The 228,860-nt window shown below is 60.7% G+C and carries 198 protein-coding genes, 1 tRNA gene and 9 pseudogenes (1 of these 208 running past the window's edge); 110 read left to right on the forward strand and 98 right to left on the reverse strand.

Features of this window, described 5'->3' with window-relative positions:
- The first annotated feature begins 405 nt into the window (after positions 1-405).
- From ACMUVN_RS00005 to ACMUVN_RS00015, 3 genes are all read left to right on the forward strand, one after another.
- Positions 406-2,037 (forward strand): RNA-directed DNA polymerase, encoded by a 1,632-nt coding sequence (locus ACMUVN_RS00005; protein WP_414814729.1) that lies wholly within the window; start codon positions 406-408, stop codon positions 2,035-2,037.
- Complete coding sequence (locus ACMUVN_RS00010; RefSeq protein WP_168278176.1) at positions 2,027-2,779, forward strand: hypothetical protein; 753 nt, start codon at positions 2,027-2,029, stop codon at positions 2,777-2,779. The genes ACMUVN_RS00005 and ACMUVN_RS00010 overlap by 11 nt, the downstream gene beginning before the upstream one ends.
- A 168-nt stretch (positions 2,780-2,947) precedes the next feature.
- The gene (locus ACMUVN_RS00015; protein WP_168278178.1) at positions 2,948-3,607 is read left to right on the forward strand and encodes a hypothetical protein; all 660 of its coding nucleotides are present in this window, start codon (positions 2,948-2,950) and stop codon (positions 3,605-3,607) included.
- A gap of 385 nt (positions 3,608-3,992) precedes the next feature.
- Here ACMUVN_RS00015 and dinB read toward each other — a convergent pair whose 3' ends face one another.
- Positions 3,993-5,084, reverse strand: a complete 1,092-nt coding sequence (gene dinB, locus ACMUVN_RS00020; protein WP_414814730.1) for a DNA polymerase IV — start codon at positions 5,082-5,084, stop codon at positions 3,993-3,995.
- Positions 5,085-5,087: 3 nt separating this feature from the next.
- The gene (locus ACMUVN_RS00025; RefSeq protein WP_414815003.1) at positions 5,088-5,351 is read right to left on the reverse strand and encodes a hypothetical protein; all 264 of its coding nucleotides are present in this window, start codon (positions 5,349-5,351) and stop codon (positions 5,088-5,090) included.
- A 174-nt stretch (positions 5,352-5,525) separates the two neighbouring features.
- Between ACMUVN_RS00025 and ACMUVN_RS00030 the strand changes: the two genes are divergently transcribed.
- Genes ACMUVN_RS00030 through ACMUVN_RS00040 form a run of 3 tightly spaced genes read left to right on the forward strand, consistent with a single transcriptional unit; the run spans position 5,526 to position 10,976 of the window.
- The gene (locus tag ACMUVN_RS00030; RefSeq protein WP_414814731.1) at positions 5,526-6,284 is read left to right on the forward strand and encodes an ImuA family protein; all 759 of its coding nucleotides are present in this window, start codon (positions 5,526-5,528) and stop codon (positions 6,282-6,284) included.
- The gene (locus ACMUVN_RS00035) at positions 6,205-7,716 is read left to right on the forward strand and encodes a Y-family DNA polymerase (RefSeq protein WP_414814732.1); all 1,512 of its coding nucleotides are present in this window, start codon (positions 6,205-6,207) and stop codon (positions 7,714-7,716) included. The genes ACMUVN_RS00030 and ACMUVN_RS00035 overlap by 80 nt, the downstream gene beginning before the upstream one ends.
- On the forward strand, positions 7,713-10,976 hold the full coding sequence (locus tag ACMUVN_RS00040) for an error-prone DNA polymerase (RefSeq protein WP_414814733.1): 3,264 nt from the start codon (positions 7,713-7,715) through the stop codon (positions 10,974-10,976). Before ACMUVN_RS00035 ends, ACMUVN_RS00040 begins: the two co-directional genes overlap by 4 nt.
- 157 nt (positions 10,977-11,133) lie before the next feature.
- On the opposite strand, the gene ACMUVN_RS00045 is transcribed toward ACMUVN_RS00040, so the two are convergent.
- Positions 11,134-12,432, reverse strand: a complete 1,299-nt coding sequence (locus ACMUVN_RS00045) for an epoxide hydrolase family protein (protein ID WP_131720414.1) — start codon at positions 12,430-12,432, stop codon at positions 11,134-11,136.
- A 310-nt stretch (positions 12,433-12,742) separates the two neighbouring features.
- Here ACMUVN_RS00045 and ACMUVN_RS00050 point away from each other — a divergent pair.
- Positions 12,743-13,003, forward strand: a pseudogene (locus ACMUVN_RS00050) (hypothetical protein); the annotation flags it as partial.
- On the opposite strand, the gene ACMUVN_RS00055 reads toward ACMUVN_RS00050, so the two are convergent.
- The 4 genes from ACMUVN_RS00055 to ACMUVN_RS00070 all read right to left on the reverse strand — a co-directional run bounded on the left by ACMUVN_RS00055 (position 12,951) and on the right by ACMUVN_RS00070 (position 17,522).
- The gene (locus tag ACMUVN_RS00055; protein WP_168278198.1) at positions 12,951-13,325 is read right to left on the reverse strand and encodes a response regulator; all 375 of its coding nucleotides are present in this window, start codon (positions 13,323-13,325) and stop codon (positions 12,951-12,953) included. The pseudogene ACMUVN_RS00050 and the gene ACMUVN_RS00055 sit on opposite strands and share 53 nt — an antisense overlap.
- A complete protein-coding gene (locus ACMUVN_RS00060; protein WP_414814734.1) occupies positions 13,322-15,979 on the reverse strand; it encodes a PAS domain-containing protein in 2,658 nt (885 codons plus the stop codon). Before ACMUVN_RS00060 ends, ACMUVN_RS00055 begins: the two co-directional genes overlap by 4 nt.
- Positions 15,980-16,105: 126 nt before the next feature.
- Positions 16,106-16,471 (reverse strand): response regulator, encoded by a 366-nt coding sequence (locus ACMUVN_RS00065; protein ID WP_414814735.1) that lies wholly within the window; start codon positions 16,469-16,471, stop codon positions 16,106-16,108.
- Positions 16,472-16,853: 382 nt separating this feature from the next.
- Positions 16,854-17,522, reverse strand: coding sequence for a VOC family protein (locus tag ACMUVN_RS00070; protein WP_414814736.1), 669 nt, complete (start codon positions 17,520-17,522; stop codon positions 16,854-16,856).
- A 251-nt stretch (positions 17,523-17,773) separates the two neighbouring features.
- Here ACMUVN_RS00070 and ACMUVN_RS00075 point away from each other — a divergent pair, with 251 nt between their 5' ends.
- The gene (locus tag ACMUVN_RS00075) at positions 17,774-18,610 is read left to right on the forward strand and encodes an SDR family NAD(P)-dependent oxidoreductase (protein ID WP_168276329.1); all 837 of its coding nucleotides are present in this window, start codon (positions 17,774-17,776) and stop codon (positions 18,608-18,610) included.
- Positions 18,611-18,844: 234 nt separating this feature from the next.
- The gene (locus ACMUVN_RS00080) at positions 18,845-19,090 is read left to right on the forward strand and encodes a tautomerase family protein (RefSeq protein ID WP_231283633.1); all 246 of its coding nucleotides are present in this window, start codon (positions 18,845-18,847) and stop codon (positions 19,088-19,090) included.
- 84 nt (positions 19,091-19,174) lie between these two features.
- On the opposite strand, the pseudogene ACMUVN_RS00085 reads toward ACMUVN_RS00080, so the two are convergent.
- The 6 genes and pseudogenes from ACMUVN_RS00085 to ACMUVN_RS00110 form a co-directional block, all read right to left on the reverse strand.
- A pseudogene (locus ACMUVN_RS00085) lies at positions 19,175-20,702 on the reverse strand (aldehyde dehydrogenase (NADP(+))).
- Between the two features lie 208 nt (positions 20,703-20,910).
- Complete coding sequence (locus tag ACMUVN_RS00090) at positions 20,911-21,546, reverse strand: isochorismatase family cysteine hydrolase (protein WP_168271668.1); 636 nt, start codon at positions 21,544-21,546, stop codon at positions 20,911-20,913.
- Between the two features lie 17 nt (positions 21,547-21,563).
- On the reverse strand, positions 21,564-22,115 hold the full coding sequence (locus ACMUVN_RS00095; protein ID WP_414814737.1) for a hypothetical protein: 552 nt from the start codon (positions 22,113-22,115) through the stop codon (positions 21,564-21,566).
- 138 nt (positions 22,116-22,253) lie between these two features.
- A complete protein-coding gene (locus tag ACMUVN_RS00100; protein ID WP_414814738.1) occupies positions 22,254-23,243 on the reverse strand; it encodes an enoyl-CoA hydratase/isomerase family protein in 990 nt (329 codons plus the stop codon).
- Between the two features lie 34 nt (positions 23,244-23,277).
- A complete protein-coding gene (locus tag ACMUVN_RS00105; RefSeq protein ID WP_414814739.1) occupies positions 23,278-23,748 on the reverse strand; it encodes a RidA family protein in 471 nt (156 codons plus the stop codon).
- Positions 23,742-24,467 carry an SDR family NAD(P)-dependent oxidoreductase gene (locus ACMUVN_RS00110; RefSeq protein WP_414815004.1) on the reverse strand — a complete coding sequence of 242 codons (726 nt, stop codon included), beginning with the start codon at positions 24,465-24,467 and terminating at the stop codon, positions 23,742-23,744. Before ACMUVN_RS00110 ends, ACMUVN_RS00105 begins: the two co-directional genes overlap by 7 nt.
- 272 nt (positions 24,468-24,739) lie before the next feature.
- On the opposite strand from ACMUVN_RS00110, the pseudogene ACMUVN_RS00115 reads away from it, so the two are divergent.
- Together ACMUVN_RS00115 and ACMUVN_RS00120 are read left to right on the forward strand one after the other, a co-directional pair.
- A pseudogene (locus tag ACMUVN_RS00115) lies at positions 24,740-25,832 on the forward strand (NAD(P)H-dependent flavin oxidoreductase).
- Complete coding sequence (locus ACMUVN_RS00120; protein WP_414815005.1) at positions 25,829-26,134, forward strand: YbfB/YjiJ family MFS transporter; 306 nt, start codon at positions 25,829-25,831, stop codon at positions 26,132-26,134. Before ACMUVN_RS00115 ends, ACMUVN_RS00120 begins: the two are co-directional and overlap by 4 nt.
- 31 nt (positions 26,135-26,165) lie before the next feature.
- Here ACMUVN_RS00120 and ACMUVN_RS00125 read toward each other — a convergent pair whose 3' ends face one another.
- Positions 26,166-26,846 carry a response regulator transcription factor gene (locus ACMUVN_RS00125; RefSeq protein WP_131720427.1) on the reverse strand — a complete coding sequence of 227 codons (681 nt, stop codon included), beginning with the start codon at positions 26,844-26,846 and terminating at the stop codon, positions 26,166-26,168.
- Between the two features lie 349 nt (positions 26,847-27,195).
- Between ACMUVN_RS00125 and ACMUVN_RS00130 the strand changes: the two genes are divergently transcribed.
- Positions 27,196-27,666 carry a YybH family protein gene (locus ACMUVN_RS00130; protein ID WP_074068747.1) on the forward strand — a complete coding sequence of 157 codons (471 nt, stop codon included), beginning with the start codon at positions 27,196-27,198 and terminating at the stop codon, positions 27,664-27,666.
- A gap of 200 nt (positions 27,667-27,866) precedes the next feature.
- Here the strand turns inward: ACMUVN_RS00130 and ACMUVN_RS00135 are convergent, their stop codons facing one another.
- The gene (locus tag ACMUVN_RS00135; RefSeq protein ID WP_414814740.1) at positions 27,867-28,901 is read right to left on the reverse strand and encodes an LLM class flavin-dependent oxidoreductase; all 1,035 of its coding nucleotides are present in this window, start codon (positions 28,899-28,901) and stop codon (positions 27,867-27,869) included.
- A gap of 297 nt (positions 28,902-29,198) precedes the next feature.
- Positions 29,199-30,248: an alpha/beta fold hydrolase gene (locus tag ACMUVN_RS00140; RefSeq protein ID WP_414814741.1), complete on the reverse strand. Its 1,050-nt coding sequence runs from the start codon at positions 30,246-30,248 to the stop codon at positions 29,199-29,201.
- A 618-nt stretch (positions 30,249-30,866) separates the two neighbouring features.
- Between ACMUVN_RS00140 and ACMUVN_RS00145 the strand changes: the two genes are divergently transcribed.
- Positions 30,867-31,565, forward strand: a complete 699-nt coding sequence (locus ACMUVN_RS00145; protein ID WP_131720430.1) for a type 1 glutamine amidotransferase domain-containing protein — start codon at positions 30,867-30,869, stop codon at positions 31,563-31,565.
- Positions 31,566-31,753: 188 nt separating this feature from the next.
- Here ACMUVN_RS00145 and ACMUVN_RS00150 read toward each other — a convergent pair whose 3' ends face one another.
- Complete coding sequence (locus ACMUVN_RS00150; protein WP_414814742.1) at positions 31,754-34,168, reverse strand: PAS domain-containing protein; 2,415 nt, start codon at positions 34,166-34,168, stop codon at positions 31,754-31,756.
- 53 nt (positions 34,169-34,221) lie between these two features.
- Positions 34,222-35,394 (reverse strand): MFS transporter, encoded by a 1,173-nt coding sequence (locus tag ACMUVN_RS00155; protein WP_414814743.1) that lies wholly within the window; start codon positions 35,392-35,394, stop codon positions 34,222-34,224.
- Positions 35,395-35,494: 100 nt separating this feature from the next.
- Between ACMUVN_RS00155 and ACMUVN_RS00160 the strand changes: the two are divergent.
- Positions 35,495-35,644 (forward strand): annotated as a pseudogene (locus ACMUVN_RS00160) (hypothetical protein); the annotation flags it as partial.
- Positions 35,645-35,699: 55 nt separating this feature from the next.
- Positions 35,700-35,829 (forward strand): annotated as a pseudogene (locus ACMUVN_RS00165) (OB-fold nucleic acid binding domain-containing protein); the annotation flags it as partial.
- A 9-nt stretch (positions 35,830-35,838) separates the two neighbouring features.
- Here ACMUVN_RS00165 and ACMUVN_RS00170 read toward each other — a convergent pair.
- From ACMUVN_RS00170 to ACMUVN_RS00190, 5 genes and pseudogenes are all read right to left on the reverse strand, one after another.
- Positions 35,839-36,441, reverse strand: a pseudogene (locus ACMUVN_RS00170) (hypothetical protein).
- A 76-nt stretch (positions 36,442-36,517) separates the two neighbouring features.
- A pseudogene (locus ACMUVN_RS00175) lies at positions 36,518-36,766 on the reverse strand (hypothetical protein); the annotation flags it as partial.
- Between the two features lie 4 nt (positions 36,767-36,770).
- Positions 36,771-37,583, reverse strand: coding sequence for a Ku protein (locus tag ACMUVN_RS00180; RefSeq protein ID WP_131720434.1), 813 nt, complete (start codon positions 37,581-37,583; stop codon positions 36,771-36,773).
- Between the two features lie 11 nt (positions 37,584-37,594).
- Positions 37,595-38,503, reverse strand: coding sequence for a Ku protein (locus ACMUVN_RS00185; RefSeq protein WP_414814744.1), 909 nt, complete (start codon positions 38,501-38,503; stop codon positions 37,595-37,597).
- Positions 38,504-38,564: 61 nt separating this feature from the next.
- Entirely contained in the window at positions 38,565-38,768 is a 204-nt protein-coding gene (locus ACMUVN_RS00190) for a hypothetical protein (protein WP_414814745.1), read from the reverse strand.
- 72 nt (positions 38,769-38,840) lie between these two features.
- On the opposite strand from ACMUVN_RS00190, the gene ACMUVN_RS00195 reads away from it, so the two are divergent.
- Positions 38,841-39,023 carry a DUF3606 domain-containing protein gene (locus tag ACMUVN_RS00195; protein WP_414814746.1) on the forward strand — a complete coding sequence of 61 codons (183 nt, stop codon included), beginning with the start codon at positions 38,841-38,843 and terminating at the stop codon, positions 39,021-39,023.
- A 147-nt stretch (positions 39,024-39,170) separates the two neighbouring features.
- Entirely contained in the window at positions 39,171-39,407 is a 237-nt protein-coding gene (locus ACMUVN_RS00200) for a hypothetical protein (protein WP_130760372.1), read from the forward strand.
- A 324-nt stretch (positions 39,408-39,731) separates the two neighbouring features.
- On the opposite strand, the gene ACMUVN_RS00205 is transcribed toward ACMUVN_RS00200, so the two are convergent.
- The gene (locus tag ACMUVN_RS00205; protein WP_130760373.1) at positions 39,732-40,085 is read right to left on the reverse strand and encodes an RT0821/Lpp0805 family surface protein; all 354 of its coding nucleotides are present in this window, start codon (positions 40,083-40,085) and stop codon (positions 39,732-39,734) included.
- A 627-nt stretch (positions 40,086-40,712) separates the two neighbouring features.
- On the opposite strand from ACMUVN_RS00205, the gene ACMUVN_RS00210 reads away from it, so the two are divergent.
- The 8 genes from ACMUVN_RS00210 to ACMUVN_RS00245 all read left to right on the forward strand — a co-directional run bounded on the left by ACMUVN_RS00210 (position 40,713) and on the right by ACMUVN_RS00245 (position 49,893).
- Positions 40,713-41,681 (forward strand): SDR family NAD(P)-dependent oxidoreductase, encoded by a 969-nt coding sequence (locus tag ACMUVN_RS00210; RefSeq protein WP_414814747.1) that lies wholly within the window; start codon positions 40,713-40,715, stop codon positions 41,679-41,681.
- A 220-nt stretch (positions 41,682-41,901) separates the two neighbouring features.
- The gene (locus ACMUVN_RS00215) at positions 41,902-44,769 is read left to right on the forward strand and encodes an ATP-binding protein (protein WP_414814748.1); all 2,868 of its coding nucleotides are present in this window, start codon (positions 41,902-41,904) and stop codon (positions 44,767-44,769) included.
- Positions 44,770-44,897: 128 nt separating this feature from the next.
- Positions 44,898-45,902, forward strand: coding sequence for a zinc-dependent alcohol dehydrogenase family protein (locus tag ACMUVN_RS00220; RefSeq protein ID WP_414814749.1), 1,005 nt, complete (start codon positions 44,898-44,900; stop codon positions 45,900-45,902).
- Positions 45,903-45,934: 32 nt separating this feature from the next.
- The gene (locus tag ACMUVN_RS00225) at positions 45,935-46,234 is read left to right on the forward strand and encodes a tautomerase family protein (RefSeq protein ID WP_128408492.1); all 300 of its coding nucleotides are present in this window, start codon (positions 45,935-45,937) and stop codon (positions 46,232-46,234) included.
- 253 nt (positions 46,235-46,487) lie between these two features.
- Positions 46,488-47,312, forward strand: coding sequence for an alpha/beta fold hydrolase (locus ACMUVN_RS00230; protein ID WP_414815006.1), 825 nt, complete (start codon positions 46,488-46,490; stop codon positions 47,310-47,312).
- An 85-nt stretch (positions 47,313-47,397) separates the two neighbouring features.
- Positions 47,398-48,363: an MBL fold metallo-hydrolase gene (locus ACMUVN_RS00235; protein WP_414814750.1), complete on the forward strand. Its 966-nt coding sequence runs from the start codon at positions 47,398-47,400 to the stop codon at positions 48,361-48,363.
- A gap of 121 nt (positions 48,364-48,484) precedes the next feature.
- Positions 48,485-48,922 (forward strand): DsrE family protein, encoded by a 438-nt coding sequence (locus ACMUVN_RS00240; protein WP_414814751.1) that lies wholly within the window; start codon positions 48,485-48,487, stop codon positions 48,920-48,922.
- Positions 48,923-49,047: 125 nt separating this feature from the next.
- Positions 49,048-49,893 carry an SDR family NAD(P)-dependent oxidoreductase gene (locus tag ACMUVN_RS00245; RefSeq protein ID WP_414815007.1) on the forward strand — a complete coding sequence of 282 codons (846 nt, stop codon included), beginning with the start codon at positions 49,048-49,050 and terminating at the stop codon, positions 49,891-49,893.
- Here the strand turns inward: ACMUVN_RS00245 and ACMUVN_RS00250 are convergent.
- Positions 49,890-50,819: an AraC family transcriptional regulator gene (locus ACMUVN_RS00250; RefSeq protein ID WP_414814752.1), complete on the reverse strand. Its 930-nt coding sequence runs from the start codon at positions 50,817-50,819 to the stop codon at positions 49,890-49,892. The genes ACMUVN_RS00245 and ACMUVN_RS00250 overlap by 4 nt on opposite strands.
- 102 nt (positions 50,820-50,921) lie before the next feature.
- Between ACMUVN_RS00250 and ACMUVN_RS00255 the strand changes: the two genes are divergently transcribed.
- The 15 genes from ACMUVN_RS00255 (at position 50,922) to ACMUVN_RS00325 (ending at position 68,193) form a co-directional block, all read left to right on the forward strand.
- Positions 50,922-51,374 (forward strand): nuclear transport factor 2 family protein, encoded by a 453-nt coding sequence (locus ACMUVN_RS00255; RefSeq protein WP_414814753.1) that lies wholly within the window; start codon positions 50,922-50,924, stop codon positions 51,372-51,374.
- On the forward strand, positions 51,371-52,456 hold the full coding sequence (locus ACMUVN_RS00260; protein WP_414814754.1) for a Gfo/Idh/MocA family protein: 1,086 nt from the start codon (positions 51,371-51,373) through the stop codon (positions 52,454-52,456). The genes ACMUVN_RS00255 and ACMUVN_RS00260 overlap by 4 nt, the downstream gene beginning before the upstream one ends.
- Positions 52,449-53,471 carry a quinone oxidoreductase family protein gene (locus tag ACMUVN_RS00265; RefSeq protein WP_414814755.1) on the forward strand — a complete coding sequence of 341 codons (1,023 nt, stop codon included), beginning with the start codon at positions 52,449-52,451 and terminating at the stop codon, positions 53,469-53,471. The genes ACMUVN_RS00260 and ACMUVN_RS00265 overlap by 8 nt, the downstream gene beginning before the upstream one ends.
- Positions 53,472-53,842: 371 nt before the next feature.
- Positions 53,843-54,043 carry a dehydrogenase gene (locus tag ACMUVN_RS00270; protein WP_414814756.1) on the forward strand — a complete coding sequence of 67 codons (201 nt, stop codon included), beginning with the start codon at positions 53,843-53,845 and terminating at the stop codon, positions 54,041-54,043.
- Positions 54,043-54,384, forward strand: coding sequence for a hypothetical protein (locus ACMUVN_RS00275; protein ID WP_414814757.1), 342 nt, complete (start codon positions 54,043-54,045; stop codon positions 54,382-54,384). Before ACMUVN_RS00270 ends, ACMUVN_RS00275 begins: the two co-directional genes overlap by 1 nt.
- A gap of 448 nt (positions 54,385-54,832) precedes the next feature.
- Positions 54,833-55,528, forward strand: a complete 696-nt coding sequence (locus tag ACMUVN_RS00280) for an HNH endonuclease (protein WP_414814758.1) — start codon at positions 54,833-54,835, stop codon at positions 55,526-55,528.
- Positions 55,529-55,601: 73 nt separating this feature from the next.
- Positions 55,602-55,877 carry an HNH endonuclease gene (locus ACMUVN_RS00285; protein ID WP_414814759.1) on the forward strand — a complete coding sequence of 92 codons (276 nt, stop codon included), beginning with the start codon at positions 55,602-55,604 and terminating at the stop codon, positions 55,875-55,877.
- Between the two features lie 182 nt (positions 55,878-56,059).
- Positions 56,060-57,304 (forward strand): trypsin-like peptidase domain-containing protein, encoded by a 1,245-nt coding sequence (locus tag ACMUVN_RS00290; RefSeq protein WP_414814760.1) that lies wholly within the window; start codon positions 56,060-56,062, stop codon positions 57,302-57,304.
- A gap of 18 nt (positions 57,305-57,322) precedes the next feature.
- Positions 57,323-57,808, forward strand: a complete 486-nt coding sequence (locus tag ACMUVN_RS00295; RefSeq protein WP_414814761.1) for a hypothetical protein — start codon at positions 57,323-57,325, stop codon at positions 57,806-57,808.
- Positions 57,805-59,034, forward strand: coding sequence for a hypothetical protein (locus ACMUVN_RS00300; protein ID WP_414814762.1), 1,230 nt, complete (start codon positions 57,805-57,807; stop codon positions 59,032-59,034). The genes ACMUVN_RS00295 and ACMUVN_RS00300 overlap by 4 nt, the downstream gene beginning before the upstream one ends.
- A 35-nt stretch (positions 59,035-59,069) precedes the next feature.
- Positions 59,070-59,378: a hypothetical protein gene (locus ACMUVN_RS00305; RefSeq protein WP_414815008.1), complete on the forward strand. Its 309-nt coding sequence runs from the start codon at positions 59,070-59,072 to the stop codon at positions 59,376-59,378.
- A gap of 96 nt (positions 59,379-59,474) precedes the next feature.
- Positions 59,475-60,080: a DUF429 domain-containing protein gene (locus ACMUVN_RS00310; RefSeq protein WP_414814763.1), complete on the forward strand. Its 606-nt coding sequence runs from the start codon at positions 59,475-59,477 to the stop codon at positions 60,078-60,080.
- Positions 60,081-60,325: 245 nt separating this feature from the next.
- Positions 60,326-60,547 (forward strand): hypothetical protein, encoded by a 222-nt coding sequence (locus tag ACMUVN_RS00315; RefSeq protein WP_130805071.1) that lies wholly within the window; start codon positions 60,326-60,328, stop codon positions 60,545-60,547.
- A gap of 8 nt (positions 60,548-60,555) precedes the next feature.
- On the forward strand, positions 60,556-62,403 hold the full coding sequence (locus tag ACMUVN_RS00320; protein ID WP_273881904.1) for a hypothetical protein: 1,848 nt from the start codon (positions 60,556-60,558) through the stop codon (positions 62,401-62,403).
- A 225-nt stretch (positions 62,404-62,628) separates the two neighbouring features.
- Complete coding sequence (locus ACMUVN_RS00325) at positions 62,629-68,193, forward strand: DUF3320 domain-containing protein (RefSeq protein ID WP_414814764.1); 5,565 nt, start codon at positions 62,629-62,631, stop codon at positions 68,191-68,193.
- 267 nt (positions 68,194-68,460) lie between these two features.
- On the opposite strand, the gene ACMUVN_RS00330 is transcribed toward ACMUVN_RS00325, so the two are convergent.
- Positions 68,461-69,732, reverse strand: coding sequence for a restriction endonuclease (locus tag ACMUVN_RS00330; RefSeq protein WP_273881902.1), 1,272 nt, complete (start codon positions 69,730-69,732; stop codon positions 68,461-68,463).
- 177 nt (positions 69,733-69,909) lie between these two features.
- On the opposite strand from ACMUVN_RS00330, the gene ACMUVN_RS00335 reads away from it, so the two are divergent.
- Both ACMUVN_RS00335 and ACMUVN_RS00340 read left to right on the forward strand, forming a co-directional pair.
- Positions 69,910-71,136, forward strand: coding sequence for a metallophosphoesterase family protein (locus ACMUVN_RS00335; protein WP_414814765.1), 1,227 nt, complete (start codon positions 69,910-69,912; stop codon positions 71,134-71,136).
- Between the two features lie 3 nt (positions 71,137-71,139).
- Complete coding sequence (locus ACMUVN_RS00340; protein ID WP_414814766.1) at positions 71,140-74,598, forward strand: AAA family ATPase; 3,459 nt, start codon at positions 71,140-71,142, stop codon at positions 74,596-74,598.
- A 300-nt stretch (positions 74,599-74,898) separates the two neighbouring features.
- Here ACMUVN_RS00340 and ACMUVN_RS00345 read toward each other — a convergent pair whose 3' ends face one another.
- The 6 genes from ACMUVN_RS00345 to xylF all read right to left on the reverse strand — a co-directional run bounded on the left by ACMUVN_RS00345 (position 74,899) and on the right by xylF (position 82,477).
- Positions 74,899-76,695, reverse strand: coding sequence for an ATP-dependent helicase (locus tag ACMUVN_RS00345; RefSeq protein WP_414814767.1), 1,797 nt, complete (start codon positions 76,693-76,695; stop codon positions 74,899-74,901).
- Entirely contained in the window at positions 76,688-78,481 is a 1,794-nt protein-coding gene (locus ACMUVN_RS00350; protein ID WP_280817743.1) for an ATP-dependent nuclease, read from the reverse strand. Before ACMUVN_RS00350 ends, ACMUVN_RS00345 begins: the two co-directional genes overlap by 8 nt.
- A 295-nt stretch (positions 78,482-78,776) precedes the next feature.
- Positions 78,777-78,853, reverse strand: a tRNA-Arg gene (locus ACMUVN_RS00355).
- 208 nt (positions 78,854-79,061) lie between these two features.
- A complete protein-coding gene (locus tag ACMUVN_RS00360; RefSeq protein ID WP_047611477.1) occupies positions 79,062-79,844 on the reverse strand; it encodes an ATP-binding cassette domain-containing protein in 783 nt (260 codons plus the stop codon).
- A 14-nt stretch (positions 79,845-79,858) separates the two neighbouring features.
- Positions 79,859-81,172 (reverse strand): sugar ABC transporter permease, encoded by a 1,314-nt coding sequence (locus ACMUVN_RS00365; protein WP_047611475.1) that lies wholly within the window; start codon positions 81,170-81,172, stop codon positions 79,859-79,861.
- Positions 81,173-81,436: 264 nt separating this feature from the next.
- Positions 81,437-82,477 (reverse strand): D-xylose ABC transporter substrate-binding protein, encoded by a 1,041-nt coding sequence (gene xylF, locus ACMUVN_RS00370; protein ID WP_097542037.1) that lies wholly within the window; start codon positions 82,475-82,477, stop codon positions 81,437-81,439.
- A gap of 229 nt (positions 82,478-82,706) precedes the next feature.
- On the opposite strand from xylF, the gene ACMUVN_RS00375 reads away from it, so the two are divergent.
- A complete protein-coding gene (locus ACMUVN_RS00375; RefSeq protein WP_414814768.1) occupies positions 82,707-83,930 on the forward strand; it encodes an ROK family protein in 1,224 nt (407 codons plus the stop codon).
- A gap of 129 nt (positions 83,931-84,059) precedes the next feature.
- On the opposite strand, the gene iolG is transcribed toward ACMUVN_RS00375, so the two are convergent.
- The gene (gene iolG / locus ACMUVN_RS00380; RefSeq protein ID WP_047614355.1) at positions 84,060-85,052 is read right to left on the reverse strand and encodes an inositol 2-dehydrogenase; all 993 of its coding nucleotides are present in this window, start codon (positions 85,050-85,052) and stop codon (positions 84,060-84,062) included.
- 313 nt (positions 85,053-85,365) lie between these two features.
- Between iolG and ACMUVN_RS00385 the strand changes: the two genes are divergently transcribed.
- Positions 85,366-85,647, forward strand: a complete 282-nt coding sequence (locus tag ACMUVN_RS00385; protein ID WP_063474457.1) for a hypothetical protein — start codon at positions 85,366-85,368, stop codon at positions 85,645-85,647.
- Here ACMUVN_RS00385 and ACMUVN_RS00390 read toward each other — a convergent pair whose 3' ends face one another.
- Positions 85,648-86,118 (reverse strand): hypothetical protein, encoded by a 471-nt coding sequence (locus tag ACMUVN_RS00390; protein ID WP_414814769.1) that lies wholly within the window; start codon positions 86,116-86,118, stop codon positions 85,648-85,650.
- Between the two features lie 184 nt (positions 86,119-86,302).
- On the reverse strand, positions 86,303-87,307 hold the full coding sequence (locus tag ACMUVN_RS00395) for a LysR family transcriptional regulator (protein WP_063474691.1): 1,005 nt from the start codon (positions 87,305-87,307) through the stop codon (positions 86,303-86,305).
- Between the two features lie 271 nt (positions 87,308-87,578).
- Between ACMUVN_RS00395 and chvE the strand changes: the two genes are divergently transcribed.
- The 6 genes from chvE (at position 87,579) to araD (ending at position 95,904) form a co-directional block, all read left to right on the forward strand.
- Entirely contained in the window at positions 87,579-88,643 is a 1,065-nt protein-coding gene (chvE, locus tag ACMUVN_RS00400; protein WP_047611463.1) for a multiple monosaccharide ABC transporter substrate-binding protein, read from the forward strand.
- A 96-nt stretch (positions 88,644-88,739) separates the two neighbouring features.
- Positions 88,740-90,278 (forward strand): multiple monosaccharide ABC transporter ATP-binding protein, encoded by a 1,539-nt coding sequence (gene mmsA, locus ACMUVN_RS00405; protein ID WP_414814770.1) that lies wholly within the window; start codon positions 88,740-88,742, stop codon positions 90,276-90,278.
- Positions 90,275-91,486 carry a multiple monosaccharide ABC transporter permease gene (gene mmsB / locus ACMUVN_RS00410; RefSeq protein WP_047614346.1) on the forward strand — a complete coding sequence of 404 codons (1,212 nt, stop codon included), beginning with the start codon at positions 90,275-90,277 and terminating at the stop codon, positions 91,484-91,486. The genes mmsA and mmsB overlap by 4 nt, the downstream gene beginning before the upstream one ends.
- A gap of 119 nt (positions 91,487-91,605) precedes the next feature.
- Complete coding sequence (gene araD1, locus ACMUVN_RS00415) at positions 91,606-92,601, forward strand: AraD1 family protein (RefSeq protein WP_414814771.1); 996 nt, start codon at positions 91,606-91,608, stop codon at positions 92,599-92,601.
- 68 nt (positions 92,602-92,669) lie between these two features.
- On the forward strand, positions 92,670-94,103 hold the full coding sequence (locus tag ACMUVN_RS00420; RefSeq protein WP_414814772.1) for an aldehyde dehydrogenase family protein: 1,434 nt from the start codon (positions 92,670-92,672) through the stop codon (positions 94,101-94,103).
- Positions 94,104-94,164: 61 nt separating this feature from the next.
- On the forward strand, positions 94,165-95,904 hold the full coding sequence (gene araD / locus ACMUVN_RS00425) for an L-arabinonate dehydratase (RefSeq protein ID WP_047611438.1): 1,740 nt from the start codon (positions 94,165-94,167) through the stop codon (positions 95,902-95,904).
- 136 nt (positions 95,905-96,040) lie between these two features.
- On the opposite strand, the gene ACMUVN_RS00430 is transcribed toward araD, so the two are convergent.
- Genes ACMUVN_RS00430 through ACMUVN_RS00440 form a run of 3 tightly spaced genes read right to left on the reverse strand, consistent with a single transcriptional unit; the run spans position 96,041 to position 99,228 of the window.
- Positions 96,041-96,865, reverse strand: coding sequence for a transglutaminase family protein (locus tag ACMUVN_RS00430; protein WP_063474461.1), 825 nt, complete (start codon positions 96,863-96,865; stop codon positions 96,041-96,043).
- A gap of 12 nt (positions 96,866-96,877) precedes the next feature.
- On the reverse strand, positions 96,878-97,819 hold the full coding sequence (locus tag ACMUVN_RS00435) for an alpha-E domain-containing protein (protein WP_063474462.1): 942 nt from the start codon (positions 97,817-97,819) through the stop codon (positions 96,878-96,880).
- Positions 97,819-99,228, reverse strand: a complete 1,410-nt coding sequence (locus ACMUVN_RS00440; protein WP_047611432.1) for a circularly permuted type 2 ATP-grasp protein — start codon at positions 99,226-99,228, stop codon at positions 97,819-97,821. The genes ACMUVN_RS00435 and ACMUVN_RS00440 overlap by 1 nt, the downstream gene beginning before the upstream one ends.
- Positions 99,229-99,590: 362 nt before the next feature.
- Between ACMUVN_RS00440 and ACMUVN_RS00445 the strand changes: the two genes are divergently transcribed.
- Positions 99,591-100,493, forward strand: coding sequence for a DMT family transporter (locus ACMUVN_RS00445; RefSeq protein ID WP_414814773.1), 903 nt, complete (start codon positions 99,591-99,593; stop codon positions 100,491-100,493).
- A gap of 160 nt (positions 100,494-100,653) precedes the next feature.
- On the opposite strand, the gene ACMUVN_RS00450 is transcribed toward ACMUVN_RS00445, so the two are convergent.
- The 3 genes from ACMUVN_RS00450 to ACMUVN_RS00460 form a co-directional block, all read right to left on the reverse strand.
- A complete protein-coding gene (locus ACMUVN_RS00450; RefSeq protein WP_063474464.1) occupies positions 100,654-102,333 on the reverse strand; it encodes a DEAD/DEAH box helicase in 1,680 nt (559 codons plus the stop codon).
- A gap of 246 nt (positions 102,334-102,579) precedes the next feature.
- Positions 102,580-103,695 carry a DNA alkylation repair protein gene (locus ACMUVN_RS00455; protein ID WP_414814774.1) on the reverse strand — a complete coding sequence of 372 codons (1,116 nt, stop codon included), beginning with the start codon at positions 103,693-103,695 and terminating at the stop codon, positions 102,580-102,582.
- A gap of 140 nt (positions 103,696-103,835) precedes the next feature.
- Positions 103,836-104,864, reverse strand: coding sequence for a LacI family DNA-binding transcriptional regulator (locus tag ACMUVN_RS00460; protein WP_063474466.1), 1,029 nt, complete (start codon positions 104,862-104,864; stop codon positions 103,836-103,838).
- A gap of 159 nt (positions 104,865-105,023) precedes the next feature.
- Between ACMUVN_RS00460 and ACMUVN_RS00465 the strand changes: the two genes are divergently transcribed.
- Positions 105,024-105,971 (forward strand): dihydrodipicolinate synthase family protein, encoded by a 948-nt coding sequence (locus ACMUVN_RS00465; protein WP_047611424.1) that lies wholly within the window; start codon positions 105,024-105,026, stop codon positions 105,969-105,971.
- A gap of 197 nt (positions 105,972-106,168) precedes the next feature.
- On the forward strand, positions 106,169-107,554 hold the full coding sequence (locus ACMUVN_RS00470; RefSeq protein WP_097542045.1) for an MFS transporter: 1,386 nt from the start codon (positions 106,169-106,171) through the stop codon (positions 107,552-107,554).
- Between the two features lie 172 nt (positions 107,555-107,726).
- Here ACMUVN_RS00470 and ACMUVN_RS00475 read toward each other — a convergent pair whose 3' ends face one another.
- Positions 107,727-108,035, reverse strand: coding sequence for a hypothetical protein (locus ACMUVN_RS00475; protein WP_063474469.1), 309 nt, complete (start codon positions 108,033-108,035; stop codon positions 107,727-107,729).
- A 295-nt stretch (positions 108,036-108,330) separates the two neighbouring features.
- Here ACMUVN_RS00475 and ACMUVN_RS00480 point away from each other — a divergent pair, with 295 nt between their 5' ends.
- Positions 108,331-111,696: a response regulator gene (locus ACMUVN_RS00480; protein ID WP_414814775.1), complete on the forward strand. Its 3,366-nt coding sequence runs from the start codon at positions 108,331-108,333 to the stop codon at positions 111,694-111,696.
- Here ACMUVN_RS00480 and mnmD read toward each other — a convergent pair.
- Positions 111,693-112,433, reverse strand: a complete 741-nt coding sequence (gene mnmD, locus ACMUVN_RS00485; protein ID WP_414814776.1) for a tRNA (5-methylaminomethyl-2-thiouridine)(34)-methyltransferase MnmD — start codon at positions 112,431-112,433, stop codon at positions 111,693-111,695. The two genes, ACMUVN_RS00480 and mnmD, sit on opposite strands and share 4 nt — an antisense overlap.
- On the opposite strand from mnmD, the gene ACMUVN_RS00490 reads away from it, so the two are divergent.
- The 8 genes from ACMUVN_RS00490 to ACMUVN_RS00525 all read left to right on the forward strand — a co-directional run bounded on the left by ACMUVN_RS00490 (position 112,432) and on the right by ACMUVN_RS00525 (position 118,198).
- Positions 112,432-113,610, forward strand: coding sequence for an NAD(P)/FAD-dependent oxidoreductase (locus ACMUVN_RS00490; RefSeq protein ID WP_414814777.1), 1,179 nt, complete (start codon positions 112,432-112,434; stop codon positions 113,608-113,610). The two genes, mnmD and ACMUVN_RS00490, sit on opposite strands and share 2 nt — an antisense overlap.
- Before the next feature lie 114 nt (positions 113,611-113,724).
- Positions 113,725-114,432 carry a DUF1045 domain-containing protein gene (locus tag ACMUVN_RS00495; RefSeq protein ID WP_168332793.1) on the forward strand — a complete coding sequence of 236 codons (708 nt, stop codon included), beginning with the start codon at positions 113,725-113,727 and terminating at the stop codon, positions 114,430-114,432.
- Between the two features lie 111 nt (positions 114,433-114,543).
- The gene (gene puuE / locus ACMUVN_RS00500; RefSeq protein WP_028758996.1) at positions 114,544-115,467 is read left to right on the forward strand and encodes an allantoinase PuuE; all 924 of its coding nucleotides are present in this window, start codon (positions 114,544-114,546) and stop codon (positions 115,465-115,467) included.
- Positions 115,467-115,967 (forward strand): 2-oxo-4-hydroxy-4-carboxy-5-ureidoimidazoline decarboxylase, encoded by a 501-nt coding sequence (gene uraD / locus ACMUVN_RS00505; RefSeq protein ID WP_028758997.1) that lies wholly within the window; start codon positions 115,467-115,469, stop codon positions 115,965-115,967. Before puuE ends, uraD begins: the two co-directional genes overlap by 1 nt.
- On the forward strand, positions 115,964-116,326 hold the full coding sequence (locus ACMUVN_RS00510) for a DUF86 domain-containing protein (protein ID WP_047611413.1): 363 nt from the start codon (positions 115,964-115,966) through the stop codon (positions 116,324-116,326). Before uraD ends, ACMUVN_RS00510 begins: the two co-directional genes overlap by 4 nt.
- 4 nt (positions 116,327-116,330) lie before the next feature.
- The gene (locus tag ACMUVN_RS00515; RefSeq protein WP_168332792.1) at positions 116,331-116,831 is read left to right on the forward strand and encodes an ureidoglycolate lyase; all 501 of its coding nucleotides are present in this window, start codon (positions 116,331-116,333) and stop codon (positions 116,829-116,831) included.
- Positions 116,828-117,184, forward strand: coding sequence for a hydroxyisourate hydrolase (gene uraH / locus ACMUVN_RS00520; protein ID WP_028759000.1), 357 nt, complete (start codon positions 116,828-116,830; stop codon positions 117,182-117,184). The genes ACMUVN_RS00515 and uraH overlap by 4 nt, the downstream gene beginning before the upstream one ends.
- Positions 117,185-117,457: 273 nt before the next feature.
- The gene (locus tag ACMUVN_RS00525; protein WP_097542049.1) at positions 117,458-118,198 is read left to right on the forward strand and encodes a metallophosphoesterase family protein; all 741 of its coding nucleotides are present in this window, start codon (positions 117,458-117,460) and stop codon (positions 118,196-118,198) included.
- A 121-nt stretch (positions 118,199-118,319) separates the two neighbouring features.
- On the opposite strand, the gene ACMUVN_RS00530 is transcribed toward ACMUVN_RS00525, so the two are convergent.
- The 4 genes from ACMUVN_RS00530 to ACMUVN_RS00545 all read right to left on the reverse strand — a co-directional run bounded on the left by ACMUVN_RS00530 (position 118,320) and on the right by ACMUVN_RS00545 (position 122,560).
- Positions 118,320-120,065, reverse strand: coding sequence for a flotillin family protein (locus tag ACMUVN_RS00530; protein ID WP_097542050.1), 1,746 nt, complete (start codon positions 120,063-120,065; stop codon positions 118,320-118,322).
- Positions 120,062-120,709 carry an OB-fold-containig protein gene (locus tag ACMUVN_RS00535; protein ID WP_414814778.1) on the reverse strand — a complete coding sequence of 216 codons (648 nt, stop codon included), beginning with the start codon at positions 120,707-120,709 and terminating at the stop codon, positions 120,062-120,064. Before ACMUVN_RS00535 ends, ACMUVN_RS00530 begins: the two co-directional genes overlap by 4 nt.
- 5 nt (positions 120,710-120,714) lie before the next feature.
- Positions 120,715-121,854 (reverse strand): PspA/IM30 family protein, encoded by a 1,140-nt coding sequence (locus ACMUVN_RS00540; RefSeq protein ID WP_414814779.1) that lies wholly within the window; start codon positions 121,852-121,854, stop codon positions 120,715-120,717.
- Positions 121,855-121,948: 94 nt separating this feature from the next.
- Positions 121,949-122,560 (reverse strand): CDP-alcohol phosphatidyltransferase family protein, encoded by a 612-nt coding sequence (locus ACMUVN_RS00545; protein ID WP_063474479.1) that lies wholly within the window; start codon positions 122,558-122,560, stop codon positions 121,949-121,951.
- A gap of 201 nt (positions 122,561-122,761) precedes the next feature.
- On the opposite strand from ACMUVN_RS00545, the gene ACMUVN_RS00550 reads away from it, so the two are divergent.
- The 3 genes from ACMUVN_RS00550 to ACMUVN_RS00560 are packed head-to-tail and all read left to right on the forward strand — an operon-like array spanning position 122,762 to position 126,321.
- Complete coding sequence (locus tag ACMUVN_RS00550; RefSeq protein WP_414814780.1) at positions 122,762-124,546, forward strand: bifunctional alpha/beta hydrolase/class I SAM-dependent methyltransferase; 1,785 nt, start codon at positions 122,762-122,764, stop codon at positions 124,544-124,546.
- Between the two features lie 9 nt (positions 124,547-124,555).
- Positions 124,556-125,884, forward strand: coding sequence for a phosphatase PAP2/dual specificity phosphatase family protein (locus ACMUVN_RS00555; RefSeq protein ID WP_063474481.1), 1,329 nt, complete (start codon positions 124,556-124,558; stop codon positions 125,882-125,884).
- Complete coding sequence (locus ACMUVN_RS00560) at positions 125,881-126,321, forward strand: hypothetical protein (protein WP_047611399.1); 441 nt, start codon at positions 125,881-125,883, stop codon at positions 126,319-126,321. The genes ACMUVN_RS00555 and ACMUVN_RS00560 overlap by 4 nt, the downstream gene beginning before the upstream one ends.
- A 221-nt stretch (positions 126,322-126,542) precedes the next feature.
- Here the strand turns inward: ACMUVN_RS00560 and ACMUVN_RS00565 are convergent, their stop codons facing one another.
- From ACMUVN_RS00565 to puuD, 3 genes are all read right to left on the reverse strand, one after another.
- A complete protein-coding gene (locus tag ACMUVN_RS00565; protein WP_047611796.1) occupies positions 126,543-127,685 on the reverse strand; it encodes an alpha-hydroxy acid oxidase in 1,143 nt (380 codons plus the stop codon).
- 122 nt (positions 127,686-127,807) lie between these two features.
- Positions 127,808-129,118, reverse strand: coding sequence for a guanine deaminase (guaD, locus tag ACMUVN_RS00570; RefSeq protein WP_414814781.1), 1,311 nt, complete (start codon positions 129,116-129,118; stop codon positions 127,808-127,810).
- Positions 129,115-130,353 carry a urate hydroxylase PuuD gene (puuD, locus tag ACMUVN_RS00575; RefSeq protein WP_414814782.1) on the reverse strand — a complete coding sequence of 413 codons (1,239 nt, stop codon included), beginning with the start codon at positions 130,351-130,353 and terminating at the stop codon, positions 129,115-129,117. Before puuD ends, guaD begins: the two co-directional genes overlap by 4 nt.
- A 130-nt stretch (positions 130,354-130,483) precedes the next feature.
- On the opposite strand from puuD, the pseudogene ACMUVN_RS00580 reads away from it, so the two are divergent.
- Together ACMUVN_RS00580 and ACMUVN_RS00585 are read left to right on the forward strand one after the other, a co-directional pair.
- A pseudogene (locus ACMUVN_RS00580) lies at positions 130,484-130,570 on the forward strand (peptidase E); the annotation flags it as partial.
- A 164-nt stretch (positions 130,571-130,734) separates the two neighbouring features.
- Entirely contained in the window at positions 130,735-131,067 is a 333-nt protein-coding gene (locus tag ACMUVN_RS00585) for a hypothetical protein (RefSeq protein WP_018243137.1), read from the forward strand.
- Between the two features lie 87 nt (positions 131,068-131,154).
- Here ACMUVN_RS00585 and ACMUVN_RS00590 read toward each other — a convergent pair whose 3' ends face one another.
- Positions 131,155-132,051 (reverse strand): LysR substrate-binding domain-containing protein, encoded by an 897-nt coding sequence (locus ACMUVN_RS00590; RefSeq protein WP_063474487.1) that lies wholly within the window; start codon positions 132,049-132,051, stop codon positions 131,155-131,157.
- A 101-nt stretch (positions 132,052-132,152) separates the two neighbouring features.
- Here ACMUVN_RS00590 and ACMUVN_RS00595 point away from each other — a divergent pair, with 101 nt between their 5' ends.
- Positions 132,153-132,344 (forward strand): hypothetical protein, encoded by a 192-nt coding sequence (locus tag ACMUVN_RS00595; protein WP_047611388.1) that lies wholly within the window; start codon positions 132,153-132,155, stop codon positions 132,342-132,344.
- Here ACMUVN_RS00595 and xdhC read toward each other — a convergent pair.
- The 4 genes from xdhC to ACMUVN_RS00615 form a co-directional block, all read right to left on the reverse strand.
- The gene (xdhC, locus tag ACMUVN_RS00600) at positions 132,317-133,135 is read right to left on the reverse strand and encodes a xanthine dehydrogenase accessory protein XdhC (protein ID WP_414814783.1); all 819 of its coding nucleotides are present in this window, start codon (positions 133,133-133,135) and stop codon (positions 132,317-132,319) included. The two genes, ACMUVN_RS00595 and xdhC, sit on opposite strands and share 28 nt — an antisense overlap.
- A 276-nt stretch (positions 133,136-133,411) precedes the next feature.
- Complete coding sequence (gene xdhB / locus ACMUVN_RS00605) at positions 133,412-135,751, reverse strand: xanthine dehydrogenase molybdopterin binding subunit (protein ID WP_414814784.1); 2,340 nt, start codon at positions 135,749-135,751, stop codon at positions 133,412-133,414.
- 214 nt (positions 135,752-135,965) lie between these two features.
- Positions 135,966-137,432 (reverse strand): xanthine dehydrogenase small subunit, encoded by a 1,467-nt coding sequence (gene xdhA / locus ACMUVN_RS00610; protein ID WP_414814785.1) that lies wholly within the window; start codon positions 137,430-137,432, stop codon positions 135,966-135,968.
- Positions 137,433-137,460: 28 nt separating this feature from the next.
- Complete coding sequence (locus tag ACMUVN_RS00615) at positions 137,461-138,237, reverse strand: 3-hydroxybutyrate dehydrogenase (RefSeq protein ID WP_132572794.1); 777 nt, start codon at positions 138,235-138,237, stop codon at positions 137,461-137,463.
- Positions 138,238-138,395: 158 nt separating this feature from the next.
- On the opposite strand from ACMUVN_RS00615, the gene glpK reads away from it, so the two are divergent.
- The 6 genes from glpK to map all read left to right on the forward strand — a co-directional run bounded on the left by glpK (position 138,396) and on the right by map (position 144,361).
- Positions 138,396-139,889 (forward strand): glycerol kinase GlpK, encoded by a 1,494-nt coding sequence (gene glpK / locus ACMUVN_RS00620; protein ID WP_132572791.1) that lies wholly within the window; start codon positions 138,396-138,398, stop codon positions 139,887-139,889.
- A gap of 163 nt (positions 139,890-140,052) precedes the next feature.
- Positions 140,053-140,427, forward strand: coding sequence for a YciI family protein (locus ACMUVN_RS00625; RefSeq protein ID WP_011653034.1), 375 nt, complete (start codon positions 140,053-140,055; stop codon positions 140,425-140,427).
- Entirely contained in the window at positions 140,424-141,683 is a 1,260-nt protein-coding gene (locus ACMUVN_RS00630) for an RNA polymerase sigma factor (RefSeq protein WP_047611372.1), read from the forward strand. Before ACMUVN_RS00625 ends, ACMUVN_RS00630 begins: the two co-directional genes overlap by 4 nt.
- 100 nt (positions 141,684-141,783) lie before the next feature.
- Positions 141,784-142,251: an SRPBCC family protein gene (locus ACMUVN_RS00635; protein ID WP_063474494.1), complete on the forward strand. Its 468-nt coding sequence runs from the start codon at positions 141,784-141,786 to the stop codon at positions 142,249-142,251.
- 250 nt (positions 142,252-142,501) lie between these two features.
- Entirely contained in the window at positions 142,502-143,563 is a 1,062-nt protein-coding gene (locus ACMUVN_RS00640) for an LLM class flavin-dependent oxidoreductase (protein ID WP_063474692.1), read from the forward strand.
- A 39-nt stretch (positions 143,564-143,602) separates the two neighbouring features.
- Positions 143,603-144,361 carry a type I methionyl aminopeptidase gene (map, locus tag ACMUVN_RS00645; protein ID WP_183904826.1) on the forward strand — a complete coding sequence of 253 codons (759 nt, stop codon included), beginning with the start codon at positions 143,603-143,605 and terminating at the stop codon, positions 144,359-144,361.
- Positions 144,362-144,593: 232 nt separating this feature from the next.
- Here map and ACMUVN_RS00650 read toward each other — a convergent pair whose 3' ends face one another.
- Positions 144,594-145,169, reverse strand: a complete 576-nt coding sequence (locus ACMUVN_RS00650; protein ID WP_047611365.1) for a PadR family transcriptional regulator — start codon at positions 145,167-145,169, stop codon at positions 144,594-144,596.
- A gap of 165 nt (positions 145,170-145,334) precedes the next feature.
- On the opposite strand from ACMUVN_RS00650, the gene ACMUVN_RS00655 reads away from it, so the two are divergent.
- Positions 145,335-146,519: a YbfB/YjiJ family MFS transporter gene (locus ACMUVN_RS00655; protein WP_174824438.1), complete on the forward strand. Its 1,185-nt coding sequence runs from the start codon at positions 145,335-145,337 to the stop codon at positions 146,517-146,519.
- A 126-nt stretch (positions 146,520-146,645) separates the two neighbouring features.
- On the forward strand, positions 146,646-147,911 hold the full coding sequence (gene sbmA, locus ACMUVN_RS00660) for a peptide antibiotic transporter SbmA (protein ID WP_063474495.1): 1,266 nt from the start codon (positions 146,646-146,648) through the stop codon (positions 147,909-147,911).
- A gap of 210 nt (positions 147,912-148,121) precedes the next feature.
- On the opposite strand, the gene ACMUVN_RS00665 is transcribed toward sbmA, so the two are convergent.
- Positions 148,122-149,111: a polysaccharide deacetylase gene (locus ACMUVN_RS00665; RefSeq protein ID WP_414814786.1), complete on the reverse strand. Its 990-nt coding sequence runs from the start codon at positions 149,109-149,111 to the stop codon at positions 148,122-148,124.
- A gap of 392 nt (positions 149,112-149,503) precedes the next feature.
- Between ACMUVN_RS00665 and ACMUVN_RS00670 the strand changes: the two genes are divergently transcribed.
- The 3 genes from ACMUVN_RS00670 to der all read left to right on the forward strand — a co-directional run bounded on the left by ACMUVN_RS00670 (position 149,504) and on the right by der (position 152,530).
- The gene (locus ACMUVN_RS00670) at positions 149,504-150,088 is read left to right on the forward strand and encodes an NnrU family protein (RefSeq protein ID WP_063474497.1); all 585 of its coding nucleotides are present in this window, start codon (positions 149,504-149,506) and stop codon (positions 150,086-150,088) included.
- A 326-nt stretch (positions 150,089-150,414) separates the two neighbouring features.
- Positions 150,415-151,098: a tetratricopeptide repeat protein gene (locus tag ACMUVN_RS00675; protein WP_063474498.1), complete on the forward strand. Its 684-nt coding sequence runs from the start codon at positions 150,415-150,417 to the stop codon at positions 151,096-151,098.
- A gap of 16 nt (positions 151,099-151,114) precedes the next feature.
- Positions 151,115-152,530, forward strand: a complete 1,416-nt coding sequence (gene der, locus ACMUVN_RS00680) for a ribosome biogenesis GTPase Der (RefSeq protein WP_047611354.1) — start codon at positions 151,115-151,117, stop codon at positions 152,528-152,530.
- A 292-nt stretch (positions 152,531-152,822) separates the two neighbouring features.
- Here der and ACMUVN_RS00685 read toward each other — a convergent pair whose 3' ends face one another.
- On the reverse strand, positions 152,823-153,260 hold the full coding sequence (locus ACMUVN_RS00685) for a MarR family winged helix-turn-helix transcriptional regulator (protein ID WP_063474499.1): 438 nt from the start codon (positions 153,258-153,260) through the stop codon (positions 152,823-152,825).
- Between the two features lie 161 nt (positions 153,261-153,421).
- Between ACMUVN_RS00685 and ACMUVN_RS00690 the strand changes: the two genes are divergently transcribed.
- Positions 153,422-154,435 carry an alpha/beta hydrolase gene (locus ACMUVN_RS00690; protein WP_414814787.1) on the forward strand — a complete coding sequence of 338 codons (1,014 nt, stop codon included), beginning with the start codon at positions 153,422-153,424 and terminating at the stop codon, positions 154,433-154,435.
- Positions 154,436-154,440: 5 nt separating this feature from the next.
- On the opposite strand, the gene ACMUVN_RS00695 is transcribed toward ACMUVN_RS00690, so the two are convergent.
- The gene (locus ACMUVN_RS00695; RefSeq protein ID WP_063474501.1) at positions 154,441-155,622 is read right to left on the reverse strand and encodes a glycosyltransferase family 4 protein; all 1,182 of its coding nucleotides are present in this window, start codon (positions 155,620-155,622) and stop codon (positions 154,441-154,443) included.
- 238 nt (positions 155,623-155,860) lie between these two features.
- A complete protein-coding gene (locus tag ACMUVN_RS00700; RefSeq protein WP_047611346.1) occupies positions 155,861-156,901 on the reverse strand; it encodes a glutamine synthetase beta-grasp domain-containing protein in 1,041 nt (346 codons plus the stop codon).
- 433 nt (positions 156,902-157,334) lie between these two features.
- On the opposite strand from ACMUVN_RS00700, the gene gstI reads away from it, so the two are divergent.
- On the forward strand, positions 157,335-157,523 hold the full coding sequence (gstI, locus tag ACMUVN_RS00705) for a glutamine synthetase translation inhibitor GstI (RefSeq protein WP_414814788.1): 189 nt from the start codon (positions 157,335-157,337) through the stop codon (positions 157,521-157,523).
- Between the two features lie 151 nt (positions 157,524-157,674).
- Here the strand turns inward: gstI and ACMUVN_RS00710 are convergent, their stop codons facing one another.
- From ACMUVN_RS00710 to ACMUVN_RS00740, 7 genes are all read right to left on the reverse strand, one after another.
- Positions 157,675-158,595, reverse strand: coding sequence for a sugar kinase (locus tag ACMUVN_RS00710; RefSeq protein ID WP_127430172.1), 921 nt, complete (start codon positions 158,593-158,595; stop codon positions 157,675-157,677).
- 195 nt (positions 158,596-158,790) lie between these two features.
- Positions 158,791-159,132 (reverse strand): hypothetical protein, encoded by a 342-nt coding sequence (locus tag ACMUVN_RS00715; protein WP_047611342.1) that lies wholly within the window; start codon positions 159,130-159,132, stop codon positions 158,791-158,793.
- A gap of 166 nt (positions 159,133-159,298) precedes the next feature.
- Positions 159,299-160,285 carry an ABC transporter ATP-binding protein gene (locus ACMUVN_RS00720; RefSeq protein WP_132572779.1) on the reverse strand — a complete coding sequence of 329 codons (987 nt, stop codon included), beginning with the start codon at positions 160,283-160,285 and terminating at the stop codon, positions 159,299-159,301.
- Entirely contained in the window at positions 160,278-161,270 is a 993-nt protein-coding gene (locus tag ACMUVN_RS00725) for an ABC transporter ATP-binding protein (protein ID WP_047611339.1), read from the reverse strand. The genes ACMUVN_RS00720 and ACMUVN_RS00725 overlap by 8 nt, the downstream gene beginning before the upstream one ends.
- Positions 161,271-162,188, reverse strand: coding sequence for an ABC transporter permease (locus ACMUVN_RS00730; protein WP_047611337.1), 918 nt, complete (start codon positions 162,186-162,188; stop codon positions 161,271-161,273).
- Entirely contained in the window at positions 162,185-163,108 is a 924-nt protein-coding gene (locus ACMUVN_RS00735; RefSeq protein WP_132572773.1) for an ABC transporter permease subunit, read from the reverse strand. The genes ACMUVN_RS00730 and ACMUVN_RS00735 overlap by 4 nt, the downstream gene beginning before the upstream one ends.
- Before the next feature lie 48 nt (positions 163,109-163,156).
- Complete coding sequence (locus tag ACMUVN_RS00740; protein ID WP_132572770.1) at positions 163,157-164,737, reverse strand: peptide ABC transporter substrate-binding protein; 1,581 nt, start codon at positions 164,735-164,737, stop codon at positions 163,157-163,159.
- Between the two features lie 285 nt (positions 164,738-165,022).
- Here ACMUVN_RS00740 and ACMUVN_RS00745 point away from each other — a divergent pair, with 285 nt between their 5' ends.
- Positions 165,023-166,669, forward strand: a complete 1,647-nt coding sequence (locus ACMUVN_RS00745; RefSeq protein ID WP_414814789.1) for an alpha-glucosidase family protein — start codon at positions 165,023-165,025, stop codon at positions 166,667-166,669.
- A gap of 71 nt (positions 166,670-166,740) precedes the next feature.
- On the opposite strand, the gene ade is transcribed toward ACMUVN_RS00745, so the two are convergent.
- Together ade and ACMUVN_RS00755 are read right to left on the reverse strand one after the other, a co-directional pair.
- Positions 166,741-168,438, reverse strand: a complete 1,698-nt coding sequence (gene ade, locus ACMUVN_RS00750; RefSeq protein WP_047611330.1) for an adenine deaminase — start codon at positions 168,436-168,438, stop codon at positions 166,741-166,743.
- Between the two features lie 119 nt (positions 168,439-168,557).
- The gene (locus ACMUVN_RS00755) at positions 168,558-169,661 is read right to left on the reverse strand and encodes a branched-chain amino acid ABC transporter substrate-binding protein (RefSeq protein ID WP_047611329.1); all 1,104 of its coding nucleotides are present in this window, start codon (positions 169,659-169,661) and stop codon (positions 168,558-168,560) included.
- A gap of 114 nt (positions 169,662-169,775) precedes the next feature.
- Here ACMUVN_RS00755 and ACMUVN_RS00760 point away from each other — a divergent pair, with 114 nt between their 5' ends.
- Both ACMUVN_RS00760 and ACMUVN_RS00765 read left to right on the forward strand, forming a co-directional pair.
- Entirely contained in the window at positions 169,776-170,012 is a 237-nt protein-coding gene (locus ACMUVN_RS00760) for a hypothetical protein (RefSeq protein ID WP_155295704.1), read from the forward strand.
- A 134-nt stretch (positions 170,013-170,146) separates the two neighbouring features.
- Positions 170,147-171,061, forward strand: coding sequence for an HD-GYP domain-containing protein (locus ACMUVN_RS00765; protein ID WP_047614315.1), 915 nt, complete (start codon positions 170,147-170,149; stop codon positions 171,059-171,061).
- A 104-nt stretch (positions 171,062-171,165) separates the two neighbouring features.
- Here the strand turns inward: ACMUVN_RS00765 and ACMUVN_RS00770 are convergent, their stop codons facing one another.
- The 6 genes from ACMUVN_RS00770 to ACMUVN_RS00795 form a co-directional block, all read right to left on the reverse strand.
- Positions 171,166-172,491, reverse strand: a complete 1,326-nt coding sequence (locus ACMUVN_RS00770) for an aspartate aminotransferase family protein (protein ID WP_029867900.1) — start codon at positions 172,489-172,491, stop codon at positions 171,166-171,168.
- 357 nt (positions 172,492-172,848) lie between these two features.
- On the reverse strand, positions 172,849-173,166 hold the full coding sequence (locus tag ACMUVN_RS00775; RefSeq protein WP_003561417.1) for an ArsR/SmtB family transcription factor: 318 nt from the start codon (positions 173,164-173,166) through the stop codon (positions 172,849-172,851).
- Between the two features lie 116 nt (positions 173,167-173,282).
- Positions 173,283-174,032, reverse strand: coding sequence for a HugZ family protein (locus tag ACMUVN_RS00780; RefSeq protein ID WP_029867901.1), 750 nt, complete (start codon positions 174,030-174,032; stop codon positions 173,283-173,285).
- A gap of 31 nt (positions 174,033-174,063) precedes the next feature.
- Positions 174,064-175,116 carry a choline ABC transporter ATP-binding protein gene (choV, locus tag ACMUVN_RS00785; protein ID WP_029867902.1) on the reverse strand — a complete coding sequence of 351 codons (1,053 nt, stop codon included), beginning with the start codon at positions 175,114-175,116 and terminating at the stop codon, positions 174,064-174,066.
- Complete coding sequence (choW, locus tag ACMUVN_RS00790; RefSeq protein ID WP_414814790.1) at positions 175,113-175,958, reverse strand: choline ABC transporter permease subunit; 846 nt, start codon at positions 175,956-175,958, stop codon at positions 175,113-175,115. The genes choV and choW overlap by 4 nt, the downstream gene beginning before the upstream one ends.
- A gap of 73 nt (positions 175,959-176,031) precedes the next feature.
- Complete coding sequence (locus ACMUVN_RS00795; protein ID WP_029867903.1) at positions 176,032-176,988, reverse strand: choline ABC transporter substrate-binding protein; 957 nt, start codon at positions 176,986-176,988, stop codon at positions 176,032-176,034.
- 237 nt (positions 176,989-177,225) lie between these two features.
- On the opposite strand from ACMUVN_RS00795, the gene ACMUVN_RS00800 reads away from it, so the two are divergent.
- From ACMUVN_RS00800 to ACMUVN_RS00810, 3 genes are all read left to right on the forward strand, one after another.
- The gene (locus tag ACMUVN_RS00800) at positions 177,226-177,828 is read left to right on the forward strand and encodes a thymidine kinase (RefSeq protein ID WP_029867904.1); all 603 of its coding nucleotides are present in this window, start codon (positions 177,226-177,228) and stop codon (positions 177,826-177,828) included.
- A gap of 73 nt (positions 177,829-177,901) precedes the next feature.
- Positions 177,902-178,975 (forward strand): hypothetical protein, encoded by a 1,074-nt coding sequence (locus tag ACMUVN_RS00805; protein ID WP_047614310.1) that lies wholly within the window; start codon positions 177,902-177,904, stop codon positions 178,973-178,975.
- Positions 178,976-179,123: 148 nt separating this feature from the next.
- Positions 179,124-180,254, forward strand: coding sequence for a DUF2333 family protein (locus tag ACMUVN_RS00810; protein WP_047611318.1), 1,131 nt, complete (start codon positions 179,124-179,126; stop codon positions 180,252-180,254).
- Between the two features lie 47 nt (positions 180,255-180,301).
- Here the strand turns inward: ACMUVN_RS00810 and ACMUVN_RS00815 are convergent, their stop codons facing one another.
- Together ACMUVN_RS00815 and ACMUVN_RS00820 are read right to left on the reverse strand one after the other, a co-directional pair.
- On the reverse strand, positions 180,302-180,763 hold the full coding sequence (locus ACMUVN_RS00815; RefSeq protein WP_029867908.1) for a PAS domain-containing protein: 462 nt from the start codon (positions 180,761-180,763) through the stop codon (positions 180,302-180,304).
- Positions 180,764-180,809: 46 nt separating this feature from the next.
- Positions 180,810-181,535, reverse strand: a complete 726-nt coding sequence (locus ACMUVN_RS00820; RefSeq protein ID WP_029867909.1) for a helix-turn-helix transcriptional regulator — start codon at positions 181,533-181,535, stop codon at positions 180,810-180,812.
- A gap of 331 nt (positions 181,536-181,866) precedes the next feature.
- Between ACMUVN_RS00820 and ACMUVN_RS00825 the strand changes: the two genes are divergently transcribed.
- Complete coding sequence (locus ACMUVN_RS00825) at positions 181,867-183,516, forward strand: hypothetical protein (RefSeq protein ID WP_414814791.1); 1,650 nt, start codon at positions 181,867-181,869, stop codon at positions 183,514-183,516.
- A 60-nt stretch (positions 183,517-183,576) separates the two neighbouring features.
- Here the strand turns inward: ACMUVN_RS00825 and ACMUVN_RS00830 are convergent, their stop codons facing one another.
- A complete protein-coding gene (locus ACMUVN_RS00830) occupies positions 183,577-184,107 on the reverse strand; it encodes a TIGR00645 family protein (protein ID WP_080759844.1) in 531 nt (176 codons plus the stop codon).
- Between the two features lie 157 nt (positions 184,108-184,264).
- On the opposite strand from ACMUVN_RS00830, the gene ACMUVN_RS00835 reads away from it, so the two are divergent.
- Positions 184,265-185,944, forward strand: coding sequence for a formate--tetrahydrofolate ligase (locus tag ACMUVN_RS00835; protein ID WP_029867912.1), 1,680 nt, complete (start codon positions 184,265-184,267; stop codon positions 185,942-185,944).
- A 67-nt stretch (positions 185,945-186,011) separates the two neighbouring features.
- Here ACMUVN_RS00835 and ACMUVN_RS00840 read toward each other — a convergent pair whose 3' ends face one another.
- Positions 186,012-186,959 carry an extensin family protein gene (locus ACMUVN_RS00840; RefSeq protein WP_047611315.1) on the reverse strand — a complete coding sequence of 316 codons (948 nt, stop codon included), beginning with the start codon at positions 186,957-186,959 and terminating at the stop codon, positions 186,012-186,014.
- Between the two features lie 271 nt (positions 186,960-187,230).
- On the opposite strand from ACMUVN_RS00840, the gene ACMUVN_RS00845 reads away from it, so the two are divergent.
- From ACMUVN_RS00845 to queF, 6 genes are all read left to right on the forward strand, one after another.
- On the forward strand, positions 187,231-189,465 hold the full coding sequence (locus tag ACMUVN_RS00845; protein ID WP_063474511.1) for a TonB-dependent hemoglobin/transferrin/lactoferrin family receptor: 2,235 nt from the start codon (positions 187,231-187,233) through the stop codon (positions 189,463-189,465).
- 264 nt (positions 189,466-189,729) lie between these two features.
- Positions 189,730-191,919, forward strand: a complete 2,190-nt coding sequence (locus ACMUVN_RS00850) for an anthranilate synthase (RefSeq protein ID WP_063474512.1) — start codon at positions 189,730-189,732, stop codon at positions 191,917-191,919.
- A gap of 131 nt (positions 191,920-192,050) precedes the next feature.
- Positions 192,051-192,290 (forward strand): hypothetical protein, encoded by a 240-nt coding sequence (locus ACMUVN_RS00855; protein WP_063474513.1) that lies wholly within the window; start codon positions 192,051-192,053, stop codon positions 192,288-192,290.
- A 15-nt stretch (positions 192,291-192,305) separates the two neighbouring features.
- Entirely contained in the window at positions 192,306-192,977 is a 672-nt protein-coding gene (locus tag ACMUVN_RS00860) for a DUF2161 domain-containing phosphodiesterase (RefSeq protein WP_047611309.1), read from the forward strand.
- 217 nt (positions 192,978-193,194) lie between these two features.
- Positions 193,195-194,109, forward strand: a complete 915-nt coding sequence (gene emfA / locus ACMUVN_RS00865; protein ID WP_047611305.1) for a CDF family cation efflux transporter EmfA — start codon at positions 193,195-193,197, stop codon at positions 194,107-194,109.
- Positions 194,109-194,573, forward strand: a complete 465-nt coding sequence (queF, locus tag ACMUVN_RS00870) for a preQ(1) synthase (protein ID WP_063474514.1) — start codon at positions 194,109-194,111, stop codon at positions 194,571-194,573. The genes emfA and queF overlap by 1 nt, the downstream gene beginning before the upstream one ends.
- A gap of 192 nt (positions 194,574-194,765) precedes the next feature.
- Here queF and ACMUVN_RS00875 read toward each other — a convergent pair whose 3' ends face one another.
- On the reverse strand, positions 194,766-195,536 hold the full coding sequence (locus ACMUVN_RS00875; protein WP_047611302.1) for a DUF2076 domain-containing protein: 771 nt from the start codon (positions 195,534-195,536) through the stop codon (positions 194,766-194,768).
- A gap of 330 nt (positions 195,537-195,866) precedes the next feature.
- Here ACMUVN_RS00875 and ACMUVN_RS00880 point away from each other — a divergent pair, with 330 nt between their 5' ends.
- The 4 genes from ACMUVN_RS00880 (at position 195,867) to leuA (ending at position 199,986) form a co-directional block, all read left to right on the forward strand.
- Positions 195,867-196,451, forward strand: a complete 585-nt coding sequence (locus ACMUVN_RS00880; RefSeq protein WP_029867921.1) for an ATP-dependent Clp protease proteolytic subunit — start codon at positions 195,867-195,869, stop codon at positions 196,449-196,451.
- Positions 196,452-196,639: 188 nt separating this feature from the next.
- Positions 196,640-197,830 carry a benzoate/H(+) symporter BenE family transporter gene (locus ACMUVN_RS00885; protein WP_063474515.1) on the forward strand — a complete coding sequence of 397 codons (1,191 nt, stop codon included), beginning with the start codon at positions 196,640-196,642 and terminating at the stop codon, positions 197,828-197,830.
- A 139-nt stretch (positions 197,831-197,969) separates the two neighbouring features.
- Positions 197,970-198,095 (forward strand): hypothetical protein, encoded by a 126-nt coding sequence (locus ACMUVN_RS00890; protein WP_254959063.1) that lies wholly within the window; start codon positions 197,970-197,972, stop codon positions 198,093-198,095.
- 157 nt (positions 198,096-198,252) lie between these two features.
- Entirely contained in the window at positions 198,253-199,986 is a 1,734-nt protein-coding gene (gene leuA, locus ACMUVN_RS00895; RefSeq protein WP_029867923.1) for a 2-isopropylmalate synthase, read from the forward strand.
- Between the two features lie 12 nt (positions 199,987-199,998).
- Here the strand turns inward: leuA and ACMUVN_RS00900 are convergent.
- A pseudogene (locus ACMUVN_RS00900) lies at positions 199,999-200,485 on the reverse strand (winged helix-turn-helix transcriptional regulator).
- Between the two features lie 5 nt (positions 200,486-200,490).
- Between ACMUVN_RS00900 and ACMUVN_RS00905 the strand changes: the two are divergent.
- A complete protein-coding gene (locus ACMUVN_RS00905) occupies positions 200,491-201,519 on the forward strand; it encodes a quinone oxidoreductase family protein (protein ID WP_052215152.1) in 1,029 nt (342 codons plus the stop codon).
- A gap of 97 nt (positions 201,520-201,616) precedes the next feature.
- Here ACMUVN_RS00905 and ACMUVN_RS00910 read toward each other — a convergent pair whose 3' ends face one another.
- From ACMUVN_RS00910 to ACMUVN_RS00925, 4 genes are all read right to left on the reverse strand, one after another.
- Positions 201,617-202,459, reverse strand: a complete 843-nt coding sequence (locus tag ACMUVN_RS00910) for an anti-sigma factor family protein (RefSeq protein WP_063474516.1) — start codon at positions 202,457-202,459, stop codon at positions 201,617-201,619.
- A 2-nt stretch (positions 202,460-202,461) separates the two neighbouring features.
- A complete protein-coding gene (locus ACMUVN_RS00915) occupies positions 202,462-202,971 on the reverse strand; it encodes an RNA polymerase sigma factor (RefSeq protein WP_029867927.1) in 510 nt (169 codons plus the stop codon).
- Between the two features lie 187 nt (positions 202,972-203,158).
- The gene (locus ACMUVN_RS00920) at positions 203,159-203,719 is read right to left on the reverse strand and encodes a tetratricopeptide repeat protein (RefSeq protein ID WP_029867928.1); all 561 of its coding nucleotides are present in this window, start codon (positions 203,717-203,719) and stop codon (positions 203,159-203,161) included.
- Between the two features lie 159 nt (positions 203,720-203,878).
- Positions 203,879-204,787 (reverse strand): metallophosphoesterase family protein, encoded by a 909-nt coding sequence (locus ACMUVN_RS00925; protein ID WP_029867929.1) that lies wholly within the window; start codon positions 204,785-204,787, stop codon positions 203,879-203,881.
- Between the two features lie 70 nt (positions 204,788-204,857).
- Between ACMUVN_RS00925 and ACMUVN_RS00930 the strand changes: the two genes are divergently transcribed.
- Positions 204,858-205,337 carry an NUDIX domain-containing protein gene (locus ACMUVN_RS00930; protein WP_029867931.1) on the forward strand — a complete coding sequence of 160 codons (480 nt, stop codon included), beginning with the start codon at positions 204,858-204,860 and terminating at the stop codon, positions 205,335-205,337.
- A gap of 6 nt (positions 205,338-205,343) precedes the next feature.
- On the opposite strand, the gene ACMUVN_RS00935 is transcribed toward ACMUVN_RS00930, so the two are convergent.
- On the reverse strand, positions 205,344-206,330 hold the full coding sequence (locus ACMUVN_RS00935) for a glutathione S-transferase family protein (RefSeq protein WP_132572740.1): 987 nt from the start codon (positions 206,328-206,330) through the stop codon (positions 205,344-205,346).
- A gap of 194 nt (positions 206,331-206,524) precedes the next feature.
- Between ACMUVN_RS00935 and ACMUVN_RS00940 the strand changes: the two genes are divergently transcribed.
- Positions 206,525-207,088, forward strand: coding sequence for a GNAT family N-acetyltransferase (locus tag ACMUVN_RS00940; protein WP_080759849.1), 564 nt, complete (start codon positions 206,525-206,527; stop codon positions 207,086-207,088).
- Here the strand turns inward: ACMUVN_RS00940 and ACMUVN_RS00945 are convergent, their stop codons facing one another.
- The 5 genes from ACMUVN_RS00945 to ACMUVN_RS00965 are packed head-to-tail and all read right to left on the reverse strand — an operon-like array spanning position 207,089 to position 214,335.
- A complete protein-coding gene (locus ACMUVN_RS00945) occupies positions 207,089-207,505 on the reverse strand; it encodes a GNAT family N-acetyltransferase (protein WP_029867935.1) in 417 nt (138 codons plus the stop codon).
- 4 nt (positions 207,506-207,509) lie between these two features.
- Positions 207,510-209,579, reverse strand: a complete 2,070-nt coding sequence (locus ACMUVN_RS00950) for a hypothetical protein (RefSeq protein ID WP_414814792.1) — start codon at positions 209,577-209,579, stop codon at positions 207,510-207,512.
- 1 nt (position 209,580) lies between these two features.
- Positions 209,581-212,394: a DUF4159 domain-containing protein gene (locus ACMUVN_RS00955; protein ID WP_029867937.1), complete on the reverse strand. Its 2,814-nt coding sequence runs from the start codon at positions 212,392-212,394 to the stop codon at positions 209,581-209,583.
- Positions 212,391-213,311: a DUF58 domain-containing protein gene (locus ACMUVN_RS00960; protein ID WP_029867938.1), complete on the reverse strand. Its 921-nt coding sequence runs from the start codon at positions 213,309-213,311 to the stop codon at positions 212,391-212,393. Before ACMUVN_RS00960 ends, ACMUVN_RS00955 begins: the two co-directional genes overlap by 4 nt.
- Positions 213,312-213,324: 13 nt before the next feature.
- Positions 213,325-214,335, reverse strand: coding sequence for an AAA family ATPase (locus tag ACMUVN_RS00965; RefSeq protein ID WP_028757018.1), 1,011 nt, complete (start codon positions 214,333-214,335; stop codon positions 213,325-213,327).
- A gap of 158 nt (positions 214,336-214,493) precedes the next feature.
- On the opposite strand from ACMUVN_RS00965, the gene ACMUVN_RS00970 reads away from it, so the two are divergent.
- The 3 genes from ACMUVN_RS00970 to ACMUVN_RS00980 are packed head-to-tail and all read left to right on the forward strand — an operon-like array spanning position 214,494 to position 217,014.
- Positions 214,494-215,117: a DUF1285 domain-containing protein gene (locus ACMUVN_RS00970; protein WP_414814793.1), complete on the forward strand. Its 624-nt coding sequence runs from the start codon at positions 214,494-214,496 to the stop codon at positions 215,115-215,117.
- Positions 215,114-215,764, forward strand: coding sequence for a CoA pyrophosphatase (locus ACMUVN_RS00975; RefSeq protein ID WP_028757009.1), 651 nt, complete (start codon positions 215,114-215,116; stop codon positions 215,762-215,764). Before ACMUVN_RS00970 ends, ACMUVN_RS00975 begins: the two co-directional genes overlap by 4 nt.
- Positions 215,761-217,014 carry a CCA tRNA nucleotidyltransferase gene (locus ACMUVN_RS00980; RefSeq protein WP_168332765.1) on the forward strand — a complete coding sequence of 418 codons (1,254 nt, stop codon included), beginning with the start codon at positions 215,761-215,763 and terminating at the stop codon, positions 217,012-217,014. The genes ACMUVN_RS00975 and ACMUVN_RS00980 overlap by 4 nt, the downstream gene beginning before the upstream one ends.
- Positions 217,015-217,080: 66 nt before the next feature.
- Here the strand turns inward: ACMUVN_RS00980 and ACMUVN_RS00985 are convergent, their stop codons facing one another.
- The 3 genes from ACMUVN_RS00985 to hemF all read right to left on the reverse strand — a co-directional run bounded on the left by ACMUVN_RS00985 (position 217,081) and on the right by hemF (position 218,663).
- The gene (locus ACMUVN_RS00985; protein WP_010029983.1) at positions 217,081-217,266 is read right to left on the reverse strand and encodes a DUF1059 domain-containing protein; all 186 of its coding nucleotides are present in this window, start codon (positions 217,264-217,266) and stop codon (positions 217,081-217,083) included.
- 112 nt (positions 217,267-217,378) lie between these two features.
- Positions 217,379-217,648, reverse strand: a complete 270-nt coding sequence (locus tag ACMUVN_RS00990; protein WP_028757011.1) for a hypothetical protein — start codon at positions 217,646-217,648, stop codon at positions 217,379-217,381.
- Positions 217,649-217,751: 103 nt separating this feature from the next.
- Positions 217,752-218,663 (reverse strand): oxygen-dependent coproporphyrinogen oxidase, encoded by a 912-nt coding sequence (hemF, locus tag ACMUVN_RS00995; RefSeq protein WP_028757012.1) that lies wholly within the window; start codon positions 218,661-218,663, stop codon positions 217,752-217,754.
- A 177-nt stretch (positions 218,664-218,840) separates the two neighbouring features.
- On the opposite strand from hemF, the gene ACMUVN_RS01000 reads away from it, so the two are divergent.
- On the forward strand, positions 218,841-219,101 hold the full coding sequence (locus ACMUVN_RS01000; protein WP_017965345.1) for a hypothetical protein: 261 nt from the start codon (positions 218,841-218,843) through the stop codon (positions 219,099-219,101).
- Between the two features lie 3 nt (positions 219,102-219,104).
- Here ACMUVN_RS01000 and ACMUVN_RS01005 read toward each other — a convergent pair whose 3' ends face one another.
- Positions 219,105-220,751: a Na/Pi cotransporter family protein gene (locus ACMUVN_RS01005; RefSeq protein ID WP_028757013.1), complete on the reverse strand. Its 1,647-nt coding sequence runs from the start codon at positions 220,749-220,751 to the stop codon at positions 219,105-219,107.
- A gap of 215 nt (positions 220,752-220,966) precedes the next feature.
- The gene (locus tag ACMUVN_RS01010) at positions 220,967-221,428 is read right to left on the reverse strand and encodes a tRNA (cytidine(34)-2'-O)-methyltransferase (protein WP_028757014.1); all 462 of its coding nucleotides are present in this window, start codon (positions 221,426-221,428) and stop codon (positions 220,967-220,969) included.
- 386 nt (positions 221,429-221,814) lie between these two features.
- Between ACMUVN_RS01010 and ACMUVN_RS01015 the strand changes: the two genes are divergently transcribed.
- Positions 221,815-223,671, forward strand: coding sequence for an ABC transporter ATP-binding protein (locus tag ACMUVN_RS01015; RefSeq protein WP_028757015.1), 1,857 nt, complete (start codon positions 221,815-221,817; stop codon positions 223,669-223,671).
- Positions 223,672-223,758: 87 nt separating this feature from the next.
- Here ACMUVN_RS01015 and ACMUVN_RS01020 read toward each other — a convergent pair whose 3' ends face one another.
- Entirely contained in the window at positions 223,759-223,989 is a 231-nt protein-coding gene (locus ACMUVN_RS01020) for a CopG family ribbon-helix-helix protein (RefSeq protein ID WP_028757016.1), read from the reverse strand.
- A 162-nt stretch (positions 223,990-224,151) separates the two neighbouring features.
- Here ACMUVN_RS01020 and ACMUVN_RS01025 point away from each other — a divergent pair, with 162 nt between their 5' ends.
- Positions 224,152-226,065: an ABC transporter ATP-binding protein gene (locus ACMUVN_RS01025; RefSeq protein WP_097542077.1), complete on the forward strand. Its 1,914-nt coding sequence runs from the start codon at positions 224,152-224,154 to the stop codon at positions 226,063-226,065.
- On the opposite strand, the gene ACMUVN_RS01030 is transcribed toward ACMUVN_RS01025, so the two are convergent.
- Complete coding sequence (locus ACMUVN_RS01030) at positions 226,021-226,953, reverse strand: endonuclease/exonuclease/phosphatase family protein (RefSeq protein ID WP_063474523.1); 933 nt, start codon at positions 226,951-226,953, stop codon at positions 226,021-226,023. The two genes, ACMUVN_RS01025 and ACMUVN_RS01030, sit on opposite strands and share 45 nt — an antisense overlap.
- Positions 226,954-227,237: 284 nt before the next feature.
- Here ACMUVN_RS01030 and petA point away from each other — a divergent pair, with 284 nt between their 5' ends.
- Complete coding sequence (gene petA, locus ACMUVN_RS01035) at positions 227,238-227,816, forward strand: ubiquinol-cytochrome c reductase iron-sulfur subunit (RefSeq protein ID WP_414814794.1); 579 nt, start codon at positions 227,238-227,240, stop codon at positions 227,814-227,816.
- Between the two features lie 14 nt (positions 227,817-227,830).
- On the forward strand, positions 227,831-228,860 hold the 5' portion of the coding sequence (locus ACMUVN_RS01040; RefSeq protein ID WP_047611266.1) for a cytochrome b. Its footprint extends 251 nt past the window's final position; the window shows 1,030 of its 1,281 coding nt (coding positions 1-1,030); the start codon lies at positions 227,831-227,833; its stop codon lies beyond the right edge, outside the window.

Below are 228,860 nucleotides of genomic sequence, written 5' to 3' on the forward strand. Positions count from 1 at the left end.
CACACCGCAGATATCAGCCGTAGATCAAAATCTCCATAGCCTCCGACTGTGGTCCGCGGGTTCCTTCCTCGGGGACTTTCGTACGCCTGGCGGCGCCCGAAACTCTTCACGGAAGCGGACTAACTGCTTTGGGCACCCGATGGTGGTCTAGCCGACACGATGCCGAGAACCAGCGGGCTTGCGCCCGTTAAATCTGACGGACCGACGCGAGGACAAGCGCGGCAACGATCCGAACGCGAACGTTGATCATTTAGGCGACTCGATAAGTCGTCACAGCCCTCAATCCGCAAATCAACCGCAAGGCTGCTGATAACCAGCTAACGCATCGGTATTGTCGCAACTATACATTGAAATAGAAGTCGGATCTATCCTACACTGCGCTCATTAAAACGCGACGAAAGATATATGATGGAAGTGACGCGAGAGCATTTTGTCCGAGCAGCATTGGAGATAGGCAAAAGTGGTGACAACGATACGCTTCCTTACGACATGGATTCCTCGTTCGTGCGGGACCAGGCCGAGGGACTCGCTCAAATATGTTTCGAGCTGTTCACACTTCTCGATAACAAATCTTTCAAAGACGCCAAGAATTTCATCAATGAACTCACAGTGGGGTCCGAACGGCTACTCGTGCCATCAGGGTCCCACGGGTTTCGCATCACGACCAAGCTACACCCATTCTGGAACCTGTATTTAAACGGCATTGGCCTAGCCATCGCCGAGACCAACGAGCCCCAGAGGAGCCATCGAGTTCACTCTTACCGGCTGGACGCCTCAAAATCCGCTTACTTCGACCCCTCGCGTTCCTGGAGGGCTTACAGCGAAAGCACCCTCCAGGAACCTGAATTGCAGCGGGAGGGTGCGATCGTCGTTCAAACCGACGTATCAAGTTTTTACGAACATATTTATCACCACCGCCTGGAAAACCTCATTAAAGATCTCAGTCGGTCGAACTCTACCGTTGCAGCCCAGGTGGATAGGATACTCAACCAATTGACTGCCGGTCGATCTTTTGGGTTACCGGTCGGAGGACAAGGCGCGAGAGTTCTGGCCGAAGTTATGATGACGCCCATTGATCAAATTCTCACGGAGAAAGGTATCGTATGGCACCGGTACGTGGATGACTTTACGTTGATATGCGCTTCACAACAGGACGCATATGGTGCTCTTTCAGTCCTTTCTCACGCCCTTGCCGACTATGGCTTGACGTTGAACCGCAGCAAGACAACGTTTCTCAGCGCAACGCACTACGTTGATTATGTCCAAGCACAGCTTGGTGAGGGCGAAGAAGCCAGCACAACCCTCCGCGAGCTTGACCTCCATTTTGATCCTTATTCGGATACCGCGCAAACGGAATACGAAACGCTCAAGGAGTCGTTTGCCAACATCGACATCCAATTTCTACTCGACCTTGAGAAGGAGAAGTCACAGCCCGACAGCTTTGTCCTCGCCCAGATTGGGCGGGCACTGAAATTCCAGGAGCCGCAAGTTGCTGCGCAGCTTTGCGCGACGCTTTTAGACGCCCGGAACCTCAACTCCTTCCGTGCATCTTGGTCAAAGATCATGAGAGGCGTGTTTTCAGTTCGCGCAAATGAGGAGTTTGCGGCAGTCTTTAGTCAAATCGACAGCTTGCTCGATAACGTGCCGATGGTCGCCCCCCACCTTCTCATTCCAGAAGCCAACCTTCTGCATTATCTCCGAGCCATCCGGTTCAAAAAAACCCCCCGTCGGGCGAGTTTTGTTCGCCAAGCATACGACACTCGAAAATCACAGTCCGTCAAACGGGCATGCATCGAATGCTGGGGCCACTGGGAAGATCGCGCTAATTTTATGACGCTCAGAAACGACTGGCAGAATTTGGGAGCCGACGAGCAAAGGACCTTTTGGCTAATTTCCAAGAAGTTCGGCGACGAAGGAGAGCATGCACGACAGCAATTGAAAAAGTCCCTCAATCAAGCATGGCGGCTTGGGTTTGAAAATGGCGCCAGTTCCTCTTTTGCGTCGCGCTACCTTGAGTGGATGCGAAATGTCCAGTAGTCGCTTACCACTTCGCGATCCGAGAACAGTCGCACGCGATATTCCGGGTGTATTGGACATCCTGTTCCCGCGACTGAGCGGTGGAATGGTTCAGTCGCTCAATAAAGGTTTACGTAGGATCGAGGGAATTTCCCCCGTGCCTGAAGCCATGATCGAGCAGAGTCAGCTTCAAAAAGCGATGCTTTTTGAATTGGCTTCGGTACGCGCTGAGTTGATCCTGCGAGAAGATGGTGCCCCTTCCTGGGAGGAGTGCCTCGCGCTGGCTGTTGCCAGGCAACGGCGGCATTTTGATGCCAAAATCCCTGCAAGCCTCTCTACACTCGATATGGCAGTGGCAGAACGAGCATCTGCCAATCTCGTCAGCATGCTTCATGAACTTGAGAGACATGATCGGAATTCGAGCATCGAAATCGCGCCTCGGATTCCAGGTTTGGGTTGGATCGCGCCGGGCAACGGCGACTTCGCGCTTGGCGTTCATCTGATTGAGGTCAAACATACTAATCGTAATTTCGTATCAGGCGATTTTCGGCAGGTCCTTATGTACTGGCTACTAAAGTACGCCGCATCTGTTGAAACGAACGAAACCGTCTGGTCTGAGGTTATTCTCCTTAACCCCCGCCGTAACTGCTGGCTCAAAGTGAATTTCGATTTTCTGCTCAAAACCGCATCTGCAAATCTAAATAGGGTGGAATTGTCCGAGTTGCTCCGCTCTGTCGTGGGTCAAGATGCAGATCGACGTTGAACTTGCGTCGTGGATTTACAAGCTCTGGAAGAGTAAAACGTCGAAAATGACCCAGGTTTCCCACAGGTGAAACGGCGCTAGTCTTCACCGACCGTGCCAGAAAGCAAATGTGCAAAGCACGGCTACGTTGCATACGACAATATTTCACATCACGTATTGGAGAGGTGCATGACTGAAGGTCCGATCGAACCACCGAGCCCACATCCGAAACGCGCTCTAGCGCGTGGCGTGGCCGAAGGAGCCGTTGAGATCATTCCTGGCGCAAGCCTCCTCACCAAAATCTATGCCGTTACTCATCCGCCGATCGAGGAATTGGAAAGGCAGCGATGGGAAGTGGACATGAGCCGCCGCTCGAATGAGCAGGACGAGCTCTTAAAGCGCCTTGTTGGTGCGCATCTCCGGGTGCGGGCTAATCATCAGCGCGCCAATGACGCACAACAGCTTTCGTTCATCCGAGGCGGCATGGTCAGCTCGCTAGAGGCCATCGCGCGCGAAGGTCTATCTGCCGACACCGAATCGGAGCTTCGGCGGAAGTTTGAAGCGACGACGAGTGATGTCGAGGAGTTGCTTAAGGGATTGGATGCAGCGCTCGGTAGCATGAGCGATGACGAACGGAACCGCGAGTTCGTGGACATCCTGCACGAGACGGTCTTCGGGTCTTTCGGCAAATCCTCGATCCGCAAAGATATCTCTGGGCTGCTGCATGCCGGAAGAAAGTCTATCGAGTGGCAGCGAAACGCGGCTGCTGAACTTTGTGAGCGCATTGATCGGTTCAATGCTAACCTTGCTCGATTAAGCAACTACGCGATGGAATCAGGGGATCTATGAGCCGTGACCCGGCACTCCCTATAAGGCGCGAGTGTTCGCTCGTTAGGAGCAATCATGGTTACCGCTGAACATCAACTTTAGGCGTCGGCGTCTGTTTTGGAACGATCACAACGCAGCCAGCAGCGTCCGTTTGGAAGGCGCAAAGCGGTCAAGACCGCCGTCGGCTCCTTTACTGCCGTTCGAGGTCGATCCGAGGAACGTGCGGTCTGCAGTCATAGCGCAGCAGAAGCCCGACACGTTCGATGCCACTGTCTATGCCCGCAGTACCGTGAAGTTATGTGCCTTACCAGGCGATGGGGAACTTTGGTTCGATGGCTTCCATAAAGCTGGAGTGTTCGTTCCTCACACTGTCCCGTGGGGATCACTTCCAACCATTGCTCGGCGTCTAAAGCGCGAGCCGCAACTGCGGCGTCGTTTCGGACCTTCGCCGTTCCAGCGAAGACAGCGACACGCCAAGCAGGCGTATGCCTTTTCGCGGCGGGAAGATTGGCGCGAGAAGCATATCGACCACGTCTTCAAGTTCGGCGATCGCCGGCAGAGGTGCGGGAACGGTCTTGCTGCGGGTGATCTGGCTGAAGTCGGCATATTTGACCTTGAGGGTCACCGTCTTGGCGCCGATCTCATTGGCCTCGCAGTAGCTCCAGACTTTCTCGATTAGCTGCTGAAGCCCTGCGCGCGCAGGTTCATGGGAATGGATGTCCTGCGAAAACGTGTCTTCCGCTCCGATGGATTTCCGCACACGGTCAGGCTTAACCTGGCGATTGTCGATGCCGCGAGCAATCCCATGGAAATATGGTCCTGACTTCCCGAAATGTTCGACGAGGAAGTCGAGCGTTTTCTCCTTCAGGTCCGCGCCCGTTTCGATCCCGAGCCGATGCATCTTCTCGGCCGTTGCCGGTCCCACGCCATGGAATTTCTTGACGGGAAGCTGTTCGACGAAGGCGGGGCCGTTCTTCGGGGTGATGACGGCCTGGCCGTTCGGCTTGTTGAGGTCGCTGGCCATCTTGGCCAGGAACTTATTGTACGAGATACCCGCTGACGCGTTGAGCCCCGTCGCCGCCTTGATCCTCGCGCGGATTTCCGCGGCGATCTCCGTCGCGATCTCCATTCCTTTGAGATTTTCAGTGACGTCGAGATAGGCCTCGTCGAGTGACAACGGCTCGATCATCGGCGTGTATTCGGCGAAGATCGCCCGGATCTGCAACGACACGGCTTTGTAAACATCAAAGCGCGGCTTGACGAAGATGAGGTCCGGGCATTTCCGCTGGGCGGTCACCGAAGGCATGGCGGAATGGACGCCGAATTTGCGTGCCTCGTAGCTGGCGGCCGCCACGACCCCGCGGGCGGCAGGACTGCCGACAGCAACCGGCACACCTCGCAGCTCCGGATTGTCGCGCTGCTCGACCGATGCGTAGAAGGCGTCCATGTCGACATGCACGATCTTGCGCGGCCGTTCGCGGTTGTCTTCGCCTGTCATTATCTAGCTTCCATCAGCGAGACCGTCACTCAAACATGGGAAGTGTGCTCCACACTTGTCACCCTTGGTCGCCTGCATCCGCTCGCAGCCCATGGCCATGCGCCGGCGGATTTCCGCGAAGGTGACGCTTGCGCCAAACGCTTTCACCAACGTTTTCCGCTCAAGCGCACTATGGCGGTTGCACACACGGCAGAGGAGTTCGACCACCGGGACCTTGTGATCTTTCAGTCTAGGGATCGCATCGTCCACAAGCCGCGTTCGGCGCATCCGAAAATATTCCTTCCTCGTCATCCGATTGAATCCGCTGGCGATTTATTTGCCTTGCACTCGTGCTCAACTTCAGCGGGTCACATGCGCATTGACTCATTTGCGCCATAGGAACAAATACAGAACATATTGCTGTTTCTCAAGCTGAAAACGGGTTGCCGCCAAAGGGAGATCATGAACTCAGCCGTCGCCACAAACGCCGTCCTCGACGGCCTGCGCGAACAGATTGCGCACCTGGAAAGCGCCAGTCAGCGCAAGCGAGGCGTTTTGCCTTTCGGCGTGGCACAGATCGACGAGCGGCTTCCGGGCGGTGGGTTGGCCTATGGGGCGCTGCACGAGTGTGCTGGCGGCGGGGCGGGCACCGTCGATGGTGCGGCCGCCGCCCTGTTCGTGGCCGGGATAGCCGCTCGCACTCAAGGCAAGGTCGTCTGGTGCCTGACACGTCCCGACCTGTTCTTCCCGGCCCTGGCGCAGGCGGGTCTGCATCCGAACCGGGTCGTCTTCGTCGAGTCCGACAAGGAGGAGGACGTCCTTGCCAATATGGAGGAGGGCCTCTCGTACGGCGGGCTCGGCGCGGTGATAGGCGAGATTGTCCGCCTGCCGATGGCGGCGTCGCGCCGGCTGCAGCTTGCCGCCGAGAAGACCGGCACGATGGCGCTCGCAGTGCGGCGGTGGCGACGGCAGACCGAGGCCAGCGACTTCGGGCAGCCGACGGCCGCGACCACGCGCTGGAGGGTGAGCGTCATTCCAAGCGAGGAGCTGCCGGTTCCAGGCGTCGGGCGGGCGAGGTGGTTTTTGGAACTGATGAGGGTGAAAGCGGGTGAGTGTGCCGAGTTCGAAGTAGGAGCCTGCGATGCCAAGGGTCGTATCGATATTTTTTCCCGACCTGCCGACCGACAGGATCAGGCGGGCCGATCCCGCTATTCCCGTTGACCAGGCGATCGCCGTCATTTCGAAGAGCGGCTCCAAACGCTGGGTGTCGGCCGCCGATCCTGCAGCCAGGAAGGCCGGCGTCCATGTGGGCATGCCGGCCGCCAAGGCGCAGGCGCTTTTCCAGGGACTCTTGATGATCGACGCCGATCTCGCCGCCGATGCCGCGGCGCTCGAGCGCATCACCATGTGGGCGCTGAGCCAGTATTCCCCGATCGTCGCCGTCGACGCGCCGGACGGCATCGTCATAGACACGGAGGGCGCCGACCATCTGCAGGGCGGCGAGGAGCGGATGTTGACGAGCATCGCCAACCGCTTCCGCGCCAAGGGCCTGGCAACACGGGTCGCCATCGCCGACACTTGGGGTACCGCAAACGCATGCGCCAGAGCGATCAGTCGCGAGACCGTCATCGTTCCGAGGGGCGAGACCGTTCGGGCGGTCGAGAAGCTGCCGATCTCTCTTCTACGGCTCCCTGAGAAGATCGTCGGCGACCTGCGGACACTCGGCTTCAAGACCATCGGCGAACTCGCCAATACGCCACGTGCCCCGCTGACGCTCCGCTTCGGACCGGAAATCGGCCGCCGCCTCGACCAAATGTTCGGCCGCACACCGGAGCCTATCGATCCCATCCGAACAGCCGAGCTTGTCGAAGTCAGCAGGGCGTTCGCTGAACCCATCGGCGCCGCGGAGACCATCAACAAGTATGTCGCCCGGCTGGTTGTCCAGCTTGTCGATGAGCTACAGAGAAGGGGTCTCGGCGTCCGTCGCGCCGACCTTATTGTCGAGACGGTCGACGGCACCCGGCAAGCCATCCGCGCCGGGACCGCCAAACCCGCGCGCGATGTCGCCTGGCTGACGAAGCTATTCAAAGACAGAACCGAGAAGATCGAACCCGGCTTCGGTATCGAGAAGATGACGCTAGTGGCGGTCATGGCGGAGCCGCTGGAGGAAGCGCAGAAGTCGTCGTCGCTTGTCGAAGACGAGGTCGTGGACCTCACGCCGCTAATCGACATCTACGGCAACCGTGGCCAACGCGTCTATCGCGTAGCCCCCGTTGCTTCCGACGTTCCCGAGCGTTCGGTCCAGAGGATCGGTGCCGCATCCGATCCGATAGAGACTGCCTGGGTTAATCACTGGCGTCGGCCCGTCCGCCTGCTGGCGCGGCCAGAGCAGGTTGATGTGATGGCGCTGCTGCCAGACCATCCGCCCGTCTGGATTATGTGGCGGGGCAAGCGCCGGAAGGTGAAGAACGCCGATGGGCCAGAGCGGATTTTCGGGGAATGGTGGGAACGCAACTCGGAGATGGCGGCGGTCCGCGACTATTTCGTGATCGAGGACGAGGGCGGTGAGCGGCTCTGGATCTTCCGGTCCGGCGATGGCGTGGATACGGAAACAGGCAGCCATAAATGGTTCGTGCACGGGGTCTTCGCATGAGATACGCGGAGCTGCAGGTCACGACACATTTTTCGTTCCTGCGGGGTGCGAGTTCGGCGCAGGAGCTGTTCGAGACCGCCAAGATGCTGGGGATCGATGCCGTCGGCGTCGTCGACAGAAATTCGCTTGCAGGGATTGTTCGGGCGCTGGAAGCCTCGCGGTCGACCGGGATCCGGCTTGTCGTCGGCTGTCGCCTCGATTTGCAGGACGGGATGTCGATCCTCGTCTACCCCACCGACCGCGCCGCTTACTCCCGGCTGACACGCCTCATCACGCTGGGTAAGTCCCGAGGCGGCAAGAACAACTGCATCCTGCACCTGGATGATGTCGTTGCGTATTCCGACGGCATGATTGGCATCCTTGTACCGGATCTGCCCGACGAGAGATGCGCGGTCCAGCTCAGGAAGATGGCGGAGATATTCGGCGACCGGGCGTATCTCTTGCTCTGTCTCCGACGGCGCCCGAACGATCAGTTGCGGCTACATGACCTGTCGAATATGGCGACGAAGTTCAGGGTGAAGACGGTCGTCACGAACGACGTGTTATTCCACGAGCCGGGCAGGCGGCAGCTACAAGACGTCGTGACCTGCATCCGGCACAACACGACGATCGACGAGGTTGGTTTCGAGCGCGAGCGACATGCCGATCGGTTTCTCAAGCCTCCTGAGGAGATGGAGCGCCTTTTCCCGCGCTACCCGGAAGCGCTGAGACGCACGATGGAGATCGTCGAACGCTGCAAGTTCAGCCTCGAAGAGCTGACCTACCAGTATCCGGAAGAAGCCATCGTCCCCGGAAAGACCGCGCAGGAATCCCTTGAGCACTATCTGTGGGAATGCGTGCCCGACCGCTATCCGGAAGGCCTGCCGCCGGAGGTGCTGAAGACCGTCCGGCACGAGCTCGACCTCATCCAGATGATGAAGTATGCCCCGTATTTTTTGACGGTCTTCAGCATCGTCAAATACGCGCGCAGCCAGGGTATTCTCTGTCAGGGCCGCGGATCGGCCGCGAATTCGGCCGTGTGCTACATCCTCGGTATCACGAGCATTGATCCCTCGACAAACGATCTTCTGTTCGAGCGCTTCGTTTCGCAGGAACGAGACGAGCCGCCGGATATCGACGTCGACTTCGAGCATGAACGCCGCGAGGAGGTCATTCAGTGGATCTACCAGACCTATACGCGCGAAAAAGCCGCTCTCTGTGCGACGGTCACCAGATATCGGGCCAAGGGAGCCATCCGCGATGTCGGCAAGGCGCTGGGCCTGCCGGAGGACGTGATCAAGGCGCTGTCATCTGGCATGTGGTCATGGTCGGAGGAGGTTCCTGACCAAAACATCCGCGACCTTGGCCTGAACCCCAATGATCGCCGTCTTGCACTCACCTTGCGGTTGGCGCAGCAGCTTATGGGCGCGCCTAGACATCTGGGCCAGCATCCAGGCGGCTTTGTGTTGACGCATGACAGGCTGGACGACCTTGTGCCGATAGAACCCGCCTCGATGAAGGATCGCCAGATCATCGAGTGGGATAAGGATGACGTGGAGGCGTTGAAATTCATGAAGGTCGACGTGCTGGCGCTGGGCATGCTCACCTGCATGTCGAAGGCTTTCGACCTGATCCGGGAACACAAGGAGGTCGACCTCGATCTCGCGAAGATCGAGCAGGAAGACTCGAAGACCTACGCGATGATCAGGCGCGCGGACACGCTCGGCACTTTCCAGATTGAATCCCGCGCGCAGATGTCGATGCTCCCGAGGCTTCGACCGCAGACCTTTTACGATCTCGTGGTTCAGGTCGCGATTGTCAGGCCGGGGCCGATCCAAGGCGATATGGTCCACCCCTATCTTCGCCGCCGTGAAGGCAAGGAAAAGATCGAATACCCGACACCGGAACTGGAGGCCGTTCTCGGGAAGACCCTCGGAGTGCCACTCTTCCAAGAAAGCGCGATGCGCGTGGCTATGGTCTGCGCCGGGTTCACGGGCGGGGAGGCCGACCAGCTCCGGAAGAGCATGGCAACCTTCAAGTTCACGGGCGGCGTATCGAGGTTCAAGGACAAGCTGGTATCCGGGATGGTCAAGAATGGCTACACCGCAGAGTTCGCAGAGAAGACCTTCTCACAGCTCGAGGGATTCGGATCCTATGGTTTCCCCGAAAGCCATGCGGCCTCGTTCGCTCTCATCGCCTACGCCTCCAGCTTCGTGAAGTGCCATTATCCGGACGCGTTCTGTGCGTCGCTCCTGAATTCGCAGCCCATGGGATTCTACGCTCCGGCACAGATCGTGGGCGATGCCCGAAATCACGGTGTCGAGGTTCGACCCGTCTGCATCAATCGCTCCCGGTGGGACTGCACGCTTGAACCTATCGGCGACACCGGCGACCATGCTGTCCGTCTCGGGATGCGAATGGTGAAGGGCCTGGCCACCGTCGATGCCGCTCGCATCATCGCCGCGCGGACGCAGGCCGGCTTCGATAGCGTGGACGACATGTGGCGGCGTTCCGGTGTCCTCGCCGAAGCGCTCGTGCAGCTCGCGGACGCGGATGCTTTCCGCCCATCGCTGAAGCTCGAGCGACGTGACGCCCTCTGGGCCATCAAGGCGCTCCGTGACGAACCGCTACCTCTGTTTGCGGCGGCTGCCGAACGAGAGATGAAGACAATCGCCGAACAGCAGGAGCCTGAGGTAGTGCTCAGGCAGATGACTGCGGGCCATAACGTGGTCGCCGACTACAGCCACACCGGGCTGACACTCCGGGAACATCCCGTCGCGTTCCTGCGCAAGGATCTGCAGAAGCGGAACATCGTGACCTGCGCGGACGCGATGAACGCGCGGGACGGCCGCTGGCTGATGGCGGCGGGACTTGTCCTGGTGAGGCAGATGCCTGGGTCGGCAAAGGGGGTCATGTTCGTGACCATCGAGGACGAGACCGGGCCTGCAAACATCGTCGTCTGGCCGAGCCTGTTCGAGAAACGGCGGCGGGTTGTGCTGGGATCGTCAATGATGGCGATCAACGGCAGGATCCAGCGGGAAGGCGATGTCGTCCATCTCGTCGCCCAGCAGGTCTTCGACCTGTCCGGCGATCTCTCCGGACTGGCCGACCGCGACATCGACTTCAAGCTGCCGACGGGCAGGGGTGACGAGTTCGCGCATGGATCCCCTGGAAGCCCGGATTCACGAGACGGGCCGAAGCCAGTCCCGCGGCCGCGCGATATCTTCGTCAGGGATCTCCACATTGACACGCTCAAGGTGAAGGCAAGGAATTTCCACTAGGCGCTCAAAAAGCTACTTCCTCGATCTGTGGTTTCCTGCTCCTGCAACTTTCAATAACGGGGTAGCTGGCGGCGCTCGCACCCACTGCGGGCACTGACATGCTTGGCTTCGAGACTCCTCAATCTTTGAGCCCAACTCAAACTTCTAATCCAGGTTCTTAGATTTGGTTGCGCAGCGGCCTGAACGAGTCGCGAAGCTCAGCCGTAAACAGCTCCGGCTGTTCCCAGGCGGCGAAATGCCCGCCCTTTTCCGGCCTGTTGTAGTGGATGAGCTTCGGATAGGCCTTTTCCGCCCAGCTCTGCGGCGCCTGGTAAATCTCATCCGGGAAGGCGCTGACGGCCACCGGGATCTTGATGCCGCGCGGATCGAAGAAACCGCCCGAGGGGAAATGCGCATTGTCCCAGTAGAGCCGTGCCGAGGAGATCGCCGTGTTCGTCAGCCAGTAGAGCGTGACATTGTCGAGGATATCGTCAGGCGTGAGGCCCTCCTTCTCGCCGTCGAAGGAACGGGCAATCATCCGATAGCTGCGGATGTCATGGTCGAGCATCCAAGAGGCGAGGCCGATGGGCGAGTCGACGATGCCGTAAAGCGTCTGCGGCCGGTTGTTCATCTCGATCGCATAGCCGAGGCCGTTCTTGTAGAAATCGTCGAGCTGCTCGTAGGCGCGCTTTTCATCGGCCGAAAGATCTGCAGTGGCCGGGCTGCCGGCCGAAAGCGCCTTGGCGACATCAGCGGGCACGGTCGCTGCCATATTGGTGTGGATGCCGAGCAAGCCCGGAGGCTCCTGCACCGCCATCAGTTCGGAAACGGCATTGCCCCAGTCGCCGCCCTGGGCCACGTATTTCGTGTAACCAAGACGCTGCATCAGCACGGCCCAGGCCTTGGCGATGCGTGGCGGATTCCAGCCGGGCTGCTTTGGCTTGCCCGAGAAGCCATAGCCCGGCAGCGAGGGGATGACGACGTGGAAGGCATCAGCTTCCGTGCCGCCGAAGGCGGTCGGATCGGTGAGTGGCTTGATGATCTTCATCTGCTCGATGATCGAGCCCGGCCAGCCATGGGTGATGATGATGGGCAGCGCCTTCTCGTGCTTGGAGCGCACATGGATGAAATGAATGTCGAGACCGTCGATCTCGGTCATGAACTGCGGGAAGGAATTGAGCCGGGTCTCGACCATGCGCCAGTCATGGCCCTTCCAGTGCTTGGCGACTTTCTGGATCGTATCAAGCCGCACACCCTGCGTATCATCCGTCACCGTCTCGCGGTCCGGCCAGCGGGTCGCTGCAACACGACGTCGAAGATCCTTAAGCTGCTCGTCGGTGGCCGAAAACTTGAACGGTGTGATGTCGGGGGTTGTGGTCGAAGCGGCGAGTGTTCCTGGGAGCATACCCATCGCGCCTGCGGCTGCGGCGACGGCGAGAACTGTTCGACGTGTGACTTCGGGCTGTATACGGGGCATGGCATCCTCCTGCGTGTTTGCTAGGGTTGATAGGAGGAAGGTCACACTGAACAGGCGTGGGGACTATTGCACCATGGTATCGCCGACACTTTAGTATGTACGATGTTCTTCGTTGCGCCTCTGCAAGCCTCGCAATGTAACAAAGCACCTGAGACCTTTACGAAGGTACAACATCTCGGATGACGAGATTGCTTCGAGTACTCAAAAAATGACCGCGCCTTGACTGTGGGAAAGTGAGGTATGGAAGCAGACCTCTGGAAACCTTTCGACATCCTGCCTGGGTTAGTCTGAGCAACAGGCAAAAGAGCTTCGGGAACGCGGCTGGACGGCGACAATTCATCCAGATGACATCGAGTGGGTCCGCGATAGTTGGCACGATGCGGTCGCCAGGGGTGGTTCCGCGGATTTCGAGATGCGCCTTCGTCGGTGCGGCATTATGGAGCAAACGCCCGGCACTTGCGCCAAAATGCCGGAATTGTGTGACACTACTCTCCATGACCGAGACTGCGAGGGGACCGTCAGGTCACGAGGGAAGCGAGGCGGAGCGCGTTCTGCAGCTCGTCATCACTGAACGGTTTGAACAGGCACCCCACCGCTCCGTCGCTTATCAGGCGCGCGCGCACCATCTCGTCAGCGAATGCGGTCACAAAAATGATCGGAAAGCGTAGATTTCTACGTCTAAGCTCGCGCTGCAATTCGGGACCGGTCATGCCCGGCATTGCCACGTCCAGGATGATGCCGTCACTCGTCTCCAGTGCCTGCGATCCGAGGAAGGCCTCCGCGGATGGAAATGCTTCCACCGACAGACCGAACGATCGGAGCAGGTCTGGGAGAGCTTCTCGTACAGACTCGTCGTCATCGATCACCGATACGAACTTTGATCGCTTTCTCATCGAACTGTCCCGGAGGGCGAGTGGGGCCTGTCTCGAACTTCAACGTCGCAAGGTTCTCCGGCAACGTCATATGTCGGAATGGCAAACGCAACTGTTGCGCCATGGCTATTGTTCGCTTTCGCCCACAGCCGTCCATTGTGGTTTTCGACTATGGATCGACTGACAGATAGTCCGATGCCCATGCCATCGGGTTTGGTGGTATAGAAAGCGTCGAAGATCCGTCCCATCTCCTGCGAGGCGAATCCGACTCCGTCGTCACTCACTGAAACCTGGACCTCACCTGTCGGATCTGCTTGGGTTTTGATTATGATTTGCTTCGGCCTGTCGTTGATCCCAGCCAGAGCCTCGATGGCGTTTCGGAGCAGGTTCATGATCACCTGCTGGAGCTGGACACGGGCACCTGCGACGGGTGGCAGGTTATGACCGAATTCTGTCGCGACTGACACGCGCGCCCGCTGGAGGTCGCTCAATGCCAAGGCGACCACTTCGCTTGCGATCTCGTTCATGTCGATCGGCTCGATGATCGGAGGTTTTCTGCTGAACAGCGCCCGCAGCCTGACGATCACGTCCGCGGCCCGGTTGGCATCGCGGATCATACGGCGAGCCGAGTCTTTCGCGACATCCATGTTGGGCGGTTCCGTAGCCAGGACGCGAAGACACGTGTTCGCATTGGTGACGATCCCGGCAAGAGGCTGATTGACCTCGTGGGCGATCGACGCCGTCAGCACGCCAAGGCTTGTAACGCGCGTGACATAGGCGAGCTCGGACCGAACCTGGTTGAGTGTCTCTTCTGCCCGCCGGCTTTCAGTTACGTCCTGCACTGCGCCAGTCAGTTCCTGCTCGCCGTCCTTGTTTCGCTCGCTGTGAGCCAGGACGCGAACGTGCTTCATCGACTTGTCGGGCATAACCAGCGTGATGTCGTAGTCGAAGTCACCACTTCCTTCGCGCGCGCGTTCGAGGACGCGCTGCACCCTTGCAAAGCTGTCGTGATCTAGGCGCGACAGAATCGTGCGCAGCGTCACTCTCGTGGAAGGATCGATACCGAAGATGCGATAAGTTTCCGCCGACCAGGTGACCTCGTCGGTGCCAAGCTTGAGCGAGAAGCTTCCTGTCTTGCTGAGCCGCTGGGCGTCGGCCAGAAAAGCTTCGCTTCTGCGGAGATTTTCCTCGGTACGTTTTCGATCGTCTATATCCGTCAGCAGGCCATACCAACGCACGATCTGACCGTCCGTGTTTCGCAATGGCAACCCGCGAAGCTGAAACCAGCGCCATGTTCCATCATGCCGGAGGAAGCGGGTCTCGTAGTCATAGGGTTCTCCGGTCGCGATGGCTCCCATGAAACTGTCGATGCAGATCTGGAGATCGTCGGGATGGGTGATCCCATTCGTCGCCCAGTTGTCGAGCTCCTCGATAGGGCGCTGGAAATAGTCGATTATCTGCTGGTTGCCGCCAATCAGTTTGGCGTCCGGAGAAAAGATCGCAATCATTCCCGCTATGCCGTCGATGACCAATCGCGATTCGCGTTCACGTTCCGCCAGCGCTTCTTCTGCCTGCTTCCGATCGTCGATGTCCATGTGAAGGGCGTACCACCGGATGATCTTGCCATCCTCCGACTTCAAGGGATGTCCGGTGACCTGGAACCAGCGATATGTTCCGTCGGCGCGCCGCAGACGCACCTCTCTATCATACGGAGATCCGGATGCGACAGCATCCGACACGGCTGCGATCATTCGGGGCATGTCGTCCGGATGCACAACATCCGTGTTGCCCCAATCGCGCAGCTCCTCGAGCTTGCGTCCGTAGTACCTCAACAGCGGTCCATTGATCGCCTCGACCTTTCCATCTGGAGCCAGGACGGCGATCCCGGCCGGGATGCTCTCCAATACTAGTTGCGCTTCGCGCTCGCGCATGGCAAGCGCCAATTCAGCCTTTTTGCGGTCATCGATGTCGACGAGAAGATGAAACCAACGTAGAATATTTCCGTCCCGGTCCTTGAAGGGCAAGCCAAGCACATTGTGCCAGCGATAGACGCCGTCCGAACGGAGATGACGGCTTTCGACATTGTAGAAGGTCGCGGTCCTGTGGGCCTCGAGCTGATCGGCGATGGTATGCTGCAGGTCTTCGGGATGGACGACCTCGATCGCCTTCCAGTTCTTCAATTCCTCCAGCGTCATGCCGAAGTATTCGAGAGCAGGATTGTTCAATGCTTCAACGTCTCCAGTCGGTGTGGTGACCGCGACTGGAACAGGAATGCTATCCACGATGCGCTGAAAGTCCGTTTCGTGCTCGGTACGACTATCCGTGCTTGCAAGCTCACGTTCGTTGGCAAGACCATACCATTTCTGGACCTTGCTGTCTTTGAGCATGGGGTTGCACCGGACCCTCAGAAGGCGGCGCTCGCCGTCAGCCCGCAGGGTTGGGATATCCATCTCGAATGGCTCGTCCCGAGATAGCATCGATCGAAACCTATCGACGATCATCGACGCCTCCGCAGGTTCCCCGTGCACCGGCCATTCCCACGCGTTTGTCTCGGCCATCGGGACGCCGGAAAAATGGGCCAGGTCCCTATTCACAAAATCGATGCGTCCGTCCGGAAGAGCGCTGAACACCATCCCAGGCAGCGCGTCGAGAACCCGACCGAGTTCCGTCTGCATGCATGTCCTTTCAAGGGCTGACCTACCCTTTTCGTGCACTGTATGGTTTCCGCCACCTCTCGTACATTGTCCTATGGTGTCGGATGGGCCAGACTATGCTGAGATTGCACGCGAGCTCACAGTCTCCTAGGCGAAAACCCGATCCAGCGTTTCCTGCAGGGCGACATCGCTAAACGGCTTGAACAGGCAGGCAACCGCGCAGTTCTGCATGAGGGGAATTCGATCGTTCTCGTCCTTGTGGGCTGTGATGAAGACGACTGGAATTCGGTCACCGCGACGGATCAACTCTTCCTCAAGTTCGGGACCGGACATGCCAGGCATAGCGACGTCGCGTATCAGGCAGTTCGTTCTTGATACCCATTCGGAATCCAAGAACTTGTCGGCAGAGGAGAATGCACGGACGTCGTATCCGAATATCCGGATCAGGTCGGGAAAAGACTCTCTGACCGACTCATCATCAACGACAGACACCAGCGCGCGCTCGGTCGTCATTGTCGATGCGCCTTCGTCGCGCTGTGGCTGTCTTGCGTTCTCTGGGCCCTTAACGAAAAGCCAAATATTGCGCCGCCTGCGGCGGCGATCTGGGCTGAAGCATGCCGCGGCAGCGCAGGATTGTCTGCATGGATATTGTCCGGGTTCTGCGTCGTCACAATATCCCTTCATAAGCTGGAACATCTAATTTGCTTGTCGTAGCCGGTAGCCGTCCGACCGTCGCACCATGCTTTTGCGAGGACGATGTCGTCACCGCATTATGCATCACCCTGGCGGTATCCAACTATTGTGCAATGGTGTCGGTTTCAGCGGAAAATGAGCGAGCCCGCGATGCCGCTCGTCCCGGCTTGGCCTCATTCAGCGCCGCCACGCACAATGGTAATCAAATCGGGAGAGGACCGCCCAACTGCTCGCTCACCATATATTCGGCGTACCAGTCCGGCCATTCATCGTCGTGTTTCCCACCCATGCGTTTCTCATGTTCGCCATGGGCTTCGGCGGCACGACGAAGCGCGTTTGCAAGATCGGCGGCGGAGCTGAAGGCTGCACCCGTGGCTTCGATGCGGCCAGGAAGTCTCGCGGTCACTTCCTGTAAAAGCCATCCGTTTCCGTCAGGATCGCTGAAGGAGGCAAACGAGCCATAGCTGGCGCGAGAGGGGTGGGGGCCGGCGACGCGCCCATCGGTGCCTTTGTGATGGAACACGCCACCCGCGTCATGGAAGACCCCGCTCATTTCGGCGCCGCGAGCGGCGAGTGCCGCATGGACCATCTCGATGTCCGAGACGATGAGATGGAGTCCTTGCGCTGATCCCGGGACGGCCGCAGTGACGTTCCTGCCGAAGATGACCGAGCAGGACGATCCTGGAGGCGTTACCTGGACGACCCTGAAGCCGTCTGCGCCAGAAACATCGGCGTCAAGTCTCCAGCCAAGGCGTGTGTAGAATGACTTCGCGCGATCAACGTCAGATACCGGTATCACAACGACCTCAAGCTTCATGTCGATGTCGTTCACGGCGGTGGCAGACTGAGTGCTGCGCTCCTGGACGGTCATTCACCTTCTCCCTCTGTGTGTCCCTGCGGACTGCTAGCAGACGGCGCTACGATGATCTCGCGCACCGGTCGCGTCCATTGTCCGATGGTGTCGGTTCCAATCTGCGATCGCTCACGAAAACCCCTTCCAAGGTATCGCCGATACCTTCGTCCAATGGATTCCGGGCGGAATCCGAACGATCCCTAAGGACGACAAACGCCAACAGTCGGGATGGGCAGCACGCCCGCGGACGCTCAGCACGGAGACGCTAGATGACGCAATCGTCCAAAGGAACAGCTCTGATTACAGGTGCATCTTCAGGTATCGGTGCGATCTATGCCGATAGGCTCGCCAGACGAGGCTATGATCTCGTGCTCGTGGCGCGCAGTCAGGATGGACTTACGAACGTGGCCGCAGAGGTTACTCGCGGGACGGGGCGCCGCGCGACGACGCTGAGAGCCGATCTCGGCGCCAGGGAGGACCTACTCAAGATAGAGGGGTTTCTTCGCAGCGACCCATCGATCAACATGCTCGTCAACAACGCAGGCGTTGGCGCGGTACAGCCACTCCTTGTGTCTGATGTTGAGGACATGGAGCGCATGATCAGGATCAACGTCACGGCGTTGACCCGCCTGGTCTACGCCGCCGCTCCTTCGTTCGTGGCGCGGGAGCAAGGTACTATCATCAACGTCGCCTCGGCGCTTGCTCTCGCCCCCGAAATTCTCAACGGCGTCTACGGCGCCACCAAAGCATTCGTTCTCGCGTTGACGTTCTCGCTGCACAAGGAACTCGCCGAAAAGAACGTTCGCGTTCAAGCAGTCCTTCCAGGGGCCGTGGAGACGCCCTTCTGGGAATCCGCCGGGGGGTCACTCGAGCACCTGCCAGACAGTATCGTCATGAAGGCCGACGACGCGGTGGACGCCGCTCTCGCGGGCCTGGATATGGGTGAGCTGGTGACGCTTCCATCCGTTCCGGACGCCGATGACTGGAACGCATATGAGGCGGCGAGGCAGAAGTTGATACCGAACTTGTCGCGGAACATTCCGGCGCCCCGATATTGCCCCGCAGCGATTCCCCAGGATGCCACGCCCGGAGCGTTCCATGCCTGAGTTTAAGTTGCAGATCGCCCTCAACGCGTGGATTTCAAAAGGACGGCAAGCAGTCGTCCTCGCCACGATGACAGGGGTGCTGGCATCATGCTCAAATGTGTCACGGACGAAGTCTGCTTTCGCGCCTTCCGAAGGTGGCGGAGGTCGTAACATGGGTGACCTCAGCTCTCGGAATTCCGGCGCGAGCTGCCGCCATCGGGATGCGGATCGGCGTCATGACGAAGCACCGCACCGATGAAGGAGATGACCAATGCCACTGGTAAGGATCCACGTCTTCAAAGGCGCAGCGTCGACGAACTTCAGACGCTGCTCGACGTCGCCAACGATGTCGTTGTCGAAGCGTTCGGCGTTCCGCGCCGAGATCGGTATCAGATATTGGAGGAGCACGAGAGATCGCATCTTCAAGTCCTTGATACCGGCCTTGGGATGGATAGGTCCAAAAGATTCGTTCTTGTCGAAAGCCTAAAACACCGCTCCTAAGCCGCTTCCCGCGTACCCGTCTGATTGAGGGGCCGACGCGGCGGTTCACGCCTGCCCGGCATCTTCGTCACCGCCCGAGTGCGCTTATGACCGTCTAAGTGACTCCGGAAGCAGTTCCGCCGGAAAGTCCTGGTAGGAAACGGGCCGCAGGAATCGATAAATCGCCAGTGTCCCGACTGAGGTCGATCTACCGTCTGACGTGGCCGGATACGGTCCCCCATGGACCATCGCCGGGGATACCTCGACCCCGGTTCCGAAGCCGTTGACGAGAAGTCGGCCCGCGAGAAGCTCCAACTGCGGGATGATCGTCGAGGCGGCCGCGATGTCCTCGGCATCCAAGTGCAGGGCGATCGTCAACTGACCCTCCAAGGATTCGATGACTTCACGTAGCTCCGTTTCGTCCTTACAGCGAACAATCAGTCCCGAGGCGCCGAAGATTTCTTCCTGCAGCGCGGGATCTCCGAGGAATACTGCGGCAGTCGTTTCGAAGAGCGCGGCCGCGGCCTGATAGGAAGTTCCGTTCTTCCCCGCAGCGACCCGCCAGACCGACGATGACGACGACAGCCTTGCCACACCCTTGCGGTAGGCCTCGCAGATGCCGCCCGTCAGCATGGTCTGGGCCTGCGCTTCCGAAATTGCTGCACCGGCACTTTCTATGAACGCATCGAGTCCAGGACCATCGACGGCGATGATCAGGCCTGGATTGGTGCAGAACTGGCCCGCGCCCAGGGTTAGGGCGGATGCGAACGATGTTCCGATCTTGGATCCGCGATTACGAAGCGCGCTCGGATAAAGAATGACGGGATTGATGCTGCTCATCTCGGCGTAGACAGGTATTGGTTGCTTCCGCTCCGAGGCGATCTTCATCAACGCGGTACCGCCGCGGCGCGAACCGGTGAATCCGACGGCATGGATCCGGCGATCGGCGACGAGTCTGTCCCACCTCGAATCCTGCATCGAACAAAAGGGCAAACGTCCCAGGTGGAAGACCGCATGCCGTGACGGCATCCACGACTGCTTTGCCAACGAGCGCGGACGTTCCGGGGTGGGCAGAGTGAGCTTTGACGACAACAGGGCAGCCGGCGGCAAGGGCCGAGGCTGTGTCGCCGCCAGCGACAGAGAATGCGAGAGGAAAGTTCGATGCTCCGAATACGGCGACCGGACCGAGAGCAATGTTTCTCAGTCGAAGGTCCGGTTTAGCAACAGGCTTGCGGTCAGCGTCGGCCGGATCGAAGCGAAGCTCCTGAAACTTGCCGTCGCGGACCTCTTTCGCGAACAGGCGCAACTGTCCGGCAGTTCTGGCGCGTTCACCTTCGATCCGTGTGCGCGGCAGGCCAGTTTCGTCCATCGCTCGCAGGATAAGGTCGTCGCCGAGTGAGATGATGCCTTCAGCGATGGTTTCCAGGAAGCGCGCCCGATCTTCGAGCGTCGTCTCTTTGTAGACCGGGAACGCGTCCCACGCCAAAGCCGTGGCCATCTCCACCTGCGCCTTCGTCGCGCCCGCGAAAGTCGGGTCCATTGCACCGCCGTTGGCAGGGTTTATCGCGGAAAAGGTCGCAGCCGCGCCACGCACGTTTGAGCCGCCGATGAGAAGGTCTCCGGAGAATGTCATGTGGATCCTTTCGAATTGGGAGCCATGACCGCCTCTCTGTACCATATTGGAGGATCGAAATCGGCAGTCGGCTGTCGAACTCACATAGGTGCCGGCGAAGGGCATGCCAACCCTTGAGGGTTAAAAAGTATTACTTTTCGATTTTGATGGGAGATTCGGCGTGCGTCCGCGAACGCTCGCCAAATGCTGATGCCGCCGAGATGCAAGCTTACGCCGCTTGTGTAAGGCCGATCGCTTCGATGGCTTCCGTGGTGTCGACGATAGCGCTGGCATAGTTGGGGAGGTTGACCTCCAGAGCGGCATGCATCATCTCCTGCGAGTAATCGGCCACCGCGTCCTTGACGACGGTCACGTCGTATCCGAGTTCGGCGGCGTAGCGCACGGTCGCCTCGATGCAGGTGTGGGCAACGAGCCCGATCACGATAAGCCTCTGGATTCCATGCCGCTTCAGCTCGAGATCGAGATCGGTGTTGGCGAAGCCGCTGGAGCACCAGTGTTCGGAGGCGACGACGTCACCCGGCTGTGGTACGAACTCGGCGCGGAATTCTCCGCCCCAGGTGCCGAACTCGAAGCTCTTGCGATGCCATGCCGCGCGCTGGATAGGAGCGATAAACTTCCAATTTTCGTAATCGCCGGCGCGATACCGATGATGCATAGCATAGAAGACGCGAAGCTTCGCCTCGCGCGCCGCGTTCAGCATTTGGAGCATGTGCGGTACGCAGTTGCTCGCCTCGGCCACTTCCTTGATCCTTGGCCAGATCTTGCCGCCTTCGGAAATGAAGTCGTTGTACGGATCGACCACCAGCAGACCTGTATTATTCCGGTCGAAAGACAGTTGGGTCATGGGGATTCCTCCGTTGATCAGGCCGCTTTCGTGGAGGCGGCGTTCTTCAGCGCCGCCCGCTCGATGCTTGCGGCAAACAGGGGAGTCTCGCCCTTGTTGTGTGCGATCGACATCGGTTGCCGCTGCGTCCGGAAGATCTCGAAGGGGATGCCCTGGCGGTCGAGGAAGGCCATCATCTCGTCCGTTGCATAGGACCTGACGCGGTTGGTGAATTCACATCGACCCGCGTCGAGTTTCTTGACGCTGAGTTCCCAGGTGACATGGATCGTCACGCGGCCATTTGGCGTGAACACGTCGGAATTGGAATCAAGGACGAGATGATCCTTCTCGCCGAGGGTTTCGAGGTAATGTTGGACCATCAGGCTTCCGCCGATCGTCTCGACATTGATCGACATGCGCGTGCCGTCGGGCGCCGTCGTGAAGCCCGCAGCGATGTGCGCCGGAGAGCAGCCCTGGTATTCCTTCTCCGGCAGGGTAAAGCACCACTTCGGAATATCCACCTGTTCGATCGGTGCGTTGATGATTGCCGAAAAGCTGGAATCGACGATCTGGTTTTCGATGCTGTGCATGTGACTTCTCCATCGCTGGTTGGGTTGTCGGTGCGGAAGATCTCCGCGGCTGGGAACCGCGCGATTTCTCTGAGGGGACGACTGGCAGGATGTGCGCCCGCGCGACCTGCCGTTCCAACGCGCGGGCGCGGGTTTGGCCTAGTTGTCGGCCAAAGTCTGAGTGTAGTGCCCGAGGCGCTCTTCGACGTCCGGGTTCGTCTGAAGTCCCATTTCCATCAGGCGGCCGATGTTCTTCTGCGCCACTGGGCGTTGGACGGACTGGATGAACGCGTCCCAGCCCGCTCCGATTTCCGGATCGCTCGGGAGGCTGGCGAAATCGACGAGGCGTTTCGTATCAGCGATCGCCTGACGGTCGAAACCAGAAATCCGGGCGGCGAGCGCATCGACGAACGGGTCCAGCTTGTCGTCGTCGAATGAACGGTTGACGTAGCCGTATTCCTCGGCAAGCTCGCCGTTGATGTCATCGGAGCCGAGAAGGACTTCGAGCGCGCGGCCGCGGCCTATCAGACGCGGGAGGCGCGCCATCGGACCGCCACCCGGAACGAAGCCGGCTCCGACCTCCCATTGAGAAAGAATTGCATTCTCCTTGCTGGCAAACCGCATGTCGCTGGCGAGCGCCAGTTCGCTGCCGACGCCCGTGGCTCGCCCGCGAATGAGGGCGATGGAGACAACGGGCGCCTTGCTGATGCGAACGAGCATGTCCGGCAGGGGGTGGAGGCCGGTCCTTCCATAGGGAAGGCTCGTGGATTCGGAGAGCGGCGGCGTAAAGTTATAGTGGGTGAGGAAGAAGCCCGGCACCGCGCTGTCAAAGACGACGACCCTCAGGCTCGGGTCCGCTTCGATCTCCGCGACGACCGCCTCCATCTGCGGAATGGTCTCCGGGCCGAATATGTTGAAGGGCGGATTGTCGAACGTGACGCGCCAATATGCGGGTGTGCGCTTCTCGATCCGGATTTGGGGCTTCTCGCTCGCAGGCTGTGGCTTGGAGTCGGTGGGACGATCTGTCGTCTCCGCGACCATCGTCTGCCCGGAAAGCGCGAGGGCCGGAAGCATGAGCACTGCCGCAGCCGTCAGGAACTTCGATGACGAGATAGTTGCGCTCGTCGAGATGGGTGATCTGAGTTTCATGAATAACTCCATTCAGGTCGTTGGAATGATATCGCTAGGATTCGATCTCGAGCACGAGTTCGATTTCGACCGGCATTCCCAACGGTATGCTGGAGACGCCAAGGACGATTCGGGGCGGAACCAATGACGCGCCAAACACGTCGCGCAGAAGCTCGGATGCCCCGTCGGCCACCTTCGGGTGTTCCTGGAAATCGCCGGGCGACGCGATGTAGACGCCGAGCTTGGCGATACGGCTGATCTTGTTCAGAGATCCCAGGTGTGCCTTCGCCGCGGCGAGCCCGCTGAGGCAGGCAGCACGGGCGGCGTTGTAGCCTTCAGGGACCGAAAGACCTTCGCCGACGCGCCCGTGGTAGACCGCTTCGTGTCCGATCACTGGGAGCATTCCGCTCAGGAAGAGAAGCGTGCCGACCTGGACCGCCTCGACATAAGCGCCGAAAGGTGTCGGCGGGGGAGGGAGCTCGATCTCAAGATCCCGCAATCGTGCGTCAGCGCCAAGGACTACCATTTTCCCAAATGTGCGCCGTTGTCGACGTGCAGCACCTCCCCGGTGATGTTAGTGGATTCCGTCAGATAGACGACGCCGTTGACGATCTCCGGGACGGCGGTGATCGTGCCCATTGGCGAGAGAGACTTCAGAAAGTCCTTCGGATCCTTTTCATGCATCGGCGTGTCGACGATGCCGGGAGCGACGGCATTCACCCGGATGTTGTCCTTGGCGAATTCCATCGCGAGGCTCTTCGTGACCGCATTCAGGCCGCCCTTGGTGATCATGGCGAACGACGCGGTCACGCCGGCGATCGGGTGGTCTGTCAGCGAGGTCGTTATCGTGACGACACTTCCGCCCGATCCCTGGCGGAGGATCTGCCGGATCGCGTGCTTGGTGAAGTGGATGAATCCTTCGACATTCGTCGCGGTAAGCTGCCGAAGGTCGTCGATCGTGTAGTCGAGGAACGGCTTGGTGAAGAAAATGCCCGCGTTGTTCACCAGCGCGTCGATCGATCCGAAGCGTTCGATCGCGCGTTGCGCTACGCGTTCGGCGGTCACTGGATCGCCCACGTCGCCATCGACCAGTTCCAGGTGTTCCGGAGCGTCCGGCAGCATTGCTTCCGTGACACGGCGCGATGTGCCGACGACATTGTAGCCTCGTTCGAGGAACGATCTGACCAGTCCTGCCCCAATCCCCTGGGACGCGCCCGTGATCAAGATTGTCTTCCGCGTGCTCATTAGCACCTCCATTGTTGGACCACGCACGATCCTCCGACCGCCGACGCGCGGCAGGTTCGCCAGGATCTTCAAAGTCATGTCTCTACTGTTGCGGATAGGAACGATCGTCGCCGCCGCCGTGACAACACCATCTCGCGGTTCATTGCTTCTAGCTATTGTACGAAGGTGTCCCCGATACCTTTGGATCGGGTGCCAGATCATCAAGTGCAATAGACCCGCCACGTGCAAGGATCTAACCAGTGGTCGAGCCACACAATGGGATGGTGTGCGATATGACGAGCTGGCCAGACCGACGCATACTCGATCTTTTCGGTATTGAGCTTCCGATCATCCAGGCGCCTATGGCCGGAGCAACGACCATCGAGATGGTGGTCGCCGCAGGGCAGGCTGGAGGACTAGGCTCGCTGCCGAGTGCGCAATTGACCGTCGATCAACTGAAGACTGCGATCAGCAGCATTCGCGCCTCGATCAAGGCGCCGCTGAACGTGAATTTCTTCGCCCATCTAACGCCTTCCGTGGACGCGGTCGCTGAGATCCGATGGCGGGCGTTGCTGGCACCCTACTATGTCGAATTTGATCTCGACCCTGCCGCTCCCGTTTCCGGTGCGGGTCGTGCGCCGTTCGATGAACGCTTCTGTGAGGTTGTCGAAGAGCATAGGCCGGAGGTGGTGAGCTTCCATTTCGGATTGCCTGCCAGGCCGCTCTTGGACCGCGTGAAGGCGGCCGGCGCGAAGGTCGTGTCCTCCGCTACGACTGCGGCCGAAGCCGCGTGGCTGGAGGCGAACGGGGCCGACGCCATCATCGCGATGGGTTCTGAGGCCGGAGGGCACCGTGGCAACTTCCTCACACAGGACATGTCCACCCAGGTCGGAACGATGGCGCTCGTTCCGCAAGTTGTCGATGCCGTAGCGGTTCCTGTGATTGCTGCGGGTGGTATCGCCGACGGCCGGGGCGTTGCTGCGGCCTTAATGCTCGGCGCTTCCGCCGTCCAGGTCGGCACGGCCTACCTTTTCTGCCCGGAGGCGAAGATCCCGGCGGTACACGCGCAAGCGCTCGCCGAGGCAGGTGATGACAGTACCGCAATCACGAACGTCTTCACCGGCCGTCCCGCCAGAGGTATCGTCAACCGCCTCATGCGGGAACTCGGTCCAATTTCAGAGGCCGTGCCAGCGTTCCCAACTGCCGGAGCCGCACTGTCTGCCGTGCGCGCGCAGGCGGAAAAGGCGTCACGGGGTGACTTCACAGTCGGCGAGACTTGCACCCAGGATGGGAGCCTTCGATCTGACCCGGAACCTCTACGAAGCAGCGTTAATGGTGCTCGGGCGCCGAGCCTGCTCGCGTTCTGGCACGACGCTCTGGGACTGAGCGTCAGCAGCGCTCCGGTTGGCCTGCCGTTCACCGCGATCAGTTTCTTTGCCATGAACGAAGTGAGGCGAATCCGCGCGAGAAATCATGCCCGATACATGGGACTTCTAACGGCTGTCTTCGCTGTCGGACAGATCACGGGACCTCCGGTGGTGGGGATCATTCTGGCGCGGACGGCTAGCATCGACGCGGGATTCGGTCTTTCCCTCGGCCTCGCCAGCATCGCCCTGGTCGTCGGGGCGGCCATATTCGTCGCGATGATAATGCTCTATCCATCCGAAAGACGTCGAGCGCGAGGGTAGTGCACGTCGCCGCGCTAGACTGCCGGACGCTTCAGTCCGCCTCGACACTTTCTCCGAGGCTGAGCTTTGCAGCCATGTTCACCAGTTCCGGAAGGGTGCGGGCGTCCATTTTACGCATGACTTGGCCGCGATGCGCCTTCACGGTGATCTCGCTTATATCGAGCTCGAATGCGACCTGCTTGTTCAAGAGACCCTTGACCACGCGTATCATCACTTCGCGTTCCCTCTTTGTCAGCGTGTCGTACGAGCGCTGCAGCCGTCGAAGCTCCTCGTCGTTGCGTAGCATTTCTTCGCTCCGCGCGAGTGCCGATCGGATCGCCTCCAGAAGCGCCATCGTGTCGATGGGTTTGGTCAGAAAATCGAGCGCGCCCCCCTTGAGCGCCTTTACGGTCATCGGGACATCGCCGAAGCCGGAGACGAAAATGATCGGCATGCGATTGCCGCCCATGTTGATCACGGTCTGCAAATCGAGGCCGTTCAGGCCCGGCATGTTGACATCGAGTACGAGACAGCACGGAGCCGACGAGAGGGGGGTTGCAAGATAGGATTGGGCGGATTCAAAGAGCAGGGGCTGCCAGCCCGCTGATACTATGAGGAGCTCCAGGGATTCCCTGACTGATATGTCGTCGTCGATAACCACGACGGTTGGTCGCTTGATATCCCCACCATCGGGAAGCGCTGCATTCGTCATTGCCGAGATCATCCGATACATGTGCTTCGTCCCCAGAGAAGACAGCAGGCTCGTCGTCCAATCGAAGTATGTATATCACAACTCTCTCAACTTGCGGCGCGCGGCAGCGCAATGCGCTTGCTCCGACCGCCTGCTGAGGATGCGCCGTTCTCGCTAGAAGTCCATTGTACGATGGTATCGCCAGCGGCCTATCGGGATTTTGCCGCGGTGGGCTTGCGCCGACACCATCGTATAATGGATTACGCAACCATCGCTGCGCATGTTGCCTTCGTCGGCTTGGCTCTGGAGCGTGCTGCCACCTTCCTCCAGTCGACCGATCGACGCCGCTGGATTGGCGTAGCTCGCCACAGATTCCGCAAAGAGGTTCGACATGAAGGAACGTTTTGAAGAGATCACGGGTGCAGAACAGAAGGCAGGGAACGGTGGCGCTCTGGATGCGCTGATCGAATTCTACAGGGCCTTCAATGCTGCCGATATGGTGGGGCTGGAGGCGATCTGGTTCCCTGGGGCGGCTCCCAGCATGGACAACCCTATCGGCGGAATTCGTCGCGGTTGGAACGAGATCGCTGAGGGTTATTCTAAGCTGTTCGGCGGCGCCGCAACGGTAAATGTTGCGTTCCATGACTTCACCAGCCAGGGCGGACGCGAGTGGCATCTGTTCGTCGGTCGGGAACGGGGTAAGTGTCAAACTGCCAGCGACAGTCTTGATGTCGCCTTCCGAACAACCCGCTGGTTCGTTCAGGTGGATGGCGGCTGGAGGCAACTCCATCATCATGGCTCTGTCGAAGATCCGGAGATGCTCGCAGCCTATCGAAACCTCATTTTCGGCAGCAGCAGTTGACCACAGCATCCACGTTGGCGCGTTGCCTTCGCAATAAGTGTTTCCACCGACGGTGGAAACACTTCGCTTCCTCAGGCCCACGGATCGGGAACCGCCTGTGAGAAGGCGTCTGGTGACTTCTGGGGAAGGCTGTGGCTGATCCCCGGCGATCAGGCGGTGTTGGTATCTTCCCTTGAGCCTCGTGTCATTCGATGACTCATTCAAGGACGTTGTCCGCGAACAAGAGGCGCTACATCAGTGCCGAGGAGTTCTATCGAGCGGCGCATCGCCTCGGTTTCCAGTGCTGCGGTGCTCATCTGGAAGGTGATGCGAGAGACTCCACACAAGGTATTGTTCACATGCATAATCTTGGCCGCAACTGTCTCCGGACTGCCAACCAGGAACGCGCCACTTGGACCGCACATGTGCTCAAATTGCGCCTTCGTTGGCGGCGGCCATCCCCGTTCCCGTCCAGCGTCCGTGAACATCTGGAACCAGCCCGGAAAGAACGCTTCCCTGGCAGCCGTGTCCGTCTCTCCGACGAAGCCTAGGGCATGTACTCCGACCTTCTGGTTCTGCGCGGGATGGCCGGCGGCGAGCCACGCGCGACGGTAGAGTTCGACCAGAGGCAAGAAACGTTCGAAGCTTCCGCCGATGATGGCGACCATCAACGGCAATCCGAGCGTTCCGGCGCGGAGGAAGGATTCAGGCGTGCCGCCGACGCCCAGCCAGATTGGCAAGGTCGGCTGGTGCGGACGGGGAAAGACACCCTCGCCATTGATCGCAGGACGAAAGCGGCCCTCCCATTTGACATTGGGTTGCTCCCTGATCTTCGGCAAGAGGTCCAGCTTCTCGGCGAAGAGCGCGTCGTAGTCCCGCAGGTCGAATCCAAACAGAGGATAGGCCTCGACGGATGAGCCGCGACCGACCACGAGTTCAGCTCTTCCGCCGGATATCAGATCCAGTGTGGCGAACTCCTGGAAGAGCCGCACGGGATCGGCGGCACTGAGGACTGCCACGGCGCTTGTCAGTCTGATCGACTTTGTGCGCGCGGCCGCGGCCGCAAGGATGACGGCCGGGGCTGAATCGAGCGCGTTCTCTCGATGGTGTTCGCCCATTCCGAAAACATCTAGGCCGACTTGATCCGCGAGCTCAATCTCCGCCAGCACGCTCTCCATGCGGTCAATGGCTGACTGCAATCGCCCCGTGGCAGGGTCGGTCAAAAGCATTGCGAAACTATCGATACCGATTTCCAATCATCGATCCTTCCGTTTGAGCTGGTGGTGTCGCCTACTAAAAATCCTTCCAGCTTAAGCACGCTCCTCGCCGTGCAATCGCGGAGAAGAGCTGTGCTATCTGGAAGTGCGTTCCACCATCACACGGTCGGCGGGTGTCCACTAGGCACCATTTTCTGATCGATTTCATCGAAGGATTCGATACCTGGATTTTGACGGGTCACCATCGAACAGGCGTCGAGCCCAGACCGACGTGCGCGGAACTTGTCGGTTGATGCGTGCTCCCTCACAGGCTCGAGGCTGCGCCGATTTCGGTAACTACGCCCAGCCGTCCACATCGATCACGGCACTAGCGAACGATTCCGGGGCTTCTTGCGGCAGGTTGTGACCGATCCCGCCTGTGATCTGGCGATGCTCATATTTCGACTTGAACTTGTCTGCGTAGGTTTTTGGATCTGGGTGGGGTGCCCCGTTCGCGTCACCTTCCATGGTAATCGTAGGCACGTGTATTTCGGGACCGGCCGCGAGCTTGTCTTCCAACTCGTCGAACCGCTTCTCGCCCTCGGCCAGTCCGAGACGCCATCGATAGTTATGAACGACGATCGCGACATGGTCAGGATTCCCCAACGCGGCGGCACTTCGCGAGAACGTTTCATCATCGAACTTCCAATTTGGAGAGGCGAGCTGCCAGATGAGCTTGGCGAAGTCGTTCGTATATTTCTCATAGCCCTCGCGACCGCGATCTGTGGCGAAATAGAATTGATACCACCACTGAAGTTCGGCGGACGGCGGCAGTGGCATCCTGCCCGCGTTCTGACTTCCGATCAGATAGCCGCTGACCGAGACGAGGGCCCTGCAGCGTTCCGGCCAAAGGGCCGCGACTATGTCGGCAGTCCTCGCTCCCCAGTCGAATCCAGCGATCGTAGCCTCCCTGATCCCTAGGGCGTCCATGAGCTTGATCGTATCGACTGCAATTGCCGCCTGCTGCCCATTGCGCTTCGTCCGCCCGGATAAGAAGCGCGTGCCGCCGTAGCCCCGCAGGAACGGCACAATAACTCGGTGGCCTCGGTCGGCGAGCAGAGGTGCGACCCGCGCGAAGCTGTTGATGTCGTAGGGCCAGCCGTGCAGCAGCAACACTGGTGATCCGGTCGCCGGTCCCAGGTCGGCATAGGAGACAAGCAGGTCCCCTGCCTCGATACTCTTGTTTGCTTCGAGTATGGCTCCGGTAGCGGCCGTTGGTACGTCCACACGCGTGGTTGCCTGAGAGGCTTCAGCCATCTTTTCACCGAGGACACCCGCTGCGGTAATGGCGAGTGCAACGCCGCCAAAAGATCGGCGTGTAAGATTTGCGGGTACGAAATTTGACATTGCGCCAGTCTCCGGTGGTGATTGCTTACCTTCTAGGCTGCGCTCACGATCCGGATTCCGAGAGTGTTGCGCTGACCTTCCGTATCGATATCCGTCGTCGATCCGTATCCGGGAACATTGAGACTGACCCGTGTAGCGCGCTACTGCACGATGGTATCGCCTATACAAACGTATCGCCTATACCAAGGTGCAACTGCCTTCCTGGTTGTCCCCCGACATAGTCTCCGTCGAAGCCGGCGGTTTCGGATCAGCCGCGGCCAGAAATCGGGAGCAGAAGATGATCTACCGAGACCAAGAACATCCTGGCTCAAGCTTTCCGCTTGTTGTGATCGCAATTGCCATGGTGGCGATCGTCGGGGTTCTGATTGCCATCAGCGATCGGCCAGCGCCGACACGTGTCTGGGTACCATCTGCGTCCGTCGGTTCTGGAGCGAGTGTCTCTCTGTCGGACCTCAGTTGAGCTCTCGGGGGAATTAAAAATTTCTCTTGGATGATGGGAAGCTGCATTCAATACCTTGGTATCGCCGATACCAATGTTCAACTGCGCCATCGATCCATCGAGAGCATAGTCTGCGCCGCAGCCTTTTTCGGCTGATCAACCTGGAAGGAGATTCTCCGATGAAGATACTGATGGTTTTCACTTCTCATGACACGCTCGGCGACACGGGGCGCAAGACCGGCTTCTGGCTTGAGGAGGGCGCCGCTCCTTACTACGTGTTCCGTGACGCCGGCATCGATCTTACTCTTGCGTCACCCAAGGGCGGACAGCCGCCTGTCGATCCTAAGAGTGATCTGGCTGAGAACCAGACACCGGCGATGGCCCGCTTCAAGAAGGATCCCGATGCGCAGAAAGTATTCGCCCACACAAAGCTGCTAAAGGACATGAGGTCGGAAGACTTCGACGCCGTATTTTATCCGGGCGGCCACGGCCCGATGTGGGATCTTGCAGAGGATCAGGATTCGATCAAGCTGATCGAGGCCTTCTACAATGCCGGAAAGCCTGTCGCGGCGGTATGTCATGCACCCGGAGTTCTGCATCGGGTGACCCACAAAGGCGCTCCTATTGTTCAGGGCAAGCGTGTAACGGGCTTCACCAATACAGAGGAGGAAGAAGTCCAACTCACTAAGGTCGTTCCCTTCCTCGTGGAGGATGAACTCACGCGGCTCGGCGGCCTTTACGAAAAGAGAGGAAACTGGGAGAGCTTCGCTATTACTGACGGTCGCCTAATCACGGGACAAAACCCAGCATCCTCGACAGCAGGGGCTCAGCACCTAGTAAAGCTGCTGACGAGCGGCCACGCCTCAACCGCGGCCTGACTAATCAGGGGCGGCGTTCCAACCCCTGCTATCTTGACCTTCTCGAATGGGGCACTGGGTCCGTGCTCGGTGCCTTTGATATGAACCTGCCCCGTTCGAACACTACGCCCAGTGCCTGGCAAAATCGTCCTGGTGTCTGGCGAAGACGAGACTTCAGTAAGCCGCCCGCATAGAGCTTGGTAGGTCAGTTAAACGCTCTGGGCCAAGGGAGGGATTTTTGGTATCGAAAAGGCAACCGTTGTGCCCGGTCCATCGTTGGGCGTCGCCCACATGCTGCCGCCGTGGTTTTCGATGATCGACCGGCTGATAGAAAGTCCGATCCCCATTCCGTTACGCTTTGTGGTGAAGAAAGGTTCAAACAGCCTCTCCGCAGAGTCCGCGGCGATGCCGACGCCCGCATCCACGATCGACAAAGTGAGCATGTCCTCGTCGGGTGAAGTCAGCACAAGCAGACGGCGGGGCCGCCCCTCGATCTCAGCCATGGCTTCGATCCCGTTCAGGACCAGGTTCAAGATGACCTGCTGGAGTTGAATACGATCGCCTCTGACCGAAGGCAGTCCGGATGCCAATCTGGACTCGAGGACGATAGATCTTTCCCGCATATCTCTCGCCGATAATGCGATTACCTCGCGAGCAATTTCATTGAGGTCGATCTCCTCCATAGTCGGAGCCTGCCGACTAAACATAGCCCGAAGGCGCTTAACGACTTCGGTGGCGCGCATAGTGTCCCGGATTGTTCTCCGTGCAGTGTCTGCCGCAGTGGCGATGTCCGGCGGATCGAGCGCTAACAGGCGAACACAGGCGTTGGCGTTGGCGAGAATCCCCGACAGCGGTTGGCTCACCTCGTGGGCGATGGACGTCGTCAAGGCGCTGATAGTCATCGCGCGTGAAACATAGGCGAGTTCTTCTCTCGCTTTCAACAGAGCTTCCTCACCACGTCGGAGGGCGTCTTCCGCCCGTTTCGTCTCAGTGATGTCCTGTACAGTCCCCATGAAGATCGGGTGGTCACCCACGTAACGTGTCACTTTTGCAAGTCCGCGGATGAACCTGACGGAAGCGTCCGTCCGGATGATCCGAAAGACGAAATCGGAGCCCTCGCCAGTAAGCCCTCTCTGCATCTCGACATTGAAACGTTCCAGGTCTTCCGGATGGATTCGCTCCCTGACCGCATCGATGCTCGGCGCGAGCTTCGGATCGAGATCGAATATTCGATAAAATTCCTCAGACCAGATATTTTCGTCCCGCTGGATGTCGGATGTGAAGCTACCGGTCGAACTAATCCGCTGTGCTGCGACGAGCTGTGCCTGGCTCCGCTCGAACTGGGTCTCCCGCTTTACTAGCGCTTCTTCATGGCGCGTCCTGTCTATGGAAATCCCCGCTATATGCGCTGCACGGTCGATAATTTGCAGCTCGTGAGGTTTGAGTTCGGTATATTGATGACGGAGGATGGCAAAGATCCCAGCCGTGTTCCCAAAGGGCGAGAGAATGGGAATTGCATGACAATAGTTGAGTTTGTTGGCCAGCATGAACTGGCCCATGGACGTGTCGCGATGATCGCTTTCGCCTAGGTTTTGGATTTCAACGGCCTTCTTTGAAAGCGCTGCGACTGAGCACGCATTCTTGTCCGCAGCCACGCTCTTTCGGTCGAAGATCTCTCGGAATTCGCTTGGCAACCGGGGAGCCGCGCCCATTCGAAAGAACTTGCGATCGAGCGACAGCTCGAGAAAACAGCAAAGGAGATCGGGGATCAGATCGTCGACGACATTGCAGAGCTCGTGAAGAACCTTTGCTGATGGTGTGCCTCGGGCCACCATGTCGAGGATCTCCATTTCCTTCCCGAACAGGTAGGCGGCATCGCGAGAGTCCTGAACGTCGTTCTGAAGTACGACGTAGTTGGTCAGTTCGCCTGACTTATCGATAATCGGCACGACTTGCGCCTCAAGCGACCGGAGTGTGCCGTCGGCATGCTGTGCTTGGTATGAGACGACCGCTGTTTGCTCTCCCTCCATGTATGCCTTGAGCGGAAGCAGGATCTCATCGAATTTCCTCGACTCCATATCGGCCGAAGTCACTTGCTCCGAACCCTCGGGCCGAAAGCCGTACCAACGCAACGCCGCGTGATTGGCAAACTCGAGTTCCAAAGCAGGGGTGATCAGCAGCGCTGGAAGCGATAAGCAATTGAGGAAGCGCCGGAATCTGCTTTCGATTTCCTCTTGGGCCCGTTCGCTGGCGCTCTCGTGGAGTTCTGTCCCGAGCCAGCAGACCTTGCCACCATCCGCCAGCGGCGACGCAGCAAGCTCGAACCACCTGAACTCTCCATCGTTTCGTCGCAAACGGGCGTTGATGACCGTATGCCCTTCGGTCCACCGCGCGCTTCGACCGTACTGGACCGCGAATATTACGTCGTCCGGATGTAAAACGCTCGCCCAGTGTGATGAGCGGCTCAAGCCGAAATCTATACCAGCATATTCTCCAAAACGGGCATTGCAGTATGAGATTGTGCCCGTTTCGTCTGTCGTCCAAACCAGACCCGGCAGGTGGTCCAGGATCAGCGCCGCATCGGGCTCAGTCGGGGTTGCCTGCTCGTTAAGTGAAATGGACATCCGGCCGTCCCGTTACCTTCTTTGCCCGCACGCCGGGGCATTTTGCGCCTTGCCTAATCTGGTACACGCTGCGTGCGCGCCGTAGACAGGCGCCGCCCGACGATCAAGTCCTGCACTGAAATCATGCCCAGTGCGAAAAGGAGCAACCATATCGCTGCGGTCAGCGTTAAAGAGACCGATGTCCAGCCAAGCATCGATGACGCCAATATCGTCCCAACCGAGGTGGATATCTTCAGCACCGAGAACGTTTCGGCCCTCATTTCGGGCCTTACCAATCTGTTGATCTGCAAAGAGTAGTGAATACCGAGTGACGGGGCAAACAGTCCCACCAACGCACAGCCGACGATCGATAACCCAAAGGAATTTTGAAGTACGAGCGCGATACCAATGAGGATCGCCGCTAGCATTCCGGCGACCTGGTGCCTCGAAAAAGTTCGGTTAAGGAAGCTATTTACAATTGCGCCAATCAGGGAGGCCGCACACAAGGTTCCAGTGAACACTGCTCCATACCCCGCTTGGAGCCCAAATCCCATTGCAATTGATACCGCGCCAACCTCGATCGCACTGATTGCGGCGGAACTGGCGCAAGCGCACGCTAACCAAATAAGGACATCTGGAGATATCGCTTTTCTCTTCTCCGCCTCCTCGACCTTCACGTCGGCGGTCGGTGCTGACGGCAAGATGAAGGCAGGAAGCGCCCCTAGAACCGCGATAGCAGCTATCGCCAATGATGCGGAGACGGTCCCCAACGCCGCCGCCAGGATCGGCATGACCAGAAAAGCAAGTTCGGTTGCGAAAAACCCCCAAGCAAGGACTCTGGTCATCTGCGTCGGTGCGACAAGATAGTTCGCGGCGTCGCGCAGATGGCCGAAGGCTGCTCCTTGTACAAGCCCGGACGCAACTGCCGCAGCGATGAAAATCGAGTAGGACGCGCCCATGCCACACGCTGCGGCGCCGCAGAATAGCGCCATGGTCCTGATTACAATGAGGATCTTGAAATACGCGATCGAGTTAGAACCGCGTCCCAACCGGGCAACGGGTATCGCTCCTGCCAGTTGCGCAGCGGTCATAGCTGCGAGCGCTGTAGCCCCGCCCGCTGCATTATCAGTGATCGAAAGAGCTGCCATAGCAAACGCGATCGACGCTCCGGCACGCGGCGCGCCAAAAAATCCGTATGCGACGACCCAGCGGAGAGACCGATGACGCTTCAAATCGCCCCCGTTCATTTGTCGTTAACTCTAGCCAGCCACGTCCGAACCGACGGACGTTGTCGATCTATCTCAAAACAGCCCGGCACAGGTGCATCTCGTCCTGTCATCGTGCTTGATGCCCTGCCGCGTGAAGTTGAGCTTACCGGAAACTGGCACCAAGCACATCATACTATGGTATTGCCCAAATCGTGAGGACAAGGTCGCTCTCTGCGCGACCGTCTCATGCTATCGGGCCAAGGGAGCGATCCGCGATGTTGTGAAGGCGCATGGCCTGCCGGAGGATGTCATCAAGGCGCTTGCGTCTGACATGTGTCAGATGGCCGAGGTCGGCAAAGGGTGTCACATTCCTGACGATCGAAGACAAAAGGGGATCGGTGAACGTGGTGGTATGGCCATTCGTGTTTGAAAAGCGCCGCCGCATCGCTGGGATCATCCATGATGGCCATCCACCGCCAATCGCTACCGCAGCAGACCCTCGCTACCGAACTCGTCCCACCCTCTCAAACCGTGCGTAGCATCTTCAGCCTGGGAACGCGGCAGCTTCGCCTGGTAGGCGGCGCGCCTCCGGTTTTCTGCTTTCGCCGCCGCGTCTTCCTCGCGCCATTCTTCCACGGTCCCGCGATTGAGCAGGTCTTCGACGACCCGCGGATCGAATACGCGGAAAGTGATTCGTCGCGCTCGGCCCTGAAGCCTGACGGTTCGGGTTCCGGCGCTTGGAAGACGCCCGTCCTCCAACCAGCGCTTCCTTTCCTAGGAGGTTATTCCCAGGATGTCCTCGATCTCGCGAGGGATGATCGGAAGGTCAGCTATGCCTTGCAGTGATTCCGAGACAATCGAAGAGGTCGCGCGAAACGCTGTCTTCGAAGTTTCCGGCATAACGAGAGTAAGCTCGCCCGACTGCATATCCAGCGACTTCCTGACCGCGGGAGGCAGGCGAGACCGTATTTCCTGCAGGATTCCCTTCACCCTGACAGCCGATCCGAACGTCGCCTCCACCGGGAGCGACCACTCTTTGATCAGCTCAGGATCATCGCTCTGCACTTTTGTCTTCGTCTTGGGCATACTGGAGATGGCATCGGGAAGGGCGAGCGTCAACGGGCTGCATGTCTTGCCATGGCGGATAATCAGTGCCGGGTACGAGCAAGGGCAGATCGTCGTCGAAATTCCCATTGCTGGCGGCATCGTAGGTGTTCACGCTCCGACCGCCGCCTCGGGTGCCGAACGCCGTTAACCGCACCATGATGGCGCGAGCGCGTTCGACTGCAGCCTCCTCATCTATATAGGCGGCATTGGCCACATTAACGGTAACGGCATCGCCGTCATCTCCAACGAAGTCGACGCGCCAACCGCCGTTCTCGTGGGCTACTTTGGTGTTCGTCAGATGCATGTGACTACCCGGACTTCCTGCCTTTGAGATCGGCCTCGACGCTCTTCCGGAGCGCATCCATGATGTTGAACACATTCGACTTCGGAGCAGCTTCGGCAGCTTTCCCCTTCGCCGTTTTTTTTGGTTTCAACGCCTTTTTCTTCTCATCGATGAGCTTCAGCAGGCTGGTCTGAATGGGATCGCTGACCATGTCCGGCGACCAGCGCGCGGTCTTCTGCTTGATGAGCTTCTGGACGAGCGGAATGAGATCCGGATCTGCTTTCTCGTCGATTTCCTCGAAGTAATTCTCCTCCGGTCGAACCTCGTCGCCGAAACGCAGCGTCCAGAGCACGATGCCTTCGCCGCGCGGTTCCAGGACGACCGCCCGCTCTCGGCGGCCCATCACGAGCTTCGACACGCCGAAAACCTTGTCAGCCTTCATGGCATCCCTGATCACCGCAAATGCCTCGTTGCCGACGGCATCGTCAGGCATCAGATAATGCGGCTTTTCCAGGTAGATCCACTCGATGCTGTCGGCCGGGACGAACTTGTCGATGTCGATCGTCTTCACCGTGTCGAGCGCTACGGCATCCAGATCGTCCTCCGTGAGGATAACGTAGTCGTTCTCCCCGCGAGCGTAGCCCTTGGCTTCGTTCTCGTCCTTGACGGGCTTGCCCGTGACCGAATCGATGTACCGGGAGACGACGCGGTTGCCCGTCTCCTTGTTGAGTGTATGGAAGCGAACCTTCTCGCTTTCACTCGTGGCCGGGGTCATAGCCACGGGGCAGGTGACCAGCGAGAGTTTGAGATAGCCTTTCCAATAGTATTTCGGAGCCATCGTCTATCTCCCTAGCTGGCTTTGCGCTGCGGGGCAGCCTTTGAAGCGGCGGACTTCGCTGCCGCCCCGCGCGCGGCGCGCTGCCTCCCAGTGCCAGAGTTAGCGTTGGCGGCAGTGCGTTTCGGTTGGTCCGCAGCGGCCTTCATCATGCCTGCGCTCTCGCGGAGCGCGGCCAGCAGATCGTTGGGCTTCGAGACCTGCACCTTCTTCGGCTTCGGAAGCGACTTGCCTTCCAGCTTCGCCTTCACCAGATCCGCGAGGGCGGCTTCGTAACGGTCATCGAAGGTCGCCGGATCGAACTCGCCCTTCTTGGTGCTGATGATGTGCTTGGCGAGATCGAGCATCTCGCCCTGGATCTTGAGCTTGGGCATCTCCTCGAAAGCCTTCTCGGAGGAACGAACCTCGTAGTCGTAGTTGAGCGTGCTGGCGATCAGGCCCTTGCCGTGCGGCCGTATCAGCACCGTACGCATTCGACGGAATAGGACGGTGCGGGCGACGGCCGCGACCATCGACTTCTTCATCGCATCGCGGAGAGCCGCAAACGCGTCTCCGCCCATCTTGTCGGGCGTGAGGTAGTACGGCTTGTCGAAGTAGACGTCGTCGACATCGGAGCAGGGGATGAACGCCTCAATCTCGAGCGTCTTGTTGCTCTCAGGGATCGCGGCGGAAACTTCCTCCGGATCGATGATGATGTACTGGCCGTTCTCGATCTCGAAGCCTTTGGTCTGGGCTTCCTTCGGCACCGGATCCTCGGTCTCGCTGTCTATGAAGATGCGGTTGACGCGGTTGCCCGTGGCCTTGTTGATGGTATTGAAGGTGATGCGCTCGCTAGTCGAGGCTGCCGTATAGAGAGCGACGCCGCAGCTTACCTCGCCGAACTTCAAAAAGCCTTTCCACTGCGCACGCTGTCCTGACGGCATGACAAATACTCCGAATCATTAATCCGCGACTCAAAGACGTGTCAGGGTGATTCGTTCCGACTCAAAACGAATCATTTTTCAATACTTTACGGAATTTCTCTCCCAAATTGATTCCGCCGTCTCGCTGGTCGAATTTGCGCCCGGCAGTAGTAGAAAGTGGTGGAGATTGTTTAGTTCGAGAGCCACAGCCACCTGCTTCCTCCAGCACCATGCCGGGCACCTCGCTTAGGGAATTCCGCTGCCGCTTCAAGCGCAACATCATCATCCACTATCTCCCGGGAACCACCGGAATCGTTATGAGTTTCTACTGCGGATGTTCATTCGAAGGAGAAGCCCGATGGCACAGACACCGACATCCCGAGGCCGCGCACAGGATCGAGCCCGCGTGGCCGGCGGCCAGGATCACGAGGTCAAGTACGAAGCAAAGAAGGAGGGCGTCTCGAAAGATGCCGTCAAGAAGGCCGTGAAGAGCGCTGGAAACTCAAGGAAGAAGGTCGAGGCCGGGATTGGTCGCCGTTAGACCGCCGAACGACGTTGCTCTGTCCACGGACGAGGCAGTCCCCGTGGATGTCCTGTCTTTCCTAGTCTGGGATCATGGCGACGCCACTGTCGCGTAACGAAGCAGTCATAGCCCGCAGGCCTGCCGCCTCCATGTCTGGGGTAACGCATGTCCAAGTGCATAAAGAACGACCACCTGCTGATGTCGAAGGCGGTCCGTGAATGGTATCGGTACTACGAGGTGGAGTGGGACGATCAAGCGTCCTCGTTTTTGTGTGATGCCGCCATCGAACTCTACAACGAGGGCTGTCGCTCGGTAGAGGAGATGGCGACCGTTCTGATCGGCACTTACGTCGGGCTGGCCGCCACGCGCGTGAACGCGCCATCTTCGAACTCAGTGCATTGACAAGCCAAATCAGATCGGGCTGGACTCGACGAATTCGCACTGTATGTGATCCGACCGCGTCTTCTTCCAGTCGTAGACATATTCCCCTTGATCGATTGCCAGCAGCTCATTCCAGGCAACACGGTACCGGATGGATTGGTCGCCGCTTTCCGAGCGATGTACCGCCAGAACATGCCCGAGGTATCGGTTTGGTCCTTCTCGATACGAGAGAGTTTCGGGTCCACGCTAGTAGCTTCCGGGGGCATAGGCCCCTGCGATTGATCGTTATCTGAAGAGAGCATGGCGTAGATGTCCTTGACGCGATACCGGACGTTGAGCGCTACCCTATTTCCCGCCCAGTTTCCAACTGTTCCCAGACGGGCAAGCTACGCCGTTGAAGCGCGTCATGCCATCGAGCGATTGCCGACTGGTTACAAAACCGCGACATCCGTCCGGCCCATCGTTACTGGCATCGATCTGTTCGATAACGCCCGCGCTGCCCGTCGATGGGTTGGCCCAAGCAAGCGCAGTTGCACCGACAGCACCGCGACCGACTGTATCTGCAATCACCGCTTGATCGGTCAAAGGCGTCTGGTGCTGGATTGCTGACTGGGCGAGGGGCGTCTCAAGCGGCTCGATATGTGAGCATGCCGCCAAAGCCGCGATGCTCATTGCCGAGATGAAGTGCTTCGGATTCATCGCTCGGATAAAGCGCTTTGCCTGTTGTGTTTCAAGTTACGAATAGTTCACATTCTGGCGAGGTTTGAAGAAGACGCGGTCGCTTTGAGACGGCGCGAACGTTTTCCCAAAGTGCGTGGCCTACAGGCCTTCAATGAGCGTGGGCCGGGATTCCCGAAAACGAGTTTGAAAAGGGTGCTCCGGATCAGGGGCAGACACCCTTTTCGTGCTGAGTTTTGCAGTCTCAGCGGAACGGAAATTAGCAGAGAGATTGCTGTCTACCATCGGACCGAAGTCCGACGCACTCGCAATAATTCGTCGGGGCATTGGCCGCAACGCCGCGTCGTTCCTAGCTCTTGACCACGGATGTACTGGCTCTGGTGATTGAACGACAACGAGGAAGGTCTGTGCGAATTCGTTCCGGCCTTTTTGTTCGTTTGTACCCTGGCGCCGAGCCGAGATCTCGCGACGGCAACTGGCGAGCATTGAAGATTTATCGAGGGGGCAATCCAGCCGAAGTCGGGAGTCGACGTGCCCGAGCAACGACTGCCGTGTTGCATTTCACCTCACCGTAGCGACAGCGAGCAGGAAAAGAGGTACGGTGCCCCAGTGCCGATCGGCGGTCGCGATTAAACCCGTGGGGGCAGATTGCAAGTAGTTCAAGAACCGCTGCTGACCGGATTCGGGCCCGCCATGTCGGCTATGGAGGTAGTGCGCGACGCGGATCTAACGGGACGGGTTGCGGTAGTGACTGGCGGTTCGTCCGGTCTCGGGCTTGAGACGGTCCGCGCACTGGCATCGTCCGGGGCGCGCGTACATGTTCCCGCGCTCGACCCTGTCGCCGCCCGCGCGGCGTTGAGCGGGATCAATAAGGTTGATGTATGGCCCCTTGATCTTGCGGATGAGGCATCAGTTAAAGCCTTCGCTAACGCTTTCCTCGACCGCCAGGGTCGGCTCGACATTCTCGTTCTCAACGCGGGCATAATGGCGCAGCCGCTTTTCCGTGATCCGCGTGGCCGTGAGGGCCATTTCTCAACCAATTTCCTGGGACACTATCAGCTCACAGCGCTGCTGTGGCCAGCGTTGGTGGCAGCCCGAACATCGCGAGTAGTCGTCATGTCCTCTCGGGGACACCAGATATCCGATGTCGATTTCGAGGATATTGATTTCGTTCGCCGTCCCTATGATAAGTGGATGGCTTACGGCCAATCCAAGACCGCGAACGCCCTCTTCGCGGTGGCGCTTGACAGGCGCGGCCGCGCAAATGGAGTTCGTGCATTTGCTGTTCATCCGGGGATGATCGTCACATCCGGGGTCCGTCATCTATCCCGATCCGAGTTCGACGCTGTCGGCGCCCTCGAGCCAGACGGGACTCCTGTGATCAATCCGGCTGGGGACAAGAAAACCCCCGAGCAAGGGGCGGCTACGACGGTCTGGTGCGCAACTTCCCCGGCATTGAATTCATTAGGAGGGGTATACTGCGAGAACTGCGACATCGCTTCCGTCGAGACCGAAAGGCCCGTCGGCGTGCGCCCTTATGCGATTGACCCGGAGAGGGCTGAATGTTTGTGGCGCACGAGCGCGATGTTGACGGGTTTGGATATTGCAGTAACCTGAAGCACCAATGTTGTCTCTTACGGTGCCTTTCGGCGCTTGACGACGGCACCGCACGTACTGATCTCACTAGAAGAAGATGGGACGGCCCACTAATTAGTTGCCATACTTTCTCGATTCATGATTTTACTGCGTTGTCATTCTCCGACCCGACAGGATCGACTATGATGCGCCGCATTACTCGCTCCGAGTTCACACCGCTTAGCTATCAGGGCCGATCAGGATGGAAGGGCAGGCATTACCTAATGCAACCGCGGCGCCGGATGTTGCGACATCGTTCGGCGAATTCCGGCTGTACCCGGGGCGATACCTCCTTTTCAAAGACCAGGAGCCGGTCGCAATCGGCTCGCGAGCCCTCGACATCCTCATCGCGCTGACGGAGCGGCCCGGCGAACTCCTGACGAAGGACGAACTGATCGCGCGCGCCTGGCCGAACACGATAGTCGAGGAATCCAATCTCAGAGCGCAGATCGCCGTGCTTCGCAAGGCGCTCAGCGAAGACCGATCGGCCGCGCGCTACATTGCGGCCGTCCCTTCGCGGGGCTATCGGTTCATCGCGCCGCTTTCCCGTTTGGAACTCGTAAACGGGTCTGCCGAGGAAGCAGCGCCGAATAATCTTCCGAGGCAACTGACACGACCGATCGGCAGGGAGGAGGCAATCGAAATCCTTGAAGGACGCGTTCAACGGTCTCGTCTGGTCTCCGTTGTCGGTCCGGGTGGCATCGGAAAGACAACGGTCGGCATCCGCGTGGCGGAAAAACTATCTTCATCGTACGAACATGGCGTGTGCTTTATGGATCTGGCACCGCTCCCGCATCCTTCGTCGCTTCCGTCCGTGCTGGCGTCACAGCTTCGGCTCCCGGAGATCACGGGCGATACCGTTTCCCTGTTGACCGCGCACCTCCGTGGCAAGCGTATGCTTCTGGTATTCGACAGTTGCGAACTCGTTCTCGACGCCGCCGCGGGACTGGCGGAGACCCTGCTCCGGGAGGCGCCGGGCATCAGCGTTCTGGCGACCAGCCGCGAGGCCTTGCGGGTGGAGGGCGAGAGCGTCTACAGGCTCCCGCCGCTCGATATGCCGCCGCTCGGCGCGGGCCTGACTGCGGCCGATGCTTTGGCATTTCCCGCTATCCGCCTTTTTGTGGACCGGGCAACATCGTCCGGAAGCGAGTATACGTTCGATGACGACGAAGCGCCGATCGTCACCCACATATGCCGTCAGCTCGACGGGATCGCCCTCGCAATTGAGCTGGCTGCGGGTCGGGTCGAGGCATTCGGCACCCGAGGGATAGCGGAGCTTTTGAATGATCGGCTACGATTGCTGACGGGTGGTAGGCGCACCGCTCTTCCACGCCACCAGACGCTGGCTGCCATGATCGACTGGAGCTATGGGGCGCTTTCGCGCGAGGAGCAAGCGGTGTTGCGAGCGCTCGCCGTGTTGGCCGGTGAATTCGGCCGCGAGGCAGCCGCAGCCGTCGCTTTCGACCCGCTCGCAAACGAACGCGATGTACCGGGGCAACTCGCGCAGCTCGTGGCGAAGTCCCTTTTAGCTGTTGATACGCACGGCAAGGCGGCACGATATCGATTGCTCGATACGACACGTGCATTCGCTGCAAGCAAATTGCAGGAAGAAGGGGAGGTAAGCCTCGTCGTCCAGCGCCTTGCGAGATACCTGTGCGAGACCCTCGAGCATTCGGCAGAAGAAGTGGAAACCCTGTCAAGCGAGGATTGGCTGCAAAAGTACGGGTCCCAAATCAATAACGTCCGCTACGTCCTCGACTGGGCCTACTCTGACAACGGCGACGCCGATGTAGGCATCGCCGTAACTGTTTCGGCCATTCCCCTCTGGTATCAATTGTCGTTGGTTGATGAGTGCCTGACGTGTGTGCAACGCGCACTGCTTGGCATCGATCCAGGGGAAAGGCGGGACGGGCGCGCCCGTCAGGTCATGCAGCTCTATAGAGCGCTCGGTCTCTCGCAGGCCTTCAAGGTAGGGTTCGCGCCACAGGCTCCTGCAGCGTTCGCGAAGGCCCTGGAGATAGCCGAAGAGCTGGGGGACATCGACGAACAGGCAGAGGCCCTGTGGGGCTTGTGGGTCGCGCAGGTGGGCATGGGCGAGTATCGGGCCTCTCGCGATACTGCGGATCGGTTCGTGAGGCTTGCTCGAAACGGCCTCGACAGGTTCATCGGCGACCGCATGCTGAGCATGACGCTCTTCTGCATGGGAGATTTCCGGGGTGCCCGTCGCCACGCCGATCTTATGCTGGCTCACGATGTCTCGACCGACATTCCCCCTGGTGGATCTGTCAGGTTCAGATTCGGACAGTCCGTTTCGGCGCGAATACAGCCCGCTCAGCTCTTGTGGATGCAGGGCTTACCGGATCAGGCTGTGCGCGCCGCCGCCGAGGCCGTCGAAGCGGCGCGCACCTCCGGCCACGCGATCTCCCTGTGCGAAGCGTTGGCCAGATGGTCGTGCCCAATCCTCGTTCATGTCGGGGACCTTGCGGCTGCTGATTCCGCGATCACAGAACTACTCGACCTGGCGAAACTAAATGGGCTCGGTCCATGGGAGGTGTTCGGCCGCTGCTGGAAAGCGGCTTTGCTGATCCAGCGGGGACTTCCCGAAAGAGGCGTTCCGCTTCTCCGCAACGGACTGGCGGAACTGCGTCGGGTCAAGCTCTTCAATCTCTACAACGTCAGATTTGTCTGCTCCCTGGCCGAGGGCCTCGCCTCGCTTGGCGAGCACGTCGAAGCGCGCGCGCTCGTGGATGCGGCCATTGCTTCGAGCGAAGAGAAGGATGAACTCTGGTACATCACGGAACTCTATCGTCTGAAGGGCGACATCTTTCTTCACTGCGGAGACGGCGACATCGCCGAGCGGTGCTATCTCCAGTCCATGGAGCTGGCGCGACAGCAGGACGCGCTTTCCCTGGAGCTCAGAGGAGTCATGAGTCTGGCTCGTTCGTCCAGCGAGCGGGGCGACAGGATTGGGGCTCGAGAGCTTTTGGCCACGATCTACGACCGTTTCAGCGAAGGTTTCGATACCTCTGACCTGAGGACGGCGAGGGCAATGCTGACCGAAAATCCCTGATCGAAACCTAACATCCGCGTACAGCTCGTCACAAGAATTCACCACGATTCACTGGCTGGTGACCGTGCTGGTCTGCCATCTTCTGCCCGTCGCCGGATTGTCGGCAGCGCAGCATAAAGGGCATACCGATGAAGACCACCACTCCTACCGAAATGGACGCGCTCGTCCTCACCGAAACGAACTCGGACCTTGTGCGCACCCGGATGGTCTGCCCGGCTCCCGCAGCGGGGGAGGTTCTCGTCCGCGTCAAGGCTAGCAGCGTCAACCCGCTAGATCTCAAGATCAAGAGCGGACAGGCCCCGCACGCCCGCCACCCGTTGCCCGCCATCCTCGGAATGGACGTAGCCGGGGTCGTCGAGGCAGTCGGCCCCGGGGTCATGTCCTTCAAGCCGCAGGACGAGGTCTTCGGCTTGACCGGCGGCGTTGGCGGCCTGCAGGGTTCATTGGCAACTTTCGTCTCGGTCGATGCCGATCTTCTGGCCCCCAAGCCAACCAACCTCACCATGCGCGAGGCCGCGGCACTGCCCCTGGTATTCATAACCGCCTGGGAAGGGCTGGTTGATCGCGCAGCGGTGCAGGCACGGCAAAAGGTACTTGTAATAGGTGCGGGCGGCGTCGGTCATATAGCAATCCAGATCGCCCGCGCCTTCGGAGCCCAGGTCTTCGCCGTAGACAAGGCGTCGAAGCAGAGGCAGATCGAAGAGCTGTGTGCGACGGCGATAGACCGCCATCAGACTACCGTCGAAGAGTACGTGAAGGACCACACGGCCGGACGCGGCTTCGACGTCGTCTATGATACCGTCGGCGGGGCAGGGATTGATGCCGCGTTCAACGCCGTGAGCAGGTTCGGCCACGTGGTCAGTTGCCTCGGATGGGGCACCCATTCGCTCGGACCGCTCTCCTTTCGGGCGGCAAGCTACTCGGGCGTGTTCACGCTTCTGCCGATCCTGACCGGAGAAGGCCGCGCCCACCACGGCTCGATCCTGCGCGAGGCAAAACGCCTTGCCGAAGCCGGAAAGATCACTCCTCTCCTCGACCCACGCCGCTTCAGCTTCGAAACCGTTTCAGCAGCCTATGCCGAAGTCGAAAATCGCACCGCCAGCGGAAAGATCGTCATCGACGTCGCCGACTAGGCGGGCGTCTCACCCCAGCCAAGGAGAAAGCTATGCCATTCGTAAACGTAAAGCTCGTCGACGGCGTCTTCACGCCAGAGGAAAAACACGCCATGGCCAAGGCGCTGACCGATGTCATGGTCAAGTTCGAAGGCTCGGAGGCCTTCCGCGAGGTCGTCTGGGTACTGATCGAGGAACTGCACACGGATGGCTGGCACATCGGCGGAAGGCCGTTCGAGGGGCCGAAGTCCTTGATGACCACGCTTTCGAAATCGAAAGACATCGTCGAGACGATCGACGGTAATCCGACCACGCGCACAGAGTGGGCCGCGGCTGCGCCAGTCGTTGGCTGACCGCCCCGCAATCAGAGCCGGGGCGAACACCGAAGGCGGGCCGCAGGACCTCCACCCGCGCAGAGCTATCCGGCCGAAAAAAAGGGACAGGACCATGACTTCCAGAGAACATTTTCCGATAGCCGCCGCGACAAGACGGGACGTTTTAATCGGGACTGCCGCAACGGCACTCGCCGCCCTGCCGCTGCAGGCAATCGCGGCCACGGTGTCATCAAATCCAGCCAATGCAAACATCGAAAACGGGAGTGAGATCATGAGCAGCATCACGACGAAAGACGGTGCGCAGATTTTCTACAAGGACTGGGGTTCAGGTCAGCCGATTGTATTCCACCACGGCTGGCCTCTCAGCGCCGACGACTGGGACAACCAGATGCTGTTTTTCCTGGATAAGGGGTTCCGGGTCATTGCGCATGACCGCAGGGGCCATGGCCGCTCGAGCCAGACATCCGGTGGCAACGACATGGATACGTACGCAGCCGACGTCGCGGCCCTGGCCGAGGCTCTCGATCTCCGCGACGCTGTTCACGTCGGCCATTCGACGGGCGGCGGCGAAGTCACCAGGTATGTGGCCAAACATGGCAAGGGCCGAGTCGCGAAAGCGATCCTCATTTCCGCAATCCCCCCGGTCATGGTCAAGTCCGACAAGAATCCGGGCGGACTTCCGATCGAGGTGTTCGACGGTTACCGCGCGGCGTTGGCCGCCAACCGCGCGCAGCTCTACCTCGATATCGCCAGCGGGCCCTTCTATGGCTTCAACCGACCCGGCGCGACCATGTCCGAAGGCACGATCCGCAATTGGTGGCGTCAGGGCATGATGGGCGGTGCGAATGCGCATTACGAGTGCATCAAGGTCTTCTCCGAGACCGACTTCACGGAAGACCTCAAGGTCATCGACATCCCGGTCCTCGTAATGCACGGCAGCGACGACCAGGTGGTTCCCATCGCCGACTCCGCGGAGCTCTCGGTGAAGTTGCTCAAGAATGGGAAGCTCAAGGTCTACGACGGCTACCCCCACGGAATGTTCACGACGCACGCCGACGTGATCAACGCGGACCTTTTGGCCTTCATCAAGGCTTGATGGCCGGGCGGCCCGCCCTCGACCTCTCCAACTCCAGTTCGAAAGCCGTCGGCTCGTTCGAGGACCGGCTGCGGAAAGGTATGTCATGAAATCCGAACACATGCTCTCGCGCCGTGGATTTTGCCTCTGCTGCATCGGTGCGGCGGGCTTTGCCGCCACGGGAGGGTGGTTGAGCCCCCGCGATGCCTATGCCGAGGCACGCGGACTGGTCAGCCTCATAAAGGACAGCGCCGCCAAGTCCGCCATTTCCACCCGCAAACTGAGGAATAGCATCACCATCCTCGAAGGATCCGGCGGCAACGTCGCGGTGCTGAGCGGCAAGGACGGTCTCGTCATGGTGGACGCCGGGATCGGTGTCTCGCAGAAACAGATGACCAAGGCGCTATCGGACATCTCGCCGGACCCGGTGTCCCACTTGATCAACACCCATTGGCATTTCGACCACGCTGATGGAAACCCCTGGATCGGCTCCTACGGTGCAAAGATCATCGCGCATGAGAACACCCGCAAGCACCTTTCGCAGGTCCAACGGGTAGAGGACTGGGACTACAATTTTCTCCCGCTGGCGCGGAGCGGCGTTCCCCAGCATGTCTTCTCCAAGGAGCATACGCTCAAGCTCAATGGCGAGACACTTGGTTTGAAATATTACGGTCCGGCCCATACGGATGGCGACATCTCTGTGATGTTCGGCGAGGCAGATGTCCTCCATGTGGGCGATACTTACTGGAACGGCATTTATCCGTTCATCGATCACTCGACTGGCGGAAGCATCGACGGCATGATAGCGGCCTCTGAAGCGAACCTCGCCGCGTCCACCGACAAGACCATCATCATTCCGGGACATGGAAACCCGGTCAGCAACCGCGCCGAGTTGCGTGACTTCCGCGACATGCTGGTCGCAATCCGCGAGAACGTGGCCAAACTCAAACGCCAGGGACGTTCCCTTGACGAGGTAGTCGAGGCAAAGCCCTCGGTGGCGTTCGACGAGAAGTGGGGTCAGTTCGTGATTGATCCCGCCTTCTTCACGAGGCTCGTCTACGCCGGCGTCTAGGTTGGGCCGATCTCACGAAACCCTTTTGGCGCGCTCCTCCCACCGCCCCCTCGCGCGCCTCCGGGACGCCGCGCATTGGCGTCCCGGATCTATCGCAACCAGCAATCTTGAAGGAACGAACATGTCGGATACGAAAAGCGCGCTGTTCATCGATATCCCGGTCGAACTGCGAGAAGTGAAGTCAGTCCACAGCATCGGGGGGCTGGAGTTCGAGGGCGACTTGCCCGCGGCTCTATTCCATCTTCAGTTGATCACGACGGACATCGCGAATTGGAAAGCGGCATCTGAAGTGATCGTGGTGTTCCACACCAACGCCGGCCACGTCACGCTAGGCGATGAGACCTACAATGCGTCGCGGAACATCGCCACTGGCAACCCCTACAAAAAGCTGGTCGCGGACCTCATCGACATCGGTGTCAAGGTCGAGCTTTGCGGAGCGACTGCGAAGGTGAACGGATGGGGCAACGCCGATCTTCTGCCCCGCATCAAGATCAACCTCGACGCCATGGCGCGGACGATCCAGCTCGTCCAGCAAGGATTCGTCAAGATCACCGAGTGACCTTCTGGTTCCCTGTCCTGCGCAAGAAACGAACGCCCGAGGAAAGTGCCATGCTTCAACTGCCATTTGGTTTCCATTCAACGGCCTCGGATGTCCTGAAGGGCATTGATCTCCATGGAAAGACAATGATCGTGACCGGAGGCGCAAGCGGGATCGGCACCGAGACGACGGCAGCTCTTGCCGCCGCCGGCGCGTCCGTTGTCATCGCCGCGCGTCGTCCGCAGGCGGCCGAAGTCGTCGCCCGAGACCTCAGGGTGAGGTTCGCGAACACCGATATCACGGTGCAGCCGCTGGATCTGTCCGATCTCCGTTCCGTAAGTCAGTTCGTCGACGGCTGGGAAGGTCCGATTGACGCGCTCATCAACAACGCGGGTATCATGGCGTTGCCGGAGCTCCAACGGACGGCCGAAGGATGCGAGATGCAGTTCGCAACGAACTTCCTCGGGCACTTCGCCCTGACGCTCGGCCTCCGCCGATCGCTCGCCATGGCCAACGGCGCGCGGGTCGTGTCCGTGAGTTCCAGCGGCAGCTTGTTCGGACCGGTCTTCTGGGGGGACCCGCACTTCCGCTTCATCCCTTACGATCCACTGCTAGCCTACGCTCAGTCGAAAACAGCCTGCACCCTCCTGTCCGTTGGGATCGCTTATCAATGGGCCGACGACGGGATAGTTTCGAACGCGCTTAATCCCGGAGCTATCGCGACCAATCTACAACGTCATACTGGCGGACTCCGAACACCCGAACATCTCCGCAAAACGCTCGAGGAAGGCGCGGCGACTTCCGTGCTTCTGGCAGCTTCACCTTTGGTGGAGGGAACGAGCGGGCGATATTTCGAGGACTGCGCCGAGGCTCCCGTGGTCGAAAGTCGGCCGGAGCAGCGGTTGAAGGGCGTCGCCGAATATGCGCTCGACACAGCCAACGCTCAAATGCTTTGGGACTTGTCGCTTCGTGTCCTCGATCAAGGGCGCTAGTCAGCGCGCCTCGCGGGTTCATTCACCCGCTTGAACATGCCCGGCGTGTATCCGGTTACTCGCTTGAACACCTTATTGAATGCGGCATCAGATGCATATCCGGTCTTGTGGGCGATCTCAGATATCGGCGCTGGTGATGTGAGGAGAAGCGCCGAAGCGCAGTAGACACGCCAGGAGGTCATGTACTCCAGCGGAGTTTGGCCAAGAACGTTTTTGAAACGCGCCGCGAAAGCGGATCGGGACATGCCCGCCGTTCTTGCAAGGGTATCGACGGTCCAGTCCTTTGCGGGATCGGCATGGATCGCCTCGATAGCGGATTTTAGCCGGCCATCCGATGCAGCGGCCAACCAACCGCGCTTCTGGTGCCTATCATCGCCTACGTAGGCGCGGAGCGCATGGATAAACAGAAGCTCGAATAGTCGAGCCACCGCTGCGTCTGCGCCCAGACTAGGAACAGAGGTTTCAAGTGCAAGCATGTTCAGGATGGTCGCGAAACCCTCCGTCCGTCCAACGCCTTTGGTCAGATGCAGAAACGGCGGAAGCACGTCGAGGACGTAATTGCGCCCGAGCCGCTCCATCTCGAAGGACCCGCTGATGAATGTCGTCGTGGCTCCGCCGCCGCCGAACTTAATACCGTCGCCCACGCGGGCTCGCTCGACGTCGACGCAGTCGATGAGCACCGAACGTTCGTCGTCGAAAATCTGGTACGCGGCATCCGCCAGCAGGATGAAGACGTCACCGCTTTCCAACCGTGTCGGCAGGGCCTGGTCGGGGGTGGTCAATACAGCCGAGCCGCTCACGACATGTACGAACTTCACCACTGGCTCGCCGGGGGAAACTATCCCCCACGGTGCGCTGGCCTCCAGGCGGGTGAACTTCGCCTCTCTGATGCGGGGGGCAGTGAAGATTTTCGAAAGCGCGTCCATGTGGCCTCGTCAGAGTTGGACGATCCGACAACAATCCGAGACTAATCGATCTCAAACGTCCGGAACGGGCGACTTATGTAGACACCCTAACGGAGATTGCAAATGCAGAGCGACATAGAGGCATTCGAAGCGATCGGGTTTCAGAAGGCCCGGTATTGCCGATACATCGACACTAAACGCTGGGATGAGTTCGGGAAGCTGTTCTCGACCGAGCCAGAAGTCCGTTTCATGGACCCTGAAGGAAACACAGTCGGCGCGTTCAATTCTGTCGCCGATTTCGTCGCGGTAACCGCCCGCTACCTCGAGGGCGCCCGTACGATCCACCAAGTCCACAACGCCGAACTGGAACGAGTGTCCGCCCACCAGGTCACGGCGATCTGGTCCATGGAGGATTACCTCGTCTTCCCGGTGGAAGACGAAACGCGTCCGGCCAGCATGCATGGCTACGGCCACTACCACGAAACGTGGGAGCTGGCGGATGGACAGTGGCGCATTGTGAAGCTCGCCCTCCGTCGCACCATTCTTGAAATCAAGCCCAAGGAGCGCGTCCAATGACCCAAGCACCAATCAGAGTTGGCATCATCGGGGTACACCCCGACCGTGGCTGGGCATCTACCGCCCATGTACCCGCACTTCAGGAACTGCCGCAGTTCCGGCTTTCGGTGCTAAGCCACAGCCGGATTGAAGTCGCACAGGCAGCGGCCCAGAAGTTCGGGTTCGACCACGCTGTCTCATCAACCGAGGAGCTGGTGAACCATCCCGATGTGGACCTCGTCGTCGTTACAGTCAGGGTCCCTGAGCACCTACAGCTTGTGACCGCCGCCCTCGAGGCCGGGAAATCGGTGTTCTCCGAATGGCCTCTCGGCATGAACCTCCGGGATGCGGAAGCCATGAACGAGCTTGCCGCCGCCAGGGGTGTCTCGACGATGATCGGTCTCCAGACCCGAGCCAACCCGGCCATCAGGCACATCCGGAAGCTCGTCGGCGATGGGTATGTCGGCGAGGTTCTCTCGGCCTCCGTTATCGGCTCCGGGATCACCTGGGGGGAGGAACTCGAGGAAGCCTTCCGGTACACCCTGGACCCCTCCAAGGGGGCGAGCATGCTGCACGTGCCGTTCGCGCACACAATGGACGCCCTTGGGTTCGCGCTGGGCTCTGAGTTCCTCAGCGTTTCAGGGACGCTCGAAACCCGGCGGCCCACTATCAGAATGGTGGAGAGCCGCGAGGTTGTTCCGCTCACTGTCGCGGACCAGATCGTCTTTAACGGTAGACTTGCATCGGGCGCTCTTGTGACAAGCCATTTCCGCGGCGGCCTGTCGCGCGCGACCAATTTCCATTTGGAGATCAACGGAAGCAAGGGAGACTTGCTCCTGACTAGCCCGATTGGCTACGTGGGCGTTGGCGGGTTCAACCTTTCTGGTGCGCAAGCCGGCGAGAACCTGCATCCAATCCCCGTTCCAGGCGACTTCGGGCCGGATGAGAATGTCCTGACTGGCAACGTTAAGAAACTTTACGAACTCTTTGCCTCCGACAAACTGTCCGGCACGCGCCAAAGCCCGACGTTCGAAAGCGCCGTCAACCTGCATCGGCTGATCAATGCGGTCGAACAGAGCGGAGGGGTTTGGCGCGATGTTTGAGAAGATGCGTGCGTTGGTGCTGGACGCCCCCGGCGGACCTGAAGTCTTGCAGGTGCGGAACATAGCTAAGCCGAAAATCGAGAGACCTCAGGATGTTCTCATCAAAGTGGTCGCGGCCGGCATTAATCCGGCCGATTGGCAGAATAGAAAGAGTGGGCAGCGGCACGATCCCGGCGCGGATGCCGGATCGCCGACGATCCTCGGCATTGACGGCGTTGGCGTTGTTGAGGAGATCGGCGACGCTGTAGACAGCATCGCGGTTGGAGACGAAGTCTGGTACATCGATGGCGGTTATCCTGGCAACCCCGGCAGCTACGCGGAATACAAGGTGGTACATGGCGCGTATGTTTCCCGGAAGCCGAGGAACGTCGATTTCGTGCAGGCTGCCGCGCTCCCGGTCGTCGGCCTGACAGCTTGGGAAGCCGTCTTCGACAAGGGGAAGGTCAAACCGGGCGATCACGTCCTAGTACACGGTGGGGCCGGCGGCCTTGGCCACATCGCGATCCAGTACCTTTCGGCGATCGGGGCGCGGACGGCTACGACGGTTTCGAGTGAAGCGAAAGCCGCCCTCACGCTAGAACTGGGTGCCGACTTGGCGATCCATTATCGGACGCAAGACGTTGGCGCGGCGTTAAAGTCCTGGAGTGGCAAGGATGGAGCTGATGTCGTGTTCGACTTTGTCGGACGTGACAACTTCGCCCGAAGCTTCGGTCATGTTATTCCGTATGGCCGTTTGGTGAATACCGTGGTCTCCGATTGGCCGAGCGGCGGCAACAGATTCGCGGAATGGCGAAACCTGGACATCTCGTTCGTCAATATCGGCCTGCCGCAGATCGCTCGCGACCATCCTCGTAGACTGAGACAAGTACGCGTTCTCGAAGAAATCGCCGACAGGGTCGACCAGGGCACACTGCGTGCCCACATCGACCGAGTGGTCTCGTTCGAGGAGGTGGGCGAAGCCCAGAGGGCTCTGGAGGCCGGGGAGACTTTAGGGCGAGTGGTTTTGAAAATATAATGCACCGGCGGCGCTGCTGGCCTGCCTGAAGCTTGCAGCTATACGTCAGCGAGGAATCCTCCTAACGGATATAGAGCATGCCATTGGTGGGATAGTCTGTGGCGACGGCATCGAACGCCACCATTCCGACTGCAAGCATTATCAGCGTTTTCATCGATTTTCCCCGTCCTCAACTTTGCTCCGGCAGGAAGGGGAATTCAAGCCTCAGGACACGCCGCATCTTGTGATCTGCTAAGCGTTAACGAATCCTTGCTACGACTCGTTCTGGTGTCTAGCTTTTCGGTGCTCGCGCTGTCGCGCCGTTGCATATCCGCATCGCTGCCGCAACATTGTCTCCGAGCATGCTCTTCCTGAACTGACGAGGATCCGACATGCTTGCTGAACGTCATATGACAACGGAATCCAACCCCGTCGACGCAGCTTTGGCCTGGCACGGAGGGGATCCGCGTGCAACCATCGATGCTCTGCTCAAGAATCGTGAACGGCTGTGCGAACAGCTCGCAATCGCTCGGGCATGCATCAGCAAAGGCTATACGCGCGGTTGGCTGCCCGGCGCTAAATTCGAGGGATGATGACGATAACTGCGGAGACGAGCAGCGTCCCGGGGTTCGTCGCAGAACTCGTAAGGGCGGCGAATGAAGTCGACCGCCTGACCGCGGGCGAGATCGAGAGCTTGTTGCTTCGTGCGATGACCACGGTACGCGATCTGCGCGAGCAAGCTGGGATCCCTGGAAGTGGTACCGAACGCGATGCAATCGTACGTCTGGACGCCGCGGCAAAAGGTGTTGTTAGATTTTCGCATGCGAATGTCTCGGGAATTCTTCGCGAAGCCGCGGATATGGTCCGGACGCTCTGGATCGTCGTCGACAGCGGGATGAAGTCGTCAGGGTCGAGCAGCAGCGATCGTTCATGATGGGATCCCCGCGATGCAGGCGCGTACGTTTCCTATACTAAGTCTCCGTTCCCCGCCTAGGCGACGCCCTGCGCGGCCTTTCGCCTGACCCGCGGATATAGCGGTGTTCTCGTTGTCACGCTCAGCCTTCTCGGCAAACGCGACAGCATTGACGACCTGGAACTCGTCTTCGTCCGTTTCGAGCAGGATTTTCACAGGAGGACCTTTTGCGTGCGCTACGAGGGTAAGCCGATCCCAAACCAGGATTGATGCTTCTCGAAGACAAGTTGCTCACGCGCGTGACCGGTTGCGTTCGGCTTTAAGGCCAGGGCAGAGCAGCATTGAAAGGACGATCCCTAGCGCGTTTCTCCTCCGGCTGCAGGGATCGCCTTTGGTGTGCATTCGAGCCCATTGCCAACTTAGGAGAAATGGTCCTAGTTTGCGGTCAATTCTTCACCCGCAATCATGAATGTCCCAGCCCGCAAAACGCAACTTCACCGACGCCGAACGCTATGCAGTTTGGACCGTGCATAGCGAGCGATGCTGGCTGTGCGAGGAACCAGTTTCGTACAACACCTGCGAGGTCGATCACATCATTCCGGAATCTCTGGAAGGATCCGATGCCCTTCAAGCAGTCCTGGAAGGTTTCGGCCTTGGGGAGAACTTTGCAGTCAATTCGTGGGCCAACTGGATGCCCGCTTGCCGCAGGTGCAATGGCTCAAAGGGAAATAGGGTCTTCAAGGCAACCCCAGTCATCCAACTCAGGCTCGAACGCGCCGCTGAAAAGGCACCACGCGCCGCCGAAGTTCACGAGAGGTTTCTCACTGATCGAGCAATTGGCATCGCCACTGCCCGGATCACAGAAGCCTTGGTCAGTGGGAAACTACCGGACAAATACAGGATGAAACTCGAGCAGCTCTTCTATCGTCATCACGAGGAGAACCGAGAGCCGGAGCAGAAGGGCAGGCCATTGGAGTTCGGCCCCGGTACGACCATCGTTAGCGAAGACAACCTGCGCTACATGATCCGAGGGCGCACCGGGATTGTCGGGATGCGGCCCAAGGGCGATCGGCTCGATCCTGGTTGGGACTGTCCGTATTGCGGTCCGACCAGTTGGAATGGCACGCGGTGCACAAACTGCGGTCAGATGATTGATCCGGACTGATCACTTCAGATGTCGTGGTCACTAAAGAACTGAATGTTGGGTGTTGAAACCTGAGGCGTTCGCCAGGAGAAGAATGATCTGGCGGTACCGCCGAACGGTGACCGACGGTGAACCGGACGTGGTGCAGAACGGTATCGCGCTCTCAGCTACCGTGCAGGGGCTCTTCGACAGGCATTTGATCTCGCTGAGCGACGATTACCGGATCCTCGTATCGCACAACGAGGTGCCGCTGGTGCCGCGGACACCGTTTGCGAAGCAGATGGATCGAATCCATTTGCCTGCGGATGGCAGGTTGTGGCCTCATCCGGCGTATGTTGTACGGCACCGAGAGAGGTTTAGTTCGGTGTGAGGTAACCTGCGCTCATTCCCGAAGGGGTTCTCCGTGATGCAGGCGGGTGACACAGTGCGCTGACAATTAAGCAATCTTGCAAGAAGAAGTTGAAATCCATGCCTCGATGGCTTTAGCTTTCGACCGCCTGGGGAATTCAAATGTTTGTCACTTGTCGAGTATTCGTTGCCGCGGGCCTGTCCATGGCCATCGCTTCACACTGCCTTGCTGACGAGCCCAGTTCCTCGGGAACGGGATTTGCGGTGACCACCGATGGGTGGGTCCTGACGAACGCCCATGTGGTCCAGGATTGCGGGCGGATCGAGGTGAAGGGGAAGGGCGATGCGGCCGATTCCCGCATTGATGGGATCAATGATCTGGCGGTCGTGAAGATCGCGGCCGGCGAGCCACTAAAGCCACTTGCATTCCGAAAGTCTCCAACGAGGCTCGGCGAGGACATCGTTGCAGTGGGATACCCTCTGGCCACGCTGCTCGCGGATTCCGTGAAGATCACCACAGGCAACGTGAATGCTCTCGCGGGGATCCGTAACGACACCAGATACATCCAGATCTCGACACCAATCCAGCCGGGCAACTCAGGAGGCCCTGTAGTGGACCGGAACGGATACCTTGTCGGCATTACGAGCGCGACGCTATCCAAGAAGACTGCAGATGAGATCGGTATCACTGCTCAGAACGTGAACTTCGCGATCCGCGCGTCGGTCGCCGAGTTATTTATGCAGTCTCAGAGCCTCGTTGATCAAGCCGCTGATACGACTGAGAATCCGACAGACCTATCGACAGCCGATCTTGCTGATCGCGTTACGCCGTCGGTTTTCCAGATCCTATGCTATCCAAAGCCAGACGCGCGAGTAGCCATCACCTCTGAGTCGCCGAACTCTATCCAAACCCAGCCTCCCGCAAGCTCTGTCAACCTGCCGGCGGACAATGCGGCCACCGATGACGCGTCGCTCGAAGTTCCCCGAGCCCGGAGCGGCTTCGTGCGTCATCCCAAGGGGATAGCGCCGATCAGATCTGCGGCCGACGACGATGCGAAGACGATCGGACATGCGCCAAACGGAACTCCCGTGGAGGTCACTGAACTACTAGGCGACTGGTATCGCGTCGCCGTCGGAGGATCCAGCGGCTACATGCACTATTCCTGGGTGCGGGTGAACGAATTCGAGGAACCTGCTGGTGACGGGCGCTTCGTGCAGGTCAAATCCTTCCGGACACTCGAAGACGCCCGCTCGTTCATCAAAGCCTCGTCGGTCCTGCTCGCGGCACACCTAGCTGCGAACGGCTGGATCGCCGTGACACTGCATGACGTCTATGGCGAGCAGGAAGCGAAGGACCTGTCACACGCTCTCAAGACGCACGGGCTCATCGCGAAGGATGCCATGGTGACCTTCGGAAATACTTACGTCCGCAAGGTCTGCTGCGACTGACATCATGAGAGGACTGCCATGAATTTTTCATTTCGACATCTCGCCCTTGCTTGCTCAGTCGTCGTTGGAGCTGCCGCTCTCCCAGCCCTCGCCGCCGAGGATCATTCGATCTACTATGGATCTCGGGCGGGGATGCAACTGACAACCGTCTCGAAGACGGGAATCGGCACCGCAAACGCGGTGATCGTGGTCAAGCACACGCAGAAGGATGCAAAGGCCTACTGCGTGGGGTACGAGATGGACAATTCCATGGCATGCGTGAAGCGCACGATGGCCGAGGTCAAGGTCGGCGATCGTGTCACGGGAAATTGCCGGAAGCGTACCTGGACGGACATGTATGGTCAATCATATGCGTTCGAAGGGCCGACGAAGTCTACGGACAACATGGCAGACTATGCCGTCCGCGATATGAAGTCCGGCGAAATTCTCGACGGCTCGTCCGCGTCCGGATACGGGGTCGCCCTCACCATCTTCCAGCAGCTCTGCCCGGACATTGCGAAATGAAGCTTGGGCGGCTCTCGACCTTGGGCGTACTGGGCTTGGCGTTCCTTTCAGACCCCGGAGCGTCGGCCGACTTCTCGTTCGAAGGCCTCAAGAGCGGGCCGATCGTGGAGGCTCGCTTCCGATTACAGGGTGACATCGACCAGGGTGACGTGCAGCGGCTAGATGCGGCTCTTCAGTCGTCCGGTATCACTCACGCCCAGGATCCCTGGCGAAAGATCGTCGTGTCACTCGACAGTCCGGGTGGCTCCTACCTTGAGGGGCTTGATCTCGCGCTCGCGTTCCGCCGACGAGGTTTAGCAACAGTCGTCCGTTCAGGTAACCAGTGCTTGTCCGCTTGTGCGATTGCCTTCCTCGGTGGGACGGCCCTGCCAAAGGATCCGAACCCCGTCGGCGACGACGATCCACTTCCGGACCAGCTTCCCGAAAGATCGCTCCAACCCGGAGCTGTACTCGGATTCCATGCGCCGTATCTTGCTGTTCCCAACGACGACTATGACGCCAACGTCGTCGCCGATGCATATCGATCAGCCGTGCTGGGAATATCCAGGTTGGTCGCGATCGCTGACCGACTGTACGTCGTTCCTGCAGAACTGCCGAAGCTGCTAGCGCCGACAAGGGACGAGCTATTCGTTGCCGACGATGCCGACAGCGTACGCTTCCTGGGTATCGACTACGAAGATCGTTCGTATCAGATGCGAGACAAGCCCGGCATCACACGATCAATGATCGTAAACGGATGCGTGAACCGCTTCTACCATCTGAAGCGGCGCAGCAGCGTCGAAGGATTCTTGTTAGCCAAGGCGACGATCGACGAATTCATCGAGGGGTCGCAGCTTCTCGAGAATGGGGAGGACAAGATCGCTTTCGGCACACATCCGTTCAGACAGGGCACGATCAAGACCTGGGTGGCATACTTGCCAATCGCGAAGACCGCAGACGGAAAGAATTTCGTTTGGTGCCTCTTCGGGCCGGACCCTTCCAATCTGACGACCTTCTACAAGGCTGCCGGATCGATCGAAGAGCTATTCGTCGGCTTCGAGGGAAAGGGTGATTTCATGACGCTCTCCACGGCCGCGGACATGATCTCACCAACGACGGGAGACTGGATCTACGACATGGTTCGCGACATCGATCTGGTTCCGCCGGACACCAAGCTGGACAAGGTCGCGAACGTCCTCGACCACTACTTCGCCTCCGAAGAGGTCTTGAAGTGGAGAACACGTTGAGCGTCACTTGCGGCACGCACTTGGTCTTGGGCGCCATGGTCATCTTGCTATCAATAGCGGTGACGGCACAAGCTGCAAACACTCCCTGCAGTGGCAGGAAGGGCGGCATCGCAGGTTGTCAGGGCGATACATTCATTTGCAATGACGGCTCGGTTAGTGCGAGCAAGAGATCCTGCTCGGCGTACATGGGAGGTGCCGTCGGCCTGCTGGGCGGTGCCGGATCACAGATGGCGCCCACTGTCAGCGAGGACTGCTCCTGTCGATCAGGGGCATATTGCACGGGTCCCAGAGGAGGTCGGTACTGCATGACCGATGGAGGGCAGAAGAGCTACCTGCGGAAGTGATTGTGAGTTTTGGCCGAAGTGAGGAGGGAGACGAGGTTGAGAGCGGTTCTAGGCATTGACGCCGCTTGGACGGAGCGCGAACCGAGCGGAGTCGCCTTGATCGTCGATTGCGGCTCCGGCTGGCAGCTCCTCAAAGTCGCTGCCTCCTACGCTGGGTTTGCCGCTCACAAGGATGCCGATCCTATCGTACGCCATCGGGGATCGCTTCCAGACGCGTCGGCGTTGCTCGCGGCAGCGAACGAAAAGCTCGGCGGGCGAATTGACCTGGTCGCTATCGACATGCCTCTGTCGCTGGCTCCCATCATCGGCCGTCGTGCGTCGGACAACATGATCTCCTGCGAATACGGCGCTAGGCATGCGAGCACCCACACGCCCAGCGTCGCGCGTCCGGGAAAGCTCAGCCATGAGCTAAGGATCGGGTTCGAAGCCGCCGGATATCCGCTCGCGGTTTCCAAACCGAGCGGCTGTGCACTGCTTGAGGTCTATCCGCATCCCGCGCTCATCGAACTGGCTTCGGCAGATCGGCGGCTCCCGTACAAGCACTCAAAAAGCCGCAAGTATTGGCCGAATGAAAGCCCCGCTGTCCGGCGGCAAAACCTCTTCGAAACCTGGAGGCGGATCGTCACACAACTGGATGCCCAAATCGAGGGAGTGAAGGACGCGTTGCCATTGCCGACTCGGATGTACGCGGGCACGTGCTGAAGTCATTCGAGGATGCGCTCGACGCAGTCGTTTGTGCCTGGGTTGGCTCCTGCGTCACGGACGGGCGGGCGAGGGCATATGGGGATCTGGAGTCGGCGATCTGGGTGCCCATACCTGATTGAGACTAGCGACTATCCTTCGCCTCGATGAATATTGCGCCGAGTTTCATAAAATATGAAATCCGAATTGTTGACAATTTAGTTCGTCTATTTCAGTTTTTACGCCACGTGAAAATCGTGAGAAAAATGGATAGTAAGCGCGAGAAATTCGTTAAGTTGGCGGAGGGCAGGACACAAGCTGCTCTCGATGCCATCCGCAAGATCGGCAATCTTTCAAACCGTCGGGCCTACGAGTTCGATGACGGTGATGTGAAAAAGATCGTCAAGGCACTCCGGGACGCCGCGTCTGAACTCGAACGCAAGTTCGGAACCTCCGGCGCGTCCGAGAAGGACGTTTTCAAACTGTAGGATTCAGAATGAGCTACGAGCGCCTGACGATCGAAGACGATAGGTTCCTGATCAATCGGATGATCGGGCAGGCTCCGCGTCACACGGTTGTCCGGGAATTCTTCATGAACGCCCAGGAGAGCGCTTCGCTTGCTCCGGACGGGCGGCGTATCGTCCGCATTTATCCCACGCTCATCGACGGCGTCCGAAAACTCACGTTCTGGAATACCGGACCGGGAATGAATGCGACCGAGCTGAGGACGGCGACGAATATATCGGCTTCCATCAACAAGCAGATGTCGCTGAAGGGCAATTTCGGGATCGGGGCTAAGGTGTCCGGCCTCACAGTTTCTCCTGCTGGCATACGCTACCGCTCGTGCAAGAATGGTCTCGTCCACCAAGTCATGATCGGATACGACGACGAAGCAGAGACGTTCGTCCGGTTCACCTACGACATCGAAGGAAGACAGGAAGCTGTCTTCGATGTCGGCTATACGTTGCGCCACACTATGGACCTGTCCTCCGACTGGACCGAGGTCGTCCTCATCGGTGAAGACGACGATCATGACACGGTATCAGAACCCGTCGGGAAGGGGATCAGAGTCGATCGGAGCTACGTCGCCACGCAAATCTTCCGGCGTTTCGCAGAGTTCCGCCCCGGCGTGAAGGTTGTAATCGACGTGTCGATGACGAAAGGCGGCGGCAAGGACGAGACGGGAAGGACGAGGACTCTCAAAACCTTACAGGAGGTTGTTCCAGCACTTCCGAAAGCGGAAATCGTGACGTGCCCCGAAACCGGGGTCGGGATCCAATACATTCATGATCCCAAGCACCAGAGTTACAGCCACTCAATCAGCGCCCTGAATAACCCTACGACTTCTTCGACGACGTTCTGCGCTCTCGTGCATAAGGGAGAGCGCTACGATTTCCGCACCGGCAAGAAATGGTCCGCGATAGCGCCAAACTACGGTATTCCCTTCGGCTCGACCGTCCTCACTGTCGAGATCTATCTTCCCGACGACGACGCGCTCCCCAACCAATACCGCGATGCGCTCATGACCGTCGAAGAGCGAAATCCCATTTCCACGGACGACTACGCGGGAAGGGTGCGTGAGCTCATGCCGGAATGGGTGAAGGGTGTGATCCGCGAAGCTCACCCGCCGCGTGAGGAAAACCTCGATGATCTTCAGAAGGATCTTCAGAAGCTTCTGGACGAATTCCGTCTTCCGACGACCACATATGTCAAGTCCCTGAAGGCTCCGGATCGCACGGACGATAGTGATCTCGGTCTCGATGAAGCACGGTCGGCAACCGTTGAACCCATCGATGACGAAGAGGATCGGTTCCTGCGCGGCGAAGGGAACGGCGGGCAGCGCGCGACAGAGAAGAAAGTTCGCAAGGCGCCCGAGGGAGCCAAGCTCTCGAGGGAGGCGCAGGCCCTGGAGAGAGTGCCGACCATCGAAATCCTGGATGACCCGACAGAGATCGACGAAAAGCAAATGAAGGGGCGAGCCGGACGCTACTACAAGGATGCCCAGACCTTGTTCATTAACGGCCTCTATTCCGCAGTCGAGCGCATGACGGCGGAGCTCGAAGTCTTTTTCGCTGGTCAGTTGGAAGCCGAGGAATTGAGGAGGATCATTCTAAGGGCGGCGCAGCGTTCGATGGCTTTCCGCGTAGGCAAAGCGACCTGTTTCGCGATCAGCAAACGGCTTGTCGAAGGATGGTCGCTCGAGGACCTTGATCGGGCTACCTCGCCGGAATCGCTTTCTCTCGCTGCCGACGACTATCGGCAGAGTATGATGGCAGCGCGGAAATGGATTAGTGCCGAGCTCAAGATCCAGGGTCTCACACCGGAAGAGATTGAGGCGGTCTGAATGAAATCATAAGCTCGGTTTCATGCACTTGCCTTGCTGCTCGGGCCATTGGCATCGAAATGTACGAAATCATCGGGCTTATGTCCGGCATTGGGGCACAGGCACCGATCCAATCTACGCGACCATTCGGCAGTCACTAAATAATCGCCCAAGTTGCTTTCTCGCTACTGGACCATTGACCCAACTTTATGCATCAGTTGCACCCATGGGGAATGAGGTGAATTCATGCAAGCTGGCAATACACATGCAGCGGAAAGTTCCGAGCAATCGATCTTCGACAGCAACCTCTCAGTAGAGGCAAAGATTGAACGAGCACGAACGGAGCTGCTCGACCTATCGGCAAGAAACAGACTCCTGAACGTTCCCCGATTCTCCAAAAGCGCCAAGACGATCGACATCGTGGACGAGAAATCAGCCGAGATCTTTCGGGTGCTCGTCACTGAAGGCAAGTCCATGACTTTCTTGGCTGGAGCCAAGGGAAGGGATCCGAAGGACGGCGAGGACGCCGAAGACCTGATCGAGCTTGCGCTGCCCGATGACGACGACCGCGATGAGAGCGGCCGTCTGACACGGCATTTGGATACTAAGCTTCAAACCCGAATGACCCCGAATGCTCTTCAGAAGCGCCTGTTGGATCTGTACTTTGATGCCCGCACTCTGGAAGAAGAGCAAGGCGTCAACATTCTGTTCCTCGGGCTCGGCACGCTAAAGTGGATCGACCCCCAGAACGCGGAAAACATCCGTTATGCGCCCCTCGTTCTCGTACCAGTCTCGCTTATGCGCGGCAGCGCGGCTGAACGCTTTAAACTGAAGGCGCGTCCTGAGGACTTTGCGTCCAACCTGTCGTTGGAGGCGTTTCTCGACCGGGTTCACAAGATTCGGATGCCTGACTTCGAGGCAACCGACGAATTCTCCTTCGAGTCCTACGCGAGTCAGGTGGCAGCGGCAGTGTCCGTGAAGCCGGACTGGTCCGTCCAGCCGGATGACATCGTTCTCGGATTCTTCAGCTTCGCGAAATTCCTTATGTACCGCGATCTTGACCCGACACTTTGGCCGGCGGACGGGAAGTTCACCGAGCGTCCTCTGATCACCGGGCTTGTGTCCAATGGTTTCGAACGCGGCGACGCTCTTCTCAACGATGATACGAAGATCGATGCACATATCTCCCCGCAGGCGATGACTCACATTGTCGATGCGGACAGTTCGCAAGCGGTGGCTATCCACGAGGTCCGCCGCGGGCGCGACCTTGTCATCCAAGGACCACCCGGCACCGGAAAGTCGCAGACGATCGCGAACATCATTGCCGCCGCGGTTGCGGACGGGAAAACAGTCCTGTTCATGGCCGAGAAGATGGCCGCTCTCGAGGTCGTAAAGCGACGTCTCGATCAGGCAAACGTTGGCGACGCCTGTCTCGAACTTCACTCCAGCAAAGCGAACAAACGTGCGCTTCTCTCCGAACTGCAGCACGTATGGGAGCTGGGTGCCCCCAAAGGCGAGGCCGCCGAGGCCCACGACCGCCGTCTGCTGGAAACAAGAGATAGCCTGAATGCGCATCCGGACCGGATGCACCAGATTTACCGTCCCTACAACCTCACGCCCTACCAGGTGATCGGTCACCTGACGCGCCTGCGTAGGATGGGCCTGCAGCCATCGGATATCGAACTTCCAGCGGCTGTCGGTTGGAGCCCGGACGCAAAGGATCAAATAGTCACCATCCTTTCTGAACTGGCGCAGCGAATTGACGATATCGGCCTGCCATCGAAACATGCCTGGCATGGTGTCGGCCTTACAGGCATTACCCCCCTCGATCTCGAGAGACTGACGACACGCCTGACCAATGCTTCCGGAGATCTCGCCAGTCTTTTGAACTCTACGAGGGAGGTGACAGACGCCCTCCACCGGGAGCCTGCCGATTCGGTCGCGTCATTCGACGAAGCTCGGATCCTTGCAGAGCATCTCGCGACATGCCCGCCCGAGATATCGTCTGAAGCCTTGGCCAATCCAGCATGGGAAGTTTCTCCACAGCAGATTGCCAGCGTCATCCGTGACGGAGCGGAGTTCCTTCGCCTGTCCGAGCAAGTGCGAACTCAGTTTAATGACGCTGCTTGGGAAGCAGAGACTTCGCCGCTCGTGACCACGCTACGGCGCCTGCCTGCCTCGTTTTCTCAATCAGGCCATCAAACCGTTGAGCAGCTTGATGCCTTGTTGCCGAGGTTCCTGAACGCCGCCGGATCACTCAAGCAGATGCTCGGCGTGAACGCGTCCGCGACCCTTGGATCCATCGGCAGGCTGGTGACCATCGGCGAGAGAGTCGCCGACGCGCCCGACGCTAGCCCGGACGCATTCGTCGCAGCAATCTGGGAGCGTGGTCTGGATCAAGCCAGTGATCTCGCTGAGGCCGTGTCGACGTATCGCCAGATTAAGGCGGAGCTGACTGGCAAGGTCAGCGACCAAGCCTGGGACATGGATCTGACGGCCGCGCGAACGGCTGTGGCCATCCATGGCCAGCGTACCCTCAAGTTCCTGAGTGGGGATTGGCGAAGGTCCAAGGCTCTTCTCCGCACCGTAATGTCGGAAACGAATCCCAGCGAAATGGTCCGGCTGCTCGATCTCTTGCAAAAGGGGAAAGCGGCGCGCGCGGCGATCAAGGACGGCGATAGTCTGGGCCGCGGTGCGTTCGGCGCCGACTGGCGGGGAGAAAAGTCGGATCCCCAGCCGCTCGAGAACCTCGTCCTGTGGATGCGCAGTCTTCGCGGGGTAGGGGCCGAAGCACGGCAGATCGCGAGCAGGTTGACAGACAAGGGATCGGTGGCGACCCGGTGCGAGCAAGTGAGAGCGCTGCTCGAGGACATGCGTAAACTGATGATTTCTCTTTGGACCGACCTTGGTGACGGTACTGCTCAGCTCTTTCAAGCTGCCGCCGGACCGGATGAAGCGGTGTTGACGCAGGCTTCAACAGTCCTGAAGGAAGTCGCGACCGCCGACCGGGCAATTGCGGCATTGATGAAGGGTGTTCCGGAGAACAACTCCGCTAGGATAGCCGCCTTGGAGTTGCTCGCAGCCGCGCGGACACGCAAGCGGGCAGTCGAGAACTCCGGTGAACTCGGGCGCGCCGCGTTCGGCGGCCTTTGGAATGGCGCAGACTCCGATTGGATGAAGCTTGCGGCCGTGTTCGACTGGTTGTCGCGGAATGGCGATATCCGAATGCTTGCTTCCCGGGTAACCGACAGGTCTAATATTGCGGCCAAAGCACAGGCCGCCGCATCGCACGGCCAGCGGTTCGCCGCCGAGTTCCAAGACATCTTGAAATTCCTGCAGGCGAATATTGGTGTGCTCTTCGGCGAGAGCGCCGTCGCCCTGGCCTCGCTCACGTCAATCAGAGAAAAGCTCGCCCGTTGGATCGAGAGCGACGAGCAGCTCTCGAAGTACGCTGCCTACAACGGACGCGCTAACGACGCGGGAAATCTCGGCGTCGGTCTGGTCGTCGAACGCCTTCAGGACGGCCGGGTCGCAACAGCCGATGTCATCCCGTACTTTGCGATGGCTTTCTACGAGGCGATATTGCGCCATCAGCATTCGCAGGATCCGGTTCTCGCGAGATTCGACGGCGAAGTCCACAGCAGGCTGGTTGGCGAATTCGCATCGCTCGACCGGAACCGCATGCGAATTTCTCGACTTGAAGTCGTGAAGGCACATCACAGGAACATCCCGGCGGTCAGCGGCCTCGGTCCTGTCGGGATCCTTCGAGGAGAAATGGCCCGGCGCCGTAACCACATGCCAATCCGGCAACTCATGCAGAAGGCTTCGCTCGCCATTCAGGCATTGAAGCCAGTCTTCATGATGAGCCCGCTGTCGATCGCCCAGTTCCTGCCGCCTGGTGTCTTGGAATTCGACTTGCTCGTGATGGACGAAGCCAGTCAGATCCAGCCCGTGGATGCGCTGGGTGCGGTCGCTCGCGCAAAGCAGGTCGTGGTCGTCGGCGACGAGAGACAGCTACCACCGACCAAATTTTTTTCCAAGATGACGTCCGGAACGTCGGATGACGATGACGACGGCGGCGCGCAGGTCTCCGATATCGAGAGCATTCTTGGTCTCTTCTGTGCCCGCGGTCTACCCGAGAAGATGCTTCGCTGGCATTACCGCAGCCGCCACCAGTCACTCATTGCAGTCTCCAATACCCAGTTCTACGACAGCAAGTTGTTCATCGTTCCCAGTCCTTACACCAAGGAAGCCGGGATGGGACTGCGGTTCAACCACATTCCAGGCGGGACGTTCGAAGACGGAGTGAACAAGGTGGAGGCGAAGGCGGTTGCCGAAGCCATCATCCGGCATGCGCTTAACTCACCCGGCCTTTCCCTGGGCGTTGCGGCTTTCTCGATCAAGCAACGGCGGGAGATCCAGGACCAGCTCGAACTTCTACGGCGGTTGAACCCGCAGACGGAAGAGTTCTTCCATTCGCATCCTCACGAACCGTTCTTCATCAAGAACCTGGAAAACGTGCAGGGCGATGAACGCGATGTCATTCTGATCTCGGTAGCATACGCCAAGGGGCCAGGTGGCGCGCCAATGAGCATGCGCTTCGGACCGCTGGGCGCCGAAGGCGGGGAACGCCGCCTGAACGTCCTCATCAGCCGCGCAAAACGCCGCTGCGAAGTCTACGCCTCAATCACAGACGATGACATCGATCTTGAGCGCGGCAAGGGGAAGGGCGTCTTCGCTTTCAAGCTGTTCCTGCACTACGCGCGAACCGGGCGTCTGTCGATGAGCCAGCGCACTGATCGCCAGATGGACAGCGTCTTCGAAGAGCAGATCATGGCAGCTCTTCAGGAGAGGGGATATCAGGTTCATCCGCAGGTCGGGATCGCAGGGTTCTTCATCGATCTCGCCGTTGCCGACGAAGCGGTCCCCGGCCGTTATCTGCTTGGTATCGAGTGCGATGGTGCCGAATACCATTCGTCCCGCTCCGCGCGCGACCGGGATCGGCTGCGCCAGTCAGTGCTCGAAGATCACGGGTGGACGATCCACCGGATCTGGAGCACTGACTGGTTTCAGCGCCCTAAGGCTGAACTCGACCGCCTCGTGGCAGCAATTGAACAGGCGAAAGCGAACGCGCTCTCCGGCGATCATGTCGCTCATGCAGCAACGAGGGCGGTGCCTGTCGAAGTCGTCACGATCGAGCGTGCGGACGTCACAGAGATCGGCCTTCAACCAGTCGCCTTTGAGAGCACGACGCCTCTCTATGAGGAAGTTTCGCTCACACCTAACACCACAACCGAGCTCCACGAAGCGCCGCTTGGAGCACTCGTTGGTCTGATCAAGCAGACGGTGGAGGCAGAGGGACCGATCCACAGGGACGAGGTGATCACGCGAATCCGCACGGCGTGGGGTCTGCAGCGCGCTGGCAACCGGATCGATTCCCATGTCGGCAACGCCATCAATACGGCGGTCAACGCGGCGCACGTCTATAGATCCGGTGACTTCCTGCTGTGGCCCGGCGCCGAAATCCGCGTTCGGGACCGAACCGCTGTCGCGTCGCCGACCCTGCGCCGGATAGAAATGATCCCGCCGATGGAAATCGATCAGGGACTAACCTCTCTCATTTCCACCAGCCTGGGTGCTACGGAGAACGAGGCCGTGAACGCTGTCGCGCGCGGCTTGGGCTTCAAGGCAACCAGCAGCCAGTTGCGAGACGTGATCCTTGCTCGCATCGAAGCGCTTAAGTCCGATGGCGAGTTGTTGGTTCGAGATGGCATGCTCGTCTCGGGGAATGCGATGGCGTCTGCTCAGTGAGGAAGCCTTTCAATGTGACATGCCGAGGATTCCGTCGAGTTCTCGCTGCCCGCGCTTGCCCACCATGGTAAGATCGAACTTGGGCCGGCACCTGGGGTGGCCCCATCGGAGGTGAAGTTCAAGACGCCAAGCTCACGATCGGCGAGGACGTCGCGTTCTGGAACGGCCTCGTATATATGGAATCAAGACTGACGCGTCCGCACAGGGAGATTGCCGCGCATTCGCGGCGATCGGCTTTGAGGACCGGGGTGCGTAGGCGGTCACCGATCAGAAATCGATGCCGTCGAACGATGAAGCCTCGAGCTTCGGCTTCCGCCGGTCTTCCTCTTCTTCGCGATTTCTGATCCCTCTTTCCAGCATGCGTGCAAGCGCCCATGGACTGTCCTCGGCGAAGAGTCCTCCGGACTCAAGAAGGTCACCAAAAAGCTGCAGAGGAACCCAGTCATGAGTTTCGTAGAAACCACTGACGAGGTCTTGGTCAGGGCGGATCTTGGCGATCTCCGTGTCACCCATCTTGAATTGCAACGTTTCGCCCCTTCGGACCCGTATGCCTGCGTTAAGAATCGAGGGCGATTTCCAGAGTTCGCGCTGGATCTTGGTCGCATGGCAGATACTGGTTACCACCCCCTCTATATTGAGTGTGTTTCTTATCCCCTGAAAGACGAAGGCTTCGCCATTCCTGAAGAATCCCACTCCGTCTTCGAGACCTCTGACCATAGCTGAGCTCCTGGGACTATTCCTTGCGATTAGAGTGTAGTCTCCGATTCCCCTCACGGGCCAAGCCTCGTGACCTGAGGGCGGAGCTTCGTAATACGCGCCGCCGATGTGGTTCGAGATTGCCGTAGGGCCAATGGATTTCGTAGGCGCTACCGGGAAAAGGTGTGCGTAGAAAAACGCATGTTGATCAAAAACGACTGGAATGGATTCCGGCTTGCCGCTTAGGCCAATAGGCACGAGAGAGGAGAACAACGTATCGTTCGGCTCAAACGGTACAGGTTTATCGTGTGAGAGATGTCGGCCCAAGCGAGCCTCGATACGATCTAGGCGCGTCAAGATGCCTTCCTTGAGCTCAGCGAGGAATGGCGAGAAAAGAGGATCAAACCAATCGAGACAGGTTGGATTGGCGACGATCAGAAGCTGCATCTCGCGCCAGTCGTGTATGATGACTTCAATCCGACGTCTCGGATCCGGACTCGACTCCTCAGTCAATGCACGTGCAAGGCTCTGAAGGGCGCTTCTACTGTCCGAGGTCGTGGCGACGACCCATTGAGTGAGGCGAGTATCGAATTGGAGAACCTTTCTGAATTCGTCGCGAATTTCTCGCTCCGTCAGATTGGCTGTGGCCTTGCACTGGATGCCAATGGGCCTGTCCAAATCCCCATCCCGATAGCCGAAGATATCGACGCCGAACTGCTTGCTCGGAGGACTGATTTTCATTTCTGGGTGCTTGTAGTGCAGAGCGAAGAGCTCGCGACATTGAATTTCGAATCGATCGCCGTTAGTCGGCTTTCTGATTTCTGCGGTAGGACGGATGGACATGGCAACCAGCGGCAAAGTTTCTAGCGGATGCGCGGATTAGTAGTCGGTTCTGCTTTCGGAATAGCTAACTCTGCAGGCCCCACTACCATCGAAACCAGTGGAGAACGCTTCTATTTGGCTACCCGCGGAAAATGAACGCGTTAACGTAGAGCATGAAGCACCACACAGAGAAGAGTCGTGACCTCGTTCAGATTCATTCATGCCGCTGACCTTCATCTAGGGAGCCCTTTCCGAGGCCTCTCGGTAAAGGATGAACAGCTCGCTGCGCTTTTCTCGAGGGCGACCAGGCAGGCTTTAACGCTGCTGGTCAGCCGTGCGGTCGAACTCGCCGTCGACTTCGTGGTTATTGCAGGAGACGTCTATGACGGGGACTGGAAGGACAACAAGGTTGGTCTGTTCTTCAACCGCGAAATGGGGCGGCTGCAGCGGGCGGGAATTCCAGTCTACCTGCTACGTGGAAACCACGATGCTGCCAGCGTGATTACCAAGACGATCGCGCTGCCCGACAACGTGCACGAATTTACAACGAGCAAGCCCGCTACCTTCCTCATCGAGGAAAAGAAGATTGCTCTCCATGGACAGGGTTTTTCAGACCGGGCGGCATACGAAAATCTAGCCATCGGCTATCCTTCGGCAATCGCAGGCTGGTTTAACATAGGGGTTCTGCATACCTCGATGACGGGACGCGAAGGCCATGAGGCCTATGCGCCGTGCTCGATCGACGATATGCGCTCGCGCGCTTACGATTATTGGGCGCTGGGTCATGTCCATGAATTTGAGATAGTTGCTTCCGATCCTATGGCTGTCTTCCCGGGTAATCTCCAAGGTCGAAGCATCCGGGAGCAAGGCGCAAAGGGTGCAGTGCTTGTCACGGTTGATGATGGCATTGCGACCGTTGATCGCCTTATCGTGGACAGTGCCCGATTCATCTCAATCGGCATCGAAGTCAGCGAGGGAGACCTCGATGTGGATGTATTGAAGCGGATCGAGGAAGAAGCGACCCGGATGTTAGCGGAGTTCGACGGCAAGCCAGTTGCCGCACGCATTCGGATTTCTGGGACCTGTGCGTTCTATGACGACCTGGCGCGTGATCGAGCGCAATGGCATGACGAGGTGCTGGCAGCCTGTCAGCGGGCCTATAGTGATATCTGGATCGAAAAACTAGAGTTGCGGCTCTCCCCAACGCTGGCCGCCGCTGAGAACTCCTTTGCGGGAGTTGAACTTCTCAAAGCGCTAGAGGCTCATGGGGATGACGCCATCCATGTCGATGAGATATTGATGGAAATCTTGCCGAAAATGCCAGGGGGACTCGCCGCCAACGACAGTCCGCTTGGGGCTACCAATCTGGAACTGCTGAAAGAGGCGCGGGAACTGCTTCTGGCACGCATGGCGGTCGCGGGCTGAACCATGCGCTTCGATAGGCTTGATCTTCTCCGCTACGGATCACTTTCTGACCGATCCATCCCATTTCGGCCGGATGCCAAGTTGCACATCGTTTACGGGCCGAACGAGGCGGGCAAGTCCACCATGCTGCGTGCCCTATCCGACCTCTTATTCGGCTTTCAGAACGAGGTCGCCGGACTGCACAAGTTCGAGCCCTCTATTCTCAGAGTTGGCGCGAGCCTGACCCGACGCGACGGAGAATCGATAGATTTCCGGCGCAGGAAAGGCCGCAAAGCGACACTGGTCTCCAACTCGGAACAAGAGACAGCTCTCGCGGATGATATCCTTTCTCCCTTTATCGGCGGGGTGAACCGGTCAGTCTTTGAAAAGGCGTTCGGAATGGATTCCACCAGACTCCGTCAAGGGGGCGAGGAGATGGCGACAGGCGATGGCGAGATCGGCCGCCTCCTGTTCTCGGCCGCGTCCGGACTAACGGGGCTCACTCAGTTGCGTAAGAGCTTGGACGGTGAGGCTGACGCGATCTTCTCTCAGCGAAAGTCGAAGGACCGGGCCTTCTACCAGGCCCTCGATCGTCACGAGGCTGCGCGGCAGTCCGAGAAGGTTCATGAACTCCGTTCGCCCGACTGGAAGCGCCTTTCTGATGAAATCCGTGAGGTCGAGCGCCAGTTGGAAGAGCTGGCGCATGCCCGTCTACGAACGAAAACGCGTCTTGATCTTCTACAGAACCTACGGACGCTCGAACCGCTTCTGACCGATGTCGATGTCGAGTTGGCCGGACTGGCGGAATTTGACGAGATCGCCGCAGTTCCCAAGGAAATCGAGCAACAGCTTGAAAAACAACTGGAGCGGCTCCAGCAACTTGCCACACGAGAGGCTGCCTCCCTCGAGACGAGCGAGCGCATTCGGGGCGAGTTTGAGGCACTGCAGCTCGATCCTGCCGTTTTGAAGCAGCGCGACTTAATCCACGAACTCCTCACGGAAAAAGTGGCGTATTCTCAAGCGAAGGCCGATTTCGCGAGAGTCCGCGCAGAGGTGGCGGATTTCGATCTTGAGCTTGCTGGTCTCGGTCGAAGAGCGGGTCACAGGGGTTCGGTCGAAACACTCATTCAGTCGCAGCCAACCGATGCTCAAATCAATCGTCTCAACAGTCTTATCCGCGATGGCAACGAGATGAAACGCGTCGAGACGAGCCTGCGGCAGCACCTGGAAGACCAGAGGTCGGAGTTCACCCGCATGCAGCGAACCGAAAACGTCGGTACGCTTCTGGATGTCAGGGCTCTGCAGGAACGCCTTGATGCCCTCCAGCCAGATATCCGATCGATGGAACGGATTGACGAGATCGATACCGCGCTAGCAAGGGCATACCAGGATATTGGCGAGGCGAAGGCTCGCCTGGCTCCTCCGGTCGAGGATATCGAAAGCATTCTCAAGCTTCCTCTTCCGGACGAAGTTGAGTTGGAGAAACATCGCCCGAATCTTGTTGCAGCTTTCGACCGTCTGAAACGTGCCCGGGAAAAGCAGGCAGAGCGGCGCTTGGAGCGTGAGGACGTAACACAGCTCATCTCGGACCTCGAAGATGATAGGCACCTCATTACGCGCTCGATGATCGAAGAGGCGCGGGCTGTTCGCGATGAGGCCATTGTGGGACTTCAAACCGGCAAGCTCTGGGACGATGCGTTGCCCAGGCTCGTTCGCGAGGCGGACAAGCTGTCGGACGGTGCACTTTCGCAAGCTGAGCGAACCGCCCACCACTCGGAGCTAACGCTCAGGTTGGCTCGAATCGATAGTGACATCGGTGCCGGAGATCTCGAACTTGAGGCCGCGCGCAATCAGCAGGATGGTATACTGGCCGCGTTTTCGCGACTTTTCGACCATGCAGGAATTCCTGTTCTCGACATTGATCAGATGGGCAAATGGCTCCGCAGCATCAATGCCATCGCCAATAGGCGAGAGAGCGCCCGGGACCTTGAAGATCAGCTTTGCATTCTTCAAAGCCGGAATGTCCAAGTCACATCTGAACTCGCGAGCATCGCAACCGCCCTTGGGATTGATGCCACGCTTGGCGGTCCGCTTTCGTCGAATGTCAGGCTAGTGGAGGCAAAACTGAGCGAATTGGCGAAGGCGTGGGATGAGCGGCGCATGGTGCGCGCGCGGCAGGAGGCGCTCGAGAGGGATATTACTGACGGCGAGCGCAAGATTGCTGCCTTGGCTAAGAAAGTTGATGAGTGGCAATGCCAATTCTTTGAAACATGCGTAGCTTTCGGCCTCGATAATGCTCCAACCCTGGAGATGGCGGAGGCTGCAATCCAGGTCTGGAAAGAAATCCCACGCTGCTACGCCGAAAGACAGAACAGGCAGCGTCGCGTGGACGGCATGACACGCAACATCGACCAGTTCGAGGAGAAGCTGTCTACAGTATGCAAATCGATCGGCGACGATCTTTCCAGACTTGCTCCGCTGCTTGCTGTCGATTTCCTCCACAAACGAATGAGCGAGGCACAATCCGCCGAGGATCGTGACCGACATCTTGCTACAAGCCGGGAGCGAGTATCCGCTGAACTTCAGCAGATAGCAGAAGAACGCCAGTCGATCAGTCAGGATGTAACTGCTCAGTTGGCTCGCGTGAATGTGGAGATGGACGGCAAGCCACTTCTCGAGCGTCTCGGAAGGCGTCGTGTCGTGGTCGAGAAGCTCGACGACAGTCGGCGGAGGCTGTCGCTGCATTCAAGAGGCGTCAGCGAACAAGACATCCGGGTGAAACTGAACGACTTCGATCGCGTCGCCGCAGATTTGGAGATCGAGGCGCTGGCGGCCGAAGATACTCAACAGTTCGACATGTTCGGCAAGCTCAAGGGAAGACTCGCTGAACTGGCATCGACAAAAGAGTCGTTCGAAACAGGAATGAGCGCGGAGCAGGCTGCTTTCGACAAGGCATCTGCGGAACAAGAGACACAGGATCTGGCCCGTCAGTGGGCTATTCTGCGGCTCGCCTCAAAACTGCTATCGACGTCTTTGGAACGCTACAGAGAGTCACAGGCAGATCCGCTGCTCGCGCGGGCAAGCGAGTACTTCTCCACTTTGACGAACGGCTCCTTTGTTCGCTTGGTGCAGGAATTCGACGATCAGGATGCGATAAGGCTCAAGGCAGAACGAGCCGACGGTGAGAGGCTCCCGACGAGAGCACTTAGCGAAGGTTCCGCAGATCAGCTTTACCTAGCCTTCCGTCTGGCATTCATCGACGACTTCAGCAGCCGCAACGAGCCACTGCCTTTCATAACGGACGACGTATTTCAGTCGTTCGATGACGAGCGCAAGGCTTCCGGGTTGAGAACTCTGGCATCGGGAGGGCAGGCGTTCCAGCCAATTTTGTTCACACACGAAGGTAAGATTGTCGAGATCGCGAATGAGTTGCTGCGAGGTGATGTTGATATCATCAGCTTTGAACGTGTCGCGTCAACCTAACCAGATGCGTCGAGATTGACCGCTGCAATCAACTATGCAGGGCCTTGTTAAAGACATTTCCGCGGCGAGAAGGCGACGGACTGGGAGGGTGGATATCGCGTGCCGATGTTGCATCCAATGGCCGGGCGTCATCAGAGTCATGGGGCCTTCTGGGCGTGTCGAACTTCATTGGGCACTGCGATCACGCAGCGCGGCTACTATCGTCATCGCCGGCGGCGAACAAGTCACTTTCGAAGACGATAAATGCGTTCGTGTTAACGTCAGGTTTGCCGGGGGTCGCCAACGCGTCGGTTTTGCGTATTAGGGAAAGTTGGCTTCGGCGCTGATGCGTTCGTCTACTTCGGTGATGAAACGCGAAGGCCTCTGGGCGGACCAGGCCAGATGTACTTCAGATCGGGCGCGGGTGAAGCCGACGTAGAACAGGCGCCGCTGCTCGATCACGTCGTTCGGTGTCGGATTTGCTCTGGGAATTCGACCTTCATCGATCCCGAACATGACGACGACGTCAAACTCCCTCCCTTTTGCGCTATGGAGCGTACTTAGATTAATCCGGTCATTCGCTTGCCCAACCCCGAAGAACTGTCCCAAAGTTACGTCAGCGAGATCCGCGTCTCCTTCCAGGCGCGAAGCAAGCGCCCTCATGATCGCAATTTCGTCTGAAATTGTCCTGCATCCGATCGCAGGCGCCTGGAGAATTTGTGCATCAAGTTCGCGGAGCCAGACCGTAAAGGAGAGCGAGCCATCTCGCCTGGCCCACAGAAACTCCATCAGCGCACGCTTGAACTGCGATCGATCACCATCCGAGGTGAGGGTCTCCGAGAGCATGCGCATCGCTGCTGATGCGATCCTCACCCACCGGGGTTCACCCGCCTGCCATCCCCCGCAGCACCAGTGCGCGCAATTTTCGATCCAGCGCATGATCCTGCTAGATCTTGGATACAGAGCATTCGTATCAGCTCGGACAAAGGACCATCCGTGCTCTGCGGCTGCCGCAGCTACCGCATCTCCAATGAATGCCGCGGCATACAGGATCGCGATGTTGCCCCGTTGAATGCCAGGATTTCGCGCTTCGATGCCGGGGAGCAGCGTGGAAAACAGCCATGCGGCCTGTCCCTCATAATTCCCGGTAATTGGATGGAAGTAGACAGTACCCTCGGACGCGCCATCCACAGCCTGGTACCCGCGAGCCTCCCCGAGGGCGTATTCTGAGACTGCTACGATCCTGCGGCCGCTTCGGTAGTTGAGGCCAAGCGTGACTGTCTCGACATCGTCGCGCCCGGAAAGCCGCCGCAGCAACTCGGGTCTTGCGCCTATGAATCCATAGATCGACTGGTCGGGGTCGCCCACTGCGAGGAGCCGGATCCCCGTTCGGAAGCATAATCCCAGCACCATCTGGTGGAGAGCCGTGCCGAGGTCCTGGTATTCATCGACGGCGAGGACCGGATACTTGGCGAGAATCGCGCGCCGAAGCCATGGATTCCCAACGAGAGCCCTCAGTGCCAACAGCGGCATGTCGTCGAAATCGATGAGGCCCGCTTCCCGCAATGAGGCCTCGTAGGCCGCGGCGAGAGCTGCACGCTGCTGGTTGGCATTGATCCAGGAAGGATGCGTGCGATCTAGATATCTGCGGCGGTGGAAATCCATGCCGAACCGAAAATCTTCCGGATTTCCGGCGCCGCCGATCACCTCCCGGTACGCTCGGGCGAACGCAATTCCCCTCTGCTGCGTGTCCGCGACTTGGAACTGTGCCGGAAGTCCTACGCCGAGCGAACCCGCATATGGGATCAGGATCTGCGTCAGCGAGAAGGAATGCACGGTGCCGATGAAGACGCGCTTCCCGGGCTCGACGCCGAGGGCAGCGAGACGATCTTCCAGTTCGCGGGCGCATTCGTTGTTGTAAGTAATGCATGCCACCCCGCGTGGCGCTTTGACATCCTCGTTGAGGATGCGGGCCAACTTGATCGTCATGGTCTTCGTCTTGCCGCTTCCCGGCCCCGCGAGCACCACACAATGGCCCGTTGACTGGTAGGCCTGCCACTGGGCCGGGTTCGGTCTCAGTTCTTCGGCTGCCGCGAGATAAAGAGAGGCGTCAGACACGGTCGACCACGTGCTCGATCGCGCGCTTGATGTAGCCGGGAACCTCGATGCCCGCAATGCGGGAGCTCAGGCGTTGTGCGAAGCGCCCTTTGCCGATGGCTTCGATCAGGGGCAGCAGTTTATCGGGCTCCATGGTGTCCGGGTCAGCCTCCCAATCGTCAATCCGCGCCGTCCGAACGTCGCCGAAGTTTCCTTCCCTCAACCCGGCGATCATCGCTGCAGTGAAGTCGCCATTGAAAAGCTCCACCTCCAACGTGTCGCTGTTTGTGAATACCCCAAACTCCTCGATGCTTTCATCGAAACGGTCCCAATCACGCGTGGAAAGAAGCTCATCGAAGTATTCTTCGTCATACGTCTTGGTTCGCATGCCATCCAACAGCCGGGCCAACGCCACAGTTCGTTTCTGGCCTCTGTCACCATCGGGATCGAAATCGGTGATGATCGAGAATGGGATTTTCAGCGCCTCGAGAAATTTCGCGTACGGGGTAAAGTTCGTTCCGGCGACCGAGCAGACCGTGATACCCAACCCGTCGAGATCGAATTCGAGCTCCTCGGCAAACCTGGGTATCAGGAAGCGTTCGGCGTCGCCCTCGACCAGGATGACGCCACGTGCAAACAGCATCTCTGCGCGGGTGATGTCGAGATAGCGACTGAGATCATCGGCCTCGTCAGTATTCAATTCGAGTGACGCGGTCGAGCATCCGACAGTCTCGTTTTCATCTTCGCGAAGCAGAACGAGAGATCGGACTGGCGCAACACTGGCAATGTGCGGCGAGTGCGTCGTCATGATCACAGACATGGGAGGATCGTCCTCATCCCCCTCGGTCGGACCGGCATCCTGGAAAAGACTGCGATAGACGAGCCTCTGAAGATGCGGATGGAGGTGCGCTTCAGGTTCCTCGATCGCGAGCAGCGAATGATCCCGCTTGTCGCCCGCGATCAAGTTATGAAGCTCCATCGTCTTCAATGTGAGAAAGATCAGGTTGGCCGAACCAAGGCTGGCCTCCGCGACACTACGCTCTCCGGAGTCGATCAGCAGCTTGATCTGTCGATGGAGCTTCGAGGCATTGGTGGCCGAGAAACCGAGAGTGGGATTGACGTCCTGTCGGTCTCCGCTCATCGCGCGAAATGATTGGGCGATGTCGTCCTCGAGATCGGACACCGCTTCGAGTTCCATGAGCTGTCCGGTAGCTGCCTCTATCTGGTCGGCAACACTCTGCAGGTCATCGCGGTCGATGGTGGCGAACGCGGACTCTATCAAGGGTCGAAGTGGCGAGCGGCGCCAAACTGCGAGGTCGCCCTCGGCATCGCGAAGAGCTGGCAGCACATCCATCGTGATCCGGCTCCGCACATCGTAGCCGAACTTCCTTGTCGGATCCCTGCCGCCGTAACAAACGAACTCGAAGTCCTTCTCGCTCGCCGGAGCCCTCAGCAAGGAGGACTTCGCCCTGAATTCAAACGTCAGTGAAACCGTCTGCGGGTCGCCCGGAATCCGAAAATCCGTGAGAACGGCGAGGACATCCGGATCATCTTCGAAATCCATGATCTCGACGGAAATCTTGATTCGGGTGTCTTGATCGAACTCATCTATGCCATCCCAGAAGTCACCAAGCTGAAGCTCCCTCGCGCTGTCCGGTAGTGATGGATCGAAGATCAGGCGGAGACCGTAAAGGAGGTTCGATTTCCCAACGCGGTTTTCTCCGACGACTACGACATTGCCTGCGAGGGTTACGTCAAGATTTCTGAAGTTCCTGAAGTTGTCGATCGCAATCCGTGAAAGGTACATGAAGGTTCCCGCCCTAATCCGTCGGGAAGATACCCGATTCTCGGAACGGTTGCTTTTTTGAAAGTGTGCAGGGTCGCTTCGTTTGCATCTGGTTAAAGGGCAATGCATCCAGAGCGTCTGGGCATAAACGTCCGTGGGGGGTGATTTGCCGCTTGCATCATCGGGCGTGATCGGCCGCAATATAGTTCAGGTTCAAACCTATCGCGGAGAAACTGCCAGACCAACGCTCTGAGGCGCAAACCTAGGCGATCTTACTAGGGCGAAGCTTATGGCTATGAGTCAGCCTTCAAAACGGTGGCGCACCCGACAGGATTCGAACCTGTGACCTTTGGAATCGGAATCCAACACTCTATCCAGCTGAGCTACGGGTGCATGCCGAAGGCGGTTTGAATCGCCTGTCCGATGGGTGGTTCTTAGCCTAGCTTGCGGCTGGCTTCAATCGCGAAATTCTCGGAAATACCGATGCTTGCAGTTTGACGGGTGTTTTTATCCGTCAGCCCCAGGGAACGCCACATAAAAAAACTCCACCGTCCTTGCGGGCGGCGGAGCATGATTGTTATGGACTGTCGCCTTATGGCGGTCAGATCTGCATGGCGCCGGGGCCGGGGATCGCCTTTGGCGGCACCTTGCCAAGGATGATCATGCCGAGGACCTCGTCCTTGGTCACATCCTCGGTGCGGGCGTGGCCCACCACCTGGCCGTTCTTCATCACCGAGACGCGGTCGGCGAGGTCGAAAACGTCGTGGATGTCGTGGCTGATGAGGAAGATACCGATGCCTTCCTTCTTCAACTGCTTGATCAGCTCGCCGACCTGCGCCGTCTCCTGGGGCCCGAGTGCCGCCGTCGGCTCGTCCATGATCAGGATGCGGGCGTTGAAGAGGATGGCGCGGGCGATCGCCACCGATTGCCGCTGGCCGCCCGAAAGCGCCTTCACCGGTTCCTTGAAGCGCTTGAAGTTGGGGTTGAGCCGCCCCATCACCTCGCGGGCCGAGGCCTCCATCGCCACGTCGTCGAGCGTGCCCCAGCGGGTCTTCAGCTCGCGGCCGAGATAGAGGTTGGCGGCGGCGTCGACATTGTCGGCGACGGCGAGCGTCTGGTAGATCGTCTCGATCCCGTATTTCTTGGCATCGCGCGGATTGCGGATGTCGGCCGGCTCGCCGTTGATCAGGATCTCGCCGCCATCACGCTTGTAGGCGCCGGAGAGGATCTTGATGAGCGTCGACTTGCCGGCGCCGTTATGGCCGAGCAGGGCGACCACTTCGCCGGGGTAGAGATCGACCGAGGCATTGTCCACGGCGTGAATGCCGCCGAAGGCGATCGAGATGTTTTTCAGTTCCACGAGGGGAGTGCGTTGATCAGCCATATCCAGGGCTCCTCTCACTTGGCACGGGCGCGGTAGACGGTGTCGAGCCAGACCGCCACGACAAGGACGGTGCCGACGACGACGCTCTGAAGCGGCGTATCGACATGCGCGAGCACCATGCCCGACTGCAGCGACTGCATGACGAGCGCGCCGAGCATGGCGCCGGCGATGGTGCCGGTGCCGCCTGCCAGCGACGTTCCGCCGATGACGGCGGCGGCGATGGTGTAGAGCTCGTCGAGCGTGCCCTGCGAGTTCGTTGCGGCGTTGAGGCGGGCGGTTGATATCGCGGCTGCGATAGCGGCCAGAACGCCCATCAGCGCGAAGATCCTCACGGTGACCCAGCGGGTCTTGATGCCGGCGAGCTCGGCCGCTTCGGGGTTGCCGCCGATCGCGAAGACATAGCGGCCGAAGCGAAGGCGTGTCGCGATGAAGGTCATGATGATGCCGACGACGATGGCGATCAGCACCGGCACGGCGATGCCGTAGGGAATATCCAGGCCGGTCTCGGGCCAGGGAATATTGTTGGTCTCGGCATATTTCTTGGCGATGTTGATCGGCCAGTAATAGCTGTTGGCGATTGAGACCGCGCCGAGGATGAGCACGCAGCTCAGGATGGCGAGGAAATATTCAGCCCACATCGGCCGGCGCGGAAAGCCGAAGCGACGGCGCTGCCGGCGTGAGCCGACGATGCTGGCGATGACGAAGAGGCAGGCGCCGATACCGACGACCCAGCTCCAGGTGGCGCCGATCGAGCCTTCGGCGCCGCCGCCCATGATGCGGAAGGTCTGGTCCATCGGCGCAACCGTCTGGCCGCTGGTGACGAGCCAGGTCGCGCCGCGCCAGACGAGCAGGCCGCCGAGCGTGACGATGAAGGAGGGAACGTTCAGGAAGGCGATGATGATGCCCTGGAAGGCGCCGATCAGGAAGCCAGCTGCGATGCCGATCAGCAGCGTGATCGCCCAGGTGAAGGGGCTGTCGAAGCCGATATATTCCGGCAGGATCTTGGCCTGCGTCACGCCCATGATCATGCCGCAGAGGCCGAGCACGGAACCGACCGACAGGTCGATGTTGCGGGTGACGATGATCAGCACCATGCCCGTCGTCATGATGGCGATGTCGGTCGTCTGAACCGAGAGGTTCCAGAGATTGCGCGGGGTCAGGAACAGGCCGCCGGTGATGATGTGGAAACCGATCCAGATGATGATGAGCGCGCCAATCATGCCGAGCAGACGCGTGTCGATCTCGGTGGCGCGGAAGAAGCGGGTCACCGGATTGGCTTCCGCCGTTCGCGGCCCGCTTGATGTTGTGGATTTTACCATTTCGGCCATGGGTTTGCCGTTCCCCCACTGTGTTTGGACGGACGCGCCGGCGTGCCCGAATCTGCCATCGGCGTCATGCGTCTGTTCTTCAACTAGCCATCGCGATGCTTGCGGAAACCGGTCGCGTGGCGTCGCGACACCCTTCCGGCAGGGAATGAAAACCCGCGATGGTGCGGCGAGGCGGAGAAAACTTCGTCGTTGGAATTCTCATCCGCGTCCGGCGCCGCAGCGGTGTTGCGCTGCGGCGCCGGCAATTTCAGTTACAGCCCTGGCTTACTTGCAGGCAGCGACGCTGTCGGCCTTGACGCCCTGGCAGGCTTCCGCCTTGGAGATCCAGCCGGCGTCGATGACGACGTTCAGGTTGTCCTTGGTGATCGCCAGCGGCTTCAGGAAGACCGACTGCATTTCAACACCCTTCGGGCCGCCCTTGAAAGCCTGGGCGCCGTCGATCTTGCTCATGTCCTTGCCGCCGGCGAGGTCGAGAGCGATTTCCGCGGCGCGCTTGCCGAGTTCGCGGCTGTCCTTCCAGACGGAAACCGTCTGCGTGCCGAGAGCGATGCGGTTCAGCGCCGCCTTGTCACCGTCCTGGCCGGAAACCGGAACGGAGCCGGCAAGACCCTGCGCGTCGAGCGCTGCGATCGCGCCGCCGGCCGTGCCGTCGTTCGAAGCGACGACGGCGTCAACCTTGTTGTTGTTGGCGGTCAGGAACTGCTCCATGTTGCGCTGGGCGTTCTCCGGCAGCCAGCCGTCGGTATAGGCTTCGCCGACATTCTTGATCTTGCCGGCATCGATCGCGGCCTTCAGCACTTCCTGTTGGCCCGAGAACAGGAAGTCGGCGTTCGGGTCGGAAGACGAGCCCTTGATGAAGACGTAGTTGCCTTCCGGCTTGGCCTTGAAGACGCCTTCAGCCTGCAGGCGGCCGACTTCCTTGTTGTCGAAGGTGATGTAGAAGGCAGCCGGGTTTTCGATCAGGCGGTCGTAGCCGACGACCGGAATGCCTTCAGCAGCGGCCTTTTCGATGGCCGGGCCGATCGCGTCGGAGTCCTGAGCGAGGATGATGAGCGCGTTGGCGCCTTGCGAAATCAGCGATTCGACGTCGGTGAGCTGCTTTGCGGCAGAAGACTGCGCGTCAGCGGAAATATACTTGGCGCCCTTGGCTTCGAGAGCCTTCTTGATGGCGGCTTCGTCCGTCTTCCAGCGCTCTTCCTGGAAATTCGACCAGGAAACACCGACGACGAGATCGGCAGCCATGGCAGCGGTATGTACGGAAACGAGGATGGCAGCACCGGCCATCAATTTGAAAATAGACTTCATAATGTCCTCCCGAGTGAGTTGCGGCCGGCCCAGCCCATGCTTCCTCCGGCCACCGCGAAAAAGCCTGTCGGGAAAGATTTGGATTTTTTTCTCGACAGTCGAGAAATTTAGTGTCAGAGATTTTTTCAACTGTCAACACTGCACTACCGGCTTAATTCGCTTGCGCAACAGCGACCGGAGATGCAGTGGAAACCACGGGAAGAGCAAGCAGGAGGAGAGGGCGGCATTCATGCTGACCAAGTCGAGCACGGAGCTGGTCCGGCAGAGAAACAGCGTGCTCGTGCTGTCCGTGCTGCGCCGCCACGGCGCGCTCGCCCATACCGAAATATCCGATTCCACCGGGCTTTCCTCAGCCACCATCTCCGCGATCACCGCCGACTTGGAAAAAGCCCAGATCATCGAGAAATCCGAGCAGCAGCCGGCAAGCGGGCGTGGCCGGCCGCGCGTGCTTTTGCGCCAGCGGCGCGATTGCGGCTATCTCATCGTCGTCATCATCTCCTCGGATGCGGTGCAATATTCGCTTGTGGATTATGCCGGCAAGCTGATCGACCGCTTCAGCGAGGAGCGTTCGCACGATCCGGCGGGTGCCGTGCGCTTCGTCGCAGCAGTACGCGCCGGGCTTTCGCGCATTCTCGATCGTTCGAAGATTACGCAGGAAAAGGTGCTGCTGATCTCGATCAGCAGCAAGGGGCTGGTCAACTCCACCGAGCCGGTTCTTCTGTGGTCACCGATCTTCGGCAGCGAGCAGATCGATTTCGAATCGGCGCTCCGGCCGGAATGGCAGGCCAAGGTGATCCTGGATAACGAGACGCTTTTAGTCGCCGCAGCGCTCGGCGCGCGTGAGGAGAATATGAAGGGCGCCGATTTCCGCTCGCTCGCCGCCCTTTCGCTCGGCCACAGCATCGGCCTCGGCATCGTCAGGCGCGGCAACCAGACGGGCCAGGAGATCTCGGCCCCCAATTTCGGGCACATGCTGCATATGGCCAATGGCGGCCTCTGCCGCTGCGGCACGCGCGGCTGCATCGAGGCCTATGCCGGTTTTTACGCCATTCTGCGCAGCGCCTTCGAAGTGCCGCTCGATACCATCCCGGCCAAATTCGTGCCGGTGGCGGAACTCGACAAGATCGCCGCCAAGGCGCGCCAGGGTCACCGCATCTCCGCCTTCGCTTTCCGCCAGGCAGGGCTGGCGCTCGGCAACGGCCTGTCGCGCATGCTGAGCCTGACCGAGCGCATGCCGATCGCCATCACCGGCCCGGGCACACGTTACTACGACCTGCTGCGCCAGGGGATCGAAGAGGGCCTCGGGCAATCGCATGTCGTGCGCATGGAGGGCATGCCCGAAATCAGGGTGGTCCCCGAAGAACAGATCCTCGTCTTCGAAGGCCATCTGAACCGGGCGCTATCGGTGATCGATCAGGATATCGTACTCTCGGGCGTACAGAGCGCGGAATGAGGGCGCGTTGCTGAAATGCATGGGGAGCAGGTGTCCTCTCTCCGACATAGAGTCAAACGCCACCAAACGCGAAATGGCCGGGCAAATGCCCGGCCATCTCATGCATGGCTTCCGGTCGGGAGAGGGCCGTCAGCCGATCTTGATGAGCTTGCCTTCCTTGACCGACTGAACCGCGGCATCGGCGAGCGCCAGCGCTGCGAGGCCATCGGCGCCTGAGGGAGAAATCTTCGAACCCTTCTCGATCGCGGCGATGAAGGCTGCGATCTCGTTGGCATAGGCTTCGGTGTAGCGGGTCATGAAGAAGTCATGCAGCGGCGGGCGGGTGTAGCCGTCGCCGTTTGCCACCTCGATCGAAACAGGGCGCTGGTTTTCGGCCGCAGCCATGCCCTTTGCGCCATGCACTTCGATGCGCTGGTCATAGCCGTAGGTGGCGCGGCGGGAGTTGGAGATCACCGCCTGCTTGCCCGATTTCGTCTGCAGGATCACCGAGACGCTGTCATAGTCGCCGGCTTCACCGATCGCCTTGTCGACGAGTACGGCGGCAGTCGCCAGCACCGAGACCGGCTCTTCGCCGAGCAGGAAGCGGGCCATGTCGAAATCATGGATCGTCATGTCGCGGAAGATGCCGCCGGAGCGCTTGATATAATCGACCGGCGGCGCGCCGGGGTCGCGCGAGGTGATCGTCACCATCTCGACATCGCCGATCTTGCCGTCGTCGATGACCTTGCGCACTGCCATGAAATGCGGGTCGAAGCGGCGGTTGAAACCGACCATCAGCTTGGCGCCGGTCTCTTCCACCACCTTGATGCAGGCCTTGACGCGGGCGACGTCGAGATCGATCGGCTTTTCGCAGAAGATCGCCTTGCCGGCGCGGGCGAAGCGTTCGATCAGGTCGGCATGTGTATCCGTCGGCGTGCAGATGACGACGGCGTCGATATCCTTGGCGGCTTCGATCGCCTCGATGGTGCGGACTTCGCAGCCATAGGCGGAGGCGATCGCTTCGGCAGCCTGCGGAAAGGCGTCGGCGACCGCGACGAGCGTCGCATTGGCGTCGCCGCTGACGGCCTTTGCATGGACCTTGCCGATGCGGCCGGCGCCGAGAAGACCAAATCTCACTGTCATTCTAACCTCCCTTGAATTCGGAACAAATAAACCGAATTGCCAAAAATCTGGAATTTTCATTCCATCTTCTGCGGACCACGTCAAGCCCGCGGATCTTTCACATTTGCAAGATTCGAACCAGAGCCTTCCTGGTCGGATTGACGTCTTCCGCGAGTGCAGGTTTTGCCCGGGGTAAAGCCGATAGCCTCTGATCCTGGCGTAAAGATGCCCGGCCTTTCAGCCAAGAGAATACTTTAATCTGATCAGGAAAGGTTCTAGAGACAATCGCAGCACGGGCCGAAGGCAGTGCGACATATGCGACCGCGGGGCAGGAATGCAAATCATCGATCCGAACCATCCGGCATACCGTCATCTTTGGGTGCGTGTTGCCATTATTGCCGTCTGCTTCGGCTGGGCCGTGGTCGAATTCGTCACCGGCGATCCGTTCTGGGGCGTGCTCGCGGGCGGGGCAGGCGCCTATTCCTTCTATATGTTGTTCTGGACCTTCAATCCGCAGCCGCCGGTCATCGAGCCACCCGTGCAGCCCGACGCCGAGGACGAGGACGAACCCGCGGCGACCGCTGAAAAACCTTCGAAGGACGGGCCCGCGGAATAGTCAGCGGCCGATTCGGCGCAGTGCTTCGTCGATCAGCAGGTTGGCCAGCATCATCCGCTTCGTCGCATTGTCGCGGAAGGGCAGCGCGACGCCATCGGGATGATTGGCCCGGGCGAAGGCGCGGCGCTTCTCGCGCAGTGTCAGCGGCGTATCGGCGGCGGAGATTGCCAGTTCGGCGGCAACCTCGTGCGGTGTCGTGCGGGCGAGATGATCCGGCATGGCGGGCTCGGCTGGAGGCGCAGCCGCCGGCTTTTCCACGACCCCGGCGCTAACATCGAGATCCAGATTGTCGAAATAGGCCTGGCCGACGTGCTGCGAGGCAGCCGAGACGCCCTCCATGACATCGAAGGCAAGCCCGGTGCCGAGGCCGGAGACGCGATGGGCGGCCGGCGCATCGGCGTCTTCGGCCGTCTCGTCCTCCGCCTTCAGTCGCTCGAGGACTGATTGAAATACCGACTGCCCGAACAGCATCACGCCTTCCTTGAGAGCATCTCCGTTTTTCTTCGAATCACGGAAATGCTCTATCTCTTTGTTTTTACGCAATTCCGGACGCAAAACCGCGGCACACTTTTGCTGGAATTGCTCCAGGCGCATTAAAAGAGAGCAAGATGGCGCAGGGCTTGCGGGCTTGTCAGCCGGCTTGTCAGCCGGCTTGTCAGCCGGCCTGCTTGCGGCTCTCCTCGAGGATGATGTCGTAGAGCAGCCTTGCGCTCGGCGGCAGCGCCCGTTCCCTCGCCGTGATCATGCTGTAGGGCTTGACGTTGATGTCGAAATCGATCGGCAGCATGCGCACATCCGAGGCATTCGAGCTCTGGCTGGCCAGGAACTGGGCGACGTCGACGGCGACCGGAGCAATCGCATCGGTCTCGCAGATGATGGCGCAGGTCAGCAGCAGCGAAGAGGTGTTGACGATGTTCTCAGGCAGCGCCACGCCACGCGACAGGAAAACGTCCTCGATCGTGCGGCGCAGCAGCGTGCCCGGCGGCTGGAACACCCAGTCATAATCCCGGACGTCGGAAAGGCTGCTCACCTTCTGCTTCATCAGCGGGTGGCGGTCGCGCACGATCAGGCAAGCCCGCTCGATGCCGATCTCCGTCACCTCGAAGAGGCGCGGGTTGAGATCGTCGGGGATGCGGCCGATGATGAAGTCGTGGCGGGCGGCGAGCAGCTCGCGGGCAAGCACGTTGCTCGTCTCCACCTGGATGTTGATCTCGATGCCGGGATAGGCCTTGCGCACCTTGTTGATCGCCGGGACGACGAGGCTCATGGCCGGCGCCGTCACCGAACCGATGAAGACCGAGCCGCCCTTGCCGCTTTTCAACTCGCCGATCTCGCGGCTCGCCTCGCGCAGCTCCAGAAGGATCTTCCGGGCCCTGCGCGCCAGCGCTGCGCCGAAGGTCGTCAGCACCACGCCGCGGGCCACGCGCTCATAGAGCGATGTCTTGGTGATTGATTCCATTTCGGACAACATGCGCGACGCGGCGGGCTGCGAGATGTTCAGGACTTCCGCAGCTGCGGAAATCTGTCCACTATCTTCGATTGCGACGATCATCCGCAGGTGATTCAGCTTAAGTCCTGCACGCAGAAGGCTGTCATCGCCGAAATTATCACTGTGGATATCGACGTAGTCCATCGAAAATGGCTCGGAAACAATCGTCATGGTTGCAGCCTCCTCGCTGCGCTCCATCAAAAGTAATACTTTTTAACGATATACCAAAATTGTTATGCACGTTAGCACTTATTCTATTTGACAGTTATAGGAATCCATACCAGTTTGCCGCCGTGTGCTGGTTGGCACTCAACACGTGTGAGATCGTGGAGGAGACCTACTTCGTTTCTCACCATCTGAAGTAACTATCCAATACGGAACCTGCCACAGTTTCGGGGCGGGCGATTTTTCGTCCGCTGCTCTATTAACAAGGGAGAGAGAAATGAAATCCATTATCTCATTGATGGCTGCGGCTGCCTTCGGCGTCGCTTCGTTCGTTGCGCCGGCGCTCGCCGCGGACAAGGGCACTGTCGGTATCGCGATGCCGACCAAGGCTTCGGCTCGCTGGATCGACGACGGCAACAACATCGTCAAGCAGCTCCAGGCTGCCGGTTACGGCACTGACCTGCAGTATGGCGACGACGACATTCCGAACCAGCTTTCGCAGATCGAAAACATGGTGACCAAGGGCGTCAAGGTTCTCGTCATCGCTTCGATCGACGGCACGACGCTTTCCGACGTTCTCCAGAAGGCACACGACGCCGGTATCAAGGTCATCGCTTATGACCGTCTGATCCGCGATTCGGGCAACGTCGACTACTACGCAACGTTCGACAACTTCCAGGTCGGCGTTCTGCAGGCTGGCTCCATCGTTGACGGCCTCGGCCTCAAGGATGGCAAGGGCCCGTTCAACATCGAACTCTTCGGCGGTTCGCCGGACGATAACAACGCCTTCTTCTTCTATGATGGCGCAATGTCCGTCCTGCAGCCCTACATCGACAGCGGCAAGCTCGTCGTGAAGTCCGGCCAGACCGGCATGGACAAGGTCGGCACGCTGCGTTGGGATCCGGCAACGGCCCAGGCCCGCATGGACAACCTGCTCTCGGCTAACTACACCGATGCCAAGGTCGATGCCGTCCTGTCTCCCTATGACGGTCTGTCGATCGGTATCATTTCCTCGCTGAAGGGCGTTGGTTACGGTACTGCGGCCCAGCCGCTGCCGATCGTCACCGGTCAGGACGCTGAAATCCCGTCGGTCAAGTCGATCATTGCTGGCGAACAGCATTCGACGATCTTCAAGGACACCCGCGAACTCGCCAAGGTCACCGTTGCCATGGTCGATGCCGTGATGTCCGGCAAGGAGCCTGAAGTCAACGACACGAAGACCTACGATAACGGCGTCAAGGTCGTTCCGTCCTATCTGCTGAAGCCGGTTGCCGTCGACAAGACCAACTACAAGCAGATCCTCGTCGACAGCGGTTACTACACCGAAGACAAGCTGAAGTAACTTGAGCAGGAGGCCGGAGCCCGCGCTTGCGGGTTCCGGCCTTCGATTTTATGATTACCCGGCCATTTAACGGCTGGGGGCGCTGGAACTTTGACTATGGACAATACCATCCTCGAGATGCGGAGCATCACCAAGACGTTCCCGGGCGTCAAGGCGCTGGAGAACGTGAACCTCAAGGTTCGCCAGGGTGAGATCCACGCATTGGTGGGCGAAAACGGGGCCGGCAAATCGACCCTGATGAAAGTGCTATCAGGCGTCTATCCCACCGGAAGTTATGACGGCGACATCGTCTATGAAGGCGAGACGCGCAACTTCAAGGCCCTGAGGGACTCCGAAGAAATCGGCATCGTCATCATCCACCAGGAACTGGCGCTCGTGCCGTTGCTGTCGATCGGCGAAAACATCTTCCTCGGCAACGAGAATGCCAAGAGCGGCGTCATCAACTGGGACGAGACGTTCAACCGTACCAAGCAGCTGCTCAAGAAGGTCGGCCTGCAGGAATCTCCGAACACTTTGGTGACCGACATCGGCGTCGGCAAGCAGCAGCTCGTCGAGATCGCCAAGGCGCTGTCGAAGAGCGTGAAGCTGCTTATCCTCGACGAGCCGACGGCCTCGCTCAACGAAAGCGATTCCGACGCTCTGCTCAACCTGCTGATGGAGTTCCGCAAGCAGGGCATCACCTCGATCATCATTTCCCATAAGCTGAACGAGATCCGCAAGGTCGCCGACCAGATCACCGTCCTGCGCGACGGCATGACCGTCAAGACGCTCGACTGTCACGCGGACGAAATCAGCGAAGACATCATCATCCGCAACATGGTCGGCCGCGATCTCGAAGACCGCTATCCGCCGCGTTCGGTGCCGATCGGCGAAACCATTCTCGAAGTGAAGAACTGGAACGCCTATCACCAGCAGCACCGCGACCGCCAGGTTCTGCACAATATCAACATCACCGTCCGGAAGGGCGAGGTCGTCGGCATCGCCGGCCTGATGGGGGCAGGGCGCACCGAATTCGCCATGAGCCTGTTTGGCAAGGCCTATGGCCACAAGATCTCGGGCGAGGCGCTGATGCACGGCAAGCCGGTCGACGTCAGCACCGTGCGCAGGGCGATCGACGCGGGTCTCGCTTACGTTACCGAAGACCGCAAGCAGCTCGGCCTCGTGCTCAACGACACGATCCTGCACAACACGACGCTCGTCAATTTGAAGGCGGTGTCGAATGCGTCCGTCATCGACAGCGTCAAGGAATCGCGGGTTGCGACCGACTATCGCTCGAAGCTGCGCATCCGCTCCTCCAGCATCTTCCAGGAGACGGTCAATCTTTCCGGCGGCAACCAGCAGAAGGTGGTGCTGTCGAAATGGCTGTTCTCCAATCCCGATGTTTTGATCCTCGACGAGCCGACGCGCGGCATCGATGTTGGCGCAAAATACGAAATCTATACTATCATCAACCAGCTTGCCGCCGATGGAAAGGGCGTTCTGATGATCTCGTCGGAAATGCCCGAACTGCTTGGCACTTGTGACCGCATCTACGTGATGAACGAAGGACGCATCGTCGCTGAACTGCCGAAGGGAGAAGCAAGCCAGGAAACCATCATGCGCGCTATCATGCGCTCAGGGGAGAAGAAGCAATGACACCGATCAATCAACCCATCGCTGAGCAGGGGCGTGTCGTCTCCATCGGAGACTATGTTCGCGGCAACATCCGCGAATATGGCATGTTCATCGCGCTCATCGCGATCATGGTGTTCTTCCAGTTCTCGACCGGTGGCGTTCTCTTCAGGCCGCTCAACCTGACCAATATCATTCTGCAGAACTCGTTCATCGTCATCATGGCGCTCGGCATGCTGCTGGTCATCGTCGCCGGCCATATCGATCTGTCGGTCGGGTCCGTCGTCGGCTTTATCGGCGCTATTGCCGGCGTGATGACGGTGCAATGGCACACCAATTATGTCCTGGCGGGTATCGTATGTCTTGCCATGGGCGCGCTTGTCGGCGGCATCCAGGGCTATTTCGTCGCTTATCACAAGATTCCGTCCTTCATCGTCACGCTGGCCGGCATGCTGGTCTTCCGCGGCCTGACGCTGTTCGTGATGACGGCATCGGGGACCGGCACCAGCATCGGTCCTTTCCCGCCGGCCTTCCAGCTGATCAGCATCGGCTTCCTGCCGAACGCTTTCGATATGGGCGGCATCAACTCGACCTCGATCATCCTCACCGTCGTCGGCGCCGTCGCCCTCTTCTATCTGGCATGGCGCAAGCGTCTGTCGAATGAGAAGCATGGCAACGACGTCGAGCCGCTCGGCTTCTTCCTTGCCCAGAACGCCCTCGTCACGCTCGCCATTCTGGCGCTCGGCTATCAGCTGTCGATCTATCGCGGCTTCCCGAACGTGCTGATGGTCATGCTGGTTCTGGTCGCTGCCTATGCCTTCATTACCCGCCGTACGACGATCGGTCGCCGCATCTACGCCATGGGCGGCAATGAGAAGGCGACGAAGCTTTCCGGTATCAACACCGAGCGGCTGACCTTCCTGACCTTCGCCAATATGGGCCTGCTCGCCGGCCTGGCCGGTCTGATCGTCGCGCTGCGTCTCAACTCGGCGACGGCCAAGGGCGGCTTCGGTCTTGAACTCGACGTGATCGCTGCCTGCTTCATCGGCGGCGCATCCGCCCAGGGCGGCGTCGGCAAGGTGACCGGCGCTGTCATCGGCGCTTTGATCATGGGCATCATGAACAACGGCATGTCGATCCACGGTCTCGGCACCGACTCGCAGCAGATGGTCAAGGGCGCTGTGCTCCTCGCCGCCGTGTTCTTCGACGTCTATAATAAGAACAAGGGCTGAGCGCTTCCGAAGCGCCAGCCAGGCATTCGCAGTCATATGAATGATGGATTCCGGCTCCTGATGGAGCCGGACAGGCGGAGCTTTTTCCTGTCTTCGCCGAAACGAGAAGGATCGAAGACGTGCTTATTTCCCAGATCAAAGGTGCCAACGGAGAGATCGTCGTCGCCGTGCGTGAGCCGGGCGGCGCTGCAAAGTCGGTCAACAATGCCGGCAGCGTCTATGCGCTGGCGATGGAAGCCGCAGACGGCGGCAAGTCGCTTGCCGCGGTCATCGAGGCGCATGGCTACGGCGATGCCGTCGATCTTGAAAAGGCCTATGCGGAAGGCCGCTTCCTTCCGCCGATCACCCATCCCGATGCCGCCCATCTGCATCTGACCGGCACCGGCCTGACACATCTGGGATCGGCGGCAACGCGCGATTCCATGCATAAGAAGACCACCGAAGCCGCCGAGGAAACCCTGACGGACTCGATGAAGATGTTCAAGATGGGGCTGGAGAACGGCAAGCCGAAGGCCGGCGAAAAGGGCGTGCAGCCCGAATGGTTCTACAAGGGCAACGGCTATGGCACGGCAGCCCCCGGCGCGCCGCTGATCTCGCCGTCCTTCGCGCTCGACGGCGGCGAAGAACCTGAAATGGCTGGCATTTACGTGATCGCCAAGGACGGCTCGCCGTTCCGCATCGGCTTTGCGCTGTCGAACGAGTTTTCGGACCACGTCACCGAGCGGATCAACTATCTCTATCTGGCCCACTCCAAACTGCGCCCGGCCGCCTATGGTCCGGAAATCCGCATCGGCGCCGCACCGGACGATATCCGCGGCACCTCGCGCATCAAGCGCGGCGACAAGGTGATCTTCGAAAAGCCGTTCCTGTCGGGCGAGGCGAACATGTCGCACACCTTCGCCAATCTCGAATATCACCATTTCAAATACGGCCTCTTCCGTGTGCCGGGCGATGTTCATGTCCATATGTTCGGCACGGCGACCCTTTCCTTTGCCGACGGCGTCAAGACCGAAGAGGGCGACGTCTTCGAGATCGAAGTCGCCGAATTCGGCCTGCCGCTCCGCAATCCGCTTGAGGTGGCCGCCGAGGAAGAGATCGCCGTCCGGCAGCTCTGAATTCAAGACGTGGCCGCATTCGGTGGCCGAGTCATGCTCGTAAACGGTAAAGGAGGCTTGTTAAGCCCATGACCATTTATCAAAACCTGATCGCCGGCGAATGGGTCGGCTCGAACGCGACGAAGAACATCAACCCGTCGGATACGAATGAAGTCGTCGGCCTCTATGCCGACGGCAGCGCTGATGACACGAGAAACGCCGTTGCCGCCGCCAAGGCCGCCTTCCCGGCGTGGTCGCGCTCGGGCATCTGGGAACGTCACGTCATCCTGAAGAAGACCGGCGACGAGATCATGGCGCGCAAGGACGAGCTCGGGGCGCTGCTCGCCCGCGAGGAAGGCAAGACGCTGCCGGAAGCCACCGGGGAAGTGATCCGCGCCTCGCAGATTTTTGAATTCTTCGCCGGTGAAGCGCTGCGGCTGGCCGGCGAGGTCCTCCCCTCGGTTCGCCCGAACATCGGCGTCGAGATCACCCGCGAGGCGCTTGGCGTCATCGGCATCATCACGCCGTGGAATTTCCCGATCGCCATTCCCGCCTGGAAGATCGCGCCGGCGCTCTGCTACGGCAACACCATCGTCTTCAAGCCGGCCGAACTGGTGCCCGCCTGTTCCTGGGCGATCGTCGATATCCTCAACCGCGCCGGGCTGCCGAAGGGTGTGCTGAACCTCGTCATGGGCAAGGGCTCGGTCGTCGGCCAGGCGATGCTCGAAAGCCCCGACGTTCACGGCATCACCTTCACCGGTTCCACCGGCACCGGCCGGCGCGTCGCCGCTGCCTCCATCGAGCATAACCGCAAGTTCCAGCTGGAAATGGGCGGCAAGAACCCGATGGTCGTGCTCGACGATGCCGACCTCAACGTCGCCGTCGAGGCCGCCGCCAATTCCGGCTTCTTCTCCACAGGCCAGCGCTGCACGGCTTCGTCGCGCCTGATCGTCACCGAAGGCATTCACGACAAGTTCGTCGCAGCACTCACCGACAAGCTGAAGACGCTGGTCGTCGACAACGCGCTGAAGGCCGGCACCCATATCGGCCCGGTCGTCGATGAGCGGCAGCTGAAGACCGATACCGACTATATCGAGATCGGCAAGTCGGAAGGCGCCAAACTCGCCTTCGGCGGAGAGGTCATCTCGCGCGACACACCCGGCTTCTATCTGCAGCCGACGCTGTTTACCGAAGCGACCAACCAGATGCGGATTTCGCGCGAGGAGATCTTCGGGCCTGTGGTCTCGGTGATCCGGGCGAAGGATTACGACGAGGCGCTCGCCATCGCCAACGACACGCCGTTCGGCCTGTCGGCCGGCATCGCAACGACCAGCCTGAAACATGCGACGCACTTCAAGCGCAATTCCGAGGCCGGCATGGTGATGGTCAACCTGCCGACGGCAGGCGTCGATTTCCACGTTCCCTTCGGCGGCCGCAAAGGTTCGTCCTACGGCCCGCGCGAGCAGGGCAAATACGCCGCCGAATTCTACACAACCGTCAAGACCGCCTACACGCTGGCTTGAGACAAAGGCGATGATCCGTACCGTACGAGGCGGTCCGGCGACATCCTGAAGGATAGAGACGATGAAGAAGAAAGCGGAATGGCCGCGCAAGCTGAGGTCGCAGGAATGGTACGGCGGCACGAGCCGCGATGTGATTTATCACCGCGGCTGGCTTAAGAACCAGGGGTATCCGCACGACCTGTTCGATGGCCGGCCGGTGATCGGCATCCTGAACACCTGGTCGGATATGACCCCGTGCAACGGTCATCTCAGGGAGCTCGCCGAGAAGGTGAAGGCGGGCGTATGGGAGGCCGGCGGCTTCCCGCTCGAGGTGCCGGTATTCTCGGCATCGGAAAACACCTTCCGGCCGACCGCGATGATGTATCGCAACCTTGCCGCGCTCGCGGTGGAAGAGGCGATCCGCGGTCAACCGATGGACGGCTGCGTATTGCTGGTCGGCTGCGACAAGACCACGCCGTCGCTTCTCATGGGAGCGGCTTCCTGCGACCTGCCGTCGATCGTCGTCACCGGCGGACCGATGCTGAACGGCTATTTCCGCGGCGAACGGGTCGGCTCGGGCACGCATCTGTGGAAGTTTTCCGAAATGGTGAAGGCCGGCGAGATGACGCAGGCCGAATTCCTTGAGGCGGAAGCCTCGATGAGCCGTTCGTCGGGCACCTGCAATACCATGGGCACCGCGTCCACCATGGCTTCCATGGCCGAGGCGCTCGGCATGGCACTGTCAGGCAATGCCGCGATCCCGGGCGTTGATTCCCGCCGCAAGGTCATGGCGCAGCTCACCGGCCGGCGGATCGTCCAAATGGTCAAGGACGACCTGAAGCCCTCCGACATCATGACGAAGCAGGCTTTCGAGAACGCCATCCGCACCAACGCGGCCATCGGCGGATCGACCAATGCCGTCATCCACCTGCTCGCCATCGCCGGCCGTGTCGGCATCGATCTTTCGCTTGATGACTGGGACCGCTGCGGCCGCGACGTTCCCACAATCGTCAACCTGATGCCGTCGGGCAAATACCTGATGGAAGAGTTCTTCTATGCGGGCGGCCTGCCGGTGGTGCTGAAGCGGCTCGGCGAGGCAGGTCTTCTGCACAAAGATGCGCTGACGGTCTCCGGCGAAACCGTCTGGGACGAGGTCAAGGAGGTCATCAACTGGAACGAGGACGTCATCCTGCCGGCTGAAAAGGCGCTGACATCTTCGGGCGGCATCGTCGTGCTGCGCGGCAATCTCGCGCCGAAGGGCGCGGTGTTGAAGCCTTCGGCCGCCTCGCCGCATCTCCTGGTGCACCGGGGCAGGGCCGTGGTGTTCGAGGACATCGACGACTACAAGGCCAAGATCAACGACGATAATCTCGACATCGACGAAACTTGCATCATGGTCATGAAGAACTGCGGGCCGAAGGGTTATCCCGGCATGGCCGAGGTCGGCAACATGGGGCTGCCGCCGAAGGTGCTGAAGAAGGGCATCCTCGACATGGTGCGCATTTCCGACGCGCGCATGTCCGGAACGGCTTACGGCACCGTCGTGCTGCACACCTCTCCGGAAGCAGCCGTCGGCGGACCGCTGGCGGTCGTGAAAAATGGCGACATGATCGAGCTGGATGTGCCGAACCGTCGCCTGCATCTCGACATTTCCGAGGAAGAACTGGCGCGGCGGCTCGCCGAATGGCAGCCGAACCACGATCTGCCCAAATCAGGCTATGCCTTCCTGCATCAGCAGCATGTCGAGGGGGCCGATACCGGTGCGGACCTCGACTTCCTCAAGGGATGTCGCGGAAACGCTGTCGGTAAGGACAGCCACTGACAGCGTAGATCCAGGATTGGAAATCGTTGAAAGGCGGGGCATCACCCCGCCTTTTTTGCACTTGTTCAATGAGAAGATGGCGGCAATTTTGACGTGCGACGCCTCCCGAAATAAGGTGGATTTCGGGAGTGTCCAGTCAGCTCTGGCTTTGACTTTGCATCTGGCCGCCGTCTTCTACCTTCACGGTGACCGACAACGTTTCGCCCGGCGTACCGATGCGCATGCCTGAAATCGGCGCGGCGTCGCGGTAGCAGAGGCCGGAGGCGATCCTGACGTACCGGGCATCCGGGCAGATCTCGTTGGCGGGATCGAAGCCGACCCAGCCGAGGCCGGGAATATGGGCCTCGGCCCAGGCATGGGTCGCCGCCTGCTCGACCTTCTCTTCCATCATCAGATAGCCCGAGATGTAACGCGCCGGCACCTGCAGGGCGCGGGCGGCGGCAATGAAGATGTGCGCGTGGTCCTGGCAGACGCCGCTCTTCTTCTCCAGCGCCTGTTCGGCCGTCGTCTCGGTGTTGCTGGTGCCGGGCTTATAGTCGACCGTCTCGTGGATTGCCGCCATCAGCGCATGCATGCGGGCAAGCTCGTTATCGCCTCCGACGCCCTTGATCAGTTCCTTGACCAGCTTGCCGCCCTTTGTCAGCGGCGTGTCGCGCAGAAACAGCCAAAGTGGGCAGAAGCCGGTATGCGGGCCGGTGACGCCGTTGTTGTCCTCCGTCTCGACCTCGCCTTCGGCCAGAATGCGCGTCACGTCCTGCTCGCCTTCCAGCGAGACCAGATTGACGTGATTGCCGTACTGGTCGTCATACTCGACCTCGGGTACGGCACCCTCGACGTTCAGCGCCCAGGTGAGGACTTTCTGATGGGGGCTCGTCGGCGGCGTCAACCTCAGCCGTTGCAGCGAGAACTGCGTCGGTCCGTCGTAGCGGTATTCGGTGAGATGGCTGATCTTCATTCTCATGTTCTGATCCGCTTATACATAGAACCGGTAGCCGTCGGAAATTTCCGCACCGAGCTTGTTGTTGCGCGCGACGAAATCCTCCAGGAATTCGTGCAGGCCCTGATCCATGATATCCCGGATCGCTCTCGTCTGCAGTGTGGTGCGGATTGCGTCCGCCGTATCGTGAGCGGCGAGCCTCTCCCCGTAATCCGTGGCGAGATAGCCAAGATTGCTGACGATCTTCTCATAGCAATAGGCAAGCGAGCGCGGCATCTGCACATTCAGCGTCAGAAAGTCGGCGATGTTCATCGCCCGGTATTCGCCGTCATAGGCCCAGCTATAGGCCCGGTGTGCGGAGACCGAGCGCAGGATCGATTCCCACTGCACATTGTCGAGAGAGGAGCCGACTGATGAGACCGAGGGCAGCAGCACGTAATATTTCACGTCGAGGATGCGGCTGGTATTGTCGGCCCGCTCGATGAAGGTGCCGATGCGGGCGAAATTATAGAGTTCGTTGCGCAGTGTCGAGCCGTGGAAGGCGCCGCGGATGAGGCCGGCACGGCGCTTGATGACGTCGATCACCTCCGGCATGTCGGCCGCCTTGACGCGCTTTTCGAGCAGAGACTTCAGCTCGATCCAGCATTCGTTGGTGGCTTCCCAGGTCTCGCGCGTCAGAGCCGTGCGCACCATGCGGGCATTGTTTCTGCCGGACTCGATGCAGGACATGACGCTCGACGGATTGGCGCGATCGCGCAGGAGATAGTCGATCGCGTCGGCATTGGTCAGCTTTGCGTGGCCTTCGTCATAGGCCTCGCGCACGCCGGCGCTTTGCAGCACGCCGTCCCAGTTGTCATCGCCAGTGCTGCTGCGGGTCAGCGACATGCGCAACCCGGCATCGATCAGGCGGGCGATATTTTCGGCGCGCTCGATGTAACGGAACATCCAGTAGAGGCCGTTTGCGGTTCTTCCGAGCATCAGTCCTCCAATACCCAGGTGTCTTTGGTGCCGCCGCCCTGGCTGGAATTGACCACCAGCGAGCCTTGCTTCAGCGCCACGCGGGTGAGCCCGCCCGGAATGATCTGAACCTTGTCGGATACAAGCACATAGGGGCGAAGGTCGACATGGCGCGGCGCGATGCCCTTGTTGACGAGGATCGGCACGGTGGAGAGCGACAGCGTCGGCTGGGCGATGTAATTGTTCGGCTTGGCCTTCAGCTTCTCGGCGAAATCGGCGCGTTCCTTCTTCGATGCCGTCGGTCCCACAAGCATGCCGTAGCCGCCGGAACCGTGCACTTCCTTGACGACCAGCTCCTCCAGATGTTCCAGCACGTATTTCAGGCTTGATGCTTCCGAACAACGCCAGGTCGGCACGTTTTCGAGCAGGGCCTTGCGGCCGGTATAGAATTCGACGATCTCGGGCATATAGGAATAGATCGCCTTGTCGTCGCAAATGCCGGTGCCCGGCGCATTGGCGATGGTGATGTTGCCGGAACGGTAGACATCCATGATGCCGGGAATGCCGAGCGCGGAATCGGCCCGGAAGGTCAGGGGATCGAGGAAGTCGTCGTCGACGCGGCGGTAGAGCACGTCGATCGCCTCGTAACCGCGGGTCGTCCGCATCTTCACTTTGCCGTCGATGACGCGCAGATCCGAGCCCTCGACCAGTTCGACGCCCATCATGTCGGCGAGGAAGGAATGCTCGTAATAGGCCGAATTGTAGATGCCGGGGGTCAGCACCGCGACGCGCGGCTTGCCGGTGCAGCCGGGAGGAGCAAGCGAGGCGAGGCTCTGGCGCAAGAGATAGGGATAATCCTCGACACGCTGCACCTTGTTCTTGTGGAACAGTTCCGGGAACATCTGCATCATGGTTTCCCGGTTTTCCAGCATGTAGCTGACACCGGAGGGCGTGCGGGCGTTGTCCTCAAGCACGTAGAACTGGTCCTCGCCGGTGCGCACGATGTCGGTGCCGACGATATGGGTGTAGACGCCGCCGGGCGGACGGAAGCCGATCATCTCGGGGATGAAGGTGACGTTGTTCTCGATCAGTTCGCGCGGGATGCGGCCGGCGCGGATGATCTCCTGCTTATGGTAGATATCGTCCAGAAAAGCGTTGAGTGCGATTACCCGCTGCTCGATGCCCTGGGCGAGCTTGCGCCATTCGCGGGCGGAGATGATGCGGGGAATGATGTCGAAGGGGATGAGTTTTTCGGAACTGTCGGCATGGCCGTAGACCGCGAATGTGATGCCGGTCTTCCGGAAGATGTTTTCCGCATCGCGGGACTTGGCAATCAGATGCGCCCGGTCTTGGCTGTTGTACCACTCGAAGTATTTGTCATAAGGCGGGCGAGGGCTTTCGTCCCCGGTAATCATTTCATCAAATGCCAAAAGCGCGGCTCCCCTTTTTTGTTCATTTGAATACAACGCAAATGGCAATGCAAGAACCATGCGCAGTTCGGGGAAAAGATTTTGCGCTGCGGGAAACGGGTGAAAATCTGGGCATTTAACGTGATGCGTTGCGGCATGGCGGATATTCATCCAAGGTGCCTGCGTAAAATCTGAGCATATGACCGTTTTTCGTTCGGCCAAGGCGATCGAATATGGCCATGCGCGCGAGGCTCGCCGACCTCTGCAGAACCGCCATCGGGTCCTTGCATCAGCGAAATTTCAAATAAGCATCAACGCTTCGCCTTTGACTGCGGCTACGGGGTGCCGCTATCAGCACAGCGAAGCTTTTATTGCGAGCCGCCATGTCCCTCGATCGCCTTGCCCCCGCCGTTTTCGTCCTGCTCTGGTCCACGGGCTGGGTGGTGGCGAAATATGCCTCGCTGCATTCCGAGCCCTTCACCTTTCTTTCGATACGTTACGCGCTGTCGGCGGCGGCGTTTCTGGCGCTCTGCCTGGCGGTGCGGGCGCGATGGCCCAAAAGCCGGGCGACAGCGCTGCGCGCCATCTATTCCGGTTTCTTCCTGCATGGTTTCTATCTCGCCGGTCTCTGGTGGGCGATCGCCAACGGGGTGCCGGCCGGCATATCGGGCATCATCGCGGCACTGCAGCCGCTGTTGACGGCGATGGCGGCTCCTTTCCTCATCGGCGAGCGCTTGCAGCAGGCACAGAAACTTGGCCTTGCTCTCGGCTTCATCGGCATTGCCATTGCGATTTCGCCGAAGCTGCTCGATCCGGCGGCCGCCGATCTCACCCATGCCGCCCTGCCGCTGGCGATCAACCTCGTCGCCATGGCGTCCGTCACCTACGGCACGCTCTACCAGAAGAAACACCTGCAATCCGGTGACCTCAGAACGATCGCGACCCTGCAATATATCGGCGCGCTGATCCTCACCCTGCCGCTTTCGCTCATCTTCGAGCATCAGCATTTCGATGGCGCCGCGCAGGCCTATGGCGCGCTCATTTGGTCGGTTTTCGGCCTGTCGATGGGCGGGGTCGGACTGCTGCTTCATCTGATCCGTCGCGGCCAGGTGTCCCGCGCCGCCTCGCTGATCTACCTGATGCCGCCGACCGTCGCGCTCGAGGCCTTCATCGCCTTCGGGGAACCGCTGACCCTGCCGTTGATCCTCGGCACCGTGGTGGTCGTGACAGGCGTTTATCTCACCAACCGCCGGGCGGTCAGCGAGCATAGGCCGGTCGAGGTATAGAGCCTGTGCGTTCTTTCGGACGCAGAAAAGACACCCTAACACTTTCAACCCTCGCATCATGCTTTCTGAAAATCGATTCCGATTCTCGGAAAGCATGATGCGGAGATAACAAAAAGGCCGGAGATATCCCCGGCCTTTCCGCTTTTCAGTCGTTCAACGATCAGGCGCGTTCGCGGCGCTGGCCGCTGCCGTTGCGGGAGCCTGAGCCACCGCGGCGGTTGCCGCCGTTGCCGTCGCGGCGTGGTTCGCCGCCCTGGGCCTGCTGCGGGCCGCGGTCTTCGCCGTGCTTGCGGGCCGGGCGGCCGTGGGCATGGCGATTATTGCCGCGGTGATGACCGCTCGGTTCGCCATTGGCGTGGGCGCCGTGATGCGCCGGACGCTGCGGCTTTGCCGAGGGGCGGAAGTCGGAGGTTGCGACCAGATCGTTATCAGGACCGAGATCCGGGGTCACTTCGCCGCGGCGCTGGCCGCGGAAATCCTCGTTACGGCTGGTCGGGCGCTCGGGGCGCGGGCGGCGCTCCTGGCGGCTGCCGCGATGCTCGGAGCGATTCTGGTCGCCACGGCCTTCGCCGCGACCATTACTTTCGCGACCCTGGCCGCCATTGCGATTGCGGTTGTTGCCGTTGCCGTTGGCACGACGGGGTGTGGCATTCATGTTCGCCGGAGGTTCGCCGCTTGCGACGGTGATATCGATGCCCATCAGGCGTTCGATGTCACGCAGCAGCTTGGCTTCGTCAGGGGCGCAGAAGGCGATGGCGATGCCGTCGCGGCCGGCGCGCGCCGTGCGGCCGATGCGGTGGACATAGGCGTCGGGCACCTCAGGCAGATCGTAGTTGTAGACGTGGCTGACGGCCGGGATATCGATGCCGCGGGCGGCGACGTCGGTGGCGATCAGCGTCTTGATGCTGCCGTCGCGGAAGGCCTTCAGCGCCCGTTCGCGCTGACCCTGGCTCTTGTTGCCATGGATCGAGGCAACGGAATAGCCGATGTTCTCGAGATGCTTCATCAGCTTTTCCGCACCGTGTTTGGTGCGCAGGAAGACGATGGCGCGGCCATCCGGGTTTTCAGTCAGCGACTTGCGGAGCAGTTCCGTCTTGTCGTTCTTGCCGCCGACGAAATGGACGTATTGTTCGACCTTGTCGGCAGCCTTGCCCGGAGGCGTAACTTCGACTTTGACGGGATCGACGAGGTATTCGCCGGCGAGATCGGCGATCGCCTTCGGCATGGTGGCCGAGAAGAGCATGGTCTGGCGCTTCTTCGGCACCATCTTGGCGATCTTGCGCAGATCATGCACGAAGCCGAGGTCGAGCATCTGGTCGGCTTCGTCGAGCACGAGATAGCGGACCGTGGTCAGCGTGATCGCGCGGCGATTGACGAGGTCGAGCAGGCGGCCAGGCGTGGCAACGAGGATATCGGTGCCCTTTTCGAGTTGAAGCTGCTGCTTGTTGATCGAAACGCCGCCGACTACGACATTGATGCGCAGCGGCGACTTGCGGATGAACTTCTTCAGGCTCTCGGCGATCTGGTTCACCAGTTCGCGGGTCGGGGCCAGGATCAGCGTCCGCGTCGTGCGGTTGTCGGGACGCCGTTCGTCGGCGAGCAGCTTTTCGATGAGAGGCAGGCCGAAAGCGGCGGTCTTGCCGGTGCCGGTCTGGGCGAGGCCGATCAGGTCGCGGCCTTCGAGGAGGAGAGGAATGGCATGTTCCTGGATGGGTGTCGGCGTTTCGATGCCGAGCTGGAACAAAGTAGCGACGATCGGCTTGGAGACACCAAGCGATTCAAAATTAGTCAAGGCATAACCTTTCGGGGCGCCACAACGACTATTGCCGGAACGCACCATGCGATCCGGTTTCATTCTGGCGTCAAGAACCCCGCGTGAAGTGGGAACTTGTGAGTTGGAAAAAGCTTTCCAGCGCTTCTGGCCGCTCATGGGAGTGCGGCGCTCTATCGAAATGCGCTTTTGTCCCTTCTTCCTGCGTCCGTATTTTTTAGCAGGGGCACGCTCACGCGGCGGCCGGAAGGGTGAAAGCTGACCCGCATTTGGGCTAGTTCGCGTGGAAAGTCAAGTGCGGTGCACAAGAAAGCCTTAGCCTGGATTAGCTGAGGGTATGACGAGGACGAAGCTTTCCGATGCGGTCTCCGCGCCGTTGACGAGGATGGCGATGCGGTGTCTGCCGGGATAATAGCGCCGCGTCGTGATTGGCCGCATGGCGTGGCGGCGCTCAATCGTCTGGCTTTGCCCGGGCGCGAGCGTGATCGTCTTGCACTTGAAAACCTTGGGCGAGAGCGAACCGTCGCCCTTCACATGGTGGATGGCGTAGTCGATCATCAGCGATTGCGGGATCTCGCCGGCATTCGTCAACCGGATTTCGAAATCCAACCCTTCGCCGAACATCACCTCACCGTTTACAAGCCGTAGTTCGCATTGGAGCGAAGCGGTGGCGGCGAAGCCGAAATTGGCGAGCGCCTGCGCGTGGCCCTTCTTCAGAAGCGTGCGCGAGGCGTGTTTCAGCAGCCAGCGGCGTTCGGGCGAAGCGGCATCGATATGACAGGCGATGAAGGCGGCGACCATATCGGGGTGATCCTTGGCGACGTCGTTCAGGCTGTTGGCGACGGAACGGCGCACATAATCCTCCGGGTCATCCATCAGCGCGGTCAGGATGGGCAGGATCGGCGCCGGGTCCTTTACGAGCTGCGGCAGGCGCATGGCCCAGGGAAGACGTGGCCGCGTTCCCTCGCTCGCCAGCCGGCGCACATGCCGGTCGGGATCGGCGACCCAGCCGGAAATGATGGCGAGCGCGCGTTGCTGGTCGCGGTGGATGAATTGCCGGATGCCGAATTCGGCCGTGAAATGCGGCGTCAGCGCCTTCAGCAGATCGAGGCCGAGATCGAAATGATCAAGGCCGCGCGCAGCGATGAACTGATTGACCGGCAACAGCATCCAGCCGGAGAGCCCCGGCCTGCCGGTGGCGGGCAGGCTTGCCATCAGAATGGCTGCGGCCTCGCGGAAATCATCGGGAAGCGTGGCAAACAGGGCGTCGCGGATCAGCGCCGAGCGCTCCATCAGTTCCAGCGCCGTGAGGCCATTGGTCGCCAGCGTCACGAAACGGTCTCTGTCGAAATCCGACGCGTTGCCACCAATACGATCGGCCATATCGCCGACCAGCGCTTCATGCAGCAGGTTCTTGAGCGGTTCCGGCATGCTGGGGTCCTTCCTCTATGCGGCGGCCGCATGAGGGCGGCTTGGTCTGCGAAACAGCTGGCCTTTGTTGGAGAATAGAGTGATCGCATCCACCCGAGCAATCGGGTGCAGATAGCGGAAGCGCGCGACTTCGCGACCTTTCAACGCAACGGTGCCGTCGATTTCCTTGGAATGAGGGTTGGGGCCGAGATCCGAATGCGCTCCTCGGCAGGACTGTTGTCACCTGCAAGAAGATCAAGGGCGTTTGATGCAATTTGCTCGAACGGCACCCGTAGTGTCGTGAGCGGTGTGGGGAGGTGGCTGACAATCGGAATGTCGTTATAGCCTACGATCGAGATGTCCTGCGGCACGGAAAGGCCAAGTTTCGTCAGTCCCGACAAAGCGCCGATGGCAGTATTGTCGTTGACGGCGAAAACGGCGGTTGGACGTGGACTGAGATGCATCAGTGTCTCGACGGCTACCGCACCGGACTCGATGCCGAATGTCGAGGGAATGATGTATGAGGGATCTGCATTCAATCCAGCCTCTTCCAGGGCGTGGCGGAAACCCTCCACGCGCCCCCGCGAACTGGAGGCATAGGATGGACCGGCAATGACGCCAATTCTGCGGTGGCCGAGATCGAGGAGATGGCGGGCCGCGAGGTAGCCACCGAGCCTGTCATCGCCGACTGACGAGAGGCTGTGGCCATCCGTTCGGAGCGCCAGGACATAGGGAATGCCGCGTTTTGCCAGCTCGTCCGGAAAGTCATCGTCTTCCCGCGCCGTCGAAAGAATCAATCCATCGACACCCCGCTTCAACAGAGACTCGGCCGCAAGCCGGTCTGCTCTTGGCTTGTCGTCGGTCGTTGCGACAATCGCGAAGCGGCCACTACGGCTGCAGGCCTTGGCCAGCGCTTCGTAAAGCATGGCCATGACCGTATCCGTCAGCCTGGGTACAATCACCCCGACCGTCATCGTGTTGCCGCGCCTGAGGCTCGCTGCAGAAACATCGCGAACGTATCCGAGCTCTTCGGCAACCTTGCGCACGCGCCGCGCGGTCTCACTGTCGGAGCGCGGAAGCCTCTCGTCCAGAATGCGGGACACGGTAGACTTGGAGACGCCGGCTGCGGCAGCCACGCCGTGAATAGTGACGCGGGTCTGTCCCGGAACTTCATCCGCTTTTGAATTCATTGAGCCTTTTCCATTCGAGTCGGCATTGGGCCGCCGCTCTCAGCATGCACCAAAAAAGATATTGACTCCAGGAAATTCAAGAACGATAGTGGGAACGTTCCCGTAAACGATCCTATACGATCGCGAGTGAACCGCGATCACACGAAGGAGGAGACCAATATGCAACCGATGGATATGCGCGGGCTGAGCCCGGCCCCCGTTACCGCTTTCACCCGTGACGGCGAAGTTGATCACAAAGCCAACGCCAAGCTCGCCAAATGGCTGGTCTCGATGGAAGGCGTCAAAAGCCTCGTCATCCTCGGCCATGCCGGCGAGGGCACCTTCCTCACGGAAGAGGAGCGCCTTGCTCTCATCCGCACATATGTTGAAGCAGTCGACGGTGCCGTTCCGATCATTGCCGGGATTACCGGTGAAGGCACGAAGGTCGCCGCTGAAGAGGCCAGGAAATGCAAAGCCGCGGGTGCCACCGGCGCACTCGTCTATCCCAACCACGGCTGGCTGCGTTTCGGCTTTCAGAAGGGAGCGCCTCAGGATCGCTACAAGGCAATCTGGCAGGAGTCCGGCCTCCAGTGCATCCTGTTCCAGTATCCCGACGCCACCAAGGCATCTTACGATCTCGATACACAGCTTGCGATTGCCACACAGGAAGGCGTCGTCGCCACCAAGAACGGCGTGCGCAATATGAAGCGCTGGTATGTCGAAATTCCAGAGCTGAAAAAGGCCAATCCAAAGCTGCAGGTTCTGAGCTGCCACGATGAATGGCTGCTGCCAACCATGTTCGATGTCGATGGCCTGCTCGTCGGCTATGGCAATATCGCGCCGGAGTTGCTCATCGACCTGATCAAAGCCGGCAAGGCGCAGGACTATCCGGAAGCGCGCAAAATCTTCGAGCGCCTTCTTCCGGTGACGCGTGCCGTCTATCATCGCGGCTCTCATATGGAAGGCACCGTGGCCCTGAAACTCGGCCTCGTGCACCGCGGTATCCTGGACCACGCCACGATCCGCGAGCCGCTGAAGAGCCTTGGCGACAAGGCAGAAGCGGAGATTTTTGCTGCCTTCGACGCTGCCGGTATTGGTCGCGTTGACCAACTGCTGGCTGCCGAGTGACCTCTTTGACGCCCCTGCGCAGGTCGCAGGGGCGCATTGCAAAGGGAGGAGGAAGTCATGGAAACCCGCCGAGGCAGGTTTGAACGTCTTTGAAGGCCATTGCTCTGACAGGACAAACTGACGCGCAGTAGCAACCATCAAGCAGGAGCGCCCCTGGCCGGGAGAGTGGTAGGCCACGGGGCGAGAAGGAGGAACCAATGAATGTCATGCAGCCTATACCGGCTGAGACGGCGAATGCCGCTGATCCTCAGGCCGAAATCAGCGCTCGTCTGGAGCGCCTCCCCATCACCCGCGAGGTGTTCTGGGCGCGCAATATCGTCGGCGCCGCAACGTTCTTCGACGGCTACACGGTCATCGCTATCGCTTATGCCATGCCCGTCCTCGTCCGCGAGTGGGGCCTGAGCCCCTCACAGACCGGCATGATCCTATCGATGGGCTATCTGGGACAGTTGATCGGTGCGATCCTGTTTGGCTGGCTTGCCGAGAAGGTCGGCCGGCTGAAAGTTCTTCTCTTCACGATCCTGCTCTTCGTCAGCATGGATGTCGCATGCCTGTTCGCTGCCGGGGCCGGCATGATGATGGCCTTCCGTTTCGTCCAGGGGATCGGCACCGGCGGCGAGGTCCCGGTCGCCAGCGCCTATATCAACGAGTTGATCGGGTCGAAGGGGCGCGGCAAGTTCTTCCTCCTTTATGAGGTCATGTTCTTGTTGGGCCTCGTCGGCGCCGGGCTGATCGGCTACTTCATGGTACCGGTTTACGGTTGGAAGGCGATGTTCGTCGTCGGCCTCGTTCCCGCAATCCTGATGATTCCGCTGCGCTGGTTCCTCAAGGAATCACCGCGTTGGCTGGCTGCCAACGGCCGATACGGCGAAGCAAACGCTATCGTCACCCGCATGGAAGAAAGCGCTCGTGCCGCCGGCAAGGAACTGCCCGAACCGAAGCTCATCCAAGCGCCGGTCCGCCGCACGTCGGACTGGCGCGAGCTCTTCCAGGGCGTTTACCTGAAGCGGACGCTTTCCATCTGGGCAATGTGGTTTACCGCCTATACGGTGGCCAACGGTACGATCACCTGGCTGCCGACCCTTTATCGACAGGTCTTCAACCTGCCGCTTCAAACCAGCATCTTCTATGGTTTCCTGACGTCAGTCGGCGGCGTGATCGCGGCTGTCATCTGCGCGCTGCTCATCGATAAAGTGGGGCGCAAGCGTTGGTACACGGGTGCGCTGCTTCTCGCTCCCGTGCCGCTGCTGGCCCTCGCATGGCTCGGCGCGACCTCTCCCATCCAGGTTTTGGTTCTTGCCGGTCTCGCTTATGCGATCGTCCAGACCGTCACATTTTCCTTGTACCTGTACTCGGCAGAGATCTACCCGACGCGCCTCAGGGCACTGGGAACAGGAACCGGTAGCGCCTGGCTTCGCTTGGGGTCATCGACCGGCCCGATCCTCGTCGGCACGGTGATGTCTTCCATGGGCATCCAGTATGTCTTCGTGAGCTTCGCAGCCATTCTGATCGTCGGTGCAATCATCACCATGCTGTTTGCAATAGAAACCAAGGATCGCGTGCTGGAGGAGCTTTCTCCGTAACGGTTCAAAATGTGGTCTGATTGGCTTTGATCTGGCGGATGAAAATCCGCCAGTTTCATTTGATTGCCGTTGCAGCAATTCAAAGTGTTACAGCGCCGCACGTCTGAAAGCCGCGCGGCGCTGTCATGGACCGGCGTCTGCGAAGGTCAAGCGGCGCCGAATTGAGGCTTCTCTATTCCGGGCAGACTTTGACGCGGTAGGGATCGCCCCAGCGATCATGCCGCCATTCGAGATGGCAATAGGACGGCCGGTAATAGGTCCTATAGACGGGATAGGGGCGATAAACAGGATAGGCGGGATAGACAGGGTAGGCGGGACGGGCGGCCTCGGACAGCAGCGCGCCGCCGACGACGCCGGCGGCAAGGCCGCCCCAGAAGGCATCGCGTGGACGGGCATCGGCGGTGGTAGCGGTGGCGAGCGAGGCGCCGGCAAAGGTCAGCGCGATCAGGCCCGTCGCCATGGTCTTATGAAAAACGGACATGCTATTTTCCTTTCATGGCTGGCTTCCAATAAAGCCATGTCGAGACTCGGCCTGGATCACGGCGCCGCAATGGCCGCGCAAGCGGTTTCGGCATTAAATTTTTGTCATGATTTCAGCGGATCCCCTGCTTTCAAGTCTGGGCGGTCAAGGTGAGTTGTCTTCAACTTGGCGAGCCGGAAATTGGCGAGCCGGCCCGTAAAATTTCGCTATCGAAATTTATGGTTAAAACCTTGTTAAAAGCCTTGGCGTTATAGTTTTTGTAGTCGATATTTCATTCATTGCTGGAGCTATATTTTTGAAATCAGCCGGGGACCTTCTGGAGTTGGCTTGCCGCCGGATCGCTGATCTGGATGCCCCGGCCTATGTCAAGAACAGCGAGCTGCGCTATATCGCCGTCAACGAGGCCTATGCCCGTTTTCTGGGCCGCGAAATCTCCGATTTCATCGGCAGACGCAGCCGCGAACTCTTCGACCGTCCCGAGGAAGAGGAGCGCGAGGACAGGGAACGCCGCGCGCTGGTGTTCGGCACCGAGGAAAGCGCCATCTGTTTCGATGCGGCAGGCCTTGGCCATGAGCGCATTCAGATCGAGAGCTTCTCTCCGTCGCCGGAGCGGGCCTATGTGCTCGGCATTTTCGAAGTGCGCGAGGCGCCGCGCCGCGCCGTTGGCGATAGCGGTGTCGCCGCCGATTTCGCTCGCGTGCGCGAGGTGCTGGAAAAGCTTGATCATCCGATCGGCATCTTTGCCGGGGACGGCCGCCCGCTGGTCGTCAACGCCGCCTACCGTAATGGCGCCAAGCCTGCGGCCGCCGGAGATTCGGCCTGGGGCGAGAGCGTCAACGAACTCGACGTTCTCCGCACTGTCCTGGAGGACCTACCGGTTGCAGTCTTCGTGCGCGATGACGGGCACCGCCTGGTCTATGCCAATAAATATTACGACACCTTCAGCGGCCACGACCGCTCCCAGATACTGGGAATGACCGAATATGAAATGTTCGGGCCGGAAGGTGGCGAGGCGATCTACCAGGAAAACCTGCTGGCGTTGAAGTACGGCACGTCGGTGGAGATCGAAAGCGAAATGCCGAGCAAGAGCGGCCACGTCTATCCCGTCATCTCGCGCGTCAACCGCGTCATGACGGCGGACGGCCGCACTTATGTCGTCGGCTCTTTTTCCGACATCTCGCCGCTCAAGGAACGCGAAAAGGCGCTGATTGCGTCGCGCAAGCAGGAAGAAATCCTGCACCGGGATATCGAAAGCATCCTGCGTTCGCTGCCGGTCGGCGTGCTGATCCTCGATAACGACCATCGGATTCTCTACGTCAACGACGAATTCTACAGCATCTGGGATCTGCCGCTCGACGATCGCTTCGACGGTCGCCACTTCATCGACGTCATCCGCCGCAATTACGAGCTCGGTCGCTACGACGGCACGCAGACGCCGGAGGAAATCTACGCCTTCCGCAAGCACCTGTTCGAGACAGATGAGCCGGAGCCGATCGAACTCGGCTGGGCGGGCAGCAAATCCGTCATCTTCGACAGCCGCCGCCTCTCCCACGACCGCATCCTGCTTTCTTATGCCGATATTTCGGCGGTGCGCGAACGGGAAAAGGAAATCCACGAGGCGCGTGCGGCGCTGGAGCAGGTCGGCGAGATGATGCGCGATGCAACGCGCGCCATGTCGCAGGGGATCGCCATCGTCCAGGACGGCATCATCAAGCTATCCAACGAAGCGCTTTCAGAGATCCTGCGCATTCCGGCCCCCTATATCGAGCCAGGCGTGAGCTGGCTCGGGCTCTTCGATTTCTGCGCGGCGCGCGGCGATTTCCATGATGCGGCGGCCGAGATCCTGCAGGGCTGGCGCGCCAATATTGCGGCGCGGCAGCCGATTTCCACCGTCTTCCATGTCGCCGGGGAACGCTGGGTCAACATGGAGGCGACGGTCAGCGAGGGGCAGCATTGGGTGGCGCTCTTCACCGACGTCACCGAGCTGAAGAGCCGTGAGGAGGAACTGCGGCAGCTGCTGTCGCGCGCCGAAGCCGCCGACCGCGCCAAATCCGAATTCCTCGCCAATATGAGCCACGAGATCCGCACGCCGATGAACGGCGTGCTTGGCATGGCGGAACTGCTTGCCAAGACGAATCTCGACACGCGCCAGAAGACTTTCGTCGACATCATCGTCAAATCGGGCAATGCGCTGCTGACGATTATCAATGACATCCTCGACTTCTCGAAGATCGATGCCGGACAGATGAAACTGCGCAAGGCCGCTTTCGATATCACCGAAGCTGTGGAGGACGTGGCGACACTCTTGTCTTCGCATGCCGCCGAGAAGAACATCGAGCTGCTGGTGCGGGCCGCACCCGACCTGCCTGCCGCCGTGATCGGCGATGCCGGGCGTTTCCGTCAGATCGTCACCAATCTCGTTGGCAACGCCGTCAAGTTCACCGAGCGTGGCCACGTCTTCGTCGATCTCGGCTTTCAGGCCGCCGACGGCGGTGAGATCATGGCGAGCATCCGCATCGAGGATACCGGTATCGGCATCCCGCCGGAGAAGCTCGAATCGATCTTCGACAAGTTTTCGCAGGTGGACGCCTCCTCGACCCGCCGGCATGAGGGAACGGGCCTCGGCCTTGCGATCACTGCCGGGCTCGTCGACCTTTTCGGCGGGTATCTCAACGTCGAAAGCGAAGGCAACAAGGGTTCGGTCTTCACCGTCAATCTGCCGTTTGCGGTGGCGGCCGCCCGCATCGAACCGAAGCCGTTGCCGATCAACGTGCAGGGCGCGCGCGTCCTCGTCGTCGACGACAATGACGTGAACCGGCGCATTCTGACCGAGCAGCTTGCTCTCTGGGGTTTCGACGGCGTGGCCGCCGAAGGCGGCGGTACCGGCCTTGCGATCCTCGAGGCGGCGGCCGATCTCGGCATTGCCGTCGATGCCGTGGTGCTCGACTATCACATGCCCGATATGAACGGCGCCGATGTCGCGCGCCGGCTCCGCGCCGATCCCCGCTTTTTCGAATTGCCGATCATCTTCCTGACGTCGATGGATATTTCCGGCACGGAAAAGGAATTCGCGGCGCTCAACGGCCACGCGCATCTGATGAAGCCGGCGCGCGCCAACGTGCTGCGCAACACCGTCGTCGAAGTGGTGCGCGCCAGCCGCGTCAAGCAGGCCTCCGAGGCCGAGATTGCCCGGCTGCAGAGGGACACGGCGGCACCGGCAAAGCCGCCGGCACCCGCGCCGCAGAAGCGGGCGGCCGAATTCGTCGACGTGCTCGTTGCCGAAGACAACGAGGTCAACCAGATCGTCTTCACGCAGATCCTGCAGGGAACGGGTCTTTCCTTCCTCGTCGTCGAGAATGGTGAGGAGGCGGTCGCTGCCTGGGAGCGGCATACGCCGCGCATCATCATGATGGATGTCTCCATGCCCGTCATGAACGGCCATCAGGCGACCCAGACGATCCGCGAAAGGGAAAAGGGCCAGGGGCACCGCGTGCCGATCATCGGGGTCACCGCCCATGCGCTCGAAAGCGACCGCGAGCTTTGCCTCGACGCCGGCATGGACGATTACATGTCGAAGCCGATCAGCCCTGAATTGTTGGAAGAGAAAATCCGGCAATGGCTCGGAACGAGCGAGCGGCAGCCGGAGCGCAGCAGCTATTAATCCGCGCGCTGACCCGGGGACGCCTTGATACCGCAGAGCATTTCGCGCTTGCCGGCGAAGCCTTGGCGGCGCTCGACGGCAAAACCGGCGGCAATGAGGTTGCGGCGCACGAAGCCGGCCGCCGCATAGGTGGCGAACGTGCCGCCGGCGGCACTTTTCTCGCAGACGAGCCGCATCAGTTCCTCCGACCACATGTCGCCGTTGCGTGACGGGGCGAAGCCGTCGAGATACCAGGCGTCGAAGCCGGGCTTTGCCGCGGCGACACCGTCGAGCGCGCGGCCGCAGACGACGCTGAGCCGCGTCTGAGGATCGAGATCGAGCGAGACGGTTCCAGCAGGCGTCTGCGGCCAGGCCGCCGTCAGCGCCTCGCGCTCGCTATCGATCTCCGGCCAATGCGACAGCGCCCGGCCGATCTCTTCGCCACGCATCGGATGGAGCTCGAAGGAGATGAAATGCAGGTGCTGGCCGCCGGCACGGTGGAGCTTCCACTGCCGCCAGGTCTCGGCGAAGTTCAGGCCGGTGCCGAAGCCGAGCTCGCCGATCACGAATTCCTGCCGCCCGTTCCAGCGCGCCGGCAGGCCGTTGCCGGCGAGGAAGACGTGGCCGCATTCCAGCCGGCCATCCGTCTGGCAATAAAAATGATCGCCAAAGGCGGTGGAATAGGGCATATCGCCGTCGCGCCATTCGAGCGGCTGCGGCGCGCCTGCGCCAATCTGATTGGGGTTCACGTCTGTCATGGAAAAAGCCGATAATCCGCAGCAGGTCTCAGGTCAATCATCCTCGGAATTGCTGATCGTCGGCGGCGGCATCATGGGTCTCTGGGCGGCCGTCCACGCCGAGCGCCGGGGCATCCGTACCCTTATTGCTGACGCCGGCAGATTGGGCGAAGGCGCAAGCGGCGGCCTGCTCGGCGCGCTGATGCCGCATATGCCGGATCGGTGGTCTGAAAAGAAGCAGTTCCAGTTCGATGCGCTGGTCCTACTCGAAGCCGAAATCGCAGCGCTCGAAGCAATGACCGGGCTTTCCGCCGGTTATACCAGGTCGGGGCGGCTGATCCCGTTGCCGAAGCCGCATCTCAACCGCATAGCGCGCGGCCATTTCGAAGACGCCGAGCGCCATTGGCGGGCGGGCGAGCGCCGCTTCCACTGGCATGTGCTCGACAGTCCGCCAGTCGATGGCTGGATCGAGGCGTCCGCCGGCGAGAGCGGCTTCGTGCACGACACGCTCGCCGCGCGCGTTGCGCCGCGGTTGCTGATCGCGGCGCTTGTTGCCTTCCTGCGGCAGGCAAGACATGTGCGCATCATCGAACATGCCAGGGTTGCAGGCCTTGATCCCGATCGCGGCACGGCCGAAATAGGCGGCGAAAGCTTGGCTTTCAGCCGCTGCATCCTGGCCGCCGGCTATCAGTCCTTTCCGCTGTTGCAGGAGCTGACGCCCGGGCTGAAGCAGCCGCTCGGCCAGCCGGTCAAAGGGCAGGCGGCTCTGTTGAAAGCCGATATCGACCCGTCGCTGCCGACGATCTTTCTCGACGGGCTCTATGTCGTCGCGCATGAAGGCGGGCACGTGGCGATCGGCAGCACCAGTGAGAACCGCTTTGACGATCCCATGTCGACCGACGCCCAGCTCGACATGCTGATCGAGACGGCGCGGGTGGTCGTGCCAAGCCTTCGCGACGCCCCGGTCGTCGAGCGCTGGGCGGGGCTTCGCCCGAAGGCGACCGACCGGGATCCGATGATCGGCCGCCACCCCGATCACCCACGCCTGATCGCGCTGACCGGCGGCTTCAAGGTCAGCTTCGGCCTGGCGCACCGACTGGCGGAGGCGGCGATAGCAATCGCAGGCGATACAGATTGCGGATTTTTGTTGCCGGAAAGTTTCGCAATTTCAAGCCACATCGCGGCGGCTTCACGTTAAACGTGAATTAGGCGCCGCTGCGTTTCGTTATTCTGTCATGCAAATCACCTATCTGCTTGCGCATCGACAGCGCCTGAAGGCAGCGGCGCTCACTTCCTTGATGGAGGAAATTGCATGCGCTATGCCATTTGCTTCACGCCCCCGGCGAGCGACCCGCTATCGCTCGTGGCCGCCAATTGGCTTGGCCGCAACGTGTTTTCGGGCGATATGGTGGAGCCTCCGGCCGTTCGTGGTCTCGGCATTCACGAGATCGCCTTCCATACCGCCGTGCCGCGGCGCTATGGTTTTCACGGCGTTTTGAAGGCGCCATTTCACTTGTCTCACGAGATGTCGGAAGCGCAACTCCTGCGCGATCTGATGCGTTTTTCCGGGACCTTCGTTCCCTTCCAGATTCCGCGTATCGAAGTCGCCCGGCTCGGCAATTTCTACAGCCTGCTGCCGAGTATTCCCTGCGAGCAGATCCAGTATCTCGCCTCGGCGATCGTGCAGGAATTCGATCGTTTCCGCGCGCCGCTGAGCGAGGCCGAGATCGAACGCAGCGATCCGGACGGGCTGTCGGCGACGCAATTTGCCAATCTGCATCGCTGGGGTAGCCCTTACGTGATGGAGGAGTTCCGCTTTCATATGCCGGTGACAGGCCCTGTCAACGCGATCGACATGCCGCGGATCGAGCCGGCGCTGCAGACGATCTTCGAGCCTGTGCTATGCGAGCCGGTCACGGTTTCCAACGTGGCGCTGATGATCGAGGAGGGCACCGGCGGCCCTTTCCGCGTTCATTCGCTGCATCCGATGGGCAAGGTCAGCGCGCGCAAGATCGCCTGAATATCCAGGCTAAAGACTTGTTCCGTAATGGGAAAGTCCCGTTGCGCAGTTTCCGTCTCGACATTCCGGCTGCGGATGCTACCGTTCCCCGTCTTTTCAGAAGGTGATTTGATGGTATCCGAGACCTATCCGCGCAATCTTGTCGGTTATGGGCGTCTGACGCCCGATCCGAAATGGCCGGACGAGGCACGCGTCGCCGTGCAGTTCGTCATCAACTACGAGGAGGGCGGCGAGAGTTCGATCCTTGACGGCGATCCGGCTTCCGAAAACCTGCTGTCGGAAATCGTCGGCGCAGCCGCCTGGCCTGGGCAGCGCAACCTCAACATGGAATCGATCTACGAGTATGGTTCGCGTGCCGGCTTCTGGCGGCTTTGGCGGATGTTCACCGATCTCAAGGTGCAGGCGACCGTCTACGGCGTGACGCTGGCAATGGCCCGCAACCCAGAGGCCGTCGCCGCGATGAAGGAGGCCGGTTGGGAAATTGCCAGCCACGGCTACCGCTGGCTGGAATACAAGGATTTTCCTGAAGATCTGGAGCGCAAGCATATCCTCGAAGCCGTGCGGCTGCACACCGAACTCACCGGTGAGCGGCCTTACGGCATGTATCAGGGCAAGCCTTCCGACAATACGCTTCGGCTGGTGCAGGAGGAGGGCGGTTTTCTCTATTCCTCCGATTCCTATGCCGACGACCTGCCTTATTGGGTGAAGGGCGTCGACGGGAAACCCTTCTTGATCATCCCCTATACGCTCGAAACCAACGACATGCGGTTTGCGACGCCGCAGGGCTTCAACGCCGGCGATCAGTTCTTCACCTATCTGAAGGATGCCTTCGATACGCTTTATGAGGAAGGCAAGGCGGGCAGCCCGAAGATGATGTCGGTCGGCCTGCATTGCCGTCTCGTCGGGCGCCCGGGCCGGGCGGCGGCACTGAAGCGGTTCATCGAATATGTGCTGAAGCACGACAAGGTCTGGATTCCGCGCCGCATCGAGATCGCCGAGCACTGGCACAAGCATCATCAGCCGGATGCGCTCTGATGATGTCGCGCGAGGATTTTGTCTCCCGCTTCGGCGGCGTCTTCGAACATTCGCCTTTTATTGCCGAGCGCGCCTATGACGCCGGCCACCTGCCGGCGCCGCTGACGGCATCAGGCGTGCATGCGGCCCTTGTGGCCGTCTTCCGGGCGGCAAGCCGAGAGGAGCGTCTCGGCGTGCTGCTGGCTCATCCCGATCTTGCCGGGCGCCTCGCCATAGCAGGCGAACTCACCGAAGACAGCCGGAAGGAGCAGGCCGGCGCCGGTCTCGACCGGCTGAGCCCGGCCGAACACGGCCGCTTCACCGAACTCAATTCGGCCTATGTCGAAAAATTCGGCTTTCCCTTCATCATCGCCGTCAAGGGGCTCGGCAAAGACGACATCCTGTCGGCTTTCGAAACTCGCATCGGCAACGATCGGGACGAGGAATTTGCGACCGCGACGGCGCAGGTCGAGCGGATCGCGCTGCTACGGCTGACATCGATGCTGCCGGAGGCTGAATGAAAGAGCGGCGCGCTATCGATTATCTCAACGAGATGTATGAGGCAGCATCCGAAGCGCTGTCTTTCGTCGGCGGAATGGATGAGGCGGCGTTCGCCGGGGACAAGCTCACCTTCAAGGCGGTTGCCTTCTGCCACTTCACCATCGGCGCTGCGGCGTCCCGCCTGCTCGTCACACATCCAGAATTTGCGACCGAGCATCCCGACCTGCCATGGACGAAAATCTGTGGCACGGGCAATCGCATTCTCGAGGACGTCTTCGATCTCAATCCCTCCGAAATCTGGGAGGCGACGTATCGCACGCTGCCGGAACTTCTTTCCGCGATCGACGCTGTCCGTTACTGGCATGCCCAAGGCGAGTGAAGCCATGTCCGAATTTCTCGAGATCCGCCCGCTCACCAAATCCGCCTTCGCACCCTTCGGCGAGGTGATCGAAGCCGATCCGGCCTCGATGCGGCTCATCAATGGCGGCACGACGGAGCGTTTTCACGCGCTGGCCGCCGCTGAAGCGACGGGCGAAGGCGCACGCGTCATCATCAACCTCTTTCGTGGCCAGCCGCGTGCCTTCCCCTATGAAATCACCATGATGGAGCGGCACCCATTCGGCAGCCAGAGTTTCTCGCCGGTCTCTGGCCGTTCCTTTCTCGTCATCGTTTCCGAGGACGAGAACGGCCGTCCGCACAGGCCGCAGGTGTTTCTGGCGCGTGGCGATCAGGGCGTGAACTACCGCCGCAACGTCTGGCATCATCCGCTGATGGTGCTCGGCCAAGCCTCAGATTTCCTGGTTGTCGACCGCGATGGGCCGGGCAATAATCTGGAAGAATTCTTCTTCGAAACCCCTTACATCATCAAAGAGCCAGCCCCATGACCGGACTGACCACGCATGTTCTCGACACCGCCCTCGGCAAGCCCGCCGAGGGTCTGAGGATCGATCTTTTCCAGCTCGACGGCGAGATCCGCAGACATCTGAAGACGGTCGAGACCAATGCCGACGGCCGGGTCGACGGTGGCCCCATCCTGGTTGGCGAAGGCTTCCGGGCCGGCATTTATGAACTGGTCTTCCATGCTGGCGACTATCTGAGGGCGAGCGGCACGCCGCTGCCGCATCCTGCCTTCCTCGACATCGTGCCGATCCGCTTCGGTATCGCCGATGTCACGGCGCACTACCATGTGCCGCTGCTGATTTCGCCCTATGGCTATTCCACCTATCGAGGGAGTTAGAGCCTTTCCTGGTCAGATTGAAGCATTCTGTTGGCTCAAACGGAGTTGGATGGTCGACCGGCCGGCGCGCGTCGTAGCCCAGCTCTACGGCCAAGCCGGCCGGTCGATCAGCCGGCCCGTTTCAGCCAACCCGAAGGGCTGGGCATCTTTCCGCCAGGATCAAAGGCGATCGGCTCGGACGTACCAAGAGGTATGCCCTTCGCCAATCGCCTCTGCCCTGACGAAAACCTGCTCCGGCAGAATGCTTCAATCTGACCAGGAAAGGCTCTAAAAATGCGGTTCGCGGCAATTGCGGATATCCACGGCAACCATCTGGCGTTGGAGGCGGTGCTTGCGGATATTCGTGCGCAGGGCATCGATGAGATCGTCAATCTCGGCGATTTCTTCAGCGGACCGCTCGAGGCGGGCAAGACGGCAGACCTGCTGATGCCGCTTAGCCTGACCTCGGTTCGCGGCAATCACGACCGCTACCTCATCGAACAGGATCCGGCTTCCATGCATGCCTCGGATGCCGCCGCCTATCGGCAATTGTCGTCGTCGCATCTCGATTGGGTGCGTAGCCTGCCGTTCGATACCGTCTATCGCGGCGAGGTCTATCTCTGCCATGCGACGCCGAAGGACGACAATCTCTACTGGCTGGAATCGGTTTCCCCGGAGGGCTTCGTCTTTCTGAAGCCGATCGAAGCGATCGAGGCGCTGGCGGAGGGCGTCGACCTGCCGCTGATCCTCTGCGGCCACAGTCACATTCCCCGAGCTATCATGCTTTCCGACGGCCGCCTCATCGTCAATCCCGGCAGCGTCGGCTGCCCGGCCTATGACGACGAAATGCCCTATTACCACAAGGTGGAGGCCGGTCATCCGCTGGCCAGCTATGCCATTCTGGAAAAGACGGCGGCCGGATGGACATGGCAGTTCCGAGCCGTCGCCTATGACCATAAGGCGATGTCGGCACTGGCCGCCGAAAGGGGCCGTGCCGACTGGGCAGGCGCGCTGGCAGCGGGTTGGGTGAGATAGAGCACGATGCCGAAAAGTGTGAACGGCTTTCGGCATCATGCGCTAACTATTTAATTTAGAACAGGATTCAGATTTTAGGCCGAAACCGGCCTGATCTAGTCCAGACCCGTCAGCGCGGCGATCATTTCTCCTTTGGTGCCGGGGGGACGATCGGCTTTGCCGGGGCTGCAGCCGGTGTTGCCGGCTTTACCGGGGCTGCGGCAGGCATTGCCGGTCTTGCCGGTTTTGCGCCATCGAGATTTCCAAGGAGGGACGAGATGGCGTCGTCGCCCTCGAAGCCGGCCTCCTTCAACAATTTGTCGAGGATCGGTTTGTTGGCCTGATAGGAGAGGAGCTGGCCTGCCAGTCCTTCGCCGAGGCCGATGCCGGTTCCTCCGGTCGCGCCGTTTCCGCGGCCGAGCATGCCGCCGGTATCGAAGATCCTGATATCGGAGATCTTCTCGATCGGCTTGACCGCCTCGGCGAGCGCCTCGGGAATGATGCGGATACGCTCGCGGGTGATCTCGAACTCGATGATGGCAGCGCTCAACTTGTTGCGGGCGTCGTTAAGCAATGCCTCGCTCTCGGCGGCGGCCTTGCCGGTTTCGAGAATACCCTTGGCCTTGATGATCGCCGCATCCGCTTCGGCGGTCGCGAGCGTCTTGATGGCCTCGGCCTGATCGCTTGCCGCCTGTTTTTCTGCCTCGGCGCCGACGGTGACGGCGGTTGCTTCCGTCTCGGCTTTCTTGCGCGCGTCGATCACGGCAATCTGCCTTTCGCGTTCGGCGATCTCGATCGCCTTGGCGGTGCCGACCTTTTCCTCTGCCGCGATCGCCAGCGCGCGAGCCGCTTCCGCAGCCGCCTTCGCTTCGGATTCTTCGCGGCTCTTGTTGGCAACGGCGATGGCGCTTTCCTGCGCCACGATCTGCAGGTCACGCTTGGCTTCGGTGTCGCGCTGCTGGACGGCACGGGCCGAATCGATGTTGGCGCTTTCGCGGGCCTGCTTGGCGGACGCCTCGCGTTCGGCGATCGCCTGTTCGGAAGCGATGCGGGCTTCCTCCTCGGCGCGTTTTGCGGCTTGTTCCTGCTGCGCGGTTTCGGCGCGTGTCGCCGCGGATTTGTTGGCGATGTCGCGTTCCTGGCTGAGCTCGGCTTCCCGTTTGGTCCGCTCGATGGTCAGCGATTGCTGGCGGGCCTCGAGATCCTTCTGGGCGATGGCGACTTCGGTATCGCGAACGATCTCGTTTCGCTCCTTCTTGCGTCCCTCGGTGATACGGGTCAATGCGGCGAGACCTTGCGCATCGAAGAAGTTGTTGGCGTTGAAATGCTTGATGTCGGTCTGGTCGAGGCGTGTCAGGGACACGGATTCGAGCTCGAGGCCGTTCGACTGGAGATCGGCGCCGACGGCTTCCTGCACGGCCTTGACGAAATCCATGCGCTGTTCCTGCAGCGCGTCGAGGTTCATCGTCGCGGCCACCGAGCGAAGGCCGTCGACGAATTTCGCTTCGATCAGGATGCGAAGCGCCTCGGCATCATTGGTCCGGTTGCCGAGCGTCTGGGCGGCAAGCGCAATCGAGGAGGCATCGGGTTTTACGCGCACATAGAACTCGGCGCCGATATCGACGCGCATGCGGTCCTTGGTGATCAACGCATCACCTTCACCGCGGCGAACCTCGAGCCGCAGCGTCTTCAAATTGACCCTGGCGATCGAGTGGAAGATCGGCAGGACGACCGAACCGCCGTCGAGCACGACCTTCTGGCCACCGAGGCCGGTGCGCACATAGGCCTCATCGCGGCTGGAGCGTGTGTAAAGAGAGGCGAGGACAAAACCGATGCCGAAGATCAGAACAATCCCAATGCCGGCTGGTAGAATAACGTCGTATATCATTGCTGGTCCCTCAAAGATTGATTGTCCGCATCGGTCGGGTCGGCCAGTGCGGGAATGGCGATAAATACATCTGCCGTGCGGTCGACGAGGAGAACCTTGGTGCCGACCTTCAGAGGCTCCTGATCTCTGGCGGCCTTGGCTCTCAGCACGTGCCAGTTTCCATGCTGGTCCTTGACGCGGACGCGTCCTGGCAGCCCCTGATCGAGCGGGCCGAGCGACACTTCGGCGGTCCGGCCGATGAGCGCGTCGAGATCGACGGCATAGGTCTCGTCATGCGGCACGAGCCGCGCCACGGTCCTGCTCGACGCCCTGACCATGGGGATGGCAACCAAGATGGCGGGAAGAGCGGCGACGGTGGCGGGAAGCGGTGCCCAGAAGGCATTGGCGACGGCCTGTATGGCAAAGCCCGTCATGGCGAAGAAGCCGAGCGCCAGCATGATGAGGATGAGCAGGGGAACACCGCCGAGATTGAGCCAGGACAGGTAGCCCGCAAACCCGTCATGGCCATGGAAATCCGGTTTTCCTAGAAATTCCATGATCGAAAAACCCATGACGGTCGCGAGCATCTCGATCGCGGTCAGGCCGGCGAGGACCGCGGCGGCGATGGCGAAGGGGGCACATTCGGGGGCGAAGAGAAGTGCCATCGCCGTTACCGGTTATCCGCCTTGAAGCGTGCGAGGCGCGCTTCGATCGCCTGTTCGCGGTGCAAGCGGTCGAGCTCGTCCAGCTCCGAACTATGGGCGTGCTCGCCTGATGGAACACCGGTCAGCCGCGACACCGCCGCCGCAGCCCGGGCAGCATCGGCGCCCGGCGCGGGCCGGCTGTGACCTGCTGCGGCGTCTTCGGGATGCCTGGCGATGCTGCGCTTGAAATCGGCAAGGCGGGCGTCCGCCTCGCGGCGCGTGGCGAGCACGGCCTGAAGGGCTTTCTGGCCCTCGTCCAGCTGCTCCCTGGCATCGGCCAACGCCTTGTCGAGCGCCGCGATCTGGGATTCGAGATCGATCTGCCGGGCGACGCCGGCCTTTGCCAGATCATCGCGCCCGGAAGAGACGGCGAGGCGGATCTTCGCGTCGAGCGCGTTCATGTCTCCGACGATCTCGTCCTTGCGGCTCTGGATGCGATATTCCTCGGCACGCGCCTTGCCGAGATCGGTGCGGGCCTCATCCGCTGCCGCATCGATCTCGCGGATCGCCTGTTCGATGACGGCGATCTTGTTGACGCCTTCCGCCTTGTCGACCGCCGCATTCGCGATGCCCGCGATCAGGCGGCCCATGCGGGAAAGAATGCCTTCATTCGTCATGTTTTCCTCCATCCGAGCGGAATTCGGCGTGACGCCGATGTGAATCTCGTAACGATCCTGGCCGGCCACAAGATAGGCCGGAAAAATACTCTCCCATCCCCTGGAATAGCCCGCGACATCGAAGGGTACGGCAACGCGCCCGTGCACTGTGGCGATCGTCAGATCCGCGGGGCCTTTGATGGCGAAAAGCTTGTCGTCGAGCGGCAGAAACGGGGGATCGGCACTCGCGCCACGATTGGCGGCGAAATCGCGAAGGCCGAGTGTCACCAGCCGCGCCGGCAGCCCCGTCTGCTCGCGGACGGTTTCATAGGCAAGTTCATGCAGGAGGACGAGATTGGCGCCCGCCCTGTCGTCGATGCGTTCGTTCAGGATGTCGATCATCCTGCGATAGGCGGCAAGAGTATCGTCCAGCGCCTGCCGGGCCTGTTCATCAGGCGCCAGCGTGTAGCGCAGCAGCGATAGGTGCGGTGTCTTGCCTGTGTTCGCCATAGGATAAAACATAAAGCACCGCTTTGGTGCTTTCAAGGGGTTGTGCTAAAATACAACCTAAGCTTAACATGGCGTTAGAAGGAGAGGCAGCGTCCTATCGGGCGGCGGTATGCGCCTCGCGAATACCGGCGCTGATACGGTTGATGATGGTCCATATGAGAAGGAGAGCCACAACCGCCCAGAGCCACGAAGTCCATGCTGCAAACGTACCGCCAACCGCGACAAAGATGCCGAGCGCGCCGAAAAGCACCGCGCGGTCGCTCTTGCCCAGCGGCCCGTCGTAACGCCGGCTTGCCCCGACCGTTTGACCCAGAACGCCGGCAAATTCCGTCAGCGCCGAGAGGAATATGACTGATAACGCCGGCACCAAGCCGTTCGGATCGATGAGCGCAAACGGCAAATACAGGGCGACATCCGACACGACATCACCGATCTCGTTCAGATAGGCGCCTAAAATGCTCTTCTGCCCATGTTCGCGCGCGAGCATGCCGTCGATGGCGTTGAGGCCCATGCGCAGGAGAAACCATACCGGCACCAGCAGGAACCAGTGCGGAAGCGGGGCGACGCTCAGAAAAAGGCCCAATGCAACCGAGACGGCGGCGGCAACTGAAGTCACCTGATTGGCGGTGACGCCTCGCGCCGCGAGGGAGCGCACCAGAGGGCGAAGAATATTCTGAAATCGGGACTTCAATTGATAAACAGACATGCTACCTCATTGGAATTTCGTGGCATTTGAACAGTCTATGCCGGCTCGGGCAGTGCAGATCGTCGCAGCTGTGAGGAAGGCCGCACTTCATATCGGTTCATGCAAAGGACTTACATTTGCAACTAGACTTTTGCAATGAAAGCAAATCACTGTGCTCGCCAATGGATGCAACCTATCCACCCATCAGAATTGGAGAAGAGCGTGCTGCAAACTGCCGATAGTGGGCAACCGTCCTCGACGGCCAGACCAATGCATGAATCAGAATTCGCATCGCATGATGGCACTCGGCTGTTTTATCGGGCGTGGCCTTCGACGAGCGCTGCACCGAAGGGCGTGATCATTCTTCTCCATCGCGGCCACGAGCATAGTGGCCGCGTCGCTCATCTCGCCACCGAACTCGGTCTCGATGATTTTTCCTTCTACGCCTGGGACGCACGCGGCCATGGGCGTTCACCGGGAGAGCGCGGCTATTCTCCATCCTTTGCTGCCTCGGCGCATGATCTCGATTGCTTCGTCCGCCATGTCAGCGAGACAAGCGGTACTTCAGTCGAAGACATCGCCGTCATTGCGCAGAGTGTCGGCGCGGTCCTCGCCAGCACCTGGGTGCACGACTATGCGCCGCCGATCCGTGCGCTCGTGCTTGCCTCGCCGGCCTTCAGCGTCAAGCTCTACGTGCCTTTTGCCAAAGAAGGCATCGCGTTCTGGGAAAAGCTCAAAGGTACATTCTTCGTCAATTCCTATGTCAAGGCGAGGTTCCTGACGCATGATCCCGAGCGCATCGCCTCCTACGAAACCGACCCATTGATATCTAGGCCGATTGCCTCCAACATGCTGGTGCAGCTCTATGAGGCGGCAGCCCGCGTCGTCGGCGACGCCCGCGCCATCACCGTCCCGACCCAACTGCTGATCTCCGGCAGCGACTGGGTGGTGCGACAGGCGCCGCAGCACCGGTTTTACGAAAACCTCGGCAGCCGGATCAAGGAACGGCATGTGCTTGCCGGCTTCTACCATGATACGCTTGGCGAAAAGGACCGCGCGATTGCGCTCGCCGAGGTCCGCCGTTTTATAGATGCGCGTTTTGCCGAGCCCCGGGCACCTGCCGACCTTCGCAACGCCCATATCCAGGGCTATACAAAGGACGAGGCCGACCGGCTTGCGAGCCCGCTGGACGCGACATCCCCACGTGGCATCTACTGGGCGCTCAGCCGCCTCAACATCAAGATCGGCGCCTTGGTGTCCGAGGGCATCAAGACCGGGGTCAAGACCGGCTTTGATTCCGGCTCGACGCTCGACTACGTCTACGAGAACAAGCCGCGCGGGCTCGGTCCCGGCGGGCGTTTGATCGACAAGGTGTTCCTCGAGGCGATCGGCTGGCGCGGTATCAGGCAGCGAAAGCTGCACTTGCAGGAGCTGATCGACCGCGCGCTGCAGCGCCTGAAAGCAGCCGGCCGCAGCACCCATATGCTCGACATAGCGGCCGGGCACGGCCGTTATGTGCTTGATGCGATCGAGGCGGCTGCCGTGCGTCCCGACAGTGCGCGGCTGCAGGACTATTCCCCCATTAACGTCGATGCCGGCCGCAACAGCATTGCCGCACGTGGACTGGGCGATTTCGTCAACTTCCGCCAGCAGGATGCCTTTGATGGCGAGGGGCTGGCAGCAACCACGCCGGCTCCGGATCTCGCGATCGTCTCCGGCCTTTACGAGCTGTTTTCCGACAATGCGATGATCGCCGCTTCCCTCAACGGGATCGCCCGCGCGATGCGGCCCGGTGGTCTGCTAGTCTACACCAACCAGCCATGGCATCCACAATTGGAGATGATTGCCCGCGCCCTGACCTCCCACCGCGGCGGCGAGGCGTGGGTGATGCGGCGGCGGACGCAAGAGGAAATGGACCAACTGGTCGCCGCAGCCGGTTTCCGCAAGATCGAACAGCGCATCGACCAGTGGGGCATTTTCACTGTCTCGTTGGCCGAGCGAGTTTGAGGGCAAAGCGTGGAGAAGGCACGTTCACCTTTTTCCCGGGCAGCACCGGTCCAGAAGCGGGCGGCGCTCTGGCTCGCCTTCCTGGGACCGTTCTTCTATCTGAGCTATGGCGGCGCCAATTGGCTGGCGTCGCAGCGCGCTCATGTGCCGAACGTCGCCTTCGCATGGGAAAGCGCCATTCCGTTCCTCGGATGGACGATCATTCCCTATTGGTCGATCAATCTGTTCTATGCACTCTGCCTGTTCATCAACACGACGCCGCGCGGTGTGGATATGCTGGCGAGGCGTTATCTAACGATCCAGATAATAGCCGTCGCCTGCTTTGTCGCGTTTCCGCTTGAAGCGACCTTCGTGCGGCCGGCAACGAGCGGCCTGCCCGGTTTCATGTTCGCCGTGCTCGGCGGCTTCGATAAGCCGTTCAACCAGGCGCCGTCGCTGCATATCGCGCTCCTGGTTGTGATCTGGGACCATCTGCGCGGCCGGCTGCCGCGCAAGGCACGGCTTCTGTGGCACTTCTGGTGCCTCCTGATCGGTGCCTCCGTGCTGACCACGTGGCAGCATCACGTCATCGACATACCGACCGGCATGCTGCTCGGCCTGTTTGCCGCCTGGCTTTTTCCGCGCGATGCCGGTTCGCCTCTCGCGAATTTTGCGATGAGCGGCGATCCGAAGTCGCGTCGCCTCGGCATCTATTATCTATGCGGCGCCATCGCATTTCTCGGCCTTGCAACGCTCTGCACGCCTCTATCGGCCGCGGCCCTGCTGTTGCTCTGGCCGGCTGTTGCGCTGGCGATCGTCTCGCTCGGATATCTCGGCGCCGGCCCGCAGATATTCCAGAAACGCGTCGATGGCCGGGCCACCCTTGCCAGCCGCTGGCTGCTAGCACCCTACCGGCTCGGCGCTCACATCAATATTTGGCTCTGGACCCGGGGAATGCCGGCGTCGGTGGCGATCGCCGACGGCGTCCATCTCGGTCGTTTTCCGCGTCGCTACGAGGCCGACCGTTTTGCCACGGTGATCGACATTACCGGCGAACTTCAGCGCCCCGGCGCGACACGCGCGCGCTGGTGCAGCTTTCCCACCCTTGATCTTACCGCCCTCGACAAGATCCAGACGCTCGCCGCGGCGAACCTCGTCGAGGCTGCGCGCGAGCAGGGACCGGTTCTCGTCTGCTGTGCGCTAGGTTTCCAGCGGAGCGCTTGCGTCATCGTGCGTTGGCTGCTCATCAGCCGACGTTGCGAAGATCCGGCCGAAGCAGTGCGGCTGATCGAACGGGCGGGGCGGCGTGTTCATCTGCCCGCGGAAAGTATCCATGCCGTGACGGAGGGCGTGCAATGACGCAGTGGAATAGCACGGCCTCGGCGGCGGCGCGAAATCTCGGCCGTAATTCGATCTTCTGCGGGCTGACGGCACTGTTGCCACTAATTGTCGGCCCGATCACTGCCGAATATCGAGGCTTCGTTCCACAGCTCGGCTGGCTCTTGATGCTGGTTTTCTGCGTGATTGTTCTTGCGCTGGCGATCCATCTTCTCTTCGATGCGCTGTTGTTTCGCCTCGCGGCGAGCCACGAGACCGAGACGGCCGGTCTTGCTGCCGTCGACGACCTGTTGTCCCGCATGCGGCTTCGCAAGCCTGACGGGACACCGTCTGGGCTCGAGAGGCGGATTGCCGGATCGCGTCGCATCGTCTGGCGGCAGCGTTTTGCGCTCGCCATCTGTCTCGTGATTTTCGCGATCCTGGTGCTCGATGCGACCGATGGGCAGCCGCTCTGCTGAATACGACGGCAGGCGATTGATGCAAGCGCTCCGGCACGTGTCCGGCAGGTCTTGCGCGCGCCAATCGCGACGGCGATTCCGGGATCCGTGACCCTTCTAGAGCAATTCCAGGAAAAGTGCGAAGCGGTATTCCGTCCGGAATTGCGTCAAAACAAGAGCTTAGAGCGGTTTTGCGTTTCCATGAAAAGTTGAACCGCTCTCAGCTGGCTTCTCCAGCAGCTTCACTGCCGTCCGTCGATGATCGACGAATTCACGTCGTTGATGTCGCGCTTGCCGCAGAGCGCCATGGTGATGTCCATCTCCTTGCGGATGATGCCGAGCGCCAGCGACACGCCTTCCTTGCCCATGGCGCCGAGGCCGTAGAGGAAGGGGCGGCCGATATAGGTGCCTTTGGCGCCGAGCGCCACGGCCTTCAGCACGTCCTGGCCAGAGCGGATGCCGCCGTCGAGATGGACCTCGATACGGTCGCCGACGGCGTCGACGATCTTCGGCAGCATGCTGATCGAGGAGGAGGCGCCGTCTAGCTGCCGACCGCCATGATTGGAGACGACGATCGCATCGGCACCGGTATCGGCGGCTGCCTTCGCATCCTCCGGATCGAGTATGCCCTTGATGATCAGCGGTCCGCCCCATTGTTCCTTGATCCAGGCGACATCCGCCCAAGACAGCCGCGGATCGAACTGTTCGGCCGTCCAGGAGGAGAGGGACGAGAGGTCGGAAACATTCTTCGCATGGCCGACGATATTGCCGAAGGTGCGGCGCTTGGTCTGCAGCATCTCAAGGCACCAGAAGGGCCGGGTCGCCATCTGCCAGATATGCTTCGGCGTGAATTTCGGCGGCGCCGACAGGCCGTTGCGCAGATCCTTGTGGCGCTGGCCAAGGATCTGCAGATCGGCCGTCAGCACCAGCGCCGAGCATTTGGCCGCCTTGGCGCGGTTGATGAGGTTGAGGACGAAATCCTTGTCCCTCATCACGTAGAGCTGGAACCAGAAGGGGCGGGTCGTCACCGAAGCGACATCCTCGATCGAGCAGATGCTCATCGTCGAGAGCGTGAAGGGAACACCGAATTCTTCGGCGGCGCGCGCCGCCAGCATCTCGCCGTCGGCATGCTGCATGCCGGTCAGGCCCGTCGGCGCCAGAGCCACCGGCATCGACACTTTCTGGCCAACCATCGTCGTTGCCAGCGTGCGGTCGGTCATGTCGACCATCACCCGCTGGCGCAGCTTGATCTGACTGAAATCGCTCTCATTCGCCGCGTAGGTCGATTCCGTCCAGGCGCCCGAATCCGCATAGTCGAAGAACATCTTCGGCACGCGGCGCTGTGCGAGTTTTTTCAGGTCGGCGATGGTGAGCGGGGTGGCCATGAATTGAACCTTCACATCTGAATGCGGCCATCGGCCATAACATGAATTTGGCGGCAGTGTTATGGGAAATTGGCCGTGTGAGGCAGCTTTTCACGGACCGATTTCGAGAGCAACGGCGCGCGTTATCGAAGTCCCGCCTTCAGCGCCACACCTGCAACATAGGTCTCGGCAATCGCCCGGTCGTCGCCCATCGTCTGCAGCAGGAATAGCTCCTCGGGCAGCGTCTTCACCACCTCCATCTTCAGCGCCATGGCCGGTGTCGCCGTCGCATCGAGCACGACGAGATCGGCTTCGGTGCCAGGTTCCATGGTGCCGATCCGGTCTGTCAGCGACAGCGCTTCGGCATTGCCGCGCGTCATCAGGTAATAGCTTTCCAGCGGGTTCAGCCGTTCGCCAAGCAACTGCTGGATCTTATAGGCCTCGTCCATCGTCCTGAGCATCGAATAGCTGGAGCCGCCGCCGATATCGGTGGCGACGCCGATACGGACCGGCTTTTGGCGCCGCGCCAGCGCCTTCAGCGGAAACAGGCCCGAGCCGAGGAAGAGGTTCGAGGTCGGGCAGTGGACGGCGACGGCGCCCGCCTCGCTCATGGCATCGGCCTCGCGCTCGGACAGGTGGATGGCATGGCCGAAGAGGCTTTTCGGCCCGAGCAGGCCGTAGCGGGCATAGATGTCGGTATAATCGAGCGCCTCGGCATAAAGTTCGCAGGTGAATTTGATCTCGTCGTGGTTTTCCGAAAGATGCGTCTGGATGTGCAGGTCGGGAAATTCACGGGCCAGGGCCGATGTCGCTTCCATCTGCGCCGGTGTCGAGGTGATGGCGAAGCGCGGGGTAATGGCGACGTGATTGCGGCCCTTGCCGTGCCAGTCCGATATCACCTGGCGGGTTTCGTCATAGCCCATTTCGGGGGTGTCGAGCAGGCCCTGCGGGGCATTGCGGTCCATCATCACCTTGCCGCCGACCATGCGCATGTTGCGCTTCATCGCCTCGGCGAAGAAGGCGTCGGCCGAGGTCTTGTGCACGGAGCAATAGGCAACCGCCGTCGTCGTGCCGTGGCGGATCAGCTCGTCGTAGAAATGCACGGCGATCCTTTCAGCATGCCTGCTTTCGACGAAGCGGCATTCCTCGGGAAAAGTGTAGGTGTTCAGCCATTCGAGTAGGTTGGCGGCATAGGAGGCAATCACCTGCATCTGCGGAAAATGCAAGTGCATGTCGATGAAGCCAGGCATGATCAGATGCGGGCGGTGGTCGATCTCGGCCACATCAGCGGCTGCTTTTGCCTTGACATCGGCATAGGGGCCGATTGCCGAGATCAGCCCGTCCGTAATCAGCAGGCCGCCATCCTCCTCATAGAGATAGCTTTGGCTGTCGGTCAGGCTCAGCGGCGCGCGATGGAAGGACAGCAGGCGGCCGCGCAGGAGTGTCGTCGTCATTGTTTCTTGCCTTCGACTGCGCTTTCGAACCAGGCGACGAGCAGCTTGCGCTCGTCCGGCGTGATGTCGGTGATGTTGCCGGGCGGCATGGCATGGCTGCGGCCTGCCTGTATATAGATTTCACGGGCATGGGCGGCGATTTCGGCGTCGTTTTCAAGGATTACGCCCTTTGGCGGCCGCACGATGCCCTCATAGACCGGCTCGGCGGCGTGGCACATGGAACAGCGCGTCGAGACCAGTTGCTTGACGGCGGGAAAATGCGGGTCGCCGGCGAATTGCTGGAAGGCGGGCGCGACCGCTGCCGCATCCGTCTCGCCGGTCAGCAGCTTCGGCGCGGTCGAAAGCCACATGACCAGGATGAAGAGGATGACGGTGACGATCCAGGTCCAGGTCGGCCGGCCTTTCCTGGCATGCGTGGTGTTGAACCAGTGGCGGATGGTGACGCCCATCAGGAAGACCAGGGCGGCGATCACCCAGTTGAACTGCGTGCCAAAGGCCAGCGGATAGTGGTTCGACAGCATGAAGAAAATGACGGGCAGCGTCAGGTAGTTGTTGTGCAGCGAGCGCTGCTTGGCGATCTGCCCATATTTGGGGTCGGGCGTGCGCCCGGCGATGAGATCGGCGACGACGATCTTCTGGTTCGGGATGATGATCATGAAGACGTTGGCCGACATGATCGTTGCGGTGAAGGCGCCGAGATGCAGGAAGGCGGCGCGGCCGGTGAAAAGCTGCGTATAGCCCCAGGCCATGAAGACGAGGACGACATAGAGCAGCGCCATCAGCCCCCAAGTGTTGCGCCCAAGCGGGGATTTACAGAGCAGATCGTAGACGATCCAGCCGAGCGCCAGCGACGCCAGCGAGATCAGGATCGCGACGGGCGGGCTGATATCGAGCACGTGCCGGTCGATGAGGAAGAGGTCGGCGCCGCCGTAATAGACGATGCACAGCATCAGGAAGCCGGAAAGCCAGGTAAAATAGCTCTCATATTTGAACCAGGTCAGGTGCTCCGGCATCTGAGTCGGCGCCACCAGATATTTCTGGATATGATAGAAGCCGCCGCCATGGACCTGCCATTCCTCGCCATAGGCGCCGGGCGGCAGATGCGGGCGTTTCACCAGTCCGAGATCGAGCGCGATAAAATAAAAGGACGATCCGATCCAGGCGATCGCGGTAATGACATGAAACCAGCGCGCCGCGAAGGCGAACCATTCCCATGTTATGGCATATTCATACATCGAGTTCCCCTATCTTCCTCCGACTCGTGACATTGCGGAAATTTTGGCGGGGAGGGAAGAGGAGATTGAAGGACTGCACACCCACAGCGGTTCGTGCTGCCAAAGGAGCAAGGGAATGATCACCGCGCCCGTCTTCGGCGCCCCACTGATGATTTCCGGCGGTTTTGCCGAAGCGGCCGATCACGGTCGTATCGCCGATCTGCTGTCGCGTGCCTAAAAGCTGCCGAGAAGACTGTGCATTATCCCCGGCTTATACTGTGCCTGCTAAAATAGCAGGCCTTGAACTACGACGACTCGATTACAATTATTTTTGCAGGCCGCCGGAATAAAATAAGAACCGTTGGATCATCGGCGGCGCATTCATCGACGGAGAAGATGCCCATGCGCAGCATTCTGACGTGTGTGATGATTGCGTATGCGTCGTTGGCGACGGCCCACGACGCACCTTCGGGGTGGAGTTATGACCCCTATTGTTGCAACGGCGACAGTCATAATGGCGATTGCCAGATGATCCCTTCGAAAAGCGTGGCGGTGACGCCGGGCGGATATCGGGTGACGTTGATGCCTGGCGACCACCGGTTGGTCACGCATGCTCATGTCTTCCTGCTGCCGATGACGAAGGCGATGCAATCCGGCGATAACGACTATCATCTCTGTCTGTTCCCGAACGAGGATACGCCGCGCTGTTTTTATGCGCCGGAAATGGGATATTGAAGGCGGACCACAGCGCCGGACCCGGCTCGCGAACCGGGTCCGGCATGGCGTCGTCAGAAAATCACCGCACAATTCAGGCGGCGTGCATCAATTTCCGGCTGCCTTCATCTCCTCGAGGATCCAGTTGCGGAAGGCCTTGATCTTCGGCACGTTGCGACGGTTTTCGGGGTAGGCGAGCCAGTAGGCCTTGCCGTCGCTGCGGGTCAGTTCGAAGGGCTGGTAGAGCCGGCCGAGCGTGATCTCGGCCTCATAGAAGGCCGGATGGAGGATGGCGACGCCATGGCCGGCGATGGCCGCATCGGCTTCCACGGCCTGGGAGCCAAGCTGGTTGCGCGGGCGCCGATCGAGATCCGTCTCCGTGACGCCGGCTGCCTCGAACCATTGTTTCCACCAGATATCGCCGGCGTCGAAGAGATCGAGCTTCAGGAGATCGCGCGGCTCCTTGATGCCGCCGGCCGCTTCCGCCAGCTTCGGGCTCAGCATCGGCGTGAACTCCAGCCCCATCAGCCGGTGCAGCGTCAGCCCCGGCCAGTTGCCGTCGCCCCAGCGGATGCCGACATCGATCTGCTCGCGGGTGAAATCGATGATGTCAGAGCTCGCCTGAAAGCGCACCGCGATCGCCGGATGCTTCAAGTGGAAAGAGCCGAGGCGCGGCGCCAGCCATTTCGAGGCGAAGGTATGGGTCGAGCTGATGGCGAGCGTGCCTTCGACGCTGTCGCGAGCCGTCGCCATCGCGTCGTGCAGCATGGCAAAGGCTTCGGTCACCTTCGGCGCCAGTCGCTCGCCGGTCTCCGTCAGCGCGATCTGGCGGGGACGGCGCAGGAAGAGCGGCTCGCCGACATTCTCCTCCAACAGCTTGATCTGGTAGCTAACGGCCGTCTGCGTCATACCGAGTTCGTCGCCTGCCTTGGTGAAACTTCCGAGCCGGGCAGCGGTCTCGAAGACGCGCAGCGCATTCAGTGGAAATTGTTTGGAAAGTTTCATGGATAAGTTCTCTTGATGCATGCAGACGGTCGTTCGATTGGAATTGCAGCATTTTTAGCTGCAAACTGCAACTCATACCATCAAACCATCGAGGTGATGTCATGGATTGCTATGCTATCGAACAGAGCCCGCCGCAGCCGACCATCGGAATTTTCCGGCGCATCGGCGGCCAGCTGGCGCGGATCTGGCGCATGCCCAGCCTCGATCTCGACACGGCGCCGGATCGCGTCAAGCGCGATCTCGGTTTCCTCGACGGGCGCGATCCCTACTGCGAGGACGAACGCATGCGGTAGACCGCAAGCGCCGTCAGGATTTCGGCGGCGGTCATGGCGGCGATCACCTCAGGGCGCTTGTCCCTGACCGCCGAGCCGCCGATCGGCAGCGTCAGGCGTTCTGTCCAGCCACGTTCTCCGCCGCCCTCGCGGGAAAGCCAGCTTACGAACGTGGCGCGCTTCGTCGCCGAGCCGATCATGCCGATATAGGCGAGGTCGGTCCGTTCCAGCGCCTCGCGGGCGATGAGGAAATCCAGCGCATGGTCGTGCGTCAGGATGACCAGCGCGCCGCCGGCCGCAACATCCTTCACCAGCGCTTCCGGCATCGGCACGAGCCGCGTCTTCGTTTCGGGAGGCAGGCTGGTGATTTCTTCCTGCCGCGTCTCGACGACCGTGATTGACAGCGGCAACGGCGCCAAGGCCGCGGCCAGCGCCCGACCGACATGGCCGGCACCGAAGAGATAGACCTCCGGCAGACACTCTATCTCGCCGGCAAGCCTGGCTTCGATGTCTTCGGTCACCGTTTGCGTCATCCGGCGAAACCGCAATTGCGTGCGCCCGCCGCAGCATTGGCCGATGTCAGGCCCGAGCGGGATATCCATGGTGGGCGTTCCGCCAGTTCCGGCCAATATCGCCCGTGCATTTGCGATTGCCATAAACTCGAACTGGCCGCCGCCGATCGTGCCCCAAAGTGCGGCTGGCGAGACGAGCATGAAGGTGCCGGCCTCACGCGGGGTGGAACCTTGTGTGGCGGTGATGTCGATGAGGATGCTGTCGGGATGGCCGGTGAGGAAGGTGGGTAGGTTGGTCATGGGAGGACAACCGATGGGTATGTGGCCGCGGCACCCCCCTCTGTCCTGCCGGACATCTCCCCCACAAAGGGAGAGATCGGCATGAGGCGTGGGCTTCGCGAGATAGCGGCCCTATGGCGTAAAACCGGATTTTCATAATCCAATGTCAGGGCAATATGGATGAAGGGCTTTCGTCTTGCCGATCTCCCCCCTTGTGGGGGAGATGTCCGGCAGGACAGAGGGGGGTACCACCCACTCTGCCGGCCCTGCTCAAACACCAAATCAGCCGGACGCATCCTACACCCGCTTCATCCGCTCCACCGCCATCAGTACCCGCTCGGGCGTCGCCGGCGCATCCAGCCTCGGGCAGACCTTGTAATTGGCAACACTCGCCACTGCCATCGACAGGGCTTCCAGTACCGAGATCGCCAGCATGAAGGGTGGTTCGCCGACGGCCTTGGAGCGACCGATGGTGGCCTCAGCGTTCTCCGACCATTCGGCGAGGCGGACGTTGAAGATCTTCGGACGGTCGGAGGCGAGCGGGATCTTGTAGGTCGAGGGGGCATGGGTGCGCAGCCGGCCTTTGTCGTCCCACCAGAGTTCTTCCGTCGTGAGCCAGCCCAGGCCCTGCACGAAGGCGCCTTCGACCTGGCCCATGTCGATCGCCGGGTTCAGCGAGCGGCCGACATCATGGAGGATGTCGGTGCGGTCGATCAGATATTCTCCCGTCAGCGTATCGATCGAGACCTCGGTGCAGGAGGCGCCGTAGGCGAAATAATAGAAGGGCGTGCCGCGACCGGCCTTGCGGTCCCAGTGGATCTTCGGCGTCTTGTAGAAGCCGGCGGCGGAAAGCTGGACGCGGGCGAAATAGGCCTGCTTGATGAAATCGGGGAAGGGGATTTCGATCTCGCCGACGCGCACCCGGTTCGGCAGGAAGACGACGTCGGTAGGCCCAACGTCCCATTTTTCGGCGGCGAAGGCCACCAGCCGTTCCTTGATCTGGCGGGCGGCGTCGAAGGCGGCCATGCCGTTCAAGTCCGAGCCGGAGGAGGCGGCCGTCGCCGAAGTGTTCGGCACCTTGGCCGTCGTCGTCGCGGTGATCTTCACCCTGTCGATATCGACCTGGAAGCTGTCGGCCAGCACCTGCGCCACCTTGGTGTAGAGGCCCTGGCCCATTTCTGTGCCGCCATGATTCAGATGGATCGAGCCGTCCTGATAGATGTGGACGAGGGCGCCGGCCTGGTTGAAGGCGGTCATGGTGAAGGAGATGCCGAACTTGACCGGCGTCAGCGCGATGCCCTTTCTGATATAGCGGCTGTCGCGGTTGAAGGCGATGATGGCGTTGCGCCGGGCCTGGTATTCGGCTGTTTCTTCCAGCTCCTCGACGATGCGGGCGATGATATTGTCCTCGACCTCCTGATGATAGGGGGTCAGCGTGCGTCCGGAGCCCGGCTGGCCGTAAAAATTCTGCTTGCGGACATCGAGCGGATCCTTGCCGAGGGCATAGGCGATCTCCTCGATGAAGCGCTCGGCGCCGAGCATGCCCTGCGGCCCGCCAAAACCGCGGAAGGCGGTGTTGGAAACGGTGTGCGTTTTCAGCGGCTTCGAGACCAGATGCACATGCGGATAGAAATAGCTGGAATCGGCGTGGAAGAGGGCGCGATCGGTCACCGGCCCGGAGAGGTCGGAGGAGAAGCCGCAGCGGGCCGCATAAGTTGCGTCGACCGCGTGGATACGGCCTTCGGCGTCGAAGCCGAGTTCGTAGTCGACGAGGAAATCGTGGCGTTTGCCGGTGGCGCTCATATCCTCGTCGCGGTCCGGACGGAATTTGACCGCGCGGCCGAGCTTCTTGGCGGCGATGGCGGCGAGCGCTGCGAACTGATTGCCCTGCGTCTCTTTGCCGCCGAAGCCACCGCCCATACGGCGCACATTAACGGTGACGGCGTTGGACGGGATGTCGAGCACGTGGCCGACGATGTGCTGGATCTCGCTCGGATGCTGCGTCGAGGACCAGACGGTGACCTCGTCGTCCTCGCCGGGGATCGCCACGGCGATATGGCCTTCGAGATAGAAATGCTCCTGACCGCCGATGCGCATCTGACCTTTCAGACGCATGGCGGCATTGGTCATTTCGGTTTCCGGCTCGCCGCGCCTGAGCGTCATTGGGGTGATGACGAGAGGGCTGCCATTGGCGAGCGCCCCGTCGATATCGCTCCAGTGCGGCAGATCGCGATAGTCGATCTTTGCCAGCCGGGCGGCGCGGCGGGCGGCATCGCGCGTTTCGGCGATGACCGCAAAGATCGGCTGGCCGTGGAACTGAACTAAAGTTTCGGCGAGCAGCGGCTCGTCATGGCTGCCGTTGGAGCTGACGTCGTTGACGCCGGGCACGTCCTTGCCGGTGAAGACCCAGATGACGCCGGGATAGGCGGCAACGGCGGAAAGGTCGATGCCGGCGATTTCGGCATGCGCCCGGTCGGAGAGGCCGAGGGCGCCGTGCAGCAGGCCGGCGGGTTCGGGAATATCGTCGATATAATCGGCGGTTCCGGTGACGTGCTTATGCGCGGAATCATGCCGCAGCGAGCCGTGCATGGGACCTGATATGATGGCTTTGCGGTCTTCGAAGGTGGACTTGTCCATTAGATGAGCCCTCCACGGTCGGCACGGTTTTCTGCGCGGCCCCTCATCCAGCTGCCGCCACCTTCTCCCCGCTTGCGGGGAGAAGGGACATGCCGCGCCGTCTCCGTTCCTCGCCACCTCTCGCAGGGCACGTCCCCTCTCCCCGCAGGCGGGGAGAGGGTTAGGGTGAGGGGCGATGTGGTGACTGCGGGAGGCCAATTCGCGAAACAAACCATCAAGCCACCTCCTCGAACCGCTTCAGCTCCGCCGGCGCGCCCACTGTTTCCAGGTAGAACCGCGTCAGCAGGTTCTTCGCCGTCAGCTGGCGGTATTCCGCTGTCGCGCGCCAGTCGGTCAGCGGCTGGTAGTCGGCGTCGAAGGCGGGGCGGGCTGCCTCGATCGTCGCTTCCGTCCATGGTTTGCCGATCAGTTCGGCCTCCACCGTGCGGGCGCGTTTCGGCGTTGCCGCCATGCCGCCGTAGGCGATGCGGATATCGGTGATCATCTCGGCATCGTCGAGCGTCAGCAGGAAGGCGCCGAGCACGGCGGTGATGTCCTCGTCGCGACGCTTGGTGATCTTGTAGGCGGCAAAGCGGCTGGTTGCTGCCGGATAGGGCACAAAAACGCTTTCGACGAATTCGCCGGGTTTCCGGTCCTGCTTGCCATAGGCGATGAAGAAATCCTCGAGCGGCATTCTGCGCTGGCCTTGCAGGGACCGAAGCGTCAGCGTCGCGCCGAGCGCGATCAGCGGCGGTGGGCTATCGCCGATCGGCGAACCGTTTGCGATATTGCCGCCGATCGTGCCCATATTGCGCACCTGCTCGCCGCCGATGCGGTCGATCAGCCGCCCGAGCGCGGGGATTTTCTTGGAGATCGCCTCGAAAGCCTTGGTGTAACTGACGCCGGCGCCGATGGTGATGCCATCCTCGCCTTCCCCAACCGACTGCAATTCGCTGAGGTGGCTGATGAAAACCACCGGGCTCAGCCTGCGCATCTGCTTCGTCACCCAGAGGCCGACATCCGTCGCGCCGGCGACGATAATCGCATCAGGCTCCTGCGAGAGGACTTCGGCGAGCGCCTGGACCGAAGCCGGCACGATCAGCCGGTCGTCGCCATTGGCAATCCGGATCGTGCCGCTCGCCTGCATCGCCCAGAGCCGGGCGACGATTTCGGATCGCGTCCGTTCCAGCGGATCGAAGAGGGTGCTTGGCCGCATCAGGCTCACCTGCTCGGCAGCCTTGACGATCGGCTCATAGCCGGTGCAACGACAGAGGTTGCCTTGCAGCGCCTTTTCGATCTCGTAGCGGCTGGGGTTTTCCCTGGTCAGCCACAGGCCATAGAGCGACATGACGAAGCCCGGGGTACAGAAGCCGCATTGCGAGCCGTGACAATCGACCAATGCCTGTTGCACCGGATGCAGCGCGCCGTCCCTGCCGGCGAGATGCTCGACCGTCACCACATGGGTTGCGTGCAGTGAACCGATGAAACGGATGCAGGCATTGACGGATTCATAGGCGAGCTTACCGTCGGCAAGCCGCCCGACGAGCACGGTGCAGGCGCCGCAATCGCCTTCCGCACATCCTTCCTTGGTGCCTGTCAGCCGTCGCTTCAACCGCAGAAAATCGAGAAGCGTCTCGGTCGGCCTGACATCGGTGAGCGTGATGTCCTCGCCATTCAGGATGAAGCGGATGCTGTCGTTCATGATATTCCCGGTTATTTTTTCCAAATGGTTAAGCCGCCGTCCAGCCACCGTCAATCGAGATATGCGTTCCGGTCACCTGGCGGGCCGCGTCGCTGGCGAGGTAGAGCGACAGTGCACCGATTTCCTCGGCCTTGACGAATTCACGCGTCGGCTGCGCCTTGAGGATGACTTCGCTCTTCACCTGCTCCTCGGTCATGCCGCGGGCTTTGGCGGTATCCGGGATCTGCTTCTCGACGAGCGGTGTCAGCACATAGCCGGGGCAGATGGCGTTTACGGTCACGCCGAATTCGGCAAGTTCAAGTGCTGCCGTCTTCGTCAGGCCTAATATACCATGTTTTGCCGCGACATAGGCGGATTTGAAGGGGGAGGCGACGAGCCCGTGGGCCGAGGCGATGTTGATGATGCGGCCGTACTTCCTGGCCTTCATCAGCGGGATCGCGGCGCGCATGGTATGAAAGGAGCTCGACAGATTGATCGCGATGATCTGATCCCATTTTTCGATCGGGAAATCCTCGATCTTCTCGACATGCTGGATGCCGGCATTGTTGACCAGGACGTCGACGGTGTCGAAGGTCTTGTCAGCCGTTTCGATCAGGTCGGCGATCTCGGCGGGCTTCGTCATGTCGGCCGGATGATAGATCGCCCGGCCTTTGGACAATGATTCAAGCCGCTCGACGATCGCCTTGATTTCATCGACCTTTCCGAAGCCGTTGATGACGACGTTGTCGCCCATTTCGGCGAAGGCCGTGGCGATCGCAAGGCCGATGCCGCTGGTGGAGCCGGTGACGACGACTGTTCTGCTCATGCTTTTCACTCCTGAAATCGCGATGCTGCGTTGCAGCGTTATTTGCGAGGTTATGCCCAAAGCCGTCGGGCTGGCAATTCCGCTTTATTCGCTTTTCTCGCCCGCATCCGTGTCCTATTGATTTGCCTCGACAATTGACATGTTGAGGGAGGGTTTTCATGAGCGGATATGTTCTGGCGATCGATCAGGGAACGACATCGACGCGGGCGATCGTCTTTGACGGCGATATGCGTATCGCCGGCAAGGGCCAGAAGGAATTCACCCAGATCTATCCGCGTTCCGGCTGGGTCGAGCATGATCCCGAGGAAATCTGGGATTCGGTCGTCTCCACCGTCCACATGGCGTTGCGCGACGCCGGGATCGAGGCCAAGGATCTCGCAGCACTCGGCATCACCAACCAGCGCGAGACCGTCGTCGTCTGGGAGCGCGAAACAGGGCGACCGATCCAGAATGCCATCGTCTGGCAGGACCGGCGCACGGCAAGCTATTGCGACAATCTGAAAAGGCAGGATCTGGAGCGGCTGTTCACCAAGAAGACCGGCCTGATCCTCGATCCCTATTTTTCCGGCACGAAGCTTTCCTGGATGCTGGCTAACGTAAAAGGCGCGCGGGCACGCGCCGCCAGGGGCGATCTCTGCTTCGGCACGATCGACACTTTCCTGATCTGGCGGCTGACGGGTGGCAAGAGCTTCGTCACCGATGCCACCAATGCCTCGCGCACATTGATGTACAATATTGCCGAAAATACGTGGGACGAGGATCTGCTCGACATTCTGAGGGTGCCGGCCGCCATGCTGCCGGAGGTCAAGGATTGCGCCGCCGATTTCGGCACGGTCAATCCCGACATCTTCGGTGCAGCGATCCCGATTCTCGGTGTTGCCGGTGACCAGCAGGCGGCGACCATCGGCCAGGCGTGTTTTGCGCCGGGCATGATGAAATCGACCTACGGCACCGGCTGTTTCGCGCTGCTGAACACCGGCGCCGATATGGTGCGTTCCAGAAACCGGCTGCTGACCACCATCGCCTATCGCCTGAACGGCGAGACGACCTATGCACTGGAGGGTTCGATCTTTATCGCGGGTGCCGCCGTGCAATGGCTGCGGGACGGGCTCGGCATCATCGACAGCGCCGCCGAAACCAACGCGCTGGCCGAAAAGGCCGATCCGACACAGGAAGTCTATCTCGTGCCCGCCTTCACCGGCCTCGGCGCGCCGCACTGGGATGCCAAGGCGCGCGGTGCAATTTTCGGGCTGACGCGCAACAGCGGTCCGGCGGAGCTCTCCCGGGCGGCACTGGAAGCCGTCTGCTACCAGACCCGTGACCTGCTCGACGCCATGCAAAAGGACTGGAAGAACGGCACAGAAGACACGGTGCTGCGCGTCGACGGCGGCATGGTCGCTTCAACCTGGACGATGCAGCGCCTTGCCGACCTGCTCGATGCCCCGGTCGACCGCCCGGTCATTCTCGAGACGACGGCGCTGGGGGCCGCCTGGCTCGCCGGCAGCCGGGCAGGGGTGTGGCCGGACAAGGACGGTTTTTCGGCGAGGTGGAAGCGGGATCGGCGGTTCGAGCCCGATATGGATGAGAAGCTGCGGGCGGCAAAGCTCAAGGGCTGGAAGAACGCGGTCAAGCGGACCTTGAGCGAGGGGTGATCAGCGCCGGGATGTAGTTCCGTTCGTCCCAGGAGATGCACCGCTATTCTTCAGCTACGGCGCCGCCCGTGCTCCGCAGATCACGAATCTCCGCCCATAATTTTTTGATGCGCGCTGTCGGTCAAGGCGGTACTCCTTCGTCATTCGGAAAGAGGAGTGAGCGATGCTTTATGCAATCCTTTGTTACGCCCATGAGGAAACCGTCTTTGCCTGGAGCAAGGAGGAGGAAGCTGCCGTCATGGAGAAACTCTATGCCGTGCAGGAGCCGCTTGCCGCATCCGGCAAACTCGGCCCCGTCGGCCGGTTGATGCCGACGACCGCTGCGACCACCGTGCGCAAGGGCAAGGACGAACCCTTGGTCATCGACGGGCCCTTTGCGGAAACGAAGGAGGCGCTTCTCGGCTTCTATGTGGTCGACTTCGAAACGCTCGACGAGGCGATCGCCTTCTCGAAGCAGCTTTCATCCGTCAATCCAGGTTCCACCTCTTACGAAATTCGGCCTTTCTACGTGTTCAGGCCCGGAGATGCTTCATCATGACAGACATTGCCTGGATCGACCTCGCGCTTGCATCGGCCCGCCCGAAGGCGCTCGGCGCGCTGCTGCGCTATTTCCGCAATCTCGATATCGCGGAAGAGGCTTTTCAGGAGGCGTGCCTGAGGGCGATCCGGACATGGCCGGAGAAAGGGCCGCCGCGTGACCCCACAGCCTGGCTGATCTTCGTCGGCCGAAACAGCGGCATCGATGCTGTGCGCAAACGAGCGAAGACCCAGGCTCTGCCGGATGAGGACGTCATCTCCGATACCGAGGATGCCGAAAGCGATATTGTCGAGCGGCTCGATGATTCCCATTATCGCGACGATATTCTGCGGCTTCTCTTCATCTGCTGCCACCCGGACCTGCCGGCGACCCAACAGATCGCCCTGGCGCTGCGCATCGTCTCCGGCCTTTCGGTGCCGCAGATCGCGCGTGCCTTCCTGGTGTCCGAAAGCGCCATGGAGCAGCGCATCACCCGGGCCAAGGCGCGCGTCGCCAAGGCAGGGGTGCCTTTCGAAACGCCGAGCCCTGAGGAAAGGGCCGAACGGCTCTCGATCGTCAGCACGATGATCTATCTGATCTTCAACGAGGGCTACAGCCAGGCCGATCCCCGGCATGAGGCGGCTGCCTTCAGCGACGAGGCGATCCGGCTGGCTCGGTTGATGCTGCATATCTTCCCGTCGGAACCGGAGCTGATGGGGCTGCTTGCGCTCATGCTCCTGCAGATCTCGCGCCGGCCGGCGCGCTTCAGCGCCGAGGACGAGATCGTGCTGCTCGAGGATCAGGACCGGTCGCTCTGGAACCAGCCCTTCATCAACGAGGCCTTAGCGCTGCTCGACAAGGCGCTGCGCCATCGTCGGCCTGGCCCCTATCAGTTGCAGGCAGCCATCGCCGCCGTTCACTCCCGGGCAAAACGCGCTGGGGATACCGACTGGGTGGAGATCGACCTGCTCTACCGCGCGCTGGAGCGCCTTCAGCCGTCGCCTGTAATAACGCTCAACCGGGCCGTCGTCGTCTCCAAGCTCCAAGGTGCACAGGATGCGCTCGATCTCATCGATCCGCTTGGCGAAAAACTCGGCGGCTATTTTTACTACCACGGCTTACGGGGCGGGCTGCTGAAGCAGCTTGGCCTGACCAGCCAGGCGCGCGAAGCCTTCGACCGCGCCATTGCCCTGGCCCACTCGGCCGCCGAGGCCGCCCATATCCGCAGGCAGATCGACAAGATGCAGGAAGAGGCCACGCAGCCGATCGCAAAATAAAATCCGAAAAGGCCGGTACGCTGTCGGAACGGCGAACGTCGACACGTCCTTGTAACAACCTGACAGGAGACAGGTTTCATTCAAATGGAGAGATGTCGCAATGACCGCCAGCACGCAACATGAACTCGTCCTCGTGCGCGAATTCGACGCGCCACGCGAGAAGATCTACAAGGCATGGACCAATCCCGATCTGCTGAAGCAGTGGTTCGTGCCGCGTCCCTGGGGTGTGGCGGACGCAACGCTCGACGTCCGCCCCGGCGGTTCCAGTCTCGTCGTCATGCATGATCCCGAGGGCAATCAGTATCCGAACCGCGGCGTCTATCTCGAGATCATCGAGAATGAGAAGATCGTCTTCACAGATGCCTATACCAGCGCCTGGGTACCATCCGAGAAACCTTTCTTTACAGGTGTCATCCTGCTCGAAGATCTGGGCAACGGTCGCACCAGATATACGGCCAAGGCGCTGCACTGGCGCGCCGAGGACAAGGAAGCGCATGAGAAGATGGGCTTCCACGAAGGGTGGGGCAAGGCTGCCGATCAGCTGGCGGAGCTGCTGGCGAAGATGTGAGCGGCGGCTGGACGGCGCGGCGAGGGTGCGCCGTCCAGCCGCTTCAAGTACGATCTAAGGCGGTTCGAAAGATGAATCCGCCGGCGCTTCGAAGTGGTTGAATTCAGATTCGAATTAATCGATCGCTCTGCCTGATCACCAAACACATCATGCCGCCATCGAAATTCTCGAACATTCCGTTCCACAATTTGTATTTGCGCTCCATCCCAGCCATCCTTATCTCAGCCGGGAATTCAATAGGATGCCGATGATGGAACTGGGGCTTTACACATTTGCCGACGTCAATCCGAGCCCTGCCGGCAGCAGAGGTGTCGAAGGGGCGGAGCGGCTGAAGAACCTGATCGAGGAAATCGAGCTCGCCGACCAGGTGGGGCTCGATGTCTTTGGGCTCGGCGAGCATCATCGGCCGGACTATGCGGCATCCGCTCCTGCTGTCGTATTGGCCGCGGCCGCGGTCAAAACCAAGAACATCCGGCTGACCAGTGCGGTCACCGTGCTCTCCTCCGACGATCCGGTGCGCGTCTTCCAGCAGTTTTCGACGCTCGACCTGCTCTCCAACGGCCGGGCAGAGATCATGGCCGGGCGTGGCTCCTTCATCGAGTCCTTCCCGCTATTCGGCTATAATCTCGAAGACTACGACCAGCTTTTCGAGGAGAAGCTCGATCTGCTGCTGGCGCTGCGCGACAGCGAGGTTGTGGAGTGGAAGGGCGAGCTTCGCGCGCCGATCAACGGGCGCGGCGTCTATCCCAGGCCGCTGCAGGATCCGCTGCCGCTCTGGGTCGCCGTCGGCGGCACGCCGCAGTCGGTGGCGCGCGCCGGGGCGCTCGGGCTGCCGGTGGCGCTGGCGATCATCGGTGGTGAGCCACGCCGTTTCGCGCCGCTCTTCGATCTCTACCGCGAGGCTGCGCGCCGGGCAGGGCAGGACCAGGCGAAGCTGAAGACCAGCATCAATGTCCATGGCTTTATCGCCGATACGACGGAGGCCGCCGCCGACCAGTTTTACGGGCCGCAGGCCGAAGTGATGAACCGCATCGGCCGCGAGCGCGGCTGGGGGCCGACGAACCGGGCGCATTTCGATATGTCGCGCGGGCCGAACGGCGCGCTCTTCGTCGGCGATCCCGAGGCGGTCGCCGAAAAGATCATCGCCCATCACGCGCTTTTCAGGAACGACCGCTTCCTGCTGCAGATGGCGATCGGCCTGATGCCGCATGATCAGATCATGCGTGGTATTGAACTGTACGGGACGAAAGTCGCGCCGATCGTCAGAAAGGCATTGACTGAAAAGGGTGAAGGGGCGAAAGCCTCAGCTTGAGGTGGCCGCGGCCGCCCTGCGCACGGCCGGGACAGACGAATGGTTATCGCAAACGACGACGAACTGACAAAGCTCAAGGAGATCGGCCGCATCTGCGCCAACGCCATCCAGGTGATGGCGGCAGCGATGGAGTCCGGCATGACGACGCTGGAGCTCGACGGGATCGGCCGCAAGGTGCTCGAGAATTCAGGTGCGCGCTCGGCGCCGGAGTTCTGCTACCAGTTTCCGGGTGCTACCTGCATCAGCATCAATGAGGAAATCGCCCACGGCATTCCCGGCCCGCGCGTCATCCGCGCCGGCGATCTCATCAATATCGACGTTTCGGCGGAGAAGGACGGTTTCTTCGCCGATACCGGCGCCTCCTTCGCGATGCCGCCGGTCAAGCCGAAGATCGAACGGCTTTGCCGCGACGGCAAGCGGGCGCTTTGGGTCGGGCTCAACCAGGTGAAATCGGGCGAACCGCTGGCCAAGATCGGCACCGCAGTCGGCGCCTTTGCGCAGAAGAACCGCTATACGCTGGTCGCCAATCTGGCGAGCCACGGGGTCGGGCGATCGCTGCACGAGGAGCCGGCCGAGCTCTCGACCTGGCCGGACCCTTCGGAAAAGCGGATGATGACGGAAGGCCTCGTCTTCACCGTCGAGCCGTTCCTTTCGCTCGGTGCCACATGGGCCGAGGGCGGCGACGATGCCTGGACACTCTATGCCGATCCCAAGGCGCCGACCGTGCAATATGAGCACACGGTGGTGGCGACTCGCAACGGCCCGGTGGTTTTGACCTTGCCGGATGCGCGGGGGTAGGGGCAGCTCGCCAACGTTCCTCATCCTTGTAGGTTGCCGTTGCTGAGGTGCGCAGCCTGTAGGGCGGAGCCTCGAAGGATCATACTTGCTTGTCGCTTCTTGCATTCATCCGGCGTCAGTGCACCCGCCTCGCCCTTCGAGGCCCCTGCGGGGCGCACCAGGATGAGAGGCTCCTCTTGGGGGAGCGGTGCGGCGTCCTCGAACCCGACGCACGTCGGCGCCAACCCCGTCTTCACCCCCGCGTTTCCGGCCTGCCGCCCTGCAGAATTTCGGTGGCGGCACGTTCCAGTATGCCGGCGATGCGGGCGGCTTCGGGTTTCGACCAGGGATAGCGCATGCGCAGGGCTGAGCGCAGCAGCATGCGGGCGGCGCGAATATCGCCGCCATCCTGCATGAAATCGCCGTCATCGCCCTCGTCGGCGCCGTGACGATCGGTTTCGAAGACGCGCTTCACATGGGCCATCTTCTCGCCGATGCGTTCCAGCTTGGCGAAGGTATGCAGGATCATGGCGCGGTTTTCCTCGACGCGGCTGCGGCCGGCCTCGGTGATGCGGTAGAGCTTCTTGGCGCCCTCAGCCTCCACCTCGGCAAGGCCAGTTTCCTCGAGATAGGTGAGTGCGGGATAGATGACGCCTGGGCTCGGCACATAGAAGCCGCCCGAACGTTCTTCCAATATCTTTATCAATTCGTAGCCGTGGCGCGGTTGCTCAGCGAGCAGTGCCAGGATGACGAGCTGCAGATCGCCCGCCGCGAATTTGCGGCCCATGCGGAAATCTCCGCCGAACATGCCGCCTTTAAAACCTCTCATTGCCTTCCTTTCATCGTTGGATGTATCGTTAGCTATGTCGTAAAACATATATCTTACGATAACCGCTTTCAAGTGCGGCCGAGAATTTTTGATGTTCGGGGAAATTGATCGATCGATCAGAATTACTTGATTGTGGTGCGGATGTTGCGGCGCGATAAGCGCTGCATGCTCGAGCGCACCCGTCACTCCCGGCCGAACCTTGTCTCCACTGCCGCTGCCGGCGCCGTTGCGATGGCCGCCGCCATGGGCTTCGGGCGCTTCTCCTATACGCCCATCCTGCCGGGCATGATCAGCGGCGTGCCGCTTTCGGCCGCGGATGCCGGCTTCATTGCGTCGGCGAATTTCGTCGGTTATCTCGTCGGCGCAGTGCTTGCCGCCTATGGCTGGGCGGCGGGTCGGGAGCGGCTGGTTGCGCTGCTGTCGCTGCTGGCAACGGCGATCCTGCTTGCCGCCATGGCTGCCACCGATTCCGTCGCGATCTTCTCTGTCATCCGCTTCCTGGCCGGCCTCGCCAGCGCTTTTGCGCTGGTCTTCACCTCGTCGATCGTGCTCAGTCACGGAGCTGCTGCCGGCAATGACCACGTGCAGGCGGCGCATTTTGGTGGGCCGGGAGTGGGTATCGCGCTGTCCTCAGTCATGGTGTTTCTGATCGGCCTCGGCTTTCACGATGGGTCGGGCGGCTGGCGGGCCGACTGGATCGGCGGGGCGCTCTATTGCGCGGCAAGCCTCGTCGTCGTTTTCCTGCTGCTGCCGGCGGCGCCGGCGCAATCGGCGCAGGCGGGCAGGGAACCGGCGCTGGTCTGGAACCAGCCGATGGTGCTGCTGACGCTCTCCTACGGCCTGTTCGGTTTCGGCTACGTCATCACCGCGACCTTCCTCGTCACCATCGCGCGCCTTTCTGCAACCGGGCCCTTCGTCGAATTCCTCTGCTGGTTCATCGCCGGCCTGACGGCGGCGGTCGCGCTGTTTGCCTGGAAGCCACTGGTCAGATCGCTGGGGCTTGGCGGCGTCTATGTCGCGGCCCTTCTGGTCGAGGCCGCGGGCGTGGCCGCGACCGTGGCGCTGCCGCCTGCCGTCGCACCGCTGATCGGCGGGGCGCTGTTTGGGGCGACCTTCCTGGCGATCACGGCTTACGGGCTGCAGATCGGCCGCAAGCTTTCGCCTCAGAGCCCGCGGCGGATCCTGGCGATGATGACGGCCGCCTTCGGCGTCGGCCAGATCGTCGGGCCTGTTGTTGCCGGCTGGATTGCCGAGCGCAGCGGCAGTTTCACCGTCCCGACGGTGATTGCCGCCATCGCGCTCGTCGCCTGCGCAGCGCTTGTCATGCCGGTGATCAGGAAAATCGCTTAACCGGTTACATCTCCGTAACAATGGGCCGAACCCATTGCTGCTTCCTTGGAACTGCCTTAGTTTCCGGCACAATCCGTGTTCCACGACACTCCCGAGACTCACAGTTCAGGAAAGCAAAGCCCTCCCGTGTTTCATTCCTTTTTTCCACAGCCAAAGGCGTTCTTTACTTCACTCGTCGTTTGGACCCTGATTTCCATTGCCGGCTGGTATCTCTTCGCTGCCGGTCTCGGCGCATCGCTGGGCTTCGCACCGGTTGCCGAGGAACAGCAGCCGATCGACCTTTCGTTTTTCCTGCTCCCAGAAAACGTCTGGTTTTACAGCTATTTCTTCCTTTCGGCAGTGATCTTCTGCGGCGCATGGCATCTGAAGGCGCTGCGCCACCCCTGGAAACTGTGGTCGATCTGGGGTTCGGCACTGATCATCTTCGTGACCTATTTCGGCGTTCAGATCACCGTGGTGATCAACAACTGGCGCCGGCCGTTCGGCGATCTTCTGCAGAACGCATTGTCGAAGCAGCCGGGCATTTCCGTCGACAATTTCTACAGCCTGATGTGGATCTTTTGTCAGATCGCATTTCTCAGCATGTTCGTGTCGATCATGACCGACTTCTTCACCAGCCACTACATCTTCCGCTGGCGAACGGCGATGAACAATTTCTATATGTCGAAGTGGGAAAAGCTGCGTCACATCGAAGGTGCCTCACAGCGCGTTCAGGAAGACACGATGCGCTTTTCGAGCACGCTCGAAGGTCTTGGTATCAGCCTCATCAACTCGGTGATGACGCTTGTGGTATTCCTGCCGATCCTTCTGGCGCTATCGCACTATGTGACGGAACTGCCATTCGTCGGGCCGGTGGCGAATTCACTCTTCTGGCTGGCGCTCTTCTGGTCGGCGTTCGGCACGGTTCTGCTGGCGGTCGCCGGTGTCAAGCTGCCGGGCCTGAACTTCCGCAATCAGCGCGTCGAAGCAGCCTATCGCAAGGAACTGGTCTATGGCGAGGACCATGCGGAACGGGCTCAGCCGCTGACAGTCAGTGAGCTCTTCGGCAACGTTCGTAGGAACTATTACCGGATGTATTTTCATTACATGTATTTCAATGTCGCCCGCTATTTCTATATCCAGGCCGACGCGCTCTTCGTGGTCTTCATGCTGGTGCCGACGATCGTGGCGGGCGCCATCACCTACGGGATCTTCCAGCAGATCTCGACCGCCTTCGGACAGGTCAGCAACTCGTTCCAGTATCTCGTCAACTCCTGGACAACGATCATCGAGCTGCTCTCCATCCACAAGCGCCTCAAGGCCTTCGAAGCGGCAATCGACGACGAGCCGCTGCCGGATATCGACCAGCGCTACCTGGAGCGTGACGCGGGCGTCGTGCATGCTGACGGTTGATGGACGGGACTTGTCCGTGATCCAAATGTCGGCGCGTGGGGCTCTTCATCTGCCCGCCGGCACCTTCCCTCCGTTGGGGAGAAGAGACTTGCCGCAAGGTCTCGATTCCTCCTTCTCCCCTTGGGAAGAGATGCCCCGTAGGGCGATGAGGGGCGGCATGATGCGCCGTCTCGGCGATGGTGCCATCAATCCTGATGTGGTGCCACGCCGTCAGAGACCCGACGCCCGCTCCAGCTTCCCGCGCGCCTCGATCATCGGGATCGCTTCCGAATAGCTGACGCAGGCGACGTCAGCCCGGTGGCAGACGTCGCTGACCAGGCGGTCGAGGGCGCGCCAGTAGGCGCCGCCGTTCATTTCGACGAAGTGGAAGCCGAGCTGGAGCGGGATGCGGGCGCCGGCATACTGCTTGTCGAATGCCTCCCTGAAGGCGGCATAGGCGCGCGCCTCGAATTCGGCGGAATCGGCCGTGTCTTCCTCGCCCTTGGAATGGCGGACGAAGAGATTGTAGTCCATGCCGATGATCGGCTTTTCATTCGGGCCCTCGGGGATCAGCGGCAGGCCGAAGCGGATGATGCCGTCTTCCTCGACGGGCATGGCCGGGCCCTTGGTGACAAGGCTCGCATCATAGCTGAAACCCGCCTTCTTTTCTGCGGCGGTCATGTCGGCGCCCGCTGTCGCCGAGAGATAGGGGGCGCGAAAGCCCTTGATGCCGTGGTCGACCAGATCCTGCCAGCCGGCCGGCTCCTCGAGGCCGACGCTCTTCCAGGCATTCTTCAGCGTCGCGTGAAAGGTCGCGTATTCGGCCGACCAGTCGGCCTCGCTCCATTGGCGGCCGTCGAAGTGGCCGCAGGCATGGCTCGATATGTCGTGGCCTTCAAGATGGGCGTGCCAGATATTGCCAAGGCGTTCGCGGATCTCGTCGTCGCTCTGGGCGAAGCCGACATTGGATTTTCCGCGTTTCTGGTGCGGCGCCTGATAGGCCTTCTTCGCCGCATCGTTCATCAGGAAGGTGCAGGAGAGGAAATAGGTGAAGTGGGCGCCGTTCTTCGCGGCCATCTCGCGGCTCTTCAACCACAGCGCATTGTCGTGGGCGCCGTCGAAGGAAATGATGACGAGCTGTTTCGGCCGGTCGGCCGCCTCGGCGGTTGCCGGGAGCAGGAACGAGGCAGCCAGACAGGCGGAGAGGAAAAAACGGGACATGGACACCGCGACAATTTGTTCGCGGTTTCCCTCTAACAGAAATGCGGCGAAGCTGCGGTCTCGCTGGCATTTATTTACGCCAGCCGTTAGAGCCTTTCCTGGTCAGCTTGAAGCATTCTGCCGGAGCAGGTTTTCGTCAGGGCAGAGGCGATTGGCGAAGGGCATACCCCACGGTACGTCCGAGCCGATCGCCTTTGATCCTGGCGGAAAGATGCCCGGCCCTTCGGGTTGGCTGAAACGGGCCGGCTGATCGACCGGCCGGCTTGGCCGTAGAACTGGGCTACGACGCGCGCCGGCCGGTCGACCATCTGACTCCGTTTGAGCCAACAGAATGCTTCAATCTGACCAGGAAAGGCTCTAAGCCATGACAAACGGCACGGAAGGGACTCGCAATGACATTGCTTATCGTCGGCATCATACTTTTCCTCGGAGTGCATCTGGTGCGGGTGGTGGCCCCCGGTTTCCGGCGTTCGATGATCGCAAGCCTCGGCGAGACGGGCTGGCGGGCGGCCTATTCGATCGCGAGTCTGGCCACGCTGATCCTGTTGATCTACGGTTTCGGGCAGGCGCGCGCGGTGACCGGCATGCTTTACAATCCGCCGGTCTGGACGGCGCATATCGCGATTACGCTAATGTTGATCGCACTGATCTGTCTCGTCGCCTCGCTGCTGCCGGCGGGGCATATCGCGACGAAGACCAAACATCCGATGGTGCTGTCGGTGAAGATCTGGGCGCTGGCGCATCTGCTCGCCAATGGCGAGACGTCCTCGGTGCTGCTGTTTGCAGCCTTTCTCGCCTGGGGCGTCATTCTGCGCATCTCGCTCAAACGGCGGCAGCGGGCGGGCGAGATTGTGGTCCGGCCCTTCGTCTCGGCCAAATACGACCTCTATGCCGTCGTCATCGGCGTCGTCGCCTGGGCGTTGATCATCTGGAAGCTGCACGAATGGTTGATCGGGGTCTCGCCGCTCGTGATGTGACCGGCGCATAACCCCAAAAATCGATTCCGATTTTCGGAAAGGATTATGCGCGGATTCAAAGTGTTAGAGCGTCCTTAGTGCGTCCTGTCGGACGCGTTAGGGATAGGGCGGTTCAGCTTTTCATGGAAGCGCAGAACCGCTCTAATTTTTTGTTTTAGGCAATTCCCGGCAAAAGCGCTTCGCGCTTTGCCTGGGAAACCGCTTCGCACTTTTCCTGGAATTGCTCTAATCTTTCACATCCCCCTTACAACAGCGGCAAAATGGAGTAGAAGGCCGACAATATGCGTTTTGCATGTGTATGGGTATTTCCGCGGCCGGAGACGAGAATGGCATTCAACGACGACAGCTTCATCCGTGAAGTCAATGAGGAATTGCGGTCTGACCAGATGAAGGGCGTCTGGCGCCGGTTCGGCCGCTATATCATTGCCGTTGCCATCCTGATCGTCGTCGGCACCGCCGGCAAGGTCGTCTACGAATATTGGGACAACAACCGCTCCTCCGGCACCGGCGACCAGTTCCTGGCGGCGATGAAGCTTGCCGACGAGAATAAGAACGACGAGGCGCTGGCCGCGCTCGACAAGCTTGAGAAGGAAGGCCACGGCGCCTATCCGGTGCTGGCGCGCATGCGGGCCGCGACGGTCCAGGCGCAGAAGGGCGACGCTAGCGCGGCGATCGCCGCCTTCAACGAGATCGGCAAGGACAATGGTGTTCCTGCCGCCGTGCGCGATGCCGCCAGAATGCGCGCCGGCTGGCTGCTCATCGAAAATGGCAGCTACGAGCAGGTTTCGGCTGCGATCGAGGAAATGGCCGTGCCGGGCAACGCCTTCCGGCATTCGGCGCGCGAAGCGCTCGGCCTTGCCTCCTATAAGGCCGGCAACATGGCGCAGGCGCGCCAGTGGTTCCAGTCGATCGTCGATGATACCGATAGCCCGCGCAATGTTGCCAATCGCGCCCATATGATGCTTGATCTCATTACCGCATCCGGCAAGGCGCCCGCCGCACAGGGCTGAGTTTTAAGGAAAAAGAATGAGTTTCACGGTCGCCATCGTCGGTCGTCCGAATGTCGGCAAGTCGACGCTTTTCAACCGACTGGTGGGGAAGAAGCTGGCGCTTGTCGATGACACGCCGGGCGTGACCCGCGACCGCCGGCCGGGCGATGCGCGGCTGATGGGCCTGACCTTCACGATCATCGATACCGCCGGTCTGGAAGAGGCCGACGCGGAAAGCCTGCAGGGCCGGATGCGCGCGCAGACAGAAGCGGCGATCGATGAGGCAGATCTTTCGCTTTTCGTCGTAGACGCCAAAAGCGGGCTGACGCCCGTGGACACCGCCCTTGCGGAAATGCTGCGCCGGCGCGGCAAGCCGGTGGTGCTGGTCGCCAACAAATCCGAAGCGCGCGGATCCGACAGCGGCTTTTACGACGCCTATACACTCGGCCTCGGTGAACCGACGCCGATTTCGGCCGAACACGGACAGGGCATGATCGACCTGCGCGACGCGATCGTCGCGGCGATCGGCGAGGACCGGGCCTATGCGAAGGAAGATGTTGCCGTCACCGACGTCGACATTTCCGAGACTGCGGGTGAGGACGAGGACGAAGAGCCCGTCTATGACGACACCAAGCCGCTCAGGGTGGCGATCGTCGGCCGGCCGAACGCCGGCAAATCGACACTAATCAACCGTTTCCTCGGCGAGGACAGGCTTTTGACCGGGCCGGAGGCCGGCATCACCCGCGACTCCATCTCGGTCGAATGGGACTGGCGTGGCCGCACCATCAAGATGTTCGACACCGCAGGCATGCGCCGCAAGGCGCGGGTGATCGAGAAGCTGGAGAAGCTCTCGGTCGCCGATGCGCTGCGCGCCATCCGCTTCGCCGAAACCGTCGTCATCGTCTTCGATGCGACGATCCCCTTCGAGAAGCAGGACCTGCAGATTGTCGACCTGGTGCTGCGCGAGGGGCGCGCGGCCGTGCTCGCCTTCAACAAGTGGGACATGATCGAAGACCGGCAGGCGGTGCTTGCCGACCTGCGCGAAAAGACCGACCGGCTGCTGCCGCAGGCGCGCGGCATCCGCGCCGTGCCGATCTCCGGCCAGACCGGCTGGGGACTCGACAAGCTGATGCAGTCGATCATCGATACCGACAGGGTCTGGAACAAACGCATTTCGACGGCGCGTCTCAATCGCTGGCTGGAGACGCAGCAGATCCAACATCCACCACCGGCGGTTTCCGGCCGCCGGATCAAGCTGAAATACATGACGCAGGTCAAAGCCCGCCCGCCGGCTTTCATGATCTCCTGCACCCGCTCCGATGCGCTGCCGGAATCCTATACGCGCTACCTGATCAATGGCTTGCGCGCCGATTTCGACATGCCGAGCGTGCCGATCCGCATCCATTTCCGCTCGCCGGACAATCCGTTCGAAGGCAAGAAGAGGCGGACGTAGAGCTGGGCTTGCAATGATTGCCGGCGTTTTGTGAAGTTGGGGCGTGTGCCGTGTGGCACACGCTTGGCCTGCCTGACATCTCCCCCACAAGGGGAGATCGGCAAGAAGCTATGCCTCGCCTTAAATTTGCGGTTCATGTGATGGCCAGTTGTTTGGGGAAGCCATCACGCCCAGCCGATCTCCCAACCTGTAGGGGGTCCGAAGGACGGGTCAGACCCGTGGTTCGACCCCGAGCCCGGCAGGGCAGAAGGGGCTATCACAAGCTCTGTGATAGCCATCTGCTGTTCAACAGCTAAGCCACGCTTCTATTCAACGCCTCGCGCAGCGCCACGATCTCGCTCTGCAGCCGAGTGAGATCGACGGCATCGCGGCCGCTGGCAGCGGCGATGCAGCCGGGAATGCCGATCGCCTTTTCCTTCAGGCGAAGGCCTTCTTCGCTCAAGCGGATGACGACGACGCGTTCGTCCTCCCGGCTGCGTTCGCGTCTGACATAACCAGCGGTTTCCAGGCGTTTCAGCAGCGGGGTCAGCGTGCTCGATTCCAGGAAGAGCTTTTCGCCGAGGCCCCCGACGGTCTGGCCATCCTGCTCCCATAGAGAAACCATCGCCAGATATTGCGGATAGGTAAGTCCCAGAGCATCGAGCAGCGGCTTGTAGACGCGGTTCAGTGCGTGGCCTGCCGTATAGACGGCGAAGCAGATGAAATTGTCGAGCTTCAGCTGATCCTGCATGGCTTGTCTCCGGAACTGACGAAATTTATATCGCGCAATAAATAATCGGAAGCGATTTTTATGCATGGCAGCCATGACTAAATTTAAATTGTCCGATAAATAATCGTGCGCGATATAAACTCGGTGTTCACAACGAACATCGAAACCGAGAGGACAAGACAATGTCGACCATCAAGACCGCAGTTTCCGCAGTCGCACTGCTCGCAGCTTCCGCCGCTGGCGCGCTTGCTGATCCGGTACTGGAACCGGCAACGCAGAAATTCATCGACGGGCTGGCCGGTGGCGCGCCGATCTACACGCTCTCGCCGGCCGATGCCCGCGATGTCCTGGCCGGGGCGCAGAAGGGCGACGTGAAGATGCTTGCTGCCCAGGAAGAGGGCAGGGTCATCAAGGCAGGCCCGACAGGCAGCATCAAGCTGCGCATCATCCGCCCGGAACATGCCAAGGGCACGCTGCCGGTCATTCTCTATTTCCATGGCGGCGGGTGGGTTTTGGGCGATGCGGATACGCATGACCGGTTGGTGCGCGAGATCGCCAACGGCGCCGATGCCGCTGTCGTCTTCGTCGATTACGAACGCTCGCCGGAAGCCCGCTATCCCGTCGCCATCGAGCAGGCTTATGCTGCGACCAAATATGTCGCCGAACACGCCAAGGAGTTCAAGGTCGACGCCAGCAGGCTCGCGGTCGCCGGCGATAGCGTCGGCGGCAACATGGCGGCGGTGGTGACACTGCTTGCCAAGGAACGCGGCGGTCCTGCCATCGATCAGCAGGTGCTGTTCTACCCAGTCACCGACGCCAATTTCGACAACGGGTCCTACAACCAGTTCGCCGATGGCCCGTGGCTGACCAAGGAAGCGATGAAGTGGTTCTGGAACGCCTATTTGCCTGATGAAGCCAAGCGCAAGCAGCCGACGGCCTCACCGCTGCAGGCCTCGCTGGAGCAGCTGAACGGCCTGCCACCGGCGCTCGTCATCGTTGACGAAAACGACGTGCTGCGCGACGAGGGGGAGGCTTACGCTCGCAAGCTTAGCCAAGCTGGCGTCAAGGTCACGTCGATGCGCTATAACGGCACGATCCATGACTTCGTGCTGCTGAACGCGATTGCCGAAACGCCTGCCGCACGCAGCGCGATTGCGGTCGCCAACGACACGCTTCGCAGCGCGCTTCACAAGTAAACCAATCAGTCTGCGGAGGGGAGAGGCCCGGCGGTTTCGCCGGGCTTTCTGCTTCTTGGAAGCGATTTGGCAAATTGCCAGGCCTTCTTCCATTTCGGCGTGATGATGCCGTTGGCGGCGCGGATATTGTTGATGAACTGCAGGGTCGCTGCTTCCCAGGAATATTGCATGGCGAGCTCACGCGCCTTCTGCCGCGAGGCGGAGAGGGCGGCAAGGCAGGCGATCTGCAGGTTGGCATCGAGTGCCCCGACTTCACTGTCCTCACCGATGATGTCGAGCGGGCCGGTGACCGGATAAGCTGCGACCGGAACGCCCGATGCCAGCGCCTCGAGGATGGTATTGCCGAAGGTGTCGGTGAGCGAGGGAAAGACGAAGACATCGGCCTGGGCATAGATTTTCGCCAGATCCTCACCGAATTTCACGCCGGTGAAGTGTACCTGGGGATAGCGTTGCTCCAGTTCGGCGCGCGCCGGGCCGTCGCCGACGACGACTTTCGAGCCGGGCAGGTCGAGATCGAGAAAGGCCGGCAGGTTCTTTTCCAAGGCGACGCGACCGACCGTCATGAAGATCGGACGGGGGAGGCCGAAAGGCTCGTCTTCAAGCGGCATGGGGTGGAATTGCGAGGCGTCGATGCCACGGGTCCAAGGCATCAGGTTCTTGATGCCGCGCGCCGATAGCTCGCGGGCAAGGCTCGGTGTCGCCACCATGCAACCGGCACCGCCATTGTGGAACCAGCGCACGAAGGCATAGAGCCAGCTCTGCGGGATCGGCAAGCGGGCAGAAACATACTCCGGAAAACGCGTGTGATAGCTTGTCGAGAAGGGCATGCGCTTGCGCAGGCACCAGCGCCGGGCAGTGAGCCCCAGCGGGCCTTCGGTGGCGATATGCACGTAGGAAGGATTGTGCTTTTCGATCTCGCGGGCGACGCGGCGGTAATTGGCGATCGACAGGCGGATCTCGGGATAGGTCGGGCAGGGGATGCTGTGGAAGCGCTCCGGCGTCACCATCGAAACCTCGACGCCCATCTTCGCCAGCTCGCGATTGGTGTTCTCGATCGAGCGCACGACGCCGTTCACCTGCGGATGCCAGGCGTCGGTGACGATTACCAGCCGTTCCGGCAGATTGCCGGCGGCTGCGGCACTGGCCCAGCTTTCGCCGCTATAAGTGTTTGCCGGACGTTGCAACATGTCACGATTTCCATCTGCGTTGCAGTGATCTGGCAACGCTCAACCCCAAAGCGGGGTTCCGGAACGGCGATTCCCGCTTCTCTATTTTGAGGCATGACCATGATGGAAATATTACAGCCGCATGCCAGCATCTAGAGGGCCTTAGCGGCTCGATCCCCGCGAATATGTCAGCGGTCGATCGCAATTCTCTTACGGAAAGGATGACGGCGCCGGTCATGGACCGGCGCCGTTTGGGAGGTTAAGCGGCAGCGGAAGCCGAGCTTGCTGTCGGAACTTCCGAAATCGTCTTCAGAACCTGCGAAGCGATCTGGTAGGGGCAGCCCTGCGAGTTCGGGCGGCGATCTTCCAGATAGCCCTTGTAGTCGTTCTTGACGAAGGAGTGCGGAACGCGGATCGAAGCACCACGGTCGGCAACGCCGTAGGAGAACTTGTTCCACGGAGCCGTTTCGTGCTTGCCGGTCAGGCGCTTGTCGTTGTCAGGACCGTAGACGTTGATGTGGTCCATCAGGTTCTTTTCGAACTGCGCCATCAGCGCTTCGAAATAGGCCTTGCCGCCGACTTCGCGCATGTACTTGGTCGAGAAATTGCAATGCATGCCCGAGCCGTTCCAGTCGGTGTCACCGAGCGGCTTGCAGTGATACTCGATGTCGATGCCGTACTTTTCGGTCAGGCGCTGCAAGAGGTAGCGTGCCATCCAGATCTGGTCGGCGGCCTTCTTGGAGCCCTTGCCGAAAATCTGGAATTCCCACTGGCCCTTGGCCACTTCGGCATTGATGCCTTCGTGATTGATGCCGGCAGCGAGGCAGAGGTCGAGATGTTCTTCGACGATTTCGCGGGCAACGTCGCCGACGTTCGAATAGCCGACGCCGGTGTAGTACGGACCCTGGGGAGCCGGGTAGCCCTGCTCGGGGAAGCCGAGCGGACGGCCGTTCTGGTAGAAGAAATATTCCTGCTCGAAGCCGAACCAGGCATCTTCGTCGTCGAGGATGGTGGCGCGAGCATTCGATGCGTGCGGCGTGACGCCATCCGGCATCATGACTTCGCACATGACGAGAGCGCCGTTGGTGCGGGCCGGGTCGGGATAGATGGCGACCGGCTTCAGCACGCAATCGGAGCTGCGGCCTTCAGCCTGCTGCGTCGAGGAGCCGTCAAAGCCCCAGAGCGGAAGCTGTTCCAGCGTCGGGAATGCGTCGAATTCCTTGATCTGCGTCTTGCCACGCAGGTTCGGTACCGGAGTGTACCCATCGAGCCAAATATACTCGAGCTTATATTTTGTCATCGTGACTCTCTCAATGCTACGAAGGTGAGCAAATCCGGAGACGATCTCGGCGCGCAAGCGCATCCGACCGCCAGGGGATGACGCTTTAAAAGCATGTAGCGTGCCAGTTCAGCTGCCGGGCCAAAGAAAAATCGCGAATCAGCCAGTCGACGCGCATTTTTCTTTTTCCAAAAACAGCCCGATTTGACGGTCGAGGGCCCTATCTTCAAGCATAAGGCGGCTTTTTCGCTTCGGAACCGGATGAAAATTGAGGCGTTAGGGCTGAAATGATGAAGTGTTGAACAAATAGGCGGAAGCTTTCGGCCTGGTCAGCATGTCGAGCGGCTATAATTACAACAATGCATATATATTGTGCAATTTGCATAAACTATGTGCATCGTGCTATGGTAATGGTCCTGAATGTTGATGCGCCGTGCTGAATGGAGGCGATCTCATGCCCACCGGTTTCCATCGTGAATCCGCAACGATCTACCAGTTTCCCGTCAAGTCGATGCGGGCCACCAACCGGTTCGAACGCGCCCGGCTGATGGAGCGTGAGGCGGCCGATGTCTGCGATGCGCTCGACAGCTGCTGGTATCATGACGAGGCGGTTCGCGAGTCCGATCGGCCGAAGAAGTCCTGATTTCGAAATCCTGATTTTCCTGGCACCCGACCCGGTAAAGCGGAGTTTTTGGCTCGTGCGGGGATCTAAGGCAGCGGTGCTTCCCTGGCGCGCGGTGCAGGAGATGCCGACAAGGCGGGGGCAGCGTTCGTAGGGTGTTGTCAGCGCGGGTTCAGCCGCGATCCAATCCAAGCTTTTCCTTTGCGACCAATGCGCCGTGTTCGCTGACGACGCGGGCTGCGACCTTTGCGGCGAAGCGGGCGGCGGCCAGTGCGTCCGAGGTCTCAAGGTAGCGGGCAAGGAAGGCGCCGTTGAAACTGTCGCCGGCGCTGGTGGTGTCCACCACTTTCTTCACCTTTTCGGCTGGAACGAAGGTCTCCTCGCCGGCAAAATTCAACCTTACTCCGTCTGCGCCGTTCTTGACGACGATATCGACAGCGCCCAGCGTGCGATAGCGGTGGATCGTTGCCTCGATGGAATCGTCGCCGAAATGGGCGGCCTCGTCGTCGAAGCTCGGCATGACGATCACGGAGGAGCGGGCGCCCTCGCTGATCGTCGTATGCATGACGTCGTAGCTCGACCAGAGGCGGGGACGGATGTTCGGATCGAACACGACGAGCTTGCCGGCGGCCTTGGCGCGGCGGACCTCGGCGAGCAACGTCTCAGCATCCTCATGCGGCAGGATGGCAAGGGTGATGCCCGAGAAATAGATAACGGCAGCGCTTTCCACCGCCTCGCGCAGGCGATCCGGGTCGGCGGCCAGGCTGCGGGCGGCAGAGCTGTCGCGCCAATAGCTGAAGGAGCGTTCGCCGTCTTTCAGGTTGATCATATAGAGGCCGGGCGTCCTGCCCCTGATGCGGCGGATCAGGCTCGTGCCGATGCCTGATTTGTCGATGAAGGCCAGCATCTCGTCCGACATGGCATCGTCGCCGAGAGCGGTGAAATAATCGACCGACCAATCGGCGGCAAGGCAGGCGCGGGCATACCAGGCGGTGTTGAAGGTATCGCCGGCGAAGCCTTTGCGCAGCAGGCCATCGCCTGCCTGCGAGAGCTCCACCATGCATTCACCGATCGATAGAAACCGTCTGCTCACCTTGTCCTCCCGGCATGAGAGCGCTGCAGATCCAACAGGACACGCTACGGACGCTCTATCACTTTGAATTGGCGGATTATCCGCTGCTCTTCATTCGCTGATACGCGGAGCCGGGCGGAGTGACAAGCGCCGATATCACGGGAGATGAAAGCCCGCCTTCACCGACGAGGCGAAGGCGGGCTTTCAGAAGGATGCCTATTCGTGGATGGTATAGCTGCCCATCGCGCAAAGATCCTGCGTATCTTCTGTGGTTGCGAGGTTTGAGCCTTCCTCGAATTCGAAGCGCATGTCGTATTTGCAGACGGTGCGGCCATCGGCGATGGTGATATCGATGCTCTCGCCCGGATTGAGAACGTCGTCGCCGAAGACGTCTTCTTCCCATTCGCCGACGCCGGTCGGCGAACTGTAGAAGCGCGTCAGGACGGAGTTCGTTCCGTTGGTGAGCTTGAAGTTCAGATCTTCGGCATGCGACGAACCGGCGGAGGCGGCGACCATCGTGGCGGCGAGTGCGATCAAAGCTGATATTTTCGATTTCATGTAAGCGTTCCCCTGGCTTGCGATTAGGCCGAAATGGGATAGCACGCGCTCATAAAATCTTTCTTATTGGGGACTTTAGATCCAAAAATAGTCCGCTTCGTTCTGACAATGGATGGCGCATCAGGCATCCAAGGCGAAGGCCGCTCTCACGCGGCCCTCGTTCCGTTCATGGCCTGTCCATATGATAACAGGCGGCCTTCTGGCCGGGACGGACCTCCTCGGTCGGCGGCATTTCGGTGCGACAGATGTCGGTCGCCTTCCAGCAGCGCGGTGAGAAGACGCAGCCTTTCGGTGGGTTGAGCGGTGAAGGTGGATCACCCTGCAGCCGGATCCGGGTGCGCAGGCGCGCGAGCTTCGGATCCGGGATCGGCGCGGCGGAGAAGAGTGCCTGCGTATAGGGATGGGCGGGATGGTCAAAGACGGTGGCGCAGTCGCCGGCTTCGACAACCCTGCCGAGATAGAGCACCAGCACATCGTCGGAGATCAGGCGCACGACGGAAAGGTCATGGCTGATGAAGATCAGCGTCAGGCCGAACTCCTTGCGCAGCTTGCGCAGAAGCGTGATGACCTGACCCTGGATCGAGACGTCGAGGGCCGAAACCGGCTCGTCGCAGATGATGAGTTTCGGTTTGGTGACGACCGCGCGGGCAATGCCGATGCGTTGCGCCTGGCCGCCGGAGAATTCGTGCGGATAGCGGTTGATCATTTCCGGCACCAGGCCGACGGCGGTCATGATCTCGCGGACACGCTCGGTGCGCTCGGTTTTGGAGAGTTTCGGCTCGAAGACGGTGAGCGGCTCGGCGATAATGTCTCCGACCGTCATGCGCGGGTCGAGCGAGGCGATCGGATCCTGAAAGATGATCTGCATGTCGCGGCGGGCGGCGCGCATTTCCTCGTCCGTGAGGTCGAGAAGGTTGCGGCCCTGCCAGAGGATGCGGCCTTTCTGCGATTTCAGCAGCCGCAGGATGGATCGGCCGAGCGTGGACTTGCCGCAGCCGGATTCGCCGACGATGCCGAGCGTGCGGCCTTCGCTGAGGTCGAAGCTGACATTGTTGACGGCAGTCAGGAAGATCGGCGGCTTGAAGAGGCCTTTCGCCGGCAGTTCGAATTGGGTCGTCAGGTTCTCGACCCTCAGAAGCGATCGTTCAGCCATGGTTGAGCAGCTCCTCGCGACGCGGGAAAGGGTGGTAACAGGCGGCGCAATGGTGCGGCGCCAGCGTTTCGAGCGGCGGCGGGCGATCGATGCAATCGTCCTGGACCTGCGAGCAGCGCGGCGAGAAATTGCAGCCCTTCGGCAGGTGCTGCAGGTTCGGCGGGCGGCCCGGGATGACGACGAGGTCATCGACATCCTGGTCAGGGCGCGGGATCGAGGCATGCAGCGCTGCGGTATAGGGATGGGCCGGATTGTCGAAGAGTTCGTCGACCGGCGCCTCCTCGACGATGCGGCCGGCATACATAACGGCGACGCGGTCGGCGAGGCCGGCGACGACGCCGAGATCGTGGGTGATCATGACGAGCGCCGTGTTCATCTCCGCCGTCAGGTCGTTGAAGAGATCGAGGATCTGCGCCTGGATTGTGACGTCGAGCGCCGTCGTCGGTTCGTCGGCGATCAGAAGTTTCGGCCGGGTGAGCAGCGCCATGGCGATGACGATGCGCTGGCGCATGCCGCCGGATAGCTCGTGCGGATAGAGGTGGAAGCGCCGCGTCGGGTCGGGAATGCCGACGCGTTTCAGCATGTCGAGTGCGGCGGCGGATGCGGCGCGCGCAGTGAGCCCACCGTGAACCTCGAGCTGCTCCGTCAACTGCCGGGAAATCTTCAGCGATGGATTGAGGGCGGTCATCGGGTCCTGGAAGACCATCGCCATGTCCTTGCCGCGGATCTGGTCGAGTTCGCGCGGCTTCAGCGCCAGCACGTCCTTGCCTTCGAGCAGCGCCTGTCCCGTCGTTCTGCCGTTCTTGGCAAGCAGGCCCATGATGCCGAGGAAGGTCTGGCTCTTGCCGGAGCCGGACTCGCCGACGATGGCGATGCGCTCGCCGCGTTTGACCGTCAGGTTCATGTTCGAGACCGCCTTCACCTCCCCATCGGGTGTTTTGAAGGTGATCGAGTAGTCTTTGAGTTCGAGGAGGGTATCCGTCATTTAACGATCCTTCGGGTCGAACGCGTCGCGCAGGCCGTCGCCGATGAAGAGCAGGCTGAGCAGCAGGGCCACAAGGAAGCTGGCCGGGAAGACCAGCAGCCAGGGCATGCTTTCCATGGCATCGGTCCCCTCGGCGATCAGCGTACCGAGCGAGGTCAGCGGCTCCTGCACGCCGAAGCCGAGATAGGAAAGGAAGCTTTCCGTGGCGATGATTTCAGGCACCGTCAGCGCCGCGAAGATCACCACCGGGCCGACGAGGTTCGGGATGATGTGCTTGATAATGATCTTGAACGGCCGCTGCCCGGATGCGCGGGCCGCCTCGATGAATTCGCGATGCTTGATCGATAGCGTCTGGCCGCGCACGATGCGGGCCATGGTCAGCCATTCCAGAGCGCCGATCGCCGCAAAGAGCAGATAGACGTTGCGGCCGAAGATCACCATCAGCAGGATGACGAAGAGGATATAGGGAAGCGCATACATGATGTCGACGAAGCGCATCATGATCGCATCCAGCCTGCCGCCGATATAGCCCGATACGGCGCCGTAGAGCACGCCGATGAAGACGGAGACGACGGTCGCCGTCAGCGCCACGGCAAGCGAGACCCGGGTGCCGTAAAGGACGCGGGCGAGAAGGTCGCGGCCGTTCGGGTCGGTACCGAAATAGTGGCCGGTTTCGATCGAGGGCGGTATGCGGAAGGCCGCCCAATCCGGATCCTCATAGTTGAAGGGAATGAACCAGGGGCCGAGGAAGGCCGCAAGGATCAGCAGCGCCAGGACGAAAATCGACAGGACGGCTGCCTTGTTGCGCCCGAGGCGGCGTAACGCATCCCTGGTGAGCGAACGGCTTTCGGGCGCAAGGCCCTCCGCCTCCAGCAGTTCCTGGGCGAGCAACTCGCGTTTTGCGGGATTGAGAATCATCGGTTTCTCACTTTCGGATCGAGCCACGCATAGGCGATATCGACGAGAAGGTTCAGGAACACGATCAGCACCATGTAGAAGATGACCGTGCCGAGAACCATGCCGTAATCACGGTTCAGCGCTGCGTTGACGAAATAGCGGCCGATGCCGGGCAATCCGAAGATGCTCTCGACAACCAGCGAGCCGGTGAGAAGGTAACTTGCCGCTGGACCCAGATAGGAGACGACAGGCATCATGGCGGGCTTCAGCGCATGGCGCATGACTGTCAGGCGGGGACCGATGCCTTTGGCCTTGGCGGTGCGAATGAAGTTCTGATTCATCACCTCGATCATCGAGCCGCGGGTGATGCGCGAGATACGGCCGGCATGCGGCAGCGCCAGAACGACGATCGGCAAGATGAGGTATTTGATCGAGCCGTCACCCCAGCCGCCGACCGGAAACCAAGCGAGATGGATGCCGAAGACGAGCTGCAGGATGGGCGCAATCAGGAAGTTCGGCAGCACGACGCCCACCAGAATGAGCGCGCCCAGAATATAATCCGGTGCCTTGTTCTGATAGAGAGCCCCAAGACAGCCGACGGCCACGCCGACAATGATGGCAATCAGGAAGGCAGCCGTACCGATGGTGAAGGTGTAGGGCAGACCGATCATGATCTGCTGGGCGACGGTGAAATCCTCGCTGGCGAAGGAGGGGCCGAGATCGCCCCGGAGCAGGTCACCGACATAGATCAGGTACTGCTGGATGAGCGGCTTATCGAGATTGTAGTGGATCGCAAGGTTCTTCAGGATCACCGGCGGCAATGGCCTTTCGCCATCGAAAGGGCCGCCGGGGGCAAGGCGCAAAACAAAAAAGCAGGCTGTGACGGCGATCCACAGAACGGGGATCGTCGATAGCAGGCGACGGAGGGCGTATTTGATCATGATCGTGGGCCGGTCCTTTCCGCAATGCGCGGAAAGGACCGTTTTCCCTTACTCTTTCATCGACAGCCAGCGGGTGCGGTGGATGTCCTGAATATTGTCGACGAAGCCTTCGATCTTCGGCGAAACGACGTTCTTCGAGACATAGTAGTAGATCGGCAGGGCGGCGGATTCATCCAGCGCCAGTTGTTCGGCCTTCTTGAAGATCGCCGCACGCTTGGTGAGGTCCGTCTCGGCGTTGCCTTCCTTGATCAGCTTGTCGTATTCGGGATTGGACCAGCGGCCATAGTTCATCTGTACGCCTGTCACCAGGAGGTTCAGGAAGTTGTCCGGGTCGTTATAGTCGGCGAGCCAGCCGGCGCGGCCGATTTCCACCTGGCCACGCTGCATCTGGTCGTAATGCACCTTGGTTTCGGCATTGACAAGCTCGACATCGACGCCGAGCGGCTTCCACATGGAGGCAATGGCGACGGCGATGCGCTTGTGGTTGTCGTTGGTGTTGTAGCTGAGCACGGCGTGCAGCGGCTTGTCCGGGCCGAAACCGGCTTCGGTCAGAAGCTTCTTGGCTTCGGCGACCTTCTCGCTATAGGGCAGGTCCTTCCAGCTGACATAGGCCGGCTCGCCGTAATTCGCTGTGCCCGGCGGAACCCAGGAATAGGCCGGCAATTCGCCGGTGCCGAGGATCTGCGGGCCGATCACTTCACGGTTGATCGCCATGGAGAGAGCCTGGCGGACACGCTTGTCGCTGAAGGGCGGCTTCTGCGAGTTGACGACGTAATAGTAGAGGCCGGAGAAGGGGGCGACGTGCGCCTGGCCGGGCAGGTTCTTCTTCATCCATTCATACTGGTCGGTCGGGAAGTCGGTGAGGATGTCGAATTCGCCGGCGCGATAGCGTTTCAGCGCGGCTTCCTGGTCTTCGAGCACGAAGAACTTCGCGCCGTCGATCTTCAGGTCCTTGGTGTCGTACCACTGGTCGTTCTTGACCGTCGTGACATGCGAGCCCGGAACCCATTCGACCGGCTTGTAAGGGCCGTTAGTGACGATGTTGCCGATCTTGACCCAATCCTGACCCTTCGCCTCGACGACATGCTTCGGCAGCGGATAGGCGGTGTAATGCATCAGGGCATTGAGGAAATAGGGCGTGGCATTTTCGAGCGTGATTTCGAGCGTCTTGTCGTCGATCGCCTTGACGCCGAGCTGGTTGAGATCGGTGATCTCGCCCTTGTTGATCTTTTCCGCATTCTTGATGGTGAATTGCAGATAGGCATAGTCAGCGGCGTTCTTCGGGTCGACGAGGCGCTGGAAGGCGAAGACGAAGTCTCCTGCCGTTACCGGCTGGCCATCGGACCACTTGATGCCGTCGCGAAGCTTGAAGGTGTAGACCTTGCCATCAGGCGAAATCGTCCAGCTTTCGGCCTGGCCTGGGATCGGATTGTCCTTGGCGTCCTCGGTGACGAGGCCCTCGAAGATGTCACCGGCGATACGGTTCTCCCAGTCGCCTGACAGTTTCTGCGGATCGAGCGACTGCGGGTCGCCACCATTGTGAATGTTCAGCGTGGCCGCATGCGCCGAAAACGCCAGCAATGTGCCAAGCATTGCAGAGGCGAGAAATTTTTTCGTGAATTGGTTCATGGTGGGTCCACCTTTCTAGGCTTTGCGCCTTTATTAGACATTTGTTCCCGGTGTTTGACCTCTTACGTGCAGGTCAGTGCGCACATTATCGCAAAGGCTTTGCGTTGCAACCCCAAATCCGGTGGGTGGAAAGGGGTTGTGGACAAGCCTATATACGTCTCCCCCTTGTCGGATCGCGACGATGCCTCCCGGCCTTCGCAGCGCCTTCATAACGGCTTCACATGGTTGTCTTTTGTTTCTTCCGCTTTAGTGTGGCGGGCGCAAACGAGGCAGGAGATGTAGCCGATGGCATTGCAGGCAGGCGGGAGTGCGGACTGGTGGCGCGGCGCGGTGATCTATCAGGTCTATCCGCGATCGTTTCAGGATACCAACAGCGACGGGCTCGGCGATCTCAGGGGAATCACCCGCCGGCTGCCGCATATTGCCAGCCTCGGCGTCGACGCGATCTGGCTCTCGCCCTTCTTCAAGTCGCCGATGGCCGATATGGGCTACGACGTTTCCGATTATTGCGATGTCGATCCGATCTTCGGGACGCTCGCCGATTTCGACGAGATGATGGCCGAGGCACACAGGCTCGGCATCAAGGTCGTCATCGACCAGGTGATCTCGCACACATCAGACCGGCATCCCTGGTTCGTCGAGAGCCGGTCGAGCCGGACCAATTCCAAGGCGGATTGGTATGTCTGGGCCGATCCGAAGCCTGACGGTACGGCGCCGAACAACTGGCTGTCGATCTTCGGCGGACCGGGCTGGGAATGGGATGGCGTGCGTCGCCAATATTACCAGCATAATTTCCTGACCTCACAGCCGGACCTCAACTTCCACAGCAAGGCAGTGCAGGATGCGGTACTGGAGACAGTGAGGTTCTGGCTCGACCGCGGCGTCGACGGCTTCCGGCTGGACACAGTGAACTATTATTTCTGCGACAAGCAGCTCAGGAGCAATCCGCCGCACGAGCCGGACGAGGACGACGCAGGCCTCGATGCGCCCGACACCAACCCCTACGGCATGCAGAACCATCTCTACGACAAGACGCAGCCGGAAAATGTCGATTTCCTCAAGCGCTTCCGGGCGCTGCTCGACCAATACGAAGATCGCACGACCGTCGGCGAAGTCGGCGACGGCGCGCGTTCGCTGAAGACGGTCGGCGCCTATACGAGCGGCGGCGACAAGCTGCACATGTGCTACACATTCGATCTGCTCGGACCGGATTTCACCGCCGTGCATATTCGCGGCTGCGTCGAGGCTTTTCAGAAAGCGGTGACCGACGGCTGGGTCTGCTGGGCTTTTTCCAACCACGACGTCATGCGCCATGTCAGCCGCTTTGCGCGGACGGAGGAAGAGCGGCCCGTCATCGCCATGCTGGCGATCTCGGTGCTTGCGGCGCTGCGCGGCTCGATCTGCCTCTATCAAGGCGAGGAACTCGGGCTTCCGGAGGCCGAACTCGCCTTCGAGGATCTGCGTGACCCCTATGGCATCCGCTTCTGGCCGGCCTTCAAGGGCCGCGACGGATGCCGCACGCCAATGCCCTGGGAGGCGGGCAAAGCGCATGCGGGCTTCACCTCGGCGGAAAAGAGCTGGCTGCCGGTGCCTTACGAGCAGGCAGCACTTTCGGTGGATATGCAGGAGGCAAGCGACGGCTCGGTGCTGCGCCACTACCGCAGGACGCTTGCTTTCCGGAGGAGCCATCCGGCACTGATCGACGGCGATATGACCTTCATCGGCACCAACCAGGATCTGCTCGCCTTCACCCGCGAAAAGGACGGAGAAAAACTACTCTTCGTCTTCAACCTGACGCGCGAACCGGCGGAATTCCACCTGCCTGATGGCGTGGTGCTTGAGGAACCGCTCGAGATGCCGGGCTTCGGGGCGATGGCTGGCGTGGGATCGGTGAAGCTTGCGGCGCTCGACGGGTTTTGCGCGCGGGTTTGATGTTCTTTCTGCCGTAACCATGAAGGCAACATTCAAAGGTCGCCCACTGCGAAATCAGCCCTAGAATTGCATCACCCGATCAACGCGAACTTATCCACGTCAACCATGCCGCGGTCGGATATCTTCAGGTGCGGGATGACCGGCAGCGGCAGGAAGGCGAGTTGGAGGAAGGGTTCCTCGAGCGTGGCGCCGAGCGCGAAGGCGGCTTTGCGCAGGTGGTGCAGTGTATCGCGGACCGTCTCATAGGGCTCAAGGCTCATCAGGCCGGCGATGGGCAGGGCGATTTCGCCGGTGACCTTGCCGTCTTCGACGACGACGAAGCCGCCCTTGATTTCGCCGAGACGGTTTGCCGCGCGCGCCATATCGTCCTCGCTGACGCCGACGACGCAGATGTTGTGGCTATCATGGCCGACGGTGGAGGCGATCGCGCCCTTCTTCAGGCCGAAGCCCTGGACGAAGCCGTTGGCATGGTTGCCGTTCTTGCCATGGCGCTCGATGACGGCGACCTTGATGATATCGTTGGCAAGATCGACCGTCGTCTCGTTGCCGCTGACCGGCAGGCGGTAGCGGCGATGTTCGGTGATGATCTTGCCCGGCATGACGCCGATGACAGGCGTTTCACCCTCGGCGACCGGCACGCCGAAATGGGCGGCGTTGACGGGCCGGGCCTTGACGCTGTCGAGGCCGATCGGAGCAACCGGTTTGCGCGAGGAAAAGAGTGCATCGGTGACCCGGCGGCCGGCGGAGAAGACCATGTCGGCGCGACAATTTTCCAGGCTGTCGAGAACCACAAGATCGGCGCGCCAGCCCGGCGCGACCAGACCGCGATCCCTGAGGCCGAAGGCGCGGGCCGCCGAGATCGAGGCGGCGCGGTAGATCGCCAGGGGCTCGACGCCGCTTGCGATCGCCGTGCGGATCATGTGATCGAGATGGCCCTGTTCGGCGATATCGAGCGGATTGCGGTCGTCGGTGCAGAGCGCCAGATAGGGCGACAGCCGCTCGGTGATAATGGGTATCAGCGCGGCGAGATCCTTGGATACCGAACCTTCACGCACGAGGATATGCATGCCCTTGCGGATCTTTTCCAGTGCTTCGCGGGCCGTCGTGCATTCGTGCTCGGTGCGGATGCCGGCCGAGAGGTAACCGTTGAGGTCGTTGCCGGACAGCAGCGGCGCGTGACCGTCGATATGGCCGCCCTGGAAGGCCTCGAGCTTGGCCATGCAGACAGGATCCTTGTGGATCACGCCGGGGAAATTCATGAATTCGGCAAGGCCGATGACTTTCGGATGGTGGCGGTAGGGCAGGAGGCGCTCGATCGGCAGATCGGCGCCGGAGGTTTCGAGATGGGTCGCTGGAACGCAAGAGGAGAGCTGGACGCGGATGTCCATGATCGTCTCCAGCGCCGATTCGAGAAAGAATTCGATGCCGGCGCTTCCGAGCACATTGGCGATCTCGTGCGGATCGCAGATCGCGGTGGTGACGCCATAGGGCAGGACGCAGCGATCGAATTCATGCGGCGTCACCAGCGAGGATTCGATGTGCAGATGCGTGTCGATGAAGCCGGGAACGACGATCCTGCCCGAAATATCGACCTCGGTCTCGCCATCATAATTGCCTGAGGTGCCGACGATGCGATCGGCGCCGATGGCAATGTCGGAGAGGACGAGTTCGCCGGTGACGAGATCGAAGAAGCGGCCACCCTTCAGCACGATATCGGCCGGCACGCGGCCGACGCCCTGGTCGATGAGACGTTCGAGCTTGGTGGTCATGGCATTGCTCACATTGCAACCGATTCCGAAACTTATAACCGATCTGCCGCCACAAGCGAGTGCCGCAAAACGAAACCGGGCGCCGTAAGGGCGCCCGGTCGTCGACGGTCAGCGATGGTTTATTCGGCAGCAACGATCTTGCCGGCTTCCCATTTGTAGAGCGAGAAACTCTGCGAGGTCAGGTCGCCGGTTTCGCCGTAGGTGATTTTGCCGATGGCGGTCGGGATCTCCTGGCCGCCCTTCAGCGCGGTCGCGACGGCTTCCGCATCCTCGGCGCTGCCGGCCTTCTCGATGCCAGCCTTCAGCACTTCGACGGCGGCATAGGCGTTCAGGGTGAAGGCTTCGGCCGGGATGTTCTTGGCGGCGAGCGCCTCGGCTGCGGCCTTGGAGTCCGGGTTCTTGGTGGCGTCCGAGGCATTGGTGAAGATGGTGCCGGCGGCGGCATCCGTGCCGATTGCCCAGAATTCGGTGTTGGAGAGGCCGTCGCCGCCGATGATCGTCGCGTTGGCGGCGAGGTCATGCAGTTGGCGGGCGAGCAGACCGCCTTCCGGGTGATAACCGCCGAAATAGACGAGGTCGACCTTCTCGGACTTGATGCGGGTGGTGAGCGCGCTGAAATCCTTGTCGCCTGGGGTGATCGCGTCATTGACGACTTCGGTGATGCCGCCGGCGTTCAGCGTCGCCTTGAAGGCGTCGGCAAGGCCCTTGCCGTAGGCGCCCTTGTCGTTGACGATGGCGACGCGCTTGTCCTTGAAATTCTTCAGCACATATTGGGCGGCGACTTCGGCCTGCTGGTCGTCGCGGCCGCAGGTGCGCAGCACGTTGGTGAGACTGCGCTTGGTCAGGTCAGGGGCCGTCGCAGTCGGAGTGACCATCAGCACGCCGTTTTCAGCAAGCACGTCCGAAACCGGGATGGCGACGCCCGAGGTCACCGGGCCGACAACGAAACGGATACCGTCGCCGACGACCTTGTTGGCGGCGGAAACGCCCTGTTTCGGTTCGCCGGCATCGTCGGCCAGTTCGAGGACGACCTTCTCGCCGAGAATCCCGCCCTTCTTGTTGATCTCGTCGACGGCGGTCTGAGCGCCGTTCTTCACCTGATCGCCATAGGCCGCGACGGGGCCGGTCAGCGGCGCGATCAGGCCGATGGTGATATCGGCATGGGCGAGCGGCGCAAAGGCGAGTGACGCGACGAGGGTCGCCGTCAATGTCTTGAGGGTCATTGTCTGTCTCCTTGGATGGGGTCATTCGACCCACGATGAGGTGCCGCGCCGGTTTTTCCGGATCGTTCAACGACCCTCAGGCCGTGCCAAGGACGATCGATATCGGCGCGATCAATGCGCCCTCCGGCCATGTTTGGCTCGAACGGGCGCAACGCCAAGATTTCTAGGAATTTTGGTGAGATTCCGCAAGATGATAACAAAATGAAACGAAAATCGAGCCGATTCGGCGCGAATCGTCGAAAAATCATCGATCTCGGCGCCGTTTTCCATTTTTTCTTGGTGCCGGTACCCCGCGTCAGCGGCGCGCCGATGAACCCTCCCGAATTTCGCGGGAGCTCTCTATCTGTCTGACTATTCGAATTCCGCTTTGAGATTAACACTTGATTCTACCAGTTAGTGTAGAACCATTGTGCGCGCATATATTGCTGCGATGCAAAAGAGCGGTCGAAATAAACAGAGAGATATTTTCAGGAATAGAGAGCTGGATGCTCAAGCGGGTCGAAGCCAGACAGGTGCGCACCGGAATGTTTGTAGAGGCGATCGAGGGTGCCTGGCAGGATCCTCTTCTGTCTAAACGAAGATTTCTCCTGCGCCGTGAAATCGATGCCCAGAAGCTTCGCAAGAGCGGCATGACAGGTGTTATCATCAACACCAGCAGAGGCCTCGACATTGATGGCCTGCCGGGCGGCAATATCGAGATCGATACCAAGGCGGCACGCGAGACCATCCAGAAATCCGTGCAGGTGCTGGAAAGTGTTTTTGGTCGACTCCAGCACGGCGACGGGATCAGCATAGATCAGGTGGCTCCGGTGATTTCCTCGGTCTCCAAGTCGATAGATCAGAATCCCACTGTCTTTTTGAGCGTTACGCGTCTGAAATCCAGGGACGAAGCGACATTCCTGCATTCCATTTCGGTGAGTGCGCTGATGATCCTTTTCAGCCGTCATCTCGGGCTTGACGAGGCTACCGTGCAGGCGCTCGGCACGGCGGGATTGCTGCACGATGTCGGTAAACTCGAAATTCCGCTCGAGATACTGAACAAGGAAGGTCCCTTGGACGAGGACGAGATCAAGATGATCCGCGATCATCCGGAAAAGGGACACGCAATCCTGTCACGCCAGGAAGGCATATCGGAGATCGTTCTAGACGTCTGCCTCAACCATCATGAGCGTATCGACGGCAAGGGTTATCCCCGCAAGCTTTCCGAAGAGCAGGTCAGCTTCCATTCGCGCCTTGCCGCGATTTGCGACGTCTATGACGCCATCACCTCCGTGCGGCCGTACAGAGCGCCATGGAGCGCGAGCCAGGCATTGAAGTGGATGCTTGGCAATGAAGGGCATTTTGATCGCCGGCTCCTGAAGAAATTCGCCCTCTGCCTTTCCGTCGCCGCCGTGAACTGAAATCCATCCATCTTCGCAACAAAAGGGCCTGCACGGGCTTACAGCGCCGCGCCTCTTTTCTGACGCGCGACGCAGGCGCTGTTGCCGGAAGCTTGCGAGCTTTTTCAGATGTTGTTTTGCAGGATCGTCCGCAGCTTGCCGAAGAGCTCGTCGATGTGTTGCTTCTCGATGATCAGTGGCGGAGAGAGCGCGATGATATCGCCGGTGGTGCGGATCAGCAGGCCGCTTTCATAGGCTTTCAGGAAAGCGGTGAAGGCGCGCTTGGTCGGTTCGCCGGCGATCGGGTCGAGTTCGATCGCGCCGATCAGCCCGGTGTTGCGGATGTCGATGACATTGGGGCAGTCCTTCAGCGAGTGCAGAGCATCGGCCCAGTAGTCGGAGAGCTCGGCGGCGCGTGTCAGCAGACCCTCTTCCTTGTAGGTGTCGAGCGTGGCGAGTGCTGCGGCAGACGCGATCGGGTTGCCGGAATAGGTATAGCCGTGGAAGAACTCGATCATGTGCTCCGGGCCGTTCATGAAGGCATCATGGATCTCGGAGGTGACGAAGACGGCGCCCATCGGAATGACGCCATTGGTCAACCCCTTGGCGGCGGTGATCATGTCAGGCTTGACGTCGTAATATTGCGCGGCGAAGGGGGCGCCGAGGCGTCCGAAGCCGGTGATGACCTCGTCGAAGATCAGAAGGATGCCATGCTTGGTGCAGATCTCGCGCAGCTTCTGCAGGTAGCCCTTCGGCGGGATCAAGACGCCGGTGGAGCCGGCCACCGGCTCGACGATGACGGCCGCGACGGTAGAGGCGTCATGCAGAGTGACGATACGCTCGAGTTCGGTGGCGATGTCGCCGCCATGCTCGGGCTCGCCGCGGGTGAAGCTGTTCTTGCCGGGCTGGTGGGTGTGCGGCATGTGATCGACGCCGGTCAAAAGCGTGCCGAACATCTTGCGGTTGGTGACGATGCCGCCGACCGAGATGCCGCCGAAATTGACGCCGTGATAGCCGCGCTCGCGGCCGATCAGGCGGAAGCGTGAACCATTGCCCTTCACCCGGTGATAGGCGAGCGCCACCTTGAGCGCCGTCTCGACGGATTCAGAACCGGAATTGGTGTAGAGAACGTGGTTCAGGCCTTCCGGGGCGATATCGACCAGCCGGTTTGCCAGTTCGAAGGCCTTGGGGTGGCCGAGTTGGAAGGCCGGCGCGTAATCGAGTTCGCCGGCCTGCTCGCGGATCGCCTCGGTGATCTTCGGGCGGCAGTGGCCGGCATTGACGCACCAGAGGCCAGCCGTGCCGTCCAGCACCTGACGGCCGTCATGGGTCGTATAATACATGTCCTTGGCGCCGACGAACAAACGCGGCTCCTTCTTGAACTGGCGGTTTGCCGTAAACGGCATCCAGAAGGCGCGAAGATCGTTCGGTGCGTTGAGGCGGTTGGACATGCTGTTCTCCTGGCCGCTGACGGCCCTTTCCCGGGGGCTTCTCGCCCATATTTTTACTGCCCGGTCAAATTATCAGGGCTTCCCAAGGCGTCAACGGGAAAAGTCCCGGAGCCCCTCCTGACGGCAGGCTCAAGCTGCTTCGCTCGATCACGGGCGAGCGCCTCGGCGCGGTCATGCTGCAAGTCTTTCCGGTGAGGGGAGCAGGAAGAATATGGCTTTCAAGAAAAAAGCACGACCGGCAAATCGCAAATTTGCCGGTCGTGCCATTAATGTTCAGGTGCTGAAATATCGCTGCCACGCCTCCGGGAACATCCCCTTGCGGCAGGGCATCGGCCGACATTCATGTCAGCGCTATCATCAAGCGGCGGATCTATTCCTGTTTTGCACGAGGTAGATATCTTCGAGCGTTGCCAGAATTTTCATGACCGGCTCGGAGGTGCTCGAATAGTAGATGGTTTGTGCGTCCCGTCGGGTCTTGACCAGCTTTTGAGCGCGCAGTTTCGACAGGTGCTGAGAGAGAGCCGACTGGCTGAGGCCGACCTGCGTCGCCAGCACACCGACGGCGACTTCGCCCTTCACGAGGCTGCACAGGATCAGCAATCTCTTCGGGTTGGCCATGGCCGACAATAAAGCTGCCGCCACGTTCGTGTGATCGGCCAAATCAGAGGTTTCCATATGTTATCTTCCTAATGCGAAACGTACATCATGCGTGCTGGCACTGGCCCCTCAGCCGAGATTTTGACTGATGCCAAAAACTAGCAACTGGGGTCGAAGATTGTATATACCTAAATTTAAGGTATCGAGTATGCTATTTTAGATATGTTTGAACAAATGTGATCGGCATCCACAGCGAGGGTTTCGAACTCGTGTCGCAGCAGAAAATCGCCGGAAATCATGTCGAAACCTGAGGAATCGATACCACAAATACGCCAAGAACCCGATTCCGGCGCCTTTAGGCGGTCAGCGAGCCTTTCGGCCACATCGGGGTGACGTTCTACTAAATCTCGCACTGCTGCCGTCGCTGCGGCGGCGATCTCCTCATTCGCGGCCGACTGGATTATCAGATCGTTGCCATCGAGCTGGTAGGCGCGGCCGAAGCCGCCATTGAGGCTGGCCTGCTCCGGCTTGAGACGGAAGAAGAGGAAATCAGGGAAGTCGATATAGAGCTTCGCCTTGGTGTGGCGATCGAGAAAACGTGTGCGGATACGTTCGTAAAACGGGTGCCCGCGCTCGACGGCTTCCGCCAGGCATTGGGTCGTCAGACGCCCGTGGGCGAGGGGATCGCCCCTGCCGGGCTCGCCGGTCAGGAGCGAGGCGCGCGGGTCGCTGCCGAGCGCCCTGGTATGGGCCGACAGCCTCGAAACCAGGATGACGGGCGTGCCGTCGATGTCGATCGCGACCAGCACGCGGCTGGCGAAGGGAAAGCCGGTCTCGGGGTCGAGAACGGCAATCGCCGCGTGCCGCGCGGAGCGCAGAAGCACGCGGGCGAGCTTGCGGGCCTCGTCGTCGGTTTCGCGTAAGGGCGAGGGTTGATCTTTCATATCCGCTTTGTGGCAAAGCGGACGGAAAACATCAAGCGTCCTGCTTGCGGCGATGGCGGGTGAGGCCGGCGACGATATCCTGGGCCGAGATGGTGCCGACGATCGCGCCGTTCTCGACGATGCCGATACTGCCCGGCTGGCGGGCAAGGGCATCGAGGACATCGACGAGTGGCGTCGCGGCACGGGCCGTGGCGCTGACGCTCATGCCGGCGGCAGTCTGGCCGAGGCCGGGCTGCATCACGTCGGCCGCCGTCAACATATTGATCGGATTGAGGTTCTGCACGAAATCCGCGACATACTGGTCGGCCGGGTTCTTGACGATGTCATGCGGCGTTCCGCACTGGATGATGCGGCCGCCCTCCATGATGGCGATGCGGTTGCCGATGCGGAAGGCCTCGTCGAGATCATGGCTGACGAAGAGGATGGTCTTCTTCAGCCGCCGCTGGAACTCCAGGAGTTCGTCCTGCAAGCGGGTGCGGATCAATGGGTCGAGTGCCGAGAAGGGCTCGTCCATCAGCAGGATCGGGGCGCCGGTGGCAAAGGCGCGGGCAAGGCCGACACGCTGCTGCATGCCGCCTGACAGTTCGTTGACCTTGCGGTCCGCCCATTTCGTCAGGTTCACGAGTTCGAGCTGCTCACCGACGCGGACCTTGCGTTCGGCCTCCGGCATGCCCGCGAGCTCGAGACCGAAGCCGACATTGTCGGCGACGGTGCGCCAGGGCAGGAGGGCGAACTGCTGGAACACCATGGAGACGGTGTGGGTGCGCAGGTCGCGCAGGGCTTTGGCATTGCATTTGTAGGGGTTGACGGAGCCGGTGGCGGCCGAGACTGCGACATCGCCGCGTACCACGGGCGCGAGCCCGTTGACGGCGCGCAGCAACGTCGATTTGCCGGAGCCGGAAAGGCCCATCAGCACCAGGATCTCGCCCTCCTCGATCGTCAGCGAGGCATTGGCGACACCTAGCACCAGGCCGGTCGTGGCGCCGATTTCGTCGCGCGTTTTGCCCTGGTCGACCATGGCAAGCGCGGTTTCCGGCCGGTCGCCGAAGATGATGCTGACATTGTTAAAGCTTACCGCGGTCATGCGCCGCCTCCTTCACCCGCCGTGCGGAACATCCGGTCGAGAATGATCGCCAGGATGACGATGCAGAAACCCGCCTCGAAACCCTTGGCGATATTGACGGTATTCAGCGCGCGGACGACCGGCACGCCAAGCCCGGGAGCGCCGACAAGGGCGGCGATAACGACCATCGACAGCGACAGCATGATGGTCTGGGTGAGGCCCGCCATGATCTGCGGCGTGGCGAACGGAAGCTCGATCTTGCGTAGCACCTGTATCGGCGTCGCGCCGAAAGCGACGGCGGCTTCGACGAGCGAAGGCGGCGTCGAGATGATGCCGAGCCGCGTCAGCCGGATCGGTGCGGGGATTGCGAAGATGACGGTGGCGATCAGCCCGGGCACCATGCCGAGGCCGAACAGGATCAGCGCCGGGATCAGATAAACGAATGTCGGGATGGTCTGCATGAGATCGAGCACCGGGCGCATGGCGGCATAGACCCAAGGGCGGCGGGCGGCGGCAATCCCGAGCGGAATGCCGATCACCATACAGACGAAGGTGGCGGCGAGCACGAGGGCGAGCGTCTCCGTCGTCTCCTTCCAATAGTCCTGGTTGACGATGAGCAGCAGCCCGAGACAGGTGAAGACGGCGACCGCGATCGACCGGTGCAGCCAGAAGGCGATGGCGGTGATGGCAGCGATGACGATCAGCGGATGAGGCTTCTGCAGCACGAAGAGCAGGCCGTCTATGGCGCTCGATAGCAGGAAGGCGATCTGGTTGAAGAACCATTCGCCGTTCGAGGTCAGCCAATCCACGAAGGATTTGGCCCAGGGGCCAACGGGAATCTTAAATTCGGTGATCCAATTCAAGGGGCGCGCCTATCCAGAAAAACAACAATCGGACAAAAATGAAACGGGGCGGCGAGCCGCCCCGTTCATGTCATCAGAGACCGAGGCCGGTCTTGGCGGCCGCCAGCGCGTCGCCCTTGCCGTCACGGGTCTTGACGCCCGCAAGCCAGGGTTCGATCGCCGAGGGGTTCGCCTTCAGCCATTCGGAAGCCGCAGCCTCCGGCTCCTTGCCGTCGTTGAGGATCTTGCCCATGATGTGGTTCTCCATGTCGAGGGAGAACGTCAGGTTCTTCAGCATCGCGCCGACATTCGGGCATTCGTCGAGGTAACCGGCCCGCACGTTGGTGTAGACCTTGGCGCCGCCGAAATCCGGACCGAAGATATCGTCACCGCCGGTGAGGTAGGTCAGCTTGAAGTTGGTGTTCATCGGATGGGGTTCCCAGCCGAGGAAGACAACGGGCTTGCCGGATTTGTCGGCACGCGCGACCTGAGCGAGCATGCCCTGCTCGGAGGATTCGACGACTTCCATATCCTTCAGGTCAAAAGTGTTCTTTTCGATCATGTCCATGACGAGGCGGTTGCCGTCATTGCCAGGCTCGATGCCATAGATCTTGCCGTCGAGATCGTCCTTGTGAGCGGCGATGTCCTTGAAGTCCTTGATGCCGAGCTCGGCGCCCTTGGCGTTGGTGGCGAGCGTGTACTTGGCGCCGACAAGGTTGGGGCCGAAGGATTCGACCGACTTATCGTCGAGGTAGGGACGGACATCCTTTTCCTGTGTCGGCATCCAGTTGCCGAGGAAGATGTCGATGTCCTTGTTCTTCAGCGAGGTGTAGGTGACCGGCACCGAAAGGACCTTAACATCGGTCTGATAGCCGATGCTCTTCAGAATGACGGATGCGGTGGCGGTGGTGGCAGTGATGTCAGTCCAGCCGACATCCGAGAAATGCACCGTAGAGCAGCTGTCTGGATCTGCGGCGAAGGCGGCGGTCGCAACGGAGAGGGCGGCGACGGCAGTTGCAGTGACGAGTTTGAATGTGCTTGTTGTTTTCATTTTAGACTCCCAGTCTTTAAGTTCCCAAGCCAACCATCAATAACCGAGTTTGACAAGCGACCTCAGTGCGTTTGCGTCGTATCGACCCATGCGATTGCGACGTCGGCGGATTTTTTCGCGACGCCCTGTTTTCGGGGCTTTCGGCGGTTTTTGAGCGTGGATTCCTGTGATTATCGCCGCCACGGGGCTTTTCTTTGCCATTCCGAGCTTTCAATAAGCCGATTAAGGAGAAATCGGATGGCAAAACTCTATTTCAACTACTCGACGATGAATGCCGGCAAGTCGACGATGCTGCTGCAGGCCTCCTATAATTATCAGGAGCGCGGCATGCGCACCGTGCAGTTGATCGCCGCTTTCGACGAGCGCGCGGGCCGGGGCGTGATCGGTTCGCGGATCGGCTTGGAGGCGAGCGCCATTCCCTTCGAGCCGCACGAGGATCTGTTTCGGCTGGTCGCGACGTTGAGCGGCGAAGGGGCGCCGATATCCTGCATCTTCGTCGACGAGGCGCATTTCATGACGCCTGTCCATGTCTGGCAGCTTGCCAGGGTCGTCGACAGGCTCGGTATCCCCGTCATGGTCTACGGGCTGAGAACCGATTTCCAGGGCAAGCTGTTTCCGGCCTCGCAGGAACTGCTGGCGATCGCCGACGAAATGCGCGAGGTGCGCACCATCTGCCATTGCGGGCGCAAGGCGACGATGGTGGTGCGACACGACGCAGAGGGAAAAGTGTTGCACGAAGGCGCGCAGATCGATGTCGGCGGAAACGAGAAATATGTCTCGCTCTGCCGCAGGCATTGGGACGACGCGATGAACGGTGCCTGGATCGCCGAGCCGGTCTGAAGCCGCGAAGCTGCCTGTTTTCTTTGGCGCCGCAAGCGACTAGCTTGAGCAGGAGATTCCCTGGAGAGATCAGGTGCGCAAACCCCCGCCATTCGACGGCCAGTACGAAGTCGCAGGCAGACTTGCCGAGAGCATTGCGGCGGAGGGAGCCTATTGCGTGGCTGCGATCGGCGCCTTTAGCGGTGACGAAACACGGTCGGCCGACGAGATCTTCATCGAGCAGAATGTCCGCTTCCAGGCCCATATCGCCGATGCTGCGGGGCTCGACGCCCAACTGGCCGAGCTGGTCTTTGCCCTCGACCGGCTGACGGCCGAGGTTTCGGCCGATCTCGACAGCTTCCGGGGGCTGACGCTGCGCGAGAAGATGGCCGGCTGGCTGTCGCGCCAGCGGATGTGGCGCATGTATACCTCACGTGTACGTGAGGCGCCCGTCATCGAACGGCTGCTCGATCTTTTGGCGAAATCGGACGCGCTCGCCAGGCTGATCGCCGGCCAGCGCGCCTTGCTCACCGAACGGCACAAGGCGGCCGAACTCAGCCTCGTCGACATTGTCGAGCAGCGGCGCCGGCTGGTCGTTTCCATCGATATCGCCCGCCTCAAGATGAAGGAGCTCAATGCCAAGGCGCTGACGACGCAGGGCCGTATCGGCGTCTATGGCAACAGGGCGCATTGGGAGCAGATGGAGGCGGAGCGGCGGGCGTTGAAGGCGGAGGCCGAGCGGATTTCCGCCGGCGAGCACGAGATGCGCGACGATAGCCAGCGGCGCGAGCGCTTCATCGGCCTGTTCCAGGCTTTTGTCGATTCGCTGAACGGCCGGATCGCCGCCTGCAACGTGCTGCTGCGCAAGCTGATGATCGATGTCGAGGAGCGGCTGATCATCTACCAGGCGCAGGTCGATACCGACCGGCCGGGCATGAAGATGCGGATCAAGCCGGAACTCTTTCCCGATATCGCCGCGCCGATCCGGCTGTTCGAAAAGGGCATGCTGGTCGCCCAGGATCTGGAGCGACGCAAGAGCCGCGCCGATCTCGAATTCGCCAGGCGGTTTCCGACCTATGCCGAGCCGCCGCCGGCGACATTGGGAGCGCCTTTGATCGACACGGCGCGCAGGTCCTTCCGTTTCAACCTGCCTTTCCTGCGTTCCTGATCGCCGGGCGCGTTGCGCGCCCTTTTTCGCCATAACTTCAATCCGAAAAATCGAGAGGCTGTTGTTGTGCTCGGGCCATCGAGCGCATATGTGGAAGCAGCGGGGCGGCAATGTCCCGATGTTCGCCTCGCCCTGACAGGAGACGACGATGCTTGACGGGATTGCCGGTTTTTTCAGGCTGATCGGCCAGACGATCGGCCGCTGGGCCCGCCTGTTTGCCGCTTGGGCCTTCTGGCCTTTTCTTGCCGCGCATGGCTGGTATCAGCGCCGGAGCTGGATGATCCGATTGCCGGTCATCGCATTCGTGGCGCTGTTCGTCGTGCTTTACGGCTATTTCTTCTGGCAGACGCAGATCTGGACGAATTTCAACACCGCCTTCGTCGACCAGTACCGGCTTTCCGAACGCAAGGTTGCCGCCGGGCAGGACGTGCCGGTCGCTGAAGGAGCCGATGCGACCGCGCCAAAGACCTGCCAGCGCTCGGCGATCGTCGACGTCGCGGCCGATCTGACCGATTTCAATGTCAACCAGAACGCATGGATTTCCTCCATGCTGCTCTACAAGATGGGCTTCTTCGGCATCGACTGGGATCACACGCCCTTCCTCGACAACAAGGCGTCGTTCCAGCGCGGCGTCAACCAGGCGGTCCGGCGGACCTCGGTGGAGCTTGTCGACACGCTCGGGCGCGTGCGCGGTACATCGGGTATCAACAACGACTTGCAGCGCGCGCGGGGCAATCTGCAGTTCGACGAATATAGCTGGTATTTCGGGTTCAATCCCTTCGGGCCGAAGACGCCGACGCCTTCCTATTACCGCTCGGCGATCGGCAGCCTGCGCAAGTTCAACACTGATCTCGCCCTCTGTAACGCCATTTTCGATGGCCGTGCCGACAATCTGGTGCAGTTCATCGACCGCATCGCCAACGATCTCGGCGGCACCTCGGATATGCTTGCCGAGCGCTCGGAAAACCACAATCGCGGCTGGTTCGATACCCGCGCCGACGACCGGTTCTGGTTCGCCTACGGCCAGCTCTACGGCTATTACGCGATCATGGCGGCTGCCCAGGCCGATTTCTCGCAAGTTGTGTCGGAGCGCAATCTCGGAGCGATCTGGGGCGGGACCATGCGACAGTTCCAGGCGGCGCTGCGCATCCAGCCGGCGATCATCTCGAACGGGCGCGAGGATGGCTGGATCATGCCGAGCCATCTCGCCACCATGGGCTTTTATATTCTGAGGGTGCGCTCGAACCTCGTCGAAATCCGCTCGGTGCTCGACCGCTAATCCCGCGCGTCCAACAGACAAGCTAATCAGGCGTTATCGCTGTCGAGTCAGCGAGACGCCGTGTTGTCCTCGAAGCCGACGACACGCAGTTTCTCGACGAATTCGTAGGTGATGCCGACGATGCCGCTGCCACTTTCATCGTCACGGAAGCGGCCGACGCTGCGCACCACCTTGTAGCCGCCAAGCCGGTTGTCGACACGATAGACAAAATGGAAACCGGCGCGGTGAAGGCTCGCCTCTTCGAAGGTTTGAGCGATGAGGCTGCGGTCCTCCTCATGAATGCGCGACATCAGCTCTGTCAGATTGACGGGGCCGTCGCTGTAGGGGAGATCGAAGATCGTGTGCACATCCTCGCTTGCAAAGAAATGTCCAGTCTCGATGTCGATGCGCCAGAAGCCGAAAAGGCGATAGGCAGCAAGCATCTGGACAATTTCCGCATCGGTGATGCCGATGTGGGCGCGGGATTGCGCTGTCTTGTCAATGACGGGCTGTTCGAAACGAAGAGACACGATTCCCCCAGATCACGGGACGACGTGCCGACTCTCTTCTGATGCCTCAGTTGATCAGCTTCAATCGAATTGCCTTAGCTACCAACTGGGTGCGGTTGACGCAATCGAGTTTTTTGATCGCGTTCGTCATATAGGCGTTCACCGTATGGTCCGAGAGCGCCAGGATCTGGCCGATTTCGATCGAGGTTTTGCCTTGGGCAGTCCAGCGTACAACTTCTAGTTCGCGAGTCGACAGCGCGTTATGCGCGCATTCCTCGTTGCGTTTGACTGCATTGTATGCATCGAGTGCATGCAGAATGATCATTGCCAACTCATTGATCTCGCTCTGGCCGAGTGCGGCGCGGTCGCCGCAGAACCAGAAGACCAACCGTTGGCCATCGGCTGCGATGGTCGGCATGGCGACGCCTGCCGGTATGGCATGGCGCAGCATCAGGGCACGCAGTTCGGCAGGAAAGGCCTGACCATTGACGGTGTCGTTGAGGTGCCAGACCGGCGGCACAGCGGACTCTCTCAGCCGCACGCCAAATGGACAACCGCGCATCATGTGGGCGCGATCAAACTCCCTGACATAGGCGGCCGGAAGCGAACTCTCGATCAGCAGCGGTTTCAAAAGAAGGTCTTCGGGAGAAGGGGCGTGCATCAGCGTCGCATGCGACAATCCGAAGGCTGTGGAGATTCTGCCGAGCGCCTGTGCAAAGAGGCCACGTGTTCGTGCAGTCGCAAGCTCTGCCGAAAGCAATGACTGTCTTTCAGAGGTAGTCATGTAAGACATTTGTACGCCTCCGGCAGCCCCAATGTTACCGCTATCAAACACAGAAAGGCGGCGGGATGCTAGTCCCAACCGACTTGGCGCAAGCCGATTCATTCAAATTGTGAAAAATTAGTCACAGTAGATCGCGTCTTGGTTGAGTTTCGACTTGCAAAAATAGCGTTGCGGTATCTTTGGCTCCCGCGTGGCCGCAGAGCGATGGATCTCACGCAGCCGGACAGGAAGAGAATCACTTCGGGAAAGAGGTTGGGCGGTAACACCAGCGAAATCTGGCTTGCTGCGGTTCGGTGCAATTGCTAATCGTATTCTCATGTATAACTGAGGCGATTTAATCGTGCGCTTTGCAATTTTTGTTTTTAGCAAGCATCTGTTTTTCCTTATATTACTGGCCCTGTTATTTTTGAGCTTGCCGATCGGTGCCGCGATCTCACAGGCTGCCGAGAAGAAGAAGCAGGCGGGGCAGGCGCCAATGCGTTTCATCATCGTACGAAGCCTCCTCTGCATGGAAGACTGTCCTGAATGGATATCGGCAGAGGGGCGCATAACCACCGATACTCCCGGCCAGCTCCGAAAAATTCTGAAGAAAATCGGGGATCGGAAATTGCCGGTGGTCTTTCAGTCGGAAGGTGGTGAGGTCGATGCTGCCTATGCGATGGGCCGGATCATCCGCAAGGCCGGTCTGGAAACAGCCGTAGGAGGCACGCGACTGAAGGATTGCCCAGCGGACGATACGCGCTGCGCCGCCGCTATCGAAAAGGATGGCAGCTCGGTCGGCGTCACCTATTCGGATGGCGCATACTGCTTTTCCGCATGTCCTCTGGCTTTCGCCGGCGGTACCTCGCGCGTCTCGTCGCAATGGGCTTTCATCGGTGTCCATCAGATCACGACCGTCTACAAGAGAGAGCGTGTCTCCTATCGCATCGAATACAAGATCGTGAATGGCAAGAAGACGGAAATTTCCCGCAAGGAGGTTGGACGCAAATCCGCGGGGCAGAGTAGTTCCACTAAACTTGGAAAGAAGGCGGCCGCTGCCCTGACGGGCTATTTGAAGGAGATGGGCGTCAGTGCCGATCTGATCGGTTTGATGATGAGTACCCCTCCTGATCGCATCACTATCGTACCGCCAGCAGATGCACTTCGCATGGGGCTGAACACCGACATGCTGGCTTACAATGAGTGGCCGGGCATGCCGCTCTGCGTGGCGGGTGCAGCCACTGATGCCGCCTGCCACGGCCATTCGGCGGTCGAAGCGGCTGGGGCGCCCGCAACTGCAGACACAAGCGAGAAACAGCCGACAACCCTGCCGATGGACTTTCTCCTGATGTATCATGGCAATTGCCAGGAGGAGTGCACGCAGTGGATTTCTGCGGAAGGAGACATCACGCCGGATACCCCGGCTCGGCTGGCGGCAATCTTGAAGACGCTCGGCGAAAGAAAGCTGCCGCTCGTTCTTCAGTCCAATGGCGGGGACATGGATGCGGCTTTCGCGATGGGGCGTGTGATCCGTGCGGCAGGTCTGGAGACCTCGATTGGCAGAACGCGGTTGCCGAACTGCCCGACGCTCGATCCGCGTTGCAAGGCGAGCATGGCCAAAAGCGGTCCGACGGAGGGGGAGGTCTCTGCCGGCGGTGCATACTGCCTTTCGACCTGTACTCTCGTCTTGATGAGCGGAACGCCGCGGATTGTCGGATATTCCGATATCGGCCTTGTCAGACCCACGACGGCTGAAGATAGGAAATTCTTCGCCTATTTCGACGAGATGGGCGTTAATGCCGAGTCTTTCGAGACGATGATGCTCGCGACCTCGATTGAGCGAAAGAATATTCCTCGTTCTCAGGCGCTCGAGCTTGGCATCGTCAACGGGATCATCCCTTACGGTGATGAGCCCGGTGATCGCCTATGTGGACCCGATGCCAAGGAAAGTCTTCGATGCCCCAGAAAAGCTGAGGCAGAGATCGCTCCTGTTGCTGCGGCCTCGAATTGATGCGGAAAAGAACGCCGGTGTGCCCACTCACTGACGTGGGACAATCAGTTCGTCGTCCCTTTACCCCTTGTCCTTCAAATCATTTTTCGACGTCACGCTCATCAGCTTCTCCAGGAAGCCGAGCATGACGGCGGAGGCGACGAAGGCGAGGTGCATGAAGGTCAGCCACATGATCTTGCCGTCGGCATATTTGTCGGCATTAAGGAAGACCTGCAGCAGATGGATGGAGGAAATGGCGACGATCGAGGAGGCGACCTTGATCTTCAGGCTGCCTGAATCGAGCTTGCCGAGGAAGGAAACCTCGTTGTCAGCCTCACTGGCCTCATCGAAGCGGCTGACGAAATTCTCGTAGCCCGAGATCATCACCATGACGATCAGGCTGGCGACGAGGGCTGCGTCGATCAGACTGAGCATGGCAAGGATCATCTCCGCTTCGTCGAGCTCGAAGACGCCGGAGGCGATCTTCAGGAGCTTGTAGGCGAAGGAAACGGCATAGACGGCGAGCGCCGCTACCAGGCCGATATAGAAGGCGACGAGGAGCCAGCGGCTCGACAGGATGATGCGCTCAATGATGAGTTCCAGTGACTTCATGTTTTCACCCTGTGAAACCGCAATCGTTGACCGCCACATAAACGCCCAGCGTGGCTGCCGCAAGGCGTGGCGCTATTCACACTTCGCCGATATTTCGCTATCTCGATAAGGGGAAAACAACGACTCTGCGTCCGCGGAGGTCGGACGGGGGACATCCATGCCAGCCATCAAATCCGATATCGAAATCGCGCGCGCAGCTGCCAAGAAGCCGATCTTCGAGATCGGGGCGAAACTCGGCATTCCGGTTGAGCAACTCGCTCCCTATGGTCACGACAAGGCGAAGGTCAGCGCTGAGTTCATCGCGGCGCAGGCAGGCAAGAAGGACGGCAGGCTGATCCTCGTCACTGCGATCAATCCGACACCGGCGGGCGAGGGCAAGACGACGACCACCGTCGGGCTCGGCGACGGGCTGAACCGGATCGGCAAGAAAGCCATCATCTGCATCCGCGAGGCTTCTCTCGGCCCCTGTTTCGGCGTCAAGGGCGGGGCGGCCGGCGGCGGTTATGCGCAGGTCGTGCCGATGGAAGACATCAACCTGCATTTCACCGGCGATTTCCATGCGATCACCTCGGCGCACAATCTGTTGGCGGCGATGATCGACAACCATATCTACTGGGGCAACGAAGAGAATATCGACATTCGCCGCATCACCTGGCGGCGGGTCATGGACATGAACGACCGGGCGCTCAGAAGCATGGTCTCCTCGCTCGGCGGTGTCGCCAACGGTTTCCCGCGCCAGGGCGGGTTCGACATCACCGTCGCCTCCGAGGTGATGGCGATCCTCTGCCTCGCCACCGATCTCAAGGATCTGGAGCGGCGGCTCGGCGACATCATCATCGGCTATCGCTTCGACCGCACGCCGGTGCATGCGCGCGACCTGAAAGCCGACGGCGCCATGGCGGTGCTCTTGAAGGATGCGATGCAGCCGAACCTCGTGCAGACGCTGGAGAACAATCCGGCCTTCGTGCATGGCGGACCCTTCGCCAACATCGCCCATGGCTGCAATTCGGTGACGGCGACGAAGACGGCGCTGAAGCTCGGCGACTATGTGGTGACGGAAGCAGGCTTCGGGGCCGATCTCGGAGCGGAGAAATTCTTCGACATCAAATGCCGCAAGGCCGGACTGAAACCGGATGCGGCGGTCATCGTCGCGACCGTCCGGGCGCTGAAGATGAATGGCGGGGTGAAGAAGGAGAATCTCGGCACCGAGGACGTGGCGGCGTTGAAGAAGGGCTGCGCCAATCTTGGACGGCACGTCGCCAATGTGCGCCGGTTCGGCGTGCCCGTCGTCGTGGCGATCAATCATTTCGTCTCGGATACCGACGCCGAGATTGCGGCGGTCAAGGAATTCGTCTCAAGACTCGGCGCCGAGGCGATCCTCTGCCGCCACTGGGCGCTGGGTTCGGCCGGCATCGAGGAACTGGCGCACAAGGTGGTGGAACTGGCTGAATCCGGCCAAGCGAAATTCCAGCCGCTCTATGGCGACGACATTTCGCTGTTCGAGAAGATCGAGATCGTCGCCTCGAAGATCTACCATGCCGGCGAGGTGACGGCCGACAAGGCGGTGCGCGACCAGCTACAGACATGGGAGGAGCAGGGCTACGGCAATCTGCCGATCTGCATGGCGAAGACGCAATATTCCTTCTCCACCGATCCGAACCTACGCGGGGCGCCGGAAGGCCATGTCGTCACTGTGCGGGAGGTGCGGCTTTCGGCGGGCGCCGGCTTCGTCGTCGCCATCACCGGCGAGATCATGACGATGCCCGGCCTGCCGAAATCGCCGTCGGCGGAGCGGATTTTCCTGAACGATCAGGGTTATATCGAGGGCTTGTTCTGATCTTCAGAACGCTTGCTCATCTGTTCGACGGCCTGATTCAAGCGTGAACCGCAACTCGTTGAAATGATTAGTGGCAATAGCGATAGCCGCCCTTCCTCTCGATGACGTCGAGATGGAAATGCGTCTCGTGGGCCGCGTCGCTTTCGGGGTCGAGGACGGTGGTGAAATAGAGGCAGCCGGCGGCGCTGACGGTGCGCTGGAAGGCGCCGGTGAGCGTCGGATCCTCGCGGCGGGAGCGGACGGCGACATCCTCGCCCTTTTCGAAATGGAAACTCGCAATATCGATGGCGTTGCCGCGGGCATGTTCGGAGATCTTGCCTGTTCCGGCGCCATTACGCAGGCGGCACATATAGGCCGTTGCCTGGTTGACGGTGGTGATGCGGCCCTGCTCCGGCAAGGCGGCGGAGGCGGCCGGGATGACGCTGTCCTTCATCCAGCGGGCAAGGGCGAGTGCTGCCGGGCAGCGGAGCGTCGCTTCCGGCTTCAGGCTGATGCCGGGCAGGGCTTCGGAGACGATGATCGGTTTGTCGATGCCGCAGCCGTTGCCGTCATCGATACGCGGCGTTTCCTTGAAGACGACGCCCAAAGCCCGGAGTGCGGCCGTGCATTCGGCGTGCTCGGTGTCGCTTTCGGGTTCGATCGTCAGATGCTGTTCTTCGAGCGTCTGCTCGGCTGGCGGCTTGTTTTCTTCAGTCGGGGTCTGCGGGCTTTCAAGCTTGCCCGGGGGCAGCGGCGGGCCTTGCATGGGTTCGGCCGGCGCAGGCTGGGCCGGTTCGGCCCCCGGCGTCGACGGCTGGCTCGGTGCCTCCGGAGCCTTTACATCAGGTTTCGGCTGAGGGGCCGGCACCTCTTCAGGCGCGGGCGGTTCCGCCTCCGCAGGCGGGACAGAGGTGGGGCTGCTCGTCTCGCCGGCATCGGGCCGAGGTTGGGGCAGTGGACCTTGTGGGGGCAAGCGGGCGCCGGCAAGAAAGGCGGTAGCGGCGATCAGGATCGCCAGTATCGAAAGTTTTCTCAACGCATCCGATTCCCTGCTGCCGATAGTTAGGGATAATGCGCGAGGGCGGTTTTCGTTGCAAATGCGCAACGTTTAGGAAGATCGTTAAAACTTGATAATATTATTCAACATAAATCGCCGGATTATGTTGACAATAGAACTCATGTTTTTTATGCGGCAAAAAGAAGGCAGAAATTCTGCGTCGCCTTCATCCGCAAAAGCCCAGCCAGCCCCTCGAGCGTTTGACGCGCCACGACCAGCCAGCCCGGTAATCATCATTAGAGGGTAGGTTATGATCGTCCGGCATTGGCGTTCGGTTTTGTTGGTCTGCACGGCAGCCACAGTTGTTTTTCCTGTTTCGCAGTCTTTCGCGCAAAGCGCTCCGGCAACGACGCCGCAAGCCACCGCAGAAGACAGCACCGTCCTGCAGAAGATCGTCGTCAAGGGCAAACGCGTGGCGCCGGGCAGCGTCGCCGACACGCCGCTTGCGACCGAGATCACCGCCAAGACGCTCGAAGAGAAGCAGGTCACCAATTTCGACGATATTGGCCGCAGCGTCGATGCAGGTGTGAACTACTCGCGTGGCGACGCGGGCTTCAACCTGCGCGGCCTCTCCGGCGCTCGCATCCTGACCACCATTGACGGCATTCCGATCCCGTATATTTCGAACAGTTCGCGCCAGGGTGCTTTCGCGCCGGCCAACGCCAATGGCGGCGGCGATACCTTCGATTTCGATTCGCTGTCGTCGCTCGATATCGTGCGCGGCGCAGATTCGAGCAAGGGCGGCTCGGGCATGCTCGGTGGCGCCATCGTTCTCAATACGCTCGAGCCGGAGGATCTCATTCCCGAAGGCCGGGATTGGGGTGCGATCGTCAAGTCGACATATGACAGCGAGGATCGCAGCATTTCCAGCTCGGCCGCCGCTGCCAAGAAGATCGGCAACACGTCGATCCTGTTTCAGGGCGGCTACCGCAAGGGCCATGAACGCGACAATATGGGCGACAACGACAGCTATGGCCGCTCTCGCACCGAGGCGGATCCCGCCGATTTCGACCAGCACAACCTGCTCTTCAAGCTGCGACAGGAGCTGGAAGGCGGTCATCGCATCGGCCTGACGGCCGAACGCTTCCGCCGCGATCTCAAGACCGACCTGCGCGAGCTCCAGGGCGGCACGACGCCGCGCAACTTCCGGATCGACAATTATGACGGCCGCGAACTGCGCGACCGCGACCGCGTTTCTCTCGATTACGATTATGAGGCGCAGTCTTCCGACGCATTCTTCAGCAGTGCGCGCGCAACGCTTTATTGGCTGGATTTGAAGAAGGAAGCCGGCAGCCGGGGCCGTACGACCGCCAATGTGGCCTATGGCCGTAACAACCAGATAGAAAACGAAACCTGGGGCTTCAGCGGCACGGCGACGAAGGATTTCGAATATTCCGGTCTCAGCCACTCCGTTCGCGTGGGCCTCGACGTCGGCATTTCCAGCTGGAGCCAGTATAGCTGGGCACTTTGCCCGACGCCCACAACGTGCCCGGCGCTGAACAACCAGGCGGAAGTGCCCAATGTCGACAGCCAGAACCTGGGGCTGACCTTCGAAGACAAGATCGAAATCGGCAATACCGGCTTAGCGTTGACACCCGGCTTCCGCTTCGACTGGTTCAACTACAATCCGTCGACCGGCGGAAGTTTCGCAAGCAATACCGGGCTTACTCGTTTCGGGGACCTGAACGACCGGACGGAAGCCGGCCTATCGCCGAAGATCCTTGCCACATATGACCTGACGCCCGACGTGCAGCTTTACGCACAGCTGGCCGTTGGCTTCCGCGCACCCACCGTGGACGAGCTCTACAGCCGCTTCTATAACCCGACGGGCCGCTACGCCCAGCTCGGCAATCCCGATCTGGAGCCGGAAATCGGCCGCGGCGTCGAAATCGGCGCCAATTTCGACACGGGCGATTTTACCGGTCGGGTTGCGGCTTTTCACACCCGCTACCAGAACTTTATCGAGACGGTGACAAGCCGGGACGCGACCGGCTTTACGGAGTTCAACTACACGAACGTTTCTGCGGCCACAATTTCGGGTATTGAAGCCAGTGCCGTCAAGACATTCAACAATGGCATCAACCTGCATGCGTCGCTTGCCTATGCCTATGGCCGCAACGAGGATACGGGCAAATACTTGCGATCGGTTGCTCCCTTCAAGGCGATCATCGGCGGCGGTTGGAGCAACGACAACTACGGTTTCGATCTTTCCTCGACGCTCTCGGCAGCCATGCCTGACGACGATGTTGCGACCACATTCGATGCGCCCGGTTATGGTGTCGTCGATCTGACGGCATGGTGGACGCCGGAACAGTTGAAGGGTCTGCGTATCCAGGGGGGTGTCTACAACATCTTCGATCAGGAGCACTACAACGCGCTCGCCGTGCGCGACGTCAACCTGACCTCGGTGACTGCGTCGCAGCCGCAAGAATGGTATTCGGAGCCGGGCCGTACGTTCAAGGTGTCGATCACCAAGACTTTCTGATCGCGATCGCGCTTTCTAGGCTGGGGGAGGGCGGCTTTCGGGCCGCCCTTTTTCGATCCCGCAATCGCCTCTTGCGCAATGGCTGATCTCAGGCTAACAATTTTTCATGATCAAGTCCTTGAACATTGCTGTTTGGTGGTGGGTTCGCTAAGGCGGCCTCGACCAATCGTGTCCAAAGACGACGAGTGAGCCGCCCGAAACTTCGAGGCGGCTTTTTTGTTTTATGGCCGCCTGTCGTCCGGGCCCCGATAACGGAGTGGAACAATGGTAACGATCCTGCGGGATGATGGTGCGGAAATCTACGAGACCAAGGGCGGGATATCCGTCACGCGGCAGCGGCGGGCGATTCCCTACGGCGATGCGGTCTCTTCCTATGTCGACAAGCTCGACGAGCGCCGCGGTGCGGTGTTCTCGTCGAACTACGAATATCCGGGCCGATACACGCGTTGGGATACTGCCGTCGTCGATCCGCCGCTCGGCATCTCCTCCTTCGGGCGCGACGTCTGGATCGAAGCCTTTAACGAACGTGGCGAAGTGATCCTCGGCTTCGTAACCGAGCGGCTGAAGACGGTGGCCGACCTTGTGCTCGGCGCTTCCTCTGCCCGTCGCCTCGACCTGACCGTCAAGACACCGGACCGGGTGTTCACCGAGGAAGAGCGCTCGAAGATGCCGACGGTCTTCACCGTGCTGCGCGCCGTGACCGATTTGTTCTATTCGCAGGCGGATGCGAGCCTCGGGCTTTACGGCGCCTTCGGCTACGACATCGCCTTCCAGTTCGACGCGATCGATCTGAAGCTGACGCGGCCCGCCGACCAGCGCGACATGGTGCTCTACCTGCCGGACGAGATCCTCGTCGTCGACAATTATGCCGCCAAGGCCTGGATCGACCGTTACGATTTCGAAAAAGGCGGCGTTTCGACCGAGGGCAAGGCCCAGGATATCGCGCCCGACCCCTTCCAGCATACGGATTCCATTCCGCCGAAGAGCGATCACCGGCCGGGCGAATATGCCGATCTTGTCACCAAGGCGAAGGAAAGTTTCCGCAAGGGCGACCTCTTCGAAGTCGTGCCGGGGCAGAAGTTCATGGAACGCTGCGACAGCAAGCCTTCCGATATTTCCAGGCGGCTGAAGGCGATCAATCCGTCGCCCTATTCCTTCTTCATCAATCTCGGCCATCAGGAATATCTGGTCGGCGCCTCGCCCGAAATGTTCGTGCGCGTTTCCGGCCGCCGCATCGAGACCTGCCCGATCTCGGGCACCATCAAGCGCGGCGACGATCCGATTGCCGACAGCGAGCAGATCCTCAAGCTTTTGAATTCGAAGAAGGACGAATCCGAACTCACCATGTGCTCGGATGTCGACCGTAACGACAAGAGCCGGGTGTGCGAGCCGGGCTCGGTCAAGGTGATCGGCCGCCGGCAGATCGAGATGTATTCGCGCCTCATCCACACGGTCGACCATATCGAGGGACGGCTGCGCGACGACATGGATGCCTTCGACGGTTTTCTCAGCCATGCCTGGGCCGTCACCGTCACCGGCGCCCCGAAGCTCTGGGCGATGCGCTTCATCGAGAGCCATGAAAAAAGCCCACGGGCCTGGTATGGCGGGGCGATCGGCATGGTCGGCTTCAACGGCGATATGAACACCGGCCTGACGCTGCGCACCGTGCGCATCAAGGACGGCATCGCCGAGGTGCGCGCCGGTGCGACGCTGCTCAACGATTCCATTCCCGATGAGGAAGAAGCAGAAACCGAACTGAAGGCCTCCGCCATGCTTTCCGCCATCAGAGACGCCAAGACCGGCAATTCCGGCAAGATCCAGCGCGACGTCGCAAGCGTTGGCAAGGGCGTCAACATCCTGCTCGTCGATCACGAGGACAGCTTCGTTCACACGCTTGCCAATTATTTCCGCCAGACGGGGGCGACGGTTTCGACCGTGCGTACGCCGGTGCCGGAGGAAATCTTCGACCGTTTGAATCCGGACCTCGTCGTGCTGTCGCCTGGCCCCGGAACCCCCAAGGATTTCGACTGCAAAGCGACGATCAAGAGGGCGCGGGCGCGCAATCTGCCGATCTTCGGCGTCTGCCTCGGCCTGCAGGCGCTTGCCGAGGCCTATGGCGGGGAATTGCGCCATCTGGCGTTGCCGATGCACGGCAAGCCCTCGCGCATCCGCGTGCTGGAGCCGGGCATCGTTTTCTCTGGCCTTTCGAAAGAGGTGACCGTCGGCCGCTACCACTCGATCTTCGCCGATCCCTCGACGCTGCCGCGCGAATTCATCATCACGGCGGAGAGCGAGGACGGTACGATCATGGGCATCGAACACGCCAAGGAACCGATCGCCGCGGTGCAGTTCCACCCCGAATCGATCATGACGCTCGGCGGCGATGCCGGCATGCGGATGATCGAGAATGTGGTGGCGCATCTGGCGCGCAAGGTGAAGACCAAAGCTGCCTGAGCGCAATTCCACCTCTCCCTTCCTGCTTTGCGGGAGGGGAGAGGCGGGTCAGCGGCGTTCACATCAGAGTTCGGTTGACTTCTTCCAGCAAATCAGAACATTTCAGGAACGATCAATCGGAACCCGTCGCCGTGGCCAATGCTGAAAAGTTCATCATTCTCCCTTATCGTAAGAACCGCGGCAATCTCGTGCCCGGTGAAATGCGCCAGGCATCGAACTCCGTCAGCGCGGAAAAGATCGCTTCGGCGATGGCCCAGCGTTTCGTCGGCGTGGCGGCCTATGCCGTAGTCGTCGATGAAGAAACCGGCGACATGTCGTCGCCGCGGTTGCTCGCGCGATATGGCGAGATTGCCGATCTCAACGCCGCCTGAGGCGCGGTTTTCAGCATGGAGACATCACTCTACCTGCCGGTTAAAGCTTTCCTGGAGGCGGCCGGTTATGTCGTCAAGGGCGAGGTCGGCGGATGCGATCTCGTGGGGTTGAGCGATGGCGAGCCGCCGGTCGTGGTGGTCTGCGAACTCAAACTCTCCTTCAACCTCGAACTGCTTCTGCAGGCGGTCGACCGGGCGGCGATGAGCGATGAGGTCTGGATCGCGGCCCGCGTTTCCGCCAAGGGGCGCGGGCGAGAGGCCGACAGACGCTACCGCGACCTCTGCCGGCGCCTCGGCATCGGCATGCTCGGCGTTTCCGATGGCGGCGAGGTCAGCGTCATCGTCAGCTCCGTCTCGCCGATGCCGCGCACCAATCCGAAGCGGCGCTCGCGCCTCGTCAAGGAGCATCAGCGCCGCCGCGGTGATCCGGCCGTCGGCGGCGGCTCGCGGGCGCCGATCATGACCGCCTATCGCCAGCAGGCGCTGTTGTGCGCCGCCGCACTCGAGCGGGGATTGGCGCGGCCGCGGGATATGAAGGCGCTTACGCCCAAGGCCGGCCCGATCCTGCGCGACAACGTCTACGGATGGTTCGAGCGCATGGAAAAAGGCGTTTATGCCCTGACGCCTGCAGGGCAGGCCGCTCTTCTACGCTGGCCGCAGCCTGTATTTTCCGACCCGCCACCTTGAAAGCTGCGCTGTAGGGAGCATCGGCGGGATCGCTCAGTATGCCGCTTTCCGACCGGAGACGGCAACGCCTGTGAACGACTTGTCATTCCCCTTTGACAAATCCGCCGTCATCGCCCATATCACCCTTAACTGAACCGCCTGCGCGACATTCGCGTGGGCGGTTTTGCGTTTCAACGGCTTGAATTCTGCAATTCATTCGCAACCGCAGGGGAACGATATGAGTGACAATGGCGATCTTACGGTTCGGAAGCTGGCGATGTGGGGGATTCCGCTGTCGCTCGGCGTCATGGGCCTGAAGATGGTGGCTTGGTGGGTGACCGGATCGGTGGCGCTGCTGTCCGACGGGCTCGAATCCTCGGTCAACGTCGTTGCCGCCTTCGTCGCCTTCTTCGTCATCCGCTATGCGCAGAAGCCTGCCGATCACGACCATCCCTTCGGCCATCACAAGGCGGAATATCTGTCTGCCGTCACCGAAGGCGTGCTGATCGTCGTCGCTGCCCTGCTGATCGTCACCGAGGCGATCGGTTATCTCGCCGAGCCGCGCATGCTGGATGCACCCGTCCTCGGCCTTGCGATCAATTTCGCGGCCGGCGTCATCAACGCGATCTGGGCGCGGTTGCTGATCCGCACTGGGCGCAGGCATCGCTCGGCGGCACTGATGGCGGACGGTCAGCATATCATGTCCGATGTGGTGACCTCCATCGGCGTGCTCGTCGGCCTGCTGCTGGCGCTGGCGACAGGTTATGCGATCTTCGACCCGGTGCTTGCCATCCTCGTTGCCGTCAACATCTTGTATCAGGGCTGGAAGGTGATCTCGCAATCGATCGGCGGGCTGATGGACCAGGCGGTCGAGCCACAGGAAGAGGAGGCGATCAAGCAGGCGATCGCCACCCATGCGGCGGGCTCCATCGGCGTGCATGACCTGAAGACGAGGCGGGCGGGCACCGTCACCTTCATCGATTTTCACATGGTGGTGCCCGGCGGGATGTCCGTGCGACAGGCGCATGATATATGCGATCGCCTTGAGGATGCCATCAGGGCAGTGCACGAGGGCGCCACTATCGCAATTCACGTGGAGCCCGAGGGCGAAAAGGCTCACGGCATCCGCGTCAAAGTCGTCAAGGAGGCATGATGCCGAGTACCGATGTTTCCAGCCTGTCGATGCTGGGTCAGCAAACCGAAACCCCGCAATCGCCGGAGGAGGCGGTGCTTGAAAAAGTGCCGTCCAACCATGCCGGTACCGACTACGTTGTGCGCTTCACCGCGCCGGAATTCACCTCGCTCTGCCCGATGACCGGGCAGCCGGATTTCGCCCATATCGTCATCGACTACATTCCGGGCGAATGGCTGGTGGAATCGAAATCGCTGAAGCTCTTCCTGCATTCCTTCCGCAATCACGGCGCTTTCCACGAGGATTGTTCGATCTACATCGCCAAGCGCATCGTCGAGCTGCTCGATCCCCGGTGGCTGAGGATAGGCGCCTATTGGTATCCGCGCGGAGGCATTCCGATCGACGTCTTCTGGCAGACGGGCAGGCCGCCGGAAGGCGTGTGGCTGCCGGAGCAGGGTGTTGCCACCTATCGCGGGCGTGGGTGAGGAGCGGTCGGGCGCAGCCCGAGCAATCGATGTTTTTTCTTCAACGCAATTCCGGACGAAAAACCGCGAGGCACTTTTTCTGGAATTGCTCTCAATCGATTGCAGCGACGAACGCCCTGAACCTAAGCGAAAGGCCGGGCAACGGTGCGGCAATGTAAAACCAACCGCCGCTCGCGCCTTGGCCGTTAAACGTCAAGCATCCGTGACGTCATCTCCAGACGAGTCGTCGTTGTAATCGTCGTTATCGTCGTAGTCGGCCTGCTGCACGTTGGCGTCCTTGTCGTCACTTGCGTTGTCCGAGGCCTGGCGGGTGTCATCGTTGCCGTAATAATTGTTGATGACGGTTTCTTCGGTCGGCGCACTGGCATTGCCGAAGGGGTTGGCGCCGAAGGGCGAGCCCCAGCCGAGCGAGGACATGTGGTTGCCGAAGATGCCGCTCAGCGAATTGGCAAGCAGCATGCCACCGGCAACGCCCGCTGCCGTGCCGAGCGCGCCGCGCAGGAAGCTGCCGCCGGCCGATGGCGCATAGGCCTGCTGGCTCCAGGGGCCGGACGGCTGTTGCGGCGGCTGGCGGGCATCACGGTCGTAGCCACGGGGCTCGTCATAACCGCGGGAGGCCTGGCCCCATGGGCCGGGGTTGGAGGGGACAGGCGCGGGCTGCTGGGTCTGCGTATTGCCGAAGATCGAGCTCAGGAAGCCGCCGCCCTGTTCGGCCTGGTGGTGTTCACTGGCGCCGGCTTCCAGCTGGCGGATATGCTCTTCGAGTTCCTTGATATGATTGGCGGCCGCCTCCAGCCCCTTTTCCTGAACGATGACGGCCTGGGCCAGATAATAGGTGGCCGATGGCTGTTCGCGCGTTGCCTGGTCGATCAGCGCTTCAGCCTCGCGGTCGCGCGGTGTGGCCGCGGCGGTGCGCACGCGGTCGAAGAGGGCGGTCAGCAGTTGGCGTTCTTCCGGTGACATGTCCTGTCTCCTAATGATCTAGAGCGCCGCGCGTCCGATAGGACGCGCTAAGGACGCTCTATCAATTTAAAACTGCGCATAATCCTTTCCGACAATCGATTCCGATTTCGGGGTTATGCGCTGGCGGCGTTTGCCGCGTGAGGCTGAGGTAGGAACCGATTTTGGCTTTTCAAAGCCTTTCACCGTTACAATTCAGTAAGGCTTGCAGAACGGCGCGCGGCTTCTTAAGGATATCTGCATCGCTTCGGTGCCTTGTGTTTTTCCCGCATTGTTTTAGGCATTGAGTCGCACTATGTGCGAGGAACCCGAATTCATCTCCAAGAGGTTCGAATGAACGACGAAGACCAGGACGACAAGACGAAGGAACTGCCGCTCGGCAAGGAAACGGAGGCGAATCTTTTCAAGTCGCGTTCGATCTTCATCTACGGACCGATCAATCAGGAATTGGCGCAGAAGGTCTGCTCGCAGCTGGTGGCGCTTGCCGCAGCCAGTGACGAGGACATCCGCATCTATGTCAATTCGCCCGGTGGCCACGTCGAATCCGGCGATTCCATCCATGACATGATCAAGTTCATCAAGCCGAAGGTCTGGATGATCGGCACGGGCTGGGTCGCCTCGGCCGGCGCGCTGATCTATGTCGCGGTTCCGAAAGAGCGGCGCCTGTGCCTGCCGAACACGCGCTTCCTGCTGCACCAGCCCTCCGGCGGCACGCGCGGCATGGCATCCGACATCGAGATCCAGGCGCGCGAGATCATCAAGATGAATGAGCGCCTGAACAGGATCATGGCGGCGGCCACCGGCCAGCCGCTCGACAAGATCGCCAAGGATACGGATCGCGACTACTGGCTTTCTGCCGAAGAGGCGAAGGACTATGGCCTCGTTTCGCGGGTTGTGACGTCGCAGTCCGACATCTGAGCTTTCTCAGCCAAAAGCTGCCAAGAAGCCGCCCTTGCCTGCCGATCGCAGGCGAGGGCGTTTTATCTTCGGCTGGTTTGAATGAAGATGGTTATCCGCAAGGGTTGAACGGAAAGCGCTGATTCCGGACTTGCGCCTGCGGCAGCCATCATGCTCCATGCGTCACTCCTGCAGCCCACGAGTCCGCCATGCTCAAAGATTTTTCCGTCCAGGCCCTGTTCATGGGGCTGCTGACTGCCTTCGTCGGTTCCGCCAGCTCTTTTGCCGTTGTGCTGCACGGGCTGCAGGCGGTCGGCGCCACGGATGCTCAGGCGGCTTCGGGCTTGATGGCGTTGTCGATTTCCATGGGCATCTGCGCGATCGTGCTGAGCGCCGTGACCCGATTGCCGATCAGCATTGCCTGGTCGACGCCGGGCGCCGCACTGCTGGCAAGCACCGGGGCTATCGAGGGCGGCTTCAATGCGGCGGTCGGGGCATTCCTTATCTGTGCTGTATTGATCATCGTCGCGGGGCTTTTCAAGCCGCTCGGTCGGGCGGTGGCCGCCATTCCGGCGCCGCTCGCCAATGCGATGCTCGCCGGCGTGCTGATCGGCCTCTGCTTCGCGCCGGTGAAGGCAATCGGCTTCAATCCGCTGTTCGGCCTGCCGATCGTTGTCGCCTGGATCGTCGTCGGCGCCTTCAAGCGGCTCTGGGCGGTGCCGGCGGCACTCGCAGCCTTCGCGCTGGTGCTCGCCTTCGGCGTCGATATCCCCGAGGGTGCGCTCAGATCGCTGGAACAATCGCTGGTGCCGACGGCGGAGATCGTCCGGCCGGTGTTCAATCTTGCCGGCCTCGTCTCGATCGCGCTGCCGCTTTTCATCGTCACCATGGCCTCACAGAATATCCCGGGTATCGCGGTCCTGAAGGTCAATCACTACGATCCCAAGCCCGGTCCGCTCTTTGCCGTCACCGGCTTCTTCTCGCTGCTGTCGGCGCCATTCGGTGGCCACGCCGTCAATCTGGCGGCAATCACCGCGGCGATGTGTGCCGGGCAGGATGCCCATACCGATCCGAAGCGGCGCTATTGGGCGTCGCTGATCGCCGGCGTCGGTTATGTCATCCTCGGGCTGCTCGCCGGCGCGGTAACGGCCTTCGTCGCGCTCGCGCCTTCGATCCTGATCGAGGCGGTGGCGGGGCTGGCCCTGGTCGGCGCCTTCTCGTCCTCGGCAATGTCGGCGTTCCAGGTGCCGGATTCGCGCGAGGCGGCGGCGATCACCTTCCTCGTCACCGCCTCCGGCGTTTCCTTCGGCGGCATATCAGGCGCCTTCTGGGGCCTGATCGGAGGCGGGCTGATGCTCGCACTGTCGCGGCTGGTGAAGATTTGGAAAGACCGGGCTTAGTCACGATCGTGGAAATGCCGAACCACGGCGCTTTGGAATATCTCCGTGACCGCAGGCGCGCACCGCGTCAACGCTGGGCGGCGACCAAAAGCCGGGCAAGGGCTTGCCAGTTCCACTGCCCGAGGTTATAAGCGCGGCCATGAAGACCACTGGCGCCAAGATTTCCAACAGCATTGCACGCGGCCGCATCGCCCTGCGTGACAATACGCGCGCCCTGACCTCGCTTCTTCTCCTCGGCCTTACGCGCGGTTGCCGGGTCCTTTGAGGAGCGCCCGGCGGCCGAAAGCCCGCCCGGCCATCGCTCCTCGCGACTCACTTTCAAAATTGACCTAACGACCGACAAAGGTCCGCATTTGTTTATCGCCAAGCCCGACACGATCGGCTAAGAGGCGGGGCAAATGCCGGGACGAGGAGACGATACGATGGACGCGAAGACGCAATCCTCCCAGAACAAGACCACCCCCGCAAAAGGCATGCCTGACGCCGCAGTGAAATACCGGGCCTATCCGCAGGTAAACATTCCCGACCGCACATGGCCGACGAAGACCATTACCAAGGCGCCGGTCTGGTGCTCGGTCGACCTGCGCGACGGCAACCAGGCGCTGGTCGATCCGATGGGCCACGACCGCAAGGCGCGCATGTTCCAACTGCTGCTCGATATGGGTTTCAAGGAAGTCGAGATCGGCTTCCCCTCGGCTTCGCAGACCGACTTCGATTTTGCCCGCTGGTGCGTGGAGGAGGGCAATGTGCCCGCCGACGTCTCCCTGCAGGTGCTGGTGCAATGCCGCCCGGAACTCATCACCCGTACCTTCGAAGCGCTGGAAGGCGCAAACCGGCCGATCGTGCATTTCTATAACTCGACCAGCGAGCTGCAGCGCCGCGTCGTCTTCGCCAAGGATGTGCAGGGCATCAAGCAGATCGCCGTCGATGCCGCCAAGATGATCACCGATATGGCCACCAAGGCCGGCGGCGGCTACCGTTTCGAATATTCGCCAGAGAGCTTCACCGGCACCGAACTCGAGGTGGCGCTGGAAATCTGCAACGGCGTCATCGAGGTCGTCAAACCGACGCCCGATAACAAGTTGATCATCAATCTGCCGTCCACCGTCGAGATGGCGACGCCGAACGTCTATGCCGACCAGATCGAATGGATGTGCCGCAATCTCGACAATCGCGAGAACCTGATCATTTCGCTGCATCCGCATAACGACCGCGGCACGGGCATTGCCGCTGCCGAACTGGCATTGCTGGCAGGCGCCGACCGTGTCGAAGGCACGCTGTTCGGCAATGGCGAGCGCACCGGCAATGTCGACATGGTGACCATGGCGCTGAACATGTTCACCCAGGGCGTCGATCCCGGGATCGACTGCTCGAATATCGAGCGCATCAAGGAAGTGTTCGAATATTCGAACCAGATGGCGATCGGCGAGCGCCATCCTTATGTCGGCGAACTGGTCTATACCGCCTTCTCCGGCTCGCATCAGGATGCGATCAACAAGGGCATGAAGGCAGCACAGGTCGCCAACCATCCCGTATGGGAGGTCCCGTATCTGCCGATCGATCCGCGTGATGTCGGTCGTTCCTACGAGGCGATCATCCGCATCAACTCGCAATCCGGCAAGGGCGGCATTGCCTACATCCTGCAGCAGGATTACGGGCTGAACCTGCCGCGCAACCTGCAGGTCGAGTTCCGCGAGGACATTCAGCGCATTACCGACGTAGAGGGCAAGGAGCTTCCTTCGAAGCGCATTCACGATCGTTTCATCGAGCGCTACGTGACGCAGCCGAGCGCGCGCCTGAAATTCGTCGACCACCACACCTATCCCGATACTGAGCGCAAGGGCCAACGGGTCGTGGCCGCCGAGATCACCGACAATGGCGAGATCAAGCGCATCGAAGGGCGTGGCAACGGCCCGATCGACGGCTTCATCAACGCGCTGTCGCATTATCTCGGCATCGAGATGTCGGTCGAGGACTATTCCGAGCATTCGCTGCAGCACGGCTCGAATGCGGCGGCGATCTCCTATGTCGAGACCTCCTATCCCGGCGGCAAGCTCTTCGGCGCCGGCATCAATACCAACATCGTCGCGGCGTCGCTGGAGGCGATCGTCTCGGCCGCCAACCGTGTGCTCGAGGTGAAGGCCGGCAAGGCCTGATCTCAAAGGAACTCAGGCCGCGATCGTATCGGTGCGGCGCGGCCTGACGATGCAGTCGGCGATATCGCGGGCTTCGTTGCGCGCCTCGGCATGGCGCTGGCCCCATTGGCAGAGCGCCAGCAGCACCGGTTCGAGGCCGAGACCGAGTTCGGTCGCGCTGTATTCGACGCGGGCGGGGATTTCGGTAAAGATCCGGCGCGCAACCAGCCCATGTTCCTCCATTTCGCGCAGCTGCTGGATCAGCACCTTCTGGCTAATGGCAGGCATCATGCGCTTTAGCTCCGAAAGACGCTTCGGGCCGGAGAAGACGTAGTAGAGGATGACCGGCTTCCAGCGCCCTGAAATCACTTTCAGCGCGCGCTCGACCGGCAGGTCGGGGAGTCTTTTCATCGGCTCAGCCATGGTCACCTCCTGGTGGGTATGGCACGAAAGAGTGTGTATTTTTACAGGATATCCTATTGCTAAACCTGCCCCACGCCAAATCAGACGTGAGGTTCATCTGTTATGAAAGCGATCCAATTCACGCGCTTCGGTCCGCCCGAAGTCCTCGAGGTGGTGGAACTGCCGGTTCCCGAGCCGGGGCCGGGTGAGGTTCTCATCCGCGTTCATGCGGCCGGCGTGAATTTCTTCGAGGTACTGATGCGGGCCGATCGCTATGCCGTATCGCCCGACCTGCCGATGTTTCCCGGTGTCGAGGTCGCGGGTATCATCGAGCGGGCGGGGCCCGGTGCCGATCGCTCGCTCATCGGCACGCGGGTTGCCGTTCCTCTCTTTGCGATCGGCCGCGGTTCGGGCGGTTATGCCGAGTTCGTCGCGGTCGACGGCGGGGCGGTGGTGCCGCTGCCGGATGCTGTCTCCTTCACGATGGCTGTGGCGCTGATGGTGCAGGGACTGACGGCGCTGCATCTCCTGCGCAGCAGCCCCGTCAATGGCAAAATCGTCCTCGTCAATGCGGCAGCCGGCGGTGTCGGCTCGCTGCTGCTGCAGCTTGCAAGACGCGACCGCGCAAAGATGGTGATCGCGGCGGCGAGCAGCGAGGAGAAACGGGCGCTTTCCCTGTCTCTCGGCGCCGATCATGTGGTCGACTATACGGCGCCCCGCTGGCAGGAGGAGGTCAAGGGGCTGAGCGGAGGGCTCGGCGCGGATATCATCTATGAAACCGTCGGCGGCGCGGTTTCAAGGGCGACGCTCGATGCGCTGGCGCCTTGCGGCGAGCTGGTGCTGACGGCGATGGGACGATTCGGGCTTGGGGTCGCCGATATCGAGCGCATGCTTGATCAGAACCAGTCGATCAAGGGATTTTCGCTGTTGCCGCTGCTGACGCTCCAAGCTGTGCCAAAGGATTTTGGCGCGCTCTTCGATCTTGCGGCGACGGGCGCGCTGACGGTTGTCGAAGGCGGTCGCTTCCCACTGCATCGAGCCGCGGAGGCGCATCGCGTCATTGAGGAGCGGAGGGCGGTCGGAAAAGTGGTGTTGACGCCGTCAATCCAAGAAAGCGAGCCCGACGCGATGCCAAAAAACTTGGCCCCTTAAGCACCGTGCGTCCTTTCGGACGCACAAAGGACGCTCTAACAGTTTGAACCGACGCATCGTGCTTTCCGAAAATCGATTCCGATTTTCGGGCGATGCGCTAGATCGCCGTGGCGATCTCCATGGCGAGCTGGCCGAGCGTTGCTTCGGCGGAGGGACCGGCCAGCACATAGGAGGTGCCGGCATTGTGCCAGGTTACCAGGCCGATCTCGTCCTTGATCGTTTCCTTGAAGTCGTCGGTCTCCGGCGGCTGCGCGTCTTTGCGGAAGCAGATGGAGATAACGTCGCCATCGGCGTTGGAATAGACGAGCTGCCCGACAGGGCGGCTGTCGCCGAGGATGACGCGCGCGCCTTGGAAGGTCCAGCCTTCGGCGCTGAGATCGGGCACGCGGAAGGGCACGCCGATCGCGGTCGTCAGCCAGCTGGAGATTTCCTCGGCTTGCGAGGCGGGCACTTCGACGAGGTGACGGGGCTGGCGGATCAGCAGGCGCTGATAGGCGGTGACGTCGCCCAACCAGTCGCTGGTATTGGCCGGCGCCGTGGCGGCGGTCGTGGTGGCGATTTCGTCGGCATCGGGGCTGGTGCCGACGAAATAGCCGATGCCGCAACCGACGACGAAGAGGATCAGAGCGGCGGCCAGCGCCTGCGGGCCGCTCGGCGCCAGTTTCACCTGCGGGCGCGTGGCACGCTGGGCGATCGGCGTCTTCGGCGGCTGCGTGCTCTTGATGGAGCGGACGAGGGCGAGCGGCACCGGCTCCTTCAGGATATCGTCGAGGCGCCGGCGGCCGAAATCGGCACCGTGGCGCAACTTCTCATGCAGCCGGCGCGCATTCTCGTCGCTTGCCAGACGCTGCTCCAGTTCGTGCCTTTGTTCGGGCGAGACTTCGCCGTCGAGAAGGGCGGTAAGCTGGACTTCGAGCGGCAATTTCCTAAGATCGGGCAAATTCAGTACCTGTGGATCGGGTGGGTGCCGGCAAGCTCGGCAAAGTGCAGCCTTGCGGCGGCGAGCTGCGAAACGACGCTTGCCACTGGGATGCCCATAATGTCGGCCGCCTGCTGGTAGCTGTGGCCTTCGACGTCGACAAGCAGGAACATGCTGGAAACGCCATCCGGCATATCGGCGATCATGTGATGGATGGCGTCGGGATCGACGGCAGCCGAGCGTTCGCGTGCAGCCTCACGAAGATCGGTGACGTTGCCGCGGACGGAAGCCTTCGGCTTGCGCTTGCGGCTGTCGTCAGTCCATTGCTGGCGGGCAAGCGTGTAGATCCAGCTTTCCAGCCGGCCTTCGCCGCTCCATTGATGACCCTTGGCGATGGCGCGCTGACAGACGGCCTGAACGAGTTCGTCGGCCACGGAAACCTCACCCGCGAGCGTGATCGCGAAGCGGCGAAGGCGGGGCAGAAGGCCGACGAGATCACGTCGGAGATCGATGGTCGTTGCGGGTTGACGCATTGTCTATCCAAGAAGCATTCACAATGGTTTCGCGGACGAAGGGATTGCCCTCGGGCGCGAAGCCGACCTTATCGACGCCGGCGATGCATGTGCTTTATGAAACAAGTCTCCTGCACTGCGCAAGCATCCGGTCGTCTTCATCCCTCTTTCCCAAGGGAATTTCGTATTATGGCCCGCCAAGCTTGCGTCAATATGTCTTGTAGCCGTTCAAGCTTTGCAGCAGAGCCCGATAGGCCCAGGTGCCTTCGCCGCCGCGATCACGGATTTCGACGAGCTGAACGCGGGCGCCCTGAATGTCTCCCTGTTCGACCAGCGCCATGCCCATGTAGGAGCGGGCGAGGATGTAATTCTCATCCGCCTGCAGCGCCTTGCGGTAGTAGGACATGCCGAGCTCCATCCGGCCAGCCTTGCGGTTGGCGTAGCCGAGATAGTTCAGGATGCGCGGGTCGTTCTGGTTGCGGGCGAGATTGAGCACGGTGATGGCGTTGTCATATTGGCCGGCATAGGCAAATTCCCGGGCGAATTTATAGAGATCGTCGTCGTTGAAGCTGCTCTTCTTCGGGTTGACGCATTCCTTCTTGGCCTTGTCCCAGACCTTGCCGCCGGTGCAGGTCTTGGTCGTCTGCGTCTTCGGCGGCGGATTGGTGTCATCGTTGTTGTCGCCGACCGCGAAAGCGGCCGTGGCGATGCCGAAGGCAAAGCCGGCGGCGAGCGAAAATCTGGACAGGCGACGGAAAGGAGAAGTCATGGGCGGGCTCCGTTCTCAGGCGATGCTGTTGCTGGAATTGTACGCTTACCATTAAAAATACCAAGAGGGTAAGCAACCTCCACGGCAAATGTCGCGACGATGGTCTGATCTCTTCGCAGATCGATTCAAGTGCTGCACAAACAGAGTCTGGAACTGGTGCTAACGCGCGAAAATATCGGCGCTTTCCGGTATCACCGCGTCGCCGGCCCTGTTGAGGCTGAAACGCTCGCCGCGGAGTTCCCAGGCACCTGGAGAGCCCTCGATGGAGAAGAGGTTATAGGCGGCAGGCGGCTTGATGCTGCCGGGTCCCTGCGACGCCGACGCGATGCCGACGACGGGCACCGGCTGCACCTGGCCGCGCAGCCAGTGCAGCGTGTTCAGGTGCGTATGGCCGTGCAGCACGAGTTCGGCGCCGCCCGTCGAAATTACGGCGGCGAAGCGGCGGATGCCGATCATCCGTTTGTAGAAGGCCGTGGCGCCGCGGATCGGCGGATGGTGGATCATGACGACGCGAAAGAGACCGGCTTCGCCGGCCGCGCGCAACATGTTGACGGTGTCGCGGGCCTGGCGCGCGCCGAAAAAGCCGGAAGCGGCAAAGGGAGGGGTGGCGACCGCCGTCGAGCAACCGACGATCGCGACTTTGTCGCGGATGCGCAGATAGGGGAAGACGTGGCGATCCTCCTGCCATTGCGGCGGGGCGAGATCGCCGCGGACATAATCGTACCAGGCGCGCATTGACTTCTCATAGGCGCCCGGCACATAGGCGTCGTGGTTGCCGGGAACGACCGAGGTGTCGGCGGGATCGCCGAGCGTGCGCAGCCAGGCGGCGGCGGCGCGGATCTCGATGCCGCTCGCCAGATTGACGAGGTCGCCGGTGACGGCCAGGTGATCGGCCTGGCGGGCGCGGATATCCTCGAGCAGCAGATCCAGCGTGCTGCCGAAAAGGTGCTTGCGTCGGTTTCGATGCCAGTTCACAAAGCCGGTTATGCGTTTTGAAAACAGCTCTTGAATGGAAAGGCGGGGCAGCGGTCCGAGGTGGACGTCGGAAATATGCGCGAGCTTGAACATGCTACGAGACATAGACCAGCTTATTGACAAATCAAACACATCCGGCGCGATGAATAGCCGAAACGGAACCATGGTGGATAAAGAGAAGCGCCCCCCTCATATCAGGCTGGCCTTGCGCCTGCTGCATGTTTATTTCTCCTTCGCCCGCGGCATGACGATGGGCGTCAGGGCCGCCTGCTTCGATGCGGACGGCCGGATTTTTCTCGTGCGTCACAGTTATATCGGTGGCTGGCATATGCCGGGCGGCGGACTGGAGCGTAACGAGACGGTAGAAGAAGCGCTGGTCAAGGAGCTACGCGAGGAGGGCAACCTCAGGATCATCGGCAAGCCGGAACTGGTCCAGGTCTACTTCAATACCACGACGACCCGGCGCGACCATGTCGTGTTCTACAGGGCGACCGTCGAGCAGACGGCGCCCCGTCCGCCGGACTGGGAAATCTCCGACAGCGGGTTCTTTTTCCTCGACAGCCTGCCCGAGGGTACGACCGAGGCGACGCATCGCCGCCTCGCCGAGCTTCGGGGCGAGCAGGAGCCCGATCACCGCTGGTAAGAAGTATCAGGCGGCATTTAGCCTGGCGCGGCCATGCGGGCTGTCGAGATCGAGCGCCGGACCGACAGGGACGATGCCGGTCGGATTGATCGTCTTGTGGCTGCGGTAATAATGCTGCTTGATGTGGTGCAGGTTCACCGTCTCGGCAACGCCCGCCGTCTGGTAGAGGTCCCTGAGATAACCGGGTAAGTTGCGGTAATCGGCGATGCGGCGGATGTTGCACTTGAAATGGCCGACATAGACGGGGTCGAAGCGCACCAGCGTGGTGAACAGGCGCCAGTCGGCCTCGGTCAATCTGTTGCCGAAGAGGTAGCGGCCCTTGCCCAAGCGTTCGTCGAGCATGTCGAGCGTTTCGAACAGCTTGCCGACGTTTTCCTCATAGGCCGCCTGGGTTGTGGCAAAACCCGCCTTGTAGACGCCGTTGTTGACGGTGTCGTAGACGGTAGTATTAAGCGCATCGATTTCGGCACGGATATCCTCGGGATAGAAATCGGCCTTCGAGCCGGTCAAGCCGTCGAAAGCGCTATTGAACATCCGGATGATCTCGGCGGATTCGTTGCTGACGATCGTGCCGGTTTTCTTGTCCCAGAGCACGGGAACGGTGACGCGGCCGGAATAGTGCGGATCGGCTCTGACATAGATCTGCCAGAGCGCGGACGCACCGAAGAGCTGGTCGCCGGTGGCGCCGTCGCCGACCTTGAACTCCCAGCCATTCTCCGCCATCAGCGGATCGACGACGGAGACCGAGATCAGCCCTTCGAGCTTCTTCAGCTTGCGGAAGATCAGCGTGCGATGCGCCCAGGGGCAGGCAAGCGAGACATAGAGGTGGTAACGCCCGGCCTCGGCCTTGAAGCCGCCGGCGCCGGAAGGGCCGGCTTCACCGTCCGACGTCACCCAGTTGCGAAACTGCGAGGGCTGCCGCTTGAAATGGCCCTTGCTCTCCTTCGTGTCGTACCAGACGTCATGCCAGACGCCATCCACCAGCATTCCCATGGTGTTCATCCCTTTGATTGCGTGTTGGAACGGAAGATATCGCAGATGGCAGGGCTTTACAGGCGGCAAAGATTGAACAGAGCGTCACGTCGTGCATTTTGCGTTGGACGACGGAAATTTTTCCTGCTATCGGCCTTTTCACGATTTTCGGACCCCTGCTTGATGTTCATTTCCAGAAACCCGCGACGACGCTGATGTTCCCGAACGCCCAAGGCGTGTTCGAGACCCATCAATCTGTCCATCCGGTTTCTGTCATCATGTACAAGCACGATCTCGTCTACCTCACCGAAGACGCGTCCCACGACGCCGCCATCGAACACATCAACGAAGAAGCCTTCGGTCCTGGCCGTTTCACGCGTGCCGCCGCGCGCATCCGCGAGCAGGGGCCGCACGATCTGTCGCTCTCCTTCATCTGCGCCGACGACGGTGAGACGATCGCCTCCGTGCGCATGACGCCGGTGCTGGCAGGCTCCGTGAAGGGGCATCTGCTTGGCCCGCTCGCCGTCCGCCCCTCCCATAAGAATCAGGGCATCGGCCGGGAGCTGGTGCGGATCGCGGTGGAGGCGGCTAGACGCAAGGGCTCGGAAGCCGTCATCCTCGTCGGCGATCCGCCCTATTACGGCCCGCTCGGCTTCGAGAAGGTCGCCTACAACGCGCTGTCCTTCCCGGGCCCCGTCGATCCCGGCCGCGTGCTCGTCGTTCCGATCGCCGAGGGCGTGCACGAACGGCTGAAGGGCATCATCGCCTGGCACGGATGATCAGAGGTTTTTGCGGAGGAAGCTGCGCGTGCGGCCTTCCGGGAAATCCTGAAGCTCCCCGAAAACCTCATAACCCTGACGCAGATAGGCTCGCAGCGCCAGCGGGCTGAAAGTGTCGATCCAGGCGCCGCGGCATCCCCGGGTTCTCGCCTCGTCTTCCGCTTTTGCGAGGATCTCGCCGGCGAGACCGGTGCCGCGCAGCGTGTCGGGAATATAAAGCATCTGGGTGAAGAGCCAGCCCCAGGCGGTAAAGCCGGAAAGACCGCCGGTCACCTTGCCGTCGGTATCGCGGATGAGGACGGCGAGCGGCCGGCGATCCGAGGGGCCGACATCGCCGGTGTTGAAGGCCGAGAGCGCATCGGTGATCGCCGCGAGTTCCTCCGGCGAGGGTGAGGCGGTCAGCTCGAATTCCGGCATGAGATTACCGTCCTTCGCGCCACCACATGGCGCCGAAGGCGAGCAGCAGGATGCCGACGCCGGCGAACCCGGCAAAGAGCGGCAGCGTGGTGATGCCCTTCAAGACCGTCTCGCTGGTCATGCGGATCATCATGCGATCATTGTCGGCGACGCGGACCTGGCCGCGCACCGGCAGGATCGGCGGGACGGAGATCGCGCCATTCGCATTGGCGACCCGGGTGACGAGACCCTTGCTTCTGTCGGCGACCGGCTGCAGCACATCGGTCGTCGAGATCATCGCCTTGAATTCCGGTGCGTCGACGGCGCCGATATGAACAAGCGTCGATAGCTTGCCGTTGCGGATTTCGAAAAGGCCGATCTCGTCCATCCTCTTCTCGGCCTTGTAGAGGCCCGGTTCGGACTGGGTGAGCGGCAGGGTTTCGGTCTTGCCGGAGGGATAACGCACGGTGGCGTTGCCGGGATTGTCGCCGATCGTCTGGCGCGTGACTTCAAGGGTCCGGCCGGAGGCGCGCGCCGTCAGCGCTTCTTCCTCGAGCGCCGGCTCCTTCATCAGCCAATGGGCGATCCGGCGATAGAGCGAAACGTTCGGACCGCCGCCTTCAAAGCCGCGCGCCCAGAGCCAGCCCTGATCGGAAAGCAGCATGGCGACGCGGCCCTGGCCGGCGCGGTTCAGCACCAGCAGCGGATGGTTGTCGGCGCCGAGCATGATCGTTTCGCCCTGCGGCCGGTCGACATCGACGCTGCGGAACCAGCGGCCCCAATGCGGCGGATCCTCGCCCGAACCATCAAGGCCGCGCGTGACGGGATGTTTGCGGCCTTCCTCGGAGAGGCGGGGATAGAAGGCCTTCTCGATCATCTGGCCGGTGGGCGTTGCCGGCAGGACCGAGGAAAGTGGCGTCAGTGCAATGGAATCGGGGCCGGCGTGCTCGGGACCGGCGGCGATCAGCAGCGCGCCGCCATTGTCGACATATTGCGCGATGTAATCGTAATAGAGCAGCGGCAGCACGCCGCGGTGCTGGTAGCGGTCGAAGATGATCAGGTCGAAATCCTTGATCTTGTCGACGAAGAGCTCACGCGTCGGGAAGGCGATCAGCGACAACTCGTTGATCGGCGTGCCGTCCTGTTTTTCCGGCGGACGCAGGATGGTGAAGTGGACGAGATCGACCGACGCGTCCGATTTCAGCAGGTTGCGCCAGGCGCGCTCGCCGGCATGCGGTTCGCCGGAGACAAGCAGGACGCGGAGATTCTGGCGGATGCCGTCGATGACATGGACGGCGCGGTTGTTGGCGGTGGTGACTTCGCCGGGAAGGGCTGCGACCGAGAATTCGAGCACGTTGCTGCCGCCACCCGGCACCTTGAAGGAGAAGGGCGTATCCTGCCCGGGGGTCGCCTGCAGGGTGGCGATCTCGTCACCGTTCAGCTTCACCGTGACATCGGCTGTGCCGCCGGGGCTCGGGCCGTCGTCGAAGACGCGCAGGATCACCTGCTGCTCCTCGTTGACGATGCCGAAGCGCGGGCCCTTGATGACTTCGATGCGGCGATCGAATTCGTTGGCCTTGCCGGTGACCAGGCCATGGATCGGGGCGTCGAAACCGAGCGCCTGATTGGCGGCTGGAACATCATGGACCTCCCCGTCGGTCAGCATGATCGCGCCGCCGATGCGGGCGGGCGGAACGTCGGCGATATTGGCCGACAGGGCGTCGAACAGGCGCGTGGACGGCACGTCGGAATTGACGTCGCCTTCGACATCGACGAAGCGCGGCTCTATCTGCGGGAAGCGAGCGAGCTGTCCCTTCAGCGCCGCAAGCGCGTCGTCGGTCATCTTGACGCGATCGGGCGTCTGCTGGCTCTGGCTGCGATCGACGAGAACAGGCACGATCGTCGACAGCTGATCGCGGTCCTCCTGCAGCAGCACGGGATTGGCAAGCGCAGTCAGCATGGCGAGTGCCGCCAGCGTTCTGATCCAGGCGCCGCGAATGCCGCGCCAGATCGCGAAGGCGGCGATAACAGCGCTGACGACGGCCAGTGCGGCCAGAACCGACCAGGGCAGGAAGGGCGAAAAATCGAAGGTCATCTCATTGTCCTAACCGTTCGAGAAGGTCGGGAACATGGACCTGGTCGGTCTTGTAGTTGCCGGTCAGCATGTACATCATGATGTTGACACCGGAACGGTAGGCATACTCGCGCTGCGTTTCATCGGACGGCACGGTCGGCAGTATCGGTACGCCGTTGTCGTCGATCGCCCAGGCGCCGGCAAAATCATTGCCGGTGATCAGGATCGGCGAAACGCCGTCGGCCGTCGCCGCCGATTTTTCGCTCGGCTCCTGGCCGCCCTGCCGCGCCTCGATCCAGAGGGGGCTGCCGGTATAACGGCCGGGAAAGCTCGAGAGGAGATAGAAGGATTTCGTCAGCACGTGGTCCGATGGCACCGGCTCCAGCGGCGGAATGTCGAGATTGGCGAGGATTGCCTGTAGCCTCTCGCCGTTGGCGCTGACATTGCCGCCATTGTCCAATGCGCTGATCTGGTCGCGCGTATCGAAAAGCACGGTGCCGCCATTGCGCATATAGGCGTCGATGCGGCTGATCGCCGCCGATGACGGCATCGGCGCCGTTGCCGAAACCGGCCAGTAGATGATCGGATAGAAGGACAGCTCGTCTTTGGTGAGATCGATGCCCACCGGCGGCGCCGGCTCCAGCGTCGTGCGGAAAGTCAGAAACTGGGTCAGTCCCTCGAGACCGCGCTCGGAAATATTGTCCACCTCCTGTTCGCCAGTAACGACATAGGCGAGGTGGGTGTTATCGAGCCTCTGCAGGATGAGGTCGTCGCCGGGTTGGGAATCGTTGGCGTGAAGGGTGCCGGGTTGCACGAGGAAGCCGGCGCCGACGGCGACCGCGACCATCGCTGCGGTGCGGACAGCCGGGCGCAATCGTGAGAATGCGCCATTCATGAAGAGAACGATCAGGCTGTCGGCCAAGAGCAGCAGAAAGGCTGCGAAAAAGAGTGCGGGTTTTGCCGACCAGCTTTCGCCGCCGATCAGGCCTTCGCGCACGGCATTGGTCCCGGTTGTGTCGAGCGGCGTCAGTTCGGCGTTCTCGGGCAGCACGTTCAGGGAGGTGAAACCATCCTCCGAGCCATAGAGCCCGGGCGGATTGTCGAAATTCGCGGTCGGTTCGGCTCCGGCCTGCGGAATGAGCGGCCGCGCCGAGCCCGTCTCGGAGACGAGCGTGCCCTTGGCCGTGAGCATGCGGAATGGCGGCAGAGTTTCGGAGACACGCGCATTGCCGCGCGCCTCCGACGTCACGCCGCCCGATCGCGATATCTGCAGGAGGTGACGCAGCATGTCGACGAAGGTACCTGAGATCGGCAGATCGGACCAGGTGGCCTCGGCGGTGACATGAAACAGGACGATCTGGCCGGATGCGATCTGCTTCATCGTGACGAGCGGCGTGCCGTCAGCCAGGCTTGCCCAGGTGCGTTCGGCAAGATCGGGCGTCGGTTCGGCAAGCACCTGTCGCTTGACGACGACATCGGCGGGGCGGGCTATGCCGGCGAAAGGCCCAAAATTCGGAAATTCGGCAAGCGACTGCGGCTCGCTCCAGGACAATGTGCCGCCAAGCGCCCGTTCCCCCTGGCGCAGGATGACGGGAATCAATGGATCGTCGGCGGGGGCAGCCGCCATGCGCGGGCCGGCGAAACGCAGCAGCATGCCGCCATTCGATATCCACCGCGTCAGAGGCTCGTAGGTTTCCTCAGGCAGCCGGCCGATATCGGCCATGATGATGATGGAGGGATTGCTGGCGAGAAGTTTTGGTATCGCGACCGAAAGATCGGAATCGGCGGGCTGGATCAGATCCGCATAGGGCTGCAGTGCCCGTTGGATATAATAGAGCGGCGAGAGCAGCGGTTGGAACTCATCGCCTCCTTCACCCGACAGCAAGACGACGCGGCGGCGCTTGAATGCGTCGTCGAGAAGGTGGACGGCGCCAGCCGTGGCGCCGTTGTCGACGCTGACGCGCGCGAAATCGTTGCGCATCTCGAAGGGGGCGGTGATCGAACTCGTCGCGACGCTCTGGCCGGGACGGAAATCTACCCTGCCGTTGGCAATCGAGCGGCCCTGGGTATCGACGGCGTTCAGCGCCACCGATGCGGCCTGCGAACTGTTGAGCCGCGTGACCTTGACGGTCATGGCATCAGCCGCATTGTTGGCGGCGGTGATCGCGACCGTCCTTGCGGCATCGCCCTCGATCAGGCGGAGATCGACGGGCTGGAGTTCGGCGAGTCTGCGCACCGTGGCGTCGTCGGCCTTGGCAGCGGCGCCGTCGGTCAGGAAGGCGAGGGTGCCGGGCTTGATGCCGTTCAACGCGCCGCGCAGTGCCTGGAAGGCGCGTTCGCGGTCTGGCACCAGCGGTCGCGGTTCGGCGGCGCGCAGCTTGTCTCGGGCGGCGGCGGCGGTGCCGGGCACGGCGTCGTTGGTCGGATCGGCGGTAAAGGTGATCGACACCGGCGTGCCGGCGGATTCGGCGTCGTCTATCAACGCGTCGGCGGTCTGGATGCGGCGCTCCCAGTCGGGTGCCGCTGCCCAGCTGTTGTCGACGAAGAGGACGAGCGGGCCACCCGATGCGAGCGAACTGGTGCGCGGATTGAAAACCGGATCGGCGATCGCAAGGATGATGGCGGCGGCGAGCAGCATGCGCAGCAGCGTCAGCCACCACGGGCTTTGCGCCGGGGTCTCCTCGCGTTTCAGTACGGAAGCGAGGATCTTCAGCGGCGGGAAGACCTCGGTCTTCGGGCGTGGCGGTGTCAGCCGCAGCAGCCACCAGATGACGGGCAGGGCGACGAGCGCGCCGAGAATGGCGGGATAGGCGAAAGCGAAGGGAAGGGCGTTCATAGCTGCCCTCCATGAGTCGCCTTGGCCGGCATGCCGGACAGATACATGTGCACCGCGACCAGCGCCTCGGAAGCGAGATGATCGGTGCGGTGGCTTGCGAAGGTCCAGCCGAGATGGCGCAGCGACTGGCCGAGGCTGTCCCTGCGGGCGAGGTAGGCGTTGCGATAGGCCTCGCGAATGTGTTCGGCGCGGCCGGAAACGAGCTTGGTGCCGCTCTCCGGATCGGTGAATTCGGTGCGGCCGCTATAGGGGAATATCTCTTCGGCGGGATCGGATATCTCGACCACGTGGCCGCGCAGGCCGCGGCGGGCCAGCGGCCCGAGCCGTTCCATGATTGCCGGCGCATCGTCGAGGAAATCGCCGATGAGGACGAGATCGCTCCAACCGCGGATCATCGCCGTTTCCGGCAGACCGCCGGTCAGCGGCGTGTGCATGAGCGCGGATGCGAGGCGTTCGGCCGCGTTGCGGGCGGAGGCGGGTTCCATGATGCCGGGGCAGCCGATGCGCTCGCCGGAGCGGGCGAGGATTTCGGCAAGCGCCAGCATGATGACCAGCGCGCGGCTTTCCTTGGAGACATTGCCGTAGCTCGACTTGTACATCATCGAGGGCGACATGTCGCACCAGAGCCAGATCGTGTGCGCCGCCTCCCATTCGCGTTCGCGCACATAGGTGTGGTCGTCGCGGGCGGAGCGGCGCCAGTCGATGCGCGACAGGCTCTCGCCCTCTGAATAGGGACGGAACTGCCAGAAATTCTCGCCGATGCCGCGCTTGCGGCGGCCATGCCAGCCGGCGATCACCGTGTTGGCGATGCGCTTGGCTTCCACCAGGCAGTCCGGCACCAGGGCGGCCCGCTGCCTGGCGCGGGAAAGGGCATCGCTGCCGGGTGTCGGATTGACGATCTGTCCGATAGATGCCACGCGTCCGGCTTCCTTATCCCTTTGCCTGCTTGACCAGTCCGGCGATGACGTCGCGCACCGACATGCCTTCGGCGCGGGCGGCGAAAGTCAGCGCCATGCGGTGCTGGAGAATGGGTTCGGCGAGCGCGAAAATATCGTCCAGAGACGGTGCGAGACGGCCTTCGTAAAGGGCGCGGGCACGCGCGCAGAGCATCATTGCCTGGCCGGCACGCGGGCCTGGACCCCAGGCGACGTTCTTGTCGGTCGAGGCATTGCCCTGTCCGGGACGGGCCGAACGCACCAGCGCCAGGATGGCGTCGACGACCGTGTCGCTCACCGGCATCTGGCGCACCAGGGTCTGGATCTCGATCAGCCGCTGCGCATCGATGATGGCTTCCGGCCGGGTTTCGCCCAAACCCGTCGTTTCGAGCAGGATCTGGCGCTCGGCGGCGAGTTCGGGATAGTTGACGTCGACCTGCAGCAGGAAGCGGTCGAGCTGGGCTTCGGGCAGGGGATAGGTGCCTTCCTGCTCGAGCGGGTTCTGGGTGGCGAGCACATGGAAGGGCGCCGGCAGGTCATAGCGCTGGCCGGCGATCGTGATGTGATATTCCTGCATGGATTGCAGAAGAGCCGACTGGGTACGTGGCGAGGCGCGGTTGATCTCGTCGGCCATCAGGAGCTGGGCGAAGACCGGGCCCTTGACGAAACGGAAGGAGCGGCGTCCACTGTCGTCCTGGTCCATCACCTCGGAGCCGAGAATATCCGAGGGCATCAGGTCCGGCGTGAACTGGATGCGGTTGGCGGCAAGGCCGAGCACCTCGCCGAGCGTCGTCACCAGCCTGGTTTTGGCAAGACCGGGAACGCCGACAAGCAGGGCATGGCCACCGGAGAGCACGGCGAGGATGGTGTTTTCGACGACGCTTTCCTGACCGAAGATCACCTTCGAGACTTCCGCGCGGATGGCGGCGATATCGGAGAGCGCCTTTTCGGCGGCGGCGACGATCGCCTTTTCATCGAGGCTGGATTCGGTCTTCATCATACCCACGGGCATCTCCAACGGCTGAAATCATTCGGCAGCGAATCGGCGGACTTATACATGTGCCTCATACCCGATAGAGTTATGGAGATGAGACGGGCTGACAAGTTCGTTGCGAATGACTATCTCGTGACTTCACTTCGTTAAGGACAAACCGGGACGGAAGAATGGCAGCCGAGGAAATCAGCGGACAGGCGGGTGCGGCGGGACTTGCCGCACTGATTTCGCGTGCATCTGACGAAAGTGGCGGAGAAAAACGCGGCTTACCGCCGGTCGAGCGGTGGAATCCGCCTTTTTGCGGCGATATCGACATGGAGATCAAGGCCGACGGCACCTGGTTCTACATGGGCACGCCGATCGGTCGGCCGGCGCTGGTGCGGCTGTTTTCGACGGTTTTGAGGAAGGACGATGATAAGAAGACCTATCTCGTAACTCCTGTGGAAAAGGTCGGGATAAGGGTCGTCGACGCGCCTTTCACCGCCGTGGAGATGAGCGTGACGGACCGAGAGGGTCAGCAGGTGCTGACCTTCCGTACCAATGTCGGCGATGTCGTGGAGGCGGGAGGAGACCATCGGCTGCGTTTTGCCATTGCGGACGGCAACGCCGAACTGAAACCCTATCTGCATGTGCGCGGGCGGCTGGAGGCGCTGGTGTCGCGTGCGGTGATGTATGAACTGGTCGCGCTCGGCGAGACTTTCGACGTGGGAGGGCGCGCGATGTTTGCGATCCGCTCCGCGGGCGAGGTCTTCCCGGTCATGCCGGCCGACGAACTGGATGCGCTTTCCCGATGAATGATGCAATTACCCAACGTTATCCGCTGTTCTCAGCAGCCGAATTCCGTCGCCGTGCGCTCAACCAGAATGGCGGGCCGGTCGATCATGCCTGGCGCGATCACGGGGACCATATCCTCAACCCCGATATCGTCGCCGAAGTCGAAACCTTCAAGCTGCGCGACGCCGCCGTGCTGGTGCCCGTCGTCGACGACGGCGAGGAGGCGCAGGTGATCTTCACCAAGCGCACAGCGACGCTGCGCAAACATTCCGGGCAGATCGCCTTTCCCGGCGGTTCGATCGATCCTGCAGATGTCTCGCCCGAAATGGCGGCGATCCGCGAGACGGAAGAGGAGATCGGCCTGGCCGGTTCCTTCGTCGAAACCGTCGGTCGCTTGCCGAATTATCTTGCCTCGACGGGCTTCCGCATCACGCCTGTGCTCGGCGTCGTCACGCCGGGCTTCGCGCTGACGCTGAACCCGACCGAGGTGGACGACGTGTTCGAGGTGCCGCTTTCCTTCCTGATGGATCCTGCCAATCACACCCGCGACAGGCGTGTCATCGACGGGATCGACCGACATTTCTACCGCGTGCCCTATGAAACCAGAATGATCTGGGGCATCACCGCCGGCATCGTCCGCACGCTTTACGAAAGGCTTTATGCATGACCGGCCTTGCCGACCAAGCATGGTTCCGCGACCCGGCACTCGGCCGGATCTTCGCACTTCTCAACGCCGATAGCGGGGAAGGACGGGTGGTCGGCGGCGCGGTGCGCAACAGCCTGATGGACCTGCCGGTCAGCGATGTCGACATCGCCACGACGCTCAGACCGGAGGCGGTGATCGAGCGGGCAGCGGCGGCGGGCATCAAGGCGGTACCAACCGGCCTGCAGCACGGCACAGTGACGCTCGTGATCGACGGCAAACCCTTCGAGGTGACGACGCTCCGCACCGACATCGAGACCGACGGACGCCATGCCAAGGTTGCTTTCAGCACCGACTGGAAGGCAGATGCCGAACGGCGGGATCTGACGATCAACGCGCTTTACGCCGATGCCGACGGCGAGGTGGTGGATCTCGTCGGCGGACTTGCCGACATTAAGACGCGCAACATCCGCTTCATCGGCGATGCCGCAAGGCGTATTGCCGAAGATCATCTGCGCATCCTGCGTTTTTTCCGCTTCTTTGCCTATTACGGGTCAGGACGGCCGGACGCCGAGGGGCTGAAGGCCTGTTCGGCAGCGCGTTCAAAACTGAAGATGCTTTCGGCAGAACGCGTCTGGTCGGAATTGCGGAAGCTGCTCGGTGCTGCCGATCCTGGCCGGGCGCTGCTCTGGATGCGGCAGGTGGCCGTGTTGACGGAAATCCTGCCGGAATCGGAACGATGGGGCATCGATGCGATCCCATCGCTGATCACCACCGAAAAGGCGCTCGGCTGGACGCCCGATCCGTTGCTGCGCCTTGCGGCGATCGTGCCGCCTGACGCGGGGCGCGTGGAGGCGCTTGCGGCCCGGCTCAAGCTCTCGAATGCGGAAGCGGCCACTCTCAAGGCCTGGGCAATGGCAGCGCCCGTCAATGACGAGATGTCGCCGGCCGCCTTCGAAAGGCTGCTTTACCGCAACGGCGCCGACGGCATCACGACGCGGCTGAAGCTGGCGCTTGCGGTGGCACGCGGCAAGGCTGAAGGCGATTTCGACGAAATGGCGCGGTCGGCGCGGCTCAGCAAGCTGCTGGACAAGGCAATGCATTGGACGAAGCCGCAGTTTCCGCTGAACGGCGGCGACGTGATTTCGGCGGGAGTGGCGTCCGGCCCGCGCGTCGGCGAATTGCTTGCCGGCCTGGAAAACCAGTGGGTGGAGGAAAATTTCGCCTCCGACCGGGCGGAACTGCTCGTCCGGCTGCAGGAACGCGTGCAATAGGCAATCCGGCGTCGCATCCGTCGGATGCGGCGACTTTGGTCGTTGATATCGATACTCGCCCAGCTATCAGGCGGCGGTCGCTTCGTCGCGGATGCGGGCCTTGATGTTATCAACCATGTTTTCGCGTATGGTCGTTTCGCCGTGGGCCGTCTTCAGGTGCTCGACGGCGCGGCGAACCACTTCTGCGTCATTATCCGCCCGGGTGTGCCAAGCGCAGCCGGGAACGAGCGTGCCGCATTCGAAAAGTCGCATGGTTTTCTCCTCTGTCTGAAACGCAACGGCCATCGCGCTTTCACGCGATTGATGAATGTGCGGAGGAGGAGAAGGTTCCGGCCGGCATAAGATGACGACCGGAGAAGGTCTTTCAGTCGGGCATCGCCCAGGCTTTGTAGGTATCCGAAAGCTGGCCGGGCATGTTGCTGTTGGCGGCCGCGGCTTCGTTCTGCAGCTGTTCCGGTGATTTCCCACCGGCCAGTTGCAGCTTGACCTGCTCGATGAAGCAGGACAGCGGCAAATCCGAGCCGCTCTTGGCCCGCAGTTTCTCCGCGATGCGCGTCAAAAACTCGGATGTGTCGATCGTGCGGGATGTTTCCTGGACATCCGTGGACGTAGGCGAGCCACTTTGTATCGTCATGACAATCCTCCTCCGATTGTTACGCACATACATATAAAGTTAGGACGCGCTGAATTTTCGTGAAGGTCTATCAACTCGAATTTATCGATGAGATATCACAGTCTCACGGCCAACGGACGACGGGGGGCAGCGAGGAGAGAATGGATTCCACATTGCCGCCGGTCTTCAAGCCGAAGATCGTGCCGCGATCATACAGCAGATTGAATTCGACGTAGCGGCCCCGGCGGATCAATTGTTCGTCGCGATCGGCCTCTGTCCACAACTTGTTGAAGTTGGAGCGAACGATCTTCGGATAGACCATGGCGAAGGCCCGGCCGACATCGCGCGTGAAGGCGAAATCGGCGTTCCAGCCGCCGGCTTCCTCGCTCGAATGCAGCCAGTCGTAGAAGATGCCGCCGATGCCGCGGGCCTCATTGCGGTGCTTCAGGAAGAAATATTCGTCGCACCAGGCCTTGTAGGCATCGTAATCGGCGACGGCGTGATTGCGGCAGGCGATCTCCATCGCCTTGTGGAAGAGCTGGCTGTCCTCGTCCTCCTGGGTCCGGCGGCGCGACAGCACCGGCGTCAGGTCGGCGCCGCCGCCGAACCAGCGGCTTGATGTGACCACCATGCGGGTGTTCATATGCACGGCGGGAACGTTGGGGTTCACGGGGTGGGCGATCAGCGAGATGCCCGAGGCCCAGAAACGCGGATCATCCTTGGCACCTGGTATCTGCGTCCGGAAATCCGGGGAGAATTCGCCGTGAACGGTGGAGGTGTGGACGCCGACCTTTTCGAAGACGCGGCCTTCCATCATCGACATCCTGCCACCGCCGCCGGCGCCGTTTTCGCGTGACCAGTCCTTGGCGACGAAGCGGCCGGGTTCCTGGTCGGAGAGCGGCCCTTCCAATTCGTCTTCGATGGCTTCGAAGGAGGCGCAGATCGTATCGCGCAATCCCTCGAACCAATTGCGGGCGGCAGCCTTCTTCTCTTCGATATCGTCAGGCAAGCCGATCGGCAGTTCCGGTCTTTCCATTTGCGCCTCCGGCGGTCACATCCGCTGTGGAAGCGACTCGCTCATTCTTGATTGCGCGCCATGATTAGCAGTTGGCGCAGCATCTCGCCAAGCGTGGCCAAGCACGGCTGGGCGCTTCCAAGATTCGACTCGCAAATCAAGTATTTCGATACTACCTTTTCCCAAGAGGTAGGTTAGATGAAAAAAGTTCCAGGACCTCCATCCTTCGATGGGCTGAAGCGCAGGATAGCGAGACATCGGGCGGAAAATCCTCCGCGCAAGAAGGACCATTTCGTGCGTGAGACATATTGCCTCGGCCTCATGGACGCGCGGGCCAAGGCGCGCGAATGGTTCGACGAATATCCGAAAGCCGCCTACTGGACCGAGGTGGAAAGCTGGCGCCAGCTCGACGGCGACCAGATCGAATTCACGATGCGCCGCCTGCCTTCGGCCGACTGATCGTCACTTCGCAGTGGTGCGTACGCGGCTTTCGATCAAGAGGCCGCTTTCATCCATGATTGGATGCGCGACGGAGACGATGTGGGCGTTGATGCGCTTCAGGTCGCGCAGCATGTCGAGATGCAGCGAACTCGTCTGCAGGCTGTCGGCGCGGCCATCGCGCAGACGTTCGAGGTGGCGCTCGGCAGATTGTTTTTCCATCCGGCGCACCTCGACCTTCACCTCCATCATCTGACGCGCGAGATTGAAATCGCGGGTGACGAAGATCGTCTGGGCGACGCGCAGATTGTCGATCGTCAGATCGAACAACTTGCGCAGTTCCTGATGACCGTCCTCGGAGAATTTCAGGCCAAGCGAGATCTTCTTCGTCACCTGCTCCAACAGGCCCTTCTCGATGATGTCGCCCATATGTTCGAGGTTGATCGCATAGTCGATGACGACGATCGAGCGGCGGGCGTTCTCATCGCTGAGACCCTCGCGGCCAAGTCTGGAGAGATAGACCTTCACTGCCTGCTGCAGTCGGTCGACGCGCTCTTCGAGGGCGGGGATCTCGGCAAGCTTGGATGCGTCGTTGCGCTCGAAGGCTTCGGAGACCCGGATCAGCATGCGCTCGATCAGGTCGCCGACGCCGAGCACTTCGCGGGTGGCGCTGGCGAGGGCCACGACCGGCGTCGAAAGCTCCTGCGCATCCAGATATTTCGGGGCACTGTCAGGCTCGGCCTGATCCGGCACCAGCCTGGCCATCAGGGCGGCGAGCGGCCTGGAGAATGGCCAGGCAACTGCTGCCAGCAGAAGGTTGAAGGCAAGATGCGCATCGACCGGCAGCTTGGCCGGGCCAAAGGGCAGCATCTGGATGAGTTCCGCACCGTAGCCCGCCAGCGGCAGGGCGATGAGACAGCCGAGCGTGCGGATGGCGAGATTGCCGAGAGTGACGCGCCGCGCCGAAGCCGGGCCGGATAATGTCGCGACGACAGGCGGTATCGCACCGCCGAGATTGGCGCCGAGCACGAGCACGATGACGAGTTCGGCAGAGACCACGCCGGCCGAGGCAAGCGACAGGATGAGCACCACCACCGCAAGGCTCGACGAGGACGCAAAGGCGAGTGCCGCCGAGACGATCATTGCCACGGGCAGGGCACCGTCCAGCAGGCCGATGAAGGCCGCAAGGGCGGGAGAGGCGCGCATGGGCTCCGTCGCAAGGCCGAGAAGGTGCAGCGACAGCAGCATCAGCCCGATGCCGATCAGCGCCGTGCCGCCGCCCTGGCTGGTGCTGGAGCGGCCGCGGTAAAGCACGATGCCGGCGAGGATCAGAAGCGGGGAAAGCCATTCGATGCCGGTGGCGACGATCCAGGCTGTGATCGCGGTACCGACATTGGCGCCGAGCAGAACGATCTGCGCCATGCGCGGCTTGATCAGGTCACGTTCGACGAAGGAGGCGGTCATCAGCGCCGTTGCCGTCGAACTCTGCAGCGCGACCGTTGCAACGAGACCCGACAGGAAAGAACGAAGACTGCCGCGCGTACCGGTCGCCAGACCCGTTCTGAGGCGGGCTCCGAAGGCTCTGGATACGCCATCCTTTACCTGCGCGAGGCCGAACAGCAGCAGAGCCACGGCGCCGAACAGGTTGATCATGATGATTGTAGAGTCCATTTTGTTGTTTTTATTCTTCTTTCACAGATCTGGAGAAGTGCTGCTTTCCTCGCATAGCTATTCCAACTTATTGAAATCATGGAGGCCAATATTGAATTTTTGATTGCCCGGCTAATAAATATACGCTGGTTTCACAGATAGACAACGCTATTTTGCGACATATTCTGGAGCGGATCGGCAATTCCGCAGGCTTTGCTCCGCCGGCGCCGCGTTCGTCAGGTCCAGACGGTTTGGCGCATTGCCTCACCGACGATCATGGCGGCCGAAACAGCGACGTTGATCGAGCGCTGGCCGTCGACCATTGGGATCAGGATGCGTGCATCGGCTGCTTCATGGACCTGATCCGGCACGCCGGCGCTTTCGCGGCCGAAGAGCAGGATATCGTCCGGGCGGAAGGCAAAATCAGTGTAGCGCTCCGCCGCCTTGGTCGAGGCGAGGATCAGGCGGCCGCCGGTGGTCAGGCGCCACGCTTCGAAGCGGTCCCAATTGACATGGCGGGTGAGGGCCGCGGCGGCGATATAATCCATGCCGGCCCGTTTCAGGTTGCGGTCGGACACATCGAAGCCGGCGGGCTCGATCAAATCGACCGCGAAGCCAAGGCAGGCGGCAAGGCGCAGGATCGTGCCGGTATTGCCAGGAATATCCGGCTGATAGAGTGCCAGTCTGAGTAAAGTCATGATGCGCCGTCTTTCCGCTTTCGCCGTCAAAGGCCTAATGCAACTGTGATTTCGGCGCAACAGGGCGCGTTTTGACCAGGAAACGTTCAATTTACGGCAATAGAGGGCTGGAATTTTCGCGATTTTCGCGTTATCCATGCCTATCTTCAATCGCCAGCAGGGAGGGTCACAATGAATATTTTGCTCGATATGCGCCTTCCCGCCGTGATGCCGATTAAGGCGACACGCCGCCGCTAGTGCGCATTTCTTTCTGAAATCCCCCCTTTTGATCCATTGTGCGGCTGTTTCGGCCTCGCCCCTTGAACGTTCGGTTCCCATATGTGCTTGCATGGCGCTGGGATGGCGCGAAGCCGGGAGCCGAAACGCTGACGTTTCGGAGCAATTTCATGTTTGGCTGGTTCGAACAGCGACTCAATCCCTTTCCGAGCGAGGAGCCTGTCGCCCCGCCGAAGGGTCTCTTTGCCTTCTGCTGGCATTACAGCAAGCCGGCAGCCCCCTGGCTCGGCCTGATGGCGCTGCTGACAGCGCTGATCGCCGTCGGCGAAGTGGCGCTGTTCCAGTTCCTGGGCGACATCGTCGACTGGCTGACCAATGCCGACCGCGCCACCTTCCTGCAGACGGAGGGTCACAAGCTTTTCTGGATGGCGGCGCTTGTGCTGGTCGGTCTGCCGCTGACGGCGGGGCTCGATTCTCTCATCATGCATCAGATGATGCTCGGCAATTATCCGATGATCGCACGCTGGCAGATGCACCGCTTCCTGCTGCGCCACAGCATGTCGTTCTTCGCCAACGAGTTTGCCGGGCGTGTCGCCACCAAGGTGATGCAGACGTCGCTCGCCGTGCGCGAGACGGTGATGAAGATCCTCGACGTCTTCGTCTATGTCGTGACGTACTTCCTGACGATGATCATCGTCATCGCAGCGGCCGACTGGCGGCTGATGATCCCGATCCTCGTCTGGCTCGCCGTCTATATCAGCATCGTCGCCTATTTCGTGCCACGGCTTCGCAAGATCGCGGCCGCCCAGGCGGATGCGCGCTCGATGATGACGGGGCGCGTGGTCGACAGCTATACGAATATCGCCACCGTCAAGCTGTTTTCGCATGCGGGCCGCGAGGAGGTCTATGCCAAGGAGGGCATGGATGAGTTCCTGCAGACCGTGCACAAGCAGATGCGCAAGGTGACGCTCTTCCACATCAGCGTCTATCTGAACAACTGCGTTGCGCTCTTCGTCATTTCGGGCCTGTCGATCTGGTTCTGGCTGAACGGAGCGATCTCCGTCGGCGCCATCGCCATCGCCATTGGTCTTGCCATGCGCGTCAACGGCATGTCGCAATGGATCATGTGGGAAGTCTCGGCGCTGTTCGAGAATATCGGCACGGTCTATGACGGCATGGAGATGATGAGCAAGCAACACGACATCGTCGACAAGCCGGGTGCGCCCACCTTGACGGCGAAGAAGGGCGCGATCCACTACGACCGCATCCGCTTCCACTACGGCAAGAGCAAGGGTGTCATCGACAATCTGTCGCTCGACATCAAGGCGGGCGAGAAGGTCGGCCTGGTCGGCCGCTCCGGCGCCGGTAAGACGACGCTGATGAACCTGCTGCTGCGCTTCTACGACCTGGAGGCCGGCCGCATCACCATCGACGGGCAGGACATCGCCGGCGTCTCGCAGGAAAGCCTGCGCTCGCTGATCGGCGTGGTGACGCAGGATACGTCGCTGCTGCATCGCTCGATCCGCGACAACATCGCCTATGGCCGTCCCGATGCCTCGGACGTCGAGATAATCGAGGCCGCCAAACGTGCGAATGCCTGGGAGTTCATCGAAGGCCTCGTCGACATGCAGGGCCGCGAGGGGCTCGACGCGCAGGTCGGCGAACGCGGCGTCAAGCTGTCTGGCGGTCAGCGGCAGCGCATCGCGATCGCCCGCGTTTTCCTGAAGGACGCGCCGATCCTGGTGCTTGACGAGGCAACTTCGGCGCTCGATTCGGAAGTCGAAGCGGCAATCCAGGAGAACCTCTTTGCCCTGATGGAGGGCAAGACGGTGATCGCGATCGCCCACCGGCTTTCGACGCTGACGGAGATGGACCGGCTGATCGTGCTCGACAAGGGCCGGATCATCGAGGCCGGCTCGCACAGCGAACTGATCGAGGGCGGCGGTATCTATGCCGACCTCTGGAACCGCCAGTCCGGCGGCTTCCTCTCCGATCACGCCGAGGAAGCGGAAGAGGCTGCGGAATAAGATGAAAGAGGCCCTCCCTGCGAAAGCGGGGAGGGCCTCTTGAATTCTCAGGGTCGCTTCGAATTTGCCGGCGCGTTTGCTATCCGTTCAAAGGCTGTCGGCCCAGTCGATCGCGCGGTGATGTTCGATCAGGACGATGGTGTTGGCGGCGGCGATCGTGCGCAGCGCCGTGATGCGGCGGCGCTCCTCCTGGTCGATCCAGGCGGTGATGGCCTCGGTGACGATTTCGTCGCGCGGCTGCGCCAGGTCGATGGCCAGGGCATCCAGCCTCTCTGCAAGCGGAAGCGGAATATGCGCATCGAGCATTTTCGTTTCCATGGACCTTCTCTCCGGTGACACGCGATCGTAACGTCAGATTGTGACGGGTTCGGGGGCAGTCAATGGCGATGCCGCCGATGTTATCGTTTATTACAAAAATATAAGATTGCGTCCGCTTTTCATTCTCTTTGCCGCTCCCCTCAATCCGCCTATATCGCTTCTATGTTCCTGCGCCCCATCCTCCGCCTGTTCGAAACCTGGATCGATCCGTTCCGTCCACGCGCCAATCTCCAGCCGCCGCGCTCGACGCTCGGCTTCGTCTGGTTCTATATCGGCCAGGCGAGGATGCCGTTCATCGCCATGCTCGTTCTCGGCGGGACATCGGCGGCAATCGAGGCGGCGCTCTTCTGGTTCGTCGGCCGGCTGGTCGATATCCTCGGCAGTATCAAGCCCGGCGCCGGCTGGAGCGGACTTCTCGCAGCCCATGGCGGCGAACTGTTCGGCATGCTCGCCCTCATCGGGGTCGTGCGCTTCGTCGTCGCCTTCCTGATCGCGCTCGTCGATCAGCAGGTGATCACGCCTGGTTTCTATAATCTAGCACGCTGGCAGTCCTATCTCCATGTCTCCCGCCAGTCTTTATCGTTCTTTCAGAGCGATTTCTCCGGACGTATCGTCACCAAGGTCTGGTCGGCCGGGCAGGCAACCGGCGATCTCGTCACCTCGCTGATGGAAAGCGTCTGGTTCGTCGGCATCTATGCCGTAACGACGCTCGTGCTCGTCGCCCGGCTGGACTTCTCCCTTGCCGCCGTCGTGCTGTTCTGGCTTGGCGCCTTCAGCCTGCTTGCCCGCCACTTCGTTCCGCGAATTCGCCATCATTCCCGCGAAACGGCGGAAGCCGGATCGATGCTGAATGGCCGGATGGTCGATTCCTACAGCAACATGCAGACGTTGAAGCTGTTTGCGCGCGATGAGGAGAGCGACCGCTATATGCGGCAGGGCTTCGATATCTATCAGGATACGGTGCTGCGTTTCACGCGGTTCATCACTGGTGTCAGGGCCTCCATGGCGCTGCTCTCCGGCCTGATGATCGTGACGATGGCGGGGCTGAGCGTCGACTTGTGGCTGCGCGGCCTGGTCAGTTCCGGTGCTGTGGCATTCTCGTTGGCGCTGGTGCTCCGGCTGAATTTCCTGCTCGGACGGCTGATGACGCAGTTCAACGGCATCATGCGCAATCTCGGCACCATCCAGAACGCCGCCGAACTGATCTCGCAGCCGCTGGGGCTCGTCGACCGGGCCGATGCCAAAAACCTGGTGATCCGCCATCCCGGCATCCGCTTCGACAATGTTTCCTTCCGCTACGGCAAGGGTCATCAGCCGGTCGTCGAGAATTTCTCTCTGACCATCCGACCGGGCGAAAAGGTCGGAATCGTCGGCCGTTCGGGCGCGGGGAAGTCGACCCTGATGAACCTGCTTCTAAGACTCTACGACATCCAGGACGGCCGCATTCTCATCGACGGCCAGGATATTGCAGCCGTGACGCAGGAATCGCTCAGGATGCAGATCGGCGTCGTCAGCCAGGACACTTCGCTGCTGCACCGTTCGGTGCGTGACAATATCCTGTTCGGACGGCCGGATGCCGGCGAGGAGGGGCTGGTCGAGGCGGCCAAGCGCGCCGAAGCCATCGACTTCATCGCCCGCCTGCAGGATCAGCAGGGCCGCAGAGGTTTCGATGCGCATGTCGGAGAGCGCGGTGTCAAACTGTCTGGCGGGCAGCGCCAGCGCATCGCCATTGCCCGCGTCATGCTGAAGGATGCCCCGATCCTTGTTCTCGACGAGGCGACGTCGGCGCTCGATTCGGAGGTGGAGGAAGCGATCCAGTCCAATCTCCACCGGATCATGGAAGGCAAGACGGTGCTTGCGATCGCCCATCGGCTGTCGACGATCGCCGCACTCGACCGGCTGATCGTCGTCGATCTCGGCCGGATCATCGAGGAGGGCAGCCATGACGAACTGCTTCGCCGCGGTGGGCTCTATGCCGAACTTTGGGCACGCCAGTCCGGCGGCTTCCTCGCGACGGACGAGGATGTGGGCTCAAGGGTCGACGACGAATTCCGCCATGAGGCCAAAATGGTTTGATCCGAAACTGTCCTCGATGCGGCGGACCGATTTCAGCCGCAGGGGCGCCCTGCTGAAGATATGATCGATCGGAATGCCGAAAGCACCGGCGCGGATTGGCCATGTCGCCGGCTCCAGCGATGCCGTGCCCAGGCCCTGGCTGCGCATGAGATACTGCACGTCGGGCGCCAGAATCGACGTATTGAAATCACCGGCAAGAACGAGCGGTCCCGGCAGGGAAGGGATAATCTCCGCGAGGTCTGCGATCTCAAGGCCGTGGAATTCGTCGTAATAGGGTTTGGTCAGGTGCGCGGCGAGGAAATTGACCTTCTGGCCGTCGAAATCGATCGTCGAGATCGTCAGCCGGTTGCGCCATAGGAGCCCGAGGCTGCGGATACGAGGTTCGATAAGCGGGCGCTTCGACAGGACCAGCGTATCGCATTGCTCCATGCCGACACCGCAGCCGATGTAATAAGGGTAGGTCTTCAACAGCCGCGGCAATTCCGACAGCAGCGGTTCGGCCTCCAGGATGTTGACGACGTCGGCGCCTGAGGCAATGGCCATGTCGGCGATCGCTGCCCCGTTCGCGAAATTATCGTTCTCGATATTGAAGGACATCAGCTTGAAGAGGACCGGGCGGCTTTGATCGACCGCGGGCTCGACGAATTCGCGCATCATCACGGCGCCGTGGACGGCAAGAACCAGCGATACGCCGAGCGTCAGAAACCCATACCAGTGCCGCTTGACGAGAAGGGCCGCGATCGAGGCGGCCGCCGCGGCCGCCGCCAGATGGAGCTGGAAGCTGTAAAAGAAGGAAAGCAGGTAGAAATCTTTGACATAGCGCAGAGAGACGATGGCGAGGACGAGGGTGGTGAGGACGCTGAATACGCAAAAAATCGTGTCTCTCATCCGCTCCGGTCCGGCTCGCTGGCGTGGTTGTGACTGCGCCTATCACGCCGGCTTTTTTGTTGCAATGCAACATAATGGCGAGCGCGTGTTTGCCTTAAAAAATTCATCCGAAATTTCCCGCGACATTGTGCCCTCATCCCCTTGTCAAGGCTGGACATAATTTGCGATCAAGCATAGAACGCGCCGGATTGCCGGGGAATCTATGGCCGAATTGTGTCCAGAGAGATTCGCCGGTAGAGGGGGTAGGGCGGAATTCCGCGAAAATTGCGCAGAGGATGTTAGCCGTGAGCGAACACGAAACGACAAGCGAGGGCATGGGCGAACCCACTCGCCGTGATTTCCTTTATCTCACCACTGGTATGGCAGGCGCCGTCGGCGCCGTTTCGGTCGCTTGGCCGTTCATCGATCAGATGCGTCCTGATGCTTCGACGCTCGCTCTCGCCTCCATCGAAGTCGACGTTGCCAGCCTCGAGCCGGGCATGTCGCTGACGGTCAAATGGCGCGGCAAGCCGATCTTCATCCGTAACCGTACCGCGGAAGAAGTGACGGCCGCAGCCGATGTTCTGCTGTCGGACCTCAAGGATCCGGTCGCGCGCAATGCAAACCTTCCTGTCGACGCTCAGGCAACGGGTGTTGACCGTTCGGGCGGCAAGGGCAAGGAAAACTGGATCGTCATGATCGGCACCTGCACACATCTCGGCTGCGTGCCGCTCGGCCAGGCCGGCGAATACAATGGTTGGTTCTGTCCCTGCCATGGCTCGGTCTACGACACGGCCGGCCGTATTCGTAAGGGTCCTGCGCCGCAGAACCTGGCGATTCCGACCTTTTCATTTTTGTCCGATACCAAAATCAAGATCGGTTGAGGGGAGACTGATTAATGAGTGGCCATTCCAGCTACGAGCCATCAACCGGCCTCGAGAAATGGGTCGATGCGCGCCTTCCGCTGCCGCGCATGGTCTATGACAGCTTCATCGCCTATCCGGTTCCGCGTAACCTGAACTATGCCTACACCTTCGGCGCCATGCTCGCCGTCATGCTGGTGGTGCAGATCCTGACGGGTGTCACGCTCGCCATGCACTACGCCGCCGACACGACGATCGCCTTCAACTCCGTTGAAAAGATCATGCGCGACGTCAACCACGGCTGGCTGCTGCGCTACATGCATGCCAACGGTGCATCCTTCTTCTTCGTCGCCGTCTACCTGCACATCGCCCGCGGTCTTTACTACGGCTCCTACAAGGCGCCGCGCGAAATCCTCTGGATCCTTGGCGTGGTCATCTACCTCCTGATGATGGCGACCGGTTTCATGGGCTACGTCCTGCCCTGGGGCCAGATGTCCTTTTGGGGTGCGACGGTCATTACCGGCTTCTTCTCGGCTTTCCCGCTGGTCGGCGAATGGATCCAGCAGTTCCTGCTCGGCGGCTTTGCCGTCGACCAGCCGACGCTGAACCGCTTCTTCTCGCTGCACTACCTGCTGCCCTTCATGATCGCCGGCGTCGTCGTCCTGCACATCTGGGCGCTGCATGTCGTCGGCCAGACCAACCCGACGGGCGTCGAGGTCAAGACGAAGACCGACACGGTTCGCTTCACGCCCTATGCGACGATGAAGGATGCGCTCGGCGTTTCGGTCTTCCTGCTGGTCTATGCCTATTTCGTCTTCTACCTGCCGAACTTCCTCGGCCATGCCGACAACTACATCCCGGCTGACCCGTTGAAGACGCCGGCCCACATCGTTCCGGAATGGTACTTCCTGCCCTTCTACGCGATGCTGCGCTCGATCACCTTCAACATCGGCCCGATCGACTCCAAGCTCGGCGGCGTGCTGGTGATGTTCGGCGCGATCATCGTGCTGTTCTTCCTGCCGTGGCTCGATACCTCGAAGGTCCGTTCGGCCGTCTACCGCCCCT

The organism is Rhizobium sp. IY2, assembly GCF_047532935.1.
GTDB lineage: Bacteria > Pseudomonadota > Alphaproteobacteria > Rhizobiales > Rhizobiaceae > Rhizobium > Rhizobium anhuiense.

What these genes read in the sequence shown, in the direction of transcription:
- ACMUVN_RS00005 (WP_414814729.1), top strand. Translation starts at nt 406, where the DNA reads ATGATGGAAGTGACGCGAGAGCATTTTGTCCGAGCAGCATTGGAGATA.
- ACMUVN_RS00010 (WP_168278176.1), top strand. Translation starts at nt 2,027, where the DNA reads ATGTCCAGTAGTCGCTTACCACTTCGCGATCCGAGAACAGTCGCACGC.
- ACMUVN_RS00015 (WP_168278178.1), top strand. Translation starts at nt 2,948, where the DNA reads ATGACTGAAGGTCCGATCGAACCACCGAGCCCACATCCGAAACGCGCT.
- dinB (WP_414814730.1), bottom strand. Translation starts at nt 5,084, where the DNA reads ATGACAGGCGAAGACAACCGCGAACGGCCGCGCAAGATCGTGCATGTC.
- ACMUVN_RS00025 (WP_414815003.1), bottom strand. Translation starts at nt 5,351, where the DNA reads ATGCGCCGAACGCGGCTTGTGGACGATGCGATCCCTAGACTGAAAGAT.
- ACMUVN_RS00030 (WP_414814731.1), top strand. Translation starts at nt 5,526, where the DNA reads ATGAACTCAGCCGTCGCCACAAACGCCGTCCTCGACGGCCTGCGCGAA.
- ACMUVN_RS00035 (WP_414814732.1), top strand. Translation starts at nt 6,205, where the DNA reads ATGCCAAGGGTCGTATCGATATTTTTTCCCGACCTGCCGACCGACAGG.
- ACMUVN_RS00040 (WP_414814733.1), top strand. Translation starts at nt 7,713, where the DNA reads ATGAGATACGCGGAGCTGCAGGTCACGACACATTTTTCGTTCCTGCGG.
- ACMUVN_RS00045 (WP_131720414.1), bottom strand. Translation starts at nt 12,432, where the DNA reads ATGCCCCGTATACAGCCCGAAGTCACACGTCGAACAGTTCTCGCCGTC.
- ACMUVN_RS00055 (WP_168278198.1), bottom strand. Translation starts at nt 13,325, where the DNA reads ATGAGAAAGCGATCAAAGTTCGTATCGGTGATCGATGACGACGAGTCT.
- ACMUVN_RS00060 (WP_414814734.1), bottom strand. Translation starts at nt 15,979, where the DNA reads ATGCAGACGGAACTCGGTCGGGTTCTCGACGCGCTGCCTGGGATGGTG.
- ACMUVN_RS00065 (WP_414814735.1), bottom strand. Translation starts at nt 16,471, where the DNA reads ATGACGACCGAGCGCGCGCTGGTGTCTGTCGTTGATGATGAGTCGGTC.
- ACMUVN_RS00070 (WP_414814736.1), bottom strand. Translation starts at nt 17,522, where the DNA reads ATGACCGTCCAGGAGCGCAGCACTCAGTCTGCCACCGCCGTGAACGAC.
- ACMUVN_RS00075 (WP_168276329.1), top strand. Translation starts at nt 17,774, where the DNA reads ATGACGCAATCGTCCAAAGGAACAGCTCTGATTACAGGTGCATCTTCA.
- ACMUVN_RS00080 (WP_231283633.1), top strand. Translation starts at nt 18,845, where the DNA reads ATGAAGGAGATGACCAATGCCACTGGTAAGGATCCACGTCTTCAAAGG.
- ACMUVN_RS00090 (WP_168271668.1), bottom strand. Translation starts at nt 21,546, where the DNA reads ATGACCCAACTGTCTTTCGACCGGAATAATACAGGTCTGCTGGTGGTC.
- ACMUVN_RS00095 (WP_414814737.1), bottom strand. Translation starts at nt 22,115, where the DNA reads ATGCACAGCATCGAAAACCAGATCGTCGATTCCAGCTTTTCGGCAATC.
- ACMUVN_RS00100 (WP_414814738.1), bottom strand. Translation starts at nt 23,243, where the DNA reads ATGAAACTCAGATCACCCATCTCGACGAGCGCAACTATCTCGTCATCG.
- ACMUVN_RS00105 (WP_414814739.1), bottom strand. Translation starts at nt 23,748, where the DNA reads ATGGTAGTCCTTGGCGCTGACGCACGATTGCGGGATCTTGAGATCGAG.
- ACMUVN_RS00110 (WP_414815004.1), bottom strand. Translation starts at nt 24,467, where the DNA reads ATGAGCACGCGGAAGACAATCTTGATCACGGGCGCGTCCCAGGGGATT.
- ACMUVN_RS00125 (WP_131720427.1), bottom strand. Translation starts at nt 26,846, where the DNA reads ATGTATCGGATGATCTCGGCAATGACGAATGCAGCGCTTCCCGATGGT.
- ACMUVN_RS00130 (WP_074068747.1), top strand. Translation starts at nt 27,196, where the DNA reads ATGAAGGAACGTTTTGAAGAGATCACGGGTGCAGAACAGAAGGCAGGG.
- ACMUVN_RS00140 (WP_414814741.1), bottom strand. Translation starts at nt 30,248, where the DNA reads ATGTCAAATTTCGTACCCGCAAATCTTACACGCCGATCTTTTGGCGGC.
- ACMUVN_RS00145 (WP_131720430.1), top strand. Translation starts at nt 30,867, where the DNA reads ATGAAGATACTGATGGTTTTCACTTCTCATGACACGCTCGGCGACACG.
- ACMUVN_RS00150 (WP_414814742.1), bottom strand. Translation starts at nt 34,168, where the DNA reads ATGTCCATTTCACTTAACGAGCAGGCAACCCCGACTGAGCCCGATGCG.
- ACMUVN_RS00155 (WP_414814743.1), bottom strand. Translation starts at nt 35,394, where the DNA reads ATGAACGGGGGCGATTTGAAGCGTCATCGGTCTCTCCGCTGGGTCGTC.
- ACMUVN_RS00180 (WP_131720434.1), bottom strand. Translation starts at nt 37,583, where the DNA reads ATGGCTCCGAAATACTATTGGAAAGGCTATCTCAAACTCTCGCTGGTC.
- ACMUVN_RS00185 (WP_414814744.1), bottom strand. Translation starts at nt 38,503, where the DNA reads ATGCCGTCAGGACAGCGTGCGCAGTGGAAAGGCTTTTTGAAGTTCGGC.
- ACMUVN_RS00190 (WP_414814745.1), bottom strand. Translation starts at nt 38,768, where the DNA reads ATGATGATGTTGCGCTTGAAGCGGCAGCGGAATTCCCTAAGCGAGGTG.
- ACMUVN_RS00195 (WP_414814746.1), top strand. Translation starts at nt 38,841, where the DNA reads ATGGCACAGACACCGACATCCCGAGGCCGCGCACAGGATCGAGCCCGC.
- ACMUVN_RS00200 (WP_130760372.1), top strand. Translation starts at nt 39,171, where the DNA reads ATGTCCAAGTGCATAAAGAACGACCACCTGCTGATGTCGAAGGCGGTC.
- ACMUVN_RS00205 (WP_130760373.1), bottom strand. Translation starts at nt 40,085, where the DNA reads ATGAATCCGAAGCACTTCATCTCGGCAATGAGCATCGCGGCTTTGGCG.
- ACMUVN_RS00215 (WP_414814748.1), top strand. Translation starts at nt 41,902, where the DNA reads ATGGAAGGGCAGGCATTACCTAATGCAACCGCGGCGCCGGATGTTGCG.
- ACMUVN_RS00220 (WP_414814749.1), top strand. Translation starts at nt 44,898, where the DNA reads ATGAAGACCACCACTCCTACCGAAATGGACGCGCTCGTCCTCACCGAA.
- ACMUVN_RS00225 (WP_128408492.1), top strand. Translation starts at nt 45,935, where the DNA reads ATGCCATTCGTAAACGTAAAGCTCGTCGACGGCGTCTTCACGCCAGAG.
- ACMUVN_RS00230 (WP_414815006.1), top strand. Translation starts at nt 46,488, where the DNA reads ATGAGCAGCATCACGACGAAAGACGGTGCGCAGATTTTCTACAAGGAC.
- ACMUVN_RS00235 (WP_414814750.1), top strand. Translation starts at nt 47,398, where the DNA reads ATGAAATCCGAACACATGCTCTCGCGCCGTGGATTTTGCCTCTGCTGC.
- ACMUVN_RS00240 (WP_414814751.1), top strand. Translation starts at nt 48,485, where the DNA reads ATGTCGGATACGAAAAGCGCGCTGTTCATCGATATCCCGGTCGAACTG.
- ACMUVN_RS00245 (WP_414815007.1), top strand. Translation starts at nt 49,048, where the DNA reads ATGATCGTGACCGGAGGCGCAAGCGGGATCGGCACCGAGACGACGGCA.
- ACMUVN_RS00250 (WP_414814752.1), bottom strand. Translation starts at nt 50,819, where the DNA reads ATGGACGCGCTTTCGAAAATCTTCACTGCCCCCCGCATCAGAGAGGCG.
- ACMUVN_RS00255 (WP_414814753.1), top strand. Translation starts at nt 50,922, where the DNA reads ATGCAGAGCGACATAGAGGCATTCGAAGCGATCGGGTTTCAGAAGGCC.
- ACMUVN_RS00260 (WP_414814754.1), top strand. Translation starts at nt 51,371, where the DNA reads ATGACCCAAGCACCAATCAGAGTTGGCATCATCGGGGTACACCCCGAC.
- ACMUVN_RS00265 (WP_414814755.1), top strand. Translation starts at nt 52,449, where the DNA reads ATGTTTGAGAAGATGCGTGCGTTGGTGCTGGACGCCCCCGGCGGACCT.
- ACMUVN_RS00270 (WP_414814756.1), top strand. Translation starts at nt 53,843, where the DNA reads ATGCTTGCTGAACGTCATATGACAACGGAATCCAACCCCGTCGACGCA.
- ACMUVN_RS00275 (WP_414814757.1), top strand. Translation starts at nt 54,043, where the DNA reads ATGACGATAACTGCGGAGACGAGCAGCGTCCCGGGGTTCGTCGCAGAA.
- ACMUVN_RS00280 (WP_414814758.1), top strand. Translation starts at nt 54,833, where the DNA reads ATGTCCCAGCCCGCAAAACGCAACTTCACCGACGCCGAACGCTATGCA.
- ACMUVN_RS00285 (WP_414814759.1), top strand. Translation starts at nt 55,602, where the DNA reads ATGATCTGGCGGTACCGCCGAACGGTGACCGACGGTGAACCGGACGTG.
- ACMUVN_RS00290 (WP_414814760.1), top strand. Translation starts at nt 56,060, where the DNA reads ATGGCCATCGCTTCACACTGCCTTGCTGACGAGCCCAGTTCCTCGGGA.
- ACMUVN_RS00295 (WP_414814761.1), top strand. Translation starts at nt 57,323, where the DNA reads ATGAATTTTTCATTTCGACATCTCGCCCTTGCTTGCTCAGTCGTCGTT.
- ACMUVN_RS00300 (WP_414814762.1), top strand. Translation starts at nt 57,805, where the DNA reads ATGAAGCTTGGGCGGCTCTCGACCTTGGGCGTACTGGGCTTGGCGTTC.
- ACMUVN_RS00305 (WP_414815008.1), top strand. Translation starts at nt 59,070, where the DNA reads ATGGTCATCTTGCTATCAATAGCGGTGACGGCACAAGCTGCAAACACT.
- ACMUVN_RS00315 (WP_130805071.1), top strand. Translation starts at nt 60,326, where the DNA reads ATGGATAGTAAGCGCGAGAAATTCGTTAAGTTGGCGGAGGGCAGGACA.
- ACMUVN_RS00320 (WP_273881904.1), top strand. Translation starts at nt 60,556, where the DNA reads ATGAGCTACGAGCGCCTGACGATCGAAGACGATAGGTTCCTGATCAAT.
- ACMUVN_RS00325 (WP_414814764.1), top strand. Translation starts at nt 62,629, where the DNA reads ATGCAAGCTGGCAATACACATGCAGCGGAAAGTTCCGAGCAATCGATC.
- ACMUVN_RS00330 (WP_273881902.1), bottom strand. Translation starts at nt 69,732, where the DNA reads ATGTCCATCCGTCCTACCGCAGAAATCAGAAAGCCGACTAACGGCGAT.
- ACMUVN_RS00340 (WP_414814766.1), top strand. Translation starts at nt 71,140, where the DNA reads ATGCGCTTCGATAGGCTTGATCTTCTCCGCTACGGATCACTTTCTGAC.
- ACMUVN_RS00350 (WP_280817743.1), bottom strand. Translation starts at nt 78,481, where the DNA reads ATGTACCTTTCACGGATTGCGATCGACAACTTCAGGAACTTCAGAAAT.
- ACMUVN_RS00360 (WP_047611477.1), bottom strand. Translation starts at nt 79,844, where the DNA reads ATGGCTGATCAACGCACTCCCCTCGTGGAACTGAAAAACATCTCGATC.
- ACMUVN_RS00365 (WP_047611475.1), bottom strand. Translation starts at nt 81,172, where the DNA reads ATGGCCGAAATGGTAAAATCCACAACATCAAGCGGGCCGCGAACGGCG.
- xylF (WP_097542037.1), bottom strand. Translation starts at nt 82,477, where the DNA reads ATGAAGTCTATTTTCAAATTGATGGCCGGTGCTGCCATCCTCGTTTCC.
- ACMUVN_RS00375 (WP_414814768.1), top strand. Translation starts at nt 82,707, where the DNA reads ATGCTGACCAAGTCGAGCACGGAGCTGGTCCGGCAGAGAAACAGCGTG.
- iolG (WP_047614355.1), bottom strand. Translation starts at nt 85,052, where the DNA reads ATGACAGTGAGATTTGGTCTTCTCGGCGCCGGCCGCATCGGCAAGGTC.
- ACMUVN_RS00385 (WP_063474457.1), top strand. Translation starts at nt 85,366, where the DNA reads ATGCAAATCATCGATCCGAACCATCCGGCATACCGTCATCTTTGGGTG.
- ACMUVN_RS00390 (WP_414814769.1), bottom strand. Translation starts at nt 86,118, where the DNA reads ATGCTGTTCGGGCAGTCGGTATTTCAATCAGTCCTCGAGCGACTGAAG.
- ACMUVN_RS00395 (WP_063474691.1), bottom strand. Translation starts at nt 87,307, where the DNA reads ATGACGATTGTTTCCGAGCCATTTTCGATGGACTACGTCGATATCCAC.
- chvE (WP_047611463.1), top strand. Translation starts at nt 87,579, where the DNA reads ATGAAATCCATTATCTCATTGATGGCTGCGGCTGCCTTCGGCGTCGCT.
- mmsA (WP_414814770.1), top strand. Translation starts at nt 88,740, where the DNA reads ATGGACAATACCATCCTCGAGATGCGGAGCATCACCAAGACGTTCCCG.
- mmsB (WP_047614346.1), top strand. Translation starts at nt 90,275, where the DNA reads ATGACACCGATCAATCAACCCATCGCTGAGCAGGGGCGTGTCGTCTCC.
- ACMUVN_RS00420 (WP_414814772.1), top strand. Translation starts at nt 92,670, where the DNA reads ATGACCATTTATCAAAACCTGATCGCCGGCGAATGGGTCGGCTCGAAC.
- araD (WP_047611438.1), top strand. Translation starts at nt 94,165, where the DNA reads ATGAAGAAGAAAGCGGAATGGCCGCGCAAGCTGAGGTCGCAGGAATGG.
- ACMUVN_RS00430 (WP_063474461.1), bottom strand. Translation starts at nt 96,865, where the DNA reads ATGAGAATGAAGATCAGCCATCTCACCGAATACCGCTACGACGGACCG.
- ACMUVN_RS00435 (WP_063474462.1), bottom strand. Translation starts at nt 97,819, where the DNA reads ATGCTCGGAAGAACCGCAAACGGCCTCTACTGGATGTTCCGTTACATC.
- ACMUVN_RS00445 (WP_414814773.1), top strand. Translation starts at nt 99,591, where the DNA reads ATGTCCCTCGATCGCCTTGCCCCCGCCGTTTTCGTCCTGCTCTGGTCC.
- ACMUVN_RS00450 (WP_063474464.1), bottom strand. Translation starts at nt 102,333, where the DNA reads ATGGTGCGTTCCGGCAATAGTCGTTGTGGCGCCCCGAAAGGTTATGCC.
- ACMUVN_RS00455 (WP_414814774.1), bottom strand. Translation starts at nt 103,695, where the DNA reads ATGCCGGAACCGCTCAAGAACCTGCTGCATGAAGCGCTGGTCGGCGAT.
- ACMUVN_RS00460 (WP_063474466.1), bottom strand. Translation starts at nt 104,864, where the DNA reads ATGAATTCAAAAGCGGATGAAGTTCCGGGACAGACCCGCGTCACTATT.
- ACMUVN_RS00465 (WP_047611424.1), top strand. Translation starts at nt 105,024, where the DNA reads ATGCAACCGATGGATATGCGCGGGCTGAGCCCGGCCCCCGTTACCGCT.
- ACMUVN_RS00470 (WP_097542045.1), top strand. Translation starts at nt 106,169, where the DNA reads ATGAATGTCATGCAGCCTATACCGGCTGAGACGGCGAATGCCGCTGAT.
- ACMUVN_RS00475 (WP_063474469.1), bottom strand. Translation starts at nt 108,035, where the DNA reads ATGTCCGTTTTTCATAAGACCATGGCGACGGGCCTGATCGCGCTGACC.
- ACMUVN_RS00490 (WP_414814777.1), top strand. Translation starts at nt 112,432, where the DNA reads ATGGAAAAAGCCGATAATCCGCAGCAGGTCTCAGGTCAATCATCCTCG.
- mnmD (WP_414814776.1), bottom strand. Translation starts at nt 112,433, where the DNA reads ATGACAGACGTGAACCCCAATCAGATTGGCGCAGGCGCGCCGCAGCCG.
- ACMUVN_RS00495 (WP_168332793.1), top strand. Translation starts at nt 113,725, where the DNA reads ATGCGCTATGCCATTTGCTTCACGCCCCCGGCGAGCGACCCGCTATCG.
- puuE (WP_028758996.1), top strand. Translation starts at nt 114,544, where the DNA reads ATGGTATCCGAGACCTATCCGCGCAATCTTGTCGGTTATGGGCGTCTG.
- uraD (WP_028758997.1), top strand. Translation starts at nt 115,467, where the DNA reads ATGATGTCGCGCGAGGATTTTGTCTCCCGCTTCGGCGGCGTCTTCGAA.
- ACMUVN_RS00510 (WP_047611413.1), top strand. Translation starts at nt 115,964, where the DNA reads ATGAAAGAGCGGCGCGCTATCGATTATCTCAACGAGATGTATGAGGCA.
- ACMUVN_RS00515 (WP_168332792.1), top strand. Translation starts at nt 116,331, where the DNA reads ATGTCCGAATTTCTCGAGATCCGCCCGCTCACCAAATCCGCCTTCGCA.
- uraH (WP_028759000.1), top strand. Translation starts at nt 116,828, where the DNA reads ATGACCGGACTGACCACGCATGTTCTCGACACCGCCCTCGGCAAGCCC.
- ACMUVN_RS00525 (WP_097542049.1), top strand. Translation starts at nt 117,458, where the DNA reads ATGCGGTTCGCGGCAATTGCGGATATCCACGGCAACCATCTGGCGTTG.
- ACMUVN_RS00530 (WP_097542050.1), bottom strand. Translation starts at nt 120,065, where the DNA reads ATGATATACGACGTTATTCTACCAGCCGGCATTGGGATTGTTCTGATC.
- ACMUVN_RS00535 (WP_414814778.1), bottom strand. Translation starts at nt 120,709, where the DNA reads ATGGCACTTCTCTTCGCCCCCGAATGTGCCCCCTTCGCCATCGCCGCC.
- ACMUVN_RS00540 (WP_414814779.1), bottom strand. Translation starts at nt 121,854, where the DNA reads ATGGCGAACACAGGCAAGACACCGCACCTATCGCTGCTGCGCTACACG.
- ACMUVN_RS00545 (WP_063474479.1), bottom strand. Translation starts at nt 122,560, where the DNA reads ATGTCTGTTTATCAATTGAAGTCCCGATTTCAGAATATTCTTCGCCCT.
- ACMUVN_RS00560 (WP_047611399.1), top strand. Translation starts at nt 125,881, where the DNA reads ATGACGCAGTGGAATAGCACGGCCTCGGCGGCGGCGCGAAATCTCGGC.
- ACMUVN_RS00565 (WP_047611796.1), bottom strand. Translation starts at nt 127,685, where the DNA reads ATGGCCACCCCGCTCACCATCGCCGACCTGAAAAAACTCGCACAGCGC.
- guaD (WP_414814781.1), bottom strand. Translation starts at nt 129,118, where the DNA reads ATGACGACGACACTCCTGCGCGGCCGCCTGCTGTCCTTCCATCGCGCG.
- puuD (WP_414814782.1), bottom strand. Translation starts at nt 130,353, where the DNA reads ATGTATGAATATGCCATAACATGGGAATGGTTCGCCTTCGCGGCGCGC.
- ACMUVN_RS00585 (WP_018243137.1), top strand. Translation starts at nt 130,735, where the DNA reads ATGCGCAGCATTCTGACGTGTGTGATGATTGCGTATGCGTCGTTGGCG.
- ACMUVN_RS00590 (WP_063474487.1), bottom strand. Translation starts at nt 132,051, where the DNA reads ATGAAACTTTCCAAACAATTTCCACTGAATGCGCTGCGCGTCTTCGAG.
- ACMUVN_RS00595 (WP_047611388.1), top strand. Translation starts at nt 132,153, where the DNA reads ATGGATTGCTATGCTATCGAACAGAGCCCGCCGCAGCCGACCATCGGA.
- xdhC (WP_414814783.1), bottom strand. Translation starts at nt 133,135, where the DNA reads ATGACCAACCTACCCACCTTCCTCACCGGCCATCCCGACAGCATCCTC.
- xdhB (WP_414814784.1), bottom strand. Translation starts at nt 135,751, where the DNA reads ATGGACAAGTCCACCTTCGAAGACCGCAAAGCCATCATATCAGGTCCC.
- xdhA (WP_414814785.1), bottom strand. Translation starts at nt 137,432, where the DNA reads ATGAACGACAGCATCCGCTTCATCCTGAATGGCGAGGACATCACGCTC.
- ACMUVN_RS00615 (WP_132572794.1), bottom strand. Translation starts at nt 138,237, where the DNA reads ATGAGCAGAACAGTCGTCGTCACCGGCTCCACCAGCGGCATCGGCCTT.
- glpK (WP_132572791.1), top strand. Translation starts at nt 138,396, where the DNA reads ATGAGCGGATATGTTCTGGCGATCGATCAGGGAACGACATCGACGCGG.
- ACMUVN_RS00625 (WP_011653034.1), top strand. Translation starts at nt 140,053, where the DNA reads ATGCTTTATGCAATCCTTTGTTACGCCCATGAGGAAACCGTCTTTGCC.
- ACMUVN_RS00630 (WP_047611372.1), top strand. Translation starts at nt 140,424, where the DNA reads ATGACAGACATTGCCTGGATCGACCTCGCGCTTGCATCGGCCCGCCCG.
- ACMUVN_RS00635 (WP_063474494.1), top strand. Translation starts at nt 141,784, where the DNA reads ATGACCGCCAGCACGCAACATGAACTCGTCCTCGTGCGCGAATTCGAC.
- ACMUVN_RS00640 (WP_063474692.1), top strand. Translation starts at nt 142,502, where the DNA reads ATGGAACTGGGGCTTTACACATTTGCCGACGTCAATCCGAGCCCTGCC.
- map (WP_183904826.1), top strand. Translation starts at nt 143,603, where the DNA reads ATGGTTATCGCAAACGACGACGAACTGACAAAGCTCAAGGAGATCGGC.
- ACMUVN_RS00650 (WP_047611365.1), bottom strand. Translation starts at nt 145,169, where the DNA reads ATGAGAGGTTTTAAAGGCGGCATGTTCGGCGGAGATTTCCGCATGGGC.
- ACMUVN_RS00655 (WP_174824438.1), top strand. Translation starts at nt 145,335, where the DNA reads ATGCTCGAGCGCACCCGTCACTCCCGGCCGAACCTTGTCTCCACTGCC.
- ACMUVN_RS00665 (WP_414814786.1), bottom strand. Translation starts at nt 149,111, where the DNA reads ATGTCCCGTTTTTTCCTCTCCGCCTGTCTGGCTGCCTCGTTCCTGCTC.
- ACMUVN_RS00670 (WP_063474497.1), top strand. Translation starts at nt 149,504, where the DNA reads ATGACATTGCTTATCGTCGGCATCATACTTTTCCTCGGAGTGCATCTG.
- ACMUVN_RS00675 (WP_063474498.1), top strand. Translation starts at nt 150,415, where the DNA reads ATGGCATTCAACGACGACAGCTTCATCCGTGAAGTCAATGAGGAATTG.
- der (WP_047611354.1), top strand. Translation starts at nt 151,115, where the DNA reads ATGAGTTTCACGGTCGCCATCGTCGGTCGTCCGAATGTCGGCAAGTCG.
- ACMUVN_RS00685 (WP_063474499.1), bottom strand. Translation starts at nt 153,260, where the DNA reads ATGCAGGATCAGCTGAAGCTCGACAATTTCATCTGCTTCGCCGTCTAT.
- ACMUVN_RS00690 (WP_414814787.1), top strand. Translation starts at nt 153,422, where the DNA reads ATGTCGACCATCAAGACCGCAGTTTCCGCAGTCGCACTGCTCGCAGCT.
- ACMUVN_RS00695 (WP_063474501.1), bottom strand. Translation starts at nt 155,622, where the DNA reads ATGTTGCAACGTCCGGCAAACACTTATAGCGGCGAAAGCTGGGCCAGT.
- ACMUVN_RS00700 (WP_047611346.1), bottom strand. Translation starts at nt 156,901, where the DNA reads ATGACAAAATATAAGCTCGAGTATATTTGGCTCGATGGGTACACTCCG.
- gstI (WP_414814788.1), top strand. Translation starts at nt 157,335, where the DNA reads ATGCCCACCGGTTTCCATCGTGAATCCGCAACGATCTACCAGTTTCCC.
- ACMUVN_RS00715 (WP_047611342.1), bottom strand. Translation starts at nt 159,132, where the DNA reads ATGAAATCGAAAATATCAGCTTTGATCGCACTCGCCGCCACGATGGTC.
- ACMUVN_RS00720 (WP_132572779.1), bottom strand. Translation starts at nt 160,285, where the DNA reads ATGGCTGAACGATCGCTTCTGAGGGTCGAGAACCTGACGACCCAATTC.
- ACMUVN_RS00725 (WP_047611339.1), bottom strand. Translation starts at nt 161,270, where the DNA reads ATGACGGATACCCTCCTCGAACTCAAAGACTACTCGATCACCTTCAAA.
- ACMUVN_RS00730 (WP_047611337.1), bottom strand. Translation starts at nt 162,188, where the DNA reads ATGATTCTCAATCCCGCAAAACGCGAGTTGCTCGCCCAGGAACTGCTG.
- ACMUVN_RS00735 (WP_132572773.1), bottom strand. Translation starts at nt 163,108, where the DNA reads ATGATCAAATACGCCCTCCGTCGCCTGCTATCGACGATCCCCGTTCTG.
- ACMUVN_RS00740 (WP_132572770.1), bottom strand. Translation starts at nt 164,737, where the DNA reads ATGAACCAATTCACGAAAAAATTTCTCGCCTCTGCAATGCTTGGCACA.
- ACMUVN_RS00745 (WP_414814789.1), top strand. Translation starts at nt 165,023, where the DNA reads ATGGCATTGCAGGCAGGCGGGAGTGCGGACTGGTGGCGCGGCGCGGTG.
- ade (WP_047611330.1), bottom strand. Translation starts at nt 168,438, where the DNA reads ATGACCACCAAGCTCGAACGTCTCATCGACCAGGGCGTCGGCCGCGTG.
- ACMUVN_RS00755 (WP_047611329.1), bottom strand. Translation starts at nt 169,661, where the DNA reads ATGACCCTCAAGACATTGACGGCGACCCTCGTCGCGTCACTCGCCTTT.
- ACMUVN_RS00760 (WP_155295704.1), top strand. Translation starts at nt 169,776, where the DNA reads ATGCGCCCTCCGGCCATGTTTGGCTCGAACGGGCGCAACGCCAAGATT.
- ACMUVN_RS00765 (WP_047614315.1), top strand. Translation starts at nt 170,147, where the DNA reads ATGCTCAAGCGGGTCGAAGCCAGACAGGTGCGCACCGGAATGTTTGTA.
- ACMUVN_RS00770 (WP_029867900.1), bottom strand. Translation starts at nt 172,491, where the DNA reads ATGTCCAACCGCCTCAACGCACCGAACGATCTTCGCGCCTTCTGGATG.
- ACMUVN_RS00775 (WP_003561417.1), bottom strand. Translation starts at nt 173,166, where the DNA reads ATGGAAACCTCTGATTTGGCCGATCACACGAACGTGGCGGCAGCTTTA.
- ACMUVN_RS00780 (WP_029867901.1), bottom strand. Translation starts at nt 174,032, where the DNA reads ATGAAAGATCAACCCTCGCCCTTACGCGAAACCGACGACGAGGCCCGC.
- choV (WP_029867902.1), bottom strand. Translation starts at nt 175,116, where the DNA reads ATGACCGCGGTAAGCTTTAACAATGTCAGCATCATCTTCGGCGACCGG.
- ACMUVN_RS00795 (WP_029867903.1), bottom strand. Translation starts at nt 176,988, where the DNA reads ATGAAAACAACAAGCACATTCAAACTCGTCACTGCAACTGCCGTCGCC.
- ACMUVN_RS00800 (WP_029867904.1), top strand. Translation starts at nt 177,226, where the DNA reads ATGGCAAAACTCTATTTCAACTACTCGACGATGAATGCCGGCAAGTCG.
- ACMUVN_RS00810 (WP_047611318.1), top strand. Translation starts at nt 179,124, where the DNA reads ATGCTTGACGGGATTGCCGGTTTTTTCAGGCTGATCGGCCAGACGATC.
- ACMUVN_RS00820 (WP_029867909.1), bottom strand. Translation starts at nt 181,535, where the DNA reads ATGTCTTACATGACTACCTCTGAAAGACAGTCATTGCTTTCGGCAGAG.
- ACMUVN_RS00830 (WP_080759844.1), bottom strand. Translation starts at nt 184,107, where the DNA reads ATGAAGTCACTGGAACTCATCATTGAGCGCATCATCCTGTCGAGCCGC.
- ACMUVN_RS00835 (WP_029867912.1), top strand. Translation starts at nt 184,265, where the DNA reads ATGCCAGCCATCAAATCCGATATCGAAATCGCGCGCGCAGCTGCCAAG.
- ACMUVN_RS00845 (WP_063474511.1), top strand. Translation starts at nt 187,231, where the DNA reads ATGATCGTCCGGCATTGGCGTTCGGTTTTGTTGGTCTGCACGGCAGCC.
- ACMUVN_RS00850 (WP_063474512.1), top strand. Translation starts at nt 189,730, where the DNA reads ATGGTAACGATCCTGCGGGATGATGGTGCGGAAATCTACGAGACCAAG.
- ACMUVN_RS00860 (WP_047611309.1), top strand. Translation starts at nt 192,306, where the DNA reads ATGGAGACATCACTCTACCTGCCGGTTAAAGCTTTCCTGGAGGCGGCC.
- emfA (WP_047611305.1), top strand. Translation starts at nt 193,195, where the DNA reads ATGAGTGACAATGGCGATCTTACGGTTCGGAAGCTGGCGATGTGGGGG.
- queF (WP_063474514.1), top strand. Translation starts at nt 194,109, where the DNA reads ATGCCGAGTACCGATGTTTCCAGCCTGTCGATGCTGGGTCAGCAAACC.
- ACMUVN_RS00875 (WP_047611302.1), bottom strand. Translation starts at nt 195,536, where the DNA reads ATGTCACCGGAAGAACGCCAACTGCTGACCGCCCTCTTCGACCGCGTG.
- ACMUVN_RS00880 (WP_029867921.1), top strand. Translation starts at nt 195,867, where the DNA reads ATGAACGACGAAGACCAGGACGACAAGACGAAGGAACTGCCGCTCGGC.
- ACMUVN_RS00885 (WP_063474515.1), top strand. Translation starts at nt 196,640, where the DNA reads ATGCTCAAAGATTTTTCCGTCCAGGCCCTGTTCATGGGGCTGCTGACT.
- ACMUVN_RS00890 (WP_254959063.1), top strand. Translation starts at nt 197,970, where the DNA reads ATGAAGACCACTGGCGCCAAGATTTCCAACAGCATTGCACGCGGCCGC.
- leuA (WP_029867923.1), top strand. Translation starts at nt 198,253, where the DNA reads ATGGACGCGAAGACGCAATCCTCCCAGAACAAGACCACCCCCGCAAAA.
- ACMUVN_RS00905 (WP_052215152.1), top strand. Translation starts at nt 200,491, where the DNA reads ATGAAAGCGATCCAATTCACGCGCTTCGGTCCGCCCGAAGTCCTCGAG.
- ACMUVN_RS00915 (WP_029867927.1), bottom strand. Translation starts at nt 202,971, where the DNA reads ATGCGTCAACCCGCAACGACCATCGATCTCCGACGTGATCTCGTCGGC.
- ACMUVN_RS00920 (WP_029867928.1), bottom strand. Translation starts at nt 203,719, where the DNA reads ATGACTTCTCCTTTCCGTCGCCTGTCCAGATTTTCGCTCGCCGCCGGC.
- ACMUVN_RS00925 (WP_029867929.1), bottom strand. Translation starts at nt 204,787, where the DNA reads ATGTTCAAGCTCGCGCATATTTCCGACGTCCACCTCGGACCGCTGCCC.
- ACMUVN_RS00930 (WP_029867931.1), top strand. Translation starts at nt 204,858, where the DNA reads ATGGTGGATAAAGAGAAGCGCCCCCCTCATATCAGGCTGGCCTTGCGC.
- ACMUVN_RS00935 (WP_132572740.1), bottom strand. Translation starts at nt 206,330, where the DNA reads ATGGGAATGCTGGTGGATGGCGTCTGGCATGACGTCTGGTACGACACG.
- ACMUVN_RS00940 (WP_080759849.1), top strand. Translation starts at nt 206,525, where the DNA reads ATGTTCCCGAACGCCCAAGGCGTGTTCGAGACCCATCAATCTGTCCAT.
- ACMUVN_RS00945 (WP_029867935.1), bottom strand. Translation starts at nt 207,505, where the DNA reads ATGCCGGAATTCGAGCTGACCGCCTCACCCTCGCCGGAGGAACTCGCG.
- ACMUVN_RS00950 (WP_414814792.1), bottom strand. Translation starts at nt 209,579, where the DNA reads ATGACCTTCGATTTTTCGCCCTTCCTGCCCTGGTCGGTTCTGGCCGCA.
- ACMUVN_RS00955 (WP_029867937.1), bottom strand. Translation starts at nt 212,394, where the DNA reads ATGAACGCCCTTCCCTTCGCTTTCGCCTATCCCGCCATTCTCGGCGCG.
- ACMUVN_RS00970 (WP_414814793.1), top strand. Translation starts at nt 214,494, where the DNA reads ATGGCAGCCGAGGAAATCAGCGGACAGGCGGGTGCGGCGGGACTTGCC.
- ACMUVN_RS00975 (WP_028757009.1), top strand. Translation starts at nt 215,114, where the DNA reads ATGAATGATGCAATTACCCAACGTTATCCGCTGTTCTCAGCAGCCGAA.
- ACMUVN_RS00980 (WP_168332765.1), top strand. Translation starts at nt 215,761, where the DNA reads ATGACCGGCCTTGCCGACCAAGCATGGTTCCGCGACCCGGCACTCGGC.
- ACMUVN_RS00985 (WP_010029983.1), bottom strand. Translation starts at nt 217,266, where the DNA reads ATGCGACTTTTCGAATGCGGCACGCTCGTTCCCGGCTGCGCTTGGCAC.
- ACMUVN_RS00990 (WP_028757011.1), bottom strand. Translation starts at nt 217,648, where the DNA reads ATGACGATACAAAGTGGCTCGCCTACGTCCACGGATGTCCAGGAAACA.
- hemF (WP_028757012.1), bottom strand. Translation starts at nt 218,663, where the DNA reads ATGGAAAGACCGGAACTGCCGATCGGCTTGCCTGACGATATCGAAGAG.
- ACMUVN_RS01000 (WP_017965345.1), top strand. Translation starts at nt 218,841, where the DNA reads ATGAAAAAAGTTCCAGGACCTCCATCCTTCGATGGGCTGAAGCGCAGG.
- ACMUVN_RS01005 (WP_028757013.1), bottom strand. Translation starts at nt 220,751, where the DNA reads ATGGACTCTACAATCATCATGATCAACCTGTTCGGCGCCGTGGCTCTG.
- ACMUVN_RS01010 (WP_028757014.1), bottom strand. Translation starts at nt 221,428, where the DNA reads ATGACTTTACTCAGACTGGCACTCTATCAGCCGGATATTCCTGGCAAT.
- ACMUVN_RS01015 (WP_028757015.1), top strand. Translation starts at nt 221,815, where the DNA reads ATGTTTGGCTGGTTCGAACAGCGACTCAATCCCTTTCCGAGCGAGGAG.
- ACMUVN_RS01020 (WP_028757016.1), bottom strand. Translation starts at nt 223,989, where the DNA reads ATGGAAACGAAAATGCTCGATGCGCATATTCCGCTTCCGCTTGCAGAG.
- ACMUVN_RS01025 (WP_097542077.1), top strand. Translation starts at nt 224,152, where the DNA reads ATGTTCCTGCGCCCCATCCTCCGCCTGTTCGAAACCTGGATCGATCCG.
- ACMUVN_RS01030 (WP_063474523.1), bottom strand. Translation starts at nt 226,953, where the DNA reads ATGAGAGACACGATTTTTTGCGTATTCAGCGTCCTCACCACCCTCGTC.